Annotated in this window: 166 protein-coding genes, 2 tRNA genes, 1 other RNA gene and 2 pseudogenes; 84 read left to right on the top strand and 87 right to left on the bottom strand. The window is 34.3% G+C overall.

Features of this window, described 5'->3' with window-relative positions; translation table 11 throughout:
* The 8 genes and pseudogenes from AC1DVP_RS10720 to AC1DVP_RS10685 form a co-directional block, all read left to right on the top strand.
* Positions 1–262: pseudogene (locus AC1DVP_RS10720) on the top strand (secretion protein); the annotation flags it as partial.
* A 278-nt stretch (positions 263–540) separates the two neighbouring features.
* Entirely contained in the window at positions 541–1,371 is an 831-nt protein-coding gene (locus AC1DVP_RS10715) for a 1,4-dihydroxy-2-naphthoyl-CoA synthase (protein ID WP_477183461.1), read from the top strand.
* Between the two features lie 91 nt (positions 1,372–1,462).
* Entirely contained in the window at positions 1,463–1,978 is a 516-nt protein-coding gene (locus tag AC1DVP_RS10710) for a PH domain-containing protein (protein WP_477183460.1), read from the top strand.
* Positions 1,978–3,498 (top strand): PH domain-containing protein, encoded by a 1,521-nt coding sequence (locus AC1DVP_RS10705; RefSeq protein WP_477183459.1) that lies wholly within the window; start codon positions 1,978–1,980, stop codon positions 3,496–3,498. The genes AC1DVP_RS10710 and AC1DVP_RS10705 overlap by 1 nt, the downstream gene beginning before the upstream one ends.
* Positions 3,499–3,624: 126 nt before the next feature.
* Positions 3,625–4,587 (top strand): 1,4-dihydroxy-2-naphthoate octaprenyltransferase, encoded by a 963-nt coding sequence (gene menA, locus AC1DVP_RS10700; RefSeq protein ID WP_477183458.1) that lies wholly within the window; start codon positions 3,625–3,627, stop codon positions 4,585–4,587.
* A gap of 74 nt (positions 4,588–4,661) precedes the next feature.
* Positions 4,662–5,339 carry a metal-dependent hydrolase gene (locus AC1DVP_RS10695; protein WP_477183457.1) on the top strand — a complete coding sequence of 226 codons (678 nt, stop codon included), beginning with the start codon at positions 4,662–4,664 and terminating at the stop codon, positions 5,337–5,339.
* A gap of 285 nt (positions 5,340–5,624) precedes the next feature.
* The gene (locus AC1DVP_RS10690; RefSeq protein WP_477183456.1) at positions 5,625–6,830 is read left to right on the top strand and encodes a tetratricopeptide repeat protein; all 1,206 of its coding nucleotides are present in this window, start codon (positions 5,625–5,627) and stop codon (positions 6,828–6,830) included.
* Between the two features lie 55 nt (positions 6,831–6,885).
* The gene (locus tag AC1DVP_RS10685) at positions 6,886–7,938 is read left to right on the top strand and encodes an o-succinylbenzoate synthase (RefSeq protein ID WP_477183455.1); all 1,053 of its coding nucleotides are present in this window, start codon (positions 6,886–6,888) and stop codon (positions 7,936–7,938) included.
* A 139-nt stretch (positions 7,939–8,077) separates the two neighbouring features.
* On the opposite strand, the gene AC1DVP_RS10680 is transcribed toward AC1DVP_RS10685, so the two are convergent.
* From AC1DVP_RS10680 to dnaX, 3 genes are all read right to left on the bottom strand, one after another.
* On the bottom strand, positions 8,078–8,635 hold the full coding sequence (locus AC1DVP_RS10680) for an acetate uptake transporter (RefSeq protein WP_477183454.1): 558 nt from the start codon (positions 8,633–8,635) through the stop codon (positions 8,078–8,080).
* A 123-nt stretch (positions 8,636–8,758) separates the two neighbouring features.
* Positions 8,759–9,046 (bottom strand): DNA polymerase III, encoded by a 288-nt coding sequence (locus AC1DVP_RS10675; RefSeq protein ID WP_477183453.1) that lies wholly within the window; start codon positions 9,044–9,046, stop codon positions 8,759–8,761.
* 371 nt (positions 9,047–9,417) lie between these two features.
* On the bottom strand, positions 9,418–10,503 hold the full coding sequence (gene dnaX, locus AC1DVP_RS10670; protein WP_477183452.1) for a DNA polymerase III subunit gamma/tau: 1,086 nt from the start codon (positions 10,501–10,503) through the stop codon (positions 9,418–9,420).
* Positions 10,504–10,680: 177 nt separating this feature from the next.
* Between dnaX and AC1DVP_RS10665 the strand changes: the two genes are divergently transcribed.
* The 7 genes from AC1DVP_RS10665 to AC1DVP_RS10635 all read left to right on the top strand — a co-directional run bounded on the left by AC1DVP_RS10665 (position 10,681) and on the right by AC1DVP_RS10635 (position 16,422).
* Entirely contained in the window at positions 10,681–11,808 is a 1,128-nt protein-coding gene (locus tag AC1DVP_RS10665) for an NAD(P)/FAD-dependent oxidoreductase (RefSeq protein WP_477183451.1), read from the top strand.
* A 61-nt stretch (positions 11,809–11,869) separates the two neighbouring features.
* Positions 11,870–12,568 (top strand): methyltransferase domain-containing protein, encoded by a 699-nt coding sequence (locus tag AC1DVP_RS10660; RefSeq protein ID WP_477183450.1) that lies wholly within the window; start codon positions 11,870–11,872, stop codon positions 12,566–12,568.
* A gap of 200 nt (positions 12,569–12,768) precedes the next feature.
* Positions 12,769–13,821: a type III polyketide synthase gene (locus tag AC1DVP_RS10655; RefSeq protein ID WP_477183449.1), complete on the top strand. Its 1,053-nt coding sequence runs from the start codon at positions 12,769–12,771 to the stop codon at positions 13,819–13,821.
* Positions 13,822–13,840: 19 nt separating this feature from the next.
* Entirely contained in the window at positions 13,841–14,272 is a 432-nt protein-coding gene (locus tag AC1DVP_RS10650) for a 3-hydroxyacyl-ACP dehydratase FabZ family protein (RefSeq protein ID WP_477183448.1), read from the top strand.
* 97 nt (positions 14,273–14,369) lie between these two features.
* On the top strand, positions 14,370–15,644 hold the full coding sequence (locus AC1DVP_RS10645; protein ID WP_477183447.1) for a beta-ketoacyl-[acyl-carrier-protein] synthase family protein: 1,275 nt from the start codon (positions 14,370–14,372) through the stop codon (positions 15,642–15,644).
* 41 nt (positions 15,645–15,685) lie between these two features.
* Entirely contained in the window at positions 15,686–15,940 is a 255-nt protein-coding gene (locus tag AC1DVP_RS10640) for an acyl carrier protein (RefSeq protein ID WP_477183446.1), read from the top strand.
* On the top strand, positions 15,937–16,422 hold the full coding sequence (locus tag AC1DVP_RS10635; RefSeq protein ID WP_477183445.1) for a 4'-phosphopantetheinyl transferase family protein: 486 nt from the start codon (positions 15,937–15,939) through the stop codon (positions 16,420–16,422). The genes AC1DVP_RS10640 and AC1DVP_RS10635 overlap by 4 nt, the downstream gene beginning before the upstream one ends.
* Positions 16,423–16,425: 3 nt before the next feature.
* On the opposite strand, the gene AC1DVP_RS10630 is transcribed toward AC1DVP_RS10635, so the two are convergent.
* The gene (locus AC1DVP_RS10630; protein ID WP_477183444.1) at positions 16,426–17,025 is read right to left on the bottom strand and encodes a 3'-5' exonuclease; all 600 of its coding nucleotides are present in this window, start codon (positions 17,023–17,025) and stop codon (positions 16,426–16,428) included.
* On the bottom strand, positions 17,025–18,938 hold the full coding sequence (locus tag AC1DVP_RS10625) for a DUF294 nucleotidyltransferase-like domain-containing protein (protein WP_477183443.1): 1,914 nt from the start codon (positions 18,936–18,938) through the stop codon (positions 17,025–17,027). Before AC1DVP_RS10625 ends, AC1DVP_RS10630 begins: the two co-directional genes overlap by 1 nt.
* A 173-nt stretch (positions 18,939–19,111) precedes the next feature.
* On the opposite strand from AC1DVP_RS10625, the gene AC1DVP_RS10620 reads away from it, so the two are divergent.
* From AC1DVP_RS10620 to AC1DVP_RS10610, 3 genes are all read left to right on the top strand, one after another.
* On the top strand, positions 19,112–19,618 hold the full coding sequence (locus AC1DVP_RS10620) for a DUF2911 domain-containing protein (RefSeq protein ID WP_477183442.1): 507 nt from the start codon (positions 19,112–19,114) through the stop codon (positions 19,616–19,618).
* Positions 19,619–20,033: 415 nt separating this feature from the next.
* Positions 20,034–21,263: a multidrug effflux MFS transporter gene (locus tag AC1DVP_RS10615; RefSeq protein WP_477183441.1), complete on the top strand. Its 1,230-nt coding sequence runs from the start codon at positions 20,034–20,036 to the stop codon at positions 21,261–21,263.
* A 249-nt stretch (positions 21,264–21,512) separates the two neighbouring features.
* Positions 21,513–22,781, top strand: a complete 1,269-nt coding sequence (locus tag AC1DVP_RS10610; protein ID WP_477183440.1) for a rhamnogalacturonan acetylesterase — start codon at positions 21,513–21,515, stop codon at positions 22,779–22,781.
* A 455-nt stretch (positions 22,782–23,236) separates the two neighbouring features.
* Here the strand turns inward: AC1DVP_RS10610 and AC1DVP_RS10605 are convergent, their stop codons facing one another.
* The 5 genes from AC1DVP_RS10605 to AC1DVP_RS10585 form a co-directional block, all read right to left on the bottom strand.
* On the bottom strand, positions 23,237–23,581 hold the full coding sequence (locus AC1DVP_RS10605) for an abortive infection system antitoxin AbiGi family protein (protein ID WP_477183439.1): 345 nt from the start codon (positions 23,579–23,581) through the stop codon (positions 23,237–23,239).
* A 324-nt stretch (positions 23,582–23,905) separates the two neighbouring features.
* The gene (locus AC1DVP_RS10600) at positions 23,906–25,177 is read right to left on the bottom strand and encodes an NAD(P)/FAD-dependent oxidoreductase (RefSeq protein WP_477183438.1); all 1,272 of its coding nucleotides are present in this window, start codon (positions 25,175–25,177) and stop codon (positions 23,906–23,908) included.
* A 299-nt stretch (positions 25,178–25,476) separates the two neighbouring features.
* Positions 25,477–26,811 carry a DEAD/DEAH box helicase gene (locus tag AC1DVP_RS10595; protein ID WP_477183437.1) on the bottom strand — a complete coding sequence of 445 codons (1,335 nt, stop codon included), beginning with the start codon at positions 26,809–26,811 and terminating at the stop codon, positions 25,477–25,479.
* Between the two features lie 226 nt (positions 26,812–27,037).
* Positions 27,038–28,576, bottom strand: coding sequence for a DEAD/DEAH box helicase (locus AC1DVP_RS10590; protein ID WP_477183436.1), 1,539 nt, complete (start codon positions 28,574–28,576; stop codon positions 27,038–27,040).
* A 109-nt stretch (positions 28,577–28,685) separates the two neighbouring features.
* Positions 28,686–29,213, bottom strand: a complete 528-nt coding sequence (locus AC1DVP_RS10585) for a DUF6155 family protein (protein WP_477183435.1) — start codon at positions 29,211–29,213, stop codon at positions 28,686–28,688.
* Between the two features lie 104 nt (positions 29,214–29,317).
* Here AC1DVP_RS10585 and AC1DVP_RS10580 point away from each other — a divergent pair, with 104 nt between their 5' ends.
* Together AC1DVP_RS10580 and AC1DVP_RS10575 are read left to right on the top strand one after the other, a co-directional pair.
* On the top strand, positions 29,318–29,593 hold the full coding sequence (locus AC1DVP_RS10580; RefSeq protein WP_477183434.1) for a DUF3817 domain-containing protein: 276 nt from the start codon (positions 29,318–29,320) through the stop codon (positions 29,591–29,593).
* A gap of 76 nt (positions 29,594–29,669) precedes the next feature.
* Complete coding sequence (locus tag AC1DVP_RS10575; RefSeq protein ID WP_477183433.1) at positions 29,670–30,926, top strand: mechanosensitive ion channel family protein; 1,257 nt, start codon at positions 29,670–29,672, stop codon at positions 30,924–30,926.
* 126 nt (positions 30,927–31,052) lie between these two features.
* Here the strand turns inward: AC1DVP_RS10575 and AC1DVP_RS10570 are convergent, their stop codons facing one another.
* A complete protein-coding gene (locus AC1DVP_RS10570; RefSeq protein ID WP_477183432.1) occupies positions 31,053–31,439 on the bottom strand; it encodes an acyl-CoA thioesterase in 387 nt (128 codons plus the stop codon).
* 68 nt (positions 31,440–31,507) lie between these two features.
* Here AC1DVP_RS10570 and AC1DVP_RS10565 point away from each other — a divergent pair, with 68 nt between their 5' ends.
* From AC1DVP_RS10565 to AC1DVP_RS10515, 11 genes are all read left to right on the top strand, one after another.
* Complete coding sequence (locus AC1DVP_RS10565) at positions 31,508–31,906, top strand: glyoxalase (protein ID WP_477183431.1); 399 nt, start codon at positions 31,508–31,510, stop codon at positions 31,904–31,906.
* A gap of 326 nt (positions 31,907–32,232) precedes the next feature.
* Positions 32,233–32,793 (top strand): gluconate 2-dehydrogenase subunit 3 family protein, encoded by a 561-nt coding sequence (locus AC1DVP_RS10560; RefSeq protein WP_477183430.1) that lies wholly within the window; start codon positions 32,233–32,235, stop codon positions 32,791–32,793.
* Between the two features lie 48 nt (positions 32,794–32,841).
* Complete coding sequence (locus AC1DVP_RS10555) at positions 32,842–34,548, top strand: GMC oxidoreductase (protein ID WP_477183464.1); 1,707 nt, start codon at positions 32,842–32,844, stop codon at positions 34,546–34,548.
* Between the two features lie 16 nt (positions 34,549–34,564).
* Positions 34,565–35,719 (top strand): Gfo/Idh/MocA family protein, encoded by a 1,155-nt coding sequence (locus AC1DVP_RS10550; protein WP_477183429.1) that lies wholly within the window; start codon positions 34,565–34,567, stop codon positions 35,717–35,719.
* 10 nt (positions 35,720–35,729) lie between these two features.
* A complete protein-coding gene (locus AC1DVP_RS10545; protein WP_477183428.1) occupies positions 35,730–36,782 on the top strand; it encodes a sugar phosphate isomerase/epimerase family protein in 1,053 nt (350 codons plus the stop codon).
* A gap of 18 nt (positions 36,783–36,800) precedes the next feature.
* Positions 36,801–37,163 (top strand): c-type cytochrome, encoded by a 363-nt coding sequence (locus AC1DVP_RS10540; RefSeq protein ID WP_477183427.1) that lies wholly within the window; start codon positions 36,801–36,803, stop codon positions 37,161–37,163.
* Between the two features lie 17 nt (positions 37,164–37,180).
* Positions 37,181–38,644 carry a Gfo/Idh/MocA family protein gene (locus AC1DVP_RS10535; RefSeq protein ID WP_477183426.1) on the top strand — a complete coding sequence of 488 codons (1,464 nt, stop codon included), beginning with the start codon at positions 37,181–37,183 and terminating at the stop codon, positions 38,642–38,644.
* 25 nt (positions 38,645–38,669) lie between these two features.
* A complete protein-coding gene (locus AC1DVP_RS10530; protein ID WP_477183425.1) occupies positions 38,670–39,380 on the top strand; it encodes a 3-keto-disaccharide hydrolase in 711 nt (236 codons plus the stop codon).
* A 41-nt stretch (positions 39,381–39,421) separates the two neighbouring features.
* A complete protein-coding gene (locus AC1DVP_RS10525; protein ID WP_477183424.1) occupies positions 39,422–40,651 on the top strand; it encodes a nucleoside permease in 1,230 nt (409 codons plus the stop codon).
* Positions 40,652–40,671: 20 nt separating this feature from the next.
* A complete protein-coding gene (locus AC1DVP_RS10520) occupies positions 40,672–41,565 on the top strand; it encodes a hydroxypyruvate isomerase family protein (RefSeq protein WP_477183423.1) in 894 nt (297 codons plus the stop codon).
* Between the two features lie 14 nt (positions 41,566–41,579).
* A complete protein-coding gene (locus AC1DVP_RS10515) occupies positions 41,580–42,452 on the top strand; it encodes a sugar phosphate isomerase/epimerase family protein (RefSeq protein WP_477183422.1) in 873 nt (290 codons plus the stop codon).
* A gap of 121 nt (positions 42,453–42,573) precedes the next feature.
* Here the strand turns inward: AC1DVP_RS10515 and AC1DVP_RS10510 are convergent, their stop codons facing one another.
* The 11 genes from AC1DVP_RS10510 to pckA form a co-directional block, all read right to left on the bottom strand.
* Positions 42,574–44,229 carry a M1 family metallopeptidase gene (locus AC1DVP_RS10510; protein WP_477183421.1) on the bottom strand — a complete coding sequence of 552 codons (1,656 nt, stop codon included), beginning with the start codon at positions 44,227–44,229 and terminating at the stop codon, positions 42,574–42,576.
* 390 nt (positions 44,230–44,619) lie between these two features.
* Positions 44,620–45,219, bottom strand: a complete 600-nt coding sequence (hisIE, locus tag AC1DVP_RS10505; protein WP_477183420.1) for a bifunctional phosphoribosyl-AMP cyclohydrolase/phosphoribosyl-ATP diphosphatase HisIE — start codon at positions 45,217–45,219, stop codon at positions 44,620–44,622.
* A 55-nt stretch (positions 45,220–45,274) separates the two neighbouring features.
* Positions 45,275–46,030: an imidazole glycerol phosphate synthase subunit HisF gene (gene hisF / locus AC1DVP_RS10500; protein WP_477183419.1), complete on the bottom strand. Its 756-nt coding sequence runs from the start codon at positions 46,028–46,030 to the stop codon at positions 45,275–45,277.
* 55 nt (positions 46,031–46,085) lie between these two features.
* Positions 46,086–46,811 (bottom strand): 1-(5-phosphoribosyl)-5-[(5-phosphoribosylamino)methylideneamino]imidazole-4-carboxamide isomerase, encoded by a 726-nt coding sequence (hisA, locus tag AC1DVP_RS10495; protein WP_477183418.1) that lies wholly within the window; start codon positions 46,809–46,811, stop codon positions 46,086–46,088.
* Positions 46,812–46,897: 86 nt separating this feature from the next.
* A complete protein-coding gene (gene hisH / locus AC1DVP_RS10490) occupies positions 46,898–47,479 on the bottom strand; it encodes an imidazole glycerol phosphate synthase subunit HisH (protein ID WP_477183417.1) in 582 nt (193 codons plus the stop codon).
* A 4-nt stretch (positions 47,480–47,483) separates the two neighbouring features.
* The gene (locus AC1DVP_RS10485) at positions 47,484–47,831 is read right to left on the bottom strand and encodes a nuclear transport factor 2 family protein (RefSeq protein ID WP_477183416.1); all 348 of its coding nucleotides are present in this window, start codon (positions 47,829–47,831) and stop codon (positions 47,484–47,486) included.
* Positions 47,832–47,842: 11 nt separating this feature from the next.
* A complete protein-coding gene (hisB, locus tag AC1DVP_RS10480; RefSeq protein ID WP_477183415.1) occupies positions 47,843–48,979 on the bottom strand; it encodes a bifunctional histidinol-phosphatase/imidazoleglycerol-phosphate dehydratase HisB in 1,137 nt (378 codons plus the stop codon).
* Between the two features lie 53 nt (positions 48,980–49,032).
* Positions 49,033–50,076 (bottom strand): histidinol-phosphate transaminase, encoded by a 1,044-nt coding sequence (gene hisC / locus AC1DVP_RS10475; RefSeq protein ID WP_477183414.1) that lies wholly within the window; start codon positions 50,074–50,076, stop codon positions 49,033–49,035.
* Positions 50,077–50,157: 81 nt separating this feature from the next.
* Entirely contained in the window at positions 50,158–51,450 is a 1,293-nt protein-coding gene (gene hisD / locus AC1DVP_RS10470; RefSeq protein WP_477183413.1) for a histidinol dehydrogenase, read from the bottom strand.
* 59 nt (positions 51,451–51,509) lie between these two features.
* Positions 51,510–52,367: an ATP phosphoribosyltransferase gene (gene hisG / locus AC1DVP_RS10465; RefSeq protein WP_477183412.1), complete on the bottom strand. Its 858-nt coding sequence runs from the start codon at positions 52,365–52,367 to the stop codon at positions 51,510–51,512.
* 400 nt (positions 52,368–52,767) lie between these two features.
* The gene (gene pckA, locus AC1DVP_RS10460) at positions 52,768–54,387 is read right to left on the bottom strand and encodes a phosphoenolpyruvate carboxykinase (ATP) (RefSeq protein WP_477183411.1); all 1,620 of its coding nucleotides are present in this window, start codon (positions 54,385–54,387) and stop codon (positions 52,768–52,770) included.
* Positions 54,388–54,678: 291 nt separating this feature from the next.
* Here pckA and AC1DVP_RS10455 point away from each other — a divergent pair, with 291 nt between their 5' ends.
* A complete protein-coding gene (locus AC1DVP_RS10455) occupies positions 54,679–56,379 on the top strand; it encodes a putative transporter (RefSeq protein WP_477183410.1) in 1,701 nt (566 codons plus the stop codon).
* Between the two features lie 106 nt (positions 56,380–56,485).
* Here the strand turns inward: AC1DVP_RS10455 and AC1DVP_RS10450 are convergent, their stop codons facing one another.
* Positions 56,486–58,462, bottom strand: a complete 1,977-nt coding sequence (locus tag AC1DVP_RS10450) for an alpha-ketoacid dehydrogenase subunit alpha/beta (protein WP_477183409.1) — start codon at positions 58,460–58,462, stop codon at positions 56,486–56,488.
* A 172-nt stretch (positions 58,463–58,634) separates the two neighbouring features.
* Between AC1DVP_RS10450 and AC1DVP_RS10445 the strand changes: the two genes are divergently transcribed.
* From AC1DVP_RS10445 to AC1DVP_RS10425, 5 genes are all read left to right on the top strand, one after another.
* Positions 58,635–59,585 (top strand): isopenicillin N synthase family dioxygenase, encoded by a 951-nt coding sequence (locus tag AC1DVP_RS10445; RefSeq protein WP_477183408.1) that lies wholly within the window; start codon positions 58,635–58,637, stop codon positions 59,583–59,585.
* Between the two features lie 86 nt (positions 59,586–59,671).
* Positions 59,672–60,001 (top strand): translation initiation factor, encoded by a 330-nt coding sequence (locus tag AC1DVP_RS10440; protein ID WP_477183407.1) that lies wholly within the window; start codon positions 59,672–59,674, stop codon positions 59,999–60,001.
* A gap of 84 nt (positions 60,002–60,085) precedes the next feature.
* A complete protein-coding gene (locus tag AC1DVP_RS10435) occupies positions 60,086–60,958 on the top strand; it encodes a nucleoside phosphorylase (RefSeq protein ID WP_477183406.1) in 873 nt (290 codons plus the stop codon).
* A gap of 125 nt (positions 60,959–61,083) precedes the next feature.
* On the top strand, positions 61,084–62,208 hold the full coding sequence (locus AC1DVP_RS10430; protein WP_477183405.1) for an SDR family oxidoreductase: 1,125 nt from the start codon (positions 61,084–61,086) through the stop codon (positions 62,206–62,208).
* Positions 62,209–62,345: 137 nt separating this feature from the next.
* Entirely contained in the window at positions 62,346–63,278 is a 933-nt protein-coding gene (locus tag AC1DVP_RS10425; protein ID WP_477183404.1) for a transglutaminase, read from the top strand.
* A 6-nt stretch (positions 63,279–63,284) separates the two neighbouring features.
* Here AC1DVP_RS10425 and ung read toward each other — a convergent pair whose 3' ends face one another.
* Entirely contained in the window at positions 63,285–63,956 is a 672-nt protein-coding gene (ung, locus tag AC1DVP_RS10420) for a uracil-DNA glycosylase (RefSeq protein WP_477183403.1), read from the bottom strand.
* Positions 63,957–64,136: 180 nt separating this feature from the next.
* Here ung and AC1DVP_RS10415 point away from each other — a divergent pair, with 180 nt between their 5' ends.
* Both AC1DVP_RS10415 and AC1DVP_RS10410 read left to right on the top strand, forming a co-directional pair.
* On the top strand, positions 64,137–66,302 hold the full coding sequence (locus AC1DVP_RS10415) for an endonuclease MutS2 (RefSeq protein WP_477183402.1): 2,166 nt from the start codon (positions 64,137–64,139) through the stop codon (positions 66,300–66,302).
* Positions 66,303–66,443: 141 nt separating this feature from the next.
* A complete protein-coding gene (locus AC1DVP_RS10410; protein ID WP_477183401.1) occupies positions 66,444–66,860 on the top strand; it encodes a thiol-disulfide oxidoreductase DCC family protein in 417 nt (138 codons plus the stop codon).
* Between the two features lie 346 nt (positions 66,861–67,206).
* Here AC1DVP_RS10410 and ettA read toward each other — a convergent pair whose 3' ends face one another.
* The 4 genes from ettA to holA all read right to left on the bottom strand — a co-directional run bounded on the left by ettA (position 67,207) and on the right by holA (position 72,234).
* Positions 67,207–68,898: an energy-dependent translational throttle protein EttA gene (gene ettA / locus AC1DVP_RS10405; protein WP_477183400.1), complete on the bottom strand. Its 1,692-nt coding sequence runs from the start codon at positions 68,896–68,898 to the stop codon at positions 67,207–67,209.
* 50 nt (positions 68,899–68,948) lie between these two features.
* Positions 68,949–69,131: a CAL67264 family membrane protein gene (locus AC1DVP_RS10400; RefSeq protein WP_100430709.1), complete on the bottom strand. Its 183-nt coding sequence runs from the start codon at positions 69,129–69,131 to the stop codon at positions 68,949–68,951.
* 68 nt (positions 69,132–69,199) lie between these two features.
* Positions 69,200–71,218 (bottom strand): type I pullulanase, encoded by a 2,019-nt coding sequence (gene pulA / locus AC1DVP_RS10395; protein WP_477183399.1) that lies wholly within the window; start codon positions 71,216–71,218, stop codon positions 69,200–69,202.
* Between the two features lie 11 nt (positions 71,219–71,229).
* Positions 71,230–72,234, bottom strand: coding sequence for a DNA polymerase III subunit delta (gene holA / locus AC1DVP_RS10390; protein ID WP_477183398.1), 1,005 nt, complete (start codon positions 72,232–72,234; stop codon positions 71,230–71,232).
* A 97-nt stretch (positions 72,235–72,331) separates the two neighbouring features.
* On the opposite strand from holA, the gene AC1DVP_RS10385 reads away from it, so the two are divergent.
* From AC1DVP_RS10385 to AC1DVP_RS10375, 3 genes are all read left to right on the top strand, one after another.
* Positions 72,332–72,793: a type I restriction enzyme HsdR N-terminal domain-containing protein gene (locus tag AC1DVP_RS10385; protein ID WP_477183397.1), complete on the top strand. Its 462-nt coding sequence runs from the start codon at positions 72,332–72,334 to the stop codon at positions 72,791–72,793.
* A gap of 130 nt (positions 72,794–72,923) precedes the next feature.
* A complete protein-coding gene (locus AC1DVP_RS10380; protein WP_477183396.1) occupies positions 72,924–73,919 on the top strand; it encodes a glycosyltransferase family 2 protein in 996 nt (331 codons plus the stop codon).
* 71 nt (positions 73,920–73,990) lie between these two features.
* Positions 73,991–74,854, top strand: a complete 864-nt coding sequence (locus AC1DVP_RS10375) for an OmpA/MotB family protein (protein WP_477183395.1) — start codon at positions 73,991–73,993, stop codon at positions 74,852–74,854.
* Positions 74,855–74,923: 69 nt separating this feature from the next.
* On the opposite strand, the gene AC1DVP_RS10370 is transcribed toward AC1DVP_RS10375, so the two are convergent.
* The 3 genes from AC1DVP_RS10370 to AC1DVP_RS10360 form a co-directional block, all read right to left on the bottom strand.
* Complete coding sequence (locus tag AC1DVP_RS10370) at positions 74,924–75,544, bottom strand: L-threonylcarbamoyladenylate synthase (RefSeq protein ID WP_477183394.1); 621 nt, start codon at positions 75,542–75,544, stop codon at positions 74,924–74,926.
* 58 nt (positions 75,545–75,602) lie between these two features.
* Complete coding sequence (locus AC1DVP_RS10365; protein ID WP_477183393.1) at positions 75,603–77,939, bottom strand: ATP-dependent helicase; 2,337 nt, start codon at positions 77,937–77,939, stop codon at positions 75,603–75,605.
* 267 nt (positions 77,940–78,206) lie between these two features.
* Positions 78,207–78,626, bottom strand: a complete 420-nt coding sequence (locus tag AC1DVP_RS10360) for a DUF1801 domain-containing protein (protein ID WP_477183392.1) — start codon at positions 78,624–78,626, stop codon at positions 78,207–78,209.
* Between the two features lie 145 nt (positions 78,627–78,771).
* Here AC1DVP_RS10360 and AC1DVP_RS10355 point away from each other — a divergent pair, with 145 nt between their 5' ends.
* Positions 78,772–79,254: a hypothetical protein gene (locus AC1DVP_RS10355; RefSeq protein ID WP_477183391.1), complete on the top strand. Its 483-nt coding sequence runs from the start codon at positions 78,772–78,774 to the stop codon at positions 79,252–79,254.
* Positions 79,255–79,569: 315 nt separating this feature from the next.
* Here the strand turns inward: AC1DVP_RS10355 and AC1DVP_RS10350 are convergent, their stop codons facing one another.
* Complete coding sequence (locus tag AC1DVP_RS10350; RefSeq protein WP_477183390.1) at positions 79,570–80,337, bottom strand: sulfite exporter TauE/SafE family protein; 768 nt, start codon at positions 80,335–80,337, stop codon at positions 79,570–79,572.
* Between the two features lie 130 nt (positions 80,338–80,467).
* Between AC1DVP_RS10350 and AC1DVP_RS10345 the strand changes: the two genes are divergently transcribed.
* Complete coding sequence (locus tag AC1DVP_RS10345) at positions 80,468–80,989, top strand: DUF7935 family protein (RefSeq protein ID WP_477183389.1); 522 nt, start codon at positions 80,468–80,470, stop codon at positions 80,987–80,989.
* Positions 80,990–81,072: 83 nt separating this feature from the next.
* Here the strand turns inward: AC1DVP_RS10345 and AC1DVP_RS10340 are convergent, their stop codons facing one another.
* Positions 81,073–83,136 (bottom strand): M1 family metallopeptidase, encoded by a 2,064-nt coding sequence (locus AC1DVP_RS10340; RefSeq protein WP_477183388.1) that lies wholly within the window; start codon positions 83,134–83,136, stop codon positions 81,073–81,075.
* Between the two features lie 149 nt (positions 83,137–83,285).
* Between AC1DVP_RS10340 and AC1DVP_RS10335 the strand changes: the two genes are divergently transcribed.
* Complete coding sequence (locus AC1DVP_RS10335; protein ID WP_477183387.1) at positions 83,286–84,029, top strand: Dph6-related ATP pyrophosphatase; 744 nt, start codon at positions 83,286–83,288, stop codon at positions 84,027–84,029.
* Between the two features lie 160 nt (positions 84,030–84,189).
* Here AC1DVP_RS10335 and AC1DVP_RS10330 read toward each other — a convergent pair whose 3' ends face one another.
* Together AC1DVP_RS10330 and AC1DVP_RS10325 are read right to left on the bottom strand one after the other, a co-directional pair.
* Positions 84,190–84,630 carry a hypothetical protein gene (locus tag AC1DVP_RS10330; RefSeq protein WP_477183386.1) on the bottom strand — a complete coding sequence of 147 codons (441 nt, stop codon included), beginning with the start codon at positions 84,628–84,630 and terminating at the stop codon, positions 84,190–84,192.
* 86 nt (positions 84,631–84,716) lie between these two features.
* Positions 84,717–85,262, bottom strand: a complete 546-nt coding sequence (locus AC1DVP_RS10325) for a DUF1697 domain-containing protein (RefSeq protein ID WP_477183385.1) — start codon at positions 85,260–85,262, stop codon at positions 84,717–84,719.
* Between the two features lie 193 nt (positions 85,263–85,455).
* Between AC1DVP_RS10325 and recG the strand changes: the two genes are divergently transcribed.
* From recG to pheT, 6 genes are all read left to right on the top strand, one after another.
* Positions 85,456–87,564 (top strand): ATP-dependent DNA helicase RecG, encoded by a 2,109-nt coding sequence (recG, locus tag AC1DVP_RS10320; RefSeq protein WP_477183384.1) that lies wholly within the window; start codon positions 85,456–85,458, stop codon positions 87,562–87,564.
* Between the two features lie 258 nt (positions 87,565–87,822).
* On the top strand, positions 87,823–88,881 hold the full coding sequence (locus tag AC1DVP_RS10315; RefSeq protein ID WP_477183383.1) for an efflux RND transporter periplasmic adaptor subunit: 1,059 nt from the start codon (positions 87,823–87,825) through the stop codon (positions 88,879–88,881).
* A gap of 62 nt (positions 88,882–88,943) precedes the next feature.
* The gene (locus AC1DVP_RS10310; RefSeq protein ID WP_477183382.1) at positions 88,944–92,042 is read left to right on the top strand and encodes an efflux RND transporter permease subunit; all 3,099 of its coding nucleotides are present in this window, start codon (positions 88,944–88,946) and stop codon (positions 92,040–92,042) included.
* Between the two features lie 72 nt (positions 92,043–92,114).
* A complete protein-coding gene (locus AC1DVP_RS10305; RefSeq protein ID WP_477183381.1) occupies positions 92,115–93,425 on the top strand; it encodes a TolC family protein in 1,311 nt (436 codons plus the stop codon).
* 24 nt (positions 93,426–93,449) lie between these two features.
* On the top strand, positions 93,450–94,313 hold the full coding sequence (locus tag AC1DVP_RS10300) for a bestrophin family protein (protein WP_477183380.1): 864 nt from the start codon (positions 93,450–93,452) through the stop codon (positions 94,311–94,313).
* Between the two features lie 307 nt (positions 94,314–94,620).
* A complete protein-coding gene (gene pheT, locus AC1DVP_RS10295) occupies positions 94,621–97,041 on the top strand; it encodes a phenylalanine--tRNA ligase subunit beta (protein WP_477183379.1) in 2,421 nt (806 codons plus the stop codon).
* A 72-nt stretch (positions 97,042–97,113) separates the two neighbouring features.
* Here the strand turns inward: pheT and AC1DVP_RS10290 are convergent, their stop codons facing one another.
* The 11 genes from AC1DVP_RS10290 to lon form a co-directional block, all read right to left on the bottom strand.
* Positions 97,114–99,309 (bottom strand): OmpA family protein, encoded by a 2,196-nt coding sequence (locus tag AC1DVP_RS10290; RefSeq protein ID WP_477183378.1) that lies wholly within the window; start codon positions 99,307–99,309, stop codon positions 97,114–97,116.
* A 10-nt stretch (positions 99,310–99,319) separates the two neighbouring features.
* Positions 99,320–100,258, bottom strand: coding sequence for a PorP/SprF family type IX secretion system membrane protein (locus AC1DVP_RS10285; protein WP_477183377.1), 939 nt, complete (start codon positions 100,256–100,258; stop codon positions 99,320–99,322).
* 28 nt (positions 100,259–100,286) lie between these two features.
* A complete protein-coding gene (locus tag AC1DVP_RS10280) occupies positions 100,287–104,099 on the bottom strand; it encodes a T9SS type B sorting domain-containing protein (protein ID WP_477183376.1) in 3,813 nt (1,270 codons plus the stop codon).
* 160 nt (positions 104,100–104,259) lie between these two features.
* Entirely contained in the window at positions 104,260–106,038 is a 1,779-nt protein-coding gene (gene rpsA / locus AC1DVP_RS10275; RefSeq protein WP_477183375.1) for a 30S ribosomal protein S1, read from the bottom strand.
* 333 nt (positions 106,039–106,371) lie between these two features.
* Positions 106,372–106,503, bottom strand: a complete 132-nt coding sequence (locus tag AC1DVP_RS10270; protein WP_477183374.1) for a hypothetical protein — start codon at positions 106,501–106,503, stop codon at positions 106,372–106,374.
* 104 nt (positions 106,504–106,607) lie between these two features.
* Positions 106,608–107,990 carry a nucleoside permease gene (locus AC1DVP_RS10265; protein ID WP_477183373.1) on the bottom strand — a complete coding sequence of 461 codons (1,383 nt, stop codon included), beginning with the start codon at positions 107,988–107,990 and terminating at the stop codon, positions 106,608–106,610.
* A 77-nt stretch (positions 107,991–108,067) separates the two neighbouring features.
* Positions 108,068–108,757, bottom strand: coding sequence for a (d)CMP kinase (gene cmk / locus AC1DVP_RS10260; RefSeq protein ID WP_477183372.1), 690 nt, complete (start codon positions 108,755–108,757; stop codon positions 108,068–108,070).
* A gap of 49 nt (positions 108,758–108,806) precedes the next feature.
* Entirely contained in the window at positions 108,807–109,829 is a 1,023-nt protein-coding gene (gene porQ, locus AC1DVP_RS10255; RefSeq protein ID WP_477183371.1) for a type IX secretion system protein PorQ, read from the bottom strand.
* A gap of 167 nt (positions 109,830–109,996) precedes the next feature.
* Positions 109,997–110,419, bottom strand: coding sequence for an SRPBCC family protein (locus AC1DVP_RS10250; RefSeq protein ID WP_477183370.1), 423 nt, complete (start codon positions 110,417–110,419; stop codon positions 109,997–109,999).
* Positions 110,420–110,496: 77 nt separating this feature from the next.
* Positions 110,497–111,369, bottom strand: a complete 873-nt coding sequence (locus AC1DVP_RS10245; RefSeq protein WP_477183369.1) for a helix-turn-helix domain-containing protein — start codon at positions 111,367–111,369, stop codon at positions 110,497–110,499.
* Positions 111,370–111,459: 90 nt separating this feature from the next.
* A complete protein-coding gene (gene lon, locus AC1DVP_RS10240) occupies positions 111,460–113,913 on the bottom strand; it encodes an endopeptidase La (protein WP_477183368.1) in 2,454 nt (817 codons plus the stop codon).
* Positions 113,914–114,401: 488 nt separating this feature from the next.
* Between lon and AC1DVP_RS10235 the strand changes: the two genes are divergently transcribed.
* Genes AC1DVP_RS10235 through AC1DVP_RS10220 form a run of 4 tightly spaced genes read left to right on the top strand, consistent with a single transcriptional unit; the run spans position 114,402 to position 117,305 of the window.
* Positions 114,402–114,956 (top strand): RNA polymerase sigma factor, encoded by a 555-nt coding sequence (locus tag AC1DVP_RS10235; RefSeq protein ID WP_477183367.1) that lies wholly within the window; start codon positions 114,402–114,404, stop codon positions 114,954–114,956.
* Entirely contained in the window at positions 114,953–115,489 is a 537-nt protein-coding gene (locus AC1DVP_RS10230; protein ID WP_477183366.1) for an anti-sigma factor, read from the top strand. Before AC1DVP_RS10235 ends, AC1DVP_RS10230 begins: the two co-directional genes overlap by 4 nt.
* The gene (locus tag AC1DVP_RS10225; protein ID WP_477183365.1) at positions 115,473–116,543 is read left to right on the top strand and encodes a hypothetical protein; all 1,071 of its coding nucleotides are present in this window, start codon (positions 115,473–115,475) and stop codon (positions 116,541–116,543) included. Before AC1DVP_RS10230 ends, AC1DVP_RS10225 begins: the two co-directional genes overlap by 17 nt.
* 42 nt (positions 116,544–116,585) lie before the next feature.
* Positions 116,586–117,305 carry a head GIN domain-containing protein gene (locus AC1DVP_RS10220; protein WP_477183364.1) on the top strand — a complete coding sequence of 240 codons (720 nt, stop codon included), beginning with the start codon at positions 116,586–116,588 and terminating at the stop codon, positions 117,303–117,305.
* Positions 117,306–117,441: 136 nt separating this feature from the next.
* On the opposite strand, the gene AC1DVP_RS10215 is transcribed toward AC1DVP_RS10220, so the two are convergent.
* The 7 genes from AC1DVP_RS10215 to AC1DVP_RS10185 all read right to left on the bottom strand — a co-directional run bounded on the left by AC1DVP_RS10215 (position 117,442) and on the right by AC1DVP_RS10185 (position 128,810).
* On the bottom strand, positions 117,442–118,077 hold the full coding sequence (locus tag AC1DVP_RS10215) for a hypothetical protein (protein WP_477183363.1): 636 nt from the start codon (positions 118,075–118,077) through the stop codon (positions 117,442–117,444).
* A 650-nt stretch (positions 118,078–118,727) separates the two neighbouring features.
* Positions 118,728–120,059 carry an MFS transporter gene (locus AC1DVP_RS10210; protein ID WP_477183362.1) on the bottom strand — a complete coding sequence of 444 codons (1,332 nt, stop codon included), beginning with the start codon at positions 120,057–120,059 and terminating at the stop codon, positions 118,728–118,730.
* Positions 120,060–120,182: 123 nt separating this feature from the next.
* A complete protein-coding gene (glgB, locus tag AC1DVP_RS10205; protein ID WP_477183361.1) occupies positions 120,183–122,102 on the bottom strand; it encodes a 1,4-alpha-glucan branching protein GlgB in 1,920 nt (639 codons plus the stop codon).
* A 31-nt stretch (positions 122,103–122,133) separates the two neighbouring features.
* Complete coding sequence (locus AC1DVP_RS10200) at positions 122,134–123,771, bottom strand: maltokinase N-terminal cap-like domain-containing protein (protein WP_477183360.1); 1,638 nt, start codon at positions 123,769–123,771, stop codon at positions 122,134–122,136.
* The gene (locus tag AC1DVP_RS10195) at positions 123,771–125,705 is read right to left on the bottom strand and encodes an alpha-1,4-glucan--maltose-1-phosphate maltosyltransferase (protein WP_477183359.1); all 1,935 of its coding nucleotides are present in this window, start codon (positions 125,703–125,705) and stop codon (positions 123,771–123,773) included. Before AC1DVP_RS10195 ends, AC1DVP_RS10200 begins: the two co-directional genes overlap by 1 nt.
* Positions 125,706–126,109: 404 nt before the next feature.
* Positions 126,110–127,390, bottom strand: a complete 1,281-nt coding sequence (locus tag AC1DVP_RS10190) for a glucose-1-phosphate adenylyltransferase (RefSeq protein WP_477183358.1) — start codon at positions 127,388–127,390, stop codon at positions 126,110–126,112.
* Positions 127,380–128,810, bottom strand: a complete 1,431-nt coding sequence (locus AC1DVP_RS10185) for a glycogen synthase (RefSeq protein WP_477183357.1) — start codon at positions 128,808–128,810, stop codon at positions 127,380–127,382. The genes AC1DVP_RS10190 and AC1DVP_RS10185 overlap by 11 nt, the downstream gene beginning before the upstream one ends.
* Before the next feature lie 192 nt (positions 128,811–129,002).
* Between AC1DVP_RS10185 and AC1DVP_RS10180 the strand changes: the two genes are divergently transcribed.
* On the top strand, positions 129,003–129,872 hold the full coding sequence (locus tag AC1DVP_RS10180) for an alpha/beta hydrolase (RefSeq protein ID WP_477183356.1): 870 nt from the start codon (positions 129,003–129,005) through the stop codon (positions 129,870–129,872).
* 5 nt (positions 129,873–129,877) lie between these two features.
* Positions 129,878–130,270 carry a peptide-methionine (R)-S-oxide reductase MsrB gene (gene msrB / locus AC1DVP_RS10175; RefSeq protein WP_477183355.1) on the top strand — a complete coding sequence of 131 codons (393 nt, stop codon included), beginning with the start codon at positions 129,878–129,880 and terminating at the stop codon, positions 130,268–130,270.
* A gap of 80 nt (positions 130,271–130,350) precedes the next feature.
* Here the strand turns inward: msrB and AC1DVP_RS10170 are convergent, their stop codons facing one another.
* The 11 genes from AC1DVP_RS10170 to AC1DVP_RS10120 all read right to left on the bottom strand — a co-directional run bounded on the left by AC1DVP_RS10170 (position 130,351) and on the right by AC1DVP_RS10120 (position 140,282).
* On the bottom strand, positions 130,351–130,779 hold the full coding sequence (locus tag AC1DVP_RS10170; RefSeq protein WP_477183354.1) for a hypothetical protein: 429 nt from the start codon (positions 130,777–130,779) through the stop codon (positions 130,351–130,353).
* Positions 130,780–130,923: 144 nt separating this feature from the next.
* A complete protein-coding gene (gene sucD / locus AC1DVP_RS10165) occupies positions 130,924–131,796 on the bottom strand; it encodes a succinate--CoA ligase subunit alpha (RefSeq protein ID WP_315203218.1) in 873 nt (290 codons plus the stop codon).
* 85 nt (positions 131,797–131,881) lie between these two features.
* Positions 131,882–132,244, bottom strand: coding sequence for a nuclear transport factor 2 family protein (locus AC1DVP_RS10160; RefSeq protein ID WP_477183353.1), 363 nt, complete (start codon positions 132,242–132,244; stop codon positions 131,882–131,884).
* A 2-nt stretch (positions 132,245–132,246) separates the two neighbouring features.
* A complete protein-coding gene (locus AC1DVP_RS10155; RefSeq protein WP_477183352.1) occupies positions 132,247–133,176 on the bottom strand; it encodes a UDP-3-O-(3-hydroxymyristoyl)glucosamine N-acyltransferase in 930 nt (309 codons plus the stop codon).
* A gap of 67 nt (positions 133,177–133,243) precedes the next feature.
* Complete coding sequence (efp, locus tag AC1DVP_RS10150; protein ID WP_077376550.1) at positions 133,244–133,810, bottom strand: elongation factor P; 567 nt, start codon at positions 133,808–133,810, stop codon at positions 133,244–133,246.
* Positions 133,811–133,881: 71 nt separating this feature from the next.
* A complete protein-coding gene (lpxA, locus tag AC1DVP_RS10145; protein ID WP_100430762.1) occupies positions 133,882–134,667 on the bottom strand; it encodes an acyl-ACP--UDP-N-acetylglucosamine O-acyltransferase in 786 nt (261 codons plus the stop codon).
* 67 nt (positions 134,668–134,734) lie between these two features.
* Positions 134,735–136,123 carry a bifunctional UDP-3-O-[3-hydroxymyristoyl] N-acetylglucosamine deacetylase/3-hydroxyacyl-ACP dehydratase gene (locus AC1DVP_RS10140; protein ID WP_477183351.1) on the bottom strand — a complete coding sequence of 463 codons (1,389 nt, stop codon included), beginning with the start codon at positions 136,121–136,123 and terminating at the stop codon, positions 134,735–134,737.
* Entirely contained in the window at positions 136,116–137,159 is a 1,044-nt protein-coding gene (gene lpxD / locus AC1DVP_RS10135; RefSeq protein ID WP_477183350.1) for a UDP-3-O-(3-hydroxymyristoyl)glucosamine N-acyltransferase, read from the bottom strand. The genes AC1DVP_RS10140 and lpxD overlap by 8 nt, the downstream gene beginning before the upstream one ends.
* A gap of 125 nt (positions 137,160–137,284) precedes the next feature.
* Positions 137,285–138,520 (bottom strand): HD domain-containing protein, encoded by a 1,236-nt coding sequence (locus AC1DVP_RS10130; RefSeq protein WP_477183349.1) that lies wholly within the window; start codon positions 138,518–138,520, stop codon positions 137,285–137,287.
* A 377-nt stretch (positions 138,521–138,897) separates the two neighbouring features.
* Positions 138,898–139,947 (bottom strand): GntR family transcriptional regulator, encoded by a 1,050-nt coding sequence (locus AC1DVP_RS10125; RefSeq protein WP_477183348.1) that lies wholly within the window; start codon positions 139,945–139,947, stop codon positions 138,898–138,900.
* A 260-nt stretch (positions 139,948–140,207) separates the two neighbouring features.
* Positions 140,208–140,282, bottom strand: a tRNA-Val gene (locus AC1DVP_RS10120).
* Positions 140,283–140,466: 184 nt separating this feature from the next.
* Between AC1DVP_RS10120 and AC1DVP_RS10115 the strand changes: the two genes are divergently transcribed.
* A complete protein-coding gene (locus AC1DVP_RS10115) occupies positions 140,467–142,254 on the top strand; it encodes an ABC transporter ATP-binding protein (RefSeq protein WP_477183347.1) in 1,788 nt (595 codons plus the stop codon).
* A 110-nt stretch (positions 142,255–142,364) separates the two neighbouring features.
* Here AC1DVP_RS10115 and AC1DVP_RS10110 read toward each other — a convergent pair whose 3' ends face one another.
* Positions 142,365–143,534, bottom strand: coding sequence for a proline dehydrogenase family protein (locus AC1DVP_RS10110; protein WP_477183346.1), 1,170 nt, complete (start codon positions 143,532–143,534; stop codon positions 142,365–142,367).
* Positions 143,535–143,627: 93 nt separating this feature from the next.
* Here AC1DVP_RS10110 and aroB point away from each other — a divergent pair, with 93 nt between their 5' ends.
* The 7 genes from aroB (at position 143,628) to AC1DVP_RS10075 (ending at position 150,559) form a co-directional block, all read left to right on the top strand.
* On the top strand, positions 143,628–144,695 hold the full coding sequence (gene aroB / locus AC1DVP_RS10105; protein WP_477183463.1) for a 3-dehydroquinate synthase: 1,068 nt from the start codon (positions 143,628–143,630) through the stop codon (positions 144,693–144,695).
* A 57-nt stretch (positions 144,696–144,752) separates the two neighbouring features.
* A complete protein-coding gene (locus tag AC1DVP_RS10100; protein WP_315158487.1) occupies positions 144,753–144,932 on the top strand; it encodes a hypothetical protein in 180 nt (59 codons plus the stop codon).
* Between the two features lie 57 nt (positions 144,933–144,989).
* Positions 144,990–146,387 (top strand): type III PLP-dependent enzyme domain-containing protein, encoded by a 1,398-nt coding sequence (locus tag AC1DVP_RS10095; RefSeq protein ID WP_477183345.1) that lies wholly within the window; start codon positions 144,990–144,992, stop codon positions 146,385–146,387.
* Positions 146,388–146,496: 109 nt separating this feature from the next.
* Positions 146,497–147,468: a deoxyhypusine synthase family protein gene (locus AC1DVP_RS10090; RefSeq protein WP_315158493.1), complete on the top strand. Its 972-nt coding sequence runs from the start codon at positions 146,497–146,499 to the stop codon at positions 147,466–147,468.
* Between the two features lie 9 nt (positions 147,469–147,477).
* A complete protein-coding gene (locus AC1DVP_RS10085; RefSeq protein ID WP_477183344.1) occupies positions 147,478–147,882 on the top strand; it encodes a DNA primase in 405 nt (134 codons plus the stop codon).
* 84 nt (positions 147,883–147,966) lie between these two features.
* On the top strand, positions 147,967–150,078 hold the full coding sequence (gene recQ, locus AC1DVP_RS10080; protein WP_477183343.1) for a DNA helicase RecQ: 2,112 nt from the start codon (positions 147,967–147,969) through the stop codon (positions 150,076–150,078).
* 4 nt (positions 150,079–150,082) lie between these two features.
* Complete coding sequence (locus AC1DVP_RS10075; protein WP_477183342.1) at positions 150,083–150,559, top strand: DNA-deoxyinosine glycosylase; 477 nt, start codon at positions 150,083–150,085, stop codon at positions 150,557–150,559.
* A gap of 16 nt (positions 150,560–150,575) precedes the next feature.
* Here the strand turns inward: AC1DVP_RS10075 and AC1DVP_RS10070 are convergent, their stop codons facing one another.
* The 4 genes from AC1DVP_RS10070 to AC1DVP_RS10055 all read right to left on the bottom strand — a co-directional run bounded on the left by AC1DVP_RS10070 (position 150,576) and on the right by AC1DVP_RS10055 (position 155,522).
* On the bottom strand, positions 150,576–151,091 hold the full coding sequence (locus AC1DVP_RS10070; RefSeq protein ID WP_100430773.1) for a DinB family protein: 516 nt from the start codon (positions 151,089–151,091) through the stop codon (positions 150,576–150,578).
* A gap of 47 nt (positions 151,092–151,138) precedes the next feature.
* The gene (locus AC1DVP_RS10065; RefSeq protein ID WP_477183341.1) at positions 151,139–153,724 is read right to left on the bottom strand and encodes a phosphoenolpyruvate carboxylase; all 2,586 of its coding nucleotides are present in this window, start codon (positions 153,722–153,724) and stop codon (positions 151,139–151,141) included.
* A gap of 87 nt (positions 153,725–153,811) precedes the next feature.
* A complete protein-coding gene (locus AC1DVP_RS10060) occupies positions 153,812–154,291 on the bottom strand; it encodes an Lrp/AsnC family transcriptional regulator (protein ID WP_024981770.1) in 480 nt (159 codons plus the stop codon).
* A 76-nt stretch (positions 154,292–154,367) separates the two neighbouring features.
* On the bottom strand, positions 154,368–155,522 hold the full coding sequence (locus AC1DVP_RS10055) for a M14 family metallopeptidase (RefSeq protein ID WP_477183340.1): 1,155 nt from the start codon (positions 155,520–155,522) through the stop codon (positions 154,368–154,370).
* Positions 155,523–155,832: 310 nt separating this feature from the next.
* Between AC1DVP_RS10055 and AC1DVP_RS10050 the strand changes: the two genes are divergently transcribed.
* Positions 155,833–156,285 carry a helix-turn-helix transcriptional regulator gene (locus AC1DVP_RS10050; RefSeq protein WP_477183339.1) on the top strand — a complete coding sequence of 151 codons (453 nt, stop codon included), beginning with the start codon at positions 155,833–155,835 and terminating at the stop codon, positions 156,283–156,285.
* Between the two features lie 132 nt (positions 156,286–156,417).
* Here AC1DVP_RS10050 and AC1DVP_RS10045 read toward each other — a convergent pair whose 3' ends face one another.
* Positions 156,418–156,978 carry a 1-acyl-sn-glycerol-3-phosphate acyltransferase gene (locus tag AC1DVP_RS10045; protein WP_477183338.1) on the bottom strand — a complete coding sequence of 187 codons (561 nt, stop codon included), beginning with the start codon at positions 156,976–156,978 and terminating at the stop codon, positions 156,418–156,420.
* A gap of 63 nt (positions 156,979–157,041) precedes the next feature.
* Between AC1DVP_RS10045 and AC1DVP_RS10040 the strand changes: the two genes are divergently transcribed.
* Positions 157,042–157,707 carry a spermidine synthase gene (locus tag AC1DVP_RS10040; RefSeq protein ID WP_477183337.1) on the top strand — a complete coding sequence of 222 codons (666 nt, stop codon included), beginning with the start codon at positions 157,042–157,044 and terminating at the stop codon, positions 157,705–157,707.
* A gap of 21 nt (positions 157,708–157,728) precedes the next feature.
* On the opposite strand, the gene kdsB is transcribed toward AC1DVP_RS10040, so the two are convergent.
* The 3 genes from kdsB to AC1DVP_RS10025 all read right to left on the bottom strand — a co-directional run bounded on the left by kdsB (position 157,729) and on the right by AC1DVP_RS10025 (position 160,871).
* The gene (gene kdsB / locus AC1DVP_RS10035; RefSeq protein ID WP_477183336.1) at positions 157,729–158,457 is read right to left on the bottom strand and encodes a 3-deoxy-manno-octulosonate cytidylyltransferase; all 729 of its coding nucleotides are present in this window, start codon (positions 158,455–158,457) and stop codon (positions 157,729–157,731) included.
* A 53-nt stretch (positions 158,458–158,510) separates the two neighbouring features.
* Positions 158,511–159,344: a 4,5-DOPA-extradiol-dioxygenase gene (ygiD, locus tag AC1DVP_RS10030; RefSeq protein WP_477183335.1), complete on the bottom strand. Its 834-nt coding sequence runs from the start codon at positions 159,342–159,344 to the stop codon at positions 158,511–158,513.
* Positions 159,345–159,446: 102 nt separating this feature from the next.
* Positions 159,447–160,871 (bottom strand): ATP-dependent DNA helicase, encoded by a 1,425-nt coding sequence (locus AC1DVP_RS10025; protein WP_477183334.1) that lies wholly within the window; start codon positions 160,869–160,871, stop codon positions 159,447–159,449.
* Between the two features lie 240 nt (positions 160,872–161,111).
* Here AC1DVP_RS10025 and AC1DVP_RS10020 point away from each other — a divergent pair, with 240 nt between their 5' ends.
* Together AC1DVP_RS10020 and AC1DVP_RS10015 are read left to right on the top strand one after the other, a co-directional pair.
* Positions 161,112–161,924 (top strand): DUF3822 family protein, encoded by an 813-nt coding sequence (locus tag AC1DVP_RS10020; protein ID WP_477183333.1) that lies wholly within the window; start codon positions 161,112–161,114, stop codon positions 161,922–161,924.
* Positions 161,921–162,523: an RsmD family RNA methyltransferase gene (locus tag AC1DVP_RS10015; protein WP_477183332.1), complete on the top strand. Its 603-nt coding sequence runs from the start codon at positions 161,921–161,923 to the stop codon at positions 162,521–162,523. The genes AC1DVP_RS10020 and AC1DVP_RS10015 overlap by 4 nt, the downstream gene beginning before the upstream one ends.
* A gap of 127 nt (positions 162,524–162,650) precedes the next feature.
* Here AC1DVP_RS10015 and rnpB read toward each other — a convergent pair.
* Positions 162,651–162,976: RNase P RNA component class A (gene rnpB, locus AC1DVP_RS10010), an RNA gene on the bottom strand.
* A 119-nt stretch (positions 162,977–163,095) separates the two neighbouring features.
* Between rnpB and AC1DVP_RS10005 the strand changes: the two genes are divergently transcribed.
* Positions 163,096–163,398, top strand: coding sequence for a hypothetical protein (locus AC1DVP_RS10005; RefSeq protein WP_477183331.1), 303 nt, complete (start codon positions 163,096–163,098; stop codon positions 163,396–163,398).
* Between the two features lie 80 nt (positions 163,399–163,478).
* Positions 163,479–164,549: a class I SAM-dependent methyltransferase gene (locus tag AC1DVP_RS10000; RefSeq protein ID WP_477183330.1), complete on the top strand. Its 1,071-nt coding sequence runs from the start codon at positions 163,479–163,481 to the stop codon at positions 164,547–164,549.
* A gap of 1 nt (position 164,550) precedes the next feature.
* Here the strand turns inward: AC1DVP_RS10000 and AC1DVP_RS09995 are convergent, their stop codons facing one another.
* On the bottom strand, positions 164,551–164,904 hold the full coding sequence (locus tag AC1DVP_RS09995) for a hypothetical protein (protein ID WP_477183329.1): 354 nt from the start codon (positions 164,902–164,904) through the stop codon (positions 164,551–164,553).
* 278 nt (positions 164,905–165,182) lie between these two features.
* Here AC1DVP_RS09995 and AC1DVP_RS09990 point away from each other — a divergent pair, with 278 nt between their 5' ends.
* Positions 165,183–165,977, top strand: coding sequence for an RMD1 family protein (locus tag AC1DVP_RS09990; protein ID WP_477183328.1), 795 nt, complete (start codon positions 165,183–165,185; stop codon positions 165,975–165,977).
* 3 nt (positions 165,978–165,980) lie between these two features.
* Here AC1DVP_RS09990 and AC1DVP_RS09985 read toward each other — a convergent pair whose 3' ends face one another.
* Entirely contained in the window at positions 165,981–166,574 is a 594-nt protein-coding gene (locus AC1DVP_RS09985; RefSeq protein WP_477183327.1) for a 2OG-Fe(II) oxygenase, read from the bottom strand.
* A 156-nt stretch (positions 166,575–166,730) separates the two neighbouring features.
* Between AC1DVP_RS09985 and AC1DVP_RS09980 the strand changes: the two genes are divergently transcribed.
* Positions 166,731–167,675, top strand: coding sequence for a nuclear transport factor 2-like protein (locus tag AC1DVP_RS09980; protein WP_477183326.1), 945 nt, complete (start codon positions 166,731–166,733; stop codon positions 167,673–167,675).
* A 102-nt stretch (positions 167,676–167,777) separates the two neighbouring features.
* Here AC1DVP_RS09980 and AC1DVP_RS09975 read toward each other — a convergent pair whose 3' ends face one another.
* From AC1DVP_RS09975 to AC1DVP_RS09950, 6 genes are all read right to left on the bottom strand, one after another.
* A complete protein-coding gene (locus tag AC1DVP_RS09975) occupies positions 167,778–169,241 on the bottom strand; it encodes a magnesium chelatase (protein WP_477183325.1) in 1,464 nt (487 codons plus the stop codon).
* A gap of 223 nt (positions 169,242–169,464) precedes the next feature.
* Positions 169,465–170,583 (bottom strand): vWA domain-containing protein, encoded by a 1,119-nt coding sequence (locus AC1DVP_RS09970; RefSeq protein ID WP_477183324.1) that lies wholly within the window; start codon positions 170,581–170,583, stop codon positions 169,465–169,467.
* Positions 170,584–170,777: 194 nt separating this feature from the next.
* Positions 170,778–171,566, bottom strand: a complete 789-nt coding sequence (locus AC1DVP_RS09965; RefSeq protein ID WP_477183323.1) for an META domain-containing protein — start codon at positions 171,564–171,566, stop codon at positions 170,778–170,780.
* An 11-nt stretch (positions 171,567–171,577) separates the two neighbouring features.
* A complete protein-coding gene (locus tag AC1DVP_RS09960) occupies positions 171,578–171,958 on the bottom strand; it encodes a YchJ family protein (protein WP_477183322.1) in 381 nt (126 codons plus the stop codon).
* A gap of 28 nt (positions 171,959–171,986) precedes the next feature.
* The gene (locus AC1DVP_RS09955) at positions 171,987–172,235 is read right to left on the bottom strand and encodes a hypothetical protein (protein ID WP_477183321.1); all 249 of its coding nucleotides are present in this window, start codon (positions 172,233–172,235) and stop codon (positions 171,987–171,989) included.
* Positions 172,228–172,380, bottom strand: a complete 153-nt coding sequence (locus tag AC1DVP_RS09950; RefSeq protein ID WP_477183320.1) for a hypothetical protein — start codon at positions 172,378–172,380, stop codon at positions 172,228–172,230. Before AC1DVP_RS09950 ends, AC1DVP_RS09955 begins: the two co-directional genes overlap by 8 nt.
* Before the next feature lie 269 nt (positions 172,381–172,649).
* Between AC1DVP_RS09950 and AC1DVP_RS09945 the strand changes: the two genes are divergently transcribed.
* Positions 172,650–175,493, top strand: a complete 2,844-nt coding sequence (locus AC1DVP_RS09945) for a PAS domain S-box protein (RefSeq protein ID WP_477183319.1) — start codon at positions 172,650–172,652, stop codon at positions 175,491–175,493.
* Positions 175,490–175,885 (top strand): response regulator, encoded by a 396-nt coding sequence (locus AC1DVP_RS09940; RefSeq protein WP_477183318.1) that lies wholly within the window; start codon positions 175,490–175,492, stop codon positions 175,883–175,885. The genes AC1DVP_RS09945 and AC1DVP_RS09940 overlap by 4 nt, the downstream gene beginning before the upstream one ends.
* Here the strand turns inward: AC1DVP_RS09940 and AC1DVP_RS09935 are convergent.
* Positions 175,882–176,427, bottom strand: coding sequence for a hypothetical protein (locus AC1DVP_RS09935; protein WP_477183317.1), 546 nt, complete (start codon positions 176,425–176,427; stop codon positions 175,882–175,884). The two genes, AC1DVP_RS09940 and AC1DVP_RS09935, sit on opposite strands and share 4 nt — an antisense overlap.
* Positions 176,428–176,737: 310 nt before the next feature.
* On the opposite strand from AC1DVP_RS09935, the gene AC1DVP_RS09930 reads away from it, so the two are divergent.
* The 9 genes and pseudogenes from AC1DVP_RS09930 (at position 176,738) to AC1DVP_RS09890 (ending at position 183,654) form a co-directional block, all read left to right on the top strand.
* Complete coding sequence (locus AC1DVP_RS09930; protein WP_477183316.1) at positions 176,738–176,983, top strand: hypothetical protein; 246 nt, start codon at positions 176,738–176,740, stop codon at positions 176,981–176,983.
* Between the two features lie 168 nt (positions 176,984–177,151).
* Entirely contained in the window at positions 177,152–177,592 is a 441-nt protein-coding gene (locus AC1DVP_RS09925; protein WP_477183315.1) for a KTSC domain-containing protein, read from the top strand.
* A gap of 167 nt (positions 177,593–177,759) precedes the next feature.
* The gene (locus AC1DVP_RS09920; protein ID WP_477183314.1) at positions 177,760–177,978 is read left to right on the top strand and encodes a hypothetical protein; all 219 of its coding nucleotides are present in this window, start codon (positions 177,760–177,762) and stop codon (positions 177,976–177,978) included.
* A 231-nt stretch (positions 177,979–178,209) separates the two neighbouring features.
* The gene (locus AC1DVP_RS09915; RefSeq protein ID WP_477183313.1) at positions 178,210–178,974 is read left to right on the top strand and encodes a DUF4369 domain-containing protein; all 765 of its coding nucleotides are present in this window, start codon (positions 178,210–178,212) and stop codon (positions 178,972–178,974) included.
* Between the two features lie 18 nt (positions 178,975–178,992).
* Positions 178,993–179,379 (top strand): annotated as a pseudogene (locus AC1DVP_RS09910) (TlpA family protein disulfide reductase); the annotation flags it as partial.
* A 183-nt stretch (positions 179,380–179,562) separates the two neighbouring features.
* A tRNA-Tyr gene (locus AC1DVP_RS09905) sits at positions 179,563–179,643 on the top strand.
* Between the two features lie 850 nt (positions 179,644–180,493).
* Positions 180,494–181,540, top strand: a complete 1,047-nt coding sequence (locus tag AC1DVP_RS09900; RefSeq protein WP_477183312.1) for a hypothetical protein — start codon at positions 180,494–180,496, stop codon at positions 181,538–181,540.
* Between the two features lie 6 nt (positions 181,541–181,546).
* Positions 181,547–182,563, top strand: a complete 1,017-nt coding sequence (locus AC1DVP_RS09895) for a hypothetical protein (protein WP_477183311.1) — start codon at positions 181,547–181,549, stop codon at positions 182,561–182,563.
* A gap of 8 nt (positions 182,564–182,571) precedes the next feature.
* Entirely contained in the window at positions 182,572–183,654 is a 1,083-nt protein-coding gene (locus AC1DVP_RS09890) for a hypothetical protein (RefSeq protein WP_477183310.1), read from the top strand.
* Between the two features lie 602 nt (positions 183,655–184,256).
* On the opposite strand, the gene AC1DVP_RS09885 is transcribed toward AC1DVP_RS09890, so the two are convergent.
* The 4 genes from AC1DVP_RS09885 to AC1DVP_RS09870 form a co-directional block, all read right to left on the bottom strand.
* Positions 184,257–186,182 (bottom strand): OmpA family protein, encoded by a 1,926-nt coding sequence (locus tag AC1DVP_RS09885; protein ID WP_477183462.1) that lies wholly within the window; start codon positions 186,180–186,182, stop codon positions 184,257–184,259.
* A 33-nt stretch (positions 186,183–186,215) separates the two neighbouring features.
* Positions 186,216–187,124 (bottom strand): PorP/SprF family type IX secretion system membrane protein, encoded by a 909-nt coding sequence (locus AC1DVP_RS09880; RefSeq protein ID WP_477183309.1) that lies wholly within the window; start codon positions 187,122–187,124, stop codon positions 186,216–186,218.
* A gap of 108 nt (positions 187,125–187,232) precedes the next feature.
* Positions 187,233–188,486 (bottom strand): gliding motility-associated C-terminal domain-containing protein, encoded by a 1,254-nt coding sequence (locus AC1DVP_RS09875; protein WP_477183308.1) that lies wholly within the window; start codon positions 188,484–188,486, stop codon positions 187,233–187,235.
* Between the two features lie 98 nt (positions 188,487–188,584).
* The coding region (locus AC1DVP_RS09870) for a beta strand repeat-containing protein (RefSeq protein WP_477183307.1) at positions 188,585–191,148 on the bottom strand (2,564 nt) is incomplete at its 5' end.

The raw sequence follows: 191,148 nt of genomic DNA, 5'->3' as shown, positions 1-191,148 counted from the left end.
AGCCAATGTGACGATCTATGATGAGTCACACCATGTGATTTATAATGAAACCGTAACAGGAAAGGAAGGAATTGCGAGAGCCTACAGCCTTGAGGAATTTCCGGAGGGGGTTTACTTCTTGGAAGTGGAGACTAATCTGAAGAAAGTGACCCACGAGATAGTGGTTACAAATCAGGGGTCGACATTGTCCAGAAAAGCTGTTGGCGAAGTGTACAAAGGCGGCTTGAAAATGAAAAATGAAAATATCGCAACGGTGAATTGATTTGTTGCGTTTTGGTTAAGTTAGGATTTTGAGAAAACAGCTCTGATTTGGGGGCTGTTTTTTTGTTTAAATTTTAAACTGAGAGGGATAGGAGCAAGCTACCGAAGTAGTTCGTATAGCCCGGCCAATATATTATGGGCTGAAGTCTTTTTTTATATGTATTGATTAGTTGAAATTCTAATAATTTAGGATAAAGTAAATAGCTTGTAAATATTTTTACTTTAAAAATGAAAAAAAATGCCTTATTTTTACACTAAAATAATTTAAAAGTAAATATAATGGATTGGATTATCGCCAAAGAATTTGAAGATATAACGTATAAAAAATGCAATGGTGTTGCCAGAATAGCTTTTAACAGACCCGATGTGCGCAACGCTTTCAGACCTAAAACCACTTCTGAATTATATCAGGCTTTTTATGACGCTCAAGAAGATACTTCGATAGGAGTTATTTTACTATCGGCAGAAGGGCCTTCTTCAAAGGATGGAGTGTATTCTTTTTGTAGTGGTGGTGACCAAAATGCCCGAGGTCATCAAGGTTATGTTGGTGATGATGGACAGCATCGTTTGAATATTCTTGAAGTGCAGCGTTTGATTCGTTTTATGCCAAAGGTTGTTATTGCCGTAGTTCCAGGTTGGGCAGTTGGTGGGGGACATAGTTTGCATGTAGTGTGCGATATGACTTTGGCGAGTAAAGAGCATGCTATTTTTAAACAAACTGATGCTGATGTTACTAGTTTTGATGGTGGTTATGGTTCTGCATATCTTGCTAAAATGGTTGGACAGAAAAAAGCACGCGAAATTTTCTTTTTGGGACGCAATTATTCCGCTCAGGAAGCTTTTGAGATGGGTATGGTTAATGCTGTAATTCCACATGCTGAATTGGAAGATACTGCCTATCAGTGGGCTCAAGAAGTTTTAGGTAAATCTCCTATGGCGATTAAAATGCTTAAATTTGCAATGAATCTTACCGATGACGGTATGGTTGGGCAGCAGGTGTTTGCCGGAGAAGCAACAAGGCTAGCTTATATGACTGAAGAAGCCAAAGAAGGCCGAAACGCATTCCTGGAAAAACGCAAGCCAAATTTTGAAAAAAAATGGTTGCCGTAAAATGGTTTAAAAGTTTATGAGTTTAAAGAATTAAAAGTTTAGGGTTTCAAGGTTTTATTGTTTTGAAATCTTTAACGTGTAAAAAATACAAATGGAAAATTTTACAAACGAAACAATCGACACCACTCAACTGCCAAAATTTGAAGAAGTAGAATTCTCTGTACTGCACCCCAGTTATTGGAAAGTAACTTTACTGAGCCTTGCAGTATTCTTTTTGATTATTGGGTTGGGAACTGGACTTTTATTGTATTTTAATGATGAGCTTATTTCGTTTGTTTCAGAAATTGGTATTGTATATGTATTTTTGATATTGTTTGTGCTTTTCTTTTCGAGGATAAGTTTCAAGAAAAAAGGATTTGCATTCCGAAATCATGACGTGTTGTTCAGATACGGTATAATAGCTACAAATACAATTGTAATTCCTTATAATAGAGTACAGCATGTTGCTTTACATGAAGGATTGATATCAAGGTTTTTTGGGTTGGCCAAAATCGAAATTTTTACAGCGGGGGGGCGTTCGAGCGATATAGAGATTCCTGGAATTGCCAAAGATCACGCCGAAAACATCAAACAGCTTTTGATGGGCAAAATTCAAAAGCAGTTGTAATGGGAACCGATTTTAATCAGCCTCAGCGACAATCCATTATAGGGATTTTGGTACTGTTTTTTTATTCTCTTCAACAATATGCCAAAGCGTTTTGGCCAATTTTAGTGATTTGGATTTTTAGATTCAATGAAATCAATAAAATTTATTTGGTGGCAGGAATAATGGCTGTTTTTGCTGTTGTTGGTATTATTTCATATTTAAAATATTTGAACTTCACGTTTTATATTGACCAAAAAAATAACGAGTTTATTATCACAGAAGGCATTTTTAACAAAACCAGAACAACCATACAGCTTTATAAAATTCAGCAGGTAAATATCAATCAATCTTTAATTCAAAGATTAGTTGGCGTTTATGAGTTGGCTGTTGATACTGCAGGTTCCAATAAAAAAGAAGGAAATATTAGAGCTATCTCACATGAATTGGCATTGGACTTGAAATCGCGTTTATTGGAAAATGAAAATAAAAAATCTGTAAATATTGAGGATCAAACTATTAGTTCGGAAGAAATTTCAACTGAAAAAGATACTGTTGCAGACGTTCCTTTTATAAAAATAAGTTTTTTGAGTTTATTAAAAATTGGAATTACATCAAATTATATAAAAAGCTTTTTCGTGCTATTGGCTTTTTTTATCTCGCTTTTTGATCATATCAAACAAATTACAGGAAAGGACGTTTTACATGATGAAAACATCGAAAATTATGTCGATAAAAGTCAAGTCGCAACAGCATTTTTGATTTTATTTATTGTCTTCTTTTTGACAGTAATAATCATTAATCTGATTCGGACGGTATTTACTTATTTCGATTATAAAATTGCTAGGCAAAAAGGCTCATTATTGCTTTCTTACGGTCTGTTAAATACTAAAAGTACCATTATAAAGCCTGAAAAAGTTCAAATTGTAACCATTGCCCAGAACTTTTTTCAAAAGAAAATGAATGTTTTAAATCTTAAAATAAAACAGGCAACTGGCGGAGATGAGGAAGAAAAAAAACAGCTTATCGAAATTCCGGGCTGTAATCAAACAGAAAAAGAGGTGATTTTGAAACTGCTTTTTCAAAAAATACCTGAAAAAGGAGTAATGCTAAAACCTAATTTCCGAAAACTCGGTTTTTCAATTTTTCTTACGATTGGACTTCCTTTATTAGGGTTTTATTTCTTGAGAGATTTAATAATAGAGCAATTGCCTTTGATTGATTATTTTGTGCTGTTGTTTGTAATTTTTATAGGGACAATTCAGTTTTTTATTTTTAAAAATAACCGTCTTTATATTAATGATGATTTTATAATTTTACAAAGTGGGGCTTGGGATGTTACCAATAAAATTATTATCCCCAGTAAAATTCAGGCGATTACTGTTTCGCAGTTATTTTGGCACAAAAATATCAATATTGGTTCCTTAACTTTGCATACCGCTGGAGGCAATATTAGTTTTCAATTAGGTAATTTTACAGCTATAAAACAATACGTAAATCTTTGGCTGTTCGAAATGGAAACCTCAGATAGCAATTGGATGTAGAAAAATAAGTTAAAGATTAGAAGTTAGAAAATAAAGATTAGAGAATTTAGATGGAATAGGATAAATTGTTTGAATAATTTTAAACTCCTAAACATTTTTAAATCCTTAAACAATTAAACAAGAAAAATGAAACACTGGATTGAAGCTGCAAGATTAAGAACATTACCATTATCTGTTTCCGGAATTATAGTAGGCAGTATGTATGCACTGGCGAACCCTACCAATGAGGTACTGACTCCAACAGAAGTTTTTAATTGGGAGATATTTGCTTTTGCACTTTTAACAACTTTAGGATTGCAGGTACTTTCAAATTTTGCCAATGATTATGGGGATGGAATCAAAGGAACCGATAATGAAGACAGGGTAGGGCCAAAACGCGCTATTCAAAGCGGAGTGATAACACCACAAGCAATGAAAAAGGCTTTGGTAATTACCTCAATACTGACTTTGGCTTCAGCAATATTTTTAATTTACGTTGCTTTCGGGGAGAGTAATCTTATTTATTCTTTATTTTATTTAGTGTTAGGAATTTTGGCTATAGCTTCTGCGATTCGTTATACTGTCGGGAGTTCTGCTTATGGATACCGCGGATATGGTGATGTTTTTGTTTTCGTGTTCTTCGGGTTGGTGAGTACGTTGGGAGTTAATTTTCTGTATTCAAAACAATTGGATTTAGTACTTATTTTGCCGGCAATTGCAATTGGATTATTGAGTGTAGGTGTTCTGAATCTGAATAATATGCGTGATCAAGCATCGGATGCTAAATCAGGAAAGAATACTGTTGTGGTAAAAATAGGTGCCAAAGCAGCCAAAAAATATCATTATTTTCTAATTATAACAGCTATGGTTTTAGTTGTAGCTTTTGCAGTATTGAGCGGTTTTCAGTTCGATCAATACCTATTTTTATTAGCATATATTCCGCTAACGAAGCATTTGATTACAGTTTCTAAAAATCAAGATCCAAAATTACTTGATCCAGAATTAAAGAAAGTAGCATTGAGTACCTTTTTACTTTCCATATTACTGTCAATTTGTATGATTTCTTTAATTTCGGACATCATCGTGAATGTTTTCTTGGGCGGAAGATAATTCAAAAGCAATATCAAAAATCAATAAGTTGCAGTACTATTTTTAGCTTTTTTTCAATTTAAATTTAGAATAAAATGAAAATAACATTCTACGGTCACGCCTCTTTGGGAATCGAAGTGAGCGGCAAACACATAATCGTCGATCCTTATATTTCAGCCAATCCAAAGGCTTCACATATTGACATCGATACACTGAAAGCCGATTTTATTCTGCTGACACACGCTCACGGCGATCATATTCTTGATGTCGAAGCCATTGCCAAACGTACCAATGCAGTTATTGTTTCCAATGCTGAAATAGCAGGTTATTACGGCAAAAAAGGGTTTCAATCACATCCTATGAATCACGGCGGAAGCTGGAATTTCGATTTTGGCAAACTAAAATATGTAAATGCCATTCACTCGAGTTCTTTTCCTGATGGCAGTAATGGAGGGAATCCAGGCGGTTTTGTAATCGAAGGCGAGCACAAAAACATTTATATTTCGGGCGATACGGCTTTAACAATGGATATGAAGTTAATACCAATGCGAACTAAACTTGATTTGGCGATTTTGCCTATCGGCGATAATTTCACAATGGATGTTGATGATGCCATAATTGCTTCTGATTTTGTGGACTGCGATAAAATTCTCGGCATTCATTACGATACATTTGGATATATAGAAATCAACCACGAAGAAGCTATCAAAAAATTCTTCGACAAAGGAAAAGACCTGATGCTGCTCAAAATTGGAAGTTTCATCGAATTATAATTTAGGAGCTTTTTCCTGCTATCCGTTTCAATCTTGCTGGCCGAACCCCGGCCAGCAAGGATTTCCACTTCTATCAGGGCTAGGGCATTCTGGATTTCAAGATCGTTTATTTTTTAATTGATTTAGTATTGTAGATTAACGATTTTTAATTTAAGATTTGAAATGAACTCACAATTTATTTTACCTTTTTAATAAAATTTTAAAGCTCAGAGTGTACTCAACGTTGCTAATATCTTAAATCAAAAATCCTTATTCATCATTCAAAAATCTTTTATCATTTTCATAATGAAAAAAAAATATTTTCTATTATTTATTGCGCTTCAATTCACTATTAGAACTTTCTCCCAACAAGACGGTTATTGGGATAAAGACAGATCAACCACTAAGGAAATCAATGTATCCGCAAGAGACCGAATCATCATCAAAACCGAGGATTTACCGCTAGGAACTACCGAAATAGTTTATAGAATCACTCTTTTGGACGAAAATCAGCAATTGGCGAGCAGTTTGGTTTCGGTTTTGAAATCAATTCCCGATCCTACCGGAATCAGTCAGGGATCTGCAGGAGCTGTTTTTGTTTTATCAAAAATATCGGGAGATGATAAATGTACTTACGCCATTTTTTCAACCGATAAATTGGCAACAGAATATAAAGATTCGGGAAAAACACTCGAATCGTGTTTGGTTCAAGAAGAACCGGTCAGTAAAGATGCTAAACGTCTTTCTGTTGACAAATCAAGCTGTTTAAACGAAAATTCAAATACTTTATGGTTTGGTTTTGAAAGCAAAAACTGGATTATGAAGCAAAAAATCGTTTTGGAAGTCGTGCCTTGGGTGGATAAAAAATTAAGCCGAGGATGGAGTCTGGACAACAGAAAATTGATTATTGACCAATGCAAAACTTCCAATTTAGCTCAAAAAATGAGTAATTCAGATAATTTTTGCGTTTGCGTATTGGATAGAATTCAAACTAAATATAAATTTCAGGAATTTCAAAAGCTGTTGCTAATGGAACGTTCCAAAGTTTTTAAAGATGCCGGCGATATTTGCTTAAGCGAAACAAACGCATCTCCAGCCATTTCTGCCGATTTGCGTAAAGAAGCTTCGCTTTTAATGAAAAACGGCAAATATGGCCCTGCAATTGAGAAATTAGCCGTAATAATCAATAGTGGCAAAGCTGCAATTCTAGATTATAACGCGATCGGGAGCTGTTATCTTTTGACCAAGCAATACGGAAAAGCATTAAAGTATCTTCAAGATGGTGAAAAATTGGATAATACGGAGCTTTTAGTTCAATTAAATCTAGCCCACGCATATTTGCTGAACGATAATTACAAAGAAGCCAAAAAAATCTACAAGAAATATCAAAACCAAAATGTCATTGACAGTTTGAGCTGGATTCAAAAAACAGAACAGGATTTCAAAGCTTTCCAAAAAGCGGGTATTCAGAATGAGGATTTTGAAAGAGTGTTGAAATTGATGAAAGAATAGTGAAAAGTCTTGAAGCCTCATAATTCAAAAGTCCAATAATCAATAAATCTAAATCATGTTCGCATCCTATCACAAATTCATTCTCAATTTCAAACGTCCATCGGGAACTTCCCGAGGCGTGATGACAGAGAAAGAAACCTGGTTTATTATTCTAAAAAAAGATGGAAAAAAAGGAATAGGCGAGTGTGGTATTTTGAGAAGATTGAGTATTGACGACCGTCCCGATTATGAAGAAAAACTACAATGGACTTGCGCTAATATTCATCTCGGGAAAGATCAGCTTTGGGAAGCGTTATTGGAATTTCCTTCAATCCAGTTTGGGGTAGAAATGGCGTTACTGTCATTGGCAAGCGAAAATCCTTTTTTGCTCTTTCCGTCAAGCTTTACAAATGGTACAAAATCGATCGCGATAAATGGGTTGGTTTGGATGGGTGAAGAGGCTTTTATGAAACAGCAGATCGAAGAGAAATTAGCAGATGGATTTCGATGCATAAAACTCAAAATTGGAGCTATTGATTTTGATAAAGAACTACAGTTATTGCGGTTTATTCGACAATATTTTACTCCTGAACAAGTCGAAATAAGAGTCGATGCTAACGGGGCTTTTGATTCGAATGAAGCTTTATATAAATTGCGTCAACTGTCTGAATTTAAATTGCATAGTATAGAGCAGCCGATTAAAAAAAACAGCACTGACAGTATGGCAGAGCTGTGTAAAACCACTCCTTTTCCCATTGCTTTGGACGAAGAGCTGATTGGAGTGTTTACAGTTGCTGAAAAAGAAAATTTATTACTCAAAATCAAACCGCAATACATCATTTTGAAGCCTAGTTTTGTGGGCGGATTTCGTGGTACTCAAGAGTGGATTTCGTTGGCCGAAAAACGCAATATCGGGTGGTGGATTACTTCTGCTTTGGAAAGTAATATTGGATTGAATGCTATCGCTCAATGGACATTTACACTTAATAATCCGATGCCGCAAGGATTGGGAACCGGAGCATTGTATACTAATAATTTTGATTGTCCTTTACAGGTTTCACAAGGGCAATTATGGTACAGCAGCGAGCAGAGTTGGGACTTGGATATTGATGCTTTAATTAAATACTGAGGATATAATTAAATACAGGTTTTTTGGCTCGCCCAAATTAAAAAGCATTTTTATTGACTAAGAAAATCATATAAAGTAAAAAAGGCTCAAAACTGTATTTGTTTTGAGCCTTTTTGTATGATATAAACTTAGGAATTGTCTAATAAGGCAATACTCTTTTGTTTTTTTGTTCTTCTAAAAGTTCGGCTACTGCTAAATAAAAAGCACTGCTTCCGCAAATTACACCAATCGCTCCTGCAACTGGGGCTAAAGATTCAATACCAGTAAATTTTTCTATAGCCAATACAAAAAACAAAACAGTCAAGGATAAAAACACAAATTGCTGTACTTTACTGCCTCCCCAAGTTCCCCACCACATAAAAGCGGTAAATATTCCCCAAAGAGTTAAATAACAGCCGAAAAAGGGTGCTGGAGTTGTTCCTGCCATTTCAAATCCAGTATTTGGAAAAAGCCAAACGCCAACCAAAGTAAGCCAAAAGAAGCCATAAGAAGTAAAAGCAGTTCCTGCAAATGTTTTTCCATTTTTGAAAGATAGTATTCCTGCGATTATTTGGGCAAGACCACCATAAAAAATCCCCATTGAGATAATTACGGCACTCACTGGGAAAAATCCCAAATTGTGAATGTTTAGTAAAATTGTGGTCATTCCAAAACCCAGTAGGCCTAAAGGCGCAGGATTAGCTAATTTGTTTTCCATTTTTTTTAGTTTTTTTAATAGTTAGAAAAGTCTAATATAACGTTATAGTTCGTTACCAGTTGCTACAAAAATAGCATTTTATGGTATTAAATTTTCATTTGTGTGAAAAATACATATATTTTTTTAAGCATCTAAATCCAAGCCAAAAGTGGTTCTCAATAATTCAATGTTTGGATTTATTTCTAAAAGCCTGTTGTAACGGTCCTGATCGGTGAAGCTTCTTTTGATCTCTATGCTTTCGTTTACATTTACTTCGATTGTTATATCGTGATTGTGCAAATGTCCTCGCAAGTGTCCTAAAAGTCCAATCATTTCTTTTTCAAAATCTAGCTTAGAGCCTTCGTTGGGTAATTCAAAAGTAATTTTGGCGCCGTTTAGTTTCGGATCATTAATTAATAATAAGGATTCCATTATTTTGTACCCCTTGCTGCCAAGTCGTTCTGCATATTTTGTCCACTGCAAAAGCATTTCTGTTTCAGTAAATGATTCAGTAGGAAGTATAGTTGTATCTTCTTTTACAAATCCCTTTAAATTTTCTTCTAAAGCTTTTTTTGCTCGAATGCTGGAAAGCGATAAAGCTGAAAATTTAGCTTCATTGCTTGGAGGAGTTGAAACTGCAGGATTTGGAATTTGAGGTTTTTCCTCTATTGAAGCAACAGTTTTAGTAACTTCAGTATTTGAAGCTGTTTTTACTGTTTCTGCAGTAATTGGAATTTGGTTTTTAACTTTTGAAATTTCTGTGATTGAATAATCTGCAGTTTTTCTAAAATAAGTAGGAGGAATTATAAATTGCTCAACTTTTTTTTTTCTCCATCATAAGTGATAGAGGCAAGCTGCATTAAACAAAGTTCGATAAGCAATCGCTGATTTTGGCTGGCTTTGTATTTTAAATCGCAATCATTAGCAATATCAATTCCTTTCAGCAGAAAGTCCTGATCGCATTTTTGAGACTGAATTCCGTACAATTTTTGAGCTTGCTCGCCAACTTCTAATAAAACAAGGGTAGAAGGTGTTTTGCTGACCAATAAATCTCTAAAGTGACTGGCTAATCCAGAAACAAAATGATGGCTGTCAAAGCCTTTCGACAGAATATCATTAAATGCAATCAATAAGTCTGGGATTTTATTTTCCAGAATTAAATCAGTAACATTTATATAGGTTTCGTAATCTAAAACGTTTAAATTTTCGGTAACAGCTTGACGGGTTAGATTATTTCCGCAAAAAGAAACCACCCTGTCAAAAATTGACAAAGCATCACGCATGGCACCATCTGCTTTCTGGGCAATAATATGAAGCGCATCGTCTTCGTAAGCAACACCTTGGCTAGTAGCCACGTCTGCAAGATGTTCTTTGGCATCTTTTACGGTAATTCTTTTGAAATCAAATATCTGACAACGCGATAAGATCGTTGGTATAATTTTGTGTTTTTCGGTTGTAGCCAATATGAAAATGGCATGTTTTGGCGGTTCTTCCAATGTTTTCAAAAAAGCATTAAAAGCTGCGGAAGATAACATGTGAACCTCGTCAATGATATATACTTTGTATTGCCCTGTTTGTGGCGGGATGCGAACCTGATCGATTAAATTACGGATATCATCAACAGAATTATTGGATGCGGCATCGAGTTCGAACACATTGAAAGCAAAATCTTCATTGGGATCATCATAGCCTGGCTGATTTATTTTTCGAGCCAAAATACGGGCGCAGGTAGTTTTCCCTACACCGCGAGGTCCAGTGAATAAAAGGGCAGAAGCTAAGTGATTGTTCTCTATGGCGTTGAGCAGCGTATTGGTAATCGCTTTTTGTCCCACTACATCTTTAAATGTTTGAGGACGGTATTTACGTGCCGATACTACAAATTGTTCCATAGGATTTTTTATTCGAAAGCAAATATAGGACTTGAAAAATCAAAAAACAAGTTCCGAAATTTTAATTTTTTCAGTTATTGATTTCTAATAAAAGATAAGGTAATTCGTTTTTTTTGTGATATTATTTATGTATTTTCACACAGCTTTTATTTTCAGGCTTTATAAATCGGTTTTTATATGAATGTTTCCAAAAGAATTGCAATTGTTGGAGGAGGGCTGGCTGGACTCACGGCTGCAGTACATTTGTCTAAAATTGGATTAAAAGTTGTTTTATTTGAAAAAAACGAATATCCAAAGCATAAAGTCTGCGGAGAGTATATTTCGAATGAAATTGTACCTTATTTAAATTGGCTCTCACTAAATATATCTGAATTAAATCCTGTTCAAATTTCAAAACTGGATTTCTCAACTGCTGATGGCAGAATGATCCATTGCGATTTGCCGCTTGGCGGATTTGGCGTCAGCCGTTATGCTTTGGATGCTTTTCTTTATAAAAAAGCAATTCAAAATGGCTGCAAAATTATCCGGGATAGCGTTGATCATATTGTTTATGAAGATGATATTCATACAATTTCGACTTTAAAAAATGGGGTTTTTACTTCAGAAATTGTCATTGGGGCTTTTGGAAAACGATCCAATATTGATCAAAAACTAAAAAGAAAATATATTCAAAAAAAATCACATTGGCTGGCTGTGAAAGCTCATTATTCTGGTGAATTCCCAAATGACACAGTGGGATTGCATAATTTTGGAGGAGGATACTGCGGGGTTTCAAAAGTAGAAAACAATGCGATAAATGTGTGTTATTTGGCCAGTTATGACTCTTTTAAAAAATATAAAAATACGGATGATTATCAAAATGAGATTGTAAGTAAGAATCCGCATTTGAAATTGATTTTTGATTCCGGTAAAATGCTTTTTGAAGCTCCGTTAACGATTAGTCAAGTGTCATTTTATAGAAAAACACTCCTAGAGAATCATATTCTGATGATTGGGGATGCTGCTGGCTTAATTCATCCTTTGTGCGGAAACGGCATGGCTATGGCGATTCATAGTGCCAAAATTGTTTCAGAACTGATTGCAGATTTTTATGGAAACAAGATAAAAACAAGAGAAGAGCTGGAAAAAAAGTTTGTTAGTGAATGGAAAGCAAATTTTAAAAAGAGATTAAGAATGGGGCGTTTTTTAGCATTTATATTACAAAAACAAAAGGTTAGTGCTTTTTTGATGAAAATAATGATTAAATTCCCAAAGTTATTGCCAGTCATAATAAAGCAGACTCATGGTCAGTTAATAGATGTTTAAGGAGTAATAAATTTGATTTTAGATTATAACGCTGAGAAATAAAAGCAGGATGTTTATAAAAATGAAACACAGAACTGATGATCCGGAAATAATGGATGATTTTCAGTTGGAAGGAGATGTTTTGAGGCAGGCTTTGGATAAAATTGCTCAAATAAATCAGTTTTTGGGAGGGAATAAGCTGACTTTGAAAGGCGTAGCTAAATTGCTTAAAAAAGTTCACAATTCAAGGCCGATTACTATTGTTGATGTAGGTTGTGGTAATGGTGATATGTTGCGGAAATTAGCTGATTTTGGTTTTCAGAATGATTTAAATCTGCAATTGATTGGGGTTGATGCTAATAAATTTACGGTAAATTATGCTGTTGATTTGTCTAAAGGATATTCAAATATTATTTATAGATGTGAAGATATTTTTGATGAATCTTTCAGTGAATTAAAATACGATATGGTATTGTGTACGTTGACATTACATCATTTTAAAAATGAAGATATTATTAAATTGCTAATACTGTTTAATAAAAATTCGAAACTTGGTTTTGTTGTCAATGATTTACAGAGAAGTCCTGTAGCCTATCGATTGTTTCAAGTGCTTTGTTTTGTGTTTCGGCCGAATGAGATGTCGCGAGAAGATGGTTTGACTTCTATTTTGAGAGGGTTTAAAAAGCATGAATTGATTGCTTTTTCTGAAAATTTAGGATTTGAAAAATACAGTATTCAATGGAAGTGGGCGTTTCGGTATCAGTGGATTGTTGAGAAATAAGAATTATTTTGTTCTTTTGGATAATGGCAAAAAGACAAAATGCCAGCCCTTAGCCCCGATTGAAGTGGAAATCCTCTCTCGTTTTTCCAACGAGAGAGATTGTAACGAAAAGCGGGACGATATTAATAAATGAGCCAAATGTTTCTGCTCCTGACAGTAATAATTGGAAAGATTTAAAATTGATTTACTAAAGAAAATAAATGAGCGTAAAAATAAAATGTGTTACCAAGCAATTGCCGAAGTTTTCAAGAACTACGGAGGAGATTCTTCCTTTTTTGGATATTTGGTTAGAAGGTCAGGAAGAGCGTTTTATTCGGAAAGTTAAGAAGATTTTTGAAGGAGCCGGAGTTGATAAAAGGTATTCGATAATGGATCCGATTTCGGTTTTTGAAAACACTTCGTTTGAAGAGAAAAATGACATTTATGTAAGGGAAGTGATTGATTTGGGAGAGAAAGTCTTGGATAAGGCTTTGAAAAAAGCGCAATGGCTGCCTGAGGATTTGGATTATATCATCACGGTGAGCTGTACAGGGATAATGATTCCTTCTCTGGATGCTTATTTGATTAACCGTTTGAAATTGAAGCAGGATATTGTGCGGCTGCCGGTTACTGAAATGGGTTGTGCGGCAGGGATTTCGGGCATTATATACGCGAAGAATTTTCTTCAGGCTAATCCAGGTAAAAAAGCGGCGGTTATTGCAGTAGAAAGCCCGACGGCTACTTTTCAATTGGATGATTTTTCAATGGCAAATATAGTGAGTGCGGCTATTTTTGGCGATGGAGCGTCTTGTGTTTTGCTTTCGTCGGTAGAAGAGGAGGATGGACCGGAGATTTTGGCTGAAGAAATGTATCATTTTTATGATAAAATTCAGATGATGGGATTTAAGCTCACTAATTTGGGACTGCAGATGATTCTGGATATTGAGGTTCCTGAGACGATAAGTTCTCATTTTGGGGATATCATTCATCCTTTTCTGGAAAAGAATAATTTGAAGATAGCTGCAATTGATCATTTGATTTTTCATCCCGGCGGGAAAAAAATTGTGCAGATTGTTGAAGAACTTTTTACGGTCTATGGAAAAAATATTGATGATACCAAAGAAGTTTTAAAGCTTTACGGCAATATGTCGAGCGCGACCGTATTGTATGTTTTGGAGCGGTTTATGGATAAAAAGCCTAAAAAAGGATCTAAGGGCTTAATGTTGAGTTTTGGGCCTGGATTTTCGGCTCAAAGGGTTTTGCTGCAGTTTTAAAATAATTTTTGTCAGAATAATGGAAAAAATAGATATAATTTCAAAATTACCTTATTCTAAACCGTTCCTGTTTGTGGATAAAATCATCAGGATAGATGAAGACGGAGTGGAAGGGGAGTTTACTTTTGATGAGAATCTGGATTTTTACAAAGGGCATTTTAAAGAAAAACCAGTTACGCCCGGAGTAATTCTTACGGAGGTTATGGCTCAGATTGGAGTGGTTTGTCTCGGTGTTTATTTGTTAAATGAAAAAGTTAATAAAATATCATTAATTGCGTTAACATCAGTTAGTATTGATTTTTTAAAACCTGTTTTTCCGACTGAAAAAGTAACGGTGATTTCGGAAAAAATCTATTTTAGATTTGGAAAGTTAAAATGCAAGGTCAGTATGCAAAATGAAAAAGGAGATACGGTTTGCAGCGGTGTAATTGCTGGTATGATGACTTTTTGAAAATTAAAAATCTAAAAAATAAAGATGTAGCCATTAAGCTGATTATTATTTAAACTTTGAATTAACATTGGAATTGCTATTGAAACTGTAATTAAAAATGAAGAATCGCGTTGTTATAACCGGATTAGGTATAGTTGCTCCAAATGGGGTGGGACTTGACGCGTTTCAGCATGCGGTAAAGAACGGAATTTCAGGAATAAGACATTTTGAGGAATTGGAAAGATTGAAATTTTCTTGCCAGATTGCTGGGATGCCTGACGTTTCTACAGAATTAGCATTACAGTATTTTACAGAGCTGGAACTCAAGAACTTTAATTCTTCGGGGATTCTATATGGTGTTATTGCAGGAATTGATGCTTGGAAAGATGCCGGATTATTGATGGAGAAATTTGATGAACCCGATTGGGACAGCGGCACTATTTTTGGTTCTGGAACTTCGGGAATTGATAAATTTCGAGAGAGTATTTATAAAATTGATAATTTTAAAGTTAGAAATTTAGGAAGCTCTTCGGTAATTCAAACAATGAACAGTGGTGTTAGTGCTTATTTAGGGGGTAAATTGGGTTTGGGAAATCTGGTGACATCAAATTCTTCGGCTTGTACTACTGGAACCGAAAGCATTATTATGGGATATGAGCGCATACGGTCAGGACAGGCTAAACGTATTTTGGCTGGAAGCACAAGTGATTCGGGACCTTATATTTGGGGAGGATTTGATGCGATGCGGGTATGCACTTATAAGCATAACGATTCTCCAGAAACAGGATCTAGGCCAATGTCAGCGAGCTCATCTGGATTTGTTCCTGCCAGCGGCGCAGGAGCTTTGGTTCTTGAAGACTTGGATACGGCTTTAAAACGAGGGGCGAGGATATATGCAGAGGTATTGGGGGGAGCCTTAAATTCAGGCGGACAAAGAGGATTAGGGACATTGACTGCTCCAAATCCTGTTGCTGTTCAAAAATGTATTCAAAGTGCGTTGACAAATGCTGGAATTACGGGACAAGATGTTGATGCTGTTAATGGACATCTTACGGCAACTTCAAAGGATGGTTTGGAAATTTTAAATTGGAGCGCAGCTTTAAATCGAGAAGGGATTGATTTTCCTTATATAAATTCATTGAAATCGACTGTAGGACATTGTTTGTCGGCGGCTGGGAGTATTGAGAGTGTAGCTGCTGTTTTGCAGTTGTATCAAGGATTTGTTTTTCCAAATCGGAATTGTGAAGATTTACATCCTGAAATTGAAGCAATTATTGATTCTTCCAGAATTCCTTTAAAATTAATTGAAACCGATTTGAACATTATTTTAAAGGCCAGTTTTGGTTTTGGAGATGTAAACGGGTGCGTTGCTTTTAAAAAAATAATATCTTAGTAGTTTAATATTAGGCAGTTAATGTGATAAAAAATAATATTATGGATAAAGAACAAGCATTCGAACAATTAAAAAATATAGTAAAGCCTTATGTTCAAGATCAGAAAGCTTTTGAATCTATTTCTGAAGAAACAGATTTTATAAATGATTTAAAAATAAATTCAGCTAATCTAGTTGATGTGATTTTGGATATTGAAGAGAAGTTTGACATCATGATTGATAATGAATCAATGAAGAAGATGGCTAATGTAAAAGAAGCAATCGCTATTATTGAAACTGAGCTATTGAAAGAATGATTGGGAATGATATCATTGACCTTGACTTAGCCCGGAAAGAAAGCAATTGGAAAAGAAAAGGCTTTTTGGAGAAAATATTTTCTCAACAGGAGCAAAATTTGATTCTGAATGATTCAATTCCAGAGCTTATGGTTTGGAATTTATGGAGCAGAAAAGAAGCGGCCTATAAAATTTATAACCGCTATACGGGAATTGGAGGCTATTTCCCGTGGTTATTACAGTGTTCTTATGATAATCAGAATTTGGGTAAGGTTGTTATTGATGATTTTATTTTTTATACCCAAACAGAAATAACACATGATTATATTTATTCTATTGCAGTTTCTGATAAAGCTGTTTTTGATAAAATAAAACCTCTGGAAACAGCAGCAGATATAAAAAAAGATAATGGGATACCATATATCCTGGATGTTTTGACTAATACAATTCAACCAGTATCAAAAACTCATCATGGGCGGTTCCAAAAGATAATTTCACTATAGAAATTACTTAATCCCTAATCTTTTTTTTAATTTTAAAAATAATAAAGCAATAGTATAAGCGTCTTCAGAAGGAGAATTGCGGTAGTTTTTAGGCAGTTTAAAAATGTCGGACAGTTCGTCGAGTGAAAACTGCTTGTCATTGATATCTACCAATTTTCTATACATGACATCAATGTCTAAAGCTTCGTTTTTTAATCGGCCGCAGTCAAATCTTGCCAAAGCGCTATTAATCATGTCAACATCAAAATCGACATGATGCCCTATTAGGACAGCATTTCCAATATATTCAATAAATGCTTTTATTGCTTCGGGTTCACTTAATTTTTTCATTTTGCTTTCCAGAATAAATTCATTTGAAAGCCCATTGTCATGAAAATATTTGTACTGCAAAAGAACTGCTTCAAAATTATCACCAATATAAATCCTATTGTTTACTATGGCAAAAGAACCAATGGATAAGACAACATCTTTTTCGGGATTCAAACCAGAAGTTTCTGTTGTAAATACAACATACCGCTTTGGTTTTTGATCAAACTTAGCAAGGTAAGTTTTCCAAAACTCAGGATATTCTTTATTTATATTTTTTAGCCAATCGAGCATCATTATGAAAATTGCGTTAGTTTGAAATTACTTTTAATTAATTCTTCGAGTTCTTTCATTGGGGCTAAGGCATTCTTTAATTTTTCTTTTTCTAATTTAGTCAATTCGCTCAGATTGATATATTGTCCTGAATTCTCATTTTTTAAGCCTTCATTTACTCTAAATTTTGATAAGGTTAAAAATGCTTCGGCACAATTTAGGTAAATATCAGAGTTTTTGGAATCAATAATGGCCAACTGTTTGAAACGTAGGTAGGTATTGTTTAATCCTTTGATTTTAAAATGCAGTGCAAACAATCTTGCTCCATCGATAAGCGGCATTAAAGCTCTGGTTTTTATGTCAAATTTATCTTTATTTGGTTCATCCTCTTCTACTGCAAATTTCTTAAAAAATGTAAGAGGTGAATTTTTTCTCAAAGCATCATTTCCAAGAAAATCAAAAAATAAAGTGTTATGCTCCAAATCTTTTAGAATGACATTTTCTATCGCTTCGAATATTTTTTTCTCACCAAATACAAGTTCCTGATCAAAGAAAATACTGCTAAGATCATTACTGTTTTCACCTGGAGTATTCATCCAGCTGTCATATTGTTTAGTCCAGTCTGTTAGTGATTTACACCAAAGCATATTGCTTGCCATATGGCCGTTTGGACATAATTCATAACCTACTTTTTCGAGTGTTGCCGTGGTCTTTTTGCCTAATTTCAAAAAGTAATCCCTTATGTCCCTGTATTTGTCCGGAGCAACATCTTCGAAGATCAAAATACTGTCTTGATCAGTAAGAAGTAACTGTTCTTTTCTTCCTTGGCTCCCTATGCTTAACCACACAAAACGGGCAGGAGGAGAACCTAATTCTAAAATCGACAATTCGACTGCTCGTTTTAAAATAGCAAGGTTTATCTCGCTTGTAATATTGTTTATGTTGGAAAGCGGTATGTTTTTATGAATTGAATTCTGAATTAATTCAGTTAATCGCTCTCTAAGATTTTTCAGATCCTTACCATTCGAAGCTCTTTTAATTTCTTTAATTAAAACGCCAGGATTATTGGCTTGTGCTATAATCAGATCGTGTTCGGAAATCAATCCTTTAACGACTGATTTGTCTGTTCCGTCGATGGTAACACATAAATGTGTCACATTGTTTTTTAGCATCATAAGCTGCGCTTCGGCCAGTGAGATATTCTCAACGACAGTTACTACAGGAGAGGACATGATAGCTTTAACGGTAACAGTTAATGGAAACAGTCCTGTGGCAATTTTGGAACACATATCGGTATGGGTCACAATTCCGATAGGTAATTTGTTATCACAAATGACAGCGCTAGTTGATAAATTTTCGGTCATTAAGAGCGCAACATCCTTAACGGTATCATTAATGGCAACAGTAAGCGGTGATCTGTTATAGGCTAAAGATTGGAAATACTGCATTTCCGATTTTTGATCTATATAGAATACATCATTAGCCAGTTTTTCTCTTAAGTTTTCTTTTTCTTTTGGATGCCAGGTATTTGTGGCAAAACTTTCTAAAAGAAAGTTTAACACATCTGGATTATTTGCAACAAATGGCCTGAATGTCGCAATAGGAATAGCATATACGATTGATTCTTCACGAGATTTGGCTGTCATCATGTAATTATTTTTGGCAAAAAAGGGTCTGAGGCCAAAAACATCACCAGCATGACATTTATTTAAAAGTGTTTCTTCAGCATCCGCTATTACTGATAAATTTACCGTTCCAGAAGCAACAACATAGAAACAATCGTGAAGCTTATCGTTTATTTGAAATAAAGTTTCGTTTTTTTCTAAATTTAAAACTCTAATATTTGTAGCGATTGCTGACAATTCCTGAAAAGTCAAGTTGTCAAAAGGCGGATATTCCTTCAAAAAATCAGCAATATTCTCTGCAATTGTATTCATAGTTCTTTTGTAAAGTAAAGTCAGTAAAAATAGTAAAAAATAGAAGCAAAAGAAAGGTATGAATTTTAAATTTGATTTATCGATGTTATAGTTAATTTTTTCATAAATAATAGTTTAATTGTTATATGTTAGATGTAATTATATAATTTTAGTATTAAATAATTAAAAAAAACATGAAAAATTTTAAAAACACATTACTAGTTTTGTTTTCTTTTTTTGCAGTATCATTTGCAAATGCGCAAGAAAAACCTTTAAGTCCGGCAGAAACAGTAACCGGCAAAATAAATGGCGCTACAATAACTATCAATTACGGTAGTCCGTCAGTAAGAAGCAGAAAAATATGGGGGGAATTAGTTCCTTTTGATGCTGTTTGGCGTGCTGGTGCAAATGAAGCAACAACATTTGAAACCAATAGAGATCTGATTATTGAAGGCTCAAAATTACCAGCTGGAAAGTATTCTTTTTTTGTAATTCCAAATGAAAAAGAAAGCACAATTATTTTTAATAAGGAAGCAAAACAATGGGGAGCTTACAAATATGATGAAAAAAAGGATCAGCTTCGTGTAAAAGTTAAGCCTGGAACTGCCAGTTCCAGTGTAGAAAAACTTGTTTATGCAATTAATTCAAATGATGTTGTTTTAAGCTGGGATAATTGGAATATTGGTTTTAAAGTAAAATAATTTTCACAAAACATTTCAAATCAAAATATTTTAAATCATCGTCAAATGGCGATGGTTTTTTTTTGGATTAATTTATTGATTGAGAAATGGAACACGGATTTTACTGATCAAACAGATTGGCATAGATTTTTTATTGGCATTAAAAATGTCTGTTGGGAAGTATAGATGAGCTAATTAATTTAATCTAAAAAGAAAATTAAATATTGAACGGATATCAATAAAGATTAGGGTTCTTAAAAATTCTATTTTACATAATATAAATTATAGTTCAAAATATATCATATTGAAATCATGTAATGAACTGATTATAATGCTCATATTTAATAAATAAAGAAACGAACAAAAAAGCAAACTTCATGTCTTTAATCGTGCATTAAGAGCTACTTTTGCAAAAAAAATACAAAGGACTCCTAATATGACAAAAGCAAAATACTTTCAATTAATTCTTATTTTAGGCTCTATGACCGCGCTTGGGCCGTTTTCAATTGATATGTATCTGCCGGGATTTTCCGGAATCGCCAAAGATCTGCATACTACGGTAACTGAGGTTTCTATGTCTTTATCCAGTTATTTTATCGGGATATCGGCCGGACAATTGTTATATGGACCGTTATTGGACCGTTTTGGCCAAAAAAAGCCTTTGTTTATTGGACTTTTGGTTTATATTCTGGCTTCTTTGGGTTGTGTTTTCGTGACAGATATCAATACATTTATTGGGCTTCGATTTGTACAGGCTGTTGGCAGCTGTGCCGCTACAGTAGCATCAGTTGCGATGGTTCGGGATTTATTTCCTGTAAAAGAAATACCTAATGTTTTATCAAAATTAATGCTGGTTGTTGGGCTTTCGCCAATGCTGGCCCCAACAATTGGCGGTTATGTAACCAGTTATTGGGGCTGGCACATTGTGTTCTTAATCCTGATGTGCATGGGGATTTTTGTGATGATTATTGCGCAATTTGGTCTGCCAAAAACTCATGAACCGGATTTGTCTATTTCTCTGAGACCCCAGCCAATCATCAGTAATTTTGTATCGATTATCAAAGTGCCTCAATTTTACACCTATGCTTTTACAGGTTCAATTGCATTCTCAGGATTGTTCACGTATGTTGCCGCTTCTCCAATTTTATTCATGGATATTTTAAAAGTAGACGCTACAGTTTACGGATGGATTTTTGCTTTTATGTCTATGAGTTTTATCGGTTCGAGTCAGTTGAATTCCTTATTATTGAGAAGATTCTCAAGCGAGCAGATGATTTTTGGAGCTTTAATTGCTCAAATAATGATTAGCCTGACTTTTTTGATTTTGGCTATTAATGGTGTTTTAGGATTGTATGGGACAATTGTCATGTTGTTTTTGTTTTTGGCCTGTTTGGGGATTTCCAATCCAAATACGGCGGGATTAACCCTCGCTCCTTTTGCCAAAAATACGGGAAGCGCATCAGCTTTAATGGGCGCTTTTCAATTAGGAATTGGAGCTTTGGCTTCTTTTGCAGTTGGTATTTTTGTTAAAAACTCAATGGTTCCGATGGTTGCTATTATGACTTGTACCACGATTATTGCTTTTATTATTTTGAATATAGGTAAAAGAAAAATAAAGGAACCAATTTTGAATTCTGGGGATGATGAAATTATGATGGGGCATTAAATTTATATCGATAATTTTTTCAGAACGAGCATAGTATTGAGCTGTCGTTTTTTTTATTTTTTAATTGCTTGCCTGTCAAATACTTGTATATTGTAGGTGGGATTTTTTCAACGAAGTCTAGAAAATGAGTATCGAATTTGGTAAAAATAAGAGCAATCATTGTACATTAGCAACTGGTTTATATTGAAGAATTTTTAAGAAACACACATTATGAAACACTTTAAAAGCATCTTTTTATTTTTTCTATGCATGACCCACTTTTTCTGTGCCAATGCTCAAGACAATGCCCCTATTAAAGAATTTAATTTTGGAGGAAATGCTGATAAAAAATCTGGTACAGTCATAAATAAAGCTGTTGCGTATACCAAAGCTATTGGATACGGATTTGATTTACAATCTGATAAAAATGTAACATTTGACGAAAAATCAATATCGGCGAAGAGTCCGTACTATTTTTCAATCAAGCTTCCAGAAGGGAATTATAGTGTGGAGGTCGTTTTGGGCGGCAGTAACAGCGGCATTACAACTGTAAAGGCCGAGTCCAGAAGATTGATGCTGCGGGAAATTAAAACTGCTGCAAAAGAAACTAAAACACTGCGTTTTGTGGTCAATGTCAGAACCGCAAAATTTGATGTGAACAGGACCATTAATCTTAAACCTGCTGAACTTAAGGGGCTGAATTGGGATGAGAAATTAACCTTGGAATTTTTGGGGACATCAATTGTTCAAAGCATTAAAATCACTGATATTTCAAAAATTACAACAATTTATATGGCTGGAGATTCTACCGTTATGGAACATGATCTGGAACCCTGGGCATCTTGGCCACAGTTTTTTCAAAATTATCTGACGACAGATGTTGTGATTGCTAATTATGCTTATTCAGGCTTGTCGCTCAGATCTTTTGAAGCCGGATATCGATTAGAGAAAATTTTGTACTTAATGGAACCAGGTGATTATCTTTTTATTGAGTTTGGTCACAATGACGAAAAAGCAACAGGAGAAGGAAAAGAAGCTTCGGGAGTGTATACTGCTTTATTAAAGGATTTAATTACCAAAACCAGAAATAAAGGAGGTTCTCCAATATTGGTAACACCAATACAAAGGCGTATTTTTAATCCTAATGGGACTTTAAAGCCTACTCACGGCGAGTTTCCAGATGCAATGCGAAAAGTGGCTCAAGAGATGCAGGTTCCTTTGATAGATGTTACTAAAATGACAACTTCTTTATACCAAAGCTGGGGTAATGAACTTTCAAAAAAAGCCTTTGTTCATTATCCAGAGAACACTTTTCCCGGACAAATAACTGCTTTGGCTGATAATACCCATTTTAATAGTTTTGGTGCCAATGAAGTGGCTCGATGTATAGTACAGAATATTAAAAATGCAGGTTTGGATCTTGCTAAACATATAAAACCTACAGTTCCTCATTATATTTTTAAAAACCCAAGCAAACCAAGTGATTGGACAGTGCCGATGAGCGCCCGATTTGAAATTGCCAAACCCGATGGGGAATAAAAAATTAGATTTCTAAGCAGTCATGTTTACAGCAAATAAATATTTAGGATTATGACAAAGAAAGTTTTTTTGTGCTCCTATTTTATACAAACTTGTCATTTCGACGGAGGAGAAATCACATCAAGTGGCTCAGCAGTGAAAAACATCAATCTTTGTCGATCTAGAAACTGAGATTCCTCCTCCGTCAGATGTTTTTTTAAATTCCTCTTATAGTAGCCCGCGTTGCAAACGCTACGATTTATTCTCTAATTTAAGTAGGTACTCGTTGCAGACGAGTACCAGTTGGGGCTTAATAGTCTGCATTTATCTGCTCTGTTGAACAAATTTTGCTAAAAAGAATATCTAATTCTTTGGCCGTGCATCTTTCTGAGTATTCAGTTCTTAAGAAATTTATGACTTTTGGAATTTCAGAAGTTTTTTCAACTATTATATAAGATATGTCTTTGGTGACAAATTCAATTCTGCAACTTAGGTACTAATCGCCATTCTCGTTCATCATAAAATTTGTATTTTGGGTTGTCTACTGATTTTCTTTTTAAATGTCCGGAATAATTTTTGGCATAGGCTTTTATTTTTAAAATTTGATTTTTTTGAAGGCTAGTTAAGTTGGAATCGTCTTTCCTTCGTTCAATAATAAGTTCATTTAAAGTTTCTGCAAAAAGTGAATTGTGATCAATGTAAAGGACTGGATTGATTCCATTACTTACTGCCCAATCTTTTGTTAAACCAATTCCATATTTGCCATAAGCATCATGATGTTGTTTTGAATCAGAAAGTGGAATGTCACAGAATGAAATCATTGGATGAGCAGCATTTCAACCCAAATAGGGATGTCATACGAAGGTTTATTTTGCTTTGTATTTTTCAAATATATAGCTTTTTTAGTCAGAAATTATAGGCTGAATAAAAAAATAATTGGTCTGCGTACAATCTCATTAAGTTAAGGATTCTTATAAGGTTTTTTAAAAATATAGCTTTACTATTAATGCTTTTAAGCCTTCTATTATCCACAAACTTGTCATTTCGACGGAGGAGAAATCACATAACGTGAATTGCTAGTGAGATTCCTCATTCTTCGGAATGACAAAACGATGACTTTATATTCTTAACTTAATGAAATTTTGCTACGCCTCCCCTTTCACTCTCTTCTCTGGTCTGATAATCATTCGTAAGGATTGGTCTTTGGAGAAATAAGCAATCATCCAATGGTAAAAGGTATTGATTCTATTGCGGTAGGTTATCAAGGACATTAAGTGGACAAATAACCAGATCATCCAGGCAAAAAAGCCTTTAAAATGCATTTTGGGTTTTGGCAAATCGACAACGGCTTTATTTTTTCCAATGATTGCCATAGAACCTTTGTCGTTGTATTTAAAAGGTTTTAAGGGCTTATTTTGAACTATTAATTTGAAGTTTTCGGCTAGATTTACTCCTTGCTGGATGGCAACTTGCGCTACTTGCGGGTGACCGCCCGGGAAATTGGCATCATTGGTTTGAATACAGGTATCGCCAATAGCATAGATGTTTTCGGTTCCGTTTACTTTGTTGAATGCATCGGTAGCCATTCGTTTGCCACGGCCGTAACTCTCTGCCGGAATTCCTTCAAATTCTCGAGCCGAAACTCCTGCTGCCCAAATTAAATTTTTGGTTTGAATGGTTTTTCCATCAGCAAAGAAAACAGTATCGTCTTTATAATCCACCACTCGGGTGTTTAGTTTTACGATCACCCCAAGCTGGGTGACTGCTTCTAAAGTGTCTTTTTGGGATTCCTCACTCATAGGCGAAAGCAAGGCATCTCCTCCATCGACCAAATAAATATTACTGGCGGAGGTTTGCAATTCGGGATATTCTTTGAGTAAAATGTTTTTTCGCATCTCGGCAAACATTCCCGAAACTTCGACTCCTGTGGGACCTCCTCCAACGACTACAATGGTCAAATGTTTTCTGCGTTCATGAATGTCTTTGCAGATTGCCGCTTTTTCCAGATTTTTTAATAATGCATTGCGCATTTCAATGGCGTCATTGAGCGTCTTCATCGGAATGGCATTTTTCTTGACATTTTCCATTCCAAAATAACTGGTTTCGGCTCCTGTCGCAAAAACCAAGCGGTCATAATGCAATTCGCCGTTATTGAGGATGATTTTGTTTTCGGCAGGAATCACTTTTTGCAGTTCGCCCAAACGAAACTGAAGGTTTTTTTTGCCTGCAAAAAATTTTCGGAAAGGATAACTGATACTTGAAGGTTCTAAAAAGGCTGTGGCGACCTGATAGATGAGCGGCGGAAAGAAATTGTAATTGTTTTTGTCAACAAGTGTTACTTCAATTTCTTTTTGGTTGGCGAGTTCTTTGGCTAGATTAATTCCGGCAAAACCTCCGCCTATTATTACGATTTGCATATTGGCTTTTATTTTATAGTGATTAGTGAATAGCTGTTAGTAATCAGCGACTATGAGATTAACCTATAAATGGCTAATCACCAATGCTATTAAGCGAAGGGATTCTTGCTAAGTTTAAAAAAAAAACAACTCTCGCAAAGACGCGAAGTCGCAAAGAAATCGGTTCTAAACTTTGCGCCTTCGCGAGAAAAAGACAAGGCTTAACTTAATTAAATTGGGCTAATGGCTAATTACTAACAGCTAATTGCTTACTATTTATAAAAGTACAATTTATATTAGGAGGAAAAACTAGTAAGTAATTACTTTTTGAATTTTTTAACAGGTTTTTCTGCTATTTCGGTTTTGTTTTGCAGTAAATAATTAGCTAACAATTTTTCGATCAATTCGTCTTTGGTCAGATGATGAAAAATGGTTTTTATTTTTGTTTTTAATTCGGCGTCCACGTCGTGATTGGGCTTGGTTTTGAAGATTTGTTTCGCCCATAAAAGCGTGTTGTTTTCTTCAATGCTCGCAACAGACGGTTTTTTGTATTTGGAAAACTGGATTCCCAATTCTCTTTCGAAATCAGCAATTTCAGCTTCTTCTTCGGGCTGTAAAACGGTTAAAGATAATCCTTTGGCTCCTGCCCTAGCCGTTCTTCCGCTTCGGTGAACATATACTTCGTATACATCCGGCAAATGATAATTAACTACATAAGAGATTGCTGCCACGTCAATTCCTCTTGCAGCCAAATCGGTAGCCACCAAAATATTGATGTGCCCTTCACGAAACTGCTCCATGATTCGGTCACGGATTCCTTGTGACAAACTTCCGTGCAAAGCTCCAGATGAAAATCGGTTAATAGCCAGATTTTTTGCCAGTTTATTAACCGCGGCTTTGGTTTTACAAAAAATAATACCGCGCTCACCTTCTTTTGTATTCAAGAAATGCATTAAAACATCCAGTTTTTCGATAGGATCCACCACAATATAGTTATGGTCAATCCCTTGATTACCGACAGTTTCCATGCTGGCACTCACCTGCACTACATTTTTGTTTAAGTAATTTTGGATTAACTGCTTAATGGTCCCAGGCATTGTTGCCGAAAACAAGAAGGTTCTGTATGTTTTGGGCAATTCTGTTATGATTTCGTCTAAAGCTTCTTTTAGGATTGATACCATTTCATCGGCTTCATCGAGAACGAGAAATTTCGTTTCTTTTAGGCTAATGGCTTTGCGCTGCAGTAAGTCGATTAAACGACCAGGTGTTGCCACGACAATATGTGTTGGTGCTTTTAATCGTTCGATTTGCGGTTTGATTGGAATACCTCCACAAACTGTTGCAATTGAAACTTCGGGAAGGTATTTGGCATAACTTTCCAAATTAGTGAAAATTTGCTGTCCCAATTCTCTTGTAGGCACCAGAATTACTGCTTGTACAGCCGAAACATTCGTGTCTATTAATTGCAGTAACGGCAATCCAAAAGCAGCGGTTTTCCCTGTTCCTGTTTTGGCAAGTCCCACGATATCCGTTGTGTTTGTTAATAATAGCGGAATGGTTTTTTGCTGAATTTCGGTTGGGGTTACAATTCCCATTTCGGTAATCGCTTTTAGTGTACCTTTTGAAACTCCTAAATCTGAGAATTGTTTTGACATGCTTTTTTGTTTTTTAATTGTAAATGCTAATGAATAGCAGAATGTTGTCATAGCCCCGATAGTAGTGGAAATCCTTATAAGCCGGGGTTCGGCTTATAAGATTGAAACGGATAGCGGGAAATAGCTCCTGAAAAATATTTTAATTTATTGTGACAGGAATACACATTTGTTTTTGTTGCTGTAGACGGGCACCGCAATGCCTCTCTACGTTGTATTCAATATTTTATTAATCGAGTTCGTTCATGACTTTTTCACGGTATTTTTTACCGATTAATAAAGTCATCTTTAATTTATAATCGTCCATTAGCCATTCTCTGTAATTTTTACTGCATTGGCTAAGGCATTTTGAAAAACGCTTTACTCGGTATTCTATATCGGCTTCTAATTCTTTTGAAAGCGCTTTGGCTTCCTGCAGTTCTTCGGTATTGTCCACACACATGGCGGCGTGCTGGTCAATTGATTTATCTAAAACTACTTTGGATCTTAAGTTTTGAGCTATAGCAAGTTTGTGCTCTTCATCTACATCAAAAGTTACATCGGCAGTTTTGCTGAATTTAGCGCGCAATTCCGGAGGCATCGTGTATTTGAAATGCAATTCGATTTCGCTGTCATCTCTTAAATTCTCTAAATAAAATTCAGGGGATTTAAATATGTGCTGCCAGTTTACGGGATCGCTCCAAAGACCAAAACGAGCGGCATTATTTCCTAAATCGATAACCGAAAATTCATCTTTGCCGGGTAATTTTCTAGAACCACGGCCAATCATTTGGAAATAAAGCGTTAACGATTTTGTCGCTCTGTTCAAAATAATGGTTTCAACAGTTGGCTCATCAAAACCGGTTGTCAAGATTCCTACCGAAGTAAGAATAGCATCAGGTGTATGTTTAAACCAATGCAGAATCTCTTTTCGTTCTTCGGTACTGCTAGTATTATCAAGGTGGCGAATACCGTAACCAGCTTCTCTAAACGTTTCATAAACATATAAAGAGGTATTGATACCGTTGTTGAAAATCAAGGTTTTTTTACCCAAAGATTTTTCGGTGTAAGCATGCAGTAATTTTTCCTGCATGGCCATATTGGTGTATAAATCATCGGAAGATTTTACAGTGTAATCTCCGTTGATACCTACTTTTAATGATGTTAATCCAACATCATAGCTATAGGTAACGGCTTTTGCCAAGAAACCATTTTCGATTAATGAATTGATGGTGTCTCCCACAATCAGCTCATCATAGCTTTGGTGCATTGGCAATTTTATGTTTGAGCTCAAAGGAGTTGCTGTAACTCCAAGTATGAATGCATTTTTGAAAGATTTCAATAATTTTCTAAAGGAATTGTAATGCGCCTCATCTATAATTACCAGACCTATATTATCTAAATGTAATTTTTCGTCATTGATACGGTTTTTCAAAGTTTCGACCATAGCCACAAAACAAGAATAATCATTTTGGTCAGGAAGTTCTTTTACTTTACTGTTGATAATTTTGTTTTTTACATCAAATCCTTTTAACATTTTTGAAGTTTGCTTGCACAATTCGATACGATGTGTAAGCACCACCACTTTTTTGTTGTGTTGGGATAAATAACGGCGTACGATTTCAGAAAAAATCACAGTTTTTCCTCCGCCTGTAGGCAATTGGTATAATAAATGATGTTGTGCAGGGGCATTGTCTATACGCTCAAAAATGGCGTCAATGTCTCCTTGCTGGTAAGCGTAAAGTTCTTTTTTGGCTTCGATTTCAATTTCTAAACTCTCTTGATGCATTGTATATTTTTCGATTTTTGCAAAAATACACCTAAAAAACAGTTATTAAGCCATATTTTTTTAAAAATTATCCTTGGAATTAAATTAAAATGATTTTCCAAACGTACTTTTAATCTTCCAAAAGCGCGATACTTGTTTTGAAATCAGACAGATTCTGCCATTTTTGTTGTGAAATTTCTTCGCAAATTCCGATTAAACGAGTTTTAAATTCGCTCATAATTCCATTTGAAATAATGAAGTTTACGGCTTGATCAAATGAGTTAAACATGCTTTTGTAGAACAATTCTTGCTTTATAATATTCTCTGAAGCAAAAGTCTGAGCAATTTCGATGTTATAAAGCATTACATCGGCAATAACGAATGGGTCGACTCCTAATACTATAAAGTGTTTGATGTATTTTTGTGCGACCGAACGCCTCATTTTTGGTTTTTTTCTTTTTCCTTTCGTTTGCATCGGAAAATATTCTTGTGAGATTTTGAGTTTGCATTCCTGTAATAAGGTTTCCTCTTTTGGATTGAAAACAAAATTGTAATATACTTTTACTGGACTGAACTTTTCATACAACTCAAGAATCTGCTCTTCTAGCTGTTCTTTGGTAAGTTCATTTAAATATTTTTTTAAATCGCGCTTGCTCATTTTCAAAGTTTAAGAATACAAAAGTAATTTACTTTTTAAAGGAATACACCAATAATCATTGATATTGACTAATTTTGCTGTTCTAATTGAAAAAACAACTACAAATGCTTAGAATTTTCAAAATTACCGCTATTTTAGAAGGTATCTCTTTTTTGGTTTTAATTATTAATATGGTGATTGTCAAAACCAATAATCCGGAACTTTACCATACAATAGTACGTCCGTTTGGAATAGGACATGGTGTATTATTTATTGGTTATGTTTTATTGGCTATTTTGTTGAAGAATGCACAAAAATGGGATTTCAAGGTTTTTGGAATCATTTTGGCAGCTTCGTTGCTTCCGTTTGGCACTTTTTATGTGGAGAAAAAATATTTGTAAAATTTCTGGCTGTTAGTAATTAGTGAACGGTGATTAGTTTTTGGACACTAATTACTAATCACTTAAAAAACAAAACATGGACAAACTCATTCATAATATTTTTAGTTTTCTTTATCCTGTTTTCAGGGATTGTGGAATGAGCAGATCAGTATCGACATACTTGAGTTTGTTTTTCAACACTATTTTGCTTTGTGTTTTGGCTTATTGGCTGTATGTGGTTTTTCGATTTATATTGGTAACTATTTTGGCTATTGTTGCCCAAAGAACTAAAACTAAATTTGATGATTTATTGGTGAGTAACAAAACGGCCAAGTATATTGCTTATTTGGTTCCGCTGTTTTTTGTTTTTAAGTCGGTTCCGGTAATTTTGGACAAATTTGAATATTGGGAGAACGTTTTTGGTAAAACTGTTGCCACTTACATTGTTTTGCTGATTTTGTGGATTATCCGAACCATTTTTAATTCAGTAAGAGATTATTTAAAGCTGATTCCGCGCTACAGCGATAAACCTATTGACAGCTTCATACAGGTTATCATGATTGTGTTGTGGATGTTTGGGATTACGTTTATAATTTCTAAATTGTTTGATATTGACCAAAAGGAACTGCTGACAATACTTGGAGCTGTTTCGGCTGTAATTATATTAATTTTTAGAGATACTATCTTGGGTTTTGTAGCAAGCGTTCAAGTGGCGATAAACGACATGGTGCGTATTGGGGATTGGATTACAATGGATCGTTACGGTGCTGATGGCGATGTGATCGAAATTAATTTGGCCACGGTCAAAGTTCGAAATTTTGACAATACAACAACTACGATTCCAACATATAGTTTGAGCTCCGACTCTTTTCAAAACTGGAGAGGAATGCTTAATTCAGACGGAAGACGCATCAAGAGACATATTATTATCAAAGCCAATAGCATTCGTTTTCTTGAAGATCAGGAACTCATTGATTTAAAGAAAATAGATCTTTTAAGCGCTTATATTGATACTCGAAAAGTTGAGATTGACAACTTCAATCGAGGGAATAAAATTGATAAAAGCTTAGCTATAAATGGTCGCAACCTTACTAATTTGGGGTTATTTCGAAAATACATTACCCAATATCTGCATCAATATCCAGGATTAAATAAGGATATGCTGATGCTTTGCCGACAGTTACAGCCAACTCCTTATGGTGTTCCGCTGGAAGTTTATGCTTTTTCCAAAGACAAGCGTTTTGAGAATTACGAATACATAATGGCAGATATATTTGACCATATAATTGCATCAGTTCCCTACTTTGATTTGGAAATTTTTGTAATGCCTACTGAAAATGTTGTGAAGCCTTAATATTATAGTGTTTTGAAATATAAAAACTGTTTAAATCTGCGTGCCATTTATATTTAAATTACACAGATTTAAACAGTTTTTTTAAATTAATTTACTGCTTTGACAATAATAGCTTAGTAGCTTTTTCTAACTCAATCTGTCTTTTACAAACTCAATTTCTGTTTTCCCGTGTGCTTTTGGTTTTCCGTCTTCGCCTAAGTTTACCATTATGGTACTGTCTATAGTAATGATAGTTTCACGCGTCATCATGTTTCGGGCTTCGCATTTTAATTCCAATGAAGAACGCCCAAATTTTACAACGTCAATGCCTATTTCGATGATATCTCCCTGTCTTGCAGAGCTTCTGAAATTGATTTCAGACATGTGTTTGGTTACAATTCTGGGGTTTTCTAATTGTATAATGGAATACAAAGCCAATTCTTCATCTAACCAAGCTAATAATTTGCCTCCAAATAAGGAGCCGTTTGGGTTTAAATCTTCTGGTTTTACCCATTTTCTGGTATGAAATCGCATATTTATTATTTTATATTGCTAAAATAATACATTGCTAACAGTAATTTTTATATTTTTAAAGAAAAAAGATGGATCAGAGAGATAAATTAATAAAAGAAATTCGTGGAGAATCATTGGGAAATATCAATATTCAATCGTCTTCAGAAGAGTTGTTTCAGAATGAGGTGCTTAGGCCTATTTTGAAATTGCAGAATGATTTGTTTATTGCTTCTTTTTTAAATTATATCAGCAAATACAAAAGAGATTTTTATACCAAAACGGTAGAAAATAAGCTGGCCATCATTGAAAATGCTATTCAAAAAGACATTAAATTTCGAAATGCTTTAAAAGGTATGATTATTGGATTATTTACTACTGATGAATATTCGATTTATATTAAAAATTCGTCTAGTCTGAATAAAAGAATGATGAATTTATTGATTGAAAGATTGAAAAGCCAAGTGCAGCTGTTTGATCACGAAAATTAATCGATTGGGTTATTATTGTTTTCGGTATTGATATTTTTTAATGCTTAATATTTTTATTTAACAGGATTATTACTTCTAAAAGTATTTTCTGTTCTTCAAATTATTAAAAAATAAATCTTAAAATTTTTACATTTTTTCTTACTTCCGATTAATTGCGACGTTTATTTATAAGATATTGCTAAAACGATTTAATAGTCACTAATTGTTGGTATTTAATAATTAATTAACTCATAAAAAATAAATATCACTGTTTTTTTACTATTATTGTATTGAAATGATAATTTAATTATTAATAATTACTTCGTAACATTTTAATTTTTTAGCAAATGGAAAGACGGGAGGCACTAAAAAAGATTGCTTATTTAATGGGAGGAGCTATTTCTGCTACAACAATGGGAGTTTTATTAGAAAGTTTTACAGTATTTGAGCCCAAAAAGAATACCTATTCCTATTCAGCCGCTGATGAAGAAATTTTTGCCGAATTTTCAGAAATTATTCTACCGACAACCGCAAAATCTCCTGGAGCAAAAGCCGCTGGTGTTGGCGCTTTCATACCATTAGTTATAAAAGATTGTTATCCTCCAAATCTTCAAGAAATCTTTAAGAATGGATTTGAAGATATGCTGGCAAAATGCAAAACAAAATTCAACAAAGAATTTCTTAGTCTCAACAGCGAAGAAAAAAATCAGCTCATGGTCGAATTGAAGCAACAGGCTATTGACAGCAATAAGGAACCTTCTTTCTTTTTAATTACCAGAGATCTAACTCTGTTAGGGTATTTTTCTTCAGAAATTGGCTGTACAATTGCTAGAGAATATTTGYCCATTCCCGGAAGATATGATGGTAATGCCGAATACAATCCTGAACAGAAAGCTTGGGCTACATAATGTTAAAGCATCTATAAAATTTATTTTTTATTAATTCCTAAAAAGAGAATAGTGAATTACAATTCTGACAGCAAAAAGAATAATACTTATGACGCAATTGTTATAGGTTCAGGAATAAGTGGCGGATGGGCTGCCAAGGAGTTAACCCAAAAAGGATTAAAAGTCCTAATGCTGGAACGTGGGGAAAATATTGAGCATATTAAAGATTATGATTCGGCGATGAAAGCACCTTGGGAAATTGCCTATTGCGGAAAATTAACTGAAGATCAAAAGCGAGCACATCCCGTACAGACCAGGGATTACCCATACACTCAAGCTAATGAAAGCTGGTGGGTAAATGATTTAGAATGCCCTTACACGGAAGATAAACGATTTGATTGGTACAGAGGTTTTCATGTCGGTGGAAAGTCTTTGATGTGGGGGCGCCAAAGCTATCGTTTCAGTGATCACAATTTTGAAGATAACATCAAAGACGGCCATGGCAATGACTGGCCAATCCGATATAAAGATATTGCGCCTTGGTATGATTATGTTGAAAAATTTGCTGGCATTAGCGGGCAAGCCGAAAATTGGCCTTTATTGCCAGATGGCCAGTTTTTACCTCCTATGGATATGAATTGCGTTGAAAAATCAGTTAAAGAACGTCTCGAAAAACATTATAATAAATCCAGAATATTAACTATTGGCCGTACTGCAAATCTGACTGTGCCTCATTTAGGCAGAGGAAGTTGCCAGTACAGGAATTTATGCAGCAGGGGCTGTCCATTTGGAGCCTATTTCAGTACGCAGTCTTCTACCTTACCAGCAGCTATGGCCACCAAAAAGCTGACTGTTCGCCCCTACTCGATTGTCAACCATATTATTTATGATAAGGACGCCAAAAAAGCCAAAGGAGTAATGGTTATCGATTCTCAGACTAATGAAAGTATGGAATTTTATGCCAAAATTGTTTTTGTAAATGGGTCAACCTTAGGTTCAACTTTTATTTTATTGAATTCAATTTCTGAAGCTCACCCCAATGGATTGGGCAACGGCAGCGGACAGCTTGGACATAATTTAATGGATCATCATTTTAGATGTGGCGCTGAAGGAACTGTAGAAGGTTTTGAGGATAAATATACTTATGGACGAAGAGCTAATGGCATTTACATCCCAAGGTATCAAAATTTTAATGATGACAAAAGAGATTATTTGCGGGGTTTTGGATATCAAGGCGCGGCAAGCAGAGGCAATTGGCATAAAGAAGTGGCAGAATTAGACTTTGGCGGAGATTTCAAAGAAATTTTATCTAGGCCAGCTGAATCATGGACAATGGGATTAGGCGGTTTTGGAGAAATGCTTCCATATTACGAAAACAAAGTGTACATCGACCATTCTAAAAAAGACAAATGGGGACAGCCTGTATTGGCTATTGATTGCGAATATAAAGAGAATGAGGCCAAAATGCGTGAAGATATGATGTATGACGCTGCAGAAATGCTTGAAGCTTCAGGTGTCAAAAACGTAAAAGCTTATGATAACGGCTGTTATCCGGGAATGACTATTCACGAAATGGGGACAGCCCGCATGGGGAATGATCCAAAAGAATCCGTGCTGAATAAATGGAATCAAATGCACGAAGTGAGCAATGTATTTGTGACTGATGGTTCTTGCATGCCTTCAAGTGCATGCCAAAATCCTTCATTAACATATATGGCTTTAACTGCCAGAGCTTGTGATTATGCCGTGAAAGAATTAAAGAAGAAAAATATTTAGATTAGGATATTCAATTATGAGAAAATTAAAAATGGGAATGATTGGCGGCGGAAAAAATGCTTTTATTGGAGCAGTCCATCGCATTGCGGCTAACATGGATGGATTAATCGAATTGCATTGCGGCGCTTTTAGTTCTAATCCAGATTTATCGCTTGAATCCGGTAAAGAATTAGGTTTGCCTGAAGATAAATGTTACGAATCCTATATTCAAATGATTGAAATTGAAGCAAAATTACCTCCAAATGAGAGAATCGATTTTGTTTCAATAGTAACTCCAAATCATGTCCACTTTGCTCCTGCAATGTTAGCATTAGAAAATGGTTTTCATGTTGTTTTGGACAAACCAATGACTTTGAGCTTAACTGAGGCAAAATTATTGGAACAAAAAGTTAAAGAAACCGGACTTTATTTGTGCTTGACACACACTTATGCAGGCTATCCGATGGTAAAGCAGGCGCGAAATATGATAGCTGAAAATAATTTTGGAACCATTCGAAAAATAATGGTCGAATATCCTCAAGGCTGGTTAAGTACTGACTTTGAAAACGGCGGAAATAAACAGGCAGCTTGGAGAACGGATCCGTCTAAAAGTGGTATTAGCGGTTGTATGGGAGACATCGGAACTCACGCAGCCCACTTAGCAGAATATATTTCTGGATTGAAAATTACTCAAATTTGCGCTGATATTAATACTGTCGTTGCCAGCAGGAGGTTGGATGATGACGGAAATATACTGCTTAAATTTGATAATGGAGCAAATGGAATTTTGGTGGCAAGCCAAATTGCAGCCGGTGAAGAAAACAGCTTAAAAATTAAAGTGTATGGAGAAAAAGGGGGCTTAGAATGGCATCAAATGGAACCAAACACTTTAATTGTAAAATGGCTCGACTCTCCTACTCAATTGTATCGTGCCGGAAACGGCTATTTATCACCAATTGCAGCTTTTAATACCCGAATTCCAAGCGGGCATCCAGAAGGATATTTGGAAGCTTTTGGAAATTTATATAAAAACTTTGCACTGGCATTGCAATCAAAATTAGCTGGTAAAGAACCAACAGCAAGTATGCTTGATTTTCCAACGGTAAAAGACGGTGTTCGGGGAATGGCTTTCATAGAAAATGTAATTGCTTCGGGAAAATCAACTCAAAAATGGACTGAATTTAAAATTTAAATCGAATTAAATGACCACAATGCAAGGACCAGCCGTTTTTTTGGCACAATTTATATCTGATGAAGCTCCTTTTAATTCTTTGGAAGGAATTTGCCAATGGGCGGCCAATCTGGATTTTAAAGGTATACAAATACCAACTCTGGATTCCCGCTTTATTGATTTGCAAAAAGCGGCTGAAAGCAAAACCTATGCTGATGAACTTACTGGAACTGTTGCTTCCTACGGCTTAAAAATATCTGAACTTTCTACCCATTTGCAAGGGCAGCTGGTTGCTGTTCATCCTGCTTATGATGATTTTTTTGATGGATTTGCTCCGCAGGCTTTGCGGGGTAGCCCAAAAGCAAGGCAAGAATGGGCAGTACAGCAATTGCATTATGCGGCAAAAGCTTCTCAGAATTTGGGACTTAATGCGCATGCCACTTTTAGCGGTTCGCTATTGTGGCAATATTTTCATCCTTGGCCTCAACGCCCGCCAGGTTTAATTGAAGATGGATTCAAAGAATTGGCTAACCGCTGGCTGCCAATCCTTAATGAATTTGATAAAAACGGTGTAGATGTTTGCTATGAAATCCATCCTGGTGAGGATTTATTCGATGGTGAAACTTACGAAATGTTTCTCAAAGCGGTAAACAATCATCAGCGCGCTTGCATTTTGTATGATCCTTCACATTTTGTGCTGCAGCAATTGGATTATATTCAATACATCGATTTTTATCATGAACGAATTAAAGCTTTCCATGTGAAAGATGCTGAATTTAACCCAACAGGCAAACAAGGGACTTTTGGAGGGTATCAAAGTTGGCTGAATCGTGCGGGTCGTTATCGCTCGCCTGGCGATGGTCAAATTGATTTTAAGACTATTTTTAGCAAATTGGCACAATATGATTACAAAGGCTGGGCAGTAATGGAATGGGAATGCTGTTTGAAGAATCAAGTAGACGGTGCTCGTGAGGGTGCTGAATTCATAAAAAAACACATCATTAAAGTAACTGATAAAGCTTTTGATGATTTTGCAGCGGTCGAAACCAACATACAGCTTAATAGAAAAAATTTAGGAATATAAGACAATAAACAGCAAATAATGAAAATTAAAATTTTAGCGGCAATAATAATTCTAGGTGGATTAAGTTCTTTTTCGAATTATGAGTCAATTTCAACGGGATATAGTGATATAGAAGAAATCCAGCCTTCTGAAGGAGAGATAATAATTAAGAAACAAGATTGTGCTACCTGTCACAAAATAGATAAAAAAGTAATTGGACCTTCCTATTTGGATATCGCCAAAAAATACCCATTGAATGATAAAAATATAAGTTATTTATCAGATAAAATTATCAAAGGAGGTTCTGGAATTTGGGGTGCCATACCTATGGCTTCCCATACTGCATTAAAAAAAGACGATGCAAAAAAAATTGCAAAATACATTCTATCATTCAACAAATAAATTGAAAAGTACCTTATATGGATAAAGACCTTAATAAAAATAAAGTACCTGAATCGGCTATTCGGAGAGATTTTCTAAAAAAGGGAGTGCTGGCGACAGCCGCTTTTATGATTATTCCAAGGCATGTCATGGGCAGAGGCTTTGTGGCTCCCAGTGACAAATTAGTAATTGCAAGTATTGGTGTCGGCGGGAAAGGTAAGTCTGATATTTCTTCTTTTGAGAAAAGCGGCATCGCAAATATTGCTTATTTGTGTGATGTTGATACAAGAAGAGCTGCTGATAGCGTAAGAGCTTTTCCAAATGCTAAATTTTACAAGGATTGGCGTGAAATGCTAGACAAAGAGCATAAAAATTTTGATGCAGTTTCAGTTTCTACACCCGATCATAATCATGCTATTCAGGCCTTTTCGGCTATGCAGTTAGGCAAGCATGTGTATGTGCAAAAACCAATGGCGCATGATATTTACGAAGCACATATCTTGACTGAGGCCGCCTCCCGTTATAAAGTTGTTACTCAAATGGGAAATCAAGGTTCGTCCAATGATGGTACCCGAATTCTAAAGGAATGGTATGATGCCGATTTAATTGGAGATGTTCATACGGTTTACGCCTGGACAGACAGACCTGTCTGGCCACAAGGAATTCCTTGGTCAACTGCGAAGACTGAAATTCCTAAAGAATTGGATTGGAATTTATGGCTTGGAACAGCTCCTAATAAAAATTATGCAGACAAGTTAGTGCCATTCAATTGGCGCGGATGGTGGGATTATGGAACTGGTGCATTGGGAGATATGGGATGCCATTTGATGGAAGCGCCATTCTCGGTCTTGAATCTAAAATATGCCAAAGATGTACAGTGCAGCGTTGGTTCAGTTTATGTAGATGAATTCAAAAGAGGCTATTTCCCAGAAAGTTGTCCTCCTTCCAGTCATGTTGTGTTAACATTTCCCAAAACCGATAAAACAAAAGGAGATATCAAAATGCATTGGATGGATGGTGGTATCCAGCCTGAACGTCCTGAGGAATTAGGGGCCAATGAAATCTTTGGTGATGGTGGAAATGGTACTTTATTCATTGGAACCAAAGGAAAAATGCTTTGTGATACTTATAGCGAAAACCCAAGATTATTGCCTTTAAGCCGTAATGAAAATCTAAAAATAGCTGAGAAATATCCTCGAGTAAAAGATGGTGCCAGTGGTCATCAAAAACAATGGATAGAGGGCTGTATTGCCGGTTATGGCAAAAAAGAATTGAGTTCTCCTTTTGAAATTGCCGGCCCTTTAACAGAAGCTCTTTTAATGGCTAATCTTGCCGTAAGAGGTTATGATTTGCACAAAGAAGTACTTGGCGAGGATGTGTATCCAGGCCGTTCGGTTAAACTGCTTTGGGATAATGAAGCCAAAAAAGTAACGAATGTTGATGATGTAAATCAATTTGTAAAACGCAATTATAGAGAAGGTTGGAAAAACCTAAGTTTTTGAAATAATAAAATTAAATAATAAACCCATGAAAAAAATTATAACAACAGCATTAGTGTTCATTTTATTTCAGGCCATGCAAGCCCAAAAGGGATTCAAACCTATTTTTGATGGTAAAACCACTGCAGGCTGGCATACTTATGGAAAAACTTCGGTTAGTGGCGGATGGAAAGTTGAAGACGGCGTTTTGCATTTTGACCCAGAAGGAGCTAAAAATGGTCAAGGAGGAGATTTAGTAACTGATGCTGAATATGAAAATTTCCATTTAAAAGTGGACTGGAAAGTAGCCCCTAAAGCGAATAGCGGAATCATTTTTTATGTGAATGAAAACCCACAGAAATATAAAAACACTTATGAAACGGGTTTAGAAATGCAGGTTTTGGATAATGACGGTCATCCGGATGGAAAAATAACCAAACACCGTGCTGGAGATTTATATGATTTAATTCAAAGCAAATCGGAACCTGTTAAACCAGTTGGTGAATGGAATACTGCCGAAGTTGTTTGTAAAAACGGAAAACTGACTTATGTTTTAAACGGTGTTATTGTTGTTGAAACGGTACTTTGGGATGATAATTTTAAAGCATTGGTTGCAGGAAGCAAATTCGCTAAATGGCCAGGTTTTGGAACTTTCAAAAAAGGAAAAATTGCTTTACAGGATCACGGTAATAATGTATGGTACCGCAACATTATGATTAAAGAATGGAATACTATGGAAACTACGACAGGCTGTAAATAATAGCTCCAAAACATACTTAAACCAAAAATTAACCTCACTTTATGAATACAACTATCCGCATTAAATTATCTGTAATGATGTTTCTTGAATTTTTTATCTGGGGGGCATGGTTTGTGACTCTTGGTACTTTTTTAGGAAACAATTTAAAAGCTTCCGGATCTGAGACCGCAGCAGTATTTTCAACCCAATCTTGGGGAGCTATCATTGCGCCTTTTATCATTGGTTTGATTGCAGATCGTTATTTTAATGCTGAGAAAATTTTAGGTATTTTACATTTAGCGGGAGCGTTTTTAATGTATAAAATGTATCAATCGGCAGATGTTGGGATGTTTTATGCCTATGTATTGAGTTATATGATTTTGTACATGCCAACATTAGCTTTGGTAAATTCAGTGGCATTCAACCAAATGAAAGATGCTGAGAAAGAGTTTGCAAACATTAGAGTTTGGGGCACTATAGGCTGGATTTTGGCTGGATTGTCTATTAGTTTCTTATTTCATTGGGATTCTGCAGAAGCTGTTTCTAATGGATTACTTAAAAACACATTTCTTTTGGCAGGAACTGCGGCTTTGGTTTTAGGGCTATTAAGTTTCACATTGCCAAAAACGCCACCCAAAGTTAGTGAAGGAAAAATTAGAATTGCCGATATTATTGGTCTTGATGCTTTAAAGCTTTTAAAAGATAAAAATTTCTTAATATTTTTTATTTCATCGATTCTGATTTGTATTCCATTGGCTTTTTATTATCAAAATGCACATCCTTTCCTGACCGCCGCCGGGGTTGAAAATCCGACAGGGAAAATGGCTATAGGACAAATTTCAGAAGCATTATTTTTATTATTCATTCCAGTATTTTTTGCCCGTTTTGGATTTAAGAAAACAATTCTGGTGGGAATGCTTGCTTGGGCTGTCCGCTACATTTTATTTGCTTATGGCAATGGCGGCGATTTGAGTTTTATGCTTATAACTGGAATTGCTTTGCACGGAATATGTTATGATTTTTTCTTTGTTTCAGGACAAATTTATACCAATTCAAAAGCGGGAGAAAAATACAAAAGTGCTGCTCAGGGCTTGATAACATTAGCTACTTACGGTATCGGAATGTTAATTGGGTTTGCAGTTGCAGGCTGGATTACGGATAATTATAAAACTGTTGAAGGAGCAATCAATTGGCTAATGGTATGGATAATTCCTGCTGGAATCGCTTTTGCCGTATTCTTGATTTTTGCTCTTTTATTTCAAGATAAAAATAAATTGGCAAATGAAGTTTAAGTATTTTAAAAACAAAAAAAATGAGTGCAACTTTTGATAGAAGAACAGCCATAAAAGGCATTCTTGCAGGAACTGTGATTTTAGGAGTTTCATCAGATTTATTGGCTTTGGCTAATCCTAAAGAAGAACTTAAATTAAATTCGAATATGCTTAAAGGAAGAATTAATCATTCTGTAGCTCGTTGGTGCTTTAATGATTTTGATATAGAAACGCTTTGTTTGGAGGCTAAAAAGATTGGAATTACCGGTATTGATCTGGTTGGTCCAAAAGACTGGCCAATACTAAAAAAACATAATCTTATTTCGACTATGTGCAATGGTGCCGAATTAAATCTTGTGGATGGTTTCAATGACCCAAAATTTCATGAACAGTTGATTAAAAATTATACAGAAATGATTCCTTTGGTTGCTGAAGCCGGTTATAAAAACCTGATTTGCTTTAGTGGAAACCGAAGAGGAAAAACTGATGAAGAAGGCTGGAATAATTGTGTGCTTGGATTGCAAAAATTAATACCGTTGGCAGAGAAATATAAAGTCACTTTAGTTATGGAATTATTAAACAGCAAAATCAATCACAAAGATTATCAATGTAATAAAACAGCTTGGGGTGTAGAATTAGTGAAACGAATTAATTCTGAAAATTTTAAACTGCTATATGATATTTACCATATGCAAATTGACGAAGGCGATGTTATTAGAACAATCCAAGAAAACCATAACTACATTGTTCACTATCACACTGGCGGAGTTCCAGGTCGAAATGAAATTGATGAGACTCAAGAACTTAATTACGGTGCCATAATGAAAGCTATTGCAGATACTGGTTTTACGGGATTTGTGGGGCAAGAGTTTATTCCTAAACAAAAAGATAAAATAGCCTCTTTAAAAAAGGCAATTGCAATTTGTGACATTTAATAAAAGTAAAAACAATGATAAAGAGAAGAGATTTTATAATTAACAGCGGTCTGGCCTTAGGCGCATTGGCAATTGCTCCTTCCCTCGCCTTTACGGCCAAACAAAAAAGCATCGGTATTCAATTATATACTTTGAGAGAAGCATTTTCTAAAGACGTAAAAGGAGTTTTAGAACATGTGGCTAAGTCGGGATATAAGGAAGTGGAAACTTATGGGTACTCAAGTGACAAAGGATTTTTTGGCACTTCTGCAAAAGATTTCAAAAAAATGCTTACCGATAATGGTCTAAAAGCACCAAGTGGACATTATGATTTTAATTCTTTTATAAAAGACAATAATGCTGATTTTCTAAAAGCTTCTATTGAAAGTGCTAATCAATTAGGAAGTGAGTACATAGTTGTTCCTTATTTAGATGAAAAATTAAGAAGTGATTTAGATGATTTCAAAAGAATTGCTCAAAAAATAAATGAAGCAGCACTTTTATGTAAACAATCAGGATTAAAATTAGCTTACCATAACCATGATTTTGAGTTTAAAAAGTTTGGAAATCAAACGGGGTACGATATTTTATTGCAGGAAACAGATAAAAAGCTAGTTGATTTTGAATTGGATTTATATTGGGCAGTTCGTTCAGGAAATGATCCTTTGCAGTTGTTTAAAGCTAATCCTGGTCGATTTACAATGTGGCACGTAAAAGACATGGATAAATCCAAAACTGAATGGAATACTGAAATTGGAGAAGGAAGCATCAACTTTAAATCCATTTTTGCAGAAGCTAAGCTTTCTGGAATGCGGCACTTTTTTATCGAACAGGAAACCAATTATTCCCCAAATCCTGCGGATTCCATTAAAAAAAGTTTTGAATATGCTTCCAAAGAATTAATTTAATAGCAACTGTTAAAGAGAGACACTAAGATTACAAGGATTTTGGCAGTTTTTTTAAAATAAAGCCTTTAATGCAAAAGACCAGCAATTGCTGGTCTTTTGCATTAAATAAAACTTGGTGTTTTTAATTTATATTCTCAGAAAGAATATAAAAATCCTTATTTACTTCTATCTTTTCAATTTTAAAAGGACTGTTTAATTCAGTCCAATCTGATTTTGGGTTCAAGTTGACTTCAGATCCGTTTATAAAAACTTTCAGAGGCATTTCAAAACCAGAAACAGTATTTGTCCAACGGTATTTTAAAGTGTTTTCTTTAAAAGCATATTCAAATGTCGGAATTCGGGTATCTCTTAAATATTGATTAAAGAATGGGTTTAAATCCAATCCAGTCTGTTGGCTCAAGTAATTCTCAATTTGTTTAGTTGTTACTGTTTGGTGATAAAAAGCACTGTTCAAACCTCTCAATATAGTTCTCCATTTTGCATCGTCATTTACTAACTGGCGCAAAGTATGCAAAAAATTAGCTCCTTTGAAATACATGTCGGTACCTGAACTTTCGCTGTTTACATCATAATGACCAATAATAGGTTTGTCATTATGAATATTTTTTCGAATTCCTCTTACATACTCCGCTCCAGCATCTTTTCCATAATAAAATTCCACAAAAAGACTTTCTGAGTAACAGGTAAAACTTTCGTGAATCCACATGTCAGCAATATCTTTATAGGTAATATTATTGGCAAACCATTCGTGTCCTGATTCATGGATGATAATATAATCAAATTTGAGCCCCCAACCCGTTCCACTCCAATCACTCCCTAAATATCCATTTTGATATCTATTTCCATAGGTTACACAACTTTGGTGTTCCATCCCCAAATAAGGAGTTTCTACTAACTTATAGCTGTCTTCATAAAAGGGATATGGTCCAAACCAGTGTTCAAAAGCTTTCAGCATTCTGGGGACATCTTTGAATTGTGCTTTGGCTTTGGCCAAATTGTCTTTCAGAACATAATAAGTGCAGTCCAAATCACCTTTTTCTCCTTTGTATTTCTCAGAAAATGTAACATAATCTCCAATATTGATATTTACGCCATAATTATTGATCGGATTTTTTACAACCCAAGTATAGGTTTTAGTGCCATCATTTAATTCTTTTACGTTTTGCAGACGACCATTAGAAACGTCGGTCAGTTTTTTGGGAACATTCACACTGATTTTCATTCCTTCAACTTCATCATACATATGGTCTTTATTCGGCCACCAAACGCTGGCACCCAAACCTTGGCAGGAAGATGCAATAAAATTATTTCCGTTTTTATCTTTTTTCCAAGTGATGCCGCCATCCCAAGGCGGATTTACTGCTGTTTTTGGTTTTCCGTGATAAAATACTTTTATTTCTTTTGTATCACCAGCTTTTTGTGGCGTAGCCAATGTTATAAAAAAGGCATTGCCTTCTCTTTTGTATTTTAAGTCAGTTCCATCTTGCCTAACTTTGGTAATTTCCATCGGTTGCTGCAAATCAATCTGCATAACAGTATAAGGCTGCAGTACTTTATATTGAATCGTATTGGATCCGGTAATTGTGCTGTCTGCAGGATTTACTTTTATATCCAAAAAATAATATTTTAAATCCCACCAAGCTCTTTCTTTGGTAATGCTTCCACGTAAAGTATCCTGATGTGTAAAAGCAGTTTCAGACTTTTTGAGAAGTCCTTGTGCTTGAATTCCACTGGAAATTAAGAATGCAATTAATAACGTTTTTAGGTGTTTCTTCATGGATTTGGAAATTTTCAATCAAAATTACATACTTTTTTAAATATTTCACAGCATGGATTTGTTAATCGTAACAATTTTATTTTGGTGTGCCCCCTGAGTAAAAACTTCGGGGTAGGGTTTTACGTTCCCGTTTTTTTTAAACGGAGACCAAATAAAAAAGAGTTCCACTGCCCCCTCACGCGAGACAATAGGAATCATTTGCCATTAATTTTACATAATTCACATTTTTAATTAGGATACCGTTTTTAATAAAATTGCTTCGTTTCTTGTAAGGACTTTTAGTAAGTCTTTACAAGAAACAAAGCAATAACAATTGTTGTATCAAAATATAAAATTGGAGATACATTTAGTATATTTAATGTAATTGCAACAAAAAATAGAATGCAAATTTTATTTCTGACGACTTTTTAAAACGTTAACAACATCATTCAATTGATATCCTTTTGCCTGTAGTAAAATCAAATAATGAAAAAGTAAATCGGCACTTTCGCTCAAGAATAAATCATCATTATTATCCTTGGCCTCAATAACTACTTCCACAGCTTCCTCTCCAACTTTTTGAGCAATTTTATTGATTCCTTTTTCGAATAAAGAAGCTACATAACTTTTCTCTGAATCGGCATTTTCTCTTCGTACAGCAATTGTTTTTTCTAAATGTGTAATAAAACCATATTCTTGATTGTTAGGCTCTTGCCAGCAAGTATCTGAACCTGTATGACAAGTCGGACCTTCCGGTTTCGCCTGTATCAAAAACGTATCGTCATCGCAGTCATTTTTGATAGATACCAGATTTAAAAAATTACCGCTTTCCTCACCCTTTGTCCAAAGTCTTTGTTTGGAACGGCTGTAAAAAGTTACTTTTTTAGTATCCAAAGTTTTTTGATAGGCTTCGGCATTCATATAGCCAAGCATCAAAACATTTTTGGTTTCGCTATCTTGAATTATCGCCGGAATCAATCCGTGTGCGCTTTTTGAAAAATCTATGTCCATTTGTATAATTTAACGATTGAAAAATAAAAGATTATTCAATCTGATTTTCTATTCTCTAAATTCTAACCTCAATATTATTGCTTTTTAACTCGGCCTTCAATGTTTTAATTTCGATTTCCTTGAAATGAAATACGCTTGCCGCTAATGCCGCATCGGATTTGCCTTCTACAAATGTATCAACAAAATGCTGAATATTTCCAGCTCCGCCAGAAGCGATAATTGGAATATTTACTAATTCAGATAATTTAGCCAAAGCTTCATTAGCAAATCCGTTTTTAGTTCCGTCATGGTTCATCGAGGTAAAAAGAATTTCTCCTGCGCCTCTTTTTTCCACTTCCTGCGCCCAATCAAATAATTTGATTTCAGTAGGTACTTTTCCACCAACCAAATGCACAATCCATTCTCCGTCAATCTGCTTAGCATCTATTGCCACTACCACACATTGGCTTCCGAATTTTTGTGCCAAATCATTAATCAACTGCGGATTCTTAACCGCTGATGAATTGATGGAAACCTTATCCGCTCCGTTTTGAAGCAAAACTTCCACGTCTTCCACTGCTGAAATTCCGCCGCCGACAGTAAACGGAATATTAATAGTCGAAGCTACTTTGCGAACCAAATCGACTAAGGTTCTTCTTCTTTCCTCAGTTGCCGAAATATCCAGAAAAACCAATTCATCAGCACCTTCATCCGAATAGATTTTGGCCAATTCCACCGGATCGCCAGCATCACGCAAATCTACGAAATTAACGCCTTTTACGGTTCTTCCGTTTTTAATGTCTAGGCAAGGGATTATTCTTTTTGTTAACATTTTTTTTAATTGTTTTATGTAGAGATGCACTCCAGTGCATCTCTACGGTGCGTGCCTACAATGAAATAATATAATTTTCCAATTGTTTCAATGAAATCCTGCCTTCGTAAATTGCCTTTCCGATGATGGTTCCTTCACAGCCCAATTCGGCTAATTTAGGTAACTCATCAAATGTTGAAATTCCTCCTGAAGCGATTAATTTAATTCCTTTGGCTTCTAACAAAATTTTAGCATACAAATCAAAACTTGGCCCTTCCAGCATTCCGTCTTTTGCAATATCAGTGCAAATTACGTATTGAATTCCTTTACTTTGATAATCCTGAATAAATGGAACCAAATCTTCATCAGAATCTTCCAGCCAGCCTGAAACTGCTACTTTTTCGTTATTAGCATCAGCTCCCAAAATGATTTTACCCGAGCCGTATTCTGCAATCCATTTCTCGAAAATCTCACGATTTTTCACGGCAATACTTCCACCAGTGATTTGGTTGGCACCACTTTCAAAAGCGATTTTCAAATCAGAATCTGCTTTTAGTCCACCGCCAAAATCAATTTTTAATTTGGTTTGCGTGGCAATTTGTTCCAATATTTTATAATTAACAATTTTGCTGGATTTTGCTCCATCCAAATCCACCAAATGCAAGTATTCGATTCCGTGTGCTTCGAATGATTTGGCCACTTCCAGCGGATTTTCATTGTATATGATTTTGGTATTGTAGTCGCCTTTGGATAAGCGTACACATTTTCCTTCTATGATGTCTATTGCAGGTATTATTCTCATTGAGATTTTAGATTTTTGATTAACGATTGCTGATTTTAGATTTAAAAATTGCTATTGAAATTGAATTTTGAAATTACCATTGAAATTTATAATTTCAAAAAGTTCCCTAGAATTCGCTCTCCAACATCACCGCTTTTTTCAGGATGAAATTGCGTTCCGTAGAAATTATCATTTTCTAAGGCTGATGAATATTCCAACTCATACTCGGTAGTAGCAATCGTTTCAGCACAAAGAGGAGCGTAAAAACTATGCACCAAATACATATATTCATTTTCGGAAATTCCTTTGAATAAATCTGATTTCAGATTATAAATATTGTTCCAGCCCATTTGAGGAACTTTTACTTTTGAAGTGAATTTTACAACATCTACATCAAAAATCCCTAACCCTTTCGTGTCTCCTTCTTCAGATGAATTGCACATCAACTGCATTCCCAGACAAATTCCGAATACAGGCTGTTTCAGTGTTGGAATCAAAGTATCAAGACCACTTTGTTTTAGCATTTTCATGGCATAACTCGCCTCTCCCACTCCTGGAAAAATGACTTTATCTGCTGATTTTATTTCTTTCGGATCGTTGCTCAAAACCGCTTTGAATCCCAGTCTTTCGATGGCAAACATGATGCTTTGAATGTTTCCTGCTCCGTAATTTATAATTACTATTTTCATTTTCTTATTTAGTATAATGCGCTATTATTTTATTCACCAATCCTTTATCATCAAAAAACATTACTTCGATAGCCATCTTATTCATAATAGATTTGTAATATAATGCCACTGAATTGACACTTGAAGTAATTTCTATAAGCTCAAAATGTAAATCAGGAAACTTAGTTAAGGCTTTATTCCAATACTCTTTAACCGATTCTTTCCCGACAAGAGAACCGCTTTCGATTCCTCCAGCCAATTTTATCATTGGTGTAGTAATTTCTATATCTTCGGAATAATGTTTCATTATGTTTTCCAAATCATGAGAATTCCATGATTCAATCCATTCTTTAGCAAATTTTTGAGCATCCATAATTGGTAATATTAAAGCATTCCTTTTGTTGACGGCAAAATCATTTTCTCGGTATCACGTTTTACGGCCACTTTTATCGCTTTAGCAAAAGCTTTGAAGATGGCTTCGATTTTGTGATGTTCGTTGGTACCTTCCGCTTTGATGTTGATGTTGGCTTTTGCCCCATCAGAAAATGATTTGAAGAAATGATAAAACATCTCTGTTGGCATTTTTCCCACCATTTCACGTTTGAATTCCGTTTCCCAAACCAACCAGTTTCTGCCTCCAAAATCAATGGCTACCTGAGATAAGCAATCATCCATTGGTAAACAAAAACCGTATCTTTCAATTCCTAATTTATTGCCTAATGCTTTGGCAAAAACTTCTCCAAGCGCAATGGCAGTATCTTCAATCGTATGATGTTCGTCAACTTCTAAATCGCCTTTTACCAAAATTTCCAAGTCCATTTGTCCATGACGGGCAATTTGGTCAAGCATGTGATCGAAAAACGCAATTCCGGTATCGATTTTGCTTTTCCCTGTTCCGTCTAAGTTCAGATTGATGTAAATATCTGTTTCATTCGTTTTTCTTGTAATTGATGCCGAACGCGCTTCAAGTTTCAAAAACTCATAAATAGTTTTCCAATCAGTAGACTGCAAGGAAATGATTTCCTCTAATTCTTCTATTTTACTTGAGATTTCAGCCAATCCTAAATCGTCTTCCGATTTCATGAAAATAGCTTTTGCTCCTAAGTTTTTAGCTAATTCTACATCGGTAATTCGATCACCAAGAACGAATGAGTTAGCCAAATCGTAATTTGGGTTGTCAATGTATTTTGTCAGCATTCCTGTACGAGGTTTGCGAGTTGGCGCATTATCTTCCGGAAAAGAACGATCCACAAAAATATCATCAAACAGAACGCCTTCGTTTTCAAAAGCTCTTAAAATAAAGTTCTGCGTTGGCCAAAAAGTGTCTTCCGGAAAACTGTCGGTTCCCAATCCATCCTGATTAGTCACCATTACCAATTCGTAATCCATTTCTTTAGCAATTTTAGCCAAATATTGAAACGCTTTTGGGTAAAATTCTAATTTTTCTAAACTGTCTAATTGATATCCTTCCGGTTCTAATACAATCGTTCCGTCACGATCTATAAAAAGTACTTTCTTCATAGTTTATTTATTCCAGACTTAACAGAATTTAAAACTTGTTAGGTCTTAGTTGGTTAATTATGTAATGCTTCTATTAATTTTTTATTTTCTTCTTCTGTTCCAATAGTCAAACGCAAAGTATTTTCACAAAGCGGTTGCGTTGTTCTGTTACGTATTACAATTCCTTTAGCAATTAATTCATCGTAACGTTTGTTAGCATCATCCACTTTTATTAGGATAAAATTAGCCTCAGTCGGATAGATTTTTTCTACGAAAGATACTTTATCTAAAACTGAAAGTAATTCGGTTCTTTGTGCTATAATTGAGGTGATTTCGTTTGCAATTTTAGTTTCATCACTCAAACGCTCTAAAGCACGGAGCTGTGTTAATTCGTTCACGTTATAAGGCGGTTTGATTTTATTCAATACCGTAATTACTTCTGCAGATGCATAACAAACTCCCAAACGGATTCCTGCTAAGCCATAGGCTTTCGATAATGTTTGCGTGATGATTAAATTAGGATGCTGATCTAATTTTTGTAACCAGCCCTCTTTATCCGAAAAATCAATATAGGCTTCGTCAATAACCACAAAGCCATTGAATTTTTCCAACAATGTTCTTACGCTTTCTTCTGAAAAAGAATTCCCAGTAGGGTTATTTGGCGAACATAAAAAGATGATTTTGGTATTGGCATCAACTGCTTCAAAAATTTTCTCAATTTGTGGCTGAAAATCATTTGATAGCAATACTTCTCTGTTTTCTACAGCATTGATATTTGCCAAAACGCTATACATACCGTAAGTTGGCGGTAATGAGATAATGTTGTCAATTTTTGGCTCGCAGAAAGCCCTGAATAATAAATCTAAAACCTCATCACTCCCGTTTCCTAATAAAATTTGTTTTGGATTTACATTTTTCATTTTTCCCAAAACTACTTTTACATTGCCTTGTTGTGGGTCTGGATAGCGGTTTACACCGTTTTGATATGGATTTTCATTAGCATCCAAAAATATCATATCGGCCGTATCAAAATCCTCAAACTCGTCACGAGCCGAAGAATAGGGCTTTAATTTTTTGACGTTTTCACGTACTATAGTGTTTATATCGAAATTTTTCATATTCTTAATTTAAAAAAGAGTAAAGAAAATAGACTTCACTATGATTCCAACATCTTTATCTTATTCTCTTTTATCTATATTCTATGTTCTTTTTTCTATTTGTGCTAATCTCAATGTAACGGCATTTTTATGGGCTTGTAATCCCTCGGCTTCTGCCATTAGTTCAATAGCTGGACCAATATTTTGGATACCTTTTGGGCTTATTTTTTGAAAAGTCATTGATTTAGAAAAACTATCCAAATTTACGCCGCTATAATTCTTGGCATATCCGTTGGTTGGTAACGTATGATTGGTTCCAGAAGCATAATCTCCAGCGCTTTCGGGAGTATAATTCCCAATGAAAACTGATCCTGCATTACCAATATTATTTACATAAAAATCTTCGTCTTTGGTGCAAATAATAAAGTGTTCTGGACCATATTCATCGATTAATTCTAATGCAATTGTATCATTTTCAACAAAAATCAGTTTTGAATTGGCAATGGCTTTTTCTGCGATGGCTTTTCTTGGAAGAACGTCTAATTGAATTTGAACTTCTTTCTCAACTTCGTCCATCAATTCCTTTGAAGTAGAAACTAAAATTACCTGACTGTCTGTTCCATGTTCGGCTTGCGACAATAAATCGGATGCTATAAAAGCGGGAACAGCAGTATCATCGGCAACAATCAACAATTCAGAAGGGCCTGCAGGCATATCGATTGCTACGCCAAATTGAGTAGCTAATTGTTTGGCTACAGTCACAAACTGATTTCCTGGACCGAATATTTTATACACTTTTGGAATAGTAACAGTTCCAAAGGTCATTCCTGCAATTGCCTGAATTCCTCCTACTTTCAGTATTTTTGTTACTCCGCACAAATAAGCGGCGTATAAAATTGCTGGATTTATATTTCCTTGTTTATCTGGCGGCGAACACAATACTATTTCGTTACAGCCAGCCAGTTTTGCAGGCACAGCCAGCATTAACACTGTTGAAAATAAAGGAGCTGTTCCACCAGGAATGTATAGGCCAATTTTTTGGATTGGTCTTTTTTCCTGCCAGCAGTTTACGCCCTCAATAGTCTCCACTTCAATGCGGTTTGTTTTTTGGGCAGCGTGAAATTTTTCAATATTTGATTTTGCCAATTGGATGGCTTCTTTCAGTTCTTTGGAAATAGTTGCAATTGCAGTCGCTATTTCGGTTTGGGAAACTTCCAATTCAGGAACTGAAACACCATCAAAAAGAGAAGTATATTTTGCAACAGCAAAGTCACCTTTAGATTGTACTTCTTTAAAAATTCCTTTTACAGTTGCTTCAATATCATCAACTGTTTTTGTAGGTCTTTCTAAAATGGAAGACCAAGTTTCTGGTTTTGGGCTGTATATTTTATTCATTTTTTAATCAAAGATTTTAATTGTAATTTTTTCTAATTTCTAACTTCTGAAATCGGATTTTACAACACCATTTTCTCAATTGGACACACTAAGATTCCTTCGGCTCCAACATCTTTCAGTTTATCAATTACTTCCCAAAAAGTATCTTTATCAATTACTGAGTGTACACTGCTCCAGCCTTCTTCCGCCAATGGCAAAACGGTTAAGCTTCGCAATACGGGAAGGATTTTTCCAACTTCTTCAATTTTGTCATTAGGAACATTCATCAAAATATATCTTGATTTTCTAGCTCTCAAAACTGACTCGATGCGGAATTTTAAAGTATCAATTAATTTTTGATTTTCAGGATTAATTTTTGGAGAAACCGCCAAAACCGCTTCACTTTTTAAGATAACTTCTACTTCTTTTAAATTATTTTTGAATAAAGTGCTGCCGCTTGATACAATATCCACAATCGCATCGGCAAGACCAATATTTGGAGCAATTTCAACAGATCCCGATATTTGGTGAATATCTACACTTAATCCAAAGGATGCGAAGTAATCAGTAACAGTATTAGGGTAAGAAGTAGCAATGCGCAATCCGTCTAAATCTTTTATGGAATCATATTCGAATGCTTTAGGAACTGCTACAGAAACTCTGCATTTTGAAAAGCCTAATTTTTGCACCACTTGAATTCCTTTGCCTTTCTCTACCAAAAGGTTGTCACCAACGATAGCGGCATCAACAACACCATCTATCAAGTATTGCGGGATATCTGAATTTCTAAGAAATAAAACTTCTAAAGGGAAGTTGGTAGCTTCTGCTTTCAACTGATCGTTTCCATTGTCTATAGAAATACCGCAGTCTTTTAGGATTTGAATACTTTCTTCGTTTAAACGGCCCGATTTTTGAATTGCAATTTTAAGTGTACTCATTGTTTAGTTTTTTTGTTTTTAGTTTTTGAATTAATGTTTGAGTACAAAGAATAGGTAATAAAAAACCCGCTTGATGTACTCAAACGGGTTTAGATTATTGTGATTTACACGCATACCATTAACACATCGCTTGAGAGCAATTATGAGAATGATGATGATGTAATTGAATTGATAACATAACTTTATAAAATTAAATAACTCTTTGTTTCTTTTGCAAATATAGAGCATAAATTAATAATAATCCAATTTTTATTTTAACGTTTGAATAAGTATTTGTTAAATTAAAAATTTTTGAACTATTCATTGAATAAAAATTAAAACACCCAATTGATATTGCTTTTTACACAGTACCAAAGAGGTGTTTTAAACCAACTTTAAAATAATTACTACTAAACTGCGACTAACTTAAAACTGGTTCTAAAGAAGGTCCGGCTGCGACTAAGCGTTTTCCTTCTTCAGTATCAGTGTATTGTTCAAAATTTTTGATATAACGTGCAGATAAGTCTTTTGCTTTGTTTTCCCATTCCTCAACATTTCTGTAAGTATCTCTTGGGTCTAAAATTCCTTCGCTAACATTTGTTAATGCTGTTGGGATAGTTAGGTTTAAGAAAGGAACAGTTGTTGTTTCTGCAGTATCGATCTCACTGTTGATAATTGCATCAATGATTGCTCTAGTGTTTTTAAGAGAAATTCTTTTCCCTGTTCCATTCCAACCTGTATTAACTAAATAGGCGCTTGCACCATGTTCTTTCATTTTTCCAATTAATGTTTTAGAATACATTGTTGGGTGTAATGTTAAGAAAGCTTCACCAAATGCTGGAGAGAAAGATGGTTCTGGAGAAGTAATTCCTCTTTCGGTTCCTGCTAATTTAGAAGTATAGCCGCATAAAAAGTGGTATTGTGCCTGATCCTCATCCAAGATAGATACTGGAGGCAATACTCCAAATGCATCTGCTGACAAGTAAATGATTTTCTTAGCGTGTCCAGCTTTAGACGGTAATACAATTTTGTTGATGTGATAAATTGGGTAAGATACTCTTGAGTTTTCAGTGATTGAGTGATCATTGTAATCAATTTCTCCATACTCATCTACAATAACATTTTCTAATAAAGCGTCTCTTTTGATAGCTCTCCAAATGTCCGGCTCATTTTCTTCAGATAAATCAATTACTTTAGCATAACAGCCTCCTTCATAGTTGAATACTCCATTGTTGTCCCATCCGTGTTCGTCATCACCAATTAAGTATCTTTTTGGATCTGCAGAAAGTGTAGTTTTTCCAGTTCCTGAAAGTCCGAAGAATACAGCAACATCTCCTTTTTCTCCAACGTTAGCAGAACAGTGCATAGAAGCCATTCCTTTTAGCGGCAAATAATAGTTCATCATAGAGAACATACCTTTCTTCATTTCGCCTCCGTACCAAGTTCCTCCAATAATCTGAATTTTTTCGGTAAGGTTAAACACTACAAAGTTTTCAGAGTTTAATCCTTGCTCTCTCCAATTTGGATTTACTGTTTTTGAACCGTTCATTACAATGAAATCAGGCTGCCCAAAGTTTTCCAACTCGTAATTTGAAGGTCTGATGAACATATTAGTAACAAAGTGTGCCTGCCAAGCTACTTCCATAACGAAACGTACTTTCAATCTTGTGTCAGCATTTGTTCCGCAAAAGGCATCAACTACATATAATTTTGGAGATGTAGAAAGCTGTTTTAGAACTAATCCTTTCAATTCATCGTAGATTCCTTGACTTGTTGGAAAATTTACTTTATCATCCCAATAGATAGTATCTTTTGAAACTGAGTCTTTAACAATGTATCTGTCTTTTGGAGAACGTCCTGTAAAAACTCCTGTTTTTACGGCAACAGCACCAGTATCTGTTAAAGCGCCTTTTTCATATCCTTTTCTTTTATTAGAAACTTCAGCTTTGAACAATTCCTCATAAGAAGGGTTGTATACTACTTCATGGTATCCTGTAATTCCTAAATTGTGCAGTTCCTGAATAATTTTGATGTTTTTCATAATGTACGTATTTTATTATAATTTGATGTGTTATTTTCTATACCAAAATTACTTCAGTTACTAACTAAAAAACCTGATTTTTATCATGTTTTGAAGAAAAATATGCGCAAACGTTTTCGTTTTTGGGGTTGTTTTACAAAGAGATACGATTATCTTTTATTGATTTTTTCGTGATAAATACGTTTTGGTTTTTTTGGAAAGAAAATAAATTTAAACCTGATTTTTGTCATATAAAATTACCAAAAAAAATAATTTATTTACKTTATATTTTCATTAAAAAAAGCAACAGTTATGTTTGAATGGTTTAACGTTTTGTTTACTCCGACGGATACGCCGGAAATGACACAGTCATTGATAGTATTGTTTATGGCTATTAGCATTGGTTTTTTTGCAGGTAAAATAAAAATCGGCAATGTTTCTCTGGGAGTTTCCGCTGTAATGTTTGTGGGGCTGTTTTTGGGACATTTGGGATTTACTATGGAAGCCGAATTGATCCAATTCGTGAGAGAGTTTGGTTTAATTCTGTTTGTTTATGGTATTGGTATTCAGGTTGGTCCAACTTTCTTTTCCTCTTTTAAAAAGGAAGGTCTAATTTTTAATGCTTTAGGAGTTGGAACCGTCTTTTTGGGAGGCATTATTACTTGGCTGCTTTATTTAGCCGCTAATGTAAAAGTCGAAAATGCCGTTGGGCTAATGTCCGGTTCGGTTACAAATACTCCGGGGTTAGGAGCGGCAAAGTCAACTCTTATTGAAATTCAAAAGCAGTTAAATCTCCCCGCTGATCATTTTTCAGATCCTGCTGTTGCTTATGCTATTACATATCCCATTGGCGTTTTTGGAATAATTATGATTATAATTTTGGCCAAGAACATATTGAAAATTGATTTATCAAATGAGGTAGTGCTTCTTAATAATAAGAATAAAGATTCGGAGAATAAAATAGTGCGTCAAAAATGCAGAGTAACCCATCCTGAAGTAATAGGGAAAACTATCCGTCAGGTGTTCAGAGAATTTGCTATCGACGGTGTTATTATTTCGAGACAAAAACAAAGCGGGACAAAAGTGGTTTTTTCTCCTTCATTAGATTCGGTTCTAAAAGACAAAGACGTTTTGATGGTTGTAGCCAAACAAAAAGACATTAATAAATTTATTGATATTGTTGGAAAAGTATCGACTGATTTATTCATTGAGTCAGAAAATGATGTTACGGCTAAAATCCTTAGCGTTACTAAAAAAACGGCTACGCATAAGACACTGGCACAGTTGGATTTATATAACCAATTTGGATTGAAAGTTACCCGTGTAGTCCGTTCGGGGTTAGAAATTTTGGCGCAGCCTGCATTAGAGCTTTATTATGGTGATACGTTGATGATTGTCGGCAATAAAGAAGCTATTGAAGAGGCTGAAAAAATCATAGGAAATTCAAAGAAAATACTTTTAGAGCCAGATTTTCTTTCTCTTTTCGGGGGATTGATTTTTGGAGTTGTTATTGGGTCTATTCCAATTATGATACCTTCATTGCCAGTTCCTTTAAAATTAGGATTAGCTGCAGGTCCGCTTTTGGCAGCTTTATTTATTAGCCGATATGGAGGTGTTGGAGTAATTCATTCTTATATCAATAATGGAGCGATTCATTTCATGAAGGATTTTGGCATTTGTTTATTTTTTGCAGCTGTTGGGATTAAAGCAGGACATGGCTTCTATGAAAATTTTATAGCAAATGATGGCTGGATGTGGATTTATTATGGTTGCTATATTACGTTTATACCTTTGATAGTCTTAGTTTTAGTCAGCAGATTTATATTTAAGCTTAATTTCTATCAAATGGTTGGGATCATGAGCGGTTCCTATACCGATCCTGCTGCATTAGCTTTCAGTACAAAATATTTAGATTCGGATATTCCTAATCAATCGTATGCTACGGTTTATCCTTTGGTAACTATAAGCAGAATTTTAGTCGCACAATTATTGATATTGCTCTTAGCAAGCTGATGTGTTATAGGTTTGCTTTAATTGAAAAGAGGTTGCCTATTGAAATTTAGACAGCCTCTTTTCTTATAAAACGGAATCTCGCCTGAATGCTTTTTATTGTTTTAAGTTAATATTCTAAAAGGGTTTTTAATTCCTTTTCGAATCGGCCTTTCGGCAAATATTGATCTTCCAATGCCTTTGTAAACGGAATTGGAGAATCTAAACTGGCCACACGTTTTACAGGTGCATCCAAATATTCAAAACAATTTTCCATAATCAATGCCGAAATATCGCTGGCAATACCGCCAAACATAGAATCTTCCTGATAAATAATTGCTTTTCCCGTCTTTTTAACTGAGGTAAATATAGTTTCAGTATCCAATGGCTGTAAGGTTCTTAAATCCAGTATATCGGCTCTTATTTCAGTGTTCTTGTCTAATGTTTCCAATGCCCAATGTATTGCGGCTCCAAAAGAGATAATAGTAACATCATTACCTTCTCTAAGCAAAGCGGCTTTACCTAATGGAATGGTATAATATTGGGTTGGCACGTCTTGCGACAAACTTCTGTATAATTGTTTGTGTTCAAAGAAAAGCACAGGATTTGGATCATTGATGGAAGCATTCAGCAAACCTTTAGCATCGTATGGAAATGCGGGATAAACGACTTTTAAACCTGGTGTTTTGGTGAACCAGGCTTCATTAGTTTGAGAATGAAAAGGTCCGGCTTGTGTTCCGCCGCCGCAAGGCATCCGAACCACAACATCGGCGTTTTCTAACCAACGATAATGTGATTTGGCTAATAAATTTACTATTGGATTAAATCCTGTGGAAACAAAATCGGCAAATTGCATTTCGACAATGGCTTTATATCCGTTAATGGACAATCCCATCGCGGCAGAAACGACAGCGCTTTCGCAAATGGGCGTATTCCGAACGCGTTCTTTGCCAAATTGAGCTACAAAGCCATCCGTTATCTTGAAAGCGCCTCCATATTCGGCAATATCCTGTCCCATGATAACTGATTTTTTATGCCGTTCCATCGATTGGCGCAAACTGCTGGATATAGCATCTATAAAGCGGCTATTTTCCGTTTCCGTATTAGGATGAAATTCTTCGTGAATATAGGGTTTGTATACATCATTTAGTTCTTCTTCGTATGAAGGTTCTATTTCTGGTTCGGCATTTGCTAAAGCCCAGCTTTCATCGATATCTTTTTTTATTTCTTGCTGGACTTCTGCATCATATTCCGCCGTTAAGATACCGTTTTGATATAAATAGCTTCTGTAATTGTCTACGGGGTCTTTTGCTGCCCATAAATTCATTAATTCCTGCGGAACATATTTAGTACCGCTCGCCTCTTCATGTCCGCGCATTCGGAAAGTCTTGAATTCTAATAAAATTGGACGAGGGTTTTCAATCATCGATGCTTTTAATTCGGTTAACAAATTAAAAATTTCCAAAATATTATTTCCGTCAACGATATAGCTTTCGATTCCGTAACCTATTCCTTTGTCAGCGAGGTTTTCGCAACGATACTGCTCGTTTGTTGGTGTGGATAATCCGTATCCGTTATTTTCAATGATAAACAGAACAGGCAGGTCCCAAACCGCCGCAATGTTCAAAGCTTCATGAAAATCGCCTTCACTCGTTGCTCCTTCACCAGTAAAAACAGCTGTTACTTTTCCGTTTTTCTCTAATTTATTGGCTAATGCTATTCCATCGGCAACACCCATTTGAGGTCCCAGATGTGAAATCATTCCGATAATTTTATAAAACTGTGTTCCAAAGTGAAAGCTCCGGTCTCTTCCTTTGGTAAAACCATTGGCTTTGCCCTGCCATTGTGAAAAAAGCCGTTGTAAAGGGATGTCTCTTCCTGTAAACACACCTAGGTTGCGATGCATTGGCAGGATATATTCATCAGCATCCAAAACTGCGGTTACTCCTGCTGCAATAGCTTCCTGTCCAATTCCGGAAAACCATTTGGACACTTTTCCCTGTCGGATTAGAATTAGCATTTTTTCTTCGACTAATCGGGGTTTCAGAATTTTTTTATAGAGATTTAATAAGGTATCGTTTGAGAGATTTTTTCGGTCAAAGTTCATTTTTTTGGGGTATTTATAATGTATTTCAAATATAGATAAATATAACAGTATGACGGCTAAATGTTGTATTTATTATAAATTTGAATAGATTTTAAAAAGAGTTAATTATTTTATTCTATATATTTGTAGTTACGAAGTTTTAGGCTTCTAAAGTATTAAATACAGACATAATATGCAAAACATTCCTAGTGTTGACTTGCGTGATTTCCTTTCGGACGACCCGAAACGTAAACAAAAATTTGTAAATGAAATCGGAAGTGCATTCGAAGATATAGGCTTCGTAGCGCTCAAAGGGCATTTTTTAAACGACCAATTAGTTGATGAATTGTATGGCGAAATCAGGAATTTCTTTTCATTGCCATTAGAAACAAAACACAGCTATGAAATTCCTGGGATTGGAGGTCAAAGAGGTTATGTTTCTTTTGGAAAAGAACATGCCAAAGGCCGAAAAGAAGGAGATTTAAAAGAGTTTTGGCATTTTGGACAATATGTGGACAAAGATTCCAAATATGCTTCTGAATATCCTGAAAATGTTGCCGTAAAAGAATTGCCTCGTTTTAATGCTGTAGGTAAGGAAGCTTACCAAATGCTTGAAAAAACTGGAGTTTATGTGTTGAGAGCTTTGGCATTGTACCTTGGATTGGATGAATTTTATTTTGACGAATACGCCAAAGAAGGAAATTCAATCTTAAGACCAATTCACTATCCTCCTATTACATCAGAACCTGAGAATGCCATTCGTGCCGCAGCCCATGGCGATATCAACTTGATTACTTTGCTGATGGGTGCTCAAGGTAAGGGGTTACAGGTACAAAACCATAATGGTGATTGGATAGATGCAGTTGCAGAACCAGATGAATTGGTGATTAATGTAGGAGATATGTTATCGCGTCATACCAATAATAAACTGAAATCTACGATTCATCAAGTGGTGAATCCTCCAAGAGAGTTATGGGGAACTTCTCGTTATTCTATTCCGTTTTTTATGCACCCGGTAAGTGATATGAAATTGGATTGTTTAGAGAACTGCATTGATGCCGAAAATCCTAAAAAATTTGAGGATATTACTGCCGGAGACTATTTATATGAACGCCTGGTTGACTTAGGTTTAATTAAAAAGTAAAAAAAATTGATTCCAAAACTAAAATTCCAAATTCCAATGATACACTTTTGGGATTTGGAATTTAGTTTTATATAATTTGAAAAAAAATGGATTTACAAGACCAATTAAAGAATCTTTTCCCAGATCACGAAATGTCTCCCGAAGAGATAGTTGAAAACGAGCCGCATGAGTTATATGTTCAAAAAGAACCTATGATCTGCAAATTCGAAAAAAGAAAAGGAAAAGCAACCACTATAATTGAGGGTTATGAAGGAACGGATGAAGATTTTAAAATCTTAGCCAAAGAAATTAAAACCAAACTGAGTGTTGGTGGTACTTTTAAAGATGATTCGATTATTATTCAAGGTGATTACCGTGATAAAATAATGACTATTCTAAAGGAAAAGGGATTTAAAGTAAAACGTGTTGGAGGATAAAGATTTTAGAATGCAGATTTTAGAATTTAGATTTCAGATTCAAACAGAAACCTAGCGCCCTTTGCGGTTAAATAACATATAAGAATGTCTATACAACAATCCGAATTAATACTCAATCCTGACGGGAGCGTGTATCACCTTAATTTGAAACCAGAACACATTGCCCACAATATTATTTTTGTAGGGGATCAGGATAGGGTATCAAAAATTACCAAACATTTTGATTCCATCGAGTTTACTACTCAAAAAAGAGAATTCAAAACTCAAACGGGAACTTACAAAGGCAAACGCCTAACCGTGATGTCAACCGGAATTGGACCGGATAATATTGATATTGTCATCAATGAACTGGATGCGCTTGTTAATATTGATTTGGAAACCAGAAAGCCAAAAGAAGAACTAACATCATTAAACATTGTTAGAATAGGAACTTCGGGTTCTTTGCACGCCGATATTCCTGTAGACAGTTTTGTAATGTCGCAATTTGGCTTAGGACTCGACAATATGCTCCGCTCCTATTTGGTTGGGGCTGTTTCCAATGCTGCAATGGAAAACGCATTTATAGAACATACCAATTGGGATTTACAAAAAGGAAGACCTGTTGCTGTTCCTTGTTCATCTGTATTAGAAAAAAGAATCGAAAGCGACAGAATGCATAAAGGAATTACTGCTACTGCAGGTGGTTTTTATGGACCGCAAGGACGTGTTCTACGTCTGGACATTCAAGATCCAGCATTAAATTCAAAAATGGATAATTTTGTTTTTGAAGGAAACCGAATTACCAACCTCGAAATGGAAACTTCAGCGATTTATGGGCTTTCGGCACTTTTGGGACATCAAGCCTTGTCGCTGAATGCTATTATTGCCAACCGCGCTAACGGAACTTTTAGTGATGATCCATACAAAGCGGTGGATGAATTGATTGAGTATACATTAGAGAAATTGGCAGAGAAATAAAACACGAATTTAAACGAAGAATATTCTGATATGAATTTGTGTAAATTTGTGTTTATTATTTGCTTTGCAACAAGCTTTCTCATTCCTTTTTTTAAAACTATATTTGTGTTTTGAAAAATACAACAATGAAAATAATTCTTACCGGCGCAACTGGAGTTTTGGGGTCACACATAATGTATGACGTTCTAGAACTTTTTATTAAACAAAACAATGGCGGAAAACTTTTTATAATTGCCAGAAACAAAGGGAGAGTTGGTGCATTAGACCGTATTAATGAACTTTTGACGAGTGATTATACTCCCCAAATCTTGAGAAAAAACGGTTTAGAAAAACTGCATCAGTATATCGAAATCATAGATTCGGATTTGGCGAATTTACAAGGCACTTTTTCCGAAAAAATTAAGGGAGCATACTTTATCCATTCTGCGGGTTACGTTAATTTATCTACTGACGAAAATCTAAAAGAAAAGATTTTTGATGAAAATGCCAAAATAACGAAATCGCTTTTCAAGACTTTTCATCCTTTTATCAAGAAATTCATTTACATCGGGACTGCATTTTCTTCTGGAATCCGCCGTGGATTGATAGACAATGATTTTCATAATCTGGATTTTGCGCCTGAACACCGCAACGCTTACGAGGATGCTAAATTCCATTCCGAGAATTTCATTGCTCAGGAATGCAAAGCTTTGGGATTGCCTTTTCAAATCTTGCGACCAAGCGTCATTGGAGGAAAAATGCTGGGAACCGAAAGTCCTTATTTTATTCCAAAGTATATGGTTTTTTATCTTTTGGCCAAGTTCTTTCACTTTACCTCACAGCGAAAAGGCGAACAGGAAAACGTTCGTTTCATTATTAACGAGGAAACTGGCCTGAATATCATTCCAGTTGATTATGTATCTAAAGTGATTGTAAATACTTTTGAGCGTGACGACATCGAACAGCTGAATATCGTAAACGACAAAAGCTTCAATATTGTTAAAGGACTGCAGTTGATTATGAAAGAAGTGGGATATACCAATTTTACTTTAATCAAAAATCCGCTGGATTTCAAATACAAAAACACCATCGAAAAACTGTATTACGAAAGTATTGGCAAACATTTAAAACCTTATTTTATTACCAATCCCAACGAATACGATACCACTTTACTGAACTCGATTCTTGAAATCCCAAAATTGGACAGTGAAGCGTTTACCAATATGATCCGCTATGCCATATCCAATGATTTTAAGGATATTAATGTTTAATGAAGTTGCTAAGCAATTAAGATTATAAGTTGCTGCGAGCAAAAAAAACTTAGAAACTTAGCTATTAAGAATCTTAGAAACTCTTAAAAAAAAAGTACTTTTACAAAAAGCAATACAGTCCCCAACTTTTGGGTATTATGATACAACTTAACAAAGAGAATTTTTATCTGGTGAGGTCCAAGTTTCAGTTGAAAAAACCTTGGGATAGATTTGTTATCTTTTTTTTAAGTATTCTCATTACGATTCCTTCATTTATAGTATTTCACCAAAACTTGATTGACCCGGGTTGGTATTTTAATCTGGACAGAATTTTGCTTTTTATTTTCGTTTTTTCAATAGTTTATTGCTTTTTATATGCATTGAGGACAATAATGATAATTTGTTTGGCTATCTATATTTTGGCACTCATTTATGGAAGTTTATTCGGGAGTTTTACCTTTAATTCTGTTTTTGAGGATTATAATTCGATGCTGTATTCAATGAATAACAATCCGTTTCCGCAGGATATTATTGTTGCCAAATTATTGCCATTTCCAAATAAAGATGAGATTTTAAGAGCAATAGAATATAAGAATTCCAAGGTTCGCAACTTTGCCATAATGGCTACGACCAAGAATTTTAAAGACGTTAGAGGCTATCCAGATTATCGAAATTTAATTCAGTGTTTTGCCGTTTTCAAAGAAATTAACAGACGTTGGCATTATGTAAACGATCCCAAAAATGGAGATTATATTGCAACAGCTCATGAATCTTTGCTCTATTTTTCGGGAGATTGTGATGACCATTCCATTTTGATGGCAGCCAGCATACGCTCCATTGGAGGCACTCCCAGACTGATTCATACCAAAGGCCATATCTATCCCGAAATTTTAATTGGGAGCATGAAAGACCTTGAAAAAATAAATTTTATAATTAAAAATATTTTATTTGTAGAGGAAAGCCGAAATAAGCAGCTCAATTACCATATTGATGAGCACGGACAAGTGTGGCTAAACCTTGATTATACAGCCAAATATCCAGGAGGTCCTTTTATGTCCGAAGAAATATTGGGTGCTTTGACATTGGAATAGATAAATTTACAACCAATTGATCTTTTCCAATTTATTCTTATCTAAATATAAATTTGACTGGCTAAAATGTTTATTTCCAAACCATTTTCCCTGATTGGCACTCATGGGCGAAGGATGTCCCGATTCTAGAACCAAATGCTTTTCCCGATTAATTTTAGCTCCTTTTTTTTGCGCAAAACTGCCCCAAAGCATAAAAACCACATTTTCCTTTTCGTCTGATATTTTTTGAATAACGGCATCCGTAAAAAGATTCCATTTTAGGTGTTTATGGCTGTTCGGATTGTCTTTTCTCACCGTTAATGATGCGTTAAGCAATAAAACTCCCTGCTTAGCCCAAAATTCTAAATTTCCGGAGCTTGGCATAAAAATCGAATCCAAATCGGTGTTGATTTCCCTAAAAATATTACGCAATGATGGTGGAATCCGAACAGAATCATTTACAGAAAAAGATAAGCCATTGGCTTCACCATCACCATGATAAGGATCTTGACCGATGATAACTACTTTTACAGCTTCAAAAGAACAATTATTAAAGGCCGAAAAAATCAGCTCTTTAGGAGGAAAACAAACTGAATTTAGATATTCTTCGTCAACAGCCTTCATCAATTCGTGGAAATATGGTTTCTGAATTTCATCAGATAAAACAGATTGCCAAGAAGGAATTAAGTTGAGGTTCATATTCAAAAGTTATTTCACAAAGATAAACGAAGATTTTAAATAGATTTGCAAAATGATTAAAACAAAAAAACTATAAGTAAAATCAAATTTATTTGATTTTACTCTTGTAATCTCTGTAAAATAAGGTTATGTTTCTTTCCTAAATAACCTTATTTTTGTAGCGTAAAATCAATTTAATAAATGATCTCCATTACCGAAAAAACATTACAAGATTTACAATTTCCTACAGTTCTCGAAACGATTTCCGAAATGTGCAACACTGATATAGGAAAGCAAAAAGCCTTGGAAATAACCCCTTTTAGAGAAAAAGAATCTTTGATGAGCGCATTGATGCAGACATCCGAGTATGTTTCTTCTTTTCAGAATAACAATGCGATTCCCAATCACGGCTTTGATGCCATTACATACGAAATTAAATTTCTCGCCATCGAAGACAGTTTTCTTGAAGTGGGCGGGTTTAGAAAAATTGCCACAATATCCGAAACGACCAATGTTCTTTTGGCTTTTTTAAATAAATTCAACGACTATTACCCAAATCTTTGTGCCAAAAGTTCCGGAATTCAGCTCACAAAAGAAATTATTACTCTCGTCGATGCTGTGGCGGATAAATACGGAGAGATAAAAGACAATGCCTCTCCCCGACTTTTGGAAATACGCCGAGAGATGAATTTGGTTCGGGGAAAAGTGAACCAGAGTTTTGGATCAGCCTTGACGCAATACAACAGTTTGGGTTATCTAGACGATATTAAAGAAAGCTTTGTCCAAAACCGCCGTGTTTTGGCCGTTTTGGCGATGTACAGACGAAAAGTGAAAGGTTCTATACTGGGAAGTTCCAAAACAGGAAGCATCGCCTACATCGAACCCGAAAATACGCTTAAATATTCCCGTGAATTAAGCAATTTGGAATATGAGGAAAAAGAAGAAATTACAAAGATTCTAAAACAATTGACGAATGCCATTCGTCCGTTTTTACCTTTGCTGATTCAGTATCAGGATTTCCTGAGCGATATTGACGTGATTGCCGCCAAAGCAAAGTATGCCAATAGAATAAACGGAATTTTACCAACGATTACTGAGGAACGCCGTCTTTATTTTAGGGATGCCTATCATCCTATTTTGTATCTTACGAATAAACAGAAAAAGGAAGTTACCTATCCTCAAACAATCGAATTAGGCCAAGAAAACAGAATAATTGTTATTTCAGGACCTAATGCTGGAGGTAAAACCATCTCGATGAAAACCGTTGGTTTGTTACAGTTGATGCTGCAGTCGGGTATGCTGATTCCTGTTCACGAACGCAGTGAAACGTTTCTGTTTGATAGGATACTGACAGATATTGGAGATAATCAATCTATTGAAAATCATCTAAGTACTTATAGTTACCGTTTGAAGAACATGAACTACTTTTTAAAGAAGTGCAATAAGAAAACCATGTTTTTGATTGATGAATTTGGTACGGGATCCGATCCTGAATTGGGTGGTGCTTTGGCTGAAATCTTCTTAGAGGAGTTTTATCATAGAGAAGCATTCGGGTTAATTACTACGCATTATTCGAACCTCAAGATTTTAGCAAATGAACTTCCGTACGCGACTAATGCGAACATGCTTTTTGATGAAAAGTCATTGGAACCGATGTACAAATTGGTTTTGGGACAGGCAGGAAGTTCTTTTACTTTTGAAGTCGCACAAAAGAACGGAATTCCTTTTAGTTTAATCAATCGGGCCAAAAAGAAAATTGAGATTGGAAAAGTCCGTTTTGATAAAACAATTGCCAACTTGCAAAAAGAGCGTTCGAAATTGGAAAAAACTTCCACAAATCTCAAGGAAGAAGAAACTCGTGCACGGGAAGAGAGCAAAAAAATGGAAGACATCAATCTAAAAATCAAGCAAAAATTAGAAAGCTATCAGGAATTATACGACAGCAATCAAAAGACGATATACATTGGTCAAAAAATAGAAGATATTGCCGAGAAATATTTCAATAATAAAAATAAAAAAGACCTGATAGGAGAATTTTTAAAAATTGTTGAAATAGAAAATTCCAAACGCAAAAAAGCGACTCCTAAAGAGGCTAAAGCAATTATTGAGAAGAAAAAAGAGGTTATAAAAGAAGTTACCGTTGTCGTTGAAGAAATTCGCAAGGAAAAGAAAGAAAAGAAACTAAAACCTATAATTGAAAAGCCCAGACCTATTCTAAAAGTGGGTGACCGAGTGCGTATGCTGGACGGAAAATCAGTCGGAAGTATTGATAAGATAGAGAAAAATAAAGCAGTGGTGAATTATGGACTATTTACTTCGAAAGTAAGTTTGGATGAATTGGAATTTGTAGAATCGGGTAAGAAGTAAAAAGTTAATAGATTCTGTATTCGGTCTAGGGAGTCTTTGGAACGAAGCAAACTCACTTGCATGAGCAGACTTTGTGGATTATTGAAACAGACATACAAAATGAGATTGCTTCCTTTCTCACAATGATAAAAAAAGAAAAAAATGCAAAATCTCCCTCCTAATAAAAAAATAATTCTCTTTGACGGTGTTTGTAATTTATGTAATTCGGCAGTGCAGTTTGTGATTCAGCATGATCAAAAGGATGTGTTTCGATTCGTGGCTTTACAATCAGAATTGGGACAACAAATTCTTAATCATATTGGCGTAAATCCAGCAAACATTGACAGCATTGTTTTGTATGAACCAGGAATCGCCTATTATTATAAATCTTCGGCTGCAATTCAAATCGCACGAAATCTTGGCGGTTTTTGGCATTTTGGAACTGTTTTCAGAATTATTCCAACAAACATCCGAAACTTACTTTATGATTATATTGCGAAAAACAGATACAAATGGTATGGCAAAAAAGATAGCTGCATGATGCCTACACCAGAATTAAAAATAAAATTTTTAGAATAATTCGATTTCATGATAAATGTCATTTCTTCAGCCGGATTGCTGTTGTAAATTTGAATAATCTTAAAAGTTAATTTTTATTAGAAGGCATTCATAAAAAACCGCGCATTCATAGTTGTTTTCGAGTTGGTAATTATTGGTTTAAACGAGAACTGTGTTTTTTATGGATACTAAATAAAAAGAAATGATTAGTTTTTTTTGTCTAAAAAGAAAAAGGGTGCCTTTCTGTGAGCATCCTTTTTTGTTTTTATCCATTTATTTATATATTTTATATCAGAAAAATCAATGAAAAAGCCCCAAAAAATATTATAATTTGAGGCTTTTACTTTTTTTGGAATTAGAAGAATTATTATCTAATTAATTTTCTGTATTTCAAACGTTTTGGAGTTAAATCGCCGCCTAAGCGTTTCTTTTTGTTTTCTTCGTATTCAGTAAAACCTCCTTCGAAATAGTATACTTCGGAGTCACCTTCGAAAGCTAAAATGTGTGTACAGATTCTGTCAAGGAACCATCTGTCGTGCGAAATCACAACGGCACAGCCAGCAAAGTTTTCTAAACCTTCCTCTAATGCACGAAGTGTGTTTACGTCCAAATCATTCGTCGGCTCATCCAGCAACAGTACATTTCCTTCTTCTTTCAAAGTCATGGCTAGGTGCAAACGGTTACGCTCTCCACCAGACAGCATTGATACTTTCTTGTTTTGTTCGCCTCCTCCAAAGTTAAAACGCGATAAATAAGCTCTTGAATTTACTTGTTTTCCACCCATCATGATTAGTTCTTGGCCGTCGGAAAAGTTTTCCCAGATTGATTTATTCGGGTCGATATTAGAATGCGCTTGATCTACATAAGCGATTTTTACAGTGTCTCCTACAGAAAATTCACCACTGTCTGTTTTTTGCTCGCCCATAATCATTTTGAAAATAGTTGATTTACCAGCACCGTTTGGCCCAATAATTCCAACAATTCCAGCCTGTGGCAAAGTAAAATTCAAGTTGTCGTATAATAATTTGTCTCCAAAAGCTTTGGCTACATTCTTGGCTTCAATAACATTTGTTCCTAATCTTGGGCCGTTTGGAATGTAAATTTCTAATTTTTCATCCAATTGTTTTTGGTCTTCGTTTAAGAGTTTATCATAGTTCTGCAAACGTGCTTTTTGTTTAGTCTGACGGCCTTTTGCGCCTTGACGAACCCAGTCCAACTCACGCTCCAGAGTTTTTCTTCTCTTAGAAGCTACTTTTTCTTCTTGTGCCAGACGGGTTGATTTTTGGTCTAGCCATGAAGAGTAATTTCCTTTCCAAGGAATACCCTCACCTCTATCCAATTCTAAAATCCAGCCTGCAACATTATCCAAGAAATACCTGTCGTGCGTTACTGCAATTACAGTTCCGGCATATTGCGCCAAGTGCTGTTCTAACCAAAGTACAGATTCAGCATCCAAGTGGTTGGTAGGCTCATCCAAAAGCAAAACATCTGGTTGCTGCAACAGCAAACGGCATAAAGCTACACGACGGCGCTCTCCTCCTGAAAGATTTTTGATAGGTGTATCACCATCTGGCGTACGTAAAGCGTCCATTGCGATTTCTAGTTTGGTATCGATTTCCCAAGCGCCAAGAGCATCAATTTTGTCCTGCAAAGCTGCTTGACGATCCATTAGCTTGTCCATTTTGTCTTGGTCTTCATAGTTTTCCGGAAGACCAAACAAATCGTTGATTTGATTATATTCTTCAAGAACTGCCATTGTTTCGGCAGCACCTTCACGAACAATTTCGATAACGGTTTTGGAATCATCAAGGATAGGTTCTTGTTCTAAATACCCCACAGTGTAGCCCGGCTGAAAAACAACATCACCTTGATAGTTTTTGTCAACTCCGGCAATAATCTTCAAAAGTGATGATTTCCCAGAACCGTTTAGACCCAAAATACCAATTTTAGCTCCGTAAAAGAAACTCAAATAGATGTTTTTAAGCACTGGTTTATCTGCTCCTTGATAGGTTTTACTCAATTTTTGCATTGAGAAAATTACTTTCTTATCGTCTGACATGTTTAAATGTTTTAATTTATATGTAATTAATTATTGGTTTTGAATGCAAATTACAATCTGCCTTTTAGAGAACTAAATACCCAAGCGATGGCAAAAAATCCAATTCCAACAGCCGCAAATCCCCAGCCCGCTACATCATCATATCGAAAAGCGCCTAATCCGATCAATAATAATCCCATTAGGACCATTATTAAAGTTGCCCACCCTAAAATAGTATTTTTATTCATTCCCATAATTGCAGTATTTGTTTTTGAGAGGTGCAAATATCGGTATTTTTTAGGATACTTTTTAATTAAAATAGTTATTCCTGGTACAAAATAACTGCACTGCTGGCAGGAATTGTTATGAATTGATTTTTAATGGTTTCAATTGCGTTTTGGTTAATAATTTCTCCATTGCAGACCATTTTCCATGTTCCGTCAAGGGCTTGCTTTATTTCTTTTTTATCTCCGTTAAAATAGACTCTTATATTTTTCCATAGGTCGCCATTAGCATTGTTTTTTAAGGTATATCCAACCAATAAGGGAGAATTAATCGTCAAAAATTCCAAATGCTGCTGAATCATCTTTTCGGAGGTCATTTTAAAGGCTGGATGGCTGCTTCTTAATTCAATAAGGTTTTTGTAATATTCTACCAATGCTGCATTTTCATGTTTCCAGTTCCAATCTATTTTGTTTATGCTGTCCGGTGATTTATAGGAGTTCTCAACTCCCATTTTGGTACGCTTCATTTCTACGCCCATGTGTAAAAAAGGAATGCTTTGTGAGGTCAAAATTATTGTGTTAGCCAATTTGTCCATTTGTACCAACTCGTCTTCGGTTGCTGTAGGGTTAGCTATTTTTAGTTTGTCGTACAATGTGTTGTTGTCGTGACAGGAAACATAGCCAATAACTTTTGTTGGGCTCTCGGCATAAGGAAATTGTGCATAACTCCTTTTGGAATCGTACTTAATTTGCGGATGGTTAGTTGAAGCGATAATTCCAAATTGAATCACTTCTTTATAATTTGGATTTCCGCTAACAAAACCTTTTTCAGAAACATTGGACCAGTGGCCTTTTACACCGTCCCTAATGTCATCAGAGAAAACAGCAATGTCATTTAACTTTTTCACATTGTTTTTTAGAGCTCTTTTTTCAATCGGCAAGGGAGAATTTCCTGCTGTCCATCCTTCTCCGTATAGAAAGATGGTTGGGTCAATTTTCTTTAACGCTGCCGAAATAGCATTCATCGTTTCAATATCATGTACGGCCATAAGGTCAAACCTAAATCCATCAATATGATACTCTTTTACCCAATATTTAAGTGATTCGAGCATGAATTGGCGTGCCATTATTCGGTCAGAAGCAAATTCATTTCCGCAGGCAGTTGCATCCGAACGTTTTCCATCTGGCCAGCTTCTGTAATAATAGCCCGGAACCAATTGGTCAAAAATATCAGTAGAACTGGTGTGATTGTAAACCACATCCATTACCAGACGAATTTTAGCTTCATGCAAAGCCAGAACCATTTGTTTGTATTCCTTCATGCGGATTAATCCATCATTAGGATTGGTTGAATATGACCCTTCTAAAGAGTTGTAATTCTGAGGATCATAACCCCAATTATAATCGTTTTTATCTAATGAAGTTTCATCAATCGATTTGTAGTCAAATACAGGAAGCAAATGCAAATGGGTAATTCCTAATTCTTTTAAATGGTCTAATCCTGTTGCTTCTCCAAAACTATTCTGGGTATTTTTCTCAGTGATTCCAAGAAATTTCCCTTTGTTTTTTATGCCAGATGAAGAATCAATTGAAAAATCACGAACATGAGCTTCATACAGTATAATGTCTGAAGCGGATTTTAAAGGAGGCTGTTTGTCGGTTTTCCAATTTGTTGGATTGGTTTGTTTTGGATCGAAAATTAAGCCGCGGTTTCCGTTTACGCCAACTCCTTTTGCGTAAGGATCGGGCATTTCGTTCGACCAATTTCCTTTATTTTTTACTTGTAAAGTATAATAAGTATTGTGGTAATTGCCATTTAAAACAATTTGCCAAACTCCGGTTTTTGAATCGTAATCTAAGTTTTTAACAGTAAATGCTTCTCCTCCGTTACCTTGCTTGTAAAGATAGATTTTGACCTCTTCAACATTGGGACTCCATAATTTAATTGTAGTTTTACAGGCTGAATATGTCATGCCTAAATCATCTTTCAAATAAACGGGATAAGCATCAAAAGAAGCATATTGGATAGTGTTTATTTTTGGATTTTGAGCCATGGCAAAATTTGCTGTGAGAAGTAAGCCAATTATAAAATGGATTTTTTTAGGGGAACCAAACATTTTTTGATTGTTTAATTAAATATTTTATAAAGCATCTCACGTAATAAATCGGCTTGTGATAAACTATTTGCTCCCACGCCTTTACTTTTTACGTCAGTATCTCGCAATGAAGCAACAATCTGGCTGACTTTTTTCATTGGATAATTTTTGATTGCCACATCATAATCTTTTAGAAAAAAAGGATTAACTCCCAGTGCCGAAGCTACATTTTTAGGATTTTTATCCTTCAACCCGTGGTATTTCAACAATTGGACAAAAAATCCAAAAACCAAACCAGTTGTCATTACTATTGGATTGTCTTTGGGGTTTTGGGCAAAATTTTCGGCAATTTTATAGGCTTTGAGTTGGTTGCGTTCGCCAATAGCCTTTCGCAGCTCGAATACATTATAATCTTTACTAAATCCGATGTTTTCTTCGATATCTTTGGCAGAAATTGTGCTTCCGGCAGGCAGTATAATTTGCAGTTTTTCGAGTTCATTATTAATCTTACTCAAGTCTGTTCCTAAAAACTCGACCAACATGGCAGATGCTTTGGGTTCGATGGTGTATTTTTTCCCGGCTAACACACGTTTAATCCAATCGCCTACCTGATTTTCATAGAGTTTTTTGCTTTCATAAACGATACCGTTTTTGGCAAGGAGTTTGGTGACTTTCTTTCTTTTATCCAGAGTTTTGTATTTATAACAAAAAACCAAAACGGTTGAAGGCATTGGGTTCTCTACATAACTTTCAATTTTGTCGATTGTTCTGGATAATTCCTGAGCTTCTTTGATAATAACCACTTGACGGTCGGCCATCATTGGATAGCGTTTTGCTGTCGAAACTACATCCTCTATGCTGATATCTCTGCCGTATAAAACAGTCTGATTAAAACCTTTCTCCTCTTCGGATAAAACATTTGTTTCTATATATTCGGATAATTTGTCAATATAATATGGTTCTTCCCCCATCAAAAAATAAATGGGTTTGATGTTTCCGGCCTTTATATCATTAACAATCTTTATAACTTCGTCCATTTTTTATTTAAAATTTCAGGTTTCAGGTTTCAAGTTCTTATTTCAATAACCTGAAATTTTAAACTTGAAACCTAAAACTATTTTATATTTTTGCCTCATGCAAAAACTCAATTTTCATTCCTATGCTTTTCGTTTCAAAAATAGCGAAAATAAAGTGTCTATTTTCGACGAAATTAGGAAAAAATTCATCATTCTCACGCCCGAAGAGTGGGTTCGCCAGCATGTAGTCCGGTTTTTATTGGAAGAAAAAAAATATCCAAAATCATTAATCAATGTCGAGAAAGTTCTAATGGTCAACGGGTTGCGTAAACGCTATGATGTTGTGGTTTTCAATCCCAACGGCACTATTTTTATATTAATCGAATGCAAAGCTCCAGAAGTTAAAATTAGCCAAGCCGTTTTTGATCAAATTGCCAGATATAATATGACTATGGAAGCCGAATTTTTGATGGTTACCAATGGGCTAAATCATTATTTTTGCATCATGGATTTTGAAAATGAAAAATATGAGTTTTTGAGAGAACTGCCCGATTATGAGAACATAGAGAATAGAATATAGAAAAAGAGCTTTGAGCATCAGATTTGATGCAATACCTTTTTAAATTCTTGTTTTGCGAACTTAAAATATAAATCTAGTAGATTTTGCAATTTAAAACATTGCGGACTTTGCGGTAAAATAATAAAATTCCTTGGAAAAAATAGCCGTCGTTATACTGAATTGGAATGGAGTGAAACTATTAGAACAGTTTTTGCCTTCCGTAATTCAATTTTCTCCCGAGGCAACTGTATATGTTGCCGATAATGCCTCTACAGACGAATCAATAGCATTTGTAAAAAATAATTTCCCGACGATTAAAATTGTGCAAAATAAAACGAATCTAGGTTTTGCAGGCGGATATAATGATGCCTTGCAACATATAGATGCCGAAATTTATGCTTTGGTAAATTCAGATATTGAAGTAACCGAAAATTGGCTGAAACCCATTCTGGAAACTTTTGAAACTGAACCCGAAACAGCAATAATTCAGCCCAAAATATTGGATTTTAAAAAGAAAGACTATTTTGAATATGCGGGTGCTGGTGGGGGATTTATTGATAAGTTTGGTTATCCTTTTTGCCGCGGGCGTATTTTTGAAACTTTAGAAAAAGACAATGGCCAGTATAATGATTCTGCAGAAATTTTCTGGGCTTCGGGTGCTTGTTTTTTTATCCGAAGCTCTGTTTATAAAGAACTGAAAGGTTTTGATGAAGATTTTTTTGCCCATCAGGAAGAAATTGATTTGTGCTGGCGCGCACTTAATAAAGGATATGGTGTTCGATATACTTCACAATCAGTTGTTTATCATGTTGGAGGTGCAACTTTGCAAAAGGCTAATTCAAAAAAAACGTATCTCAACTTTAGAAATTCGTTATTAATGTTAACAAAAAATTTACCACAAAACACTCTTTTTCAAGTGCTTTTCATCAGACTGATTTTGGATGGCGTTGCCGGAGTTAAATTTGTGTTTTCAGGTCAATTTGTTCATTGTCTGGCAATTATACGCGCACATTTTTCTTTTTACAGGCTCTTTTTTAAAAATTATAAGAAAAGAGAAAAAAAACAAACCAGAATATACTTTAAAACGAAAAGCATCGTTTATGCTTATTATGTTAAAGGTGGCACAGTTTTTGCTGACCTAATTTAACAATAATTTACATTTAAAATTAACATTTAAAAACTAACTTTGTAAAACACGTTTAATTAAACTTGATATCTATGAAAAAAATAATGATTACACTATCTGCTTTAGCACTCCTTACTTCTTGTGTGTCTAAAAAAGAATATGCAGCTTTGGAAGCTAAAAACAAGGAAACACAAGATTTGTTAAATACCTGTACTGTAAAATTAAATTCTTGCCTAGAAGAAAAAGCAGGGCTTAAAGCAACAGTGGATGGTTTAAAAGAAACAAATCAGCATTTGATTTCTACCTCAAAAGACATGACGATTTTGTCAACTAAAGGTGCAGAAAATATTGAAAAAGCTTTAGAGTCTATCAAAGAGAAAGATTTGAAAATTAGCCGAATGCAAGATGCATTGACTAAAAAAGACAGCGTTACTCTTGCGGTTGTTACCAGTTTGAAATCTGTAGTAGGATTGGATGATAAGGATATCGAAATTAATGTTGATAAAGGGGTAGTGTTTATCTCTATTTCTGATAAAATGTTATTCAAAAGCGGCAGTTATGAAGTTAGCGACAAGGCAAAAGGAGTTTTGTCTAAAGTTGCTAAAGTAGTAAATGATAAACCTGATTTTGAATGTATGGTTGAAGGCCACACAGATACTGATGTTTTAAAAGGAAATGCTTGTTTAATTGATAACTGGGATTTAAGTGTAAAACGTTCTACAGCTATTATTCGTATTTTATCTAATGATTTAGGAGTAAATCCGGCACAATTAATTGCGGCAGGAAGAAGTTCTTACGTTCCTTTGGTTCCTAATGATTCTGCAGAGAACAAATCTAAAAACAGAAGAACTCGTATCTATGTAATGCCAAAAATTGATCAGTTCTATGATATGGTTGAAAAAGAAATGAAAAAACAACCAGGAGCAGCAGCAACAACTGCACCAGTTCAAAAATAAGGCATAATTATAATTCATAAAAAATGCTTCGAGATTTCGAAGCGTTTTTTTTATGCTTTTAAAGCAAAGTTATAAAATATCAATATCCCCTTTTCCTTCTCTCACTACTATTGGTTCATCTCCCGATAAATCGATAATAGTTGACCCAATATTGTCTCCATAGCCTCCGTCAATAACCATATCAACCAAATTTTGCCATTTTTCGAAAATAAGTTCAGGATCGGTTGTGTATTCTATAACTTCGTCTTCATCACGAATAGAAGTTGAAACAATAGGATTTCCTAATTGGCGCACTATCTCTAAGGCAATTGAATTATCCGGAATACGAATACCAACTGTAGTTTTCTTTTTAAATTCTTTTGGGAGATTGTTATTTCCCGGAAGAATAAAGGTATAAGGTCCAGGTAAGGCTCTTTTAAGTATTTTGAAGGTCGAAGTATCAATTTGCTTTACATAATCGGATAAATTGCTTAAATCGTGGCAAATAAAAGAAAAATTGGCTTTTTCCAGCTTTACTCCTTTTATTTTTGCAATTTTTTCAAGAGCACGGGAATTAGTGATATCACAGCCTAATCCGTAAACGGTATCAGTTGGATAAATTACCAAACCTCCGTCTTTTAAAACTTTGACGACTTTGGCAATTGCTGCTTCGTTGGGTTTGTCTTCGTATATTTTTATGAATTGTGCCATTTTTTTTGTTTAAAGTTTAATAGTTTAAAGCTGTGCTATGCGAAACTTGAAACATTTCTTACCCTATAATATCTAATTTTGCAAAACGCAGTAATAATTTTTTTAAACCGCCCACTTCAAACTTAATTTCTGCTTTTTTATCGGCACCTACTCCTTCTAAGTTAATGACTTGTCCTTTTCCAAAGCGTTCATGCATTACTACATTTCCAGCAACGAGCGTATTATCAAATAAATTAGTATTTCCAGCCGAAGGATTACTTCCTGAGACTGGTTTCAGTTTCCTCACATTGACATCGGATTTCGGTTGGTTATCTGTAACGTGTTTTGGCGGCGTACTTCCTATAGGTTTTGCTAGCCGCAATTTGGATTTATCAACATCACCAAAAATATCGCCATCAATCATTGGTTTGAAACGGTAATTGCTTTCAGCAGGCGTAAGGTATTCCAAATATTGTCCATCTATTTCTTCAATAAAACGGGAAGGTTCGCTATCAGTCAATTTTCCCCAGCGGTAACGCGATTGGGCGTAGGTCAAATATGCCTGATGTTCCGCACGGGTTAAAGCTACGTAAAATAATCGGCGTTCCTCTTCCAGCTCGCTTCGGGTACTCATACTCATAGCGCTAGGAAACAAATCTTCTTCCATTCCAACCACAAATACATGAGGGAATTCAAGTCCTTTGGCCAAGTGAATCGTCATTAAGGCCACTCTGTCCTCATCGCTGGTATCCTTGTCTAAGTCGGTTGCGAGAGCCACATCTTCCATAAACTCAGATAATGCGCCACGAGCACCATCAACTTCTTTTTGGCCTTCGGTAAAATCCTTTACCCCGTTCAATAACTCTTCTATATTCTGAATTCGAGCCATTCCTTCAGGAGTAGCATCTTTCTTTAATTCTTGAATCAAACCAGTTTTTTTGGCAACATGATCCGTAAGATAAAAAGCATCCTGGTTCTCATTAATAACTTGAAAACTCTGAATCATCGTAACAAAATCCAACAGTTTTTGTTTAGTTCCCGAATTCAGTTTCAGGTCAATCCGCTCAATGTTTTGCATTACTTCAAAAATCGAACGCTTGTAGTGATTGGCCGCAATTGTTAGTTTTTCAATAGTTGTATTTCCAATTCCCCGCGCAGGATAATTGATTACACGCACCAAAGCTTCTTCATCTTTTGGATTAATCACCAATCGAAGGTAGCACAACACATCTTTAACCTCTTTTCTTTGGTAAAATGACAAACCTCCATAAATTCGGTATGGTATATCTCTTTTCCGTAAGGCATCTTCAATGGCTCGGGATTGTGCATTGGTACGGTACAAAACGGCAAAAGCCCCATTGTCCAACTGATGGTTCATTTTTTGTTCCCAAATCGTACTGGCGACAAAACGACCTTCTTCATTATCAGTAATACTGCGGTGCACTTTAATTTTTGGGCCAAATTCATTGGCTGTCCAAACCACTTTGTCCAGTTTTACTTTGTTTTTGTCAATGATTGTATTGGCGGCTTCCACAATATTTTTGGTTGAGCGGTAATTTTGCTCTAGCCTAAAGGTTTTTACACCTTCATAATCTTTTTGAAAATTCAGGATGTTATTAATATTCGCGCCACGGAAAGCATAAATACTTTGCGCATCATCCCCTACCACGCAAATATTCTGAAATTTATCCGACAAAGCGCGTACAATCAGATATTGTGAATGGTTAGTATCTTGGTACTCATCTACCAACAGGTATCGAAAACGGTTTTGATATTTTGAAAGAACCTCTGGAAAGCGAGTTAGTAATTCATTGGTTTTTAATAATAAATCATCAAAATCCATCGCTCCCGACTTAAAGCAGCGGTCTACATAATGCTGGTAAATTTCACCCATTCTTGGTTTTTTACTCATCGCATCGGCTTCCTGCAGATCCGGGTCATTAAAATAGGCTTTTACAGTAATCAGACTGTTTTTAAAATTCGAAATCCTGCTCAAAACCTGTTTTGGTTTGTATATATCACGATCCAATTGTAATTCCTTAATAATTCCCGAAATGGCCCGCAAAGAATCCTGAGAATCATAAATTGTAAAGTTTGAAGGATAACCCAAATGTTCAGCTTCCGAACGCAAAATTCGAGCAAATACCGAGTGAAAAGTCCCCATCCACAAATTCTTGGCTTCACTGGCACCAACAATATCAGAGATACGTTTCTTCATCTCACGTGCCGCCTTATTGGTAAAAGTAAGCGACAAAATATTAAATGGATCAACACCTTGGTGCATTAAATAAGCAATCCTGATAGTAAGCACACGAGTTTTCCCTGAGCCTGCACCTGCAATGATAATCATGGGGCCATCCTTTTGTAATACAGGTTCGCGTTGTGCCTCGTTAAGCTGTTCGATATATTTTTGCATAGAAAAATGTACTGTTTGTTGCAAAATTAAGAATTTAAGAATGAATAAACGAGTCTTAACGGAATTCTGCTAACTAAAATCAGCAATCTGCAGTTTAAAATGATTTGGGCGTGACCGCAATAGCAAAAGGGGCTAATCATAGATTGTCTCTATTCGCCCCTTTCCCTATTGCGGTCGGGTCATCCGTGCTACCTTGATAGCTTACTTCTACCCCTCACGCGGCATCCGGTAAATCGAGATATTTGGTTTTAATGGAATACAAAAAAATCAGCTCGGATATAAGTTTTTAATATAGGCAATTGATTTTTTTACTAATTGCCCCAATATAGTAATATCGATATCGTCTAATTTTTGAATGTACAAACATGCTTTGCTGGTTTTATGCTTCCCTAATTGTGAAAGTAAAGTTTCTTTCCCTTCAAAAGCTGATGCGAGATAAATTGTAATGGCATTTTTTCGTGAAGCAATCCCAACGAGCGGAGCATTTCCTTCGTGTCCGCTCTCGTATTTGTAATTATAAATGCCAAAACCAACAATCCCAGTTCCCCATATTTTGGGTTCAAATCCAGACAGTTCATTCAATAAATCGATTATCGACGCGCAGTCTTCGCGTCTTTTTGAATCTTCTATGGCAGACAAAAAATCTGCAACACTATTATCAGTTTCCCTAGTTTTATTTTTTGCCATATCGTTTTTTTAAAGTACTAATTGCTGTATTTTATTAGGACAATTGACTGTTAAATATAAGAAATTAATTGGTATTGATCAGGCTATTTATTTGTATATTAGCAATGGCTATTACCATAAATATTAACTAAAAATATGTATTACTATGAAAAATCTTGGTCTGTTTTGTTTGCTGTTGGCTTGTATTGGATTAGAAAGCTGTAAAAAAGAGCAAAGTTCAAATGATGCTGGAGCAGATAATGCCAAAGCTGAAAAACTGATTAGCACTGCATGCTATAAAGCACTATATGAAAGCGATACAATTGATTTGAAAATCAATATTTTAAAGAGCGGAAAAACAACCGGAGATATGGTGATGAAAATTGCCGATATGCCTGTAAAGACAGGGAAAATCGAAGGTGAATTTCATGGGGATACATTATTTGCAAATTATACCTTTATTCAGGGAACGTATGATAAAAGAGTATTCAAAAATCCAATGGCATTTCTAAAGCATGGAAAGGAACTCGTTCTAGGAAGCGGAAAAATAGAAACCTATTTGGGGAGATCTTACTTTGTTAAAGGAGTACCTATAGATTTTGAAAAAGTAAAATATAAATTTACGACCGTGGATTGCGTTGATAAATGATTGAATTAATAAAGATTTTAATTAAGTCTCTGCGGAACGAATCAATCTAATATTATTAATAATCACCCAAATTGATTATTAATAATATTAGATTGTTTAGTGACCCGAAATGACTCAATTATGCTTATGTATTAAATATGATTTTAATCTGTTATGACCGCGTAAAGGATAGAAGCAAGCTACCAAAGTAGCGCGGATAGCCTGACCCTGTTGAGAAAAGGGGCTTTATGAGCGGCGCTATTGGTAAGCCCCTTTTCTCAACAGGGTTACGCCCAAATGAAATGTATTAAACTTACGAAGTAAATAATCACCTTATTATTTAAAAAACACATCGTAAGCAAAACGAATCAGTGTGCCAACCACGACTGCTAAAAAGAAGATTCGTATGAATTTGTTGCCTCGATTGATAGCAAGTTTGGCGCCTATCCATCCTCCTGCTGCGTTGCTGACCGCCATAGGCAAGGCAATAGCCCAAATGATTTTGCCTTTGAGCATGAACAGACAGATAGAACCAAAATTGGTAGCCAGATTAACCATCTTGGCATTGGCTGAGGCATGCAGGAAATCAAATCCCATTATTGCGATGAAGGCAACAACAAGAAAACTTCCTGTGCCAGGGCCTATGAATCCATCATAAAATCCCACCACAAAACTGATTCCCACAGCATTCAAAATTTGAGTTCTAGCAGAAATGTCTCTTAGTTGGTGCTGTCCGAAATTTTTCTTGGCGTAGGTATAAATAGCCAGAAGTGAGAGGATTACAAGTAACAAGGGTTTCATGAAATCATTGCTGACATACGTCAATAATGTTGAACCCAAAAAAGCTGAAGGTATGGCTAATACCATCATTAATCCTAGGATTCTCCAATTGATATTGACTTCTTTTAAATATTGACGCGCCGCAAATGCCGTACCGCTAAAAGCAGGAACTTTTAAAGTCCCTATCACGGTTGATACGGGAAGACTGGGCAAGAGAATGAGACCAACAGGCGTTTGTATGAGTCCGCCGCCACCTACAATGGCATCAATAAATCCTGCGAAAAAAGCGGCTAAACAAAGTAATATGATAATGTAGGTTTCCATTGAGGTATAGAATTTGGAGGCTGAATATTCAAAAGGCAAAAATACCATTCCGCTTCAAATTATTGCGATAAATTAGCTGTAGATTTAATTTCAAAAAGATTATTTTTGCTTTTTTTAAAATGAAAACAAAATGGATATTTCAAAAATGCTAGAATTACTGAGTTATACTTTGCCTGCAATTATCACTGGAATGGTTGCTTATCACTTTTTTAATTTACATACTAAAAATGAGGAAGGAAGACGCCGTTATTTATTAATGAAAGAAGGACAAAAAAATTCCATGCCTTTGCGTTTACAGGCATACGAGCGTATGACTTTGTTTATGGAACGTATCAGCCTTGCAAATTTACTGACTAGAATTTCTCCAATCTCGACTGATAAAAATGATTATGCTAATTTTGTTATTGCGCAGATTGACCAAGAATTTGAACATAATCTGGCACAGCAGATTTATATGACAGATGAATGCTGGACTATTATTACAACTGCCAAAAACGCCACCATTCAAATGATTCGCAAAGGAGCTATGAGTGAAACTGTTGGTAATGCGGATCAATTGAGAGAAGCATTATTAAATGATTTGCTGGATAGACAGACCCCTAGTAATGCCGCTTTGGGATATATTAAAAAAGAAGTGAGCCAGATGTGGTAATTTTTTGAGTTGCTAAGATTCTGAGAGGCTAAGTTTCTAAGGTTTTTTGCCCTAGAATCTTAGCTTTTTTTGAATTTTAGTATTTATTCCTTGAGTAATCTATCCAATTGAAATTGCTCTTTTTCATTTAAACTAGGTAAAATGGTTTGGAAAGCAGCTCTGATTTCAGGATTTTTTAATAATACCCGAATATTTTCTCTTCCAAATTTAGAAAACTGCCACATATGATGGGTGGTAGCATTTACTAAATTTTTTAAAATATCCTCATTAAGAATGTTGAAATTTAATAAATATTCTAAAGCATTTTGTCTGGTTGTTGCTTCATATTTGGGAGAAGAATAGTTTACTAATTCCTGAATATAGGTTTCTTTATTACTATCATATTCTGGAGTGGAAACGGCCAATGACAGCCACAGAATCCGTAAATTGAAATCGTTGAATCCTATCCAGTCTTTTGTTTTTGTTAAATAGTCATTCCTTTTATTTGGAAAACTATTCCATAAATTATACAATGCCAGCTCTTGAGTCTGATAGGATTTGTCATCGAGCAATGTTTCGTATTCGTTCCTGAATTCTTCGGGTATTTTTTGGAGTGTACTCGCTACTGCTTGTCGTACCTGCAAGTTCTGTGTTTGCATTGCCAAGTGAAGCAATTGTTTTTTATCTTCAAATTTATCTTTGAAAAGTTGGCCTACAATAGCTTCTTTCACGCTGTGATACACATTGGACTGTAATGTTTTTTCGAAGAAAATATACTTTTCGGATAACGGTTTGTTTCTAAGTTTGGCTACTTCTAGCAGCACTTTCATGGCACTGTTTTTAGCTAGTAATTCATTTGCAATGTTGCTGTTAAAGCCAGGTGATTCAAGCCATACTTTACTAAAATTTACCAAATCATAATTGGATATTTTTTTGATTTCATCAAAGAAATTTTGAGTAGTCACGTTTTGATAAGAATATTTCAAGAGGTAATTCTTAACGGCTTTTTTAAAGGTTTCTTCTCCCATTCCTTCTCGCAAAACGTGTAATGCCCAAGCTCCTTTTTGGTAAAATGATAAGGAACTTGCTTTAGCATTAAGCACTGGAATTGTATCCGTTTTTGAAGCTTGCTTTAGCTGTAATGACGATTCATATAATTTGGAATAAAAATAATCATCACCATAGATTGATCTTTCGGCCAGCAAAGCATAATAGGTCGCAAATCCTTCCTGAAGCCAATGATCTTTACCGCTTTGAGCAGTAACTAAATCACCAAACCATTGATGCGCTAACTCATGTGCATTGACATTGACATAACTCCTGTCTTCAAAACCTATGCTGTCCACTACATAGCGGGTTGCAAATAATGTTGAACTCGTATTTTCCATACCAGCATACAGAAATTCAGAAACTGGAACTTGGCGATAGATTTTCCAAGGATACTTCACTCCTATTTCCTTTACCAGATAATCAAATATTTCTTTGGAATACCGGTAGGTCGGTTCTTGTTTGCTTATATCTTTTGGGTCTAAATACAATTCTAATGGAATTCCTGATTTTGCTTTTAGGATACTTTTTTCAAATTTACCAATGGCTATCATTAATAAATACGAACTCATCGGCTTTTGCATTTGATATTTCCAATGAGTGCTGTCCTTAGTCACTTTTTTAGTTTTTAATTTACCATTTGATATCACTTGATATTTAGAATCAAAAGCAATTTCCATATTGAAAATTACTTTTTCATTAACATCGTCAAAACTCGGAAACCAATGACTGGTATATTTTCCCTGGCCTTGTGTCCAAATCTGTAAATTATCTGTGGCTTCAGAGCCTGCAAAATACATGGTTTGTTTGGGTTTTGCTTCGTATGAAAACTGTATGGAATTTTTGCCATTTTGAAAGGGATGAATCAATAGCAATTCTTTTCCGTTAGTTGTAAATGGAATATTTTGATTATTCAGTTCCACTGCCGAAAAAGTCATATTTTGTGCATCAATTTTAATAGTGTCTATGGGGGTTAACACTTCAAAAGTATAGGCAACATCTCCATTAATGCTTTTTGTGTTTGGATTGATGACAATGTAACCATTAACGGTTTTGAAATCAACCGATTTGGTTTGTTGTCCAAATGAAAATGCGTATAGAAACAGGAAAAGGTATTTCATTAAAATTGGATTTGTCGCTAAGTTATCCAAAATTACAAAGGTTTTACCAACAAATCGTACTAAATTTGTGTAGCGTAGTAGAGACACATTCCGTAGAGACTCACGGCAGTGCGTCTTACAGGAAACTGAAATAATTAAAAGTAAAACCATTGAAAAAGAAAGCCCTATTTAATTGGAGCAGCGGAAAAGATTCTGCTTTAGCATTATATAAAACGTTACGAAATGAAGAATTTGAAGTTTGTTGTCTGTTAACCAGCGTAAATCAGCAGTTTCAGCGCATTTCGATGCATGGTGTCCGAGTAGAATTATTGGAACAGCAAGCCCAAAGCATTGGTTTGTCTCTCGAAATTATGCAGATTCCCGAAATGCCAACGATGGAAGTGTACGAAGCGGTTATGCAGACAACACTTTCTAAATTAAAAGAGCAAGGTGTTACACACTCTATTTTTGGAGATATTTTTCTGGAAGATTTACGAAAATACAGAGAAGATAAATTAGCCGAAATAGGTTTTGAAGGTGTGTTCCCGCTTTGGAAAGTGCCTACTCATGATTTGATTCAGGAGTTTATTGAACTAGGATTCAAGACTATTGTAGTTTGTGTTAATGAACGTTTTTTGGACAAAAGTTTTGTCGGTCGTGTGATTGATCAGGATTTTATCAATGATTTGCCCGAAAATGTAGATGTTTGCGGCGAAAACGGTGAATTTCACACCTTTACTTTTGACGGGCCTATTTTTAGCCAGCCTATTTCATTTGAAGTTGGAGAAGTTGTTTATCGAAAATATGAAAAACCAAAGGAACAAGATGCTTCAGATACCGCTTGTGATACATCCGCTTCGGATGCTTTTGACTACGGATTTTGGTATTGTGATTTAGTTTCAACATCGTTTTAATGCATCTCAACTTATAGCGAAACATTAATGGGATGATATAAAATGAAAAGAGAACTCTAGAACATTATTGTTTTATTGTTCTCTTTTCGGATTGTTTCATAATTGAAAATTAACCAAACATTCAAATTACAAACAAAACAATGAGATAAGTAATTATGAATTAGTCTAATATCATAATTTTTTGATAGTCTAACCCTGGACCATCACAGTTTTGCCATGTACTGGACAAAGTATTATTAGCAGAAAAATAAAGCTCTTCTTTTTGATTGCCATAACAGCTTCCAATGATCTCACTGCTATGAGGATATGTTAATTCTAAGACCGTTCCGTCTTGATTTTTTTTAGCAATGTATGTACCAGAAGCAGTTGTCTGAATAGTATTTCGAGTTCTGAACTTTGTAAATGTTCCGTTATCGCTGAATACATAGAATTCCTGCCAGTCCATTGCAGTCCCAGTGGTTACTGAGTTGAACATACTTCCAGACATTTTAACTAATGTCCATTTTCCATAATAATCGGCTGTTGTTGTATTTTCTTTATTGTCCCTAGTACAAGAAGAAAAAACAGAGAGAAAAACAACAATAATAGCAAGATTTTTCATCTTTAAGTTTTTAGAGTTACTTAGATAAGATGGTTTAAATTGCTGAAGGTTGCGTCAAATTGTAATTATTTTTTTAAAAGACAAATTTATCTGTCTTCATACATTTTCAAGAGCTGTGTCACTGTATTCCAATTTCGAATGGTTGCCGTTACATTCAGTTTTTTCTCGATGTATTTCTGGTCAAATCGCGTTTTACCTGCCCCAACGGAATATTTAATATAGATTCTGCTTTCGTCAATATGTGCTTCATCGGGTTTTACCTGACTCATTTTTAAATCATTGATGCTGTCACTTCGCAATGTTGCAGAAACAAAAGCTACATATAATTTTTTAGTATCCAATTCCTTCTCTTTCAAAAAAGGATTGTTTTTCAAACAGTTTTCTAAATCGGTTTTACCAATGACAACAATAGGCACTTCATGTCCAAAAGTTTTGAAGATTTCCTGTTTAATTTTAAAACCAACAGCTGGAGCATTTTCCTCATTGGTATCCACAAAAACATTTCCGGATTGTATATAAGTCACCACATTTTGAAAACCAATGTTTTCTAAAGCGGTTTTTAAGGCATCCATTTTTATCATGTTGTGACCAGATACGTTAATGCCACGAAGAAGTGCGAGATGGGTTGTCATTTTTTTAAAATTTTGTTTTGCTAAGGTAAAGTGAATTATAAGAATTTCCTAAACAATCCCATTTCCAAATTTCCAAACAAAAAACTATCTTCGCTTTCTTAAAAATAGAGAAAAGAAAATAGAATAAAGAGGATAGACTCTAAAAATCTAAAATCTGCAATCTAAAATCTAAAATCTGCAATCTAAAATCGAAATGTCCAATAATCTCCTAGAAACTCCCATTGAATACCTTAAAGGCGTTGGCCCCACTCGGGGCGCGTTGTTGCGTAAGGAATTGGGAATTTTTAAATATGGAGATTTAGTCAATTTTTTTCCGAATCGGTATATCGACCGAACTCGGTACTATAAAATTAATGAGTTACAGAATAATATCGCCGAAGTGCAGATTATTGGCAAAATCATCAATATAAAAACAGTTGAATTTGGCAGAAATCAAAAACGGTTAGTTGCTACTTTTGTTGATGATACAGGACAAATGGATCTCAACTGGTTTCAGGGACACAAATGGATTAAAGAGAGTTTAAAGCTTAACGAAGTCTGTGTTGTTTTTGGGAAATGCGCTCAATATGGGAGTCAATACAGTATGGCGCATCCCGAAATCGAGTTGTTGAGCGAACACGAGAAAAGCCTGCGTTCGGCAATGCAGCCAGTTTATCCTTCGACGGAAACCTTGGCTAACCGCGGAATTACAAATCGGGTGGTGAATAAAATGATGCAGCAGCTGTTTCTGGAAACGCAGGCATTATTCAGTGAAACGTTACCAGCTTATTTAACAACCGAACTCAAACTGATTCCAAAAAATGCGGCTTTATTCAATATTCATTTTCCTAAAAGTGCCGACATTTTGGCGAAAGCCCAATTCCGATTAAAATTTGAAGAGCTGTTCTTTATTCAGCTGCAATTGATAACGAAGAATCTTATTCAGAAACATAAAATAAAAGGACATCCTTTTTCCAAAGTGGGAGAATTTTTTAATGAATTTTATCAAAATCATCTTCCTTTTGAATTGACAAATGCTCAAAAAAGAGTGATCAAGGAAATTCGAACCGACATGGGAAGCAATGCCCAAATGAATCGATTGCTTCAGGGCGATGTGGGTTCCGGAAAAACCATAGTCGCTTTTATGAGTATGCTGTTGGCAATGGATAACGGCTTTCAAGCTTGTTTGATGGCGCCAACAGAGATTTTGGCCAATCAGCATTTTATAGGATTATCGGAACTGGCAAAATCTTTAAGCATAAATATAAAAATACTCACAGGTTCTACTAAAATTGCTGCCCGCAGAATCATACATGAAGAACTGGAAAACGGAACTTTGCAGATACTCATTGGCACTCACGCCTTATTAGAAGACAAAGTGAAATTCCAAAATTTAGGATTGGCAGTTATTGATGAGCAGCACCGTTTTGGGGTCGAACAGCGATCCAAATTGTGGAAAAAAAATACGATTCCGCCTCATATTTTAGTAATGACAGCTACGCCAATTCCAAGAACTTTGGCGATGAGTTTGTATGGAGATCTTGATATTTCGGTTATTGATGAATTGCCTCCGGGACGAAAACCTATTCAAACTGTTCATCGTTTTGATAGTAATCGTCTGAAAGTTTGGAAATTCATTCGGGATGAAATTGCTTTAGGCAGGCAGATATATATTGTTTATCCGTTGATTCAGGAATCTGAAAAAATGGATTATAAGGATTTAATGGATGGATATGAGAGTATTTCACGTGATTTTCCACTGCCGCAGTATTCGGTTTCGATTCTTCATGGTAAAATGAAACCCACCGAAAAAGATTCTGAAATGAAACGTTTTTCCGAAGGCAAAACCAATATTATGGTTGCCACAACGGTTATCGAAGTTGGTGTAAACGTTCCTAATGCGAGTGTGATGATTATAGAAAGTGCCGAACGTTTTGGATTATCACAGCTGCATCAATTACGAGGCCGTGTAGGACGTGGTGCCGACCAAAGTTATTGCATTTTGATGACTTCTTTCAAATTATCGAGCGATAGCAAAACACGTATGGAAACGATGGTGAGTACCAATGATGGTTTCGAAATTGCCGAAGTCGATTTGAAACTCCGAGGTCCGGGTGATTTGATGGGAACCCAGCAAAGTGGTGTACTAAATCTTCAAATTGCTGATATCGTTCGTGATAAGGATATTTTGCTTTTGGCTCGAAACTATGCCATAAAAATCCTTAAAGACGATGCTCCTATGCAGAAACCTGAAAACGCTATTTTGAAAGCTGTTTTTATTGAATTGACCAAAAAGAAAAATATTTGGAATTACATTAGCTAATTTCAAAATCGTATTATCCCTTCTTTTTTTTTTAAAGTTGTTTGGATTATTTTCAATAAAAACAAAAAAACATTTTTAAACCTTTTTATAAAAATTGCATCCAATGCTTATTAAACATTACTATTTTTAAATTCTTGTATATACAACTGTTAAATTAAGAAGTAACGCCTTTCGTATTCATACTAAAAGCTTAATTTTGTTTCTAACTAAAAAAGACATCAAAAAATACATTTCGAACACCCATTTATTCACCGTTTTATGAAAATAAAAAACCTTATTTACGCTTTGCTGATTATCCTATTTGGTAGTTTTATTGCTTATAGGATTATCTCAAATAGAAGCAAAAATGAAGAATCTAAAAATAAAAGTGATAAAGATTCACCAATATTTGTAATTGGACAAGTAGTAAAAACTGCCACTTTTGATAATAATTTATCTTTATCGGGTTCTATTGAAGCCAATGAGCAGATTGAAATTCATAGTGAAGTTTCAGGAATTGTAGAAGGTATTCATTTTAATGAGGGCTCAATAGTAAAAAAAGGGCAAATTTTATTCAAAGTAAATGATATTGAATTAAAAGCGCAATTGCAGCAAGCAGTGACCAAAGAAGGTTTGGCAGCGGAGAATGCCAGAAGAGCTAAATTACTGCTCGAAAAAGAAGCGATCAGCCAAGAAGAATATGATATTTCAAGAGCCGATTATAAATCTGCTCAAGCCCAAACGCAATTAATAAGAGCTCAAATTTCAAAAACGGCAGTTAAAGCTCCTTTTTCAGGAAAAATTGGATTGCGTTCCATTTCTCCAGGAACTTATATAACTCCTGCGGTTTTAGTAGCAAAATTGGTAAATACCGGAAAATTAAAAATCACATTTTCAATACCTGAAAAATATGCTTCTCAAATAAGATCAGGCTCTACTATAGACTTTAGTGTTTCGGGATCGGCTAAAACTTATACCGCAAAAATATATGCAATTGAACCAGAAGTTGAAGTAGCCACCCGCACCTTACAAGTTCGCGCCATTGCAGATAATATAGACGGCAATCTTTTCCCAGGAACTTTTGCTGACATAAAATTGCCATTGGCGATTATTAAAGATGCTATTGTTGTTCCTTCTGAAGCTATTGTTCCTGTTCAAGAAGGCAAAAAAGTTTTTATTTCTAACATGGGCAAAGCCAAAGAAGTAATGGTAGAGGCCACTACTAGAACAGATGCTTCTATTTTGATTCTTTCGGGTTTGAAGGCTGGTGATACTTTAATAACAAGCGGAGTTATGTCTTTAAAAAATGATGCCCCAGTAAAAGTTAAGGTAAAATAGATTTAAAAGTACAAAGATTGAAGTATTAAGTATTATGAAAAAATTACAAATCTAAAATCTCAATGAGTTTATCAACTATAAGTATAAGAAGACCTGTTTTAACAATAGTACTTAATCTTCTGATCATATTATTCGGTTTTATTGGTTACAGCTTTCTGGGTGTTAGAGAATTTCCCTCAATTGATCCAGCGCAGGTTTCTATTAGAACGAATTATACTGGAGCCAATTCTGATATCATAGAATCTCAAATCACAGAACCTCTCGAAAAAGCAGTAAATGCTATCGACGGAATTCGAAATATTACTTCTTCCAGTAATCAGGGAAGCAGTAATATTACAATTGAATTTAATTTAGATAAAGATCTTGAAAGCGCAGCAAATGATGTTCGTGACAAAGTCTCACAAGCTATCCGGAGCTTGCCTCAAGATATCGATGCACCGCCAGTAGTCTCTAAGGCTGATGCCGATAGTGAATCTATTATTTCGATGACAGTTCAAAGCGACACTAGGAGTTCATTAGAACTAAGCGATTATGCAGAGAATGTTATTTCTCAACGTTTGGAAACCATTCCTGGTGTGAGCGGCGTCCAAATTTGGGGGCAAAAGCGATACGCGATGCGTTTATGGATTGACCCTTCAAAACTGGCTGCTTATGGCTGTACAGTTGCCGAAGTCCGCACAGCTTTAAATGCTCAAAATGTTGAACTGCCTTCTGGAAAACTGACGGGTAATAATACGGAACTTACTGTAAAAACTATTGGGAATTTATCAAAACCCGAAGAATTTAACAATATCATTATCCGTACGGATGGTGATAAAATTGTCCGTTTTAGCGATGTAGGGAATGCAAGTTTAGGCCCTGAAAATATAGAAACTCAACTTTCACAATCTGGATTGCCACTGATTGGTTTGGCTATTGTTCCAATGCCTGGGGCAAATTATTTGGATATTTCAAAAGAATTCTATAAAAAATACGAGGCTTTAAAAAAAGATCTGCCGAAGGATATTAAACTTAACATTGCTTTGGATAATACTATTTTCGTAAAGAAATCAGTACTTGAAGTGGCTGAAACTCTTGGTATTTCTATTCTTTTGGTAATCATTATTATTTATTTGTTTTTTAGAGACTGGGCCATTGCTTTCAGGCCTTTAATTGATATTCCAGTTTCCTTAATAGCAACTTTTTTCATTATGTGGCTTTTTGGATTTTCGATTAACGTATTAACACTTTTGGCTATAGTTCTGGCAACTGGTTTGGTGGTTGATGATGGTATCGTTGTTACCGAAAACATCTTTAAAAAAGTGGAAGAAGGAATGTCGCCAATCGAAGCAGCCATCAAAGGATCAAATGAGATTTTTTATGCCGTAATTTCGATTTCGATAACTCTGGCAGCAGTGTTTTTGCCAGTAATATTTTTAGAAGGGTTTGTAGGCCGCCTATTCCGAGAGTTTGGTGTGGTAATTGGAGCCGCGGTATTAATTTCGGCCTTTGTGTCCTTGACTTTAACACCGATGCTGAATGCCTATCTGATGAAAGGCGGAGAACAGAAAAAATCAAATTTTTATATTAAGACCGAGCCATTTTTTGAAAAATTAAATAGCGGTTATGCAGCTTCTTTAAAGCGTTTCATGGATAAAAAATGGATTAGTTTTCCAATTCTTATAGTTTGTTTCGGATTGATTTATTTATTCTTCACTATTCTTCCAAAAGAAACTGCTCCTTATGACGACCGCAGTTCGGTAACAATGCGTATGACAACTCCTGAGGGATCTTCCTATGAATATACGGATCGTTTCATGCAGGAAATTTCAAAATTAGTTGATGATTCTATTCCGGAGAAAAAAGTGAGTTTGGTTATTACAGCGCCTGGTTTTGGTGCTTCGGCGACCAATACTGGTTTTATCCGACTTTCATTAAAAGGACCAGATGAAAGAAAAAAATATCAGAAAGATATTGCTGATGAACTATCAAAATGGACAAAAAAATATCCTAATGCAAAAACATCAGTGCTGCAGCAAGCTACAATTGCAGTAAACAGACGTGGCGGTTTACCGATTCAGTATATTATTCAAGCCCCAAATTTTGAAAAGCTTCGTGAAAAAATCCCATTATTTATGGATGAAGTTGGCAAGAGCGATGTATTTTCGATTACTGATGTGAATTTAAAATTTAATAAACCGGAAATAAACGTAAGCATTGATCGTGCAAAAGCCGAAAGTCTTGGGATTTCTATTAAGGATATTGCTCAAACCCTTCAGCTTTCTTTAAGCGGTCAGCGTTTTGGTTATTTTATTAAAAACGGAAAACAATATCAGGTTATCGGGCAGTTTGATCAAAAGGACCGTTCAAAACCATTGGATTTAACCTCAATGTTTGTAAAAAACAACAAAGGCGAATTGATTCAAATGGACAATGTTGTCAAAGTAGAAGAACAAAGTAATCCACCGCAATTATTTCATAATAACCGATACATGTCGGCAACGGTTTCAGCAGGTTTGGCGCCTGGTAAAAGCATTAGTGACGGTATTGATGTGATGAACGAAATTAAAGCCAAAGTGCTTGATGATTCATTTACCACAGATTTAGGTGGAGAATCACGAGATTTTGTTGAGAGCAGTTCGAATACTTCTTTTGCTTTTGGACTTGCTTTATTATTAATTTTTTTGATTCTTGCTGCACAATTTGAAAGTTTTATAGATCCGTTTATTATTATTTTGACAGTACCAATGGCGGTTGCTGGAGCTTTATTCTCTCTTTGGCTATTCAATCAGACTTGGAATATTTTTAGTCAAATCGGAACTGTAATGCTTATAGGTCTGGTAACCAAAAATGGAATTTTGATAGTCGAATTTGCTAATCAGCTGCGGGAACAGGGAAAACCAAAATTAGAAGCAATTTTAGAGGCATCTGAAGCGCGTCTGCGTCCTATTTTAATGACCAGTTTAGCCATTGCATTGGGAGCCCTGCCAATTGCCATGTCTTTGGGTGCAGCTTCTACCAGCAGAATTGGAATGGGAGTTGTAATCGTAGGAGGAACAATTTTCTCTTTGACATTAACCCTTTTTGTAATTCCTGCTATTTATCTGATGTGGTCTAAGTCTAGAAAACATTATCCTGAATTTGATCATATCGAAGAATATGAAAAAGACAGTAAATCTTAGACTCTAATTTTTGAAACAAATAGTTAAAGCCGTGAATGTTTTAAAAAAAATTCGCAGCTAATAATTTATCACATGAAAACTAAAAACATATTAAAAAGTCTAGCTTTATTTTTGTTTTGCATCGCAAAAACGAGTGCACAAGAAGTGCTGTCTCTTGAGGATGCCATAAAAATAGCTTTAGAAAACAATTTTGAAATTAAAATTGCCAAAAACAATTTAAGAATAAATGAAACCAACGTAGCCATTGGAAACGCTGGAATGTTACCTAGTGCAACAGCTTCTGTTGTGGATGATAACAGTATTAAAAATTCTTCTCAAACCCGCCAAGACGGCACTACAACCTCGTTGGATAATGCTAAAAATAATAGCTTAAATTATGGTGTTTCTTTGGACTGGACGATTTTTGACGGAATGAGAATGTTTGCCAGATACGACCAATTAAAAGAATTGCAAAAGATGAGCGATGCGCAGCTAAAATGGACTATCATTAATAAAGTCAGCAGCGTAAATTCTGTGTATTACGATTTGATACAAGAACAGCAAAAATTATCTGATTTGGATTCGACTATTGTTATTTCCAAAAAAAGACTTGAATTTACCAAAAATCGCTATATCATTGGAAAAAATTCTAAACTCGATGTTTTAAATGCGCAAGTAGATTTAAATACTGATCTTGGAAATCTGGTAAAAGAAAAGCAAGCCTATTCTAATGCAAAAACACTTTTGAATCAAATATTGGCTCGGGATCTGAAGACAGATTTTATAGTTTCGAATAAAATTAATGTAGATCGAAAACTGCAGCTGGACGCTTTAATGGCATTGGCCGAAAAGCAAAATCCTGAATTGGAAATGCAGTTAATTAATAAAAAAGTAGCCGAATTAGAATTAAAACAAATAAAAGGAGATCGCTATCCTACTATTAAGGTAAATACAGGTTACAATTTCAGTGATTCACACTCAAGTCTTGGTTTTACCTCTCAATCCTCTGCACATGGCTTAAATTATGGTTTTTCTGCCTCTTTGAATTTGTTTGATGGAGATGCACAAAACAGAAATGAAAAAATTGCCAAAATGCAGATTGACAACTCAAAACTGGCAATTGATCAGCAATTAATTCAATTGAGAAGCAATTTGATAGTCGCTTATCAGGTGTATTTGACTAATTTAGATTTGATTGATCTGGAAGTAAACAATACAGCTATTTCAAAGCAAAATCTAGAAATAACTGCCGAAAAATTTAAAATTGGCACTATTACTTCTGTAGAATTCAGAGCAGCGCAATTAAATTATATCAATTCCAGAATTCGTTTGAGCAGTGCACAATTTCAAGCCAAATTATCAGAAATAACATTGAGAGAGTTAGCTGGTAATCTTAATTTTTAATTATTTTTGGCATAAAAAGTCAGAATGATATCCTATAATCCTAAAATTTGGTTCGCGTACATTTTTCGTTTTCATAAATCAGATTCTTTTAAAGAACTATTCCCTATTCTGCTTATAATTGCAGCTTATTCTGGAATCATTGCTTATTTTGAAATGGAATATTTCAAATTAGACGAAAACAGTCATGTTAAAAACCTTTCTGTTATTCATACAACATTAGGTTTTGTAATCTCTTTATTATTGGCATATCGAATCAATTCTGCTTATGATCGTTGGTGGGAAGGACGCAAATTATGGGGGGCTTTAGTTAATAATAGCCGTAATCTAGCCATTAAACTTTCAGTAATATTAAAAGATGAAAAGGATTTAGCCTATTTCCGAAAATTGATTCCTAGTTACGCTTCAATGTTGAACAAGCATTTGAAAGACGAAGAAACGAGCATGCAATTGTTTGAGGATGTCGATTTAGCCTTAGATCACCACAAACACAGACCCAATCAAATCGCTAAAATGCTGTTCCAAAAAATTAATGATTTGTATGTTTCTCATAAAATAACAGGAGACCAATTAATCATTTTGAATAATGAAATTCAATCGTTTACAGATATTTGCGGTGCTTGCGAGCGCATCAAAAATACCCCAATCCCCTATTCATACAGTACTTTTATCAAAAAATTCATTTTCATCTTTGTCTTGACCTTACCGTATGCATATTCTTTCACTTTGGGATATTATGTAATTCCTGTGGTGTCTTTTATTTTTTATGCATTGGCAAGTATCGAAATAATTTCTGAAGAAATTGAAGAACCATTTGGTTACGATGACAACGACTTGCCAATAACAAAAATCACTCAAAATATAAAAAGACATATAGAAKAAATTTTATAAGTTTTATTAATTATTTTTAGGAACAGGAACATTACGCATTTTTTGTTATATGGGTCCTGCTCTTCACTTTATCTTTGCTTTTTTAAAGAAAAAAAGCAAAGATATCATTTCGATCAGGGTTAAAGGGATTTATAGTACTACTTTGCTATCATTTTCCATTAGAATCAAACTCAGATTTCAAAATAAAATTTGTTGTCATAGTTTTAAATTTTGCCACAAACTAACTTTGACCCTCACGAAACATTGATTATATTTGCGCTCGAGACCGTAGGGCAAACGGACGAAGTAATCTTGAAAAAAACGTAAAATGAAAATATCTTATAACTGGCTAAAACAGTTCATTAAAATAGATTGGAAATCCGAGGAAACATCAGCATTACTTACCGATTTAGGACTTGAAGTAGAAATTGTTGAGAAATACCAATCTATAAAAGGAGGATTAGAAGGTATTGTTGTGGGACATGTATTAACTTGTGTACAACATCCTGATGCCGATCGTTTAAAAATTACTACTGTCGATCTTGGAGACGGTACTCCAATACAAATTGTTTGCGGTGCCAGTAATGTTGAGGCAGGGCAAAAAGTGCCAGTAGCAACCATTGGAACAGTTTTATATGATAAAGAAGGAAATTCATTTACCATAAAAAAAGGAAAGATTCGCGGACAGGAAAGCCACGGAATGATTTGCGCCGAAGACGAATTAGGTTTAGGTGAAGGTCATGACGGAATTATGGTTTTAGATGAATCAATTCCAGCGGGAACATTAGGTTCTACTGTTTTTAAAATAGAAAATGACGAAGTTTTTGAGATTGGCTTAACGCCTAATCGTGCTGATGCTATGAGTCATTTAGGCACTGCACGTGATTTAAGAGCTGGTTTGATTCAAACAGGAATTAATGTTGAATTGATTACTCCATCAGTTAGTAATTTTAGAGTTGATAAAAGAACTTTAAAAATAGATGTTGATGTAAAAGATATTCAGCTTGCTCCAAGATATTGTGGCGTAACTATTTCTGGACTTACCGTAAAAGAATCTCCAGAATGGTTAAAAAACAGATTAAAAGCTATTGGGATAAACCCAAAAAATAATATTGTAGACGTTACTAATTACGTATTGCATGATTTAGGTCAGCCCCTGCATGCCTTTGATGCTACTAAGATTAATGGAAAAATTTTAGTGCAGACACTTCCTGCAGGGACTAAGTTTGTCACATTGGATGACATAGAAAGAACTTTGCACGAAGAGGATTTAATGATTTGTGACGAAAAAGGACCATTATGTATTGCGGGAGTTTTTGGAGGAAAAAAATCTGGAGTGACAGAGACAACGACTTCTATTTTCTTAGAGAGTGCTTATTTTAATCCAGTAAGTATTCGTAAATCTGCCAAAAGACATCAATTGAATACCGATGCTTCTTTTAGATTTGAAAGAGGAATTGATCCAACAATTACTGAATATGCTTTAAAAAGAGCTGCTTTATTGATCCAAGAAGTAGCAGGCGGTGAAATAACATCCGACATTGTAGATATCTATCAAAAGAAAATTGAAGACTTTACTGTGTTCTTGAATTTCAAAAATGTTTCCAGAATTATAGGTCAAGAACTGCCAAAAGATACCATCAAACAAATTTTAGCTTCTTTAGAAATTAAAATTAACAGTGTTTCTGACGCTGGTTTGGGATTAATAATTCCAGCTTATCGCGTTGATGTACAAAGAGAAATTGATGTTATCGAGGAAATTTTGAGAGTATATGGATATAATAATATTGTATTCTCCAAGAAGTTAAATGCGACAGTGTCTAATTCGCCAAGAAATGAAGATTATAAAGTACAAAATACCATTGCAAGCCAATTGAATTCTCAAGGATTTAATGAAATGATGGCCAATTCATTGACTACAGCTTCGTATGTACAGCTTTCGGAAACCTTAAAAGAGGATTATAATGTGACAATGTTAAATCCGCTGAGCAGTGATTTAGCAACAATGCGCCAGTCATTGCTATTCTCTGGATTGGAAGCAATATCATATAATATTAACCGCAAGAATGCGGATTTAAAATTATTTGAATTCGGGAAATCATACCATAAATTTCTTGCTGGATATGAGGAAATTAAGCATTTAACATTATTCCAGACAGGAAATAGAAACCAAGAGAGCTGGACAAATGCTCAAAAACCTTCTGATTTCTTTTTGTTTAAAGGATATGTTGAAGCTATACTTTCGAGATTAGGAATTTCTAATGCTAAAAGTGTAGCCGTTTCTTCAGATGTATTTTCGGAAGGGATTGCATTTGGATTAGGAAATGATACTTTAGTTGAATTTGGCGTTGTTAAGAAATCAATTCTTAAGCATTTTGGAATAAAACAAGAAGTTTTATATGCTGATTTTAATTGGGTGGCAGTTTTAAAATTAATGTCCAGTAAAATTAAATATACCGATATACCGAAATATCCTGAAGTCCGTAGAGATTTAGCTTTATTAGTAGATCAAGATATAACTTATGATACTATTTATACGATTGCTAGACAAACTGAAAAAGCGTTATTGAAAAATGTCAATTTATTTGATGTGTATGAAGGCCAGAATTTACCAGAAGGAAAAAAATCGTATGCATTGAGTTTTATCATTCAAGATACTACCAAAACACTAGAAGATGCTCAGATTGATAAAATCATGAATAAGCTGCAAAAGAATTTTGAAACCGAACTTGGAGCAAGTTTGAGATAATGTTTTTCAAATTTGAATAAAAAAAAACTAATTCATATGAATTAGTTTTTTTTGTTTTAAGTCAATGTATTTTTATAKATTTTTAATCACAAACTCACTTCTTCTGTTTAGCTCATGCTGTTCTTCATCACATGAATCTTCAGGAATGCATTTTACAATTGGAACAGATTCTCCATATCCTTTAGCTTGTATTCTGTTTTTAGAAATTCCTTGTTCTAAAATATAGTTTCTTGTTGCATCGGCTCTATTTTGAGAAAGAGTCAAGTTGAATTTTGCAGTACCGCGATTATCTGTATGAGAACCAATTTCAACGACCATTTCTGGATATTTGTTCATTAATTCAACCACACGATTTAGAATTTTTTTAGATTCCTTTCGGATGTACCACATGTTGTAATCAAAATAAATAGGTTCTGTTTTTATGATTAATCGGTCTTTATCTTTGACAACATCTTTTTCGGCTGCAACTATAGCTGCCGTTTTTTCTTTTTTCTTTGCTTCAGCTAATTCTTTTTGTTTTTTATCTGCTGCGAGTTTGTCATTCTTCAATTGCTGAATCGCTGCTAATTCAGCTAGTTTTTTGGATTCAAGAGCATTAGCTTCAGCTATTTTTTGTTCTTGCAAAGCAATTGCATCATCTTTTCTTTTTTGTTCAAGTGCCACTAATTCTGCAGCTTTCAATTTTTCTGCTGCTAATTGTTCTTCTTTTTTAATTATTTCCAATGATCTGATTTCCATAGAGCCATCATTGGATTTATTTCTCTCTTTAGAAGCAGTTAATGATTTTGAATTTTCAGTATAATTTTCTTTTGTTACCAATAACGAATACTTAGACTCACATACAATAGAAAAATTAAATTTTCCATCTGCAGCAGTTATAGTTTTATCAAGTTCTTGATTCTCATTGTTTCTTAATATGACTTTTGCATTTTCTAATGCAAGATGGGAATCTGTATCGGTAATTATTCCTGCGATATATTGTTTGCAGTCTTCAATAAGCAATTCTTTGGTTTCTTTGAATGAATAAATATCATCTTTTCCTTTTCCCTCAGACCTATCCGAAGAAAAATAACCTTCTTTGGAATCTGAGTCAATATAATAGGCAAAATCATCATAACCAGAATTTACAGGAAGCCCAACATTCAAAGCTTTAGAATATGAATTATTGTGAATATCCGAAACAAAAATATCTAAAGCTCCATATCCTTCCAGTCCATTCGAAGAAAAATACAATTGATGGTCTTTAGAAACAAATGGAAATTGCTCTCTTTTCGATGTATTTATATTTTCTCCTAAATTGGTTGGAACTCCATATGTTAAGCCGTCAACAGAAACACTGAAAATGTCAAAAGATCCTAATGTTCCTGGCATATCAGAGGCAAAATATAATGTTTTCTCATCAGGGCTTAAAGCAGGATGTTCTACTGAATATTCAGGACTGTTGAATGGTAATGACACGATATTTGTCCATTTACCATTGATTAATTCTGCTCTGAAAATCTGAATGTTTGATATTTTGTTTGCATCTTTTCCTCTCTTTCCATTATTGTAATTGTTTCGGGTAAAATACATTGTTTTGCCATCTTTTGTAAAAATAGCATTCGATTCATGCATTGGTGATTTCAATTCTTTAGAAAAATAAGTTACAATGGAATCCTTTGCGTTTATATTCTTCAATGGAATGCTTACTAAATTCAGATAACCCTCATTATTCCATTTATAGGTTTTATCAAATAGATTGGGTTTCTTTTTTACAGCTGCAAATACTAAATTATCGTTGAAAACCACTCCTCCAAATTCAGAGTTTGGTGTGTTCAAGGCTAAATTTACGATTTCAAATCTATCTCCAATTGCTGTGACATTGCTTAAGCTTTTGATATCCTTGTCTAATTTTTCAATTGCGGTTTTATTATTTGAAACTTCATAGTAATTTCTCAGGACAGTATTGGCTTCAGTATATTTTCCTCTGGCTTTTAGCGTTTGTGCGTATTTAAAATAAAAGTCGTCATTAAGTTCTTTGCTTTCGCTTCGAAATAAAATAGAATATTGTGCTTGAGCTTTATCATATTGATTGGTATAGTAATAACAATCTCCCAAATTTTGAATTATTGCAGTACTTTGGTCTTTGAGTCTAATTTTTTCATACAAAGGAATGGCTTCGCTATAATACGTTTTGTTAAAAAAATGGTTTGCTCTTTGCAAATCCTGCTGTTGGGCTTGTGCAAATTGGATTGTAAAAACAATTAAGAGTATATATATTCTTTTCATCTTTATTTTTTTAGAAGAATCTAGGCGATTTATTATATCCTTTACCCAATAAATCCAAATTATACAATAATACTATTTCATGTGAACCCGAATTAAATTGACTCAGATTAGAAATAGTATAATCGTATGAATAACCAATCTTTAAATTAGGAGCTACATTTACATTCATAAGAACGCTTACAGCATCTCCAAACCGATAAGCGGCACCAAGTTCAAACTTTTCATTATATAGTACATTTGCAGTTAAATCTACAGAAACCGGTGCTCCTTCAACAAATATTGCCATAGCAGCTGGCTTTAATTTGAATTCTTCATTGATATCAAAAACATAGCCTCCTGTTAAGTAACCATGAACTCTATGAGTTCCAAAGGAATTAATTTGGCCTTTAGATGATCCTATATGTTCGGCAGTAAGTATGTTTGGAACAGACAGTCCTACATAATAATTATCAGTGAAGTAATATGCTCCTGCCCCAATATTAGGCATAGTTTGATTTGTGTTTTCAGCAAATGCCAAATCAGTAGAAACATCACCGCTATTTAATTGAAAGCCATTAAAGTTTGTACTTATTGTAGAGAACCCGGCTTTTATTCCAAAGGAAAGTTTATGTATCTCATTTAAATGAACAATATAAGCAAAATCAGCAAATACATTAGTTTCTTTTTTGGCGCCATCACCAATATCATCCGAAATTAATGATAATCCTGTTTCTATTTTTTCATTAATAGGAGTATGTGCAAATAAAGTCATCGTTTTTGGAGCGCCTTTAATTCCTGCCCATTGGTAACGATACAGGCTTCCTAAATTTAAGATTGCCGGTATATCTGTTGCATAAGCAGGGTTTATTACACTCATATTGTACATATACTGTGTAAAATGAGGGTCTTGCTGAGCGCTCGCCTTTAGTATGGAAAGGAAAAAAAACACAAAAAGTATTAATTTTTTCATTTGAATAAATTTAGTAGTAAAAAAAGAATTATCGGTTCAAATAAAGCTGTCCTTGTCTTGGGGAGAAGTTGTCTTTATTATAATTGATAATATAAAAATACACCCCAGTACCAGCATCACCGCTTATAAAACTTGAATTAGAATTTTTTCCATCCCAATCTGGTTTGTTGATATTTCCTTTGAACATGATATTTCCATATCTATTAAATATTTCTATGCTGAAATTTGGAAACAAATATTCGATATCTAATATTTTGAATGTATCGTTAATGCCGTCTCCATTTGGTGAAAAACCATCAGGAATCGTTAAGCCGTCTGGTGTTACATTACAGGAAATTAATGTTACAGTAGCCTGTAATGGTTCTGAAACACATTTAGTATTTGGATTGTAATCAATTCCATAGTAAGTTGTTCCCTCGGTAAGCAATTCGGTATTGGCAAGGGCAGTTCCATTGACAGGTGCATTATACCATGTTAAATCTCCAGTATAATCAGTATTGCTGGATAAATTTTTAATAGTTGGTTTGTCAGCTCCGCAAAAATTTTCTCCATTAGTTTTTAGTGTTGGCGCTGGTACACTGTTTATTGTGATACTTACAACAGTTGCATTTGATTCACATCCTGTTGCGGGATTTATTTCTTTCAAATAGTAATTTCCAGTTACCAAAAGAGTGTTAGGCAGTAATGGTGATGTGCCTGCAGCAGAATCATACCATTTATATTGTGTTCCGCTGGGCTTTAAATTGGCAACTGTTGCTGAATCTTCTTTACAAAATCCTTGATTATTCGCAACTGGCATATTTGGAATTGGTAAAATAGCAAAGTTTTGAGGAATAAGATTTACTACAGCAGAACAAGTAGTGACTAAATTGACTATCCCGTTTATAACTAATGAATTAGTTCCTGTGACAGAAAGTCTAGAGCCTGGTATTGTAAAATTAGTGTTGCCTCCAGTTACAACTAAAGGATCGGTTTGTAGATTAATTGTATTGGCTCCAGATACAGCATAGCTTAATGTGATACTGGATAAGGTTCCCAATCCTGAAATAGTAACATTTAGAGGCTGATTTGGACAGCCATCTTTAACAGTTACAACCATATTAGAGGTATCTGGTGGTCCATTTACTGTGAAATTAGTTTTTTGATCAACGAATAAAGGACAGCCATTTGCAGTATTGGTAATGTTTGTTAGATTAAAAGTGGTTAATCCTGCTTTAGGTATATCAGTTGCTGGAATTACAAAACTGACTTTTCCATTTGTTACAGTTAATGGAATGGTTTTTAAGTTAACTATATTAGCTCCCAATAATTGATAATTAATATTGATTGTAGTTAAAGATCCTAAACCTGATAACTCTACGTTTGTGGCCTGCCCTTGACAAATATCTTTAATAGTTGTCACCATGTTAGTAATATCGGGTAATGGGTTTGTTGTAAAGGATCTGCTTAGATTTGCTGTATTTGTACAGCCTGTAGTAGGATTGGTAATATTTGTTATTAAAACTGTGGTCGAACCTGCATTTGGAACAAAATTAGACAGAATTTCAAATCGGCCAACTCCGCTAATTACGCTAAGGACAGCTGTTATACCTGAGCCAGTATTGGCACCGCTTAAATTATAGAGTACATTGTAACTTCCATTAACAAGGTTTGAACTTCCTCCTAATAGAACAGTTACAGTATAGGATTGACAAGTTTGTGCAATTGATAATCTGGCACTATCAATTTGAGGAGTTGTATTAATAGTTATGGGAATCATTTTTAAGGCTGATTCACAATGAGTCGTCGGATTTACTTCTTTAACATAATAATTTCCAGTATGTAAAAGAGTCGTACTGGCCAATGGAACCGTGCTTGTTGCAGAATCCAACCATTGGTATTGATTTCCTTGTGGGGTTAAATTGGCAACAGTTGCATTATCTGTGCTGCAGAAAGGTCCGCCCGAAGCCACAGGGGTATTTGGAAGTGGATTAACTGTAAAAGGAATTGGTTTATTTATTGCAAATGTACAGCCTGTTATAGTGTTTGTTACATTTGTTATGTTCAAAGTGGTTAATCCTGTATTAGGAATATCGCTGGCTGGAAGGAGAAATTTAACCTGACCAGAGACAGCGGTCAAGGAAACAATTTTGGAACCTGCATTATTGTTTCCTGTAAGGTTATAAGCAACGTCAATGGAAGTTAATACGCCTAAATTAGTTAAAGTTACTTCAATTGGTTGGGCAACACAGGCATCTTTAATATTAATCCCTAAATTAGCTAGATCTAGAGAGGGATTCACAATAAAATCTTTTCTAAGTGTTGATGTATTATGACAGCCAGTAAGAGAATTGGTGATTTTAGTAATTGCAATTGTTGTAGTGCCAGTCTTTGGGATATAAGCTGATTGAACATTAAATGTAGCCAATCCGCTAGTTACATTCATTGTTGCAGGTATTCCGTTTAGAATGTTACTCCCGCTTAAATTGTAAATAATATCATAGCTTCCATCGGAAAGATTTGAAGTGCCGGAAAACTGGATTATAGCATCCGAACCCTGACAAACAGGAGCAATCGTAAGAGTGGCGCTATTAATCTTAGGGCTTGGATAAATATGCAGTACATCTTCAATTGTTCCAACAATGCTGGAACAAAAAACAGGGCTTGAGGTCAAAGTAACATTGTTTACGCTGATTGTGTAATTTCTAACTTGTAAAAAATAAGACGTGGGAATTGGGAATGTTAAAACACCATTAGAAAAGTTTTGAAAGGTGGTAAAGAAACCTACACCTGATATTGAATAGTCAACTCTATATGTCCCATTTGCAATTGCTTTTGTTCCTTGTGTTAAAATTCCGGTATAAATTGTAGTTGTTAAATCATTTTCACAAACAGGATCAGGATGTACACTTAGTGTTGCAGTGGTAAAATCTAGCTGTTCTCCTATTGCAATAATTACAGTAGCTGATTGGTCGGTACAAACCCGATCATCTTTTGGAGGTTTTACGGTATACGTAAATCTGTAATAACCAGGGCCTTTTGTATTGTATATGTTTTGAATGTCAATTGTAGAGTCTGTGCTATTGCTTAGTTCTGATGTTCCTGATTCTGTCCAAGTTCCGCCGGCATCTTCCCCATTCAGTTGATTATATAAATTTATATTTGTATATGCACTAAGCTGGTTGGAACACAGGTTTAAATTAGTGGGTGTGCCTGGTTCTGGAGTACGATAAATGGATACTGCGACTTGAGACGATACCTTTGGGCAGCTTCCAATAGCATTTATAGTGTATTTATAGGAGTATGTGTTGTAAGGAGGCGGAACAGAAGCATTCAAATTACCAGTTACAGTATTTAACCCTCCTGTATAATCAAGCCCTTCCCAAGTTCCTCCGCTTTGTGGAGCTAAAACTGGTGTTCCTTGAAAAACTTGAAATAAGCTATACGAATGATCTGAACTGCAGATAGAATTATTTGGTCCCGGAATTCCTGCATATCCACCAATAGTAACTTCTATCATAGCCGTATTAGTAATACAGCCAACAACTCCATCTACTGTATAGGTATAATGATAGACTCCACTTTCAAATACTTTTTGGGCATTTAAAATACCTGTTGCTAAATTTAGCCCGCCAGAATTATCGTCATCACTCCAAGTACCTCCTGCTGTATGTGACCCTAATAGTGCATTCAAATCAATTGTTTGACTGCTAATATTAGTTATATCACTGCTGCATAAAGTGAGGCTGTTGTTATTCCCGGCACATTGAGCATATATGTCTGTTGAAAATACAGAAAAAAACAAAACAATTAAACAAGCAGGTAATGCAAATTTGGAGGAGAAAGATAATTTTCGAACCATAAATTGTATTTAGTTTTATCAAAAATAAACATTTTTCGAATTGAAAATACAGTTTTATTCTTTTTAATTGATTAAAAATGCGTTAGATATGAAAAAATGATATTTTAACAAAAAAAGTCCCGATTTAATCGGGACTTTTTATATTCAGAAAATCGAAGAATTATTTTTTCTCTGATTTTTCCATTTTAGCTTTCAATGCAGCTAATACATCATTGTTATCTCCCAAAGTTGCAGCTGGTGCATTTGTAGTAGATGCAGATGAAGTATTTTCGGTTGCAGCTTTCACGTTTTTCTCTTCTTCTTCACGGAAGATAGCAGTGTGAGAAGCAACTACTCTTTTGAATTCTTTGTTGAATTCAATTACTTTGAAATCAGCAGAATCTCCTTTTTTCAATTTCTTACCGTCTTCTTTTTCAAGGTGACGAGTAGGAATGAAAGCAACGATATCATCTCCGAATTCTACAGTAGCTCCTTTGTCAACGATTTCAGAAATCTCACCATTGTGGATAGTTCCTACAGCGAAAGAATCTTCGTATTGATCCCAAGGATTAGCAGTAGTTTGTTTGTGACCTAAAGATAATTTACGTCCTTCAACATCTAATTCTAATACAACTACATCAAGTTTTTCACCAACATTTACAAATTCAGATGGGTGTTTGATTTTCTTAGTCCAAGATAAGTCAGAGATGTAAATTAATCCATCAATTCCTTCTTCTAATTCTACGAAAATACCAAAGTTTGTAAAGTTTCTAACGATACCTGTATGTTTAGAACCTACAGGGTATTTAGCCGTGATATCAGTCCAAGGATCTTGAGTCAATTGTTTGATACCTAATGACATTTTACGGTCATCTCTGTCAAGAGTTAAGATAACAGCTTCAACAACATCACCTACTTTTACGAAATCTTGAGCAGAACGTAAATGAGTAGACCATGACATTTCAGAAACGTGGATTAAACCTTCAACACCTTCAGCAACTTCGATAAATGCACCGTAATCAGCGATTACAACTACTTTACCGTTTACTTTGTCACCAATTTTCAAATCAGCGTTCAAAGCATCCCATGGGTGAGCGTTCAATTGTTTCAATCCTAATTGAATTCTTGTTTTCTCATCATCGAAATCAAGGATTACAACGTTTAATTTTTGGTCTAATTCAAGAACTTCACTTGGATGGTTGATTCTGCTCCAAGAAAGGTCAGTAATGTGAATTAATCCATCAACACCACCTAAGTCAATGAACACACCATAAGAAGTAATGTTTTTAACAACACCTTCTAATACTTGTCCTTTTTGTAATTGACCGATGATTTCTTTTTTCTGTACTTCAATATCCGCTTCAATAAGCGCTTTATGAGAAACAACAACATTTTTGAATTCGTGGTTAATTTTTACCACTTTGAATTCCATCATTTTGTTTACATATACATCGTAGTCTCTAATTGGCTTAACATCAATTTGAGATCCTGGTAAGAAAGCTTCAATTCCGAAAACGTCAACGATCATACCGCCTTTAGTTCTGCATTTCACAAAACCATTAACGATTTCTCCTGTTTCGTTAGCAGAAATAACTCTATCCCAAGATTTGATAGTACGTGCTTTTCTGTGAGATAATACCAATTGACCAGTTTTGTCCTCACGGATGTCAATTAATACTTCTACTTTATCACCTACTTTTAAAGCTGGGTTGTAACGGAATTCGTTCAATGAAATAACACCTTCCGATTTTGCGTTGATATCAACGATAACGTCTCTATCTGTGATTCTTACAACTACTCCTTCAACTACTTCTTCTTGGTCAGTTGCAATAAAAGTTTTTGATACTAGTTCTTCGAATTCCAATAAGTTTTTTTCATCTACTGCATCGATACCTTCTTCGAAGTTATGCCAGTTAAAATTTGCTAAAAACTCTTCTTGTGATTTTAATTGTTCAGACATGCTGATAAAAAATTTGTATTCTGTTTTTCTTGAGTTTCTCAAAGTGATAGAAAAAACAGAAGTTGTTTTACTTAAATTGTTGATACCTAAAGGAAACTCCTATTCACCAAAAGGTGTGCAAAATTAATTCTTTTTTCTGAACTAGCAAAACAAAACACATATGATTATCAATCTATTGTTTCAGGAGCAGAAAATTTTGCTTTTTCAGAGAGTTTAGTCCCGCTATCCGTTACAATCTTGTTTGCCAAACTCCAGCAAACAAGGATTTTCACTACTATCGGGGCTAGTTTAGACGTTTAGTTTTTCATAAGAGATTATAGTCCCGATAAGTTTTTACGCAATTTTGTCAATTCCGACGAAGGAGGAATACGAATGTGGCTTAACACCTGAAAGCCTAAAAAGAAACACTGAATTTATTACAAAAATGGCGTAACCTGCAATTACTCCAAAAATTTGTTTTATCATAAATGTTATTTAATTAGTTGCCTATTTATAAGCAGCATTTATATGTAAAAAATCCTAACAAGTTTAAAACCTGTTAGGATTATATATTTTAATCTGAATTACAATTAATGACTCAAGTTCTCAACAACATCTTCATTTGGATTGTGCTCATGCTTGAATAAAATGGCAAACGCAATTGCAACAATCAAAGCATAACTGGCAAAAGCCAGCCAAATCATATGCCAATCTTTCATCATGATTACTTTATCAAACAAACCATTTACAGAAATTGAATTTCCTTGGCTTTTTATAAATTCCAACATTTTTGGGTTTGTAACATCAGTCTGTAAAAATGAAGCCAATTCAGTACTAGAGCTAAAAGATTTTGTAAAAAAACGATCAATCGCCCATCCTGAAGTTGTACTTCCTAATATTGCTCCTACTCCATTAGTCATCATCATAAACATTCCTTGAGCCGAAGAACGATTTTTGGCATCAGCATGTGTCTCCACAAACAAAGACCCCGATATGTTGAAAAAATCAAAAGCCATTCCGTAAACGATGCAAGACAATACAATCATCCATAATCCATCGGTAGGATTCCCAAAAGAAAACAATCCAAAACGCAATACCCAAGCCAGCATACTAATCAGCATAACCTGTTTGATTCCAAAACGTTTTAAGAAAAATGGAATGGCAAGTATGAATAAAGTCTCCGATATTTGAGAAATAGACATGATAATGGTCGAATATTTTATTACAAAAGAGTCAGCGTATTTAGGAAAATGTTTAAACTCATCCAAAAATACATCTCCATAAGCATTTGTTAATTGCAAAGCGCCACCCAAGAACATGGAAAAAATAAAGAACAAAGCCATTTTGTAATTAGCAAATAATTTAAAAGACTCCAATCCCAAAGTTTCCATCAAAGAAGCGTCTTCTTTGATTAATCGCTGTGGTTTGCATTTAGGCAAAGTAAAAGAATAAATCCCCAGTACAACAGCCGAAATTCCAGCAATATAAAATTGATAAGCAGTCGCTTTGTTTCCTGTCAAATTGGTCATCCACATCGCTACTATAAAACCAATAGTTCCAAAAACACGAATGGGTGGAAAATTCTTAACAACATCTTTGTTGTTAATCTTCAAAGCATTGTATGAAATTGAATTGCTCAAAGCAATCGTTGGCATATAAAAACACATAGCCAATAGCATCACATAAATAAAAGCAGTTGGAGTAATAACTTCAGGGATGTAAAATAAAACAGCGCCATATAAAATATGAAGACCTCCGTATAATTTTTCGGCATTAATCCATCTGTCAGCTATAATACCAGCTATTGTAGGCATAAAAAGGGAAGCAATCCCCATAGTTCCAAAAACTAAACCAAATTGGGTACCTTCCCAGTTTTTGGTTCCAAACCAATAATTTGCAATTGTAATTAACCATGCTCCCCAAACAAAAAATTGAAGAAAACTCATTATTATCAATCTGTTTTTAACTCCCATAAGATGATTTGTATTTTTTATTTGTAGATTTTTGAGACGCGTAAATCTACCATTAAAATTGATATTACCAAAAAATACTAGCTATTAATCACTTCATTTGCCAAATCCAAAACAATATCAAACTGCTCCTTGCGGTCCAAATATGAATTGTCAACTTCAATAGCATCTTCAGCTATTATCAAAGGAGAGTCGTCTCTATGTGTATCAACATAATCGCGTTCCACTACATTTTTCAAAACCTCTTCATAGGAAACAGAATCTCCTTTTGCCTGCAATTCGTCAAAACGTCTTTGCGCACGTGTATCGGCTCCTGCCGTCATAAATATTTTAAGCTCGGCATTTGGAAAGACAACCGTTCCTATGTCTCTTCCATCCATAACAATTCCTTTTGCTGCACCCATTTCCTGTTGCTGTTCGACTAATTTGGAACGTACTTCGGAAATTGCCGCTACCGCGCTAACAAAACTGGAAACCTCCAAAGTCCTAATTTCGGTTTCCACATTGATATCATTCAGGTACATTTCTGCAAAACCCAACTCAGGATTGAATTTAAAACTTAATTTTATAGAAGGTAAGCTGTTTACCAATTTGTCTTTATCTAAAAATTCGATTCCAATGCAATTGTTTTGCATTGCAAATAAGGTTACTGCACGGTACATAGCACCAGTATCTACATATACATATCCTAAATGTTTAGCGAGCTGTTTGGCTAATGTGCTTTTTCCAGTGGATGAAAATCCGTCTATTGCTATGGTGATCTTTTTCATGTTTTTATTTTAAAAATAAGTTCTAAGTCTTTTCTCTTTATTCTGAAAATCATTCCCCAAAATTAATTATCAATCCAAACAAGCTGGTATTTCCTGCTAAAGTATATTTGGAGTACGAATAATTAAATTTCAGTTTGTTTAGCTTTAGTCCAAAACCAAATGACAGTCCAGAGAAATTGCGCTGATCTTGAATCTGCAGTTCTGAAGATCTTCTAAAATTATATCCCAATCTAATATTAAAGGCTTTCTTTGGGAAAAGTTCCGCACCAAAAATCATGTGCCGTAGCACATTGTTAAAAAAGGATGCTTTTTCTTCGGTTACAGTGCCATCAATAGAAGTTTCAGAATTCACAGGATTAGAAAATGCCAAATTCCATTGCTGTAAATTTTCAATGGTTAAGTGCCAGCGTAAGGGTACATGCTCTAGTTCTTGAGAAACTCCTGCGATAATTTCAAAAGGCAGATTTTCTCTTGTGCCGTCATATGTAGTAAATTGAGTTCCAATATTCATTAAGGTTAAAGCCCAATTGACATCATTCTTTTTATCAATATACACCATTCCAAGATCTACGGCTCCTCCAAAAGAGCTGTAGCTTTCTAATGTGGACTGAATAAGTTTAGCATTAGTACCTATGTGAATATCGGTATAGGGAATATTATAGGCATATCCCAACGAAAGGGCTATTTCGCTGCCAGTAAATGAACTTGTAGGTACTCCATTTTCATCATATCCATCAAATTTTCCGTAGTTAATATAATTGATGCCTGCTTGAAATGTCTGCAGATGCTGGTCATAAGTATAAGCATAAGAAGCGGTTCCGTATGTTACTTCTTGGTAGTAATTTCCGTAATTTAAAGACAAACGATTATCCATTTCATCATTGATTGATGCAGGATTGAAAAGTGCCTGATTGACGTCTTCATCATAAATGGTAATTACTTTTCCGCCTAGTGCTGCTTGTCTTGGCGAAGTAACCAAGTTCAAAAACTCGTAAGTGTACTTCCCTCCTATTTGTCCGTAAGAAGCCGAACAAATCAATATAAAAAAAAGAAAAACAGATTGTTTTGACATGCTTGAAAAGAGCTTTTACCTGTACTAAACCGCAACTGCGAAGATAAAATTATAAATTTGAAAAAATCAAAATCTAATATATAATTTCAAACAAAAAAATAAACAGCAAATTCCAGAACTAAAAAATATTAAGATTGGAATTTGTTGTTTATTTACTAATAAGACTTCTATTTGTCTAAATTGGATATAAATATTTCTTGAAAATTTTTAATAATACCATTCATTTCATTTTCCTGATTGGGTAAAACTTCATAAATAGATTCAAATTCTACTTCACTTTTAGTATCGTTTATGGAGCTGATATTAAATATTCCTTCATAATTATAAACAGGCATTGGAGTTGATAGAATAATGAATTTCAGTTCCAATTTATTTTCATTCGCTAAAGTTAGCTTTTCAACTATTTCACCTCCGCCTTTGAGATAAATATTTCGAATGGCACCAATTCCATTTCCTTGTACAATAACTTTTTCAATAAGATCAGGCACAAATTTTTCCGTGCCTCCAAAACTTACTAATTTTTCCCAAATTATTTTTTTCTCTAAATTAACTATGCCTGTTGATTTTAGGCTAACTTTTATTTTACTCATTGCTATGTTTTATGTTTTAAGCAAAAGTAAAACAGTGAAAAATAAATAAATTTTGATTTTTTGCAAAAGTATCACTATTAGTTCAAAACCTTGCCTGCTCTTTTTTGAATAAGAAACTGTTTTGGAGAAATACCAAAATGTTTTCCAAATAAATTAATGAAGTAGGAGATATTTTCGTAACCGACTTCGATTGAAATTTGCTCAATATTTAAATTTGAAGAACTTAATAATTCTACAGCTTTTTCAAGCCTTTTATTTACTATCCATTTTTTTGGCGATATATCAAATTTTCTTTGAAAATCTCTATTAAAAGTCGAGATGCTTCTGCCTGCCAAAAAAGCATAATCTTCAATACTTAATGGCTTATCATAATTATCCAGCATTAACTCCTCAAGATTTCTTTTTTTCTTTGAGCTTATTGAGGCTAAAATTTGTACTAAATGATCTTGTTGAGGCGAGTTGTAAATTAGATGCAATAATTCTAAAAGCTTTAATTTTGTAACTTCTTTATTTGTGTTTTCAGGATAAATTTTCAGGATTGCTTCTGTAAAAGCTTTTATGTTTTCGGCGTAATTTAGAAGCAAAACAGGTTTTAAATCAGATGTTTTAACGGGCTTAATTTCAAGTAAAAAACTATTAATCAGCTTTTCTTCAAAAAAGTAAAAAACTGCTTCAAATTCGCCATTTTTAGGTATTATGTCAGAAATCATATATCTGCCTTTCGGTATAAAAACCAACTGGTTTTGAGTAGCAGTAAATCGCTCTTCATCATAATATGTTTCTATATTTAATTCTCCCTTTAGAACAACTGACAAAACATGAGAGGAAACATAATGATCTGTATTGACATCAATGGTATCAATTGTTTTGTGTACAATACAAGATAGACCGTCGACCATTATTTTTCGAACTTTTTTATGCTGATATAAAAGTTGAGGAACTACTTTCATCTGTCTGTATATTTAAAATTCCAAATCCCTTTTGAGATAACTCAATTTTTGGAATTTGGAATTTTGTTATTGGATTTAAAATATTGGAATTTATTTCAGATCCTTTGCGTTTTTAACTTTGTCTTTTGTTATGGCCAATTCTAAAACTTCACTCATTTCTTTTACATAATGAAACGTAAGTCCTTCTAAATATTCGGCTTTGATTTCATCAATATCGCTTTTGTTTTCATGGCATAAGATGATTTCTTTGATATTCGCTCTTTTGGCTGCCAATATTTTTTCTTTAATACCGCCAACAGGCAATACTTTTCCTCTCAAAGTAATTTCTCCTGTCATGGCTAAGTTTTTCTTTACTCTTTTTTGAGAAAGCAAAGAAACTAACGATGTCAGCATAGCAATACCAGCACTAGGACCATCTTTTGGAGTTGCTCCTTCTGGAACGTGTAAATGAATGTTGTATTTCGTTAATACTTCAGGGTTTAATCCTAATAATTCAGCATTGGCTTTAATGTATTCTAAAGCAATAGTTGCCGATTCTTTCATTACCGTTCCTAAATTTCCGGTAATAGTCATGGAACCTTTACCGGGAGAAAGCAGTGATTCGATAAAAAGAATATCTCCTCCTACACTAGTCCAAGCAAGGCCGGTTACAACGCCAGCGACTTCATTATTTTCGTATTTATCTCTTTCTAGTCTTGGAACCCCCAGAACTTTTATAATATCTTCGTCAGTTACTTTTTTGTTGTACTCTTCTTCCATAGCTACCGATTTGGCGGCATTACGAACGATTTGGGCAATTTTATTCTCCAATCCGCGTACTCCAGATTCACGAGTGTAGCCTTCAACAATTTTTTCTAATTGTTTTTTTCCAATAGTCAAGTCTTTGGCTTTCAGTCCGTGGGCAGTCAATTGTTTAGAGAATAAATGTTTTCTGGCAATTTCGACTTTTTCTTCAATAGTGTATCCAGACATTTTTATAACTTCCATACGGTCAATCAATGCAGGCTGAATAGCCGCCATATTATTAGAAGTTGCTATGAACATCACTTTGGATAAATCATAGCCCATTTCGAGGAAATTATCATAAAAAGCGCTGTTTTGCTCTGGATCCAGAACTTCCAATAAGGCAGAAGAAGGATCTCCGCTATTACTGGAAGATAATTTATCAATTTCATCCAAAACAAATACAGGATTTGATGTCCCGGCTTTCTTTAAACTCTGAATGATGCGTCCTGGCATAGCGCCTATATAGGTTTTTCTGTGCCCGCGAATTTCGGCTTCATCGCGCAAACCGCCTAATGAGATACGCACATATTCTCTGCCCAATGCTTCTGCTACAGATCTTCCAATGGATGTTTTACCAACACCAGGAGGTCCTGTCAAACAGATGATTGGAGACTTCATGTCATTTCTTAATTTAAGTACTGCCAAATGTTCAATCATTCTCTTTTTGACGTCCTCTAAACCAAAATGATCTTTGTCTAATATTTTTTGAGCATGTTTTAAGTCAAAATTATCTTTAGAATAATCACCCCAAGGTAAATCTAAAAACAGCTCTAAATAATTTCTTTGAATTCCAAAATCAGGAGCTTGGGGATTCATTCTGCGCATTTTGGACAATTCTTTATCGAAATGTTTCTGTGTTTTATCGTCCCATTTTTTGGATTTGGCTTTCAGGCTCATTTCATCCATTTCTTCTTCCTGCGAAACGCCTCCCAATTCTTCCTGAATGGTTTTCATTTGCTGATGCAGGAAATATTCTCTTTGCTGCTGGTCTAAATCAAAACGGACTTTAGATTGAATGTCATTTTTTAGTTCTAATTTCTGCAGCTCCACATTCATGTAGCGAAGCGTTTCCAGAGCACGTTCCTTTAATCCGTTGACAGATAACAGTTCTTGTTTCTCATTGACAGATAAATTCATGTTGGATGAAACAAAATTGATCAGGAATGAAGGGCTTCCAATATTTTTGATAGCAAAAGTTGCTTCTGAAGGAATATTAGGGCTTTCGCTGATAATTTTAACGGCCAATTCTTTTACAGAATCAATGATCGCATTGAACTCGGTATCTTTTTTAGTTGGTCTTTTTTCAGGAACTTCTTTGATTTTTGCTTTCAAATAAGGCGTTTCCGATACAACTTCACTAATTTCAAAACGCTTTTTTCCCTGAAGGATGACGGTTACATTACCATCGGGCATTTTTAAAACGCGAAGAATACGAGCTACTGTACCAATTTTATGAATATCATCAAATGAAGGATCTTCGTCTTCCTCGTTAATTTGGGCCACTACCCCAATTACTTTTCCAGCGGCATTGGCGTCATTAATCAGTTTTATTGATTTATCTCTTCCCGCCGAAATTGGAATTACAACTCCAGGAAACAAAACAGTATTGCGCAAAGGTAAAATTGGTAAAAAATCAGGCAGTTCTTCATTATTCATTTCTTCCTCATCCTCTGGAGTCAATAATGGAATTAATTCGGCTTCCGAATCAAATTCTTGAAGTGACAGATTGTCAATAGTAAGTATTTTATGATTTGACATAGTAGTGTTTAAGTCTTTTTGTCATTAATTTTTTAGATCGGAACGCAAATATAAGGTATCATAACAATATTTTAAACTAATATCGATACATAAATACATTAAAATATTCGAGCATTAATTAAGGCAATCATTGTGCCAAAAAGTAAAGTGACTTGAAATTTCTTTTAATAAATAATCATTTTACTTGTTTGAAAGATTTTTGAAGCTGACTTAAAATTCATAGTTTTTGGTTTGCATTAATTTTGCTGGTCAGTAGTTATTTTGCGTGAGTGATGGCAGTGGAGCTCTTTTTTTGATTCTTTTTAGGAATCAAAAAAAAGCGGGAACGTACAGCACGACCCTCCGTCTCGTCCCAAAAGACGAGACGGAGGGTCACGCCCGAATTAAACTTGTGGAGTTCATGAAATTACGCCAAAATGAATTATTTTTATAAAAACTGTAACAAACCAAAAACTTCCATGTCTTTACTACAAATCATTACTATTTAATTGGATCTGAAGAATCAAAATATCGAGGAATTAATTTCGCTTTGCAAAGAGAATAGTCAGAAAGCACAATTTGAGATTTATAATCGCTATTGCAAGGCGATGTATAATGTGGCCTATAGAATTGTGAAAGATGAGCATTTTGCCGAAGACGTCATGCAGGAAGGCTTTTTGAAGGCATTTACCAAAATTAATGATTTCAAGCAGGAAGTTGCTTTTGGTGCTTGGTTGAAACGGATTATAGTTAATTACAGTATTGATTTTTACAAAAAAAACAATCAATTTAAAACAGAAGACTTTGAAAAAACACTTTACAAATTAGAAGAAAACGATAATGAGCGGGAAGAAAAATTAGATTTTAATGATTTAAAAATCAAGCAGGTTCTGGATGCTATTCAGTCCTTGAAATACAATTACAGCATGGTTTTAACTTTGTTTTATATAGAAGGTTATGATCAGGAGGAAATAAGCGAAATTCTTAAAATTAGTTATGCAAATTGTAGAACAACTTTGAGCAGAGCTAAAGAAAGCTTAAGAAAAAAATTAAATGAGTTATGAAAAATGAAAATGAAAAATTAGATCAGTTATTTGAAAATTTAGAAAATCAGTGGGATGTCCATGAGTTAGACAGTCAGCATATAGATAGGTTTTCAAAGAAACTGACTCTTAAAAAGAAAAAAAGGAATTACAGTTTTATTTATGCTGTTGCTGCTTCAGTAGTTGTTTTGCTAGGGGTGTCATTACTTTATACAAATAATGATAAACCAAAAGAATTGAAATTTGCGTCTAAAGAAACAAAACAGACCGATTCCATTTTTACTGTGCTGATCAGAAATGAAATGGAAAAAATAAAAGAAAAAAAGTCACCAGAAAATGAGAAAATCATAAATGATGCCTTGAAACAAATGAAATCGCTGGATAGCGATTATGTAAAAATTATACATGAATTAGAAACTAATGGCGAAAGCAAACCTCTGATTTATGCTATGATAAGTAATCTTCAAACTAGGATTTCTTTTTTGCAAAGTGTTTTGCAGCATATAGAAGAATCTGAAAAACTTAAAAATTTAAACGATGAAAAAACAATTTAAAATATTCTTGATACTTTTTTTAATTCCTTTTTTTGGATTTTCTAATGATGATTTTAGCTATACGAAACAAAAAAGTATTTATAAGGCTTATATAGTCAACAGCGATGCTGGTATCAATATTGACAACTCTTATGGAAATATTTTTGTGACTACATGGAATGAAGATAAAATTGAAATCGATGTCCTAATCAAAGTCAGCGGTGACAGTGAAAGATGGGTTACTCAAAAACTGGATGCCATCGATGTAAATTTTATAGCATTAAAAAGTATGGTCACAGCTAAGACAGTATTTGAGAATAATGTTTCTAAAAATAATGGAAGGAATAATAGTTTCGAAATTAATTACACCATCAAGATTCCTAAAAATGGATCGGTAACCTTGAATAATAAATACGGTAATATTAGCACGACTAATCTATTTTCTGCAACCGATATTAATTGTAAGTATGGCAAAATTAATTTGGCGAATCTAAATGGAAGCTTCAATAAAATCCAAATTGACTATTGTTCAAAATCTACAATCGATTATTTAAAAAATGGTTTAGTAACTTCAAAATATTCTGAATTGAGAATAGATCGTGTTGCCAAAATCGATTTGATTTCAGATTATTCTGAAATAGAAATTGGTGACGGTGGTGATGTAAAGTATAATAATAAATATGGCAGTATTAAAATTTACAAAGTCAATACCTTGGATGCAAACGGTAATTATTTATCAATCGATATTGGATCAATTACTAATCAATTAAAATTATGTACTAAATACAGTAATCTTTCTATTGATGCTATTCAGTCGAAAGCAAATAGAATAGCCATCGCGACTGAATATACGGGGGTTAACATAGGTTTTGACTCGAATTATGTTTTTGATTTTGACGTGAGTGTAAAATATGCCGATTTTAAATACGATAATGAATTGAATGTTAGTTCGAAAGAAGAAACCAATTATACCAAAAGAGTGAGTGGTTATTTTAAGAAAAAAGGAGAAAATAAAATCACGGTTACTTCCGAATATGGGAATGTGAAATTGTATAAAAATTATGTTCAAAAATAGTTTCAATCACAAAATCAAAAATTAATTTTAAATCAATTAAAAATGGAAAAAACTCTTCAATTAATCATTTTAGGAGCTTTGTCAGTTACAGCTACAGGACATGCCCAATGGAACAAAATTAAAGGCAATGGAAAAATAGTTACCGAAAAAAGAACTACAGCTGAGTATGACGAAATCAGTGTTTCCGGTTTTTTTGATGTAGTTTTGGTTTCAGGAAAAGAAGGGGAAATAACTATCAAAGGAGAAGAAAATTTATTGCCTTACATCAAAGTTGAAGTAAAAGATAATGTTCTGCATATTTATACTGAGAAAAATATAAATATTAATACCAAAGAAGACATTGTTCTGACAGTTCCTTTCAAGCAAATTAGTGCTGTTTCTCTTTCTGGTTCAGGTGTTCTTAAGTCTAAAAATACAATTGTTGCCAAAAATTTAAAAGCTAAATTATCTGGTTCAGGAGATTTGACTCTGGATGTTAAAGCTACAGATTTTGAAGCTCACCTTAGTGGTTCTGGAGATGTTGTTATCAATGGAAATGCAGATAATTTTACTTCTAAAATTTCAGGATCCGGTGATGTCGATGCGGTTAATTTAATTGCGAAGAAAGCAAATTTAACAGTTTCTGGATCGGGCGATATGAAAGTAAATTGTAGTGACAGCTTATATGCTAGAGTTTCAGGTTCTGGTGATATTGCATATAAAGGCAATCCTCAATCGAAAGATACTAAAGTGAGTGGTTCTGGTGAAATTTCAAAAATATAACCGTAATCATTGTTTATAGCGGTTTTCTAAACCAATTTTTTGAAGATTATTTTTTGTATTGTTCATACAGATAAATTTAAAGCATAAAAAAAGAGGTCAATTCATTGACCTCTTTTTTTATGCTTTAATGATTATATTATCTGATATGGAAAAAATCAGCATTCGTACGGTTATTTCCTAAAGAAGCTATAATTCCAAAAGTCAAAGCAAATTGACTGCTTGAAAATTTGCCTGGATTTGGAAAAGTTGTATTTTGTCCGTTATAATAAACCTCTTGTCCAATTATGCTTTTGTATGTTGCGTCAGCAAAGAAAGAAACTTTATCATTAAATGCCCATACTGGCTTAATTCCGAAAACTACAGCACCTATGTTATCATGATCTTTATATTTGCTTGATATTGCACCAGCATTTAGACCACCATGTAGTAACATTGTGAAATTATCGGAATTTCCAGATAAATTAAGGGTCTTTCCGACATTATAAACTAATTCTAAACCAGCTAATTTTTGTTCGCTTTTTTGATTAAAGTCATTTTTAAAAAGATCATAATTTAAACTTCCCATTACTCCAACATTTTCGTTGAACATGTAGCGCAAAGCTCCTTGAAAATGTATTAATGAAATGGTTCCGTTACTGTTTCCAGCAGGGGAAAATTGAGATAATGGAAATCCTGCTCCAATTCCGCTTTCAAGGAATAACCTGTCGTAATTAAATGATTGTCCTTGAGCCATAGCAGTCATAAGCAGAAATGCAAAAACGATTTTTTTCATAGTTGGTTAAATTTTTATAAATAGTAAATTGATGGGTTAATTAAAAAATGTCTATATTAAATAAAAAATAGATTTGTTTCTGAATCATAAGAAATAGTTATTATAATTTGATTGTTTTTCGCTGCTTAAAAAGCAGAAGTGAAAAATATATTTAAACTAAATTACCGTAATTATTTTCCTAAATTCCCGTAATATTTCCAATATTATAAAGCTATTTTTGTGCAAATATAATTGACTGATATTTAATTATTGTAAAAAAAAACTGATACGAAGACAATTTTTATTAAATTAATCAATAATACGCTGATTAACAATTACTTATTTTTTTTATTTTTTTTATTTTTTTAAAAGTTAATTAAACTCAAAAAATGATTGTAAATGTACTTTTGAATCTTATCAATCGTCAATTGTTAGTAAAAGAGTAATTAATTTTTGGAACAAAATGCAATATGCAAATTTACTTTGCAAATGATATTCAATTTTTACTTGTGAAAAGCTAAATTAAGGCGTGACAGATAAGGCTTGAATTTATTGGATTTCAATTTTGTAATACTGTATTTTGGCAAATACAGTTTAATCTAAGTTTATCTAGTTTTAAACTTTTATAGCGCTTAAAAACTAAATAAATATAGCGTAATACAAACAACTATTTATTTTGATACAGCCTCACTTTTGGGTACTCTGTTCAAAAGCAATACACCTATTACAAAGAATAGAGCTAAAAACACAATGGCTAGTCTTGGACTTCCGGTAATTTGATCAATAATACCATAAACACACATTCCAATTACAATTCCAATTTTTTCGGTAACATCATAAAAGCTAAAAAAGGAAGCAGTATCTTCTGTTTCTGGTAAAAGTTTAGAATAGGTTGAACGGGACAATGCTTGAATTCCTCCCATTACAAGCCCTACAAGCGCCGCCATGATATAAAACTCATTAGGAGTGCGTATGAAATAAGCAGCAGAACAAAGTACAACCCAAAAACAATTGATTGCAATAAGAGTTGGTATATTCCCAAATTTGGCTGATGCTTTTGAAGTTAAAACCGCACCAATAACCGCAATTATTTGTATTAATAAAATACAGATAATTAACCCCGTCTGACTTTGGCTTGGAGATTCCCATGCGATTTCCTGTGAACCAAAATAAGTGGCAATAAGCATCACCGTCTGAACAGCCATACTGTAAACAAAAAAACTTAGTAAATATCTTTTTAAGGGAATGTTAGCTTCTAATAATTTCCAAACTTTTTTTAATTCATTGAAGCCATTAAAGACAACAGTTTTGGACACTTTTCTAGCTTCGTTTTTGTTTCCTTTCGGTAAAAAATAATAAGTGTATTGACTGAAAAGCATCCACCAAATTCCAACCATAACAAAAGAGTATTTCATTGCTTTCATTGCAGCTTCACCTTTACTGGCCCCCGTAATACCAAAAGCATCAGGAAACATTACCATTCCAAGATTTAGAATTAATAAAATCACGCTGCCAATATATCCGAGAGAATAGCCTTTGGCGCTTACCGCATCCTGCTGTTCCGGATATGCAATGTCGGGCAAATAGGAATTGTAAAACACCAAACTCCCCCAAAAACCAATTAATCCAAAAAAGTAAAAAAATAACCCAACATAAATATTTTCTAAGCTAAACCAATTCAAGCCAATACAGGAACATGCACCTAAATAGCAAAAGAATTTCATAAAGGATTTTTTATTTCCAACATAATCGGCTATTCCTGATAATAGCGGAGAAAAAATAGCGACCATCAAAAAAGCTCCGGCAGTTACAAAACTAATTAAAGCGGAATTTTTAAAACTCATTCCAAATACGGTTATGTAATGATTTCTTTCTGAAAATAATGCTTCGTAAAAAATTGGAAATATAGCTGATGAAATTACTAAAGGATAAACTGAATTTGCCCAATCGTAAAATGCCCATGCGTTCAATAATTTTTTGCTCCCTTTTGCTAAATCTACCATACTTGTCTTTTTTATTCTGCGAATTTATTTATTTTTTAATTGGAATAACAAAAATTGAACTATAAACAGCATTAATTTTATAATGCTAAATCATTATTATTTTGTACTCAGCTCTTTTGTGATTTATAATTTAGTATTATCTTTTTTAAAAACAACAGCACTCAAAGGGGGAAGTGTTAAAATTGCCGAGTATTCTTTTCCGTCATACGGATTGTTTTCAACGAACAAATTTTTACTGTTTTTCACTCCGCTTCCGCCAAAATCAGAGTCATCACTATTGAATATTTCTGTAAGTTTTCCTGGTTTAGTAATGCCTATTCTATAATTTTCACGTACTACCTGAGTAAAATTGAGAACAACAATTAAATCATCTTTTGGATTCTTTCCTTTTCTAATGAAAGACATTACCGCATTTTCATGATCTGAATAATTAATCCATTCAAAACCTTCTGGACTGAATTGTTTTTCATGTAAAGCAGGTTCTGTTTTATATAATTTATTAAGCTTTGTAATAGTTAATTTTATACCGTTATGAAAAGGATACTGCAATAAATGCCAATCCAAGCTGTTTTGAAAATTCCATTCGCTGCTTTGGCCAAATTCGGATCCCATAAATAATAATTTGGTTCCCGGATGCGTAAACATGTAACCATAAAGCAATCGCAGATTAGCGAATTTTTGCCACTCATCCCCAGGCATTCTCCCTGCAATTGACTTTTTTCCATATACTACTTCATCATGTGAAAGCGGTAACATAAAATTTTCCGTATAAGTATAGGTCATGGAAAAAGTTAAATCATTTTGATGGTATTTTCGATAGACCGTTTCTTTTTGAAAATATTCTAATGTATCGTGCATCCAACCCATCATCCATTTCATTCCAAAACCTAATCCTCCAGCAAATGTTGGTCTGGAAACCATTGGGAAAGAAGTGCTTTCTTCAGCGATTGTTTGTACCCCCTCATAATTAGCATAYACAGCTTCATTAAAATCTTTCAAAAAGCTGATTGTGTCTAGGTTTTCCCTTCCTCCATAAATATTAGGTTCCCACTCTCCCTCGTTTCTGGAATAATCTAAATAAAGCATTGATGCAACAGCATCAACCCTAAGACCGTCAATATGATAATGGTGTAACCAAAACAAAGCATTACTAATTAAAAAGGAACGAACTTCATTTCGTCCATAATTAAAAACTAAGCTCTTCCAGTCAGGATGATATCCTTTTCTGCGGTCTGGGTGTTCAAATAAATTGGAACCGTCAAAAAATCCCAATCCATGAGCATCTTCTGGAAAATGTGAAGGAACCCAATCCAGAATAACTCCAATACCTGCCTGATGCAATTTATCTACCAATACCATAAAATCTTGAGGGTTTCCAAAACGGGAAGTTGGTGCAAAATAGCCTACCAATTGATAGCCCCACGATGGGTCATAAGGATATTCCATAACCGGCATGAACTCTACATGGGTAAATCCAGTTTCTTTTACATATTTTACCAGATCTTCGGCAAATTCTAGATAAGTCAAAAATCGGTTTTCTTTCCCATGTCTTTTCCAAGAGCCTAAATGTACTTCATAGACTGAATATGGTTTATCCAAATCGTTATGTTCTTTGCGGGTTTGCATCCATTTTTTGTCTTTCCAGTTATAGTCGAGATCCCAAATAACGGAAGCGGTATGGGGTGGTTTTTCGCAATAAAAAGCAAAAGGATCGGCTTTTTCGGTAATGATGCCACCGTTGTTAGACTGTATTTTGTATTTATAGGTAGTTCCTTGTTCAATTCTGGGGATAAATCCTTCCCAAATGCCCGATGAATCCCAACGCACCTGCAAAGGATGTTCGCCTTGAATCCAGTAATTAAAATCGCCTATAACAGAAACCGTTTTTGCAGATGGCGCCCAAACTGCAAAATAAACTCCTTTCACTCCATCTACTTCAATAAGATGTGCTCCTAATTTTTCATAAAGTCTAAAATGTTTACCTGCTTTGAATAAATCAATATCAAAATCTGTAAAAAGCGAATAGGTTTGTACTTTGTTCATTTTTGTATTTTATTTTCTTGTGAGATTGTAATCAACTAATTTTATTAAACTCCATTATACTGGCAATTCCTGTCAACGGAATTACTGACCATCTCGGTCTCGAATTCAATTCATATCCCAATTCATAAACTGCTTTTTCCAAAAGGCAATATTTCAATAAAAAATCTATTTCTTTCGAGTATCCAATATTTAGATTGCCGGCTTGAGCCACTTCAGTGTAAGTATTCAGAAAAACTCCAACAAAATATTTATATAAAATTTCCCCTGCCTGAAAAAGTTCCTCCTGCTCGTATGGATATTTATCGTTGCTGTTAAAGATAGTGGCATAAATTGCATAATGAAAAGAACGGAACATTCCAGCGACATCTTTCAATGGCGGTTGCTTCACTTTTCGATCACGAATAGTGCTTTCAGGCTCTCCTTCAAAATCAAGAATAAAGAAATCATCGCCATTGACCAAAACTTGTCCCAAATGATAGTCGCCATGTATTCGAATGCGTTCCGATTTCATTTGCGTCCAGTCAAAATCAAGAAAAACTTTTCTGATTTCTTTTTTATGATCCAAAAACTGATTGGCCAACTCTAATTCTAAACCATCCAATTTGTGCAGATTATTTTCTAATATATTCAATCGGTTTTGAAACTGATAGGTTAACCTATTTTTAAGCCAAACCGAATAATCGCCATTATAAGTAAGCGGTGTAAATGCCGTTTCATGGATATCACTGCCCAAAGCAATATGCATTTCGGCTGTGCGGGTTGCCAAAGTTTTAATTTTCAAAAAGACGCTCAATCCCGCCCAATCAATGATTTCGTGAGGGACATCGTTTATTTTTAATCTTTTAAATAAATCTACTTCCGGGAGTTTGCCGACAGAAATCTTTTTTGCTTTTAAATTTTCAAAAATCCGATCCACTTCCTCAAGCATATATTTCCAGGCATCTCCCTGATTGGGAACCAATTCCTGCATTAAGCCAAGCGTAATATTTCCGTCAGATGAAACGATGCTAATGCTTCCTGTATAGGCCGGGGAATATTTAAAATTCATTCTTTCGGTTAGGAATCTGCTAATTTCATAATCAGGATTCATGCTGATATAAATTCTCCTGAAAATTTTCAGAACCAGATTATCATTGTAAACTATTGAAGTGTTGCTTTGCTCGACCCCCATAAAATACGATGAAATATACTCTTTGGAATGCAAATTTTTCCCTTTATGAAAGGTAACATTGGATTCCTCATTTTTTTTGGAATGGATGATTTTCTCAAAAAGAAGTTTTCTAAAATCTTCTTGGTGTAACGCATCCACAAGATATCCCTCCTTTTCGTTCATTATAACTGGAGCTATAACTGTATTGGTGTCCAAATCTTTTTCGGACATAAATGCCAATGGCATGAAATAATGCTGATAAAAAGCTTCTTTAAAATTAACTTCCAATAAAACGCCGTAATAAGTATTGTCATTTGAACTTATTTTAAAGGAATGTACAATTTCAATATATTTCAGGGTACTTGCTTTACCACCGTACCATCTTTTATTGATAATGTAATTTTCTAAAATATCGGAAGCAAAAATTTTAATAAAATTTTCGTCTTCAAGCGCATCGTTCCAATCTGTATGAAATACAAGCGGGTTTTTATATTCGGCTTCGTTAATTTTATCAACCATTATTTCTGAATTTTAAATAGATGAAATGGCAATTCTGGGGGAAGTTCTACATAATTCCATTCATTATTCCATGAATAGGAATTTCCGGTAATCAAATCGGTAATCTGAATGTTATGCGTTCCGATTTTATCTACAGGCAGTCTGACCATTGCTTTGCCTGTATGATGTGAATCCAGGCTAACTATCATCAAAGTTTCGTCCTGCTTATCATCGTCAAACTTATAATAAGCGATTACTTGGTCATTATTGGTATCGCAAAAAACAATATTGTTGGTTTGCTGTAAAGATAAATGTTCTCTTCTAAGGAAATTGATACGAGTAATAAGAGTAATTAATTTATTTTGAATACTCCAGTCCCATGTGTAACATTGGTATTTTTCAGAATGCAAATATTCTTCTTTACCGGGAGCCATCGGCGTACTCACCATATATTCAAAAACGGGGCCATAAATCCCAACATTAGAACTTAAGGTTGCTGCCAAAAAGTATTTCTGCAGATGAACCGACTCATTACCATGCTGTAAAGCAAAAGGATTAATATCTGGCGTATTTGGCCAAAAATTAGGTCTGTAAAATTCTTTCTGTTCTGTTTGCGTTAATTCCTCAACATATTCGGTTAATTCTTGTTTGGAATTTCTCCAAGTAAAATATGAATAAGATTGGCTGAAACCTTGTTTTGCCAACTCATTCATAATTTTGGGTCGTGTAAATGCTTCAGCCAAAAACAATACATCGGGATGTTTCTTTTTGATTTCGGCTATCAACCAGCCCCAAAAATAAAAGGGCTTGGTGTGCGGATTGTCTACTCGGTAAATCCTAATATTGCATTCTTCAATCCAAAATAGAGCTACATCCAAGAGTTCTTTCCATAAATTCTTCCAGTCGGAGCTTTCAAAATATATAGGCTGAATGTCTTGGTATTTTTTTGGGGGATTTTCGGCATATTGAACAGTTCCGTCGGGTCTCCATTTAAACCATTGCGGAAAATCTTTAACGTAAGGATGATCCGGTGCGGCCTGCAGGGCATAATCCATTGCTACTTCGATTCCTAAATCCTGCGCTTTCTTTACTAATTCTTTAAAATCGTCAATTGTCCCTAATTCAGGATGGGTTGATTTGTGTCCGCCATGATGCGAACCAATCCCCCAAGGAGAACCTACATCTCCATATTCGGCATTTGTAGCATTATTTTTCCCTTTTCTGTTTATTTCTCCAATGGGATGAATCGGAGGAAAATAAAGCGTGTCAAATCCCATTTCGGCAACTCTGGGAAGCAATCTTTCGCAATCTTTAAAAGTACCGTGCCTTCCTTCTTCTGATGATGCCGAACGAGGAAAAAATTCATACCAAGTACTAAACAATGCTTTTTTACGATCTACATATATTTCTAAATCAATCGATTTGTTTTCCAAAAATCGGATTGGATATTTTTTGAAAATCCTGATAAGGGCTGAAGATTTTGCTTCTCTAACAGCATTATCATATTCGGATTCTGTAGTGAAATAATAAACAAGCCGATTGAGATATTCATTATCGGAAGCATCAACTAAATTGAGAATTGCACGAACATATTCTGCACCTTCCAGTAATTCTGATTTTACATATTGATTGTCATTAATCTTCCTTTCAGTACCATGTTGCCAGTTCAAGGCATAATCCACCCATCCTTCAACAAAATAGGCATACTTTCCTTGTTTATCTACTTGAAATTCTGCAAACCATTCATCATTTTGGGTTGGAGTCATTCGAACTTCCTGCCAATTGTTATCATTCTCATGCTTGAATTTTACACAGCATTCTACAACATCATGTCCATCTGAAAAAACTTCAGCCGTTACAAAAATTTTTTGACCAACAATCCTTTTAATTGCGAAGCTCCCGCTATTGAGCTGCGGTAAAACATTTTCTATAATTATTCGGGTTTGATTTTGCATAGTATTAGTTAAATTGAATATGAAATTTAGTAAATATTAAGGGTTTATAGAAACTAATTTTAAGAAATGCAAATAATCTATTAATTTGATTCATTCCTCTTTATTTGTTATGAATAACCAATAAAATTACTGAATTGAGCAACTTTTTTTGCATTATTACTGAAAGAAAATAATTGGTTTTTTAAAATAACTGTAATCGTTTTGCGTTAAAACCCAATTATTCCTTTTTTTAGTGAAATAATCAAATTAATTAGAAAATTTTGAATTGATTCTTAAAATAATTGAAGTTTTATGTAAAGCTAAAAACCTTTAATTGCTAATTACACCAAATTGAAAGTGCAATGAATTGAACTGTCTATTTGGTGTAATTAGTTTTTTAGATATAAAATTTTAAAATAGTTGACTTATTTGACGGTAAAGTTATTTGGAATTATGGCTCCTTTTCGAATCACGACAATGCCTTCTTTTACGCAATATAATTCATTGACAGAATCCTTCAAGTGTTTTCCTCCTTTTACATATACGTCATTACCGATTCTGCAGTTTTTATCGACAATTGCATTATGAATAAAGCATCTTTCACCGATACCAATTAATGGAATATTGTTTTCAATGTCTTCCTTGATATTTTCAATGCTTTGATATAAATCATTACCCATTACATAGCTGTGCTGAATTACAGTCCCCTCTCCTATTCGAGAACGATTTCCTATAATTGATTTGGTGATTTCTTTGGCATGAATAATACAGCCCTCTGAAATTAAAGATCTTTCAACTAGTGTGTTATGAAACTTAGATGGTGACAGCAATCGTGGTCGAGTATAGATTCTATTGTCATTATCGAACAGATTAAATTGAGGAATATCATCTGTTAATCCAATGTTTGCCTCAAAAAATGAATCGATATTTCCAATATCAGTCCAATAACCTTCATATTGATAACTTAGCAGTTTTTTATTTCCAACAGCTTGCGGAATGATTTCTTTTCCAAAATCTTTGGTTTCTGTGTCAGACATCAATTCAATTAATAGTTTTCTATTAAAAATATAGATTCCCATCGAAGCCAAATAATGCTTTCCTTGGCTTTTCATCTCATCGCTTACCTCTGATTTCCAGTTAGGCAATAATTCTTTTGCGGGTTTTTCGATGAAAGATTCAATACAGCTTTCAGAATTGGTTTTTAATATTCCAAACTCAGGAGCGTCTTTGTCATTTACAGGTAATGTTGCGATAGAAATATCGGCTTCGGTCTCAATATGAGCTTCAAGCATTTCATTAAAATCCATCTGATATAATTGGTCTCCAGATAGAATTAGAGCATAATCAAAATCATGATTTAAAAAATGTGGCATACATTGCCTTACTGCATCTGCAGTTCCCTGAAACCAAGTTGGATTATCTGGCGTCTGTTCAGCGGCCAAAATATCAACAAAGGAATGACTGAAAATGCTAAAATTATACGTGTTTTTAATATGTGCATTTAAAGAAGCGGAATTGAATTGTGTCAATACAAACATCTTATAAATATCTGAATTGATGCAATTCGAAATAGGAATGTCTACTAATCGATATTTTCCGCCTATCGGCACAGCGGGTTTTGATCTTTTGGCAGTTAGAGGAAATAATCTTGAACCCTGACCTCCTCCTAAAATAATAGCGATAACATTTTTCTTTTTAATTTTCATGTCTTTTTGCAATAATTAGATTATATAATTCTAAATATTCTTGGCTTACGTGTTCCCAAGAATGGTCTGTGTTCATTCCTTTAATTCTAATTTGGCCGATGGCTTCTTTATCTGAATATAAACCGACAGCTCTATGTATAGCATCACAAATGTCTTCTACAGATGCCTGATCATGGCAAATGCCATTTCCATTATCTTCAAAATCAGTAATAGTATCTTTCAGTCCTCCAGTTCTTCTTACTATTGGAACTGTTCCATAACGCATTGCATACATTTGGTTTAATCCGCAAGGTTCAATGCGGGACGGGATTAAAATAAAATCAGAACCAGCATATGTTTTATGCGCTAATTTTTCATCATAACCAATGTGAACATGATAGTTTACTTTGTAGACCTCAAGTAATTGTTTAAGCTGATTTTCTATTTCGACGTCACCATATCCTAAAATTAAAAAATTAATCTCGTCTTTATATGCTGTCATAATCAATGATATAACCTTGGGTAACAAATCGGCTCCTTTTTCATTATACAATCTTCCAATAAAACTAAAAAGCGGTTTTGCCGGGTTCATATTAAAAAGCGAACACAACTGTTCTCTATTTTTTTGTTTTCCTTCATTAATGCTAGTAACCGAATAATTCGTTTCTAGCATCGGATCGCTATTTGGATCCCAGACATCTAAATCAATTCCGTTAAGAATCCCTCTTGATTTGTGCCTCACCTGCTGAAATAAAGTTTCAAGACCATTATCAGAATAATTAATTTCATTAAGATAACTTGTTGACACTGTTGTGATTTCATCAGAACATTTTATTGCTGCCGCTAATGAGTTAATACAATTACTCCACTCTAATTCTTTTATGTTGATTAAATCAAATTCAGGCAAATAATACAACTTGTTAAATGTAAATATCCCTTGATATATGCCATTGTGAATGGTTATAATTGTGGGTATATTTTTTAATTTTTCATATTTCGGGCAATACTTTTTCATAAACGGAATTAACCCTGTATGATGATCATGACAATGAATAATATCAGGTATTATGCTTAATCCGGCTATCCAGTCTAAAACTGCAATCTGAAAGGACAAAAAACGTTCAGTATCATCTCTATAGTTATAAATATTTGGCCTGTCAAAAAGCTCTGGTATTTCAATTAAATAAAGCTCAAATCCTAGTTTATCTGATGTTTCTTTGAGTACACTATAGGGAAAATTGAAATGGCCTAATTTTAATTTTCCCCAATGAATACATTCAAAATCATTCTCTAATCTAAATGCTGCCTGGTAACATGGAATAGTTACGCTAACATTATTCTCTGTATTATTTTGATATTTTGGCAATGAACCAATTACATCTGCCAGTCCCCCCACTTTTGCTACTGGGTAACATTCTGCACCCACGTGAAGTATTTCCATTCATTAATTATTTAAATTTTCTTAAAGCGTTAATTTTTTTCAGATGTCTCAATGAAGATACAAAATTTAAAAAATTGTAAATTTTATTGTAAAAAACTAAATTATATTAACATTAAATTTATAGTACTTTTGTGTTTTTTAAATTTAGTTAAAAAAAATTAATATATAAAGGCTTCTAAAAATTTTATCAATATGACAAAAAATGCATCAAAACATACTAAACCTTTAAAAATTCCAAAAATTATAATACTATCCAGTAAGGTTATTTCGTTTCTGTCAACAAAATGGGCTACTATCTATGCCTCCAAATTGTTTATTACCCCAATAAAACATAAGATTCCAAAACGAGAAATTGAAATGGATGAAAAAAGCATGCAGCAAATAATTACAATTCCGACAATAGACAGAAAAGTTAATGTTTATGAATATGGTAAAAGGGGTACAGACAAAAAAGTGCTTTTAGTTCATGGCTGGTCAGGCAGGGGAACACAATTGTATAAAATTGCAGATGAATTAATTAAATTAGGATACACAACCGTAAGTTTTGATGCGCCAGCGCATGGCAAATCTCCAGGGAATTCGACTATTATGATTGATTTTATTGCTTCTATTATTGAAATTGACAAACAGTTCGGACCATTTGAAATTGCTATTGGCCATTCTTTAGGAGGAATGTCTGTAATGAATGCAATAAAAGACGGATTAAAAGTGGATAAGGCTGTTATTATCGGAAGTGGGGATATTGTACAGGATATTACCGATGATTTTGTTGCTAAATTAGAATTAAAACCAATCATAAGTAGACTATTATGTGAGCGTTTTGAAGATAAATATGGAGGAAAAATGAATGATTACAGTGTTTACAAAGCAGCAGAAACAACCTTAATCCCAACTTTGGTTATTCACGACAAAAATGATCCTGAAGTGCCAGTTAAAGCAGGAATCAATATTCATAAGCATCTCAAAAACGGTGAATTAATGCTGACTGAGAAATTAGGCCACAGAAAAATACTGGCAGATCACCAAGTGATTGAAAAAATAATTAATTTTATTGAAAAATAATAATCATGAATTATCCTTTTGAAAAATCAGAGAAAGAATGGGAAGAAGAATTAGGTACTGAGCGTTATCGGATTCTTCGTCAAAAAGGAACTGAATATCCGCATACTGGAAAATATAATCTGCATTTTGAAAATGGCCTTTATTGTTGTGGCGGTTGTGGCACTCCCCTGTTTGAAAGCAACTCTAAGTTTGATGCACATTGCGGATGGCCATCATTTGATGAATCAATACCCGGAAAAGTAGAATACATACCGGACGCAACACATGGAATGACACGAACTGAAATAGTTTGTGCCAATTGCGGTGGACATTTAGGCCATGTTTTTGAAGACGGTCCAACAAAAACGGGACAACGGTATTGTGTAAATTCTTTATCGGTTGATTTTAAAGAAAAATAAGTATGTTATTCTAAAGACTTAATCAAACAAAAAATGCTTTACATTTCCTGTAAAGCATTTTTTGTTTGTATCAAAATGAATTAAAAAGCTACATTCCATCTTGGCAGTTTTCCAGTTTCGTCTAAAAAAGATTGTAAAATTTGCCCTTCAACACTAGTTGGAATTGATTTTATATCACCATTAAAAGTTTCAAACCATAAAACTTCTAATGTATCAATGTTTTCTTTTTTCATTTGTGAAGGCCAAGAATATTTTCTTCCTGTTTTTGCAAATTGCTGGCCATTTACAATTTTGTCATAAAGACCGCCATTTTTGCTTTTCAAAGTCCCGTCATTTTGAACTGTTCCTGTAGAACCAACCATTATTAATTCTTTGGAATCATTTGCAACAGCATAAACAACAAAAACACCGCTTCCTGCATCTGAAGCGTTACAAACAGCTTCTAGATTATCTTCCTGTGCAAACGTAAAATTTCCTTTTACTGCAAACTTTTCTAATTCTTTGTACATATTTTTAATTTTTAAGCACCTAAGATTCTTAGAATCTTAGGTGCTAAGTTTTTAATTATATTCCACACATTTTAAAAAATGTAAAAAAGTCTCAACAAAATATTGAGACTTTTTTTTGGAATTTTTTATTTTGAATATTGGAGATTATCCCAATACTTCTTTTACTTTCTTACCAATTTCAGCTGGAGAATCAACAACGTGAATTCCGTTTTCTCTCATAATTTGTTTTTTAGCTTCAGCTGTATCGTCAGAACCTCCAACAATTGCACCTGCGTGTCCCATAGTACGTCCTGCTGGAGCTGTAACTCCTGCAATGAAACCTACAACTGGCTTGCGGTTACCATCGGCTTTGATCCATTTAGCAGCATCAGCTTCTAATTGACCTCCAATTTCACCAATCATTACGATACATTCAGTTTCTGGATCGTTCATTAATAATTCTACAGCTTCTTTAGTAGTTGTTCCAATGATTGGATCTCCGCCAATTCCGATAGCAGTTGTGATTCCTAAACCTTGTTTTACAACTTGGTCAGCAGCTTCATAAGTTAAAGTTCCTGATTTTGAAACAATTCCAACTGTTCCTTTTTTGAAAACGAAACCTGGCATAATCCCAACTTTAGCTTCACCTGGAGTTATAACACCTGGGCAGTTTGGTCCAATTAACCTAGCGTTTCTTTCTTTAACATAGCTGTTAGCTTTAATCATATCAGCAACTGGAATTCCTTCTGTAATTGCAATGATTACTTTTATTCCTGCATCTGCAGCTTCCATAATAGCATCTGCAGCAAAAGCAGGCGGTACAAAAATAATTGTAGTATCAGCTCCAGCCTGCAAAACTGCATCTTTTACTGTGTTGAAAACAGGAAGGTCCAAATGTGTAGTCCCTCCTTTTCCAGGAGTAACACCACCAACAACATTTGTACCGTATTCAATCATTTGAGTAGCGTGGAATGTTCCTTCGCTTCCAGTAAATCCCTGAACAATTATTTTTGAATCTTTATTAACTAAAACACTCATGATATATTTTTTATATAGTTTTTAAAATTGTTTCGCAAAAGTAAGTCTTTTGCAATTATTTTATACTTTTTTATAATAAAAATAATTACGAAACTTGACTCATTTGATATCCTCTGTATAATTTATTATCTTTTATTTCCCATATGATCATAATATGAGCCAAAAACATTTCTTCTCTTGGATTTTCTATCGTTTTTACATAATGTGAAAAACGGACAGAAACCATATTCCCTTCTTCTATAATATGACTGATTCTTGCTTTGCTTCGTACATAAGCTCTGCTGATTTCATTAGTCAAATTTATTAGTGCTTCGTAATCCATTTGAATAAACCCTTTGCTGCTATTCCAATCCAAAATGCACTCTGGATGCAGATACTCTTTCATTATTGCAGTGTTAATGAAGGCATCTGATTTATAAAAACTTTTTACAATTTCTTTAGCAGACATAATTATTTCAATTTATTTAAAATTTCAGGAATCTTCTTAATATTTGCCAGTTGCTTTAATTTTTCTCTTGATTCTTGAATTGGTGTACCGAAATAGCTTTTTCCGCCTTCTATTGATTTTGTTACACCTGTTTGCCCCATAATAACTGCATTGGCACCTATAGTAATACCGCTTGTAGTACCAACTTGCCCCCAAATTGTGACTTCATCCTCAATAATAACGCAACCAGCAATGCCAGTTTGGGAAGCAATTAAGCATTTTTTACCAATAATCGTATCGTGGCCAACATGCACTTGATTATCAATTTTTGTGCCTTCGCCAATAGTTGTATCTCCTGTAACTCCTTTGTCAATGGTGCAAAGGGCTCCAATTCCAACATTGTCTTTTATTACAACTCTGCCTCCTGACAGTAATTGATCATAACCTTCGGGTCTTTTTTTGTAATAAAAAGCATCAGCACCAAGAACTGAACCTGAATGTATAATCACATTATTGCCTATAATAGTGTGGTCATAAATGGTGACATTAGCATGTATCAGACAATTTTCTCCAATAACTACATTGTTTCCAATAAAAGCATTTGGCTGAATAACCGTTCCTTTTCCAATTTTAGAAGAAGGAGAAACTGTAATAGCTGCTTGCTCAAAAGGTTTAAAATGCTTTGTTAAAACATTGAAATCTCTAAAAGGATCGGCAGAAATCAACAATGCTTTACCATCAGGGCATTCCACTTTTTTGTTTATTAAAACAATAGTAGCTGCAGAATTTAATGCTTTGTCGTAATATTTTGGATGATCTACAAAAACGATATCTCCAGATTCTACAACATGAATTTCATTCATGCCATGAACAGGGAACAAAGCATCACCTACAAATTCACATTCAAGCAAATTTGCAATATGTTGTAGAGAATAAACTTTTGGAAATTTCATAATTTAATATTCTTTATATAAAAAATCCGTATTTAGTTTAAACAACTGAATACGGATTTTGGAAAAACTATGCTTTAACACGTTCCATATAAGAACCTGATGCAGTATCAATTTTAATTTTATCTCCCTCATTAATAAATAAAGGGACGTTTACAGTAGCTCCAGTTTCAACGGTTGCTGATTTAGTTGCATTTGTAGCAGTGTTACCTTTTATGCCTGGTTCGGCATAAGTAACTTCAAGGATTACAGATGCTGGCATATCTACAGAAAGAGGCAAGTCAGTCTCGGTGTTGATACTTACCATTACATTTTCACCTTCTTTTAATAAATCTGGTGAATCAAGTATGTTTTTATTTAAAGAAATTTGTTCGAAAGTCTCTACATTCATAAAGTGGAATAAATCACCTTCAGGGTATAAAAACTGAAATTTATGATTTTCAACTCTTACTTCATCAATTTTATGTCCTGCAGAAAATGTATTATCCAATACTTTACCATTGCTCAGACTTCTTAATTTTGTTCTGACAAATGCAGGTCCTTTACCTGGTTTCACATGAAGAAATTCAATGATTTTGTAAATATCATTGTTATATTTGATGCACAATCCGTTTTTAATATCTGATGTAGATGCCATTTTGTATTAATTTAGTAATTCGTTTTTTTTAATTTGAAGAAAAAAGCAATGTCTATTTTGCTTTTTATTGTTTAATAATTTCCTGTATAGCCTTTCATGACACCGCGAGAAGAATTACGAATAAAGTCTAATATCTCATCACGCTCTGTTGTTGCCTCCATTTCAGCTTCAATAATACCAATGGCTTGAGTCGTATTATAATTTTTTTGATAAAGAATTCGGTAAATATCCTGGATTTCTCTTATTTTTTCTGTAGAAAACCCTCTTCTTCTCAGACCGATAGAATTGATGCCTACGTAAGATAAAGGTTCCTTTGCCGCTTTAGTATATGGAGGAACATCTTTTCTCAACAAAGAACCACCAGAAATCATAGCATGATCTCCAACGCTTATAAATTGATGTACCGCAGATAAGCCGCCAATAACCGCATAATTGCCAATAGTCACGTGACCTCCTAGTAAAACACCATTTACAATGATCGCGTTATCTCCTACATGACAATCGTGAGCGATATGGGCTGCGGCCATAATTAAGCAGTTATTTCCGATAGTGGTTTGCCCAGAAGCTATAGTTCCTCTATTAATTGTAACACATTCTCTAATTGTGCAGTTGTCTCCAATAATGGCTAGAGAATCTTCTCCGCCAAATTTTAAATCTTGAGGTACGGCTGCTATTACTGCTCCTGGAAAAATGTTACAATTTTTTCCAATTCGAGCACCTTCCATTATAGTAACATTAGAACCTATCCAAGTTCCATCTCCGATAATAACATTATTATGTATTGTTGTAAAAGGTTCAATTACAACATTTTTGGCGATTTTTGCACCTGGATGAACGTATGCTAACGGTTGATTCATATATTTTGTTTAATCGTTTAACTGTTAATTGATTAATCGTTTATCCGATAATCAAATCAACAAAAAATTATTGTTTTCTGGCAATTTGCGCCATTAATTCAGCTTGAGCAACTAATCGCCCGTTTGCATATGCATTTGCCTGCATGTGACAAATCCCCCTGCGTATTGGGGTTATTAAATCACATTTAAAAATAAGTGTATCTCCAGGCAATACTTTTTGCTTGAATTTTACATTATCAATCTTCATGAAAAAAGTCAAATAATTTTCAGGGTCTGGAACTGTGCTTAACACTAAAATACCGCCAGTTTGAGCCATTGCTTCTACAATCAGAACTCCAGGCATTACTGGGGCATTAGGAAAGTGTCCAACGAAGAAATTTTCATTCATGGTMACATTTTTCATTCCTACTACATGACTGTCAGACATTTCAATAATTCTGTCAATTAACAAAAATGGAGGTCTGTGTGGTAGCATTGCCATAATTTTATGGATATCCATTAATGGTTCCTGGTTCAAATCATAAGTCGGAACATAATTTCTTTGTTCGTTTTTGATGATTTTTGACATTTTTTTTGCAAACTGAGTATTTACAAAATGTCCTGGTTTATTGGCAATAATTTTTCCTTGAATTTTAGTTCCAATTAAAGCCAAATCACCAATTACATCTAATAATTTATGTCTTGCGGCTTCATTTGGATAATGCAAAGTAAGATTATCCAAGATGCCATTCGGCTTTACAGTAATTTCGTCTTTGCCAAAAGCTTTTTTCAAGCTTTCCATTGTAGACTCAGAAATATCTTTGTCTACATATACAATAGCATTGTTTAAATCACCGCCTTTAATCAATCCATTTTCTAACAATGCTTCTAATTCATGTAAAAAACTAAATGTCCTTGCATTAGAAATTTCATTTTTGAAATCATTGATGGTTTTTAAATTGGCATTTTGAGTTCCTAATATTTTTGTGCCAAAATCAACCATAGTTGTCACACTATAGTGATCACTCGGCATTACCATAATTTCACTTCCAGAAGCTTCATCTGTAAATGAAATTACTTCTTTTACGACATATATATTACGGTTTAATTCTTGTTCTTGAATACCTGCTTCTTCAATTGCTTCCATGAAAAATTTTGAAGAGCCGTCCATAATTGGAAGTTCAGAAGCATCTAGTTCGATAATAATGTTATCCAAATCAGATCCCATCAAGGCAGCCAAAACATGTTCGGGTGTTTGAATTTTGACACCCAATTTTTCTAAATTAGTACCGCGTTGTGTATTAACTACATAATTAGCATCAGCTTCAATAACAGGATGGCCTTCAAGATCTACACGAACAAATGTAAATCCATTGTTTACCGGAGCAGGCTTGAAAGTCATTTTTACTTCTTTTCCAGTATGCAACCCAACTCCTGTTAACGAAATTTCTGTTTTGATGGTCTTCTGTTTAACCATTGTTTCCATTTTTTTGGTTTAATATTTGTTTTTTTAACTCTTCTATTTCTCTCGCCAGTTTTGGTAAATTCTTAAAATGAACATACGATTTACTAAAATCAGAATATCCAAAAGTTGGACTTCCCTGGAGAATTTCGTTGTCTTTTATACTGCGTCCAACCCCAGATTGGGCTTGAATACGGACATTATTTCCTATCGTTAAGTGACCAACAATACCTACTTGCCCTCCAATCATGCAGTTATATCCTACTTTTGTTGAGCCCGCTATTCCTGATTGAGCTGCAATAAMTGTATTATTGCCAATTTCAACATTATGAGCAATCTGAACTTGATTGTCAAGCTTTACTCCTGCTTTTATTATGGTAGATCCTAATGTTGCTCTGTCAATCGTAGAATTGGCACCAATATCGACATTATCTCCAATAATTACATTTCCAATTTGTGGAATTTTATCATATGTTCCGTCTTCATTTGGAGCATAACCAAAACCATCAGCACCAATAATAGCTCCTGAGTGAATGGTACAATTATTACCAATTACTGTTTCGGAATAAATTTTAGCACCAGCAAAAATAATCACATTATGACCTATATTTACATTGTCTCCAATAAAACTTCCAGGATATATTTTTACATTGTCTCCCAGCGTTACATTGTCACCYATATAACTAAAGCTGCCTAAATACAGATTTTTACCATAAACGGCATTTTCCGAAATAAATGAAGGGGTTTCAATACCGCTTTTGTTTAATTTAACCTGATTATAAAATTCAAGTAATTTAGAAAATGCTTTATAGGCATCACTTACTTTTATAAGGGTTGTATCTATAGGTGTTTCAGGAACAAAAGTGTTGTTAACAATTGTAATTGAGGCTTTTGTTGTATATATGAAGTTAGTATATTTTGGATTGGATAAAAAAGTGAGCGAGCCTTCAGTCCCCTCTTCAATTTTAGATAAGCGGGATACTTCAACATTGGGATTACCAACAATCTCTCCTTCTAATATTCCTGCTATTTGTTCAGCTGTAAATTTCATCTTATTGTATTGTATTTTTAAAAAGTATAAGATGGAACAGACTAAAAGCTAGTTCTCACACTATATAATAAAAATAGATTGGCTTGATTCATGGCGACAAAAATATAAAAAATAGGTTTTAAATGTTAATTTAAAAGCAGTTGTTTTGGAAAACAAATATAATACTTGGTTACCAGCCTTGATAACGACTTCAAATTCAGCTGATCAGAAGCCTCTACAACATCTTCAATAGTAGCATCTTTATTTAATATTCGTATAGGTTCAGCTATTTTGCTATATGCCTGGCTTTTTATTTTTCCTTTGAAAATGAAATAATTGGTTTCAACCAAAGAAATTTTATTTTGAACAGAAAAACGTTCTTTTTGTATTTGCAGTTCTTCTAGAGAAACCTTGTCATTGGTTAGTTTTATTTTTAATAAGTCTCTGTTAATAATCATTTTACTTAATGAGGAAAGAATGAAATCATCATTATCTTCCCAAGCTTTTAAAGCACTGATAATATCAAAATCATCTAGTTTAGTAAATAGTTTTACTGTTTTTTGGTCGAAAGTTTCTAAGGTTACCTTATTTTGCATAAAAAACAATAACGATTTACTGCAAGGCAGAACAATCCCTCTTTCGGTCAGTTCTTTGGCGCGTTTTAGCGCTTTGGTCAAAATTAGTTCGGCTGCCAGACTTGTTTTGTGTAAATATACTTGCCAATACATTAATCGTCTTGACATCAAAAACTTTTCGACCGAATAAATTCCTTTTTCTTCTATTACCAATACGTCGTCAACAACATTCATCATCTGAATCAATCTTTCAGAATTGATATTCCCTTCGGAAACTCCAGAATAAAAACTGTCTCTTTTCAAGTAGTCCATACGATCCATATCAAGCTGGCTAGAAATCAATTGCAGCATGAATTTTCGATCGTATTCTCCTTTAAAAACCTGAATAGCCAGACTCAATTGACCATTAAATTCTATATTGAGCTGATTCATTAATAATAATGAAATTTCTTCATGATGTACATCTTCAACAATACTGCTTTCCATGGCATGAGAAAAAGGGCCATGTCCTATATCGTGCAGTAATATAGCAATGTATAAGGCATTTTCTTCCGCTGGGCTGATTTTTACTTCTTTAAACCGCAATACATCAACTGCCTTTTGCATTAGGTGCATGCATCCTAAAGCATGATGGAAGCGGGTATGATTAGCTCCTGGATATACTAAATAGGATAATCCCATTTGCGAAATACGTCTTAAACGCTGAAAATATGGATGTTGTACTAAGTCGTAGATTAAAGGATTTGGTACGGTAATAAACCCATAAATGGGATCATTGAATATTTTTAATTTATTTATTTGGGACACTATTAAGTATTTTTAAGGAAAACAAATATAGTTAAAATAGTATATAGTACTGGAATCGAATTTGTAATCTAATTACAAAATTTTTTGGACTTGCCTGTATAAAAAATACAAATTTCAGACTAAAAAAAATCCAAAATATATGCGTTTGATAATTTTTAGAAATTACTTGTTTATGCAGAATGATGCGTTAGCCTATTTGCTCGGGTTTGTAATGAGTAATCGTTTCTATTATCATTATATAATTTATTTGGGCGTGCAATCTTAAATCAAGAATTTTTTTATAATGACTAATTTTTAAAGTCTTGATTAGCTAAATCATTCTTCTATTTGTATTCAAAAGCGGTTTTTCAATATGGCCAATTATATTTCGAAATGTGTTATAATGAACTGCGCTCAATATACTTAAATTCATTTTTAATTATCTCTTTTTTGTTTGATAATATCAGACCGGCAGCAAGTGTTCCCATAGCTCTAAAATCAGTACTAATAACTGCTATGTCAAGTAATGATTTAAGTGGAGTTTCATTGTATGAAATTACACCTATATCTTTTCCTAATACTAGATTTTTGGATTTGATTTTCTGGACTAAATAGACCAAATCTGATTCCTCGATTACTATGTAAGCGTCTTTGCTTTCGGATTTTAGACAATCATTAATATCGTTTATTACCTCAAAATTAAAATTATAAGAAATACAGAATGCTTTAAAGCCAGTTATAATGAGCTGTGGGTATGGAAATACAGCATTATTTGGGTATATTAAAATGATTTTTTCATACTTTTTGAGTTTGTCCGACGCCTGTTCTAATGCATGGAAAATATCATTTTTAAAGTCTTGGCATACTGCACCATAATTTCCGGTGATTCCTTCTTTTACGGTATCCAGTAAAATAAGTTTGTCTTTGGGCATATTTTGAAGAGCCTCGAAAGCTTTATCTGTATAACTGACATGAGTATTGCTTTCGTTTTTAAAATGAGGCATAATTACGTAATAATCAAACATGCCTAAGTTTTTTTTCAAAGCGTCAATAAAAAGATTTTCATCACAATAATAAAAAGATACAGAAATATTCCCTTTGGCACCTATTGTATCCACAAAAGCATCACAAATTTCCATCTTATAAGAACTTGGCTTATTAATCAGGAAAAAAATATTAAACTTGTCTGAAGAATTGTTTTTATTGATAAAATTGCCAACTCCCTTAACAGAAATGATTAGATTTTTGGTACGCAAATATTTATAGGCCTTTTGAATTGTATCGCGTGATAGGGAACTTACCTGACTTAATTCATTAATCGAAGGTATTTGTTGTCCTGCTTCTAGTGTTCCTAAATTTATATCATTCATGATGCATTCGGCTACCTGCATATATTTTGGAGTGCTAGAATGTCTGCTTACAATTAATTTTAATTTTTGTTGTTGCATGGTACTTATGAAATTAACAGCACTATAATATTTTGAACAAGAGAAAATTCAAGTATTCTTTTATGCTTTAAACTGTTTTGAGTATAATTCATGGACTTTGATTTTACATTCATTTTAAAATATACTTATTATTTATAAATAATTGATTCAAAAATAATAAAAATCCAGACTCAGAATATTTTCCTGATCTAACTATGTCGTTAAACATTTTTTTCGATATAGGGCAAAAAAAAACTTCTCAATAAATTTGAGAAGTTTTGTGGGCGATGAGGGGTTCGAACCCCCGACCCCCTCGGTGTAAACGAGGTGCTCTGAACCAGCTGAGCTAATCGCCCTATTGCGTGTGCAAATATACAACTAGAACTCGTAATTGCAAGCAAAATTCAAAAAAAATCAAATAAAAAATAACTGTTTTATTATTAGTTGCTCATAAACAGTACCTTATTTAAAATTGAATGTGGATTTTTTTTTTGCTATGAACTTCTTATAACCTTACATTTGTATCATAAAACAAATACAATGGCGCGATTCCAAGAAAATGATTTACCAAAATCAAAAATTACAGCAAGTTCACTGCAAAAAGCAATCCTGATTTTTAAATATGCCAATAATCACAAATGGAAATTTTATTTGGGATTGGTTTTCTTACTCCTTACCAGTGTTACTGCCCTGGCCTTTCCWAAATTTATGGGAATGCTCGTGGATTGTGTTAATAAAAAGGATGCACATTTAGCCAATCAAATTGCATTGGGATTAGGTTTAGTACTATTACTGCAGTCATTATTCTCTTTTTTCAGACTTTCATTATTCGTCAATTTTACCGAAAATACATTGGCAAATGTTCGTTTGGCTCTATATACTAATTTGGTTAAATTACCAATGTCATTTTTTTCCCAAAAACGGGTAGGCGAATTAAATAGCCGAATCAGTAATGATATTACTCAAATTCAAGATACTTTAACCACTACAATTGCAGAGTTTTTAAGACAATTTATATTAATTATCGGGAGTTTTGCCATGCTGGCCAGTATTAATATTAAATTAACTATTATGATGGTTTCGGTGGTACCTTTTGTTGGTGTTGCTGCCGTTATTTTTGGACGATTTATTCGAAAATATTCGAAAAAAGTGCAGGATCAAGTTGCCGAAAGCCAAGTAGTTGTGGAAGAAACAATGCAGGGAATCAGTATAGTTAAGGCTTTCGCCAATGAATGGTACGAAATTGCACGTTATAAAGAAAGAATTAAAGAAGTCGTTAAAATGGGTATTAAGGGCGGACAGTTTAGAGGCTTTTTTGCGTCCTTTATTATTATCTGTTTATTCGGAACGATTGTGGCTGTTGTTTGGTATGGTGTACAACTGAGTATTGCTGGCGAAATCACGGTTGGACAATTGTTTACCTTTATATTGTATTCCAGTTATGTGGGAGCGTCTTCAGGTGGAATTGCCGAATTATATGCACAAATGCAGAAAGCAATTGGTGCGACCGAAAGAGTTTTTGAACTATTGGATGAAACACCCGAAAAAATTAATTCAAATGCGCACATTCCTTCGATAAACAAGATTAAAGGTGATGTAACTTTTAAGGATGTTGCTTTTAGTTATCCGTCCAGAAAAGAAGTTCAGGTTTTGAAAGGCATTAATTTTTCTGCAGGTTTTGGACAAAAAATAGCTCTTGTCGGACCAAGCGGTATGGGAAAATCGACCATTGCATCTTTATTATTGCGTTTTTATGATATAGATGGTGGTGAAATCTTAATAGATGGAAAAAATATTTATGATTTTGATTTGGAAAACCTGCGTGGTAATATGAGTATTGTTCCGCAAGATGTGATCCTGTTTGGAGGGACTATAAAGGAAAATATTGCTTACGGCAAACCCAATGCTACTGATGAAGAGATTATCATGGCTGCAAAGCAAGCAAATGCCTATGTTTTTATAGAAAGCTTTCCTGAAAAATTTGATACTATAGTCGGAGAAAGAGGGATCAAACTTTCGGGTGGACAAAGACAGCGTATTGCAATTGCTCGTGCGCTATTAAAAAACCCTTCGATATTAATTCTTGACGAAGCTACTTCATCATTGGATAGTGAAAGTGAAAAACTGGTTCAGGAAGCTTTGGAAATTTTGATGGAAGGAAGAACCAGTATTATTATTGCTCACCGTCTTTCAACGATTCGTTCTGCCGATCAAATTTTAGTGCTCGATAACGGGAAAATCAGCGAACAGGGAACACATCAGGAATTAATTAATCTCGAAAATGGACTGTATAAAAACTTGAGTAATTTACAGTTTAGCAATTCTTAGTTTCTCCATTTAAGCCATAAAAAAATCCATTTGTTTTTCGCAAATGGATTTTTTTATAAAATAGTTGCAATTTTCGAAATCCTAAATAATTGAAAACTGCTGACTGAATTCTACTTCCCTTTTCTTCTATTGCGTTCTGCTTTAATCATGGAGAGCTCACGGCTGGTTTGCCCAGCTACAGAAGTATTTTCTTCGGCACGGCGAATCAAATATGGCATAACATCTTTAACGGGGCCAAAAGGCAAGTATTTAGCAATATTATAGCCATTGGAAGCCAAATTATAGCTGATATTATCACTCATTCCATATAGTTGTCCAAACCAAATTCTGTCATCATTTGACGAAATTCCTTTGATTTTCATTATCTCCATTAACTTATAGGTGCTTTCTTCATTGTGCGTTCCTGCAAAAATCGACATAGTATCTAAATGTTCTGCCATATATAGGACAGCTGCGTCATAATTTACGTCAGAAGCTTCTTTAGAAGCGCATATTGGTGTTGGATATCCTTTTTCTTCGGCGCGAAGATTTTCTTTTTCCATATAAGCGCCGCGAACCAATTTTATTCCAATATAGAATCCTTCTGCTTTTGCCTGTTCATGCAATTGTTTCAAATAATCCAAACGATCCCAACGGTACATTTGAAGTGTGTTGAAAACAATTACTTTTTCTTTATTGTATTTGCGCATCATTTCAGTAACCAAATCATCAGCCGCTTCTTGCATCCAGCTTTCTTCAGCATCAATCAATAATGCCACATTTTTTTTATGAGCTTCACCGCACACTTGATCAAAACGCGCTACTACCCTATCCCATTCAGATTGTTCTTCAGGAGTTAGTGTTTGTTTCTCTCCAATTTTCTCATACAAATCCAATCGGCCTAGACCTGTAGGTTTAAATACTGCAAAAGGAATTGCTTTGCGTTCTTTGGCAAACTCAATGGTTTTTAAGGTCATTTCCAATGCCGCATCAAATTGATTTTCCTCTTCTTTTCCTTCTACCGAATAATCCAAGACTGAAGAAACTCCTTTAGTAAACATTTTATCAACAACTGTTAAGCAGTCATCTTCGTTTACGCCTCCGCAAAAATGGTCAAAAACTGTCGCTCGAATTAAACTTTCAACAGGAAGATTAGCCTTTATTGCAAAATTAGTAACTGCTGTGCCAATACGGACTAATGGCTGGCTATTGATTAATTTGAAAAGAAAATAAGCTCTGTCGAGCTCAGTATCGCTTTTCAATGCAAACGCAATTTGTGTGTTATTGAAAATATTATCCATATTTTGTTATATTTTTTTTGCAAATATAAAGAGAGTAAGTCATTATTATTTGCAAAATTTGCCTTATTTTGCGCTTTTAATTAAAATAAAATGATGCAATCTATTCAAGCCAATAATTATCCAGTTCATTTCAATGAAACTGCTTATGAAAGACTAAACCAACACCTAAAAGAGAACAAATATTCTAATCTTTTTATTATTGCAGATACTAATACGAATGAATATTGCCTGCCTAAATTACTGCCATTATTAGAAACCGATTTAACGATAGAAATTATAGAATTTGAAGCAGGTGAAATAAATAAAAATATAGAAACTTGTATTGAAATTTGGAATGTCTTGACAGAGCTTGGAGCCGACAGAAAAACGCTGATTATTAATATTGGTGGTGGTGTTGTAACTGATTTAGGCGGTTTTGTGGCTTCAACTTTTAAAAGAGGTGTAGATTTTATTCATATTCCAACAACTTTATTATCTATGGTTGATGCTTCTGTTGGCGGAAAAAATGGAGTTGATTTAGGAAACCTGAAGAATCAGATTGGTGTAATCAATACTCCAAAAATGGTTTTGATTGATACAGCATATCTTGAAACGGTTCCTCAAAATGAAATGCGGTCTGGTCTTGCAGAAATGCTGAAACACGGATTAATTTTCGACAAAGCTTACTGGGAATCATTTTTGGATATTAAAGCAATTGATTTTAATCAATTAGATACTTTAATACATCGTTCTGTTGAAATTAAGAATATTATCGTAATGCAGGATCCAACAGAGAAAAACATTAGAAAATCACTAAATTTTGGACATACGCTAGGACACGCAATCGAAAGTTATTTTTTAGAAAATAAAAATAAAACTACTTTGTTGCACGGAGAAGCTATTGCTGTAGGAATGGTGCTGGAGAGTTATATATCATTGCATAAAAATCTAATTACCGAAGAGGAATACAATGAAATAAAATCAACTCTAAAGTCAATATACGATGACGTAGTTTTTGAAGAAAATGATATTGATCCGATACTTGAATTACTGATTCATGATAAGAAAAACGAGTATGGAATGATACAATTTGCATTAATTGAAGGCATCGGAAAAATTAAAATTAATCAATCTGTTGAAAACGAATTAATTCTAAACGCTTTTCAGGATTATAAATCTTAGCTATTTTTTAATAAAAAGGATTGCTTTGCGTTTATATTATTTTTTACATTTGCCACAATGAATAAAAATAAAAATACCAAAATGTTTTCTACAAAAAGAAACAGGAACAATAGAGCTTTTTTGAGCATATTGAAACGTTTCTATGGTATAAAAGGAAATTTTAGTTTTGATGTATTTCAATATTTTAAGGCAGATTATGATGAGCTTCAGATTATCTATGCCAACATTAGGGTTTGATTTTATATTAATTCTATTTTTTAAATACAATTAATTTCATAAAAACTCTAAAAACAAATGAATACAAAATATTCTGACTTAATAAATCAAACGTATTACTTTCCACAAGAAGAATTCAAATTAAACAAGGACAATCTTCAGTTTCATAATATCGATTTAATGAAGTTGGTAGATACGTATGGTACTCCTTTGAAATTTACGTATTTGCCGCAAATTTCCAATAATATTAACAAAGCCAAGAGCTGGTTTCGTAAATCGATGGAAAAAAACAAATACGAAGCAAAATATTTTTATTGTTATTGTACAAAAAGCTCTCATTTTAAATATGTTATGAATGAAGCTTTCAAGAATAACATTCATATTGAAACATCTTCTGCTTTTGATATTAATATTGTTGAAAATTTATTAGAGAAAGGACAAATTAACAAAAGCACTTATATCATTTGTAATGGCTTCAAAAGAGACCAATACATTGAAAATATTGCCAGATTAGTTAATAATGGGCATAAGAATACCATTCCAATTATTGATAACTATGAGGAATTGGATTTGCTTCAAGGGCAAATCAATGGTAAATTTAAGATCGGAATCAGAATTGCCGCTGAAGAGGAACCCAAATTTGAATTTTATACCTCTCGATTAGGTATTGGATACAAAAACATTGTTCCATTTTATAAAAAAGAGATAAAAGAGAATAAAAACTTGGAGCTTAAAATGCTGCACTTTTTTATTAATACTGGAATCAATGACAATGCTTATTATTGGAATGAGCTTGTAAAATGTATCAAAGTATATGTAGCTTTGAAAAAAGAATGCCCTACTCTTGATGGCTTAAATATTGGCGGTGGTTTTCCAATCAAGAATTCGTTGGCTTTCGAATACGATTACCAATATATGATTGACGAAATCATCAATCAGATTAAAATTGCCTGTGATGAAGCGGAAGTTGATGTTCCAAATATTTTTACTGAATTTGGTTCATTTACAGTTGGAGAAAGCGGAGGTGCTATTTATCAGGTGTTGTATCAAAAACAGCAAAACGATAGGGAAAAATGGAATATGATTGATTCCTCTTTTATTACAACTTTACCAGATACTTGGGCTATTAACAAGCGTTTTATCATGTTAGCCATTAACAGATGGAATGAAACTTATGAAAGAGTTTTGTTAGGTGGTATGACTTGTGACAGTGATGATTATTACAACTCTGAGCAAAATATGAATGCTATATATTTGCCAAAATACAATAAGGATAAACCATTATATTTAGGTTTTTTTAACACAGGGGCTTACCAGGAAACTATTGGTGGTTTTGGTGGATTGCAGCACTGCTTAATACCGCAGCCAAAACACATTTTGATTGACCGCGATGAGAATGGAATACTGGCAACCGAAGTGTTTTCTGAACAGCAGACAGCTGAGGATGTACTAAAAATATTAGGTTATAATAAATAATAAATATAAATTGGGAACAGGGAATTTGATATTTATAAATTTCTTTTATTTGTAAATCCAAATCTCTATAAACCTTTTGAGCACTAAACAAAAAAAGAAAAAAAAGAATATGAGTAAAGGACCAATCAGTCAGTTTATTGAAAAGCATTATCTGCATTTCAATTCTGCATCTTTAGTTGACGCTGCAAAAGCTTATGAGCAGCAATTAGCGAATGGTGCAAAAATGATGGTAAGTATGGCTGGTGCAATGAGTACCGCTGAAATTGGAAAAATTTTTGCCGAAATAATTCGTCAGGACAAAGTTCAGATTATTTCTTGTACAGGAGCTAATCTTGAAGAAGATATTATGAATTTGGTAGCGCATTCTCACTACGAAAGAGTTCCAAACTATCGTGATTTAACTCCGCAGGATGAATGGGATTTGTTAGAAAGAGGATTGAACAGAGTTACAGATACTTGTATTCCGGAACATGAGGCTTTTCGTCGTCTTCAAAAACACATTTATAAAATTTGGAAAGATGCTGATGATAAAGGAGAAAGATATTTCCCTCATGAGTTCATGTATAAAATGTTACTTTCCGGTGTCTTAGAAGAATATTATGAAATTGATTTGAAAGACAGTTGGATGTATGCTGCAGCTGAGAAAAATTTACCTATTATTGTACCGGGGTGGGAAGACAGTACTATGGGAAATATTTTTGCATCATATGTTATCAAGGGAGATTTGAAAGCATCGACGATGAAATCAGGTATTGAATATATGGTTTTCTTATCAGACTGGTATCCAAAAAATAGCACTAATGGTGTTGGTTTCTTTCAAATTGGAGGAGGTATTGCAGGTGATTTCCCGATTTGTGTAGTACCAATGCTGTATCAGGATATGGAAATGCATGATATTCCATTTTGGAGTTATTTCTGTCAGATTTCAGATTCTACAACCAGCTACGGATCTTATTCAGGAGCGGTTCCTAATGAAAAAATCACTTGGGGTAAATTAGATATTACAACTCCAAAATTCATTATCGAATCGGATGCTACGATTGTAGCTCCATTAATTTTTGCCTATTTGTTAGATTTATAATAATTATTTATGAAAAGAATAATAGTTGATTACGCCAAATTGACCAACGAAATTTTAAATCTTTTGGTTGATAAATTTCCTGATGGTTATGATGATTCAGACATCATAAGATTTAGAAATGCCAAAAATGAATTAATCGAAGCTGTTGAAGTTAAAACTGAAGATACTATTTATTTAGTAAAAGTAAGTACTAAGCTTGCCGACAGAATTGGAAATTATGATGAAGATGATGAAATAGATGATGTAGTTGAACCAATCAGCGGTTTAGAATTAGACGTTGAAGATGCTGACGACGATGATGACGATGACGACGATGACAATGATAAACCAGATTTAGACGGTGATGACGATGATGAAGATTCTGACAGTAAAGACATCGCAGATGATGAGGATGATGAAGACGATGAAGATTAATTTTTAAATTTATTGAAATATAGAAAGGAACTCGAATTTGAGTTCCTTTTTTTATTATATTTATTTTTCAAAATATAAGCCAAAATGACAACAGCAATTCTACACGCCAAACTTAAAGAAAATTTTGGGTTTGAAAAATTCAGACCTAATCAAGAAGAAATTATTAATTGTATACTTTCAGGAAAGGATACTTTGGCAATTATGCCAACTGGTGGGGGAAAATCAATATGCTTTCAGCTTCCCGCTTTAGTCTTTCCAGGAATCACAATTGTTATTTCGCCATTAATTGCCCTAATGAAAGATCAGGTGGACAGCCTGAAAGCAAATGGAATTGACGCCTGTTTTATTAATAGCAGCCAATCATCTGAAGAGCAGCAATTTCATATTCAAAATTTAAAAGACAATAAAGTTAAACTGGTTTATGTTGCACCAGAGAGTTTGTCGTTTTTAGAAAATACATTTAGTCAGATAGTTGTGAGCTTAATCGCTATTGACGAAGCACATTGTATTTCTGCCTGGGGCCATGATTTTCGACCTGCATATACTAATTTAGGGTATCTTAAAAACCGCTTCCCTTCTACTCCAATTTTAGCATTGACAGCAACAGCCGATAAAGCAACGCGTACTGATATTTCTGAACAGTTAAATTTAATTAGTCCGGAAATTTTTGTTTCTTCTTTCGATAGGAAAAATTTGAGCTTGGAAGTTAGACCGGCTTTGGATCGTGTAAAGCAAATTATAGATTTTATAAAAAATAAGCCAAATGAATCGGGCATTGTCTATTGTCTAAGCCGAAAGACAACAGAAGAACTTACCGAAAAATTGCAAAAAACAGGAATTAAAGCCAAAGCCTATCATGCTGGTTTGGATAGTAAAATACGATCAAAAACTCAAGATGAATTTATTAGCGATGATTGTCAGGTGGTTTGTGCAACTATTGCTTTTGGGATGGGAATTGATAAATCAAATGTCCGTTGGGTCATTCATTATAATTTACCAAAAAACATTGAAGGTTATTATCAAGAAATTGGAAGAGCGGGCCGTGACGGATTACCATCTGAAACCGTTTTATTCGAAAGTTATGGTGATATGATTCAGCTGCAAAAATTTGCTTCCGAAGGTTTGAATGCTGATGTACAATTGGCAAAATTGGAAAGAATGAAACAATATGCGGATGCATTGAGCTGCCGCAGAAAAATATTGCTTTCTTATTTTGGTGAATTGGTAACTGAAAATTGTGGCAATTGCGATATTTGCAAAAATCCTCCCGCTTTTATTGACGGAACAATAATTGCGCAAAAAGCATTGTCAGGAATCATTCGTTTGAAGGAATCAGAAGCTTTACCTGTAATTGTAGATTTTTTAAGAGGTTCCAAAAATGCATCTATTTATGACAAAGGATATCAAAATTTAAAAACCTATGGAGTAGGTACCGATATTTCGTGGTATGACTGGAATCAATATCTGATTCAATTGATTAATCTGGGATATTGCGAAATTGCCTTTCATCAGCAGAATAAAATAAAATTGACTCCTTTTGCAAAGAAAGTATTATTTGAGGGAGAAAAAGTTCAATTGACAACTGTTCAAAAAATGAATGCCAAAGCAGTTGAGCCTAAAACTGTTAAAATAAAATCTGCTGCGAATTCTCTTTTTGAAGTTCTTAGAAAACTGCGCTCTGAAATTGCGAAAGAAGAAGAAGTTCCAGCCTACATTATTTTTAATGATGCCACTTTGAAACAGTTCGAAATTCAGCGCCCAATGAGTGATTCCGAATTTCTGGCAATTGATGGAGTTGGAAAAGCAAAGCTCGAAAAATATGGTGATGCCTTCATAAAAGCAATCATTGAATTTCAAAAAAGCAAATCAGTGAGAGTAAAAAAAGAAAATACTACTTATAAAGAAACTTTGGAACTGTTTCAAAGCGGAATGACCGTTGAAGAAATTGCATTAAAAAGAAAATTAGGAGTACCTACGATAATTTCGCATTTGACTAAATTATTTAGTGATGGTCATTCGATAAATTTGAGTATTTTTATAAATGATGGGGAAATTGCAAAAATTGCAGAGGCAAAAATTAAACTGGAAGCTCCAAACGCTTTGAAACCATATTTTGATTTTTTTGAAGAACAGCTTTCTTATGATAAAATCAGAATTGGTTTGGCTATACTCGAAAAAGAAAATGTAGCACTTTAATTTTATGACAATACATTCATTTTCATATTTTGTAAATTTAAAAACAGAAATATTAATTTTAGGAACTATGCCTGGAGCTATGTCTCTTGAAAAACAGGAATATTATGCAAATCCAAGAAATCATTTTTGGAAAATAATTTACACGCTTTTTGATGCATTACCCATTCCTGAAAATTTTGAAGAAAAAATTCAATTTCTTCAATCTAATAAAATTGGGCTGTGGGATGTATTAGAAAATTGTGAAAGAAAGGGAAGTTTGGATATTCATATAAAAAATCAAAAGGAAAATGATTTTATGGCTTTACTCGAAAAATTTCCAGCGATCAATAAAATTGTTTTTAATGGAAAACAGAGTCATGCTTTTTTTATGAAGAGATTTGGACAAATAGAAGGCATCACTTATTTTGTAATGCCTTCCAGCAGTCCTGCAAATACTATGTCTTTTGAGAATAAGTTAAAAATTTGGTCGAGCTGTTTTTAAATAAAAAACTTAATTTTTATAAATATCTTTCTGCAAAAACTTTTTGATGATGTTTAAGATGGCCAAGAATTAAAAAGCCTAAGGCTCTTACCGAAACTTCATGACCTGATGCAGTTCCAATTCTTCTTAATTGTTCATCCGAAAAACTTTTGAACATCAATAAATTTGAATGGCGAACAGCCGAAAATTCCGTTAATAAATCTTGAATACTTCTGCTTTTGGCATCTGTATTGTCTACATAATCATTTTCTTCAAAACCAGGCAATGGTGTTTTGTCGTTTCTTGAAATTCTAAGTGCCCGGTAGCTAAAAATTCTTTCGGCATCAATAATGTGCTGAATGATTTCTTTGATTGTCCATTTGCCTTCAGCATAACTGTAATCAAATTTGTCCAAGGGAATATTTTGAACAAATTTGATAAAGTCGTGCAAACTAATTTCTAATTCTTCAAATAATTCAACATTTTCTAATGCTTGTATATATGTAGCATTAAATTTAGAATATTCATTTACTGGCAATTGATTGGAATTCATAATGACAATTTTTTAGAAATTTAGAATTTAATTTTTATATCAGTATTTTAGGCAGAATTTCTGCTTGCATTGGTATTGCCAAAAAGAGAGCGGGTCACAATTTTTTCATACACTTTTATCAAGTTCAAATCTGGGTTTTCTGCTTTATTTAGCTCACTAATTTTAAGTAAAGCATATTGCTGTATTGTCAACAGCGGTAATACTATACGCTCTCTCATTTGAATAGAAGCTATACCATCTGGATAATTTTCCATTAATTCAGTATGACCGGCAATTTTTAATAATAGTCTTTTTGTTTCCAAAAATTCATCATAAATAATTTGCCAAAAAGCACCAAATTCCGGATCCTTGCTCATATATGCAGTTAATGGGAAAAATGATTTTGCCAATGACATCATGCTGTTTTCAAGCAAGGTTCTGAAAAATAATGAATCATTATATAGATTTTGAACTTTATCCCATTGATTATTATTTTCGAAATGCTTTAAAGCAGTACCTACTCCAAAAAATCCCGGAACATTTTGTTTTAATTGGCTCCAAGAACCCACAAATGGAATTGCCCTCAAATCAGCAAAATCAAGACTTTCAGATTTACTTCTTTTTGAAGGACGGCTACCAATATTGGTTTTGGCGTAGTATTTCAAAGTACTCATTTGTTCCAAATAAGGAATAAATTTAGGATGATTTTTAAAACTCAAATATTTATCATATCCTAATTCGGCCATTTGATCCAAAATTCCTTTTTCATCTGTACTTAGCTGATTTTGCCCTTGATTAAATACTTGATTGGCTACACCGGCGCTCAAAAGGTTTTCCAAATTATAGCGGCAAGAATCTAATGTTCCAAAATTCGAACTGATGGTTTGTCCTTGAATTGTAATTTGGATTTCATTATTTTCAATATTTGGGCCTAGTGAAGCATAAAATTTATGGGTTTTTCCTCCGCCACGCGCAGGAGGCCCGCCACGTCCATCAAAAAATATAACATGAATTCCATATTTTCTGGACATTTCAGTCAAAGCTTCTTTTGCTTTATAAATGCTCCAGTTTGCCATTAAATAGCCACCATCTTTTGTTCCATCAGAAAAACCTAACATTATTGTTTGTTTGTTATTTCTTTTTTGCAAATGCTGAATATATTCAGGATTTGTGTATAATGTTTCCATCACAGAATGTGCATTATGCAAATCATCAACTGATTCAAAAAGCGGAATAATATCTACGGTAGCATTTTCCCAATTGCATAATTTAAATAAGGCAAAAGTTTCCATAACATTAAGTGCACTTTCGTTATTACTTATGATATAACGGTTGGCGCCAAATTCTCCATTGTTTTCTTGAATTGTTTTGATACACTGAATGGATTCAATAGTAGATCTTGTCATTTCATTTTCAAAATCAGCAGCATCTAAATTGCCTTTCAGAGTTGACAATACTTCCAATTTTTTTTCATCAGTTAATTGGAAATAATCAGCAGGGAAAACATTTTCTTTTGATTTTGAGTAATAATCGACAATATCATAAAAAACACTTTGATGAATTTTACTGTTTTGTCTGATATCTAAAGTAGCAAAATGGAAACCAAATAAATTAATACGAATAAGCAAGGCATCTATCTGATCAACATATAATGACTGATGCTGTTCGATTATTATAGTTTTTATCTTATTTAACTGCAGTTTAAATTCATCAAGCGTAATAAAAATATCTCCTTTTGAATAAAAAACAGAACGATATAATTTTTGCTCAAGCTCCATTACCAGTGAATCTACAACTGGAAAAGTTAGCTTTCTTTTTAAATTTCTTATTTCAAAATAATAGCATTTTAAAATAGAAGTTCTCAAACGCTCAGCAACTTTCAATGTGATTTCTGTAGTAACAAATGGGTTACCGTCACGGTCACCGCCAGGCCAGAAACCAAGTTTAATTAATGGATTTTTTATGGATTCTCCTTCAAAAACATTTTTTTGCAGATAATGAACCATTTCTCCTGAAGTGTTATAAAAAACATTTTCAAGATACCAAATTAGGCTAACAGCTTCATCATAAGGATTCGGTTTTTCATTTTGAATAAAAGGCGTTTTCCCTAATTGAGCTAATAACTGCTTTATTTCTAATAGATTGTTCTTTCTAAGAGCTTCTGTCAAATCATTAATAATTCCTAAAACAGAACCCGGATAAAATTGAGTTGGATGAGCTGTTAAAACAGTACGAACATTAAAGTTTTCTAAGAAATTAATTAATTCCTCTTTATTGCCTCTAACATCAGATTTCTCTTTAATATCACGAAGAGAACCTCTTCCTTCCATATTGTTTACCACAGGAAAAGCAGCATCTTCAATAGCATCAAACAAAACAATCTGACGCTCAATGTATTGTATAAAATGAAACATCAGATTAATTTTATCTTTTTCAGAATCACTATGCATGTATTTATCTGAAAAGAAATCGAATATTTCTGTAGGAGTTTTTTGCTTTTTGAAGCCTGAATCGCAAAGTTCTGTAAAAATAGGCAACAAAACACCTGTATTATCAACAGAATCGAAAGGCAATGTTATAAAAACACTATTGTAAATATGGTATTTAGATAAAACATTTTCGTTAAAACGCTCTATTTTAGGTAACGTATACATAATTGTACTATTAGTTGGTTGATTAATCTAACATAAAAAAACCCCAAGATTACACTTGAGGTTATATTTATATATAGCATTCAAGATTTACATTTCTTTGAAAATAGTATGCATCAAACGCTTTTTATCGTTAATGCTTTCCTCAAGAGAAATCATAGTTTCTGTTCTATAAACACCCTCTATGTCATCAATCATAAAAATAACATCCTTAGCATGCTTAGTGTCTTTTGCTCTGATCTTGCAAAAAATATTGAATTTGCCTGTAGTTACAGAAGCTACTGTTACAAATGGAATCTCATTTATACGCTCTAAAACAAATTTTGTTTGAGAAGTATTATTAAGAAAAACACCTACATAGGCAATAAATGAATACCCCAATTTATCATAATCAAGGACTAATGAAGATCCCATTATGATCCCGGCATCTTCCATTTTTTTAACTCTAACATGCACCGTTCCAGCTGAAATCAATAATTTTTTAGCAATGTCTGTAAACGGAACTCTTGTGTTGTCTATCAACATATCTAAAATCTGGTGATCTACTTCATCTAAACGAAACTTACTCATAATTCTTTTATTATACGGTTATTTGCTACTAAAAAAGTTAAAATTATAAATAAAAATTAAATAAACAGCAAAAAAATCAATTTTTTAATTTTCCATTAACGAAAAACACTTTTTCATCAAAATTGAAATCTGCTTTTTGATTTTCTTTGGGTCTGTTATTTTGTCCATCTTTATATAATGCTCCTTTTGCATCATACTCATAATGACCATAATAGCCCTTTAAATCACCTGCTTCAACTATGTAAGCATTAAAATTTAATTTATTGTCAATTAACTCTTCCTTATATTGTGCAACAAAATTCGTGATAATTTCATTACCATCATAATTTATTTTGACATTTTTATACATAAAATCAAAAAAACTAACATTATTCTGAGGAATATTTAAATATTTATCAGTTCTATTATTAACTATAACGTTTTCGCTGAGAATAATGAAACTCTCAAGTAAAGACATGAATACGAATTTTCTTGTTTTTTCTCTTTCATAATCATCTGGGTAATGACCTGCTTCGAATAATACAGTGGGAACTCCTAAATATTGAAAAGTGTCTCCAATGCAGTTAATATTGAAAGAATCGTCAAATCGGCCTATTTGTCCAGGAATATAATTCTGTAATACTTCATTAATGCCAGCAATAAGGTTAATGGCTTTCAATCTTGATTCATTTACCTCTCTCTCTGCATTATAAGAAGGCGCTAAAAAAGAAACCGTTGCAGGTTTTCCTGTATCTGCAACTCCAAAAATGGTACGCTGATCATGAAGATTAAAACAATAATCCGGTTTAAATTCCTCGAAAACAGATCTAAGAATTTTGCTTTCTGGCTGTGTAAGATCCTGCGAATCCCTGTTCAAATCTATATTATTAGCATTTGCACGCGTATATAATTTGGCTCCATCAGGATTTAGCATCGGAATACAATAAAAAGTAAAGGCATCTAAAAGCTCCTTGGCTAAATCTGATCCATTATTAAGAAGATTTATAAAATCAAATAACGCTTTAGTAGTTGTACTTTCGTTACCGTGCATTTGCGACCAAAGATAAATTTTGGTTTTTCCGTTTCCTTTTCGATAACTGTAAATGGGCTTTCCTAAAACGGATTCTCCAATAATAGCTACATCTTTTTTTAAGGATTCTTTGTTTAATAAAGGCTCAATATTTTCTAAAGTAATATAGCGCCCTTCAATTGTGTTTTCTTTATTTTGATTGAATAACTGTTCTAAATTCATATTCTAATATTTGATTTACAAAAGTAAACATCTTTATATTTACATTTGTAAATTGCTTATTTTTTAAAAATATTAAGTTTGTAAACTATTATTTTAACGTTGGAAACGGATGGTTTTAAGTGATTATTACTTTCTGTAATTATTAAATGAAACAAGTATTAAATACACTAAATCAATGTATTACTAATAGTTATTTGAATTAAAATATTATGTAATACAATATTAAGTTTATGTTTTAACATTGTAAATTAGGTTGTTGAATAATGTTTTGTTACATTTGTAAATACTTTAATTTGAAATACAATTTACAATGGTAAACACTGATGATTTCATAAAAAGAGTCGAGATTATACTCGATTATTATAGCCTAAATGCCTCTACATTTGCAGATAAAATTGGTGTACAGCGTTCCAGTATGTCACATCTGCTTTCGGGAAGAAATAAGCCGAGCTTGGATTTTATTCTAAAAATTATTGATATTTTTCCTGATGTAGATTTATATTGGATATTGAATGGTACTGGCGTTTTTCCTAAAAATACTGAAATAACTGAAAATCCAAACCTGAATGCTACAGCTCCAAATTTAGATGCTCCTACTCCAATTGATTTATTTTCCCAAATTTCAGTTCCATTAGAATCTAATATTGATCTTCCAAAATTAAAACGAATTGAAACTTCTGCTGAAAATGATAAAAATGATGAAATAGAAAAAATTGTGTTCTTTTATAAAAATGGAAGTTTCAAAATTTATTCACCGAATTAATTTACGACTTAAGTGATAGCGAATAGACGAAGTAATCTTTTTTTGAATATAAAATCTAAAATCACAATTCACGAGAATTGAATATTCTGAACGAAGATTAATAAAAAATATTTTATGCAATTCTCAGTGAGTTTAATTTTGTGGTGCTTTGTATCCGTTTTCTGGAATTTTTCCTTTGGCATCAACAAAATGTTCATTCAAAATGATTAAATCTGATTCAATATTGCCTGTTGGATAAAATGCTTTCCCAAAATTCACTACTTTCTTTTTAAAATTTATTGATACAGGGATAATGGGGACGTTTGCTTTTAAGGCGATGTAGTAAAAACCTGTTTTGAGCTGTTCGACTTTTTTTCGTGTTCCTTCAGGAGACAGCCCCAATCTGAATGTTTCTTTAGAATTAAATATACTGACAATAGATTCTACTTTGTTTAATCCTCCTGTTCTGTCTAGAGGTGCGCCTCCCAAAGATTTAAAAAAAAATCCAAACGGAAAACTGAATAATTCTTTTTTTCCAACCCAATTGATATCTATGCCTACTGTACCTCTACAAATAATGGCCACATAAAAATCGTGCCAGCTTGTATGCGGCATTACCATTAATACACATTTTTTAATTTGTTCATCGAAGCTACCTTCTATTTTCCAGCCCATTATATTTTCAAAAATCCATTTATAGATTTGTTTCTTCATTTGTTGACAATTTTGCACAAATTAAATAATTAATATCTTATTTTTGATAAAAACCAAAAATTAATGCTTCGTAAATTATTAAGTTATATTATACCCATTAAAATTTATAAAACTAATTCTGCACTAAGTAAAACTATTGAAGTTACGTGGGCCAATGGCGAGTTAGTGCTGGATTCAGAAAATACCAATTATTCTTATGGCAGTCTGCAGCGCATCTTAAGAAAAGGATTAAAACATTTTGGTTTTAAGAAAATTGCAAAAATGAATAATGTTTTGGTACTTGGAGTCGCAGGCGGAAGCGTGATTAAAACACTGGTAGACGAAATCCATTTTGAAGGCCAAATCACCGGCGTTGACATTGATTCGGATATTATAAAAATCGCAAATGAATACTTTAATCTTAATGAAATCAAAAATCTAAATATCATAATTGATGATGCTTTTGAATTTGTATTAAAGACAAAAGACCGATATGATTTGATTATTGTTGACATTTTTCAGGATACAAAAATGCCAAATTTTCTGTTTGAAAAATTCTTCATCGATAGAATCTGCTTTTTGCTCAAAAGCAAAGGAATTATTCTTTTTAACACAATGTGTTTGACCGCTGGAGATAATGTAAGAAATCAAAATTTCATTAAGGACTTTAATGATAATGGCTATAAAATAGAGTCTATTCCTAGAGTTGAAATTCACAATGAACTAATAATTATAGAAAAACTGCATTAAAAAATGCTTCTTTAATCTAAATCAAAGAAGCATTTTTCGAGCTTTTTCTAAATCTTCAGGAGTATCAATTCCGATTCCTACATGCGTAGTTTCTATCATTTTGATGCGTTTGCCAAATTCCAGATAACGCAATTGCTCCAATTTTTCGGAGGCTTCCAATGATTTCATCGGCAAGCTGTAAAAATCTAAAAGAGCCTGTTTTCTAAAAGCATAAATCCCAATGTGCTGCATATAGCGTACACCAACATTTTTCTCTCTTGGATATGGAATTACCGAACGGGAGAAGTACAATGCAAATCCGTTTTGATCAACGACAACTTTAACATTATTAGGATTATTGATTTCATCTTCATTTTTTATCTCTCTCATCAAAGAAGCCAAGTCAACTTGTTTTGCTGTATCGTTTTTAAAAACTTCAATAACTTTTGCCAAAGGCTCAGCATCTATAAACGGCTCATCTCCTTGCACGTTGACAACAATATCTACGTCTAGATTTTCAATCGCCTCGGCAATACGGTCACTCCCCGATTCGTGTTCTTTGGCACTTCGTATGGCTTTTCCACCATTTGAAACAATTTCATCATAAATTAATTCTGAATCGGTAACTACAAAAACATCATCAAATAATTGGGTGTTTATTGCGGCTTCGTAAGTTCTTAAAATGACCGTTTTACCTCCTAAATCCTGCATCAGTTTTGCTGGAAATCGTGTGGATGCGTAACGGGCGGGAATGACTGCTATTATTTTCATTATTGTTAATTCTATTTTTTCTGGTTTCAAATATATGTTTTTATAATCTAAAATTAATTCGAAATCTTCACCGAAGTCATACTCAAAGAACCTGCAACCAATTTATCATTAAACAGGCTCAATTCTTCTGATTTTCCTTTTAATCCTAAAGTATAAATAAGCGGTAAATAATGATCGGGAGTTGGAATTGCCAATTGAAAAGCTTTGCTTTGTTTTTCAAAATCAATAAGTGGCTGAAAATTGCCGTCCAGTAAATAATCATTTATAACGGATCTGGCTTCTATTGCCCAATCAAAACCATAATTGTCTTTGTCAAAATTATGAAAATCGACTAATCTCAAATTATGAACAATATTTCCGCTGCCAATAATAAGAATTCCTTTGGTTCGTAACGCACTCAGTTTTTGTGCCAATTCAAAATGATATTGACCTGATTTTGTATAATCGATACTCATTTGAATTACAGGAATATCAGCATCAGGATATAAATGTTTAATTACACTCCAAGCTCCGTGATCTAAACCCCAATGTTGATCTAATTCTACTGCTGTTGGCGATAATAATTCTTGTGTTGCCACCGCCAATTCGGGACTCCCTTTTGCTGGATACTGCACTTGGAATAATTCTTGTGGAAACCCTCCAAAATCATGAATCGTTCTCGGCATTTCCATAGCAGTTACTTTGGTACCGTTAGTAAACCAATGTGCCGAAATACATAAAATAGCATTTGGTTTGGGTAATATTTTTGCTATATTTCGAAAACCGCTTACAAACTGATTTTCTTCAATAGCATTCATTGGACTTCCGTGTCCCAAGAATAAAACAGGCATTTTTTCGGTATTTGAAAAAGAACCTGATATTTTATGTAAGTCATTTAGTGTGTTCATAATGAAACCATTTATTTTTTTTAACCATTAAGATATTAAGGTTCATTGAGCTAGAGTAGTAAAAACTTAATAACCTTAATATCTTAATGGTTCAATAAATTTTTACTCAACAAAACTATCATCTTTAAATCCTATCAAATATAGCTTATTTTTGGCACGTGTCATAGCAGTATACAGCCATCGAATGTAATCTCTGTCGATTCCGTTTGGCAAATACGGCTGTTCAATAAAAACAGTATTCCACTGCCCTCCCTGTGATTTATGGCAAGTAATCGCATACGAAAATTTGACTTGCAGCGCATTGAAATATTCATTTTCCTTTACTTTTTGGAACTTTTTATACTTTGTGGTTTCACTTTCATAATCTTTCATCACTTCTTGGTACAAACGATTTGATTCTTCGAAAGTTAAAGACGGTGATTCGCTTTTTATTGTATCCATCAAAAGCACGGTTTCAAAAGGTTTCTGATCGGGATAATCAATCATTCGGATTTTTACTTTCGCAAATTTAAAACCGTACAATTCCTTTATGCCAAACATTTCCAAAACTTCTATAATATCACCATTGGCAATAAATCCTGCTTCATCCGAATCCTTTAGCCAAAAATAATTATTTTTCACTACCATCAGGAAATCGCCTGTGGACAATTCACTTTCTTTATCAAGAATTTTGGTTCGGATTTGCTCATTGTATTGATTCGCTCTTTTATTGGAACGAACAATAAAAGCAGTGTCTTCAATACTAAAATTACTGTAAGCCGAATGAATAGCATCCTGAATATCGTATCCGTCAATCAAACGAACAATGTCTTTGAATTTTCGAACGTTGAATTTGAATTCGGTTATAAAAGTGTCTTTTAATAATTCCCTTAATTCGGTTGCATTGTGCAAAATACCTGAGTTTTCTTCCTGACGCATTACTTCGTTAAGCTCAATATATTCAACTTCTTTGTTGTAATTTATGCTCAATGTATGAATGTCCAAAGCCGGGCTTATATCCAGATTTACCGGCGGTAACTGAGCCGTATCACCCAACAGAATCATTTTGCAGTTGGTTCCCGAATATACATACGAAATCAAATCATCGAGCAAAGAACCGTTTTCATACAATTTGGAATCCGAATTAGTGTCCGAAATCATTGAAGCTTCATCGACTATGAAAATCGTATTTTTATGCTTGTTCTGCTGTATAGTAAATGAAACGCCACCTCCGGAGTTTTTTTTGGGGAAATAGATTTTTTTATGAATTGTAAAAGCCGGTTTACTCGAATAATTGGCAATTACCTTGGCAGCACGCCCCGTTGGTGCAAGCAAAACATACTTTTTGTTAATTTCCAATAAACTGTTTACAATAGTGGAAATAACAGTTGTTTTCCCCGTTCCCGCATATCCTTTCAGCACAAAAATGGTTTCATTTTGGGCATCGGTCAAAAAAATCGCTATTTTTTGAAAAAAAATATCCTGATTGTATGTTGGCTGAAAAGGAAATTTTTTCTGTAAATGGCTGTAAAATGAGGAGGAATTCATTGGGTATATTTTATCTGCAAAGTAAGGTTATTTGAATGGCAATTTCAAAAATCAATTGCAATATCAAAAATCAATTGGAATGCCAATTTCAAATTTCAATTTAGTTTTAAAAAACTATTCTATTTTGTATTTACTTGAAAATTTTATTTTTTTCTATTGTCATTGATATTGCATTGCTATTGATTTTTGATATTGTCATTGCTATTTTATTTGTAAGTTTGCAATGCTGAAAAATAATCTATGAACATCAACATAACCGATAAAAAATACAAAAAGCTTTCCATTCAGGTTTCACTGACGGGGCTGTCTTTTTGTTGTTTTGACACACTTCATAACAGGATTGTATCACTGAATGAAATTCATTTTGACACTTTTCATAAATCGACAAAGATTGAAGAATTGTTTTCGGATGCATTTAGAAATTATCCGGAACTGAATGACCGTTATGATGAAATTCAAGTTATCCACAATAATAATCTTTCAACATTTGTGCCCACAGCCCTATTTGATGAAAATTTTCTAGGCAGTTATTTACAATATAACACCAAGGTTTTTGAAACCGATTTTTTTGCATTTGATGAAATTACTAATTATCAAATGAATACGGTTTACATTCCTTATGTAAATATCAATAATTTTTTTATAGACCAATTTGGCGCTTTCGACTACAGGCATGCCAACAGCATTTTGGTTTCAAAACTTTTGGATGCCTCCAAAAATAATGACAATAAGAAAATGATTGTCCATTTTAATCCGGGACATTTTGAAATTATTGTGATTCAGAATCAAAAATTGCTTTTATTCAATTCATTCGAATATAAAACGCCCGAGGATTTTATTTACTATCTGCTTTTTACAGCCGAACAGTTGAATATGAATCCCGAAAGTTTCCAACTGGAATTATTGGGAGCCATTTCCGAAGAAGATGATTTTTATAAAATTGCTTTCAAATACATTCGAAACATATCTTTCTTCGACGTAAGCGGTCTGCAAAAAAATAATTCGTTTTCAACCATACAAAATCAACAACATTTTATACTTTTTAACTCATGAGAATCATATCCGGAAAATACAAGGGAAGACGCATTTTTCCTCCAAAAGGACTCCCTGTTCGGCCTACAACGGATATGTCCAAAGAAGCATTATTCAATGTTTTGAATAACCATTTCAGCTTTGAGGGTCTAAAAGTATTGGATTTATTCTCTGGAACCGGTAATATCAGTTTTGAGTTTGCTTCACGCGGAAGTACGCCAATTACCTCAGTTGACGGTGATTTTGGCTGTGTGAAATTTATCAAGCAAGTAGCGTCCGAATATGATTTTAATATCGCGGCTGCCAAAAGTGACGTTTTCGCTTTTTTGGAAAAATGCAAAACAACTTACGACATTATTTTTGCCGATCCTCCTTATGGTCTAGACCAAAAAATATTTGAGAAAATTGTTTTATTGATTTTCGAAAAAGGATTACTGAATGAAGAAGGCATGATGGTTATCGAGCATTCCAAATACACCAAACTCGATCACATGATTAATTTTTCTTTTCAGAAAAGTTACGGTGGGTCAATTTTTAGTTTCTTCGAATTGGATTCAACCGAAGAGGAAGAAATTGATGATGAGTCCAATAGAAAGGACACAGAGGAAAACGAAGGTTAGTATACCAAATGATTTTATACAAACAAAGCCCCTGCATTTGCAAGGGCTTTGGTGTTTTATCGAGATTTTTTATTTTTTAAATGATTACAAAAAAGCCAAATCTTTCTGCTCAAAAATAACTAATTGAAAAAAATGCAGACCTATAAGCCGGATTCTGTTCTCATTATCGCTAACGATACCCTATCATTTATCTAGATCCAGCATTACTGCTGGACTCAAGCTATCTACCCTTCAGCAACGGACGAGAAGCCCTTAAATGCTGATATACTTGATATTTCACCGCATAGAGTTTACCTGGTTTCACTACAGCATTACCTGTACATACTTTCTGTTGCACTTGTCCTAATCACGTTCTAAAACGCAACCGACGGGTGTTACCCGCTATGCTTCTCTGTGGTGTCCGGACTTTCCTCCCTCCCGATTAAACGAGACGACGATAAGGCGGTCTGCGGTGCAAATCTACAACATTAATCAAGGTTTATCAAGAATAGATCTTTCACTTTAACATCCTATTCATAATCTATTAAAAACAAAATAGTTACCTTTAGTATTAATTATTAATTTCTGTTATTATGAAACCAACCTATCATTATACTACTGTTTTGGAAGCCTTAAATGATTTAAAAGAAAAAGGTTTTACACATGATTTTAATCTTCATACCGAAGCCATTAAAACAAATCCAAATGACTATTCGGTACAACATGTATATCGTTATGAAGGAGACTCTGATCCAGATGAAGAATCTGTTGTTTATGGCATAATTTCCATTTCAGGTAAAAAAGGTGTTTTTGTATCTGGTTTTTCTGCAAATTCAGACAATGAGGCTGCGCATATTTTAGAAAAGTTATACATAGAAAGCAGTAGACAATCATAACTTTGGTTTTCCATTACTTTATTTATTTTAAAAGAGCTTCAAAATAATTATTTAAGTCGATGTCCTTATCTGATATAATAATGGAAAGGATTCTTCATGAAGGCCCAATATCCTTTAGGGATTTTATGGAGATGTCTTTATATTACCCTGAATTGGGATATTATAATTCTTTTCAAAGCAAGATTGGAGCAGATGGTGATTTTTATACCAGTGCTAATCTTTCTGATGCATTTGGTGCTATGATAGCCCGCCAAATAGAAGAAATGTGGCGAAATTTAGAAAAAAAACCAATAAAAATTGTTGAATATGGAGCAGGAACAGGTCTATTGTGCAATGATATTTTAGATTATCTCAAAGACAACAATCCAAGGCTATATGATGTTTTATCCTATTGCATTATCGAAAAAAGCCCAGGTATGCAAGAAAGAGAAAAAACATACTTAAAAGAAAAAGTAAATTGGCATAATTCCATTCAAGAAATTTCAGAAATCAATGGCTGTATTTTATCCAATGAAGTGGTTGATAATTTTTCGGTGCATCAAGTAGTTATGGAAGACCAACTAATGGAAGTTTTTGTAGATTATTCAGATGGTTTTATTGAAGTTTTTAAACCTGCAAATAAGGAATTCATCGATTATTTTTCCGATTTAAATGTAGAATTACCGAGAGGATTTCGAACAGAAGTAAATATGGAAGCTCGATCCTGGATTAAAGAGATCGCACAATCCCTAAATAAAGGTTATGTAATAACGATTGATTATGGTGATATTTCCTCAAAATTATATGAAAAACACAGAAGTTCTGGTACACTTTTGTGTTTTTATAAACACCACAAAAATGAGAACCCTTACCAATTTATAGGGAAACAGGATATTACTGCTCACATCAATTTTTCGGCTTTAATAAATTGGGGAAAAATAAATGGTCTCAATTGCTGTGGAATGACAAATCAAGCTTCATTCCTGTTGTCTCTTGGGCTTAAAGAATATCAAAACAAAAGATTATTGAATGTCAAGGAAAATACATCAAAGGCAATATTAGAATCAAACATAAATTACAGACTTTTAATAGATATGGGGATGAAATTTAAAGTATTAATTCAAGAAAAAAACATGGATAACTACCCCCTTTCAGGTCTTAATAAAATTTAGGTTAAGTGTTTTCATCTAAATTACTGTGATTGTCTCCGCCAATGCTGTAATGATTATTTTCTTCATCTTCATTCCCAATGTCTTCAAAATCATCATCCAAATCTGAGCCTGGTATATCTAAATCGCCGCCAGACATATCTTCATCAAACTCTTTTTGATTCAATTCACTGCCATTATTGATTTCAACAGGCGCCTTTTTTTTTGAAATATCTTCCGGATCTATTTCACTTTCTTTATGGAATTTTCTATAAATATCTTCTTCCGGAGGATATGAAAGAGAATCCGGTAATTTGTTTTTGTCTTCTTTTTTTTGCTCTAAACCATTTTTTCCTAATTGTTTTTCTATCTCTTTCATTTTATCTTCATTTTATTGATTTTCAATACACTAATTTAAGAATTTTAACTAAATCTAGAAATCAATGCCTTCGTTTTTTTTCAATGTTTAACACATCCAGAATTGTTTCATTTGCAAAATTATATACAAGTGCCGTTGCCTCAATAATATCTTGTCAATTTCATTTATAAAGTAAGATTTACCTTTTTTTAATTCAAAAAATAATACTGACATCACATTAATAAAATATAAATAACTAACTTTAAACTGCTTAGTTTGGGTAAAATAAATTTTTTATTATGGAAAAAGCCAATTTCATCAAAATTGAAGCCATTCAAATAGCAGAAGCTTTTAACATCAAAAAATTAAGGGCTGAGTTTGGAATTGAACCCCATTCAAGTTCTCCTTCCGAAATTTTTTATACGTTAGACGATAAAAAACGCTACCTGTATATCTTCGACTATGGTGTGGCTGTTTTAGCTAATTATACAGTTGCCGAAAAAAAAGAACTTATAGATTTTATTAAAAATTATGCATCTACAATTGTTGATTTGGATTTGTTTGAAGAATACCAAATAGAAATTGATCCAAATATTTCAAAAGTGGTTATTAAAAATGATTACGTTTCTGTTCCTTATGTCGATCCATCAGTTTTAAGAATCATAATGCTAAACATTGCCCAATCTGTGGCACTTGATTATTATGAGGTGCTTACTGACGCCCTTATAACTTCTTCCAAAGAATACATATTGGAATTGGAAAAACGTGGAAAACTAAGTATTTCTAAAATTAATTTACTCAAATATATAGGTAAAGTATTGAATGTCAAAAACAGTATTGTTGATAATCTTTATATCCTGGACGATCCCAATTTAGTTTGGGATAATGAAGACCTCAATTTATTAAACCGGCATCTAAAAGCAAATTTTGATATTAATCCACGTTTTAAAGACCTTGATTATCGGCTTGATATTGTTGAAGATAACCTAAAGCTTTTCACAGATGTTTTGAATGTGCGGGAAAGCTCCCGTTTAGAATGGATTGTTATCATATTAATCTTTCTGGAGATTATGATTGCATTGCTTTTACATTAAGTATTAATCAATCTTCAACCAACCTGTAATACTCATTCTGGTGTTTTGGGTAACTAAAACTTCATGAACAAGTTCGTCGCTTTTAAAAAAAACAGTTTTACCTTGAGTAGGGCTTATCTTTTGATTATTTTCTAGTTGATGAATCAGTAGTTCTCCCCCATCACTCTCTTGCCAATCACTGTTTAAGTAACTAATCATGGAGTATTTCCGGCTAGGGTTATTCTTGAATTGGTCAAGATGTTTCAGATAGAAATCACCTTTTTCATAAAGGGAATAGTGAAATTCATAACCTGTAATTCCTGTATAACAGCTTTCATTCAGATATAAAATAAAGGCTTCTATTTGTGTGAAAAATTCATTTTCGAAAGTATTGTTGTGCTTTTTGTCAAGCCAATAAATGGAATCATTTCGAATGGATCCATCATAGGACAACTTCTCTGAATTACCAATTCCTGCTGAGGATAACTGGCTGTTTTTATTTAAATTATGTAAATTCTGCTTTAAGTTATTAGCCAAATCATTACTCAAAAAATGTTCGGATATGCCTACTTTATTTTCAATATAAGTAGCGATCAAAGCTTCAAAACTATTCTCCATATCCAATTTTGATGGACAGAAATTAGTTCCAACACAGCAAGGTAGACTAATTAAAATTAATATTGCGTTATTAAAAACAAATAAAATGTAATTAATTGATAATCAATATATTTTTGTTAAATTTAATTCTTTTTTTAACTAAAAATTTAAATAAACATGAAAAACTGTATTGTAACGGTATTGTTGATTGCAACTTGCATCACGTACGCCCAAAAAAAGGCAAATGGCACTATTTATGTAGAGCATCCAGCTATCACTACGGTAGAAGCCATGACACAAGCATTTGTTAGTGGGAACACTGATAAAGTAGCCAGCTATTTGGCTGATGATTTTAAGTATTATAGCGGAACATCTATCAATAAAGATGATAAGGGAATGGACAAGACGGCTTATTTAAAGACGGTTAAAACATGGAAAGACAACATTGATTATCCTAGCATCAAAAGATCTAAAGGTGCTTATCCAGACGCACTGGAATACAAAGATGCAGATCAAAAAGATTTAGTTTGGGTACAAACGTGGGAAGACATAAAGGGAGTGCAGAAGGAAACTGGTGTAAAAATAGATCGGCCAATACACCGCTTATTTACAGTAAACAAAGACAATAAAATTAAAATGATGATTAACTATTCCACCAGTACCGTAAACGATGAAATCAATGAAAGTTTTACGGAAAGAACTAATGGCCAAATTTACAATCATCATGAAAACATCAATTCGGTACGCAAAATGGTACATGCTTTTGAAAATAAAGATTTTGATAAAGCCTATGCCTATTATGATGATAAAGCAACTTTTATAGATATTAATAACCCAGACATTAATAAAGAATTCACATTGGCTGAGCAAAAAGAGAATGATAAAAAAATGTTTGAATTGTTTGATCTTGTGAGCATTGATCAAGTGGGATATCCTGATTATCTGCATTATGAATTGGACGATGCAAGAGTAGTTCAATCATGGTGGAAAATCAGAATAATCCGAAAATCAGACAAAAAAAATATTGTTTTGCCGATGATGTTTATAGATACTTTTAATGATAAGGGAAAAATTATCAATGAAATTGCTTATTACAGCGAAAAGATATTAGAAGCAAAATAATTCCAAACCCTAATCTAGATCTTAGTTTAAAACAATACGATATAAAATAAAAGCCGAGACAAATTTTGTTTCGGCTTTTACAATTATAAAAATCTGATTTTATTATAATTTACTAATATAACTTCCAAAAACATCCTTGAATTGATACCCTTCAGATAAACGGTCTTTGCTCAACTTATTGTACTCGACCAATCCCCAAAGAATAAATTCTTTCATGAAATAATGGTCTTTTTTTTCTAATTCAGGCTGGTATTTTTCTATCAGTTTATCCAAAGGAGCAATACTGTCCAAAATAGATTTATATTCTTCGTCTGAACAATCATCCAGTAATTCGAAACCATTTTCAGTAAAAAACCAATCCAGAATATCAGTATAAACGGTTCTTTCTCCCGGCTTTTCTAATTTTTCAATTTTTGGAAAATAAGCAGGAAAAAAAGTATGGATTGCATCACTTATCAAACGCTGTGCGACAATAGCCGCACCTTCTTGTTCTCCTTCATAAACCAATTCAACTTTACCAGTTATGGACGGAATAATTCCCATAAAATCAGACAAGCGCAAAACAGTATAATCTATTCCCGATTTTAATGCACGGCGTTCGGCAGTACTCAATAAATTTTCGTAGGCTGTAATGCTCAATCTGGCACTTACACCGCTTTTGTTGTCTATAAATTCGCTTTCGCGCGCTTCAAAACTGATTTGCTCCAATAAATCTTTTGCCAGAGATGGGATGTAAACCAAATCACTTTGGGCAGTATCAAGTTTTGCTTCTTGTGTGGTAATAATTCTCGCAATTTTGATGGTTTCCGGATAATGCGTTAAAATTTGTGAACCAATTCTGTCCTTTAAAGGTGTTACGATACTTCCTCTATTGGTATAATCTTCAGGATTGGCAGTAAAAACGAACTGCATATCAAGTGGCATTCTCAATTTAAAACCACGAATTTGTATATCGCCTTCCTGCAGTATGTTAAATAGCGCTACTTGAATCCTTGCTTGCAAATCAGGTAATTCATTAATCACAAAAATGCAACGGTTGGCGCGCGGAATCATTCCGAAATGAATAACGCGGTCATCGGCATAGGATAATTTTAAATTTGCCGCTTTTATGGGATCGACATCGCCTATCAAATCGGCTACGGTTACATCTGGAGTGGCCAGTTTTTCAAAAAATCGCTCGCTTCTGTGTAACCATGAGATCGGGGTTTCGTCTCCTTTGACAGCAATAATATCCTTGGCAAATCTGGATAATGGATGAAACGGATCATCGTTTATTTCAGAATCTGTTACATATGGAATATATTCGTCCAAGAGTTCTACCATTTTTCGTGCCAGTCGCGTTTTGGCCTGCCCGCGTAGTCCTAATAAATTGATGTTATGACGAGACAAAATGGCTCTTTCCAACTCGGGAATTACGGTATTTTCAAAACCGTGAACTCCTTCAAAAGTAGTTTGTCCTAATTTTATTTTCTCTCTCAAATTATGGCGCAATTCATCTTTGATACTTTTGCTTACATATCCTGATTTCTTTAATTCTCCGAATGTATTTATGTTTTCTATCTTCATATTTTATTTAAGTTGCTAAGATTCTATGTGTCTAAGATGAATTTTGATTTGATTAATTTTGTTTGTTTTATAATAGCAAATATGCCCAATCTTTCCCTTTAGCCCCGATTGAAGTGAAAATCCTTATAAGCCGGGGTTTGGCTTATAAGATTGCAACGGAGCGGGACGATGTTTTCAAAAAAACTAAATCTTTACTGCTCCAAACAATCCCCATAACTCATAACTATTTTATTCGTTTCTTCCTATTGGTTTCATAATCTTCAAAAATCATTTCGCCCAAACCTTTCAATCCGGTATAGAAGGCTTTTCCCTGATTGGCTTCGGTAAACTTATTTACAAATTTTTGCAGATATGGATCATTGGCTATCATAAAAGTGGTTATTGGGATATGCAGTTTTCGGGCTTGCTGTGCCTGGGTATAACACTTTTCGACAATATAATGATCGAGACCGTTGCTGTTCATATAATAAGAACCGTCTTTTTCCCTCACACAGCTTGGTTTACCGTCGGTAATCATAAAAATTTGTTTGTTAGTATTCCGTTTTCTGCGCAATAAATCCATTGCTAACTGCAAACCGGCAACCGTATTAGTGTGAAAGGGACCAACTTTGAGATAAGGCAAATCCCGAATGGAAATCCTCCATGCATCGTCACCGAAAACGAGAATATCGAGCGTGTCTTTTGGATAACGGGTAGTTATTAATTCGGCCAAAGCCATAGCCACTTTCTTAGCGGGAGTTATGCGGTCTTCGCCGTACAGAATCATACTGTGGCTGATGTCAATCATCAAAACGGTGCTCATTTGGGATTTGTATCGGGTTTCTTCGACCACCAAATCATTTTCGGTCAGCATAAAATCGGCAACACCATTATTGATTTGTGCATTTTTCAAACTTTCGGTCAGCGAAATACGTTCTAATGCATCTCCAAAATGAAACTCCCGAAATTCTCCTGTATGCTCGTCGCCATTCCCAATGTGTTTGGTTTTGTGATTACCGCTCCCCGACTTTTTAATGTTTCCGAAAATGTTATCCAAAGCCTGCTGGCGAATGGCTCGCTCGGTTTTGGCGGTAATTCCAATGCCAGAAGTTCCGTCATCTTTGAGTTCTTCCCGAATGTATCCTTTTTTCTTTAAATCTTCTATAAAATCATCGATGGTATAGGATGGCTCGGTTAGTTTGTATTCTTTATCCAATTCGCGCAACCAACTGACAGCTTCATCAAAATCTCCCGAAGTGTGCGTGATAAGCTCTTTGAAAATAGCAAAAAGTTTATCAAATGGAGATTGAAACGGAGCTTCGTAGCTTTTAAAATAGAATCCCTTTTTTATAGTAGTGTTCATAAATATAAATTTAGATTATTTTTAAATGAACTCAGTACTAAGATTTTATAATTTTAAGTTAAAAGCCTTATTTTGTAATTAGTGAATAGCTAACTATACCATTAATATATTATAAAAGATCTTTCGAAAAATGGAAAGAATTTATTATTTGCGGAATTGCTAATTACTTCTCACTAATACTATTCACTCATAAATCAATCTACTTTTTTAAAAATCAATTCATTACCTGATTGATTGGTAAGTATCAATCGTAAGTTTTCTACTTTATAAGTGGTTGTGCTTTGCAATGCTTTTAGGAATTCGTTTTCTTTATTGTTTTCACCGCATGCGATTCGAGTAGTGATGGCGTTAGTAAACCGAAGGAATTCTCTTTCGAAGAAAACGGTTCCGTTCATTCTGTTGCAACCTGCAAAACCCATAAATTGATTGGTAGAACTGTTTATTTCAAGGTTTGGCAATTCTGTTGAAAAATCTGCAGTCCTCGCCTTTTCTCCATTCAATTGTTCCAAAACCCAAATATCGTGCAAACGGTAATCGGTAATATAGTTTCCGCAACCATTCAAAAAAGTTGAGTTATTATCTTTCACAATTTCAATTCGTACGAAATAAGATGATTTTTCACCAGATAAGGTATTGATGCATTCCTGCTGCATAATCTGGATAATCATTGTGACCAATTTATCCGTAACCCGATACATTTTGACATTGGCATCCATAGCATGAAGTGGCTCAACGTGACTGCCTGTCAAAGATTCAAAACCGGGAATCAAAGAAGTGAATTCAATGATTTTCTCGGATATTTTTAAGTTCCAATCCGATTCGTTGCCATTTCCTCTAAAATAAATGCCTTTCTCCAAATTCTCCATTTGCTGTTTGTAGGCAAAAGCGGGATCAGCTTTTACAGATCCATTGGAAGTAGTACTAACACTTTTGCATCCGACAAAAACTATGGAAGCTGCCAATAACTGAAACCATTTTTTCATGATTTTTTGGATTATTTAAACTTTCCATCCACATAAAACCAGCACTCATTTTCCTGTTTAAAAGTTGAAAATTCATGATGTACCTGACTCACATTATTAGCATCGATGTAATACGCTTTGAACTCCACAGTATTTTCTGTAGCAGAGATAATTTCGAGTTTTTGCCATATATTAGCTGTTGCCCAACGCAAAATTTCTTCCCGTGAATAATATTTTCTTTCAGAAATATGCGTTGTTGCCAATAAATAATCAGCCTGATGAGAGGCATAAGCCGAATATCTGGATTTCATCAATGCTAAAGCCGTTAGTGTCTGTTGGGTTCCACTAATATAAAGGTTGCAGCACGATTCAAAAGATTCAGAAGAACCGCAATAACATTTTTCTAAATTCATATTTTATATAAAAAGATCAATAAAGGGATTAGATATGACCGTCAAGCATAACTATTCTTTGCTGCAATTGATTCAATAATACTTGATATTTACTGATCTCAATAAGATCTTCATCTTCTTCGGCATGATCCAGCATTTCGTCTAATTCTTCGCTAACCTCCACCAATTTATTATTGGCTTCCTTGGCATTTTTGCTGGAAATAAAATCAATTATTTCCTGAACACCATTTCTTAATTCGCTAAATTTATTCTTGTCCATGGTTTCTTGTTTACTCATTCTCCGAAGATTTTCCTTCATTGAATTTTTTAGTGATTTGTTTTAGTTTTTCTTTACGATCCATCACTGCTTTCTTGGCCTTGTCTTGTGCTTTGTGCAGTTTATCGTTGTGCTTTTTGATGTTTCTTTCGTTGTTTCGGCTCATTGTATTTCAATTTTATTTATTCCGAATTTTTTATTAAAACCAGAATCTTGCTTTCAATTCGTTACAAAAAAGAACGCTGGCAAAGTTCGGTTTTATTATTGAGATGAATGTTATTTTATTTGGATAAACTATTTCTTTTGGCGCTTAATGTTAAAAATAAAACAAGTATTTTTTACTTCTATAATCTTAGAAATGGTATCTTTAAAGATTTATAAATTTAGCTTTTTTATCCCAAAAACACCTTTTTAAAACTTACAGTATAATATTCAATGGAGTACAAAAAGAAATGGCCCAATTATATTCGATGGTTTTCGGCAAAACCTAAAACTACAGGATTTTTAATTTTTTTAATCCTTAGTTTTTGTGTTGTACTTTCAATTTTTCAGCGTTATCAGGTTATTAAAATAAATGAGCGCCGAGAAATGGGCGTAACTCTTGAGAATTTGCATCAAAATATTGAGCGGTGCCTAAAAAACTGTTACACAACTACCCTTACGCTAGCGTTAACAATCAATGACAATGGGATCCCTGATAATTTTGAATCCATAAGTTCAAAGCTTTTAGTTTCTAATAATTACATTAGCGCAGTCCAGCTGGTGCCAAATGGAGTTATAAAGTATATTTATCCTTTAGAGGAAAATAAATCTGCTTTAAATCTTAACATTTTTAAAACTCCAAACGTTAGAAAAGAAGCATTAAAATCTTTAGAGAATAAAAAAATGTATTTTGCCGGCCCTTTGGTTTTGAAACAGGGTGGCATTGGTATTGTTGGCAGATTGCCGGTTTACAAAAAAAATAAATTTTGGGGATTTTCAGCAGTCGTAATTAAATTCAAAGATTTATTAAAAGTTTCAGGAATTAATTCAATTGATACTAATAAATATTATTTTCAGTTTTCAAAAATAAACCCTAACACCCAAAAAGAAGATTTTTTTCTTCCTAAGAAGAAAGATATTTATAGAGGAGAACAGATTTCAACAAAGATTCTAGATGGAAACTGGAAATTATATCTGATTGCAAAAAAACAAAATAATCATTACTCTATTCTTTATCTCCCCTCATTTCTAGGTTTTATCCTGGCAGTACTGTTAGGTTCTTTTATCACTGTCTTGTTATACAGACCCAGACAATTACAGCACTTAGTAAATATTCAGGCTTCAAAACTGCAGAATAGTGAGACTAAATTTAAAACTATTTTTGATCAGGCTCCATTAGGAATTGCTCTTGTAGATGATGAAACAGGAAATTTTTTGGAAATCAACAGAAAATTTTGTGAATTAATGGGGTATTCTGAACAAGAAATGAAAACCAAAAATTATCAGTCTATCACACATCCTAAAGATTCACTAAAAACAGAATTAAATATAAATGACCTTAAAGAGGAAAGAATTAAAAATTATACTGCAAAAAAAAGATACATAACTAAATCCAATGTAACTATCTGGGTGAATTTAATTGTTTCATCTCTTTCCAGAACAACTAATAACCGAAAAACAAACATTGCAATTGTAGAAGATATCACCTTGAAAAAACAAATTTTGGAGGATCTTAAAAAAAGCGAAAAACAATTTAAAAACCTCTTTAACAATTCCCCCATACCTATGTGGGAAGTTGATTTATCCTTAATTAAAAATTATCTCACGGATCTAAATCTGGTTGGTAAAAAAGCTGCTAATGTTGAAAAATATTTTAATGAGAATCCGGACGTGGTACTAAAATGTTTTAGTTTGGTCAAGATTATAGCAGTAAATTATAAATGCCTGCAGCTTCTTCATATAAACACAGTACAGGAATTAGCTAACAATTTAGATCAAGTGCTTGATACAGAAACTATAAACGATTTCATCAAACAGCTGATTGCTGTTACACAAAATAACAACCAATTAGCTTACGATACCAAAATTAAGAACAGTTTAGGAGAATCAATCGATATTCATTTTAGATGGAATGCAATACGGGAGTATGAAAAAACAATGGAACGCATGATTATTTCCACTGAAGATATTACTTTTCGAAAAAAAAATGAAAAAACAATTCTTAACTCCCAGAAAAAAATTGAAGCCCTTATTAATACCATAGACGGAATTGTTTGGGAATGCGATATAAAAACCTTTAGATTTACTTTTGTAAGTAAAAAAGTCGAACAAATTTTAGGATTTACCTCAGAGGAATGGCTAAGTGATCCAAACTTTTGGAAAGATCATATTTATCCCGATGACAGAAACTGGGCGCTGGAATATTGTACAAAAAAAACAAATGAGCTTTTAAATCACGATTTTGAATACAGAATGATCTGTAAGAACGGAGCCATTATATGGCTCCGGGATATGGTCAATATTGTTTATGAAAACGGTAAACCAACGAGCCTGCACGGAATCATGATTGATATAACAAAATCCAAAAACATAGAAGATGATTTGAATAATTCATTCAATTTGGTATCGAAGCAAAATGAAAGACTATTAAATTTTTCCTATATAATCTCTCATAATTTAAGATCTCACACCAGTAATATAGCCTCAATCGTTACCTTGCTTCAAGCTTCAGAAACACAAGAGGAAAAAGAACAAATGATGCAATTATTGATTTCCGTTTCCGGCCTGCTTAACGAAACAATGCTGCACTTAAATGAAGTAATCAATATACGTACCAATGTAAGCTTAGTAATCCAATCATTGAACTTAAAAGAGTACATTGAGAATGTGATGAAAGTATTCTCCCAGCAAATCATTTCAAAAGAAGTAACAATCTTCAATCAAATTCCTGAAGACTTGACAATCAATTATAATCCGGCCTATTTGGAAAGCATACTCTATAATATGATTTCAAATGCAATCCGTTATGGTCATCCAGAACGAAAAATTATTATATTTTTAAAATGGATAATAGAAAACGATAAAAATTACTTAGAAATATCTGATAACGGTATTGGAATTGATTTGGTAAAAAACAGCAATAAAATTTTTGGGATGTATAAAACTTTCAGTAACGACCCAACTTCAAAAGGAGTTGGATTATTCATAACAAAAAATCAAATAGAAGCAATGGGTGGCTCTATAACTGTAGAAAGCGAACCCAATGCAGGAACAACATTTAAAATTGAAATCTTATGAGTTTAAAAACAATATGGGTAATAGATGATGATCCGATTTACCAAATTATCGTTAATAAAATAATCCAAAAATCCGAGTTGTTTTCTAGTGTTTCCAGTTTTACAAATGGAAAGGATGCCATCGATGCATTAAAAAAGACATTAGAAACTAATGAAATGCCTCCCAATATAATTCTCTTGGATATTAATATGCCTATTATGGACGGTTGGGAATTTATGGAAGAAATGGTACTGCTAAAATCCCAAATAAATGACTCTATACAAATATATATTGTAAGTTCGTCCATTGCATTAGAAGACAAAAGCAAAGCAAAAAACTATTCCGAAATTATTGCTTATTTATCAAAACCAGTCAATGCCAATGACTTAATATTAATAGCCGCAAATCATTAAATTATATGTCTTTTTATTTCCTCCAATGTCTTATTGGTAAAAATTAGCTCTTCTATAATTTCCTTGCGCAGTTCGTCAATATCATCATAATCAAAATACTTAGCCCACGAAGTCAATTCAAATAAATTCCGAATCTGCTTGATTCTTTTTGCGGTAGCAAAACTCGTTCTCAATATAGCTTTCGAATCATAATTTGGATTGTTCCGGTGCTGGTAATTCACCGTTTTTTTTTCGTAATTGGCTTCCAGATAATACAATTCCTCGTCTGCATTATCTGGATAAAACTCATTCCATGAAGCAAAACCTATTTTAAATTTAGAATCTGTCTCAGGTTCCATCGGTTCCAATCGCCATTTGCTGTTGGCCAAACGCCCCCAATGATTAGACAAACGGTACATTCCCTCCTTTGTGTAAAAATACTTGCTGCCGGATTGGCTGTCATACTGCACAGGCATTCCCTCAATTCTGCTAGGTAAAACTTCATGAAAAACACAAAATGTATTTTTAAATGATCTTGGACTCGGGCGAAATATTTTTTCCATAAAAACAAAGGTAGCTGCAAACTATAGTATATACCAAATCAATTCCGTATCACGAGCATTATGGGGTGTCACCATAAAGGAAAAGAACCTAATTATTCATAGCGGTGATTTGGTCCTTTTCCTTTATAGCGCCGGGCTATCCGCGCTACTTCGGTAGCCAGCTTTTATCCCTCACCCGTCCGCAATCCTATTTTTCGGTTAACGGCGAGTATTTTCATTTTCCGAAAAGCATTTCACTTTCAAATCTCATGTTAAATCCCAATTAATTAGCTAACTTTGCCACACGAATTTTTATTAAAACAAACAGATTATGACCAAAGCAGGTGAAGAAAAAATGTTGCAAAAAGGCATTTTTACAGGAATAATGGAGCAAGATGAAAACAAAAACTTTTTTTGTGGTGAATATCTTTTAGACTATAAAATGGCTCAAAAACACAACCTCGGCGATTGGATTACCATAAAAAGCGTTATTGAAAACCCAAGCGATATCAGTTATAATAAATATCCCAAAAAATCTAAAAACTTTGATAAAGCAAACAATAAGCCTCAACAATAGGCTTTTATACTTATAAAAAAGATTTCTAAAAATCAAAAAAGTACTTTTTTTGATTTTTTTTTTGGTCTAAAAGGAAAAGTTAAAAAAAAGTGTACCTTTGCAAAAAATTGTCAATTTTCAACCACTTTAATTTGGTTTAATAGTAAAAGACAAGTAGTTACCTTATTTATGAAAAAAATAGTTGAATACCGCAAACTACTAAATGTAGAAAAAACAGTAGAGCTTAAAGAATTGAAAACCATTTATCGCAATGCGATGAAAGACGCGCATCCTGATAAATTCCAAGGTGATGATACTGGTTTAAAAGAAGCCGAAGAAAATAGCAAGAAAATAATTGAAGCTTACCACTTCTTGGTAAGTATCAATGCAGAGACAATTAAACAACTTTTACCTGAATATACTGAGACAATCTCTACAACAACCATTACAGACTACAAATTCGTTGAAGGAAGATTGATTATCAATTTCTCAAACGGAAGCGTTTACGAATACATTAGTGTTCCTAAAGCTATTTATATAAAAATGGTTAATGCAGATTCACCGGGACGTTACGCAAAAAGGCACATTCTTAATGCATATCCTTGGAGAAAAACAACGAACCAAGAATAAATTTTAAAATGAAATTTAAGAGCACTCCTAATCAGAGTGCTTTTTTTATGCCATAAATCGTAAAAATTTGATACTAAGTGAACAAAATTCAAAATTAACTTTAATTAACATTTATTTAACAAGTTTATTAATATATTTGTGAACCCAAATTAATAAAAAACTTACTAATGGAAGACCAAATCACCCTGTATCAAAGGCAATATAATAATGCCTTAAGAACAATAGAAAAACTTAGAAACCTTAAAGATGAAATTGATTTTAAATTAAAATCAAACCCTATTTGTACACACTTGCACAAAGATTTAAGAATTGTAAATTTAGATATTACAATTACTCTCAATGAAATTGAGCATCTGGAATCACATCTTTTTGAATATAATTCGTAAAAAAATATTAACCATTAAAAACAAAATTACCTAGTAAGAAAAAATACCCAGTAACTCTTTTGACAGTAATTATGGCTGATAATTATTCTCAAAAAATCATAAACCGTGTCTCTAGAGGTTTTTGAACAGCCAAAAGAGTAAAAAATTATAACATAAATTTAGGGACTAAAGTTATTGTTAATTTATAAATTTAAATACTTTTGTAACCTTAAAAACAATTAACTAATAAAAATGAAAAAAATTATTTTATTTCTTACCGCTACAGCTTTACTTACATCTTGTAGCAAAGACAAATACACAATTTCAGGAACTGCTGCTGGATTTGAAAATGGTAAAACAGTTATCCTAGAAACTCAAGATGAGAAAGGAATGGGATTAATTGCTGTAGATACAGTAAAAATAGAAAACGGAAAATTTGAAATCAAAGGAAAAGTAACTGAACCATCTTTTCATACATTACAAATTGAAGGAGCACAAGGTAAAATTCCATTTATCTTAGAAAACGGTGATATTACAGTTGTAGTAAACAAAGATACTATTCAAAAATCTAAAATTTCTGGTACTTACAATAATGACGAGTATGTGAAGTTTAATGAAGAAATTACTAAAATACAAAAACCTTTAATGGACTTTCAAACAGCTAATATGCAAAAAATGCAAATGGCTCAACAAACTAAAGATACAGCAACTATCAATGGTTTAATGAAAGAATACACAAAAATTCAAACTGAAATTGGTGCTACTTCAAAATCTAAATATGTTGATTATGCAAATACGCATCCAAAAGCTTTTATCAGTGTATTAATTATTGAAGGAATGAGTAATGATCCAACAGTAGATTCTAAAAAAATTGAAACCATGTTCAATAGTCTTGATGAGGCTTTAAAAATTTCTAAACACGGTAAATCTGTAAAAACAAAAATTGCAGCATTAAAACTTCCTTCTGTTGGAGCTACTGCAGCACCAAGTGCTCCGGTGGCAGCTCCTGCAAAATGAAGAACCGATTTTTCTGCTCCTAACCCACAAGGCAAAACAATTAGTCTTAAAGGAAGTTTAGGAAAAGTAACAATTGTCGATTTTTGGGCTTCGTGGTGCGGACCATGCCGAAGAGAAAATCCAAATGTAGTTGCCATTTATAATGAACTGCATTCAAAAGGTCTTAATATAATTGGTGTTTCTTTAGATGAAGATCCAGTAAAATGGAAAGAAGCTATTGCAAAAGACAAATTAGTTTGGACACAGGTTTCGAATCTTAAAGGCTGGGAAGATCCAATAGCAAAACAATACAAAGTAGAATCAATTCCAGCAACTTTTATCCTTGATCAATCAGGAAATGTAGTTGCCCAAGATTTAAGAGGCGATGAACTTAAAGCAAAAATCATAGAATTACTGGGAAAATAATCCTTTTTAGTATTCAAAAATAAAAAATCTCCCATGTGGAGATTTTTTATTTTATTCAATACCAATGTGTTAAAAATAATACTAAAATAATAACAAAATAAAGTGCAAAAAAAGTTTGTAAAACTAAAAACTGTGTCTATATTTGCACCCGGATAACGCAATAAGCGTTACCAAATAAGGCTTGGGGAGATACTCAAGCGGCCAACGAGGGCAGACTGTAAATCTGCTGTGTGAACTTCGCAGGTTCGAATCCTGCTCTCCCCACAAAAAGGGTAAAAGAAAGTAAAAAGGCAGCTTTTTCAATCTTTTCAAAAACCCATAAAAAACGTGGTAAAACCTGCAAATCCAAGGATTCGCAGGTTTTTTTCATTTTAGGCAGTTTTCAATCTTTATAAAAACACCCAAAAGTTTTGTGGCACAATCGTGGCACATTTGGGTATCAGCAAAATGTGCCACAGAACTGCATCTCAGTACCTGTAAATACAGAGGTAACCCTTTTTTTAAGTAGCTTGCGAAAGCCCATTACTATTGGTCTTAAAACAGGGGTTCTAAATGATACTAGAATTGATACCTGATATTACATGTCTTTGACAGTTATTACCAAAATAAAAACTGAAGATATCAATAGTAATTTCCAAAATAATACAGCACAAGTAAGCTTATTTTATATTTTTTAATAATTTGTAAAACACAAATTAAATCGCTCACACTTTAGAAAAAAGTTCCGACTGCAATTAGGAGGCTACTGAAAAAGTATTTTTAAGACTTAATTTTTAATAAAAAACAGGTTGTATCTGGTTTTTAATTAACCGCCTTAAGTCTTTATTTGCTAAGAATGAGGTCTTTTTAACTTATTTTATATGTAGAATTAATTCTACATTACACCATTAAACATTCTACAATTTTATGATTTCATTATAAGTAATTTTATCTCTGGATTAAGAATTAACTTATAGCTTCTCTATTCTAAAGAAACCCATCTAATAATTTTTCCCGTTATATTTTCAAAAAACGAGATTATTCTTTTTTTATAGTATCGCCAAAATGAATAAAAGTTTTGAATAATGTAGTGATTATAAGCCAGCATTATAGTTGGTCAAATAAATATAAAAACATGAAAGCTAAGAAAACAAAAATGATGTTATTGTTTGTCTTCCTTGGATTAACCGACCTTATGAGCGCTCAGACAGGCATGGGAACGACTAACCCAAAGGCAGCCCTTGAGGTAAAATCTGAAGAAAGCGGAATATTGATTCCCCGGATGACAGCTTTACAAATAGAACAAATCAGTTCTCCACATGAAAGCGAATTGGTTTTTAGCACATCGGCTACAGGTGCTACTGTTAACCAGACCGGATTCTGGTATTACACTGGCTCAGTTTGGGCGCCTCTTATCACTGTAAGCAGCACAGGCCAAAACATCTACAATACTGATGGAACCCTGCTCGCAGACAGAACCGTTACACTCAACAGTAAAAACCTGAATTTTGGGGCAGGCAAACTTTTTATCAATGGAAGCTCTGGCAACATCGGAATCAATACAAATTTGCCAACAGAAAACCTGGATGTAAACGGCTCTATGAGAATCCGTAATCTAGTTCAGGGCAATGTGGTGACTACAGCGCAGGGAGAACTATCTAATGATAACGGGCTCGTTCATAAATATGGAGACATCCGTTTTTCTTATCTTTCTGCTGACCATGATGGCTGGTATTTACTAAATGGGCGCGCTATCAACACACTACCTGCTAATGCACAAACACAGGCTGCTGCATTAAGTATCTCGGGAAACCTGCCTAATGCGGCAGGATTGTACATGAAGCAAGGCACACCCGGTACAATAACCGGAGGAGCAAGTGTTACGCTGCTACAAACTAATTTCCCAAATATTACCTATAACGGAACCTTCACGCTGTCCCAATCACATACATTTACAGCTCCGGGAACTAATGCTGTTAATACGGCTCCCGGTAACACTTGGGGGATGCAATTAGCGGGAGGGTCTCAAGCAGGATCTACAAACAGCAATCAGACCTATACCAGTTCTAGTAACGGAGCGCATTCTCATACAGTAACAATGCCTTCAGGAGGTTCCAATACACCTTTTGCTTTAAATCCCTCCAATATTCAATTTAACTATTTTATCTACTTAGGAAAATAAAGGATTATGAAAAAAAAATTCACTTTATTTCTGTTGTTTGCGATGGCAATCGTCAAAGCCCAGACCGGAATCAATACTGTTACGCCACAGGCCAGGCTGGATGTTGTTTCAACTACCAGTGGAATACTGATTCCAAGGATGACAGCAATTCAGGCTGAAAATATTGCCGGACCGGCTCTTGGAGAGCTTGTCTACGCTACTACTGCTAACGGAACGACAATTAATGATATCGGATTTTGGTATTATGATGGTGCGATTTGGAGACCTTTAAAAGCTAGTCTCCCAACCCCACAGAATATCTACACCGTCGATGGCACACTGGCATCTGATCGCTCAGTAAATCTAAATAGTCACAATTTAAATTTTGATCCAAACAAGCTCGCACTAAAAGCTGCAACCCAGCGAATTGGAATCGGCGAAAATGCTCCCACCGCCACGACAGAGGTCAAAGGCAATGTACGTGTCAGAAACCTGACTGCAGGAAATGTAGTGGCATTGGCAAATGGAACACTTACTATTGGTCCCAAGTTTGCCTACGGAACTGTCAAGGAGTCATTGCGCACAGCCGATCACAATGGCTGGTATAAACTGGATGGACGCGCTCTCAATACACTCCCTGCAGCGGCTCAGACTAATGCGGCTGCCATAGGACTTAGCGGTACATTGGCTAATGCCGACAGCCGCATGATGAAACAAGGAACCCCATTTGCTACTGGAGGTGCTAATACCTATACATTAATAAAGGGCAATATGCCTAACTTTACCATGAGTGCCACAACTAGTGCCGCTGCCGCCCACACCCATACTTTTGGTAGTGGTGGATGGGGTATGGACTATGCCGCAGGTGGAAACAATCTGGTTGTCAGGACTGGCGGCCCTGTTGAAAGCACCAACAATGTTACTGTTGATGCAGCTGCTGACCATACTCATATTCTTAGTTTCGCTACGGGAGGAAGTAACGTTCCTTTCAGCATCCTGCCTGAATATATTACCTTCACTTACTTCATTTATTTAAGTCAATAATAAAACCTATGAAAAAAGCCATTTTATATTTATACATCATACTAACCGGGGCATTCTGTTATGCACAGGGGACTCCTGTGGGTATTGGCACCACCAATCCGCAAGCAGCACTGGATATTGTCTCTACTGCTCACGGGATATTAATTCCCCGCATGACAGCACTTCAGGTTGAAGCCATTGCCAGTCCGGATGAATCTGAATTGGTATATTCCCTTTCAGCTAATGGAACTGTTGTTAACAAAGTGGGTTTTTGGTTTTATCAATCCGGGGTTTGGGTACCTATTGCAGGAAACTCAGCCGTTGCAGCTAATATTTATACCATCGACGGCACCTTAACCTCACAAAGGATAGTGGACCAGAATGGAAAGTTTTTAAATTTTGGGTCTAATTTACTGTATCTCAGTGGAAGCAATCCTGTTGTGGGTATCAATACTAATACACCAACCAATACACTGGATGTAAATGGAAATGTAAAAATCCAGGCTTTAGCAACAGCTAAAGCTGTAATTTCCGACTCAAATGGTGTATTGCTGCATAATGATGTTTTTTTTGATTACGGAGATGTTAAGCCTTCCTACTCAACAACGGATCATGATGGCTGGTATTTACTGGATGGCAGAAGCATCAGTACCCTTCCTGCCAATGCACAGGCTAATGCAACCAGTACACTTGGAAGCATTACCAATCTTCCCAATGCAACCGACCGATATTCGATGGGAACAACTTCTACAACGGGTAATACAGCAGGAAGTAATACAGTAGCATTGGTAAATGGCAACCTGCCCCATGTACCCATAGGCTTGCCTGCTGTACGCACTACTTTAACAGCAACCGCAAATGCTGCAGGCGCACATACCCACACCTTTACTTTTCAAAATACAAGAATTACTTCTCCTTCCGTGACCGGGGGTAATAATATCCATGTATTCTGGCTGGCCGGCCCTAGGTTTACAACAGCAAATTATCCGCAAACCACAGCTTTTACTTCTCATAGTCATACCTTTTCTTTGAATTCCGGAGGTAACAACACACCTTTCAGTATAACTCCCCAGACACTAAATTTTAACTATTTTGTCTATCTGGGTCAATAAAATTATTCATACTCATGCAAAAAAAATCACCTAAACTCTTTATTCAAAGCTAATTGAGGAGAAAAAAAATTGATGAAAATGGATTTATTTTACTAAATAAATTGTACATCTTCAGCGATTTACACACTTTAAAATTAATATTTTTTGAGTTATATATCCGTTAAATTATCCAGGAACTATTCCTTATTCAGAATCTTATTTGATAGATTCAGTGTACAAATTTGAATGTAGAGAACTTTTACTGTTCGATGTTTTTCAAAAAAAACTCTTCTATTTTAAAAAAAAATTGAGTAGTGAAGTACGTAGTAAAACTTCTCGATACGCTTCGCGCTCGAAGTGACGTGTAAACCTTTTTTAATTCTAATTTTTGTCTTATTTTCAATACAATCCTACTTAGAACAAGAATCACTGGTAAAAAAATTAAAATCAAAAACTAGTTACGAGTTCTATTGATTTAATTTTACTCAAACTGGAAGGAACATGGTAATTTGGAAATTCTTTTACCCGATTGATTTAATTGTAGATTAATATGAAAGAATAAAAAACAGGAATATGAGCTGCTATAATAAAATAACAACTCATAATCCATAAATTTAATTTTATTATATCGAAGTAATGATAAACTCACTGCGTCTGTTCGCCTGATGCTCTGTCTCGGTACACGGAACTCCATCGGCACATTTGTTGACCAGCTGCGTTTCACCATAACCCTTTCCTGTTAATCTGGCTGAATCAATTCCATTTTTCTCCAACCATGCAATAGTAGATTTTGCTCTTCTATCGGATAAAGCCTCGTTGTATTTATGAGTCTGACGGCTATCAGTATGCGAGCGGACATCGATTTTCATCATTGGATTTTGTTCCATCACAATCAGGATTTTTTCCAGTTCATAGGCCGCATCCTTCCTGATAAATGATTTATCTAAATCAAAATAAATAACCTTTATTCCGAATACTTTGGCTAAATCGTCTCCTACTTTTACCGGTTTAACTTTTTTCTCTAATGTTATTGGCACATCCGTTTTTCCTGCTTCTTTAGCAACACTGACTTTCTGTTCATTCGTATTATATTCCGGTTTATTGGATCGCACATAATATGTTTCTCCACAGGCTGCTTCAAATACATAATAGCCTTTATCATCGCTGGATACCCTTTTTAGTTCTTTAAAATTACGGTCTAACAGTATCACCTCAGTATTAGGTAATAATTCGCCAGTATCCAGATCCGTTACTACTCCTGACAATTCCTGTTCACAAATTAGTTTTCTGGTTTCTTTAAATTTATAAATATCATCATATCCCTTACCTCCTTCTCTATTGGAAGTAAAAAAACCCGATCTGCTCCCATTGTTTATCAGTAATGCAAAATCGTCTGTCCTGCCATTAACAGGTGCCCCAACATTTTGAGATTCTGATAGTACTCCGTCTTCTCCTATTTGGGATACAAAAATATCTAATCCTCCTAATCCCGGCCGCCCATCTGTCGCATAGTATAATTCATTGTCAGCGCTAATAAACGGAAATGTTTCTCTTCCCGGTGTATTGACAGAAGTTCCTAAATTTACCGGAGCGCCATAACTTCCGTCTTTGTTGATGGCTATTTTAAATAAATCTGATTGTCCTAAGCTGCCTGGCATGTCTGATACAAAATATAATGTTTTCTCATCAGGACTAAGTGCAGGATGTGCCATACTGTACTGATCACTGTTTAATGGCAATGCAATAACATCTGTCCATTTGCCTTCTTTTTGAGTAGCTTTGTATATTTTTAGCAGGATAACTTTATTGCCGTCTTTACCTTTTTTACCGTCTAAATAATTGTTTCTTGTAAAATACATAGTTGTGCCATCTTTGGTAAAAACAGGCGTTGATTCGTGAAATTTAGAATTTATACTCTTCTGAAAACGTTTAGGCTGGCTTAATTTTCCGTTTGATTCTACAGCTGATTCATATAAATTGGTAAACGATTGATTTGTCCATTTGAATACTTTCCTGGAAACACCACCTGTATCTCTTGCCGAGGCAAATACTAGTTTATCATTCGAAAAAGAGCTTCCATAATCTGAAAATTCCGAATTAATCCCGGAATCTTCGATGGTATAGCGACCTGAATTGGCCTTGATTACTTCTAAATAATTTCTGTTTTTGGCAAATAATTTTGCCCGCTCATCATTTCCTGATTTTTCATTGAATTTAGACATCATTTTATCAGCTTTATCATATTGATCAACTGATTTTAAGCATTGTGCATAACGGTAATAATATTCCGGATCCTGGTCATTGCTAATTGCAAAGAGTTCACTGTACCATTTTTCTGCTTTAACAAATTCGGCATTAAAATAATAAGCATTTCCCAGCTTTTGAAACAGCTCTGCAGTCTGGTATCCTTTGTCAGCGATGCGTTCATAGGTTTTTATTGCATCTATGTAGGCATAATTATTATATTCTTTGTCGGCCGAAGCTATCCTTGCTTTTTGTCCATATCCCTGAATAACAATTAAACTCAAAAAAGCACTCCGGATTAACATTTGTATTTGTGGTTTCATCATGATTAGGATGTTTTAAAAAAATCTTGGAGATATAATTTTATCATATTGATTGAATAATTCATAACGCAAAAATATTTCGTGAGAACCTGAATTATAATTGGCTAATTTTGTGGTTTCTAAATCATAGCCATAACCAATAAACCAGGAATCACTTGCCTGAAATCCTACCATAGCGCTTACGGAGGCACTCCATCTATAAGCCACTCCCGCTACAAATTTTTCGTTTATCAAAAAATTCCCCGAGAGGTCTACTTGTAATGGCGCTCCTTCTACGGTTTTAGCTAAAAAAGCCGGTTTAAACTTTATATCCGGACTCAAATCAAATACGTGCCCGCCAATTACATATAAATTCATATGCTCTTTATTAATGGCTACTGCATTATCGTTATATCGTTTCGTTTCAAAGAAATTGGGAATCGATACTCCAAAATAGGATTGATCCGAATGAAGATAAAGTCCGGCCCCTATATTGGGGGTAAAATTATTATGCAGATTCTGAAATTCTTCATCTCCCTGATATTCAGGATTTAATTTATTAATATCTAAATTGAAAAAATTAGCAGTTGTTTTGATTCCAAAAGACAACTTAAACTCCTCTGAAACCGGAATCGTGTAAGACAGATCTATTGAAGCTGTGTTCTCTACTGTTGGTCCAATACGATCATCTACAAAAGACACTCCCAGTCCTAAATGACTATTGAGTGGCGTATTGACAGAAGCAGCATTGGTGACCGGTGCCCCATCCAATCCTACCCATTGTGTACGGTGTAAAATAAAAGCGCTCAAAACACCTCTTGAGCCTGCATATGCCGGATTAACGTTTATGGTATTGTACATATACTGGGTGTATTGGGCATCTTGCTGTGCATTACAAAGAAATCCTGTTAGCATAATTACCACTATCAAAAATTTTGTTTTCATCTTTTTATGTTTAATAATTCGTCACTATTCGGTGCCCAATCATAGTTCAGAAATATATTATTTGTGCCTTTGGTTTAGTTTTTTTAATTTTTAGTCTCTTAAACAAAATTATCCTCTGTTGATATATAAATATCCCGCTTTCTTTATGGTTTGGGGTTTGGTACCCGAATACTTAATGTTCAAAACATAAAAATAAGTACCTGCCGGCAAAAGTTCATTTTTGGAAACAGTCACCCTGCCATCAGAGTATCCTCTAAAGACATTTCCATTGGAATCATAATTACGGGTCTCAAAAACTTTTACTCCCCAGCGATTGTATATTTCAACTGTATTATCACCTGAACATTCCGTCAAACCATCAATTTTAAAATATTCGTTTTTATTATCACCGTTAAGTGATAATGCATTATAAACAACTAAGGCGTTGCAAGGCGATACGATTTTCTCTCCAAAAACCCGAGCTAAAGTAAAAACTCCATATCCTGACGGTGTTACCACATTAGTAACTTCTTTTGCCGCAGGATTAGCTACACCCCCCTCATCAATCCATAATTTCCGACTGGCATCCCAACGGACAATATGGATTTCCTCATAAGGTGCCGCATATATAGCAGCCGGAGTAGTATCTTCATTCCATGATAAGGTCAAAAGAACAGGACTATCCCCATTCGTCCTGTCAATTGTCCAATATTCCTGATTATCAATTAAATCAATTATTCCTGTTCTATCCGCATGAGGGTATAACGCATTTGAATTTTCCAGAAAATATTTACTGCTAAAAGCATCCAAAGCATTGTCTGGCGCTGATATAGAGGCATATCGGAACTGTCCTTTATCTCCGATAGGAAACTGAAAGGCATCATTTCCGTTTTTACGGACAAAACCGTCAACATGACTGTTATTATCAACATTAATATGGTTTGCTGCGTTCTCAAAAATGAGTAATCCTCCATAATTATCATCATCTACAATTCCCTGCTGGAAATCTGATGTTCCGAATATACTTACGGCATTAGACAAATGAAAAGCGGGTTGTACATTACTATTGTAAAACTCTCCATCGTACCATTCCATAGGCATATTACCCGATATATCCTGATAGCCAAGTAGCCCTCGCATGCGCGTTATGCCCGTTTTAGATCCTGATGTAAAAGTTACAAGTCCATCATTATTATAATGGCTATACACATAAAAATCACCATCATTCAACAAATTGCCTGTACTTTTATTATCCATAGCCCCTACTGTAGACATAATTGTACCCGGAGTAATATATAAATCACCGGTGTTTACGGTTTGGGCTTTTAAGACCCCGCTTAAGAACAAGCCAGGTATGCAAAAAATGCCAATTATTTTTTTCATAAATTATTTTTTAATTAGCTTTCAAAAAAGAAATCCTCATGATTTTAATATGCCTCTTTAAGACAAATAATCATTAGAAAAATTGTCCGTCTTAAATGCTATTTTTCTATTAATAATTTTTCCAGTCTCTCCAATCGTTCGTTCATTGATTTAGCATTTTCTTTAAGTGTTTCCAGTTCCTTATTTTTAGCATCTATTTGTTTTTGCTGCTCAATTACATGCAAGTATAATTCTTCTAATTTTTCTAAAGACTGCACTGATAAATCTGTTAAATTAAATGAATATCCATCTTTTGTTTTTACCAGGTCTTTAATAGAAGTTACACCCGGCAAATGTTTGTTTTCTTTAATATAATTTTCTACTTCAGTTAAAGATTTAAACTTATAATCTCCCTTTATGGCTGATGATCCTGTAAAGTAATCTTCAAATACATAATCGGCATAAACACTGCTTGCTGTTCTAATAGAACCATTTACGGCAAGCATTTCATCAGCAGKCAGGCCAAACATCGCATTTTGTCCGATAGCTACTTTACCCATGGTATAAATATTATCAGTATTAAGCGTAGCCTGAGTACCCACAGCACTTTGATTAAACCAAGGCTCAACTTTAAGCGGAGTTAAATTTACCGTGGCGCCAGTTACACCATTCACCGTTGTTGACAACAAGCTGGTAGCCGACGTAAACGTATTTGATACCGTGGTGGCTGGAGCCAAACTTGCAGCAGTTACCGTTTTTAATATTCCTGTTGCATCAGCCACAACTACCCTTTCTGTACCCACGCCTGTATAAGTGGCGGTGTTAATATCACGAATTCTTACCCCATTTGAACCTATATCCAAAGTTTCAGTTGGAGCATTAGTTGAAATACCCACCTTGGCCGTGGTCAAACCCATATCAAGCCCATAAATGCTGTTGCCAATGCTTAATTGGTTAGAGTTAGAACCTACTGGTACCTGGGCATTATTACCTATGGCAATATTATTGTTCCCACTAGAAACATTATTACCGGCAGAAGTCCCAATGGCAGTATTATTTGCCCCAGAGGTATTGCTGGTAAGCGCTTCATACCCGATGGCCACATTATTATCTGTCGTCGTATTGTTTTGAAGTGCAGAAACCCCTATAGCGATATTCCTTGACCCGGTGCTATTAAAGATAAGCGCAGAAACCCCATTGGCTATATTACTCTCCCCAGTGGTATTATTGTAAAGCGATTGAAACCCAGTGGCAGTATTAAAAATTCCCGTGGTATTCTTGTAAAGCGATTGAAACCCAGTGGCAGTATTATTAGCCCCAATGGTATTAGAGTAAAGTGATTGAACCCCAGTGGCCGTATTAAAACTTCCCGTGATATTATTGTAAAGCGATTGTGTCCCATGGGCGGTATTATTACTCCCTGAGGTATTGGAATAAAGTGCTTGAAACCCAACGGAAGTATTATCATATCCAATATTGGCTCTAAGTGCCTCATATCCAATTGCAGTATTATCCCACCCCTCGATATTGGATAGAAGCGCATTAAACCCAACGGCGGTATTATCACCTCCATCGATATTAGAGGAAAGCGCAGAACTTCCAACTGCAACATTCTCAACCCCTTCGGTATTGGCTGTAAGTGCAGCACTACCCATAGCGGTATTTCGCTCCCCTGTGGTATTGGATGCAAGTGCAGAAGCCCCAACAGCAGTATTACTTGCTAAATTCCCCAAGCCACGTCCTACGGTAACTCCGTTAACAAGAGCATCACCCCCTGTAATACTGGCTATTTGGTTGTTGGCATCTACGGCAGCGTAATATCTTGCCTTTTCTACATTGTTGGTCTTCAGTACCAAATCCTGGGCATCGGTGGTACCTAAAAAATTGGTACCTGCGGTGGTTCCCGCATTACCGAGAAGTTTCCATCCGGCAATGCCACTTAAATCTACCGTTGCACCAGTTACACCATTCACGGTGGTTGACAACAAGCTGGTAGCCGGGATAAAAGTATTTGACACAGTGTTCACCGCAGGAGCTGTAGCACTCACTCCATTTACAACCGAAGTAATCGTATTATTCGGATTCGTTAAAGTATTTGTAGTGGCAGGTATAATAGCATTTACAATATAAGGACTGGCTACAGTTCCTGATCCGGTAACAGATATATTGGTTCCTGCTGTAGTTACACCACCCTGACCATCTGCTCCGTTGGTTCCATTGGTTCCGTTAGTACCGTCAACACCGTTAGTTCCGGCTAAACCTTGCGGACCTACTGCGCCATCAACTCCATTGGTTCCGTTAGTACCGTCAACACCGTTAGTTCCGGCTAAACCTTGCGGACCTACTGCGCCATCAACTCCATTCGTTCCGTTAGTTCCGTCAACACCGTTAGTTCCGGCTAAACCTTGTGGACCAACTGCGCCATCAACACCATTCGTTCCGTTAGTTCCGTCAACACCGTTAGTTCCGGCTATACCTTGTGGACCAACTGCGCCATCAACTCCATTCGTTCCGTTAGTTCCGTCAACACCGTTAGTTCCGGCTAAACCTTGTGGACCAACTGCGCCATCAACTCCATTGGTTCCGTTCGTTCCGTCAACACCGTTAGTTCCGGCTATACCTTGWGGACCWACTGCKCCATCAAYWCCATTYGTTCCGTTKATTCCATCWACACCATTGGTTC

The sequence above is a fragment of the Flavobacterium sp. P3_A6 genome (genome assembly GCF_056403035.1).
This window is presented reverse-complemented; position numbering and strand designations above follow the sequence as displayed.

Bases quoted from the DNA above. Each gene is read 5' to 3' on its own strand.
- AC1DVP_RS10160 (WP_477183353.1), bottom strand. From the start codon at position 132,244: ATGTCTGCTAAAGAAATTGTAAAAAGTTTTTATAAATCAGATGCCTTC.
- AC1DVP_RS10585 (WP_477183435.1), bottom strand. From the start codon at position 29,213: ATGAGCAAGCGCGATTTAAAAAAATATTTAAATGAACTTACCAAAGAA.
- AC1DVP_RS09950 (WP_477183320.1), bottom strand. From the start codon at position 172,380: ATGAGCCGAAACAACGAAAGAAACATCAAAAAGCACAACGATAAACTG.
- AC1DVP_RS10250 (WP_477183370.1), bottom strand. From the start codon at position 110,419: ATGAGTAAAATAAAAGTTAGCCTAAAATCAACAGGCATAGTTAATTTA.
- AC1DVP_RS10315 (WP_477183383.1), top strand. From the start codon at position 87,823: ATGAAAATAAAAAACCTTATTTACGCTTTGCTGATTATCCTATTTGGT.
- AC1DVP_RS09885 (WP_477183462.1), bottom strand. From the start codon at position 186,182: ATGTTAATCCGGAGTGCTTTTTTGAGTTTAATTGTTATTCAGGGATAT.
- AC1DVP_RS09975 (WP_477183325.1), bottom strand. From the start codon at position 169,241: ATGAAGATAGAAAACATAAATACATTCGGAGAATTAAAGAAATCAGGA.
- AC1DVP_RS10360 (WP_477183392.1), bottom strand. From the start codon at position 78,626: ATGGCAAAAAATAAAACTAGGGAAACTGATAATAGTGTTGCAGATTTT.
- AC1DVP_RS10575 (WP_477183433.1), top strand. From the start codon at position 29,670: ATGGACAAACTCATTCATAATATTTTTAGTTTTCTTTATCCTGTTTTC.
- AC1DVP_RS09990 (WP_477183328.1), top strand. From the start codon at position 165,183: ATGGAAAAAGCCAATTTCATCAAAATTGAAGCCATTCAAATAGCAGAA.
- AC1DVP_RS10045 (WP_477183338.1), bottom strand. From the start codon at position 156,978: ATGAAGAAACAAATCTATAAATGGATTTTTGAAAATATAATGGGCTGG.
- AC1DVP_RS10590 (WP_477183436.1), bottom strand. From the start codon at position 28,576: ATGCATCAAGAGAGTTTAGAAATTGAAATCGAAGCCAAAAAAGAACTT.
- AC1DVP_RS10640 (WP_477183446.1), top strand. From the start codon at position 15,686: ATGGATAAAGAACAAGCATTCGAACAATTAAAAAATATAGTAAAGCCT.
- recQ (WP_477183343.1), top strand. From the start codon at position 147,967: ATGACAACAGCAATTCTACACGCCAAACTTAAAGAAAATTTTGGGTTT.
- AC1DVP_RS10510 (WP_477183421.1), bottom strand. From the start codon at position 44,229: ATGAAGAAACACCTAAAAACGTTATTAATTGCATTCTTAATTTCCAGT.
- AC1DVP_RS10070 (WP_100430773.1), bottom strand. From the start codon at position 151,091: ATGAATTCCAATCAATTGCCAGTAAATGAATATTCTAAATTTAATGCT.
- AC1DVP_RS10705 (WP_477183459.1), top strand. From the start codon at position 1,978: ATGGGAACCGATTTTAATCAGCCTCAGCGACAATCCATTATAGGGATT.
- AC1DVP_RS09880 (WP_477183309.1), bottom strand. From the start codon at position 187,124: ATGAAAACAAAATTTTTGATAGTGGTAATTATGCTAACAGGATTTCTT.
- AC1DVP_RS10620 (WP_477183442.1), top strand. From the start codon at position 19,112: ATGAAAAATTTTAAAAACACATTACTAGTTTTGTTTTCTTTTTTTGCA.
- ettA (WP_477183400.1), bottom strand. From the start codon at position 68,898: ATGTCAGACGATAAGAAAGTAATTTTCTCAATGCAAAAATTGAGTAAA.
- AC1DVP_RS09960 (WP_477183322.1), bottom strand. From the start codon at position 171,958: ATGAATTTAGAAAAATGTTATTGCGGTTCTTCTGAATCTTTTGAATCG.
- AC1DVP_RS09915 (WP_477183313.1), top strand. From the start codon at position 178,210: ATGAAAAAAATTATTTTATTTCTTACCGCTACAGCTTTACTTACATCT.
- AC1DVP_RS10090 (WP_315158493.1), top strand. From the start codon at position 146,497: ATGAGTAAAGGACCAATCAGTCAGTTTATTGAAAAGCATTATCTGCAT.
- AC1DVP_RS10055 (WP_477183340.1), bottom strand. From the start codon at position 155,522: ATGAATTTAGAACAGTTATTCAATCAAAATAAAGAAAACACAATTGAA.
- sucD (WP_315203218.1), bottom strand. From the start codon at position 131,796: ATGAGTGTTTTAGTTAATAAAGATTCAAAAATAATTGTTCAGGGATTT.
- AC1DVP_RS10550 (WP_477183429.1), top strand. From the start codon at position 34,565: ATGAGAAAATTAAAAATGGGAATGATTGGCGGCGGAAAAAATGCTTTT.
- AC1DVP_RS09940 (WP_477183318.1), top strand. From the start codon at position 175,490: ATGAGTTTAAAAACAATATGGGTAATAGATGATGATCCGATTTACCAA.
- AC1DVP_RS10180 (WP_477183356.1), top strand. From the start codon at position 129,003: ATGACAAAAAATGCATCAAAACATACTAAACCTTTAAAAATTCCAAAA.
- AC1DVP_RS09970 (WP_477183324.1), bottom strand. From the start codon at position 170,583: ATGAACACTACTATAAAAAAGGGATTCTATTTTAAAAGCTACGAAGCT.
- AC1DVP_RS10040 (WP_477183337.1), top strand. From the start codon at position 157,042: ATGCTTCGTAAATTATTAAGTTATATTATACCCATTAAAATTTATAAA.
- AC1DVP_RS10245 (WP_477183369.1), bottom strand. From the start codon at position 111,369: ATGAAAGTAGTTCCTCAACTTTTATATCAGCATAAAAAAGTTCGAAAA.
- AC1DVP_RS10060 (WP_024981770.1), bottom strand. From the start codon at position 154,291: ATGAGTAAGTTTCGTTTAGATGAAGTAGATCACCAGATTTTAGATATG.
- AC1DVP_RS09980 (WP_477183326.1), top strand. From the start codon at position 166,731: ATGAAAAACTGTATTGTAACGGTATTGTTGATTGCAACTTGCATCACG.
- AC1DVP_RS09965 (WP_477183323.1), bottom strand. From the start codon at position 171,566: ATGAAAAAATGGTTTCAGTTATTGGCAGCTTCCATAGTTTTTGTCGGA.
- AC1DVP_RS10075 (WP_477183342.1), top strand. From the start codon at position 150,083: ATGACAATACATTCATTTTCATATTTTGTAAATTTAAAAACAGAAATA.
- AC1DVP_RS09920 (WP_477183314.1), top strand. From the start codon at position 177,760: ATGGAAGACCAAATCACCCTGTATCAAAGGCAATATAATAATGCCTTA.
- hisA (WP_477183418.1), bottom strand. From the start codon at position 46,811: ATGAGAATAATACCTGCAATAGACATCATAGAAGGAAAATGTGTACGC.
- AC1DVP_RS09875 (WP_477183308.1), bottom strand. From the start codon at position 188,486: ATGAAAAAAATAATTGGCATTTTTTGCATACCTGGCTTGTTCTTAAGC.
- AC1DVP_RS10665 (WP_477183451.1), top strand. From the start codon at position 10,681: ATGAATGTTTCCAAAAGAATTGCAATTGTTGGAGGAGGGCTGGCTGGA.
- AC1DVP_RS10305 (WP_477183381.1), top strand. From the start codon at position 92,115: ATGAAAACTAAAAACATATTAAAAAGTCTAGCTTTATTTTTGTTTTGC.
- AC1DVP_RS10635 (WP_477183445.1), top strand. From the start codon at position 15,937: ATGATTGGGAATGATATCATTGACCTTGACTTAGCCCGGAAAGAAAGC.
- AC1DVP_RS10525 (WP_477183424.1), top strand. From the start codon at position 39,422: ATGAATACAACTATCCGCATTAAATTATCTGTAATGATGTTTCTTGAA.
- msrB (WP_477183355.1), top strand. From the start codon at position 129,878: ATGAATTATCCTTTTGAAAAATCAGAGAAAGAATGGGAAGAAGAATTA.
- AC1DVP_RS09985 (WP_477183327.1), bottom strand. From the start codon at position 166,574: ATGGAGAATAGTTTTGAAGCTTTGATCGCTACTTATATTGAAAATAAA.
- AC1DVP_RS09955 (WP_477183321.1), bottom strand. From the start codon at position 172,235: ATGAGTAAACAAGAAACCATGGACAAGAATAAATTTAGCGAATTAAGA.
- AC1DVP_RS10005 (WP_477183331.1), top strand. From the start codon at position 163,096: ATGAAACCAACCTATCATTATACTACTGTTTTGGAAGCCTTAAATGAT.
- AC1DVP_RS10345 (WP_477183389.1), top strand. From the start codon at position 80,468: ATGGATATTTCAAAAATGCTAGAATTACTGAGTTATACTTTGCCTGCA.
- AC1DVP_RS10370 (WP_477183394.1), bottom strand. From the start codon at position 75,544: ATGGCACAATTCATAAAAATATACGAAGACAAACCCAACGAAGCAGCA.
- AC1DVP_RS10270 (WP_477183374.1), bottom strand. From the start codon at position 106,503: ATGATAAAACAAATTTTTGGAGTAATTGCAGGTTACGCCATTTTTGTA.
- AC1DVP_RS10280 (WP_477183376.1), bottom strand. From the start codon at position 104,099: ATGGTTCGAAAATTATCTTTCTCCTCCAAATTTGCATTACCTGCTTGT.
- AC1DVP_RS10695 (WP_477183457.1), top strand. From the start codon at position 4,662: ATGAAAATAACATTCTACGGTCACGCCTCTTTGGGAATCGAAGTGAGC.
- AC1DVP_RS10375 (WP_477183395.1), top strand. From the start codon at position 73,991: ATGAAAAAAATAATGATTACACTATCTGCTTTAGCACTCCTTACTTCT.
- AC1DVP_RS10050 (WP_477183339.1), top strand. From the start codon at position 155,833: ATGGTAAACACTGATGATTTCATAAAAAGAGTCGAGATTATACTCGAT.
- porQ (WP_477183371.1), bottom strand. From the start codon at position 109,829: ATGTCAAAACAATCTGTTTTTCTTTTTTTTATATTGATTTGTTCGGCT.
- AC1DVP_RS10400 (WP_100430709.1), bottom strand. From the start codon at position 69,131: ATGGGAATGAATAAAAATACTATTTTAGGGTGGGCAACTTTAATAATG.
- AC1DVP_RS09925 (WP_477183315.1), top strand. From the start codon at position 177,152: ATGAAAAAAATAGTTGAATACCGCAAACTACTAAATGTAGAAAAAACA.
- AC1DVP_RS10605 (WP_477183439.1), bottom strand. From the start codon at position 23,581: ATGATTTCATTCTGTGACATTCCACTTTCTGATTCAAAACAACATCAT.
- AC1DVP_RS10530 (WP_477183425.1), top strand. From the start codon at position 38,670: ATGAAAAAAATTATAACAACAGCATTAGTGTTCATTTTATTTCAGGCC.
- AC1DVP_RS10485 (WP_477183416.1), bottom strand. From the start codon at position 47,831: ATGGATGCTCAAAAATTTGCTAAAGAATGGATTGAATCATGGAATTCT.
- cmk (WP_477183372.1), bottom strand. From the start codon at position 108,757: ATGAAAAAGATCACCATAGCAATAGACGGATTTTCATCCACTGGAAAA.
- AC1DVP_RS10220 (WP_477183364.1), top strand. From the start codon at position 116,586: ATGGAAAAAACTCTTCAATTAATCATTTTAGGAGCTTTGTCAGTTACA.
- AC1DVP_RS10350 (WP_477183390.1), bottom strand. From the start codon at position 80,337: ATGGAAACCTACATTATCATATTACTTTGTTTAGCCGCTTTTTTCGCA.
- AC1DVP_RS10355 (WP_477183391.1), top strand. From the start codon at position 78,772: ATGAAAAATCTTGGTCTGTTTTGTTTGCTGTTGGCTTGTATTGGATTA.
- AC1DVP_RS10020 (WP_477183333.1), top strand. From the start codon at position 161,112: ATGAACATCAACATAACCGATAAAAAATACAAAAAGCTTTCCATTCAG.
- AC1DVP_RS10325 (WP_477183385.1), bottom strand. From the start codon at position 85,262: ATGACAACCCATCTCGCACTTCTTCGTGGCATTAACGTATCTGGTCAC.
- AC1DVP_RS09900 (WP_477183312.1), top strand. From the start codon at position 180,494: ATGAAAGCTAAGAAAACAAAAATGATGTTATTGTTTGTCTTCCTTGGA.
- AC1DVP_RS10660 (WP_477183450.1), top strand. From the start codon at position 11,870: ATGAAACACAGAACTGATGATCCGGAAATAATGGATGATTTTCAGTTG.
- AC1DVP_RS10265 (WP_477183373.1), bottom strand. From the start codon at position 107,990: ATGGGAGTTAAAAACAGATTGATAATAATGAGTTTTCTTCAATTTTTT.
- AC1DVP_RS10000 (WP_477183330.1), top strand. From the start codon at position 163,479: ATGGAAAGGATTCTTCATGAAGGCCCAATATCCTTTAGGGATTTTATG.
- AC1DVP_RS10410 (WP_477183401.1), top strand. From the start codon at position 66,444: ATGCAAAATCTCCCTCCTAATAAAAAAATAATTCTCTTTGACGGTGTT.
- rpsA (WP_477183375.1), bottom strand. From the start codon at position 106,038: ATGTCTGAACAATTAAAATCACAAGAAGAGTTTTTAGCAAATTTTAAC.
- AC1DVP_RS09895 (WP_477183311.1), top strand. From the start codon at position 181,547: ATGAAAAAAAAATTCACTTTATTTCTGTTGTTTGCGATGGCAATCGTC.
- pheT (WP_477183379.1), top strand. From the start codon at position 94,621: ATGAAAATATCTTATAACTGGCTAAAACAGTTCATTAAAATAGATTGG.
- AC1DVP_RS10125 (WP_477183348.1), bottom strand. From the start codon at position 139,947: ATGCAACAACAAAAATTAAAATTAATTGTAAGCAGACATTCTAGCACT.
- hisD (WP_477183413.1), bottom strand. From the start codon at position 51,450: ATGAATAAAATATACAGCCCAAAACCAGAAACTTGGTCTTCCATTTTA.
- AC1DVP_RS10310 (WP_477183382.1), top strand. From the start codon at position 88,944: ATGAGTTTATCAACTATAAGTATAAGAAGACCTGTTTTAACAATAGTA.
- lpxA (WP_100430762.1), bottom strand. From the start codon at position 134,667: ATGAATCAACCGTTAGCATACGTTCATCCAGGTGCAAAAATCGCCAAA.
- kdsB (WP_477183336.1), bottom strand. From the start codon at position 158,457: ATGAAAATAATAGCAGTCATTCCCGCCCGTTACGCATCCACACGATTT.
- AC1DVP_RS10025 (WP_477183334.1), bottom strand. From the start codon at position 160,871: ATGAATTCCTCCTCATTTTACAGCCATTTACAGAAAAAATTTCCTTTT.
- AC1DVP_RS10455 (WP_477183410.1), top strand. From the start codon at position 54,679: ATGTTTGAATGGTTTAACGTTTTGTTTACTCCGACGGATACGCCGGAA.
- hisF (WP_477183419.1), bottom strand. From the start codon at position 46,030: ATGTTAACAAAAAGAATAATCCCTTGCCTAGACATTAAAAACGGAAGA.
- ung (WP_477183403.1), bottom strand. From the start codon at position 63,956: ATGAACCTCAACTTAATTCCTTCTTGGCAATCTGTTTTATCTGATGAA.
- AC1DVP_RS10595 (WP_477183437.1), bottom strand. From the start codon at position 26,811: ATGTCAAAACAATTCTCAGATTTAGGAGTTTCAAAAGGTACACTAAAA.
- AC1DVP_RS10065 (WP_477183341.1), bottom strand. From the start codon at position 153,724: ATGTATACGTTACCTAAAATAGAGCGTTTTAACGAAAATGTTTTATCT.
- AC1DVP_RS10690 (WP_477183456.1), top strand. From the start codon at position 5,625: ATGAAAAAAAAATATTTTCTATTATTTATTGCGCTTCAATTCACTATT.
- hisG (WP_477183412.1), bottom strand. From the start codon at position 52,367: ATGAGTACACTTAAAATTGCAATTCAAAAATCGGGCCGTTTAAACGAA.
- AC1DVP_RS10095 (WP_477183345.1), top strand. From the start codon at position 144,990: ATGAATACAAAATATTCTGACTTAATAAATCAAACGTATTACTTTCCA.
- AC1DVP_RS10440 (WP_477183407.1), top strand. From the start codon at position 59,672: ATGGATTTACAAGACCAATTAAAGAATCTTTTCCCAGATCACGAAATG.
- AC1DVP_RS10685 (WP_477183455.1), top strand. From the start codon at position 6,886: ATGTTCGCATCCTATCACAAATTCATTCTCAATTTCAAACGTCCATCG.
- AC1DVP_RS10710 (WP_477183460.1), top strand. From the start codon at position 1,463: ATGGAAAATTTTACAAACGAAACAATCGACACCACTCAACTGCCAAAA.
- AC1DVP_RS10715 (WP_477183461.1), top strand. From the start codon at position 541: ATGGATTGGATTATCGCCAAAGAATTTGAAGATATAACGTATAAAAAA.
- AC1DVP_RS10330 (WP_477183386.1), bottom strand. From the start codon at position 84,630: ATGAAAAATCTTGCTATTATTGTTGTTTTTCTCTCTGTTTTTTCTTCT.
- AC1DVP_RS10155 (WP_477183352.1), bottom strand. From the start codon at position 133,176: ATGAAATTTCCAAAAGTTTATTCTCTACAACATATTGCAAATTTGCTT.
- AC1DVP_RS10545 (WP_477183428.1), top strand. From the start codon at position 35,730: ATGACCACAATGCAAGGACCAGCCGTTTTTTTGGCACAATTTATATCT.
- AC1DVP_RS10015 (WP_477183332.1), top strand. From the start codon at position 161,921: ATGAGAATCATATCCGGAAAATACAAGGGAAGACGCATTTTTCCTCCA.
- pckA (WP_477183411.1), bottom strand. From the start codon at position 54,387: ATGAAAAACATCAAAATTATTCAGGAACTGCACAATTTAGGAATTACA.
- AC1DVP_RS10190 (WP_477183358.1), bottom strand. From the start codon at position 127,390: ATGAAAATTAAAAAGAAAAATGTTATCGCTATTATTTTAGGAGGAGGT.
- AC1DVP_RS10650 (WP_477183448.1), top strand. From the start codon at position 13,841: ATGGAAAAAATAGATATAATTTCAAAATTACCTTATTCTAAACCGTTC.
- AC1DVP_RS09945 (WP_477183319.1), top strand. From the start codon at position 172,650: ATGGAGTACAAAAAGAAATGGCCCAATTATATTCGATGGTTTTCGGCA.
- AC1DVP_RS10655 (WP_477183449.1), top strand. From the start codon at position 12,769: ATGAGCGTAAAAATAAAATGTGTTACCAAGCAATTGCCGAAGTTTTCA.
- recG (WP_477183384.1), top strand. From the start codon at position 85,456: ATGTCCAATAATCTCCTAGAAACTCCCATTGAATACCTTAAAGGCGTT.
- AC1DVP_RS10365 (WP_477183393.1), bottom strand. From the start codon at position 77,939: ATGCAAAAATATATCGAACAGCTTAACGAGGCACAACGCGAACCTGTA.
- AC1DVP_RS10535 (WP_477183426.1), top strand. From the start codon at position 37,181: ATGGATAAAGACCTTAATAAAAATAAAGTACCTGAATCGGCTATTCGG.
- AC1DVP_RS10200 (WP_477183360.1), bottom strand. From the start codon at position 123,771: ATGGTTGATAAAATTAACGAAGCCGAATATAAAAACCCGCTTGTATTT.
- AC1DVP_RS10170 (WP_477183354.1), bottom strand. From the start codon at position 130,779: ATGTACAAAGAATTAGAAAAGTTTGCAGTAAAAGGAAATTTTACGTTT.
- AC1DVP_RS10230 (WP_477183366.1), top strand. From the start codon at position 114,953: ATGAAAAATGAAAATGAAAAATTAGATCAGTTATTTGAAAATTTAGAA.
- AC1DVP_RS09935 (WP_477183317.1), bottom strand. From the start codon at position 176,427: ATGGAAAAAATATTTCGCCCGAGTCCAAGATCATTTAAAAATACATTT.
- AC1DVP_RS10680 (WP_477183454.1), bottom strand. From the start codon at position 8,635: ATGGAAAACAAATTAGCTAATCCTGCGCCTTTAGGCCTACTGGGTTTT.
- hisC (WP_477183414.1), bottom strand. From the start codon at position 50,076: ATGAAAAATTTCGATATAAACACTATAGTACGTGAAAACGTCAAAAAA.
- AC1DVP_RS10445 (WP_477183408.1), top strand. From the start codon at position 58,635: ATGCAAAACATTCCTAGTGTTGACTTGCGTGATTTCCTTTCGGACGAC.
- AC1DVP_RS10570 (WP_477183432.1), bottom strand. From the start codon at position 31,439: ATGCGATTTCATACCAGAAAATGGGTAAAACCAGAAGATTTAAACCCA.
- aroB (WP_477183463.1), top strand. From the start codon at position 143,628: ATGCAATCTATTCAAGCCAATAATTATCCAGTTCATTTCAATGAAACT.
- AC1DVP_RS09890 (WP_477183310.1), top strand. From the start codon at position 182,572: ATGAAAAAAGCCATTTTATATTTATACATCATACTAACCGGGGCATTC.
- ygiD (WP_477183335.1), bottom strand. From the start codon at position 159,344: ATGAACACACTAAATGACTTACATAAAATATCAGGTTCTTTTTCAAAT.
- AC1DVP_RS10520 (WP_477183423.1), top strand. From the start codon at position 40,672: ATGAGTGCAACTTTTGATAGAAGAACAGCCATAAAAGGCATTCTTGCA.
- AC1DVP_RS10675 (WP_477183453.1), bottom strand. From the start codon at position 9,046: ATGGAATCCTTATTATTAATTAATGATCCGAAACTAAACGGCGCCAAA.
- AC1DVP_RS09995 (WP_477183329.1), bottom strand. From the start codon at position 164,904: ATGAAAGAGATAGAAAAACAATTAGGAAAAAATGGTTTAGAGCAAAAA.
- lon (WP_477183368.1), bottom strand. From the start codon at position 113,913: ATGTCAAATCATAAAATACTTACTATTGACAATCTGTCACTTCAAGAA.
- AC1DVP_RS10645 (WP_477183447.1), top strand. From the start codon at position 14,370: ATGAAGAATCGCGTTGTTATAACCGGATTAGGTATAGTTGCTCCAAAT.
- AC1DVP_RS10600 (WP_477183438.1), bottom strand. From the start codon at position 25,177: ATGCAAATCGTAATAATAGGCGGAGGTTTTGCCGGAATTAATCTAGCC.
- efp (WP_077376550.1), bottom strand. From the start codon at position 133,810: ATGGCATCTACATCAGATATTAAAAACGGATTGTGCATCAAATATAAC.
- AC1DVP_RS10340 (WP_477183388.1), bottom strand. From the start codon at position 83,136: ATGAAATACCTTTTCCTGTTTCTATACGCATTTTCATTTGGACAACAA.
- AC1DVP_RS10625 (WP_477183443.1), bottom strand. From the start codon at position 18,938: ATGAATACAATTGCAGAGAATATTGCTGATTTTTTGAAGGAATATCCG.
- AC1DVP_RS10210 (WP_477183362.1), bottom strand. From the start codon at position 120,059: ATGGTAGATTTAGCAAAAGGGAGCAAAAAATTATTGAACGCATGGGCA.
- AC1DVP_RS10100 (WP_315158487.1), top strand. From the start codon at position 144,753: ATGAATAAAAATAAAAATACCAAAATGTTTTCTACAAAAAGAAACAGG.
- AC1DVP_RS10085 (WP_477183344.1), top strand. From the start codon at position 147,478: ATGAAAAGAATAATAGTTGATTACGCCAAATTGACCAACGAAATTTTA.
- AC1DVP_RS10415 (WP_477183402.1), top strand. From the start codon at position 64,137: ATGATCTCCATTACCGAAAAAACATTACAAGATTTACAATTTCCTACA.
- AC1DVP_RS10610 (WP_477183440.1), top strand. From the start codon at position 21,513: ATGACCCACTTTTTCTGTGCCAATGCTCAAGACAATGCCCCTATTAAA.
- hisH (WP_477183417.1), bottom strand. From the start codon at position 47,479: ATGAAAATAGTAATTATAAATTACGGAGCAGGAAACATTCAAAGCATC.
- AC1DVP_RS10630 (WP_477183444.1), bottom strand. From the start codon at position 17,025: ATGATGCTCGATTGGCTAAAAAATATAAATAAAGAATATCCTGAGTTT.
- AC1DVP_RS10615 (WP_477183441.1), top strand. From the start codon at position 20,034: ATGACAAAAGCAAAATACTTTCAATTAATTCTTATTTTAGGCTCTATG.
- AC1DVP_RS10540 (WP_477183427.1), top strand. From the start codon at position 36,801: ATGAAAATTAAAATTTTAGCGGCAATAATAATTCTAGGTGGATTAAGT.
- hisIE (WP_477183420.1), bottom strand. From the start codon at position 45,219: ATGGACATAGATTTTTCAAAAAGCGCACACGGATTGATTCCGGCGATA.
- menA (WP_477183458.1), top strand. From the start codon at position 3,625: ATGAAACACTGGATTGAAGCTGCAAGATTAAGAACATTACCATTATCT.
- holA (WP_477183398.1), bottom strand. From the start codon at position 72,234: ATGGACGAAGTTATAAAGATTGTTAATGATATAAAGGCCGGAAACATC.
- AC1DVP_RS10385 (WP_477183397.1), top strand. From the start codon at position 72,332: ATGCAAAAACTCAATTTTCATTCCTATGCTTTTCGTTTCAAAAATAGC.
- AC1DVP_RS10450 (WP_477183409.1), bottom strand. From the start codon at position 58,462: ATGAACTTTGACCGAAAAAATCTCTCAAACGATACCTTATTAAATCTC.
- dnaX (WP_477183452.1), bottom strand. From the start codon at position 10,503: ATGGAACAATTTGTAGTATCGGCACGTAAATACCGTCCTCAAACATTT.
- AC1DVP_RS10425 (WP_477183404.1), top strand. From the start codon at position 62,346: ATGATACAACTTAACAAAGAGAATTTTTATCTGGTGAGGTCCAAGTTT.
- AC1DVP_RS10435 (WP_477183406.1), top strand. From the start codon at position 60,086: ATGTCTATACAACAATCCGAATTAATACTCAATCCTGACGGGAGCGTG.
- hisB (WP_477183415.1), bottom strand. From the start codon at position 48,979: ATGAAGAAAGTACTTTTTATAGATCGTGACGGAACGATTGTATTAGAA.
- AC1DVP_RS10110 (WP_477183346.1), bottom strand. From the start codon at position 143,534: ATGGATAATATTTTCAATAACACACAAATTGCGTTTGCATTGAAAAGC.
- AC1DVP_RS10195 (WP_477183359.1), bottom strand. From the start codon at position 125,705: ATGCAAAATCAAACCCGAATAATTATAGAAAATGTTTTACCGCAGCTC.
- pulA (WP_477183399.1), bottom strand. From the start codon at position 71,218: ATGTTTGGTTCCCCTAAAAAAATCCATTTTATAATTGGCTTACTTCTC.
- AC1DVP_RS10285 (WP_477183377.1), bottom strand. From the start codon at position 100,258: ATGAAAAAATTAATACTTTTTGTGTTTTTTTTCCTTTCCATACTAAAG.
- AC1DVP_RS10515 (WP_477183422.1), top strand. From the start codon at position 41,580: ATGATAAAGAGAAGAGATTTTATAATTAACAGCGGTCTGGCCTTAGGC.
- AC1DVP_RS10185 (WP_477183357.1), bottom strand. From the start codon at position 128,810: ATGGAAATACTTCACGTGGGTGCAGAATGTTACCCAGTAGCAAAAGTG.
- AC1DVP_RS10565 (WP_477183431.1), top strand. From the start codon at position 31,508: ATGGATCAGAGAGATAAATTAATAAAAGAAATTCGTGGAGAATCATTG.
- AC1DVP_RS09930 (WP_477183316.1), top strand. From the start codon at position 176,738: ATGACCAAAGCAGGTGAAGAAAAAATGTTGCAAAAAGGCATTTTTACA.
- AC1DVP_RS10215 (WP_477183363.1), bottom strand. From the start codon at position 118,077: ATGAAAAAAATCGTTTTTGCATTTCTGCTTATGACTGCTATGGCTCAA.
- AC1DVP_RS10430 (WP_477183405.1), top strand. From the start codon at position 61,084: ATGAAAATAATTCTTACCGGCGCAACTGGAGTTTTGGGGTCACACATA.
- AC1DVP_RS10225 (WP_477183365.1), top strand. From the start codon at position 115,473: ATGAAAAAACAATTTAAAATATTCTTGATACTTTTTTTAATTCCTTTT.
- AC1DVP_RS10580 (WP_477183434.1), top strand. From the start codon at position 29,318: ATGCTTAGAATTTTCAAAATTACCGCTATTTTAGAAGGTATCTCTTTT.